Below are 222,303 nucleotides of genomic sequence, written 5' to 3'. Positions count from 1 at the left end.
GTTTCCCTGCTGCTGGTCTGTGGACTGGCGCGCGCCGCCGATCTGCCTGAAACCGACTGGCTCGAACTCATGCCGAAGTCGGATCAGAAAGCCCTCGAAGCCATGCCCGAAATCGACCACAACTCCCCGGAAGCTCAGGGTACGTTCGACAGCAAGGGTGGTTTGAAGCAGAGCAAGGGCTTGCCCGCCGTGATGTATTCGACCAAGACCGTGGCAGCCATGAACGGCAAGAACATCCGTCTTGGAGGTTACCCGGTCCCGTTGGAAACCGATGCAAAAGGGCACAGCACGCTGTTCTTCCTCGTTCCGTATCCGGGCGCCTGCATCCACGTCCCACCGCCGCCGCCAAACCAGTTGGTGCTGGTGCGCTATCCAAAAGGGCTGAAAATCGACGACATCTACACGCCGCTCTGGGTGATCGGCACGCTGAAGGTCGAGAAGGTCAGTAACGATCTGGCCGATGCGGCTTATGCGATGGATGCGGCGAAGGTGCGGGTGGTGACTGAGGCGGATTTGTAAGCTGACCCGCGCCCGCTGCGTCGATCACGCCGCGAAATTTGCGTAATGCCGAAATCACCTGTGGGAGCGAATTCATTCGCGATAGACCGGCACATTCGCAACAAATGTGTCGGTTGTAAGATCGCATCGCGAATGAATTCGCTCCCACAGGGGCAAGGTCAGCGCCTGATCACTCGTCCGTCAGCGGCTCAGCCCAGATGCTCACGCCCATGACATGCATGTCACCCGGCTTTAGCGTCACGATGTCGCTCATCACGTTCGCTGTCTCGACACACACCATGCTCTTCCAGCCATCGGCCTCCATGTCGCTGAAGGTCTTGGTCTTCTCGATCCACGGGTTCCAGACCACCGAGGATTTCGAGCCTTGGGTCTGGATCTGGATGCGGCGTTGCCACGCTGGGTCGACGATGGAAACCAAGTCCGGTGTGTCTTGATAGATACGGTCCGTCTCGCCGGTGAACGTAATGTCACCCACTTGCACGTTCTGCTGCTCCCAGCTTTCCAGCGTGTTGAGGTAGCTCACGCCGTCCAGGCCTTCGATGCTCACCTGATGCACGTCGCTGACCGCGAAATAGCTGTGCAAGGCCTGGCTCAGTGTGACGTCTTCAGTCCCGGCGTTGAAGCTGGCCAGGCTGACGTTCAGCGCAGCGTCCATGCGGATCTGCAGCTTCACGCCTACCTTGTGCGGCCAACCTGGCAGATGGCCTTCGGCCTTGGGCTGGATGAACTCGACAATCAGCGCATCGCCATCTTCGCTCATGCCCATCAGCTCCCAGTCGATCGCACGGACTTCACCGTGGGCGTTCGCAGGCTCGCTGCTCTGGCGCATGGCCTGCACACTTTGCGGGTTGCGCTGGAAGTTGCCGAACCACGGCCAGCAGACCGGCATCCCGCCACGAATGGCCTTGCCGTGCTTGAACACTGCACCGGGGTTGGACCAGATCAAGGGCTGATCGCCGTCGATCTGATAGCTGATGATGTGCGCGCCCTGCTGGGCGACCACCAGTTCGGCCTGGCCGTGGCGGATACGCCAGCAATTGAGCTCACCGAGCTGGATGGATTCGACTTCTGGCGTAGGCATAGGAGTACTCACTCAAAGGACAGTGACAAAATCAGACTCTGCCAAGCTTGATGAGTTTACTGCGCCCTGCCAAGTGCGATGAAGCCGTGCCGCGATTAGCGCCGTGCAGGCACCGAGCGGGTACGACCGCTGCCGTCGATGGCAACGAACACGAATACCGCTTCTGTGACCTTGCGCCATTCGCTGGACAGCGGGTCGTCGCTCCACACCTCAACCATCATCTGGATCGAGCTGCGGCCGATTTCCAGGGTCTGGGTGTAAAAGGACAGCTGCGCGCCAACCGCGACCGGGACCAGAAACGCCATGCGATCAATCGCAACGGTGGCCACGCGACCGCCTGCAACCTTGCTGGCCATGGCCGTGCCTGCCAGGTCCATCTGCGCCACCAGCCAGCCGCCATAGATGTCGCCAAAGCCGTTGGTCTCGCGCGGGAGTGCAGTGATTTGCAAGGCGAGATCGCCCTGGGGAATAGGATCTTCCTGTTCAAGTTCGTTCATAACTGGGCCCTCTAGCCCCATGACTCTTCCGGCTATGTCCGAAAAGTGGCTGCGCTCGACCATGCTGCGTTAAAAACAGGCTCGGAATGCTCATTTAGAAACCTAGAGTCGGGCGCGACCCCGGCCGTTCCTCGCCTGTTTTTGCCTTGCCTGATCTTCGCTCGCCGACTTTTCGAACAAAGCCTAAGTCTTCAATTCATTAATAAGGGAAACTCTGCGAAAACGACTTGGGTAAATGGTTTCGCACAACTTCCCTGAAAGACCGGTTGAGTCGCGGCCGGCAAGTATATCGGGCGCGGTGTTGTGAAACGACCGCCGGGCCCCATTTTGCCCCGTCCTCGTTGCAATACATGTGCATCTGCGTGCAATTTGCTATCTTGCCGGACCGATTTGGCGCACTACGCCGACATTGGCACGCAATTTTGATGCCCGATCACCTCTTCGAGTCGATAAATCGCGTGCACAGCCGATACCCATGGCTGCCTTGCTGTTGATTATTCGTCCCAAGAGAGCCTCAAAAGAGAAGCCATTGTCATGTCCTCTGTGCCTTCAAGTGCCGCTCAGCCCTCGCGTCCGCTGACCCGCAACGATTACAAAACCCTGTCCCTTTCCGCCCTCGGTGGCGCTCTGGAATTCTACGATTTCATCATCTTCGTGTTCTTCGCGGCGGTGGTCGGGAAGCTGTTTTTCCCAGTAGACATGCCGGAATGGCTGCGCTTGATGCAAACGTTTGGCATTTTTGCCGCCGGTTATCTGGCTCGCCCGCTGGGCGGCATCGTCATGGCGCACTTCGGCGACCTGTTGGGCCGCAAGAAAATGTTCACCCTGAGCATTTTCCTGATGGCCGTTCCGACGCTGATCATGGGCCTGCTGCCGACCTATGCGCAGATAGGCATCTGGGCGCCGCTTTTATTGCTGCTGATGCGCGTCATTCAGGGCGCTGCCATTGGTGGCGAAGTGCCGGGTGCGTGGGTATTCGTTTCCGAACACGTTCCCGCACGTAACGTCGGTTACGCTTGTGGCACGCTCACGTCGGGTCTGACCTCGGGTATCTTGCTCGGTTCGCTGGTCGCCACCTGGATCAACAGCGTCTACTCACCTGCCGAGGTCTCGGACTACGCCTGGCGTATTCCTTTCCTGCTGGGCGGGGTGTTCGGTCTGATGTCGGTGTACCTGCGCCGCTGGCTGCACGAGACGCCTGTATTTGCCGAGCTGCAGCAGCGCAAGCAACTGGCCGAAGAAGTGCCGCTCAAGGCCGTGCTGCGTGATCATCGCGGTGCCGTGGTGTTGTCGATGGCACTGACCTGGCTGCTGTCGGCGGGCGTCGTGGTGGTCATCCTCATGACCCCGACCCTCTTACAAATCAACTTTGGCTTCGCCCCCGCCGTCACCTTGAAAGCCAACAGCCTGGCAATCGTCATGCTCAGCCTGGGCTGCATCGGCGCTGGCGCACTGGCGGATCGCCTCGGCGCGGGCCTGGTGTTCCTGCTTGGCTCGCTGGGGTTACTGATCACCTCGTGGACCTTCTACCACACCGTCGGCGATCGCCCGGACCTGCTATACCCGCTCTACGCGCTTACCGGCCTGTTCGTCGGCACCATCGGCGCAGTGCCATTCGTGATGGTGAAAGCCTTCCCACCTGTGGTCCGTTTCTCGGGGCTGTCGTTTTCCTACAACCTGGCCTACGCGATCTTCGGCGGTCTGACCCCGATGGTGGTGCAGGGCCTGAACAAGGTGAACCCGATGGCGCCTGCGTGGTACGTGGCAGTTCTGTGTGCGTTGGGCATGGTGATTGGGGTGTATCTGCTCAAGAGCAAGCGTGTGGTTGATCGGTAGGCCGAGTGTGCCGTTCGCGGACGAGACCGTCCGCGAACAGGACATTTATCAGATCGTGATTGCTAGAACTGCCGGCCGGCTGTTGACACTGCCTGCCACCAGTACCTGATTTGGCCGGGTATTGAGCGCACTCCCAGGACTCATGAAAAAGCTCGAGTCCGGTAATGTACCGAATGCGCTACCTTCAACCAGCGTACGATCCGGGCTGCCGTCCGGATTGAATCTCCCGAGTACAGGACCAGTGCTTCCCTCCGATCCACCGCTTCCCACTGCCAACACCTTGCCTTCTGATTGAAGTTGCTGTGTTGCCGTAAACCAGATATCAAAATCCGAATCGTTCGAGAACCTGTGGAATGCCGGCCTCCCGGAATTGAAGCGTTTGTCGAGTTTTCCATCTGTGCTTACGACAGAAATCAGACCCTCTGTGACTGTCAGTCCGTCGCGTACAGTGTCCGCAGATCCCGTTGCAAGCAAGCGCTTGTCTTCGAGCAGATGAATACCCGTGACGACGGGGTGGTGCTGGCTATCGGTAAAGTGGGTCGCTCCACCTTTCCCGAACGCTTGGTCTTTAAAGCCGGCATGGTCGTATTTCATGAGAACGCCTGAAACATTTTCGTCCTGCACCGTAGCACCATAAGCCAACAATCTATCGTGACCGCCGCTCGCTATGCCGTGGAGGTAGGTCGACTTGCGGTCATTCGTGATAACCAATATGCCTCTGTTCTGGAAAGCGGAATCAAGCGTTCCACTACTGGATAACCTGGCGATCAAACCGACATCGGTGTTACGGCGTACAAGACCGACGAACAGACTGCCGTCCGGGGACACCGACAGGGCGTTGCCGCTCACAAGCTGCACGTCGAATTCCAAACCCAAGGCGTTGATGTCCAACGAGCCACCGTTGCCAAAACTGTTGTCGGGTTGTCCATTCGGCAACTTCTTGGAGATGAACTGACCAGACACGAACGAGCCCCCGGATAGCGCTGTATTCGTTCCCCACAAAACAATGTTGCCATTGCTCTGTTCATGAATGCCTTGAATGACCGATATACCGTCCGCAGCGAAGCTGACGTCGATGAATCCTTGCGGGTTTCCAAACGTGGGGTCAATCGTGCCGTTTTGAGTCACTCGCACAACGCGGGCGAAATAACCTGGAGGTGGGTTGACGACTTTCAACACCTCATAAAAAGCCACCAGATACATGCCTTGATGCGTAACGCTGGGAGTGATGCAGCTGGCCCAGCCTGTGCGGCCGTCCATCGGAAGGAGCAGTTTGCCTGTAGCAGCAAATGAAACGTCGTAGGTCAATGCAGGAAGGTCAGGGCGTAGGTTTTCGCCTTTGATAAATCTCTGAGCCAAGGGCTTGGCATAACGTGACGGAATCAATGCATTCATGATTTCTTCCTTGAGGTCTTGAAGCGAAGGATGGTCTTGGGTGCTGTCATTCAAAAGTAGACACCTACCCGCTCGGCGTTAGTGGACTTCGCGATGTAGTTAAGTGCGATAGCGAATATCGTTCCTCTCGCGCCACGTGTCGCCGCACTTACACCCTGCATCCGGCAGCGGCGAAGACGCGGTTGGCGACATGTGGGAGAAACAGTTTCTCGCGATTGAAGAGCCGCATTGGGAAAGCAATTTCCGGGGTTTCACGCATTTGTCATAATCCGGTCATAGAGTAGTCACATGGCCATCATTCACCCCGGCCAGTTTTTTCGACCTCGCCAGGAGCCAGGCATGACACTCAAGCGTTTGATGACTGCACTCACCTTTGCCGCTGTCGGTGTTGCCACCGCGAACGCCGTTGCTGCGGTGGATCCTGCGATCAAACCTTACGTCAAAACCTCCGGTGTATCGGGCAACCTCTCCAGCGTCGGTTCCGACACCCTGGCCAACCTGATGACCCTGTGGGCCGAGGCCTACAAGAAAGAGTATCCGGCCGTGAACATCCAGATTCAGGCCGCCGGTTCGTCGACTGCACCGCCTGCGCTGACCGAAGGCACCGCGACGTTGGGGCCGATGAGCCGCAAGATGAAGGACGGCGAGGTCTCGGCGTTCGAGCAGAAGTACGGTTATAAGCCGACGGCGATTCCGGTAGCGGTGGATGCGCTGGCGGTGTTCGTGCACAAGGACAACCCGATCAAGGGCCTGACCCTGCAGCAGGTCGACGCGATTTTCTCGGCCACCCGCCTGTGCGGCGCCAAAGCCGATGCCAAGACCTGGGGCGACGTTGGCCTGACCGGTGATCTGGCCGGCAAGTCGATACAATTGTTCGGCCGCAACTCGGTGTCGGGCACGTACGGCTTCTTCAAGGAAGTCTCACTGTGCAAAGGCGACTTCAAGCCCAACGTCAACGAGCAGCCAGGTTCCGCCTCGGTGGTCAGCTCCATCAGCAGTTCGCTGAACGGCATCGGTTATTCGGGCATTGGTTATAAGACGGCCAGCGTGCGTACGGTGCCGCTGGCCAAGAAGGAGGGCGAGGCCTTCATCGAAGACAATGAGGCCAACGCCCTTAACGGCACCTATCCGCTGGCGCGTTTCCTCTATGTTTATGTGAACAAGGCGCCGAACAAGCCGCTCAATCCGCTGGAAGCCGAGTTCGTCAAACTGATCCTGTCAAAACAAGGTCAGGAAGTTGTCACGAAAGACGGGTACATTCCTTTACCAGCCAAGGTCGTCGGCAAGGCATTGGCTGATCTGGGGCTATAAAAACGCGGCGGTGCGATGCACCGGCAGATAACCCTGATGCGGGGTGACCGGTTCGTCCCGCTGCTGCACGAAAGGGCCTTATGGAACGAGGCTTGCGAAACACTGAACAGTCCGTTGCCCCGGTTGCGAGGCGACGGGCTTTTTTGCGTCACCATGCTGTCATGTATCTGTCATACATAGCCGCTAGGGTGTGCGCATGAATGATTTGGCCAATTCATCGATGACCGAAAAGTCCCCTCCCGAGCGCATTGATTTCAATACGCCGCAGATGCAACGCAAGCGTCGTATTCGTGCGCTCAAGGACCGTCTGACGCGCTGGTACGTGCTGGTGGGTGGCCTTGCCGTTCTCGCTGCAATCACGCTGATCTTCTTCTATCTGGCTTACGTCGTGCTGCCGCTGTTTCAGGGCGCGACACTCACGGCCAACACCACGCAAACCCCCGCCTGGATGCACGACGCCGGCAAGCCGCTGCTGCTCGCGATCGAAGAGCAGAATCAGGTCGCCATGCGCGTGTCGGACAAGGGCGAGGTGCTGTTTTTCAACATCGGTGATGGCAGCGAGCTTTCCCGCGTTGCGCTGCCGGTGCCTGCGGGCGCGCAAGTGACCTCTGTCGCCCAGGATCAGCCGGGCAAGCCTCTGGTCGCAGTCGGGCTGTCCAACGGCCAGGTGCTGGTGTTCAAACACGCCTATCCGATCAGCTACCCCGACAACAAGAAAACCATTACTCCGCTCGTCACTTGGCCCTACAGCCAAACGCCGCTGACGCTGGATGAAGAGGGCCGCGCGCTGGAGCACGTCAATCTCAACGCCAGCGACACCACGCTGATTCTCGCGGGTGCGACCGGCGCGCAGTTGCATGTGCTGTCGCTGACGCAGGTCGAGAACCTGATGACCGGCGAAACCACCCACGAACAAAACCGCATCGACCTGCCGCAGCTGTCGGCGATGGTCAAGGCGATCTACGTCGACCCGCGTCAGCAGTGGCTGTACGTCATCAATGGGCGCGCTCAGGCGGACGTGTTCAACCTGCATGACCGCACGCTTAACGGCCGCTACAAGCTGCTCGAAGACGCCAACGCCGAAACCACGGCCAGCACCCAGCTGGTCGGCGGCATTTCGCTGATGATCGGCAGTTCGCGCGGCAACATCGCCCAGTGGTTCATGGCCCGCGACGTCGATGGCGAGATGCGTCTGCAGCACATCCGCGACTTCAAGATGAGCGGCGCACCGATCGCGCAGATCACTCCCGAGCAACGCCGCAAAGGCTTTATCGCCATGGACACCGCCGGCAAGCTGGGCGTGTTCCACAGCACGGCGCATCGCACGCTGCTGGTCGAGCCGGTGGCCAGCGGCCCGGCCGTCATGGGCCTGTCGCCGCGTGCGGACAACATCCTCGTCGAAGACAGCGGCAAGTTGCTGCCCCTGACCCTGAAGAACCCGCACCCGGAAGTCTCCTGGAGCGCGCTGTGGGACAAGGTCTGGTACGAGAACTACGACGAGCCGAAATACGTCTGGCAGTCCACCGCCGCCAACAGCGATTTCGAGCCCAAGCTGAGCCTTGCGCCGCTGACCTACGGCACGCTCAAGGCCGCGATCTACGCGATGCTGCTTGCCGCTCCCCTGGCCGTGGCCGCTGCTATCTACACTGCGTATTTCATGGCCCCGGGCATGCGCCGCAAGGTCAAACCGGTCATCGAGCTGATGGAAGCGATGCCGACGGTGATTCTCGGCTTCTTCGCCGGGTTGTTCCTGGCGCCGTATCTGGAAGCGCACCTGCCGGGGATCTTCAGCCTGCTGATCCTCACCCCCATCGGCATTCTGCTGGCGGGTTTTCTGTGGACGCGTCTGCCTGACTCGATTCGCCTGCGGGTGCCCGACGGCTGGGAAAGCGCGATCCTGATTCCGGTCATTCTGCTGGTGGGCTGGCTCTCGCTGGGCATGAGTTCGCACCTGGAGAATTGGTTCTTCGGCGGCGACATGCGCTCGTGGATCACCAACGATCTGGGCATCACCTACGATCAGCGCAACGCGCTGGTGGTCGGTCTGGCGATGGGTTTTGCGGTCATCCCGAATATTTACTCGATCGCCGAAGACGCCGTGTTCAGCGTGCCCCGCGGCCTGACTCTAGGCTCGCTGGCGCTGGGCGCAACTCCATGGCAGACCCTGACCCGCGTGGTCATCCTCACCGCCAGCCCCGGTATCTTCTCGGCGCTGATGATCGGCATGGGCCGTGCGGTCGGCGAAACCATGATCGTGCTGATGGCTACCGGCAACACGCCGATCATGGACATGAACCTGTTCGAGGGCATGCGCACCCTGGCCGCCAACGTCGCGGTCGAGATGCCCGAATCCGAAGTGGGCGGCAGCCATTACCGCGTATTGTTCCTCGCAGCGCTTGTGCTGTTGATGTTCACGTTTGTCATGAACACCTTGGCAGAGCTGATTCGTCAGCGCCTGCGCAAGAAGTATTCGTCACTCTAGGGCAGGTAGATACAGATGAAAAAGGCCTCCCTGAAGAGTTGGTTCAAAAGCGGCGCCCCCGGCGTTTGGATCAGCGCGGGCGCGGTGTCGATTGCGGTGATCATGACCATTGGCCTGCTGGCAGTGATTGCTGTGCGCGGCCTCGGGCATTTCTGGCCCGCCGATGTGATTTCCGCGCAATACGACGTGCCCGGCCAGGATAAACACGTGCTGGTGGGCGAGCGGGTGCAGTCCGAGCGGGTGCCCCGCACGCGGCTCAAGGGCGCCGGTTTGCCGGTGCCGGACCAAGGCCCGGAATTCATGACCCGCGACCTGTTCAAGGTCGGTAACCGCGACCTGAACCCCAGCGATTTCAGCTGGGTGATTGGCGAGTGGCTGAAGGATCAGACCAAACCTGCCGAGCTGATGACCCTGGAGCGTCGCGAGTGGGGCAACTTTTACGGTTATCTGGTCAACGTCAAGGAAAACGGCGTGATCGTCGCCGAAGGCGAAGCCGCCTGGCCGCAGTTGCAGGAGCGCATCAAGCGTGTGCAGAAGCTCTCCGATGAGTTGGAGGGGCTGGAAAAGACCGACATCGGCGCGATCAACCACGGCATTGAGCGTCTGCGCCTGCAAGCGCGCAAGCTGGAGCTCAATGGCCAGCTGGACGCCGAGGCGCAGGCCGACATGGCCGCCGAGCGCGCTGAATACGATGCCCGTTACAAGGAAATCGAGTCCCGACTGGGCGCACTGCACGCCGACTTCAGCCGCGACAGCCTGACCGCCCGCGATGCCAATGGCAAAGAGGTCGAGATCAGTCTGGGCAAGGTTGTCCATGCGTATCAGCCGAACGCCATGGGCGTTGCCACCAAAGTGGGTTTCTACTTCCAGAAGCTGTGGGAATTCCTCAGCGACGACCCCCGTGAAGCCAACACCGAAGGCGGGATCTTCCCGGCGATTTTCGGCACCGTGATGATGACCCTGATCATGGCCGTGATCGTGACACCGTTCGGTGTGCTGGCTGCGGTTTACCTGCGTGAATACGCGCGTCAGGGCCCAGTCACCCGCCTGATCCGCATCGCTGTGAACAACCTCGCGGGCGTGCCGGCGATCGTTTACGGCGTGTTCGGTCTGGGCTTTTTCGTTTATGTGCTGGGCGGCTCGCTGGACCGGCTGTTCTTCCCTGAAGCGCTGCCTGCGCCGACGTTCGGCACGCCCGGCTTGCTGTGGGCCTCGTTGACGCTGGCGCTGCTGGCGGTGCCGGTGGTGATCGTCGCAACGGAAGAGGGCCTGGCGCGCATCCCGCTGACGCTGCGCGAAGGCTCGCTGGCGCTGGGGGCTACCAAGGCCGAGACGCTGTGGAAGATCGTGTTGCCAATGGCAAGCCCGGCGATGATGACCGGCCTGATTTTGGCCGTGGCCCGCGCCGCTGGGGAGGTCGCGCCGCTGATGCTGGTGGGCGTGGTCAAGCTTGCGCCGTCGCTGCCGCTCGATGGCAATTACCCGTATCTGCACCTTGACCAGAAGATCATGCACCTGGGCTTTCACATCTATGACGTGGGCTTCCAGAGCCCCAACGTCGAGGCCGCGCGGCCGCTGGTGTACGCCACGGCGCTGTTGTTGGTGCTGGTGATCGCCCTGTTGAACCTGTCGGCGGTGACCATTCGTAACCGCCTGCGCGAGAAGTACAAGGCGTTGGACGGCTAACCGCTGCTTCAAGCGCAAAGCTACAAGCGGCAAGTCAAAGCCGCCACCTTTTTGCCTAACTTGCAGCTCGCAGCTACAAACGGAGTAAGACATGCAAGAACCCCACACCCACGGCATCAACATGTCGGCTCTGGGTCGCAAGCGCCAGGGCCTGGACCTCGCCAACGAAGCCGTTGCGCTGGAAGTGCCGGGCCTGAACCTGTTTTACGGCGACAAACAGGCGCTGTTCGACATCCAGATGAGAATCCCCAAGCAACGGGTGACCTCGTTTATCGGCCCGTCGGGCTGTGGCAAGTCGACCTTGCTGCGCACGTTTAACCGCATGAACGATCTGGTGGACGGCTGCCGCGTGCAGGGCGAGATCAAACTGTACGGCCATGACATCTACACCAAGGGTGAAGACGTCGCCGAGCTGCGACGCCGGGTCGGCATGGTGTTTCAGAAGCCCAACCCGTTCCCCAAGACCATTTACGAGAACGTGGTCTACGGCCTGCGGATTCAGGGCATCAACAAAAAGCGCCCCCTCGACGAGGCGGTCGAGTGGGCGTTGCGTGGCGCGGCACTGTGGGATGAGGTCAAGGACCGCCTGCATGAGTCGGCGCTCGGACTTTCCGGTGGTCAGCAGCAACGCCTGGTGATCGCCCGCACTATCGCCGTCGAACCCGAAGTGCTGTTGCTCGATGAGCCATGCTCCGCGCTCGACCCGATTTCGACGTTAAAAGTCGAAGAGCTGATCTACGAACTGAAATCCAAATACACCATTGTGATCGTTACCCACAACATGCAGCAGGCCGCGCGCGTCTCGGACTACACCGCGTTTCTGTACATGGGCAAGGTGGTCGAGTTCGGTGACACCGATACGTTGTTCACCAATCCGACCAAAAAACAGACTGAAGACTACATAACCGGTCGTTACGGCTAGCACGTGTTTCGTCAGCCCTGAACCACCGCGCAATCAATCGGACGGACACTCAGCATGATCAAAGACAGCCATACACATCACATCTCCCAGCAGTTCAATGCTGAACTGGAAGAGGTTCGCAGCCACCTGCTGGAAATGGGGGGGCTTGTCGAGAAGCAGGTCAATGACGCGGTCACGTCTCTGATCGAGGCTGACTCGGGCCTGGCCCAGCGGGTTCGTGAAGTCGACGACCGCATCAACCAGATGGAGCGCAACATCGACGAAGAGTGCCTGCGCATTCTGGCCCGTCGGCAGCCTGCGGCCTCCGACCTGCGTCTGATCATCAGCATCTCCAAGTCGGTGATCGACCTGGAGCGCATCGGTGATGAATCCACCAAGATTGCCCGTCGCGCCATTCAGCTGTGTGAAGAAGGCGAGTCGCCACGTGGTTACGTGGAAGTGCGCCACATCAGCGATCAGGTCAGCAAGATGGTGCGTGACGCACTGGATTCCTTCGCCCGCTTCGACGCCGATCTGGCGCTGTCGGTTGCCAAGTACGACAAGACCATCGACCGCGAGTACAAGACCGCGCTGCGTGAGCTGGTGACCTACATGATGGAAGACCCGCGCTCGATCTCCCGCGTGCTCAACGTGATCTGGGTCCTGCGTTCGCTGGAGCGTATTGGCGACCACGCCCGTAATATCTCGGAGCTGGTGATCTATCTGGTGCGCGGTACCGACGTGCGTCATCTGGGCCTCAAACGCATGCAGGAAGAAGTCGAAGGTCTGTCCGCCGAAATACCTAATGTTCCGGGTTCGCCTGACGATAAGTAAGATTGCCTGAGAAAAAACGCCTGGCGAATGCCGGGCTTTTTTTTGGGCCGCGGTCGCTGGTTGGGCCGCCTAATTCCAGTCACCCGCGAATAAATGTCCCGGTGTCGTCAAACAATTTTGGCAGATGGCCACCAGCCAGCGATATGCTCGCCATTTGCGGTGAACACGCCATCAGGAGCGTCGATGAGTAAAGTCAGTGTATTGGTGGTGGATGATGCGCCGTTCATCCGCGATCTGGTGAAGAAAGGCCTGCGTAATGCCTTTCCCGGTATCACCCTGGAGGATGCCGTCAACGGTCGCAAGGCTCAGACCCTGCTGAGCAAGGAAGCCTTCGACCTGGTGCTGTGCGATTGGGAAATGCCCGAAATGTCCGGGCTCGAACTGTTGACCTGGTGCCGCCAGCAAGACGCCCTGAAAACCATGCCGTTCATCATGGTGACCAGCCGAGGCGACAAGGAAAACGTCATTCAGGCGATTCAGGCCGGCGTTTCCGATTTCATCGGCAAGCCGTTCACCAACGAGCAGCTGCTGACCAAGGTCAAAAAGGCGCTGCACAAGGTGGGCAAGCTTGAAGCCTTGATGAGCGGCGCTCCGGCGCGCGCCAATGCGGCGTTTGCCAACGATTCGCTTAGCGCACTGACCGGCAATCGCCCGGAAACCGTGTCTGCCACACCTACCGCCGCAGCGCCGAATCAGCCGCTGATCAAGCCGATGGCCAAGCCAGCGGCATCGACTGAGCCGACCGGCCGTGGCCAGGGCCAGCTGCGCCTGCCCAGCGGCACTCAGCAGTGCGTGATCAAAGCGCTGACGCTCAAGGAGGCCTCACTGATCGTACGCCGCAGCGAAACCCTGCCGCAGATCCTCGACAGCGCCGTGCTCGATCTGGAACAGGGCGAAAACGCCGAAGTAGCGCGCCTGAACGGCTACCTGCACGCCATTGCCGCCTTCGAACAGAAGCCCGACAGCGACTGGCTGCAACTGACCTTCCGCTTCGTCGACCAGGACACCCAAAAGCTCGACTACCTGTCGCGCCTGATTGCCCGCGGTACGGCGCAGAAGCACTTTGTGCCGGGGGCGTAACGCTCATACCTGCATGACGCTGATAGTCCGGTGCACGCAATACCTGTAGGAGCAGTCGGAGGTTACGACGGCCGCGATGCGATCTGCCTGACACACCGCATTCGCCACTGTCGTAACCTCCAGAAACTCCTACAGAGGCCTGCATCGATCTGACAGGCTGTATTCCAAGCCAGCATAGAAATTGCAAAACCCTTCGCGCCCGACCCTGACGCGATTTCCTTGACGCTTCGTCTATTACCGATTGATACGGATAAGTCCCGTTCTATCGACATCGCTGTTAGGCTGGCCCCCATTGTCCCCTACGCCAGGCCTATCCAGATGTTAGAGCGTTTGCTGGTGGTGTGTGTATTGGCGCTGGCTGCGCAGTCGGCTGCAGCGGTCACCATCTACAGATTCACCGACGCCAACGGAGTGGTTTCGTTTACCGACCAGCCCGTCCCCGGCGCGCAGGTGATGAAGCTTCGAGAGCGCATGGTCGAGCGCATCGACAGCCAGGTGCGCCTGAACGTCAAGAAAGCCAAGGGCACCGACAGCCTCTACGTGCGCAACGACCTGTACGCGCCGGTAGAGATCGAGCTCAGACTCTCGGGCGTCAAAAACGTCGTGGGCGTCGCCGATCAGGTCATCCGCCGCACCATTCCCGCCCGCAGCAACGAACGCCTGATCGCCCTGAGTCCGCAGACCCTGGGCAAGGCCATGGCCTACAAACCGAGCCTGCGCTCCATCGTCGGCGACCCGCAGCGTGGCATCGCGACGAGCAGCCTGGGTTATCGTTATCCACTGCCCTGGGTCGGTGGGCCGTTCCGCATCAGCCAAGGCCCCAACGGCGCCTACAGCCACGCCGGCGCCAAGAGCCGCTACGCAATCGACATCGCCATGCCGGAAGGCACGCAGATCATCGCGGCGCGCAGCGGCACTGTGATCAAGACCGAAAATGGCCAGTCGGGACGAGGCGCGAATCCGTCGGGCAACTTTGTGAGAGTCCTGCACGATGACGGCACGATGGGCGTTTATCTGCACCTTAAACAAGGTTCGGTCAGCGTGAGGGAGGGCGAGAGGGTGGTCGTCGGCACGCCGCTGGGACGTTCAGGCAATACCGGCAACAGCACCGGGCCGCATCTGCACTTTGTGGTGCAGCGCAACGTCGGGCTGGCGCTGGAGTCAATTCCGTACGAGTTCGCCCAGCCGGTGCAGAGCCTGCCGAATTTTGCGATTGGCGGGAATTGATATTCGAGGGTGGCCCGGTGGCCTTCTGCGGGAGCGAATTCATTCGCGATGCAATCGCACGGCCGGCACATCTGTTGCGGATGTACCGCCGCTTCGCGAATGAATTCGCTCCCACAGGGGAGATGTGTCAAACCGGAATGCTCGGTACACCGCCACCTGTAGCGTTCCGGCTTGCCGTCGGCAGCGATGGTGAAGACACCACCGCCAGCAAGCCGTGCGGCTACAGGTCGAAACCGTTGCTGATCGCCGGAATCAATCCAGCTTCAACACCTTCGCCAGCACGATCTTCGGGCCTTTCATCTTCTTGATGATGATGCGCAGCCCTTCGACTTCCATCACTTCCTCTTCCTCAGGCACACGCTTGAGGCTGTCGTAGATCAGGCCTGCGAGGGTTTCCGCCTCGACGTGGTCCAGATCGATGCCCAGCAGGCGTTCGACCTTGAACAGCGGCGTATCGCCCCGTACCAGCAGTTTGCCCGGCTGATAGGCGAGGATGCCGCGTTCGGCCTTGCGATGTTCGTCCTGAATGTCGCCCACCAGGACTTCCAGCACGTCTTCCATGGTCAGGTAACCGATGACCTTGCCGTCGGCTTCTTCGACCAGCGCAAAGTGCGCGCCGCCCTGACGGAACTGCTCCAGCAGGCGCGACAACGGCATGTGCTTGGACACGCGTTCCAGTGGGCGGGTTAGCTCGGCCAGGTCGAACGCCTCGGGCAGGTGATCCAGCGCCGCCAGCTCCAGCAGCAAATCCTTGATGTGCAGCAGGCCGACAAACTCGTTACGTTCGGCGTCGTACACCGGATAGCGGCTGAATTTGTGGCGACGGAACAGCGCGAGGATTTCCTTGAGCGGCGCGTTGAAGTCCAGCGTGATCATGTCCTCCCGGGAGTTGGCCCAGTCGACCACTTCCAGCTCACCCATCTCCACCGCCGAGGCCAGTACGCGCATGCCCTGATCGCTTGGGTCCTGGCCACGGCTGGAGTGCAGGATCAGCTTGAGCTCTTCGCGACTGTAATGATGCTCGTGATGCGGGCCAGGCTCGCCTTGGCCCGCGATGCGCAAAATGCCGTTGGCGCTGGCGTTGAGCAGGTAAATGGCCGGGTACATGACCCAGTAGAACAGGTACAGCGGCACGGCCGTCCACAGCGACAACAGCTCGGGTTTGCGAATCGCCCAGGATTTGGGTGCCAGTTCACCCACCACGATGTGTAGGTACGAAATCACGAAAAAGGCGGAGAAAAACGACACCCCTTTGATCACTTCAGGCGAGCCCACGCCGACCGCTTCGAGCAGTGGCGCCAGCAGGTGGGCGAACGCAGGCTCACCGACCCAGCCAAGACCCAGCGAGGCGAGGGTGATGCCCAACTGGCAGGCCGACAGGTAGGCGTCCAGTTGGCTGTGAACCGTGCGCAGGATGCGGCCGCGCCAGCCGTTTTTCTCGGCGATGGCCTCCACGCGCGTCGAGCGCAGTTTGACCATGGCGAACTCTGCGGCAACGAAGAAGCCGTTGAGCAGGACCAGAATCATTGCGAAGAGAATCATGCCGAAGTCGGCGAAAATTGAAGCCAGGCTGATACCAGGGGAAGGGTCCATGATGGAGTTTTGCAGGTTCCGTTTTGAAAAAGGATGAAATAAGCCCTCACAAATGGAGGGCCTAAGTAGCTCAATTTAGCGGCTATCTACCGCCATTACTAGGGCTTGGTCATCTGCGCGGGTGCGAAGTTGCAGATAAACACACTGCCTTTGCCCAGCACGCTGTTGATTTCCAGTACGCCGCGATGGCGCAACAGCACATGTTTGACGATCGCAAGGCCAAGCCCTGTGCCGCCCGTGTTGGAGGCGCGACTGGAGTCCACGCGATAGAAGCGTTCGGTCAGGCGCGGGATGTGCTTGCTGTCGATGCCGATGCCGGAGTCCTGCACGCTCAGGTGCGCGCCGCGACTGTCGGCCCACCAGCGAACCCGGATCTTGCCTTCGGCCGGGGTGTATTTCACGGCATTGAAGATCAGGTTGGAAAACGCGCTGCGCAGCTCCGCCTCGCTACCCTTGAGATTGGCGTGGTCTTCGATGTCCAGGGTGATCTGCTGATTCTTGCCGCCGGACAACGCCTGCGCATCGTTGACAATGCTTTGCAGCAGCGTAGGCACGGCGATGGGCTGGTTGTCCGAGGGGTAATCGGTGGCTTCCAGCTTGGCCAGCAACAGCAGGTCGTTGAGCAGTGTCTGCATGCGTCCGCCTTGCTGCTGCATCTGCTGCAACGCGCGGATCCAGCGCGGGTTCACTTCTTCGACGTTATCGAGCAGCGTTTCCAGATAGCCGCAAATCACCGTCAACGGCGTGCGCAGTTCATGGGAGACGTTGGCGACGAAGTCTTTGCGCATCTGCTCCAGCTGGTACAGGCGGGTGACATCGCGCACCAGCATCAAGTGCTCGTTGTTGCCATAGCGGGTGATCAGCATCTGAAGGCGCGTGCGGTCGTTGACCGGCGAGGGGATTTCCAGCGGCTCGACGTAATTGCCCTGCGCGAAGTATTCCTTGAAGCGCGGATGACGCACCAGGTTGGTCACGGGCTGGCCGCTGTCCTGTGGGGTTTTCAGGCCCAGCAGGGTTTCGGCAGCGCGGTTCCACCATTCCAGATTGCCCTCGCTGTCGAGCATGATCACGGCGTCCCTGAGTGCTGCCGTGGATTCCTGAACCCGGTCGATCACCGCTTGCAGGCGACCGCGCACGCGCTGATCGCGGCGTTGCAAGTGATAGATGCTGTCGAAAACGTCGCCCCACAGACCGTAGCCATCGGGCGGCGGCTCATCGGGTTTGTGATTGCGCAGCCAGTCGTGCAGGCGCAGCAACTGTTTGAGGGTCCAGGCCAGGTAAACACCCAGGCCGATTGCCAGGCACCCTCCGTAATGCCCGCTGACGAGCCCGGCCAGCAGCGAAGCCGTGACCAATAGCAGCAAGTGGCGGATCAGGGTGCCATGCCAGTTGTGATTCAATTAACGCGTCCTTGTCTTTCAGCGTAAGGCTGACGTCCCCCCGAAAAAGCGTCTCAGCTTTTGGTGGAGAATCGGTAGCCAGTACCGCGGACGGTTTGTACCAGATTTTCGTACGCATCGCCGAGCGCTTTGCGCAGACGACGGATATGCACGTCTACGGTGCGCTCTTCGACGTAAACGTTGCCGCCCCAGACCTGATCCAGCAACTGGCCACGGGTGTAGGCACGTTCCTGGTGAGTCATGAAAAATTGCAGCAGGCGGTATTCGGTCGGGCCCATCTCGGCAGGTTTGCCGTCGATGGTCACCCGGTGGCTGATCGGGTCGAGCAGCAGGCCACCGACTTCGATAGGCGACTCGCCGTCATTGGGGCCTGCGCGACGCAGCACGGCCTTGAGGCGCGCGACCAGTTCGCGAGGGGAAAACGGTTTGGTGATGTAGTCATCGGCGCCGACTTCAAGACCCTGGATCTTGTTGTCCTCTTCGCCTTTGGCCGTGAGCATGATGATCGGGATGTCGCCGGTCAGCTCATCGCGCTTGAGACGGCGCGCCAGCTCGATACCGGACGTGCCTGGCAGCATCCAGTCGAGCAGGATCAAATCGGGTTTGCGATCGACAATCACCGCGTGGGCTTGCTGAGAGTTCTCTGCCTCCATGCAGTCATAGCCGGCCATTTCCAGTGCGACGGCGATCATCTCGCGAATCGGCGCTTCGTCGTCGACGATCAGAATGCTCCTGCCAACCATGCCTCGAACCTCATGTCATTTAACTGTCTTGGGGCGCATTAGATAACGGAATTATTGCAGTCGTGTGACAGGTTAGTTTGGGGCAGGCGAAACGCACGTCCAGGCGTTATGCTTGTCGAACTGTCCTACAAGGATTGTCCAAACAACCACTACAAGATGGGGCTTTATCTTATGGCTAAATTTTCTACTGCATTAATGGGGCTCTTGGCGGCGGCCGCGCTGGCATCGTCGGGGCTGGCCTTTGCTGCCGCGCCGGCAATGACCACCGGTGGCGTGCTGACAGATCACAAGGGCATGACCCTCTACACCTTCGACAAGGACACCTCAGCCGGCAAGTCCGTGTGCAACGACCAGTGCGCGACCAACTGGCCGCCGCTGGTGGCCGACGCCAGCGACAAGGCCGAAGGTGACTGGACCATCATCAAGCGCGACGACGGTGCCTCGCAGTGGGTCTATAAAGGCAAGCCGCTGTACACCTTCAAGAACGACAAGGCCGCTGGTGACAAGACCGGCGATGGCAAGGGCGATGTCTGGCACGTCGCCAAGCCTTGATCTGACGCCTGTTGATATGACGCTCCAACCTGCGCTGGCCCTGTCGGGTCAGCGCATCGCGTAATCCACGACGATCCCCACGAATATCGCAAGGCCTGCCCAATGGTTGTGCAGAAATGCCTTGAAGCAGGCTTGCGGGTCTCTGTCTCGTGTCGACCAGAACTCCCAGGCGAAGCAGCCAGCCGCTACCAGCAAGCCTAGGAAGAAATACAGCCCCAGCTCGAAGCGCGATCCAGCCAGCATCAGGCAGAACAGCGCCAGGCCCTGCAGCGTCGCAATGATCACCCGGTCGGCATCGCCGAACAGCACAGCGGTGGATTTCACGCCGATCTTCAGGTCGTCCTCGCGGTCGGTGATCGCGTAATAGGTGTCGTAGCCCACGGTCCACAGCAGGTTGGCGATGTACAGCAGCCACGCGGCAGCAGGCAGATCGCCGGTCTGCGCGGTAAAAGCCATCGGCATGCCCCACGAGAACGCCGCGCCCAGCACCACTTGCGGGTAATAGGTGTAACGCTTCATGAACGGGTAAGTCGCCGCCAGGGCGAGGCCGCCGAACGACAGCCAGATGGTCGTTGCATTGGTCAGCAAGACCAGCCCGAAGCTTAGCGCCACCAGCACGGCAAACAGCACCAGCGCCTCCTTTGAGGTGATCTTGCCGCTGGCCAGCGGGCGTTGTTCGGTGCGTTTGACGTGACCGTCGACCTTTCTGTCGGCGAAGTCGTTGATCACGCAGCCCGCCGCGCGCATCAGAAACACACCGATCACGAAGATCAGCACATTGCCCAGCGACGGCGAGCCTTTGCCCGCGATCCACAGCGCCCACAGCGTCGGCCACAGCAGCAGATAAATGCCGATAGGCTTGTCGATGCGCATCAGTTGAATGAAATCCCAGGCGCGCGGGTGCAGGCGGTTGAGGGATTTGAGCAGCGACAGGTACATCAGTGGCGCTCCTTATGGAAATCGACAGCCTGATCGATGGCGCGCCAGACCGTTGGCAAAAACACTTCGGCTACCAGAATGCTCAACGGCCCCCGGCTGAAGCACGAGCGACGGCCCCACAGTTCGGGCGTCGTGTCGGCCTCGGGCAGCCACGGCGCAGGGTATTGGCAGATCTGCAGCGGCCCGCGAGCGAAGGCGTGGTCGCTGAACAGCAACTCGCCCAGCGAGCGTGTGCCGAGCTCGTCCATGTGCAGGCCGTCGTGCTCAAGCGCGGCACGTCCGGCGACGCTGCGGGCAAATACCCACTTCTCGCCATGACCCCGCAAATACACCTCGCGCACCCAGCCTTCGCTGCCTTCGGGCAGGTGCAGCGCAGCGCACTCGTCGGCGCGCAGGCGTTGCCAGCCCTCGAACAGCGGCGTGACGCTGAAGCCATCACGGGAAAGCCGGCTGAGGCGGCGCGTCAGGGAATCTTCGTGGAACAGCCACTCAAGAACCACAGGCTCGGGGGCGTCAATCAGTTGATCGCGCAACAGCCATTGGGGGGACGGACATGCAGGATTTTGCTGGATCACAGTGAACAATTATTGGCAGCAATCGAGGCGGCGAGCTTAGCATGATTGACGATTGTGGCCGACGACCGGACCCGCCCATCCGCGTCGATGAAACTTGCGTCATGAGCCTTGGATCAGTAAAACGCCCTGACCCATTCGAAAAAAGCGCGCGACAACAGCCGAGCGTCTGGGCACGTATAGCCTGAGAACCGAGAGAACCGACCGATGAAAAAGTGGCAATGCATTGTCTGTGGCCTGATTTACAACGAAGCCGATGGTTGGCCGGATGACGGCATTGCACCGGGCACCCGCTGGGAAGACGTGCCTGAAGACTGGCTGTGCCCTGACTGCGGCGTCGGCAAAATGGATTTCGAGATGATCGAAATCGCCTGATACACCTTTCCCTGACTGACTTGGAGACATGAATGAACGCACCTGTGGTGATCATCGGTACTGGCCTTGCGGGCTACAACTTGGCCCGCGAATTTCGCAAGCTCGATAGCGAAACGCCGCTGTTGCTGATCACTGCCGATGACGGCCGTTCCTACTCCAAACCCATGCTCTCCACCGGCTTTGGCAAAAACAAGGAAGCCGACGGCCTGAGCATGGCCGAGCCCGGCGCGATGGCCGAACAGCTGAACGCCGAGGTGCGCACGCACACGCGCGTCAGCGGCATCGATCCGGGCCACAAGCGTTTGTGGATTGGCGAAGAGTCCGTCCACTATCGCGACCTGGTTCTGGCTTGGGGCGCCGAAACCGTGCGAGTGCCGGTGGACGGCGATGCAGCCGATGCGATCTTCCCGATCAACGATCTGGAAGACTACGCGCGCTTTCGTGCCGCTGCGGCGGGCAAGCGTCGGGTCCTGATTCTGGGCGTCGGCCTGATCGGCTGCGAGTTTGCCAACGACCTGATTCTGGGAGGCTACGAGGTTGATCTCGTCGCGCCATGCGAGCAGGTCATGCCGACCTTGCTGCACCCTGCGGCGGCGACAGCGGTTCAGGCCGGGTTGGAAAGCCTGGGCGCACGCTTTCATCTGGGGCCGGTGTTGACCCGACTTTCGCGAACTGACGAGGGTTTGCAAGCGCATCTGTCCGATGGCGAAGTGTTGCATTGCGATCTGGTGGTCTCTGCCATCGGCCTGCGTCCACGGGTCGATCTGGCGGCCGCCGCCGGCCTCGAGACGGGCCGTGGCGTGGTGGTCGATCGCCATTTGAAGACCTCTCACGCCAATATTTACGCGCTGGGCGACTGCGCCGAGGTCGATGGCCTCAACCTGCTGTACGTCATGCCTTTGATGAGCTGCGCCCGGGCGCTCGCGCAAACCCTGGCCGGCATACCGACAGCGGTGAAATACGGGCCAATGCCGGTGACCGTAAAAACTCCGGTCTGCCCGCTGGTGGTCTCGCCGGTGCCCAAAGGTCTGGAAGGGGTCTGGAGCGTTGAAGGGCAGGGCGCCGACATCAAGGCGCTGTGCCGCGATGCAGACGGAAACCTGCTGGGCTACGCCCTCACCGGTGCGGCGGTCATGGACAAACTGGCACTCAATAAGGTGTTGCCGCCCCTGTTGGCGTAAATACTTGTCGTTCTGTCGGATAAGCCACGTTTTTCAGGGTACAAACGTCGCTGCTGCACTGGCGCACGAGGGTGCGGCATGCCATCCTCATTCCGGTCTGCCGCTACGTAGAGCCGTCGCGGCACCTGCCCGCAGCCCCACGAGGGCTGCACGGGACATAAAAACAAAAAACCGTAAAAGAGGCTTCATATGCGTAAACCAGAACTCGCAGCCGCTATTGCTGAAAAAGCAGATCTCACCAAAGAACAAGCCAACCGCGTCCTCAACGCTGTCCTGGAGGAAATCACCAACGCCTTGCACAAAAAGGACAGCGTGACCCTCGTCGGTTTCGGCACCTTCCTGCAACGTCATCGCGGCGCACGCACGGGCAAAAACCCACAGACCGGCGAGCCTGTGAAAATCAAGGCCAGCAACACGGTTGCCTTCAAGGCTGGCAAGTTCCTGAAAGACAGCGTCAACCCGTAATAACTACGCTGGACGTCTTGCGGAAGGCGAACGGCGCACCGATGGGCATACCCGAAAGCGGGATGCCCATTTTTATTGCCTGCGATTTGTTGAGGGCTGCCTATTTCGCCACTTTGCGACCGGTGAGTTCTGCTCGTTCGCCTCATCGTGAAGCTCGCTACACTGCCGCTGGATGCGCATTTCGCATCGGAACGGGAGAGGCCCTGAACATGAAGTTTCGTTTTCTACTGTGGATGTTGGGCCTGCTGATGGCTCGCGCCAGTCGCAACAATCCAGCGTTCCAGCAACAACTGGCGGGTAAAAGCCTGACCTTTCAGCTGCAGACCACTGACGGCAAGGTCGCTCGGCATTTTGTCGTGCGCGATCAGCGGGTCAGCAGCCGAAGTGGGGCGGTGGCTGCGCCTGCTTTTGCGATTTCATTTCGGGATGCGGCTTATGGCTTCGCGACGATGCAGGCGAAGAACAAGCAACTGGCGTTCATGCAGGGAATTCAGGACAAGAACATCCAGGTTACCGGGAATACAGGCCTGGTCATGTGGTTTCAGGGGCTGACAAAGTATTTGAAGCCGAGGAAGAAGTCTAAAAACGCAAAGTGACGGTTCAAACGCCGATTGCTCCTACAGGGATCCCGTTGAATGCGAGATCTCTGCAGGGTTATCGATCAATGAAACTGCGAAGCCAGCTCGCGCAGCAGCACTTCGGCTTCGAGCACCTTCTGCACCACGTCTTCAGCTTTCTCGCGCGGCAGTTGCAGACGCTTGAACAGCTCTTCTGGAATGCTTTCCATTGGGCCCGAGCCGATGCCTTCTTTGCGCAGCAGGCGTACGGCCAGGCATACCAGGTTGGCGTATTTGTGGTGTTCGCCGTCGTAGTGCGGGTCGTGCTGGAAGCGCAGCGCCGTGGACAGCTCGTCCGGCATGTCCCAGTTGCGCATCAGCCAGGCACCGATCTGCTCGCGAGTGATGCCCAGCAGGTGCTGTTCCACGAAGCTGTGGTGCAGGTGCGGGTTGACCTCGATCTGACGGCAGATCAGCGAGAAGTGCGGCGGGAACACGTGGGCCAGCAGCAGATAGCCGAAGTTGTGCAGCAGACCGGCCAGGTACGTCAGGCCGCTTTCCGGGCGCTCGGCGCGCGGCATGGCGCGGGTCAGGCCCTCAATGACGGCAGCGGTGTAGATCGACTGCTGCCAGTAAGGCGTGGCGTGCTGCGGGTGATCCTTCGGCAGCTCCAGGGTCTTGCCCAGTGCCAAGCCCAGCGCCAGGTTGATCACCAGATCGAAGCCAAGCACACGGACGATGGCGTCTTCGACCGAGCGAATCTTGCCCGCCGAGCCGTAATAAGGCGATGCCGCCCAACTGACCACTTGTGCGGCCAGCGCAGGGTCGGTTTCGACTACGCCGGTGATGTCGTCGATGGTGGCGTCCGGGTCGACCCGCAGCTTGATGATCTTTTGCGCGGTGTCGGCCAGCGGCGGGATCTCTACGGTCGCTTCCAGACGTTGCTGGATGCGCCGTGCGGTGAAGTTCTGCACGGCCTTGGTGATTTCTTCGCGGTCATCGTCCGGGCGCTTGAGGTTCGGCGTGACAGCCGCGACCAGTTGGCCGAACGTCGCAGCGCTGGCCTTGCTCAGAAGGGTCTTGAAATCTTCGCTGCTGATTTCCAGCAGCAGGCCTGGTTCACCCGACTCGATCAGTACCGACGGCTCCTGCAGGAGGCGCTCGTCGTACAGGCATGGCGAACTGGTCAGGGCCGGAAGGGCAGGCAAGCTGCGCAGTTGGTTCTTCTCAAGCATCTGGTCCAGATGATCTTGAGACACGGCAGTCAGCTTGCGGCCGGTCAACTCGGTGATGCGGTTGAGGTCCAGCAATTGATTTTGCGGAAACAGGATCAGCAACGCGCCCACTGTGTCGTGGACCAGAATGGCCTGCACCTTTTGCCCGGTGGGGAGCGTTTCGTCGTCCATGACTTCGCGGTAGTTGATGGCGGCTTTGCCAAGCAACTGCCGGATGACAGACGGGGCGTGTTGGGTTGCGTCGATTTGGGCAACTTCTGTCATGGCCTGTATCCAGATTCCTACAATTACCGAAGTATAACCAGCTTAGTTGTTCTATAGGTGAGACACGTTCTTAATGCTGACCACTTCACACTTGCCCGTACTGTTGCCCGTGGCGCAACCAGCGCTCGAGCAAGGGGCTGACGTGTTGCGGCCATCGTTCCAGTAGCGCTTGGGCGGCGTCCCTGACAGCGGGAAGCAGGTCCGCGTCGCGCATCAGATCGGCAACCTTGAATTGCAGCAAGCCCGTTTGTCGGGTTCCCAGCATTTCACCCGGACCGCGAAGCTCAAGGTCTTTCTCGGCGATCACGAATCCGTCGTTGGTCTCGCGCATGATGCCCAACCGCTGCTTGCCGATCTGCGACAGCGGCGGATGGTAAAGCAGCACACAATGGCTGACCGCGCTGCCCCGCCCGACACGCCCGCGCAGCTGGTGCAGTTGCGCCAGGCCCAGTCGTTCGGGGTTCTCGATGATCATCAGGCTGGCGTTGGGCACGTCCACACCGACTTCGATGACGGTCGTGGCCACCAACAGTTGCAGATGGCCTTGCTTGAATTCGGCCATGACCGCCGCTTTTTCCGCAGGCTTCATGCGGCCGTGAATCAGCCCGACCTTGAGTTCGCCCAAGGCGCTGGTCAGTTCCTCGAACGTGGTCTCGGCGGCCTGACAGGTAAGCTCTTCGGATTCTTCGATCAGCGTGCACACCCAATAGGCCTGACGACCTTCGGCGCAGGCATTGCGGACCCGCTCGACCACTTCGATGCGGCGGCTGTCGGCGACCAGCACGGTGTTGACCGGGGTTCGGCCCGGCGGCAGCTCGTCGAGAATCGACGTGTCGAGGTCCGCGTAGGCGCTCATCGCCAGTGTTCGCGGAATGGGCGTGGCAGTCATGATCAGCTGATGCGGGCACATCAGGCCGCCGACGCCTTTCCTGCGCAGGGCCAGACGTTGCTGAACGCCGAAGCGGTGCTGCTCGTCGATGATCACCAGGGCGAGGTTCTTGAACTGCACCTCATCCTGAAACAGCGCGTGAGTGCCGACCACCATTGGCGTGCCGTTGGCGATCTGCTCCAGAGAGGCCGCCCGGGCCTTGCCCTTGAGCTTGCCTGCCAGCCACGCGGTCTCGATGCCCAACGGCTCCAGCCAGCGGGTGAAGTTGATGTAATGCTGCTCGGCGAGGATCTCGGTGGGCGCCATCAGCGCGACTTGATAACCGGCCTCAAGGGCCTGCAAAGCGGCGAGGGCGGCAACCACGGTCTTGCCTGCGCCCACATCGCCCTGAATCAACCGAAGCATGGGCTCTTGCTGACTGAGGTCGTAGGCGATTTCCTTGCCGACGCGCTGTTGCGCGCCTGTCGGCGGGAAGCCCAGATTGGCCAGGAACTGCTTGGGCAGCCGTTTGGCGAGTGGCAAGGCAGGCGCGCGCTGGGAGCGCAGGCTTTCACGCAGACGTTGCTGTGACAGCTGATGGGTCAGCAGCTCTTCAAAGGCCAGCCGATGCTGTGCCCAGTGATGGCCTAGCGCAAGCTCTTCGACATCAGCGTCAGCAGGCGGGTGATGCAGGTATTGAATGGCGTCGGCCAGGGGGGCCAGCTGGTAATCCCGCGCCAGCTCTTCGGGCAGCCAGTCCGGCAGGCTTCGGGGGCCGAGCATGCCGAGGCTTTGCTGGCACAGCTGGCGCAAACGCTGCTGGGTCAGGCCTTCGGTGGTCGGGTAGATCGGCGTCAGCGTCTGCTCCACCGCGATGTGTTCTTCGCCGGTGATCGAGCGATACTCCGGATGATAGATCTCCAGCCCCGATGCGCCTGGCCGCGCTTCGCCGTAGCAGCGCACATGGGTGCCGCGCTTGAGGCCGTCCTTCTGCGCATTGCTGAAGTGATAGAAGCGCAGGCTCAGCACGCCAGTGCCGTCGCCGAGCCGCACCAACAGGCTGCGACGCTTGCCCATCACCACGTCGGCGCCGCTGACGACGCCTTCGATCACTGCGTCTTGGCCGGGCCGCAGCGCGCCGATGGGCACTACGCGGGTGCGATCCTGATAACGCAAAGGCAGGTGAAAGAGGACGTCCTGAATATTCTCCAGGCCGACCTTCGCCAGCTTTTCCGCCATGGCCTCGCCGACGCCCTTGAGCGCCGTGACCGAGACGTGGGACAGCTCCGTCATACCGCCACTTAACTCGCTTGAGCCTGGGCTTTAGGGCGGGCGACGGAACACAGACGGATCGAGTCGGCGAGGATTTCGATGGCTTTAGGTCGCGGGAAGCTGGCGCGCCAGGCGATGGCCACGGTGCGGAAAGGCACTGGTGGCGATAGCGGTCGGACCTCTATCACGCCGGGGGCATAGTGGTGGCTGTCGACCGCCGACATCGGCAGGATCGAAACCCCGAGGCCCGATGCGACCATATGGCGAATGGTTTCCAGCGAACTGGATTCGACCGTAGTGTGCTTGGCGCTGTCGCCGCCCTTGACCAGGGTCGGGCAGGCTTCCAGGACCTGATCGCGGAAGCAGTGGCCTTCGCCCAGCAGCAGCAGGCTCTTGTCGTTCAGCGCCGAGGCATCGATGGTGCTCTTCTGCGTCCACGGATGGTCAGCCGGCATCAATACGTAGAACGGCTCGTCGTACAGTGACATGGTCAGGACGTCGGCTTCGTTGAACGGCAGAGCGATAATGATGGCGTCAAGCTCACCGTTGCGCAGCTTGTCGCGCAGCACGTGGGTGAAGTTCTCTTCGATGTACAACGGCATTTGCGGGGCGACCCGATGCAGTTGCGGGATCAGGTGGGGGAACAGGTAAGGGCCAACGGTGTAGATCGCGCCGACTTTGAGTGGTGCGGTCAGTTGGTTCTTGCCGGTCTGGGCGAGTTCACGAATGCCTTGAGCTTGCTCAAGCACTTTCTGCGCCTGAGCCACGATGCCCTCGCCGACCGGCGTAAGACGTACCGCACTCTTGCTGCGCTCGAAAATCAGCACACCGAGTTCATCTTCCAGCTTCTTCACGCCCACCGACAGGGTCGGCTGGCTGACATGGCAGCGCTCGGCCGCATGGCCGAAATGCTGCTCTTGAGCGAGGGTTACGATATAGCGCAATTCTGTGAGGGTCATAGCGTGCGTCCATGAAGTTGCGGCCCCAGCATAGCGGGTGCAATCGATAGACGCACGTTATCAAGCCCTCTGTCTTTGCAAAATCAACGTTTCAACGTTTATCCAGGGAATAAACGAAGGGCGCAACGACTTCCAGCGTGCCATTGTTGAGCAATTCGGCCGGTGGCTTGGGCAGTGGCTGGGCACGACGAATCATTTCCAGCGTGGCCCGATCCAGTGCCGCGCTGCCCGAACCCCCTGCGATTTCGTACGACAGCACGCGACCTTCACCATCGACGACAAAGCGCAGGCGGTTGATGCCCTGCATGCCGCGACGACGCGCGTCTTCCGGGTACTTCTTGTACTTGCTCAGGTGACGCAGCAGATCACCCTGCCAGCTTGGCAGTGCGGTGCTCGGTGGCGCTGGCGGAGCCTGTTCAGGTGCGGCCGATTTTTCCGGCTTGGCGTTCGACGGAGGAGTGTCTACCGGTTTTTCATCGGCAGGCTTCTCTTCCTTCGGCGGCTCGACCTTTTTAACCGGTTTTGGCGGCTGCGGCTTGGGCTTTGGCTTGACGGGTTTCGGAATCGCGATTTCCGGTTTTGGCGCTTCGGCGATAGGCGGAATCGGCAGTTGCTCTTCCGGCGCAGGGGGCTGCGGCGGTTGAACGACTTTCGGCGGTGGCGGCGGAGCGGGCTCGGGAACAGGCGCCAGCTCGATCATCATCGCGGCCGGTGGCAGCTCGATGGCCTGCGGGGCGGACCAGTGCAGCGCAACGACAATCGCCACGGCATGGACCGCCAGCACCAACAACAGACTACCGCTATAGCGCGTCAGTTTTTGGCGCGTATTGATCATTTCTTACCAACCGTCTCAAGACCCACCAGGCCGACTTTCAGGTAGCCGGCACCGCGCAGGAGATTCATCACCTCCATCAGGTCGCCGTAATCCACGCCTTTGTCGGCCTGGAAGAAGATCGTCGTGTCTTTCTTGCCCTTGGTCTTGGCGTCCAGCACCGGACCGATCTGTTCGCGAGCGACCTTTTCGTCCCCCAGGTACAGGCTCTGGTCGGCCTTGACGCTCAGGAACACAGGCTTCTCGGGTCGAGGCGCAGGTTTGGCCGTGGAGGCAGGCAGGTCGACTTTGATGTCCACCGTCGCCAGAGGCGCCGCCACCATGAAGATGATCAACAGCACCAGCATGACGTCGATGAACGGCGTCACGTTGATTTCGTGGTTCTCGGCGAGATCGTCGCCACCTTCGTTAAGATGCAGGCCCATGGTTTACCCCATTTTTACCATGTGCGGCTGCTGAGCGCGGTCGGCGGCGGGCTGGTGATCCAGATCGCGGCTGACCAGCAACAGAACCTGTGCGGATGCGTCGGAGACCTGCGCCTTGTAGCCCGCGATGGAGCGCGCGAAGACGTTGTAGATGACCACCGCGGGGATGGCCGCAACCAGGCCCAGCGCCGTTGCCAGCAGCGCTTCGGCGATGCCGGGGGCGACGACAGCGAGGTTGGTGGTCTGGGTCTTGGCGATGCCGATGAAGCTGTTCATGATGCCCCACACGGTGCCGAACAGACCCACGAAAGGCGCGGTGGAACCGATGGTGGCGAGTACGCCGGTGCCCATGCTCATGTTGCGGCCACAGGCTGCAACCAAGCGCTCAAGGCGGAAGCTGACACGCTCCTTGATGCCTTCACGCTCGCGGCTGTTGACCGACAGGTGCATTTCTTCGAGGGCGTCGTGGACCAGCAGGTTGGTCAGGGTGCCTTCTTTCTTGGCACCGGCGCTGGCTTCGTCCAGAGTACGCGCGCGCTTGAGGGCGGCAATCTCGCCTTTCAGGCGACGCTTGGCGCCCAGCAGCTCGAAGCCTTTGGCGATCCAGATGGTCCAGGTGATGATCGAGGCGATGGCCAGGCCGATCATTACAGCTTTGACGACGATGTCGGCGTTCTTGTACATGCCCCATGGCGACAAATCGTGAGACATGCCCAGGCTGTTGTCTTCAGCAGCGGCTTCCATCGACTCGGTCGGTGCAGCAGGGTCCTGAACGGCCGGAGCTGCAGTGGTGTCAACCGGATTGGCCGCAGGGGCTGCGGATTGCACCGCTTGCGCAGGGGCAGTGGAATCGGCGAGTGCGACAGGAGCCAGCATCAGGCTGAACAGCACCGCTGCAAGCGCGCGCCCTGCACGTGGCAGACCCGAAGAGGTGATTGACGAAGCGGGGGATGGAGTACGTGTCATGCTGGCCCGACCTGATATGAAAAAGGTGTTTCGTTCTTGAAGCGTCACGCTGGCGCGAGGCGAGCGGAGAAGAACAAAGGGCCGACATTATTGCAAGTAATTCTTGTTAACAAAAGTAATAGAGTATCTTTTTTTAACACAAATGCGTCCCGATGGTCGCCTGCTACCCCGATTTCATTGGTTCAAACCTATTTTTTATGTGGAGACTGGTCATGACAACGCCATCCGTTTTGATTGCAGGATGTGGCGATATTGGCGGGCGACTGGCCCTGCAATTATTACCTCAGGGATGGCCGGTCTACGGTCTGCGCAGGCATGTCGCGAAGCTGCCCCGGGGAGTACGCGGAGTCAGCGGCGATCTGTTCGACGCGCGGATGCCGGATCAGTGGCCTGAAGGGCGCGTCGATTATCTGGTGTACTGCGCAACGCCGAGCTCTCGCGACGAAGCGGGTTATCGCGCGGCCTATGTGCAGGGGTTGCGTCATGTGCTGGATTGGGTCGAGCGCAGCGGACAGCAGCCCAAGCGGATTCTGTTCGTCTCCAGCAGCAGCGTGTATGGCCAGCAGGAGGGCGAGTGGGTCGATGAGACGTCGCCCGCTGAGGGCAGCGGGTTTTCCGGGCAGATCATGCGTGAGGCCGAACACGTCGCGCTGCACAGCGGATGGCCTGCCAGCGTCGTTCGGCTGACCGGGATTTACGGGCCCGGGCGCAGCGACCTGATGAATCGCGTCCGTCAGGGCTACAGCGTGGCGGTCGAACCTCCTTTATATGGCAACCGGATTCATGCCGACGATGCCGCAGGGCTGCTGGCATTTCTGCTGCAGGCCGATGCGCGGGGTGTGGCGCTGGACGAGTGTTATATCGGTGTTGACGACGCACCGGCACCGCTGGCCGAGGTTGTGGACTGGATGCGGCAGCGACTGGGCGTTACGCAGTGGTCGGACGAGAACAGCGTTCGCCGTGCGGGAAGCAAGCGTTGCAGCAATGCCCGGGCGAAGGCGCTGGGCTGGGCGCCGCAGTATGCGAGCTATAAAGAGGGGTATGAGGCGATGTTGCTGGGAGAAGCCTCCTCGGAACCTATGTGAACTCATACCTGTGGGAGCGAATTCATTCGCGATTGGCCGGGCCAGACGATACAACCCTATCGGCTGGGCGATTTTTCGCGAATCAATTCGCTCCCACAGGTTGGTCCGCAGTACCGACGAACCCACAGAGTCAGGAAGGCGATCGAGGCTAGTTTTTCTCCAGCACCCAACGCCGTTCGCCTGGGCGCAGGTCTGGCATTTCGGTGGCCTGGGCATTGTTCACGGCCTGGAAGATTTCCAGCTGCTTGCCCTGGCGCACGAAGACCCACGGGTTGCCGCGCTCGTTCTTCTCCAGCCACATGCTGTCGTATTCGCCGCTCATGGCCGCGCAATCGCCGGCCAGGCACAGTGCATAACGATCATTGCCCGGCAGACCGGTTACGCTGCCGTCAGGCTCGAACTCGACCACGCTACCCTGGCCGTCGCCGCTGGTGATGGTCCATTTACCGCCCAGATACGCCGTGTAGAGCGCACGTTCGAAGCTGCTGCCCGGTTGTGCACCGGCCTGGGCGGGCTCTTTGGGCATGCGGAAATGCTGCTCGGGGCCCGAGTCACTGGCGCTTTGCACCAGCTCGTCGCTTTTGAGCTTCAGCTCATCCGACGCACTGCCGTAGACATTCACTTTCCACGCCCCGTTGGGGTCCTTGGCGATCTTGCCTTCGGTCAGTTCGAAGCCGTTATAGGACGTCGCCTGACCGGCTGCGGTGTTGATGTTCCACTCCAGCGTCGGGCCATACGCCAGCAACGACTGGCGCAGATTGCCGCCTTCAGCCGCAGCATCGATGGCCGCCTGGTTGATCCAGACACCGTCAGGGGTTTTGTTGGAGTGGCTGGCGCAACCGCTCAGAAGCGCGGCCAACAGCGAGAGGGCGAACGCAACACGCATACGCATGGCGGAGTCCTTCCTTTGTTCTAAGGGGGTGGCGGAGCGTGGAGACGCTCCGCGGGGGATTTACTCGATGACCAGCACAGCGTCCATCTCAACCTGGGCGCCACGTGGCAGCGCGGCAACGCCGATGGCGGCGCGGGCCGGGTAAGGCTGTTCGAAGTATTTGCCCATGATTTCGTTGACCTTGGCGAAATGGCTCAGGTCGGTCAGGAAGATGTTCAGCTTGACGATATCCTTGAACGAACCGCCAGCGGCCTCGGCGACCGCCTTGAGGTTTTCGAAGACCTGAACGGTCTGGGCTTCGAAACCTTCGACCAGCTCCATGGTTTTTGGGTCCAGAGGAATCTGGCCGGACATGTAGACGGTATTGCCAGCTTTGATCGCCTGAGAATACGTGCCGATAGCGGCAGGGGCTTTGTCGCTGGAGATAACGGTCTTGCTCATGAAAAACTCCTGTTGGCAGTGGGCTACGCGCGCATGCGGGTGATGCGAATCACCCCGGTCAGGGCGCGCAGTTTCTTGATCACGCGGGCCAGATGCACGCGGTCGTGCACGCTGACCACCAGTTGGACCACGCTGATACGACCATCGCGCTCGTCCATGCTGATTTTCTCGATGTTGCCGTCGGCCGCGTTGACGCTGCTGGCCAGCAGGGCGATAAGGCCGCGCTGATGTTCCAGCTCGACGCGCAACTCGACATTGAATTCGCCGGTGACGTCCTTGGCCCAGGAAAGCTGGATGCATTTTTCCGGGTTGTGGCGGATTTCACTGATATTGCGGCAGTTGTCCAGGTGCACGACCATGCCTTTGCCCGCAGACAAATGGCCCACGATAGGATCGCCCGGAATCGGCGTACAGCATTTGGCGTAGCTGAGCACCAGGCCTTCGGTCCCCCGGATTGCCAGCGGCCCTTCGGCGTTCGGCAGCTCTTCGCCTTCGCTGGCAAGAAGACGGCGCGCGACGACGTAGGCCATCCGATTGCCCAACCCGATGTCTTCGAGGAGGTCTTCGATAACCTCGACCCGGTATTCGGCGAGGATCAGTTGCAGGCGCTCGTTCGGAATCTTGTCCAGCGTGCTATCGAAGCCGTTCAGCACCTTGTTCAGCAGGCGTTCGCCCAGGCTGATGGACTCGGAACGGCGCTGCAGCTTGAGGGCGTGACGAATGTGCGTACGCGCCTTGCCGGTGACGACGAAGTTGAGCCAAGCAGGGTTCGGGCGTGCGCCCGGAGCGCTGACGATTTCAACCGTGGAGCCGCTTTGCAGTGGCTCGGACAGCGGCGCCAGGCGACGATTGATCCGACAGGCAATGCAACTGTTGCCCACGTCGGTGTGCACCGCATAGGCGAAGTCGACCGCAGTGGAGCCTTTGGGCAGCTCCATGATTCGGCCTTTGGGCGTGAACACGTAAACCTCGTCCGGGAACAGGTCGATCTTTACGCTTTCGATGAATTCCAGCGAATTGCCGGCGCGTTGCTGCATTTCCAGCACGCCCTTGACCCACTGACGGGCGCGAGCGTGGGTGCTTTTCGGCTGCTCATCGCCAGAAGATTTGTACAGCCAGTGCGCGGCGATGCCGTTGTTGGCCATCTCTTCCATTTCGCGGGTGCGAATCTGGATTTCGATGGGCACGCCGTGCATGCCGAACAGCGTGGTGTGCAACGACTGATAGCCGTTGGCCTTGGGGATTGCGATGTAATCCTTGAAGCGGCCCGGCAGCGGTTTGTACAAATTATGTACAGCGCCGAGCACGCGATAGCAGGTGTCGACCTTGTCGACGATGATCCGGAATGCGTAGACGTCCATGATCTCGTTGAAGGCCCGGCGTTTGCCGCGCATCTTTTTATAGATGCCGTAGAGGTGCTTCTGCCGTCCGCTGACTTCACCTTCGATGCCGTCGACCGCCAGGCAGTGGGCCAGCGATTCTTCGATCTTGTTGACCAGTTCCTTGCGGTTGCCGCGCGCGCGTTTGACCGCCTGGCCGATGCGCGAGGAGCGCATGGGGTACATGGCCTTGAAACCCAGGTCTTCGAATTCGATACGCACGCTGTGCATGCCAAGGCGATTGGCGATGGGGGCGTAGATTTCGAGGGTTTCCTTGGCGATGCGTCGGCGTTTTTCGCCGGACAGCACTTCCAGGGTGCGCATGTTATGCAGGCGGTCGGCGAGCTTGACCAGGATCACGCGAATGTCGCGTGCCATGGCCATGGCCATCTTCTGGAAGTTTTCGGCTTGCGCTTCGGCCTTGGTCTCGAAGTTCATCTGGGTCAGTTTGCTGACCCCGTCGACCAGTTCGGCCACGGTTTCGCCGAACTGCGCACAGAGCGCCTCTTTGGCAATGCCGGTGTCTTCGATCACGTCATGCAGCATCGCGGCCATCAGGCTCTGATGGTCCATGTGCATGTCGGCAAGGATATTGGCCACCGCCAGCGGGTGCGTGACGTAAGGCTCGCCGCTGCGACGGCGTTGACCGTCGTGGGCTTGTTCGGCGTAGAAGTACGCTCGGCGGACCAGATTGACCTGGTCAGTGCCGAGGTAGGTCGACAGGCGATCGGCGAGGGCGTCTATGCTCGGCAAGATACGACTCCTTGCCGAAGGCTGTGACCCTGCGCCTTGCTACGTCGACCGGGCATAGGCTCAGACGGCCTCGTTGGACTCGTCCTCGAACGCAGCGAACAGTGGTTCATCTTCAACGATTTCGGCTTCTGCAATGACGGCGTAATCCATCAGGCCCGCTGCGATTTCGCGCAGGGCAACAACGGTAGGCTTGTCGTTTTCCCAGGCCAGCTTCGGCTCTTTGCCGCCGGTCGCCAGTTGACGCGAGCGCTTGGTGGCGAGCATGACCAGCTCAAAGCGGTTATCTACATGTTCCAGGCAGTCTTCAACGGTCACGCGGGCCATGGGTATTCCTCGTAGCAAATGCGGTATGCGCGGTGCCCGGATGGGCGAGCGGACTCGGTAGTTTACAAGTGGACTGGCAAAACCTTCAAGCGGCAAGCCACGAGCGGTAGGTTTTGGCGCTTTTTCGACGCGCTTTGCACCGCCCCTGTAGGAGCGCGCTTGCCCGCGATGGCGGTATGTCTGGCAATGAATGTGTTGAATTCACCGACGCCATCGCGGGCAAGCGCGCTCCTACAGTTGATTATGCAAGGAGCTGTTTCAGCAACTCGGTGTGGCGCTGCTGCTGATGCTCCTGGCTCAGCAGGTTGGCGCGGAAGATCGCCTTGAGGTCTTCCAGTGCGGTCGCGAAGTCGTCGTTGATGACGATGTAATCGTATTCGACGTAATGGCTCATTTCACTGACCGCTTCACGCATCCGGCCTTCGATGATCTCGTCGCTGTCCTGGCCACGGTTGGTCAGGCGCTGGCGCAAGGCCTGCTGGGTGGGCGGCAGGATGAAGATCGAGCGGGCGTGGGGCATCAGCTTGCGCACCTGCTCGGCGCCTTGCCAGTCTATTTCCAGGATCAAGTCGTGGCCTTCGTCCAGGGTCTGCTGCAAACGGCTCTGCGAGGTGCCGTACAGGTTGCCGAAGACTTCGGCCTGTTCGAGGAAATCGCCGTGTTCGATCATCCGCACGAACTCGGCGCGGTCGACGAAGTGGTAGTTCACGCCGTCCACTTCGCCCGGGCGCATGGCGCGGGTGGTGTGGGAAACGGAGACGCGAATCTGTGGCTGGGCATCGATCAGGGCTTTGACCAGGCTGGTCTTGCCCGCGCCCGAAGGGGCGGAAACGATATACAGAGTGCCGGTGCTGTGGGTCATGTCGGGATTGGCCTTACTCAATATTCTGCACTTGTTCGCGCATCTGCTCGATCAACACTTTGAGGTTGACCGCAGCCTGGGTGCTGCGAGGGTCGAAGGCTTTGGAGCCCAGGGTGTTCGCTTCGCGGTTGAGCTCCTGCATCAGGAAGTCCAGCCGGCGTCCGGCTTGCCCGCCGGTCTTGAGTACGCGGCGCACTTCGGTGACGTGGGTGCTCAGACGGTCGAGTTCTTCGGCGACGTCGCTCTTTTGCGCCAGCAGGACCATTTCCTGCTCCAGACGCTGAGGATCGAGCTCGGCCTTCATGTCGGTGAAACGGTCGAGGATCTTCTGACGCTGGGTCGCGAGCATCTGCGGCACGAGGGTGCGCAGGGTAGCCACTTCGGTCTTGATTGACGAAAGCCGTTCGTCGAGAAGTTTGGCCAGGTCAGCACCTTCGCGGGCGCGACCGGCTTTCAGTTCCTCAAGCGCCTCGTTGAACAGCGCCAGAGCGTCGTTGTTCAGGGCTTGCGGATCGGCGGCGTCGGCCACCAGCACACCGGGCCAGGCCAGCACTTCCAGCGGGTTCAGCGCAGCGGGTTGTTTGATCAGGCTTGCGACGGTTTCGGCTGCGGCGACCAACTGGCTGGCGCGCTCGCGATCGACCTGCAGCGGTTTGCCTGCGTTCTCTTCGGTGAAGCGCAGGGTGCATTCGACCTTGCCACGGGACAAGCCCTGACGCAGCGCCTCACGCACCGCGCCTTCCAGATCACGGAACGACTCGGGCAGGCGCAAGTGCGGTTCGAGGTAACGATGATTGACCGAGCGCAATTCCCAGCTCAGCGTGCCTTGTGAGCCCGCTCGTTCGGCACGGGCGAAAGCCGTCATGCTGTGCACCATGGGAAGTACCTCTATAAAAGTCAGGGATAGCCTTCAGGGGGCGATAAACGGCCCGATGGGCGTCGTGAAAAACGACAGGCTATAAAGGCGCAAGATTGTAGCTCACAGCGGGGTGTGCGCCCAAATGTGGCGTTGTCGCAGTGTGTGCGGGGTGTTGCGATTAGGCCGCCCTTCAGCGTTTGCGGCAGGCGGGTCATCATCTCGGGGCGATTAGATGCCCCAAGCGCCGGCTTGCACCTCTATAATGCAGGTCAGTTTTCCGTCCCAGTACAGGTATCCCAGATGAAACGTCCAAGTGGTCGCGCTGCCGATCAGCTCCGCTCGATCCGCATCACCCGCAACTACACCAAGCACGCCGAGGGTTCTGTGCTGGTCGAGTTCGGCGACACCAAGGTGATCTGCACCGTCAGCGTCGAAAACGGCGTCCCGCGTTTTCTCAAAGGCCAGGGCCAGGGCTGGTTGACCGCCGAATACGGCATGCTGCCGCGATCGACCGGCGAGCGTAACCAGCGTGAAGCGAGCAAGGGCAAGCAGGGCGGCCGGACCCTGGAAATCCAGCGTCTGATCGGCCGTTCGCTGCGCGCCGCGCTGGACATGACCAAGCTGGGCGACATCACCCTGTACGTCGACTGCGACGTGATTCAGGCCGATGGCGGCACCCGCACAGCATCGATCACCGGTGCCATGGTGGCGCTGGTCGATGCGCTGAAATCCATCAAGAAGCGCGGCGGCCTCAAGGGCGGCGACCCGCTCAAGCAGATGATCGCGGCCGTTTCCGTGGGCATGTATCAGGGCGAGCCGGTGCTGGATCTGGACTATCTGGAAGACTCCGCTGCCGAGACCGACTTGAACGTGGTCATGACCAGTGCAGGCGGCTTCATCGAAGTTCAGGGCACCGCCGAAGGCGCGCCGTTCCAGCCTGAAGACCTGAACGCCATGCTGGCGCTGGCGCAGAAAGGCATGAGCGAAATCTTCGAACTGCAAAAGGCGGCGCTGGCCGACTGATTGCCGCTCGTTTCACCACCATCCGAACAGGGAATGCACGATGATCGACAGTCAAACGCCGTTACCAGTGCCGAGCAAGGAAGTCCGTCAGTGGGCGATGTTGTGCCACTTCGCGGCGTTTTTCGGGCTGATCTTTCCGTTCGGCAACCTGCTGGGCCCGCTGATTGTCTGGCAGTTGAAGAAAGAGGCCGACCCGTTCATTGATGCGCAGGGCAAGGAAGCGCTGAATTTTCAGATCACTGTCGCCATTGCGGCTATGGTCTGCTTCCTGCTGATGGTGATCGTCATCGGCTTCCCGCTGTTGATGCTGGTGGGCGTTGGTGCGCTGGTGCTGACGATCATCGCCGGGATCAAGGCCAATGACGGCGTTGCCTATCGTTATCCGTTTACCTGGCGTTTGATCAAGTAATATGTGTTAGCCCTGAAGACCTCTGCGGGAGCGAACTAGGGCGCTGCAAGGTTTTGCGGTCGACTACAAATCCGCTGTGGGAGCGAATTCATTCGCGAGAGGACCGTACAGTCGACACATCTCTATCGGCCAGGCCGCCGCATCGCGAATGAATTCGCTCCCACAGGGTTTGTAGTCCCCTGTAGGGCGTGCGCGAACCTGTCAGACAAACAAAAGCCGACTTCACGTCGGCTTTCTTTTGGGCGAACAGGAGGTCAGATGGTCAACGTCCAGTCGTAGTCCACGATCAGCGGCGCGTGTTGCGAGAATCGCGGCTGGCGTGGCAGGCGCGCGCTGCGTACGAAGCGGCGCAGGCCCGGGGTCAGCAGTTGATAGTCGAAGCGCCAGCCCAGATTCAGCATCTCGGCCTGTTCGTTATCCGGCCACCAGCTGTACTGATCGCCTTCACGGCTGACTTCGCGCAGGGCATCGACGTAGCCCATGTTGCCGACAATCTCGTCCATCCAGGCGCGTTCAGGTGCCAGGAAGCCCGGGGATTGCTGGCTGTCGCGCCAGTTTTTGATGTCCAGTTTCTGCTGCGCAACGTACAGCGAGCCACAATAAATGTACTCACGACGTTTGCGACGCTGCTTGTCCAGATACTTGCCGAAGTCGTCCATGAGCTTGAACTTCTGGTTCAAGTCTTCATCGCCGTTCATGCCGGAAGGAAGCAGCAAGGTTGCAATACTGACTTTATCGAAATCGGCCTGCAGGTAACGCCCGTAACGGTCGGCTGTTTCGAAGCCCAGACCGTTGATGACCGCCTTCGGTTGCAGCCGCGAGTAAAGTGCCACGCCACCCTGGGCGGGAACTTCGGCATCGCAGGCGTACAGGAAGTAGCCGTCCAGTTGATAAGCTGGATCGTCCAGTTCGAAGGCGCAGGCGCGGGTGTCCTGAAGGCAGATGACGTCGGCATTCTGGGCTTGCAGCCAACTGAGCAAACCACGCTCGACTGCAGCCTGAATACCATTAACGTTCACACTGATGATCCGCATAAATGGCCCCAAAAATCACGTGCGTGTATGATACCCGAGCTCTACCTAATTAGCTAAATCCGTGGTATTCGGGGCTTTTTTCATGCAGGCGTATCAGCGCGAATTCATTCGTTTTGCCATCGATCGCGGGGTTTTGCGTTTCGGTGAGTTCACTTTGAAGTCCGGACGCACCAGTCCTTACTTCTTCAATGCCGGTCTTTTCAACAGTGGTTCGGCACTTGCCCAGCTGGGTAAGTTCTATGCCGCCGCTGTTGTTGAAAGCGGTATTTCCTTCGATGTGCTGTTTGGCCCGGCGTACAAGGGTATTCCCCTGGCGGCCGCGACAGCCGTGGCTTTGGCCGATCATCACAACCTCGATCTGCCGTGGTGTTTCAACCGCAAGGAAGCCAAGGCACATGGCGAGGGCGGCAGCCTGGTGGGCGCTCCGTTGACCGGCGATGTGCTGATCATCGACGACGTCATCACTGCGGGTACCGCGATCCGCGAAGTCATGCAGATCATCAAGGCCCAGGGCGCGAACGCAGCCGGCGTGTTGATCGCGTTGAACCGCCAGGAGCGCGGCAACGGTGAGCTGTCCGCGATTCAGGAGGTCGAACGTGACTTCGGCATTCCGGTGGTGAGCATCGTTTCGTTGAATCAGGTGCTGGAATTCCTGGCCGACGATCCGCAACTCAAGCAGCATTTGCCCGCCGTGGAAGCGTACCGGGCTCAGTACGGCATCTGAGTCTTCAGAGGGTCTCGTTTTTATGCTCAAGAAGCTGGGCACAGCAGGTCTTTGTCTGTCGCTGGGGATGGGCTGCATCGCGGGCGTTCAGGCGGACGACACTCCGGGCATCGTGTTCTATCGCTATGTCGACAGCCGCGGCGTGACCGTTCTCGACCGGCAAGGCGTGCCGCCCGAATACTCCGGCAAGGGCTATGAGGTCTTGAATCAGCGCGGGCGCGTGATTCAGGTCGTGCCGCCTGCGCCCACCGCTGATCAGGCCCGTGAGGCACAAGCAGCAGCGCAGGCGGCCAAGGTTCGCTCCGATGCTGATGCGCAGCTGCTGCACCTGTACAGCAGCGTGAAGGACGTCGACCGGGCGCGCACGCGCAAGCTGGCCGAGATCGATGCGCTGATTTCTGTCGCCCAAGACAATATTCAGGGGCTCGCGGCCCAGCAGGCCTCGCTGCAAAGCCAGGCCGCCGATCAGGAGCGCGCCGGGCATCCGGTGCAACAGGCCCTGATCGACCAGATGACCGATCTGCAAGACCGGCAGCAGAACCTCAAGGTCGATATCCTGCGCTACCAGACCGCACGCCAGCAGGCCGACACCGACTTCGCTCAGGATCGGGCGCGTTTGCAGCAGTTGCTGGCGCAATAACCTGTCCGAAACGAAAAAGACCCCGCCGGTTTGCGTCGGCGGGGTCTTTTTTTGTGCGTGACGCGATCAGTGACGCTTGCGGTTGCTGATCAGGGTGCCCACGCCGGTGTCGGTGAAGATTTCCAGAAGCACGGCATTCGGGACGCGACCGTCGATGATGTGCGACGTGGTCACGCCGCCCTGAACCGCTTCCAGCGCGCAGCGGATCTTCGGCAGCATGCCGCCGTAGATGGTGCCGTCGGCAATCAGGCCGTTGACCTGTTCGGTGGTCAAACCGGTGAGAACCTTGCCTTCCTTGTCCATCAGGCCGGCGATGTTGGTCAGCAGCATCAGTTTCTCGGCCTTGAGGGCTTCGGCGACCTTGCCTGCCACCAGGTCAGCGTTGATGTTGTAGGACTCGCCGTCAGCGCCCACGCCAATCGGCGCGATGACCGGAATGAAATCACCCTTCACCAGCATGTTCAAAAGGTCGGTGTTGATGCCGACGACTTCGCCTACGTGGCCGATGTCGATGATTTCCGGTTTGGTCATGTCCGGCGTCTGACGCGTGACGTTCATCTTTTTCGCGCGGATCAGTTGGGCGTCTTTACCGGTCAGGCCGATGGCGCTGCCGCCGTGACGGTTGATCAGGTTGACGATGTCCTTGTTGACCTGGCCGCCCAGGACCATCTCGACGACGTCCATGGTCTGGGCGTCGGTGACGCGCATGCCGTCAATGAAGTGGCTTTCGATCGACAGGCGCTTGAGCAGATCACCGATCTGCGGGCCGCCGCCGTGAACCACCACCGGGTTGATGCCCACTGCCTTCATCAGCACGATGTCGCGCGCGAAGCCGGTTTTCAGCTCTTCGCTTTCCATGGCGTTGCCGCCGTACTTGATCACCAGCGTCTTGCCGACGAAGCGTCGGATGTAAGGCAACGCTTCGGAAAGGACTTTGGCGGCATTGGCTGCGGCATCGCGTTCGAGGGTCATTTGGGCTCCACTCAAAAAATGTGATCAAAAAGGAAGTTCTAGATCCGGTGCTACGTTTTTCAGCTGGGTATGGAACACGTCCTTGATCCGCTGCAGTTCGTCCTCGGTCTCGGCTTCGAAGCGTAATACCAGCACCGGCGTGGTATTGGAAGCCCGCACCAGGCCCCAGCCCTTCGGATAATCGACGCGCACGCCATCGATGCTCGTCAGGTTGGCGTTGCCCCATTGGGCATCGCGTTCCAGCGCTTCGATGATGCTGAATTTGCTGCTTTCGGTGACCTTGATGTTGATCTCCGGGGTCGACAGGTCGTTGGGAAAGGTCTGGAACAGCTCTTCGGCGCTGAGTTTCTCCTGGCTGAGGATTTCCAGCAGGCGTGCAGCGCTGTAGATACCGTCGTCGAACCCGAACCAGCGTTCCTTGAAGAAGATGTGGCCGCTCATCTCGCCAGCCAGCAGCGCGCCGCTTTCCTTCATCTTCTTCTTGATCAACGAATGACCGGTCTTCCACATTACCGGACGACCGCCGTATTCCTGGATCAGCGGAATCAGGCGGCGTGTGCATTTGACGTCGAAGATGATGTCCGCCCCCGGATTGCGTTTGACCACATCCCGGGCGAACAGCATCAACAGCCGGTCAGGGTATATGACGCTGCCCGCGTTGGTGACGACACCTACGCGATCGCCATCGCCATCGAACGCCAGGCCCAGGTCTGCGCCAGTTTCCTTGACCTTGGCGATCAGGTCCTGAAGGTTTTCCAGCTTGCCCGGGTCAGGGTGGTGATTGGGGAAGTTGCCGTCGACCTCGCAGAACAGCGGAATGACTTCGCAATTGAGCGCGGCCAGCAGCTGCGGCGCAATCACGCCCGCCGCGCCGTTGCCGCAATCGACCACCACCTTGAGGCGACGGGCCAGCACCACATCGTTGATGATCTGGCCCGAATAAAGGTCAAGAATGTCGACTTTGCTGACGCTGCCTTTGCCCGCCGGCAAATTGTTGCGCTTGATGCGATCGTGCAGCGCCGTAATCTGCTCGTTGGCCAGCGTATCGCCCGCGATGACGATCTTGAAGCCGTTGTAGTCCTTGGGGTTGTGGCTGCCGGTCAGCATCACGCCGGTGCGGCCTTGCAGCACGTTGGCGGCGTAGTACAGCGCAGGGGTAGGCACCAGGCCGACATCGCTGACGTGGCAACCACTGTCGTACAGGCCTTTGACCAATTGGGCGACCAGTTCAGGGCCGGACAAGCGTCCGTCGCGACCCACACAGACATGCGGCTCGCCTTGGGCCAGGCTCTGTGCACCCACGGCGCGACCCAGCCAGTAGGCGGTCTCGCCGGTCAGGGTTTCGCCGATGATGCCGCGGATGTCATAGGCGCGGAAAATGGAGTCCGGGAATTCGGGGGCGTAGGAAACGGTACTGCTCATTGCGTGTAATTGCTCCGACTTCGGAAGATCCCAGGATTCATCGAGCAGGTCGATGTCGAGAATGTCGGTGTCTTGAAACAGCGGGTCGGTCAGCTCGGTGTCGTCGGCATCGATTGGCGAAAACACGGCTTTGCTGGTTGCCGAACCGTTGCCCTCAAACGCTTCACCATTGCTGGCCGCAGTGACGGGCTTCGCGGGCTGGTTGCGCAGCGAAAATGCGGCCAGGCTCTGAGCCAGCCCGTTTAGGGCGGGCATGCTCAAGCCGAAAGCTTTGACGGCTTTACCCCCCGAGAGTTCTTGCAGCAGTTGTTCCAGTTGTCGGGCGTCGGCCTTCACCCGGCGCTTGAGCGCGCTTTCGTTCAGGTACAGCCCCAGCAACAGGCTACCCAGCGCGACCAATGCGGCCAGCGCCAGCATCAACGAAGGCGCAGAGGATTGCAGGGCAGGGCCCGGGGTGAAGGTCAGCTTCCAGTTTGGGTAGCCGGTCGGGAAATCCACGGCGCGCCCGCCATCGGCTTGTCCGCGTGTCAGAAAGCTCTGCGCGGTGGCGTCGCCGAATTGCTGGCTGAGCACGATCTGACCGACATCGGCCGGGGCATCTGGCAGCGCGTTGGTCAGGCGTTGCAGCTTGAGGGCGAGCAGCAGGGTGCCATTGACCGGGCCGTCAGCGGCAGCACGCACCGGCGCAACGCTGTAGATCAGCCAGCTGTCACCCACTTTGCGGGCTTCCGGCGCTGGGGTTTCGCCTTTGCTGGCCTTGGCGAGCATGTCCAGCGTGGCGAAGCTGATCGGCAGTGGGCTTTGGTTATCGGGGCTGTTGAAGCCGAGCGGATTGAGGCGCGCACCGACCACGCTGTCGCGATGGTTGAGCTGATTCTGAACGGCGATGATGGCCGCCGGATCATTGCTCAGCAGGGCCTGGGATAGCGAAGGATCGAGCGCCGCGGCCTGGGTGCCAGCATTGATCTGGCGCAACGCTTTGCCAATGGCACCCGCCTGAGCGGTACCCCAGGCTTGAGCCAGTTGGTCCTTCTCCTGCGGCTGGCTGAGCAGGCCGAGCCAGACCAGCACGCCAGCGGCGATCAGGCCGATGAGCGAAGGAATAAGGCCCGGGCTTGCCAGGCTCAGATTGGAGTCCTTGACCGCTACGTCAGTCGTTTCGGGGCGAGGGCTCGCCTTGGCTGTGCGCTTGATGCCTTTCAAACTTGACTCTCCCTGCTGGTACTTCCTGAGACGTTTTATAATCATGGCATCGTGCCATATCGGCTCGCGCTGCGGGCGGAAGATTTACCAGGTCGACCCTCACGCCATCAGTGGCTGCCAGAGTGCCCGAAACCGCCCGCGCCACGCTGGCTTTCGTCGAATTCCTGGACCACTTCAAAGTGCGCCTGCACCACTGGCACCAGCACCAACTGAGCGATGCGCTCGCCGACCGAAATCTTGAAAGCGCTCTGGCCACGGTTCCAGCAGGACACCATCAGCTCACCCTGGTAATCGGAGTCGATCAGGCCCACCAGGTTACCCAGCACGATACCGTGCTTATGGCCAAGGCCTGAGCGCGGCAGAATCAGCGCAGCCAGGCTTGGGTCGGCGATGTATATCGACAGGCCGGTGGGAATCAACAGGGTCTGACCGGGTTCCAGCGTCGTCTCCTCTTTGAGCATGGCGCGCAGGTCCAGACCGGCGGAGCCGGTGGTGGCATAGGCCGGGAGCGGGAATTCGCTGCCAATGCGAGGGTCGAGGATCTTGGCTTGTAGAGCGTGCATACGTGATTAAACCTGGTTCAGACGATCGGCGATAAATGTCACCAGCTGGCGGGCAATCTTGGCCTTGCTGGTTTGGGCGAAGAGCGTTTCCTGCAACGCTCGGTCGATCACGCTGCACGCGTTTTCTTCGCTGTTGAAGCCAATGCTGGGATTGGCGACGTCGTTGGCGATGATCAGGTCAAGGTTCTTGTCCTTGAGCTTGCGTGCTGCGTAGTCGAGCAGGTGTTCGGTTTCGGCGGCGAAACCGACACTGAACGGGCGATCCTCACGTCCGGCGATGGTGGCGAGAATGTCCGGATTGCGGACCATCTGCAGCAACAGGCCATCGCCGGTCGTAGGGTCTTTCTTCAATTTTTGTGTGGCAACCACTTCTGGGCGGTAGTCCGCAACGGCTGCCGAGGCGATGAACAGATCGCAGGGCATGGCTGCTTCACAGGCTGCGAGCATGTCGCGGGCGCTGACGACGTCGATGCGCGACACGCGATCCGGGGTCTGCAGGTTCACGGGGCCAGTGATCAGCGTGACTCGCGCGCCGGCCTCCGTCGCAGCTTCCGCAAGGGCAAAGCCCATTTTTCCGGAGCTGTGGTTGGTGATGTAGCGCACCGGGTCGATGTTTTCCTGGGTCGGCCCTGCGGTGATCAGCACGTGCTTGCCGGTCAGGCTCAGGCGCTGGAAGCAATCGGCAGCCGATTGCGCCAGGTCGTTGGGTTCGAGCATGCGCCCGTAACCCACGTCGCCGCAGGCCTGGCTGCCGCTGGCAGGGCCGAACATGCGAAAGTCGCGACCTTCAAGGGTCTGCAGATTGGCTTGCACGGACGGATCGCGCCACATGGCCTGATTCATGGCCGGGGCAACCGCGACAATAGCATCGGTGGCCAGCACCACGGTGGTCAGCAGGTCATTGGCGATGCCTTGGGCCAGGCGCGCGATCAGGTCGGCGGTGGCAGGTGCGATCAGCACCATGTCAGCCCATTTGGCCAGCTCGATGTGCCCCATGGCCGCTTCGGCGGCGGGGTCCAGTAAGTCCAAATGAACGGGATGGCCGGACAGAGCCTGCATGGTCAGAGGCGTGATGAACTCGGCGCCGCCCTTGGTCATGACGACGCGGACTTCGGCCCCGTGATCACGCAACCGGCGGACCAGTTCGGCGCTTTTATAGGCTGCGATGCCGCCGCCGACGCCCAGAACGATGCGTTTCCGATACAGCCGCTGCATAGGCCTGCCTTTTGGTCGAGTTACACGCGGCAATCTTGTGAGCTCCCAAGGCCCGATCGACGCGTAAAAAAGATGGCTAAGATAGCACAGCGACCGCACGGGAACAGCGGCGCCCACTGACAGGGAGGTGCTATGAGTATTCGTGATTGGCCAGCGGCGGAGCGGCCCAGAGAGAAGCTGCTGGAGCGCGGGGCGGCGAGCCTTTCCGACGCCGAGCTGCTGGCGATTTTCTTACGTACCGGGGTGTCAGGAAAAAGCGCCGTGGACCTGGCCCGTCACCTGCTCAGCCAGTTCGGCAGCCTGCGTGCCTTGCTGGATGCCAACCTTGCGACGTTCAGCCAGGAACTGGGGCTGGGGCCTGCCAAATACGCACAATTGCAGGCCGTTATGGAAATCGCCCGGCGGCACATGGGGGAGGGCTTGCGGCGTGGCTCGGTGCTGAAAAGCCCGACGCAGGTACGCAGCTACCTCAAGGCGCTGCTCCGTCATGAGCCCCACGAGGTGTTCGGTTGTCTGTTTCTGGACAGCAAGAACCGGGTGCAGGCGTTCGAGGCGCTGTTTCACGGCTCGATCAACGTGGCCCATGTGCATGCGCGGCAGGTGGTCAAGCGAGCGCTAGCGCACAATGCGGCGGGGATCATCCTGTGTCACAACCACCCTTCAGGGGTGTGCGATGCCAGTGATGCCGACATCGAACTGACCAAGCATTTGAAAAGCGCGCTGGCGATGGTCGATGTGGTGGTGCTCGATCACGTGATCATTGGCGATGGTGATCCGCTGTCGATGGTGGAGCATGGGTTGATGTAAGGGGGTACGGTGTTGCAATTGCCTGTGGGAGCGAATTCATTCGCGAGAGGCCAGATCACCCGATAAACCCTTGCGGATGTACCACCGTATCGCGAATGAATTCGCTCCCACAGATGTTGTACGTTTTGCCCGTCGTGGTCAGGCGTCTTACTTCACCGTCACCTTGGCAAAGTCCTGGCGTCCAAACGGGCTCACCGCATAACCCAGCACATTCTTGCGAGTCAGCGCGAAGGCCGTTGGGTGCGCCAGTGGCAGCCACAGGGCCTGTTTCTGGATCTGCTCTTGCGCCTGGTGATACAGCTTGCTGCGCTGGGTCTGGTCGGTCACGGCCTTGCCCTGGCTGATCAGTTTGTCCAGGCCTTCGTCGCAATAGCGCGCGAAGTTGGTGCCGGATTTCACCGCCGCGCAGGAGAATTGCGGCGTCAGGAAGTTATCCGGATCGCCGTTGTCGCCCGCCCAGCCCATGAACAGCAGATCGTGCTCGCCGGTCTTGGCGCGGCGAATCAGCTCGCCCCACTCGATCACCTTGATTTCCGCCTTGATGCCGACCGCTGCCAGGTCGTTTTGCAGCAGCTGCGCGCCAGCGCTCGGGTTCGGGTTCAGCAGGCTGCCGGAAGGGCGCGTCCAGATCGTGGTCTTGAAACCGTCCTTCAGGCCGGCCTTGGCCAGCAATTCCTTGGCCTTGGCCACATCATGCTTGTAGCCCGGCAGATCGCTGGCATAGCCCCAGGTATTGGGCGGGTAAGGGCCATTGGCCGCGCGGGCCGAGCCTTCGAATACCGCTTTGAGGTAAGTGTCCTTGTCGAACGCCAGGTTGAGCGCCTGACGCACTTGGGGCTTGTCCAGCGGCGGATGCTGGCTGTTTATCGCCAGGAAGGCGGTCATGAATGCGTCAGTCTTTTCGACCTTCAGGTTCGGATCCTTACCTGCTTCGGTGACATCCAGCGGTTTGGGCGACAGGGCCACCTGGCACTCGTTCTGTTTGATTCGCTGCAGGCGAACGTTGGCGTCCGGAGTGATCGCGTAGATCAGCGTATCGACCGCCGGTTTGCCCGCGAAGTAGTCGGCGTTGGCCTCGTAACGCACCACCGAATCTTTCTGGAAGCGCTTGAAGACAAACGGCCCGGTGCCGATCGGCTGGCTGTTGAGCTTCTCCGGCGTGCCAGCCTTGAGCAGTTGCGCGGTGTACTCAGCAGAATAAATAGAAGCGAAGCCCATGCTCAGCGTGGCGAGGAAGGTCGCGTCCGGGTGGTCCAGCGTGATGCGTACGGTCTTGGCGTCGGGCGCCTCGACCTTCTTGATCAGCGACGGCCATTGCATCGACTGGGCATGAGGGAAACCCTGCGCCGCGACCTTGTTCCACGGGTTGGCCGGATCGAGCATGCGCTGGAAGCTGAACACCACGTCGTCGGCGTTGAAGTCGCGAGTCGGCGTGAAGTAATCGGTGTGGTGGAATTTCACGCCGGAGCGCAATTTGAAGTCATACGTCAGCCCGTCCGGCCAGACGCTCCAGCTTTCTGCCAGGCTAGGGACCAGCTTGCGGGTTTGGGCGTCGTAATCCACCAGACGGTTCATCAGCACGTCGGCCGAGGCGTTGGTGGTGGTGAGCGAGTTGTACTGCACGACGTCGAAGCCTTCGGGGCTGGCTTCCGTGCAAACGCTCAGGCTGGTTGCGGCCTGCGCCATCAATGGCGCGGACAGGGACGCGAGCAACAGGGGTAAAACAGCTAGGCGCATGGCGATTTTCCTTTCAGAGATAGCCCATCTGCCGGCGCAGTCTGGTGAGGGAGTAACCCTAGACCATGCGTTGGCGCAGAACAATCGGTCCGGCACGACGAGTGGTATATTTCCCCTCGCGGCCTGTACTGCTGGCCTTGTCAGCCCGAATGCCCTGAGTTTCTTTCAGGTAATTCGTCGTTTGTGTTGTTGCGTCCAAGGCTTTCTGGTATAAAGCAGCGCTCTTTTCTAGGGGCCCGCTTCCTTCTTCGTAGGTGTGGCCGGTAAGACCCCTGAAGAAACGCGGCGCCTAGCGCCATGACTGAGAGATTAAGCGGCCAACCCATGCCGGGTTGGGCATGTGGTTTTAGAGGGCTGAGGCATGTCGAGAGTATGTCAAGTTACCGGTAAGGGTCCGGTAACCGGGAATAACATTTCCCACGCAAACAACAAAACCCGTCGTCGTTTCCTGCCAAACCTGCAGCATCACCGCTTCTGGGTTGAAGAAGAGAAACGCTTTGTACGTCTGCGCGTATCCGCCAAAGGCATGCGCATCATCGACAAGCGTGGTATCACGGTTGTTCTGGCCGAAATCCGCCGTGCTGGCGCGAAGGTTTAAGGGAGAGCATCATGCGTGAACTGATCCGTTTGATTTCGAGCGCTGGTACTGGTCACTTCTACACGACCGACAAGAACAAGCGCACTACTCCGGACAAAATCGAGATCAAGAAATATGATCCGGTTGTTCGTAAGCACGTGATCTACAAGGAAGGCAAAATCAAGTAATTGATTTTCGTCTTCTACGAAAAAGCCCGCAGCGATGCGGGCTTTTTTGTGGGCGCAGTTCAGGCTTTCTGTTCAAAGACCACATAGATCTTGCGGCACGCCTCCAGCACTTCCCAAGTACCCTGGAAGCCTGCCGGGATCACGAAGCGATCGCCCGCGCGCAGGGTTTTCGCGTTACCCGCTTCATCGCGCAGCACTGACACGCCCTGCACGATCTCGCAGTATTCGTGTTCGGTGTAATTGACCTTCCACTGTCCGACCTCACCTTCCCACACGCCCGCGCTCATCTGGCCGCAAGGGCTGTTGTAGTGGTTGTAGACAGTTTGTCCGGGGTCGCCCTTGAGGATCTTTTCTGCGGCGGGCTTGAATCGCTCTGCGGCGGTGGTGGCTTCGCTGAAGTCGACGATGCTTTCGATACTCATGTCCCTGGCTCCTGAATCGGCGGTGAAAGACTGTTGTTTGATGAGGGGTTTTGCGGATAGTGCCAAATCCTGATGAGCTGCTGTTGAATAAAATGCACGATAAAGCGTCGTTTCTCCTCTTTTTGTCCAATATATTGGAAATTCCGCTGGCGCTGGTTTAGGGTGACGGATGCCTTTGGCCGATCCGGCAGCACGTCAGCTGATGTCCTGCAGCACGGTTCATGAGCGCGAGGGCGCGCATATTCATAAGAGGAGGACGTTTCATGACCACCCTGACTCATGCTGACTGGGAAAAACGCGCCCAGGCTTTGAAGATCGAAGGCCGCGCCTTCATCAATGGTGAATACACCGACGCGGCGTCCGGCGCCAAATTCGATTGCATCAGCCCGGTCGACGGTCGTTTCCTGGCTCATGTTGCCAGCTGTGATGCCGCCGACGCCCAGCGCGCGGTGGAAAACGCCCGCGCAACGTTCAACTCCGGCGTCTGGTCGCGCCTGGCGCCGGTCAAGCGCAAGGCCGCGATGATTCGCTTCGCCGCCCTCATCAAAGAAAACATTGAAGAGCTGGCCCTGCTCGAAACCCTCGACATGGGCAAGCCGATCAGCGACTCCTATGGCATCGACATTCCGGGCTCCGCGCAGGCGTTGAGCTGGAGCGGTGAGGCCATCGACAAGCTGTACGACGAAGTCGCAGCCACCCCGCACGACCAACTGGGCCTGGTGACCCGCGAGCCGATTGGCGTTGTTGCCGCCATCGTGCCATGGAACTTCCCGCTGCTGATGGCCTGCTGGAAACTCGGCCCTGCGCTGTCCTGCGGTAACTCGGTGATACTCAAGCCTTCGGAAAAATCCCCGCTGACTGCCATCCGCGTCGCGCAACTGGCTGTTCAGGCAGGTATCCCGGCCGGCGTGCTCAACGTGCTGCCAGGCTACGGCCACACCGTTGGCAAGGCGCTGGCGCTGCACATGGACGTCGACACTGCCGTGTTTACCGGTTCGACCAAGATCGCCAAGCAACTGTTGGTCTACGCGGGCGAATCGAACATGAAGCGCGTGTGGCTGGAAGCCGGTGGCAAGAGCCCTAACATCGTCTTCGCTGACGCGCCGGATCTGCAAGCCGCTGCCGAATCCGCCGCCAGCGCCATTGCCTTCAACCAGGGCGAAGTCTGCACCGCGGGCTCGCGTCTGCTGGTTGAGCGTTCGATCAAGGACACATTCCTGCCGATGGTGATCGAGGCGCTCAAGGCCTGGAAACCGGGCAACCCGCTGGACCCGTCGACCACCGTCGGCGCGCTGGTGGACACGCAGCAGATGAACACCGTGCTGTCGTACATCGAAGCTGGCCACACCGACGGCGCCAAACTGGTCGCGGGCGGCAAACGCATCATGCAGGAGACCGGCGGCACCTACGTGGAGCCGACGATTTTCGACGGCGTGACCAATGCCATGAAGATCGCTCAGGAAGAAATCTTCGGCCCGGTGCTGTCGGTGCTCACCTTCGACACCGCAGAAGAAGCCGTGCAGATCGCCAACGACACGCCGTATGGCCTGGCCGCTGCGGTGTGGACGTCGGATCTGTCCAAGGCCCACCTGACCGCCCGCGCATTGCGCGCAGGCAGCGTGTGGGTCAACCAGTACGACGGCGGCGACATGACCGCGCCGTTTGGTGGCTTCAAGCAGTCCGGTAACGGCCGCGACAAGTCACTGCACGCGTTCGACAAGTACACCGAACTGAAGGCGACCTGGATCAAGTTGTAAGCAACCGCAGGATTTGACGCCGTAATGGATACCTGTGGGAGCGAATTCATTCGCGATTGGCCGGTACTTCCGATACATCCCTATCGAATGTAAAACCGCATCGCGAATGAATTCGCTCCCACAGGGGGTAATCCACTGAATCCAGATATTCAGCCGCAGCTTTCAGCACAGCCGGGCTCCCGAAAAGGCCCGGCTGTGTTGTCTCATCCCTTTGAGCCACAGGAGCGTGGTGATGCGTTGGGGTACCTATTTTGCAGTGCTGTCGTCCGTATTGAGCGTCGGTCTGGCGCTGGGCGCGAGCATGCCGCTGGTGTCGTTGCGCCTTGAAGCCTGGGGCTACGGCGCCTTTGCCATTGGTGTGATGGCGGCAATGCCAGCCATTGGCGTATTGCTGGGCGCAAGCCTGGCGAGCCGTCTGGCGTCGATGCTCGGCACTGCGAACCTGATGCGCTTGTGCCTTTGGGGCGGGGCGATTTCCGTAGGGCTACTGGCCCTGCTGCCCAATTACTGGATCTGGCTGGTGTTGCGCTTGATGCTGGGCGTGATTCTGACCATGGTCTTCATTCTGGGCGAAAGCTGGATCAACCAACTGGTCACCGAAAACCTGCGCGGCAAGCTGGTCGCGCTGTACGGCAGTTGTTATGCCCTTAGCCAGCTGGGCGGTCCGTTGCTGCTTGGCGTCATCGGCACCGAGCACGATTACGGCTTCTGGGTCGGTACCGGGTTGCTGGCGCTCTCGCCCTTTCTGCTGCTCGGCCGCACGGGAGCACCCAGCGCCGAAGCCAGCCACGTGTCGTTAAGCGATCTCGGCGGGTTCTGTCAGCAACTGCCTGCGATCGCGTGGGCCATCGCCCTGTTCGCAGGTTTTGAAGCGATGATTCTGACGCTGTTGCCGGTCTACTGCCTGCAACAAGGCTTCACCCCGGAAGTGGCGTTGGCGATGGTCAGTACAGTGGTGGTCGGCGATGCGTTGTTGCAACTGCCGATCGGAGCGCTGGCCGACAAAATCTCACGCCGCCGCCTGTTTTCCGGTTGCGCAGCTGCTTTGATGGTGTCGAGCCTGGCAATTCCAGTGCTGGTGGACACGATGGCGATCTGGCCGCTGTGGGTGCTGTTCGGCGCCAGTGCGGGCGGGCTGTTCACCCTGTCGTTGATTCTGATCGGCGAACGTTATCGCGACGATGCGCTGGTGAGGGCCAATGCCCATGTCGCGCAGCTTTGGGGCATCGGTTGCTTGCTCGGGCCGCTGGCGGCCGGTGCGGGCAGTCAATGGATCAGCGGTCAGGCTCTGCCGTTGCTGATGGCAGCGGGTGCATTCGGGTTGGTGATTCTTGCGCGTCGCCCGCAAGCGTTCGGCGTGCAGGCGGTGGCGGCTTAAAGCATCCGCTCAAGGCCTACGGCGCTGCTGAACCAGGCGTTCAGTCGGCGCCACCAGTCGCCGGGTTCTTTGTACAGCGTGTGAATCTTGCCGTTGTCCTCAGTGACCCAGACCACGCGATCATTCTCAAGCTTGGCCTGGTAGCTGATCGCAGGCGCCATACCCTGCAGCGCCAGTTCGCGCAGGTATTCGGTCAGTTCGGGGCTGTCGACCAGCACGCCGACCTCGGTGTTCCACAGTACCGAGCGTGGGTCGAAGTTGAATGAGCCGACGAAAATCTTCTGTCGATCAAAGATCATCGCCTTGCTGTGCAGGCTCGATTCGGAGCCGCCCTTGAGCATCTTGGTGCGCAGGAAGCGCGGCCCGCTGCCTTGCGCATTACTCGGATCACCCGGCTGCCGGCGCAGTTCGAACAGCTTGACCCCATGTTCCAGCAGCGCCTTGCGGTAGGGCGCGTAACCGCCGTGGACCGCAGGCACGTCTGTGGCTTCCAGCGAGTTGGTCAGCAGGCTTACGGACACGCCTTTGTCGGAAAGGCCCGTGAGGTACGTCAGACCTTGCTGACCTGGCACGAAGTAGGCTGAGATCATCATCAGCTCCTGATGCACGTGAGCCAGGTCCGGGCTCAACTGCGTAGTCAGCAGCAGGTGCGGATCGGGCTCGCCCCGCGACAAAACCTTGGTCGGCGCATCCCACAAGGCTTGGTTGTGCGCCCAGATCAGCTCGTTGAGCCACGTCTTCATGCGCGGTTGGGTCTTGTAGGCCATCAGACGCTCGTACAGCGCTTTCTTCTCGATGTGAGCCTGTTCCAGTGAAGCATCCAGACGCTGACGGGCTTCGGCGAGGTCCTTCATGTCCGGGGGCCAGTAGATGAAGTCGTCGACCGGCTTGCTCAGGGTGCTGTTCCAGTACTGGTCGAAGCTATGGCTCAGCTGTTCGGCGACCGGCCCGACGCTGAGCATGTCGACATCGGTGAAATTCAGGTTCGGTTCGGCGTCGAAGTACTCGTCGCCCAGATTGCGCCCCCCGACGATGGCCACGGCGCTGTCGGCCAGCCACAGTTTGTTGTGCATGCGTCGGTGTTGCTGAGACAGGTTGAACAGCCGCCCCAGCGAGCGCGTCGCGCCGGTGCTGCGGCCCAGATTAAGGGGGTTGAACAGGCGAATCTGAATGTTCGGGTGCGCGGCGAGGGTGGCGATGACCTCGTCCAGGCCATCGCTGGTGGTGTCGTCCAGCAGAATGCGCACGCGCACGCCGCGATCGGCGGCCTTGAGCAATTCGTCGATCAGTGCACGGGTGCTGAGGCCGTCGTGGACGATGTAGTACTGCAGATCGAGGCTGGTCTTGGCGTTGCGGATCAGCTCGGCGCGGGCCATGAAGGCTTCGGTGCTGTTGGGTAGCAGGCGAAAGCCCGAGCGACCCTCATAAGGCTTGGCCTGAGCCAGGATCGAACGGCCAAACGGCGAGGCTGACGCCGGGACTGCCTGGCTCGGCCCATCCTGCTGCGACGGCGTGTTCGCGCACCCGCTGACGGCGAGGGCAAAGGCCAGAAACAATGGTATTGCCCAATTATTCGTCAACGCCGCTATCCAGAAATCGCACCATGGCGATATGACCGCACTTTCGGCAAAAGGTTAACTCAGGCCTGTCCGCTTTCCGCCATCAGTCGCGCGGCTGCTTCGCCGACTTTACGCACGGCGGCTTCGATTTGCGGCGTCGGCTTGGCGGCAAAATTCATGCGCAGGCAGTTTCTGTATTTGCCCGAGGCCGAAAAAATGCTGCCCACGGCAATCTGTACACCCTGGCCTTCAAGCGCGCGGTTCAGGCGCAAGGAGTCGAAATCTTCATTGAATTCCACCCACAGCATGAAGCCACCTTGCGGGCGACTGACGCGGGTTCCCTCCGGAAAGTAGCGCGTCACCCAGTCGGTCATCAGGTCGCGGCTGCGCTGATACTGCCCGCGCATGCGCCGCAGATGCGGCTCGTAATGCCCGGCCTGCAAAAACTCGGCGATTGCGAGTTGCGGCTGGGTCGCGGTGGAGCCGGTGCTGATGTATTTCATGTGCAGCGCCCGGTCTAAGTAGCGTCCTGGCGCTACCCAGCCGACACGCAGCCCTGGAGCCAGGGTCTTGGAGAACGAGCTGCAAAGCAGGACGCGTCCGTCCTCGTCGAAAGATTTGATCGTGCGCGGGCGAGGGTAGGTGTACGACAGGTCGCCATACACATCGTCTTCGATGATCGCCACGTCAAAGCGCTGCGCCAGAGTGAGCAGGGCGCGTTTGCGGTCCTCGGGCATGTTGTAGCCCAACGGGTTATTGCAGCTGGGCGTCAGCTGTATGGCCTTGATCGGCCACTGCTCCAGCGCCAGTTCCAGCGCATCGAGGCTGATGCCGGTCAAGGGGTCGGTGGGGATTTCCAGCGCCTTCATTCCCAGCCCCTTCAAGGCCTGCATGGCTCCGTGAAAGCTCGGCGAATCCACTGCCACGATGTCGCCGGGCTGGCAGATCGAGCGGATGCTCACGGCCAGCGCTTCCTGAGCGCCTGTGGTGATGACCAGATCGTCTGCATCGACGCGGGTGCCCGAATCCAGCAGGAGGCGCGCGATCTGTTCTCGCAGGCTCTCGGTGCCATGAATGTTGTCGTAATACAGCCCCGGCATGTCCTGACGGCGGCTGATCTTGCCCAAGGCCTGGGTCAGCGGGCGTAGCGTCGGGCTGGTGATGTCCGGCATTCCGCGCGCGAGCTGAATCACATCCGGGCGAGGGGCGGCGCGGGCCAGTTCCAGCACCTGGTCCCATTGAGATATATCCACCGGGCGTTGAGCAGGGCGTCCTACAGCGGGGAGGGCCGGGGTCTTGCGACTGGTGGGAACAAAATACCCGGACTTGGGCCGTGGCGACGCCAGGCCGTTGTCTTCCAGCAACCGATAGGCCTGCTGCACGGTGCTCAGGCTGACCCCGTGCTCGACGCTCAACGCCCGAACCGACGGCAGTCGGTCGCCGGGGCGATAGAAGCCGTTTTCGATGCGTGTGCCCAGCAACTCAGCAAGATTGACGTAGAGGGTCATGGCGTACTCCCGCACAGTGTCGCGTCGATGTGACCGATACAGATGTGGCGAAAATACAGCATTCAGGCATCGCTGTGCTTAATCTGTATGCAAAAAATACGAATTCTTTGGATCTGTAATGGTTTTCCATACAGACGCATCATGGAGTCACTCGAAACCCATGATGAGGTGTCTGCAAATGAGCGGGATAAGCGATGTTCGGTTAACGCTGTATGCACGGGAACTGGTGGAAGGGCAGCAGGCCACGGTGCGGGTCAACGCGCCTGAAGGCCTGAGCGTGTGGGGGTTGTTTCAGCATCGGCGCAGGACCCGGCGTGCACTGCTGGGGCTGACGGATGATCAGCTGCGCGATATTGGCCTGAGTCATGAACAGGCGCGTTGTGAAGGGATGAAGCCGTTTTGGAGGGATTGATGCGTCATCGGATGCACGCAAACTACCCGGTGGGAGTGAGTTCATTCGCGAAAGGCCCGTACATCCGATGGAGATTCATCGGCTGTCGCACCGATTCGCGAATGAATTCGCCCCTACAGTTTCGACAGGCGTTACGCCCATTCCTTCATTCGATGCCACAACATGCCCAGCGCCAACAATGGCGACCGCAGATGCTTGCCGCCCGGGAAGGTGATGTGCGCAATCCTGGCAAACAGCTCGAAACCGCCGCTGTGCTGACCGCTGATGGCCTCACCCAACAACTTGCCCGCCAAGTGCGTGGCGTTCAAACCATGGCCTGAATAGGCCTGCGCGTAAAACACATTAGGGTGCTCTTTGAGACGCCCGATCTGCGGCAACCGGTTAGCGCCGATGCCGATCATGCCGCCCCACTGAAAATCGATCTTCACGTCCTTGAGCTGCGGGAACACCTTGAGCATTTTCGGCTGCATGTACGCGCCGATGTCCTGCGGGTCGCGGCCGGAGTAGTGGCAGGCGCCGCCGAACAATAGGCGTCGATCCGCCGAAAGTCGGAAATAATCCACCGCCACGCGCTGGTCGCACATCGCGGTGTTGCGCGGCAACAGTTGCTGCGCGAGGGCTTCGCTCAAGGGTTCGGTGGCAATGATGTAGCTGCCTGCGGGCAGGACCTTGCCGCTCAGCGTCGGGTCGAGGTCGTTTAGATAAGCGTTGCAACCGAGCACCAGCGTTTTGGCGCGGACCATGCCGTGGGCGGTGTACACCTTCACTTGCGGGCCGTACTCCAGACGGGTTACGGCCGAATGTTCGAACAGCTGCACACCAAGGGATTGCGCGACACGGGCCTCGCCCAACGCCAGGTTGAGCGGGTGGAGATGCCCCGAGCCCATGTCGAGCAAGCCGCCTGCGTAGTTGCCTGAATCGATCACGCTATGCAGGTTATCGGGGCCAATCAACTGCAGCTCGTGTCGATAACCCAGCTCGCGCAATTCGTCGACATCTTCGGCGAAACCGTCGAACTCCTTGGGCTTGTTGGCGAGATCGCAGTAGCCCCAGGTCAGGTCGCAGTCGATTTGATACTTTTCGACGCGCTGGCGCACGATGTCGACCGCTTCTAGCCCCATGAGCTTGAGCTCACGTACACCTTCGTCGCCGATCTGGTCGCGAAAACGCTCGACATGATGACCCGCGCCGCGAATCAGCTGCCCGCCATTGCGCCCGCTTGCGCCCCAACCGATCTTGTGCGCCTCCAGCAGCGCAACGCTCAGGCCGCGCTCTGCCAGCTCGATGGCGGTGTTCAGCCCTGAAAAGCCGCCACCGACCACGCAGACATCCACCGTTATTTCGCCTGCAAGGGCCGGATAATCGGGCTGGGTGTGGCTGCTGGCCGCGTAATAAGAAGCAGCGTGGCGGGAGGCATTCATGCAGTGGTCTCAGGCGGGGCTGTTTGGAAAATTTTACGGAGGGTAGCGGGGTGGGCAGACAGGGGCAAGGTATCTGGACGTTGAGCGACACAGTGCTACAGATCAACCTGTGGGAGCGAATTCATTCGCGAGAGGCCGGTACATGCAACCATTATGTGCCGTCTATACCATCGATTCGCGAATGAATTCGCTCCCACAGGTCGGAGTATGGCGGGGCTTGCCTGTTGGTCTGTGATTCACTTGGGGCACTATGACGCCTTTCACAGGGGAATCTCACGCCATGAGCTGCAACAGCCAGAAAATCCGCGATTTGCGGCGGCAGATTCCGTCGTTTGAATGCGTGCCGGGCTGCCACGATTGCTGCGGGCCGGTCACCACCTCATCTGAAGAGATGGCCCGCCTGCCGCGTAAATCCGCCGCCGAGCAGCAAGCCGCGCTCAACGAGCTGAACTGCGTGCATCTGGGGCCCAACGGTTGCACGGTTTACGAGGAGCGCCCGCTGATCTGTCGCCTGTTCGGCACCACGCCCACCCTGCCATGCCCCAATGGGCGCCGTCCCGAAGTGTTGATTCACCCGCGCGTCGAGAAACAGATTCACGCCTTCATTGCGTCGACGCGTCAGGTGTTGGTGTAAGCGCTCACTCCGGAATCGGCAAATTCAGACTCTCTTTCACTTCTTCCATCACGATATAGCTCTTGGATTCGCGCACATGGGGCAGCTTGAGCAGGATGTCCCCCAGCAGCTTGCGGTACGAGGCCATTTCGGAAATCCGCGCCTTCACCAGGTAATCGAAATCCCCTGACACCAGATGACACTCCAGCACGTGGGGCAATTTGAGGACCGCTCGGCGGAATTCCTCGAAAGTGTCACCTGATTTGTAGTCCAGGCTGATCTCCACGAACACCAGCAGACTAGCCTTGAGGTTCTGTGGGTTAAGACGGGCGTTGTAACCCATGATGATGCCTTCGCGTTCCAGTCGGCGCACCCGCTCCGTACACGGCGTGGTAGACAGGCCGACGCGTTCTCCCAGCTCCGTGAACGAGATTCTTCCGTCGTTTTGCAGGATGCGCAGGATGTTGCGGTCGATCTTGTCCAGTTCGCGTTTCGACTGGTGTTGGGTGCGCATAATCTGACCCCCTCTTGCTAAACCGTTTGTTGTCGAGAAATACCGCCGAATATAGGCGTTTATATAGTGAAAAGCACTGCCCGCGGCTTCATATACTGCGCACATCCTTGCTTAAAACTTTAAAACGTCAGCGGATATCCGCGATGAGGAAATCAACATGCGCGTTCTGGTCCTTGGAAGTGGCGTAATCGGTGTTACCAGTGCTTATTACCTGGCTCGCGCGGGTTTCGAGGTGACAGTCGTCGACCGTCAGCCAGCCGCTGCCCTGGAAACCAGTTTCGCCAACGCCGGCCAGGTTTCGCCGGGTTATGCCTCGCCATGGGCTGCGCCGGGTGTACCGCTCAAGGCCATCAAATGGCTGCTGCAGCGCCACGCGCCGCTGGCGATCAAAGCGACCGGCGACATCGATCAATACTTGTGGATGGCGCAAATGCTGCGCAACTGCACGCAAAGTCGTTATGCGGTGAACAAGGAGCGCATGGTTCGTCTGTCCGAGTACAGCCGCGACTGCCTCGATGAATTGCGCGCCGAGACCGGTATTGCCTACGAAGGCCGGAGCCTGGGTACTACGCAACTGTTCCGCACCCAGGAACAACTGGATAACGCCGCCAAGGACATCGCCGTGCTCGAACAGGCCGGTGTGCCCTACGAAGTGCTCGACCGCGAAGGCATTGCCCGCGTCGAGCCTGCCCTGGCCTGCGTCAGCAACATTCTCAGCGGGGCACTGCGTCTGCCCAATGATCAGACCGGCGACTGCCAACTGTTCACCACCCGCCTGGCCGAGATGTGTGTGAAGTTAGGCGTTGAATTCCGTTTCGGCCAGTCCATCGAGTCCATTGACTTCGCCGGTGACCGGATCAACGGCGTGCGCGTCAACGGCAAGCTGGAAACCGCCGACCGCTACGTGCTGGCGCTGGGCAGCTACTCGCCGCAATTGCTCAAGCCGCTGGGCATCAAGGCCCCGGTTTACCCGCTCAAGGGCTACTCGCTGACCGTGCCGATCACCCACCCGGACATGGCGCCAACCTCGACCATTCTCGACGAAACCTACAAGGTCGCGATCACCCGTTTCGACAACCGCATTCGCGTCGGCGGCATGGCCGAGATCGCCGGGTTCGACCTGTCGCTGAACCCTCGTCGGCGCGAAACGCTGGAGATGATCGTCAACGATCTCTATCCTCGCGGCGGTGATCTGAGCGAGGCCAGTTTCTGGACCGGCCTGCGCCCGACCACTCCCGACGGTACGCCGATCGTGGGCGCCACGCCGTATCGCAACCTGTTCCTCAATACCGGCCACGGAACATTGGGCTGGACCATGGCCTGCGGCTCCGGTCGTTTGCTGGCCGACCTGATCGCACGCAAAAAACCGCAGATCAGCGCCGAAGGCCTCGATATTTCACGCTATGGAAGTTCCAAGGAGATCGCCAAACATGTCAGTACTGCGCCAGCTCACCAATGAACGCATGAGCCAAGTCGTCGTCCACAACGGCACCGTGTATCTCGCCGGGCAAGTGGCTAACGATCTGAATGCGGGAATCGAGCAACAGACCCGCGAGGTGCTGGGCAATATCGAGCGTCTGCTGGATCTTGCGGGCACCGACAAGACTCGCCTGTTGTCGGTGACGATCTACCTGAATGACATCGGCGCACACTTCGCCACCATGAACGGCATCTGGGACACCTGGCTGGCAAAAGGGGTCGCGCCCGCCCGTGCCACCGTCGAGGCGAAAATGGCCGCGCCGAACGTGCTGATCGAGATGTCGGTTATCGCTGCACTGCCTTAACGCCTCACCTGTAGGAGCGCGCTTGCCCGCGAATGCGGTCTGTCTGGGACGGATTTTTCGCCTGACACACCGCACATCGCGGGCAAGCGCGCTCCTACAGTTCAAAAAACTCTCAGACTAGAAGCCCCACCATGCGTCCAGCCCGCGCCCTCATCGATCTTCAGGCCCTGCGCCACAACTACCAACTGGCCCGCCAAACCACGGGCGCCAAGGCCCTTGCCGTGATCAAGGCCGATGCCTACGGTCATGGCGCTGTTCGTGTGGCGCAGGCGCTGGAAAACGAAGCCGACGGCTTTGCGGTGGCTTGCATTGAAGAGGCGCTGGAGCTGCGTCAGGCCGGTATTCGCGTGCCGGTGCTGCTGCTGGAAGGCTTTTTCGAGGCCGATGAACTGGCGCTGATCGTCGAGCACGACTTCTGGTGTGTGGTGCATTCGCTGTGGCAGCTGGAAGCCATCGAGCAAACCCATGTCGGCAAACCGCTGAACATCTGGCTGAAAATGGACTCGGGCATGCACCGCGTCGGCATTCATCCTGCTGAATATCAGGCTGCCTACCAGCGCCTTCTGGCCAGCGGCAAAGTGGCAAAAATCGTGCTGATGACCCACTTCGCTCGTGCCGACGAGCTGGGCAGCGCACGGACCGACGAGCAAGTGGCGGTTTTTCAGGCCGCCCGCGAAGGGCTTGCAGCGCAGGTCAGCCTGCGCAACTCGCCGGGCGTGATGGGTTGGCCGAATGTGCCCAGCGATTGGGTTCGCCCCGGCATCATGCTGTATGGCGCGACGCCATTCGATCAGCCTCAGTCGGTAGCCGATCGCCTGCAGCCGGTCATGACGCTGGAATCCAGTGTCATCTGCGTGCGTGAGTTACCTGCCGGGGAGCCTGTCGGCTATGGCGGCGCGTTCGTCGCTGAGCGCGATATGCGCATCGGTGTGGTGGCAATGGGGTACGCCGACGGCTATCCGCGCCAGGCGCCGACCGGTACCCCCGTAATGATCGACGGCCAGCGCAGCCAGTTGCTGGGCCGGGTGTCGATGGACATGCTGTGTGTCGATCTGACGAACGTGCCAGGCGCAGGCCTGGGCAGTCGCGTCGAATTGTGGGGCAAAAACGTACTTGCCAGCGATGTTGCGGCCAGCGCCGGCACCATCCCGTATCAAATCTTCTGCAACCTAAAACGCGTGCCAAGGCTCTATTCCGGGGCCTGACCGTTTCCCTTCCTGCAGACCGCGGCGACTATCGTTCGCCGCCAGTCCCCTCGCCAATCCTGTCGCCTGCTCAAGTGTTGTAAATACTGAACGCTGTTGCCATCATGGCGACCACGTGACCGTGCTTGACTACCAGGAGGACCCCCGCATTGGACGTCGGTGAACGACTGCAATCCATTCGCAAATTAAAAGGTCTGTCGCAACGTGAACTCGCCAAAAGAGCGGGCGTGACCAACAGCACCATTTCCATGATCGAGAAGAACAGCGTCAGCCCCTCGATCAGTTCCCTGCGCAAAGTGCTGGGCGGCATTCCGATGTCCATGGTGGAGTTCTTTTCCGAAGAGCTCGAACCCGAAAACTCGACCCAAGTGGTGTACAAGGCCAGCGAGCTGATCGATATCTCGGACGGCGCCGTCACCATGAAACTGGTCGGCAAGTCTCATCCGGACCGGGCGATTGCTTTTCTGACCGAGGTCTACCCGCCGGGCGCCGACACCGGCGAAGAGATGCTGGTTCACGAAGGTGAGGAGACCGGCATTCTGGTCGAAGGTCGCCTGGAGCTTGTCGTCGGCATCGATACCTATGTGCTCGAAGCAGGCGACAGCTACTATTTCGAAAGCACCCGACCCCATCGCTTCCGCAATCCGTTCGACGTCCCGGCGCGCCTCATCAGTGCCGCCACGCCCGCGAATTTCTGATCAGCGACACCCTCCCACCTGCACCCGCAGGTGGGCTGAAGGACACGCCCGAAGCCCAAGGTCGCCGCACTGACGCCGTATCGCTCAGCGATCCTGCGGCCGACGGGCTACCCGCTATACTTTCGCAACCTGCGGCTTACCTTGACCGCAGCTGCGTTATAGCCACCATGAGGGTGAAAGCGTGAACCAGACTAATAAGATCCTCGCTGCCGTCGCACTGCTTGCCTGGTGGGTATTCGCTGCCCAGGCCTCCACTCAAGACGATCTCGCCAAGCGGCTCGAGCCGGTCGGACAGGTCTGCGTTCAAGGCAAGGAATGTCCAGGAATGGACGTCGCTGCCACGGCGGGCGGAGGAGGGGGCGCGAAGTCCCCGGACGACGTGATCGGCAAACACTGCAACGCCTGCCACGGCACTGGTCTGCTGGGCTCGCCGAAAATCGGTGACAGCGCTGACTGGGGCAAGCGCGCCAAGGAGCAGGGCGGCGTCGATGGCCTCTTGGCCAAGGCCATCACCGGCATCAACGCCATGCCTCCCAAGGGCACCTGCGCCGACTGCTCGGATGACGAGCTGAAGGGCGCGATCAAGAAAATGTCGGGACTGTAACGCGCCTCGGGACATCACCAGAAACGAGGCTCTATGTTCAGAAAATTGCTGCTGCTTGCCGGGCTTTCGTTGCTGATGTTCGCGGGCTTGGCCAACGCGACGATGCGCTGCGGTACAGCTCTGATCAGCCTGGGGGACACTGCGAGCGTGGTCCGTGAAAAATGCGGGGCGCCAGACAAGAGCGAAGAGCAAATGCCCGTGCTAAGAAGTGGCAGCGCACGGCCTTTCAATTCAGCAAAAATCAGCTTGTGGGTCTATGGCCCGCGCAATGGCGCCTTTCAGCACCTGAAATTCATTGAAGACAAGCTGGTGGCGATCGACACCCGGCGAGATTGATCGGCGCGCTGCAGCGGTCTGTGTTCAGAATCAAACCCCGTGCAGCAATTCCCCTCCACTTTCGGTCCAAGCTCCATCGAACAACAATCAGGAGAGGCCGGATGCCGCATTCCTGCTCGATCGAGCAAGCCGTCGATCATGTACTGGCCGAGTTGCCCTCGCACATCCGCATGGGCATGCCGCTGGGGCTGGGCAAGCCCAATCGCTTTGCCAATGCGCTGTACAACCGCATCAAAGCCCTGCCGGACCGACAGCTGACGATCTACACCGCGCTGTGCCTGGGGCGCCCGAAGCCGGGTGATGGCTTGCAGGGGCGCTTTCTCGAACCCTTTCTGGAACGCGTGTTCGGCGACTATCCCGAGCTGGATTTCCTCGCGGACCTGCACAAAAGCAACCTGCCGCCCAACGTTCACGTCGAGCAATTCTTCATGCAGCCCGGCAGCCTGTTGGGCAGTGCTCAGGCTCAACAGGATTACGTCAGCAGCAACTACAGCCACGCCGCGCGGGACATCAACGCCAGCGGCCTGAACCTGATCGCGCAGCTGGTAGCCCATGATGCGGAACGCCCTGACCACCTGAGCCTGAGCTGCAACCCCGACATCACCCTCGACCTGCTGCCGATGCTGGAAAAGCGTCGCGCGGCGGGGGAGCCCATTCTCGTGCTGGGCCATGTTCATGCGGATTTGCCCTACATGCCAGGCGACGCCGAGGTAAGCGTCGGCACTTTCGACCTGCTGATCGAGTACGAAGAGCGCAGCACGTTGTTCTCGACGCCTAACATGCCGGTGGGCTTTCAGGATCATTTTATCGGTCTGTATGCCAGCACGTTGGTGCGTGATGGCGGCACGTTGCAGATCGGTATCGGCTCGATGGGCGATGCGCTGACGGCTGCGCTGCTGGCGCGTCAGGCCGACAACGAAACCTATCGTGCGTGTCTGGCCGAACTGGACGGGATTTCCACCTGGAAACCGCTGATCGAGAACGAAGGCGGGGTCATGCCCTTTGCCGAAGGACTGTACGGGTGCAGCGAAATGCTGGTCAACGGCCTGCTGGTGCTGCTCGATGCCGGGATAATCCGACGCAAGGTCTACCCCGATGCCGCGCTGCAAAAGCTGGCCAATGCCGGGGAACTCGACGAGTCGATTCACAGCAACGGCGTGCTGATTCACGGCGGGTTTTTCCTGGGGCCACGCAGCTTCTATGAACGCTTGCGCGAATTCACCCCCGCGCAGATGGCGCAGATCAACATGACCGCCATCAGCTACATCAACGAGCTGTACGGCGACGAAACCCTCAAACGCCTGCAACGGCGTGATGCGCGCTTCATCAACAGCGCGTTTACCGTCACGCTGCTGGGGGCTGCGGTCTCGGATCAGCTGGCGGACGGGCGCGTGGTCAGCGGTGTGGGCGGGCAGTACAACTTCGTCGCGCAGGGGCACGCGCTTGAGGGGGCGCGTTCGATCCTGATTTTGCGCAGCTGGCGAGAATCGGGGGGCGAGGTCAGTTCGAACATCGTCTGGGAGTACGCCCACACGACGATTCCCAGGCATCTGCGCGACATCGTCATCACTGAGTACGGTATCGCCGATCTGCGCGGCAAGACCGACGCCGCTGTGATCGAAGCCTTGCTCAACATCACCGACTCACGCTTTCAGCCTGCTCTGATCGATCAGGCGCAGAAGGCCGGCAAGCTGCCCAAGGGCTTTCGTCTCGATCCGTTGTTCAGCCAGAACACACCGGAGCGGCTGAAGGAGATTCGCGAGCAGTTTGCGTCGTTGTTCATCGAATACCCGCTGGGCAGCGATTTCAGCGTTGAGGAGCGGGACCTGCTGCGCGCGCTCAACTGGCTCAAAAGCAAGTTCAAGCTCACCGAGCTGATCGACTTGGGCAAGGCGACCCTCGAAGCGCCGGAGCCGCGCACGTTCCCCGAACATCTGCGCAGAATGGGGCTGGATGATCCGCAGGGGTTGCGCGAGGAGTTGTATCAGCGGCTGTTGCTGGCGGGGCTGCAGGCAACAATTTAGGTTGTCGGCATCATGCAAGACCTCTGTGGGAGCGAATTCATTCGCGAGGCCTGTACAGCCGATACATATGTGTCGGATGCACTCCCGTCTCGCGAATGAATTCGCTCCCACAGGTATTCGCTCCCACAGGTATTTCAATCTCACAAGGGGATGTGGGGTATCAGAACAGGGTCTTGATGACCAGCAACGCCGCTGCGCAGAATCCGGTGATGGCAAACAACTGCTGCAATCGAGGCCCTGCCAGAAACCGCGCGACTTGCCGCCCTGCCATCAAGCCCACGACAGCACCCACGGCGAAGGGCATGCCCACGGCCCAGTGCATCACGCCGCTGACGCTGGCGCTGATCACGCTGCCGGTGGACACCAGCGCGATCACCGCCAGGGAGGTGGCGACGATGCTTTTGATGTCCAGATCGGTGTAGCGCGTCAGCGCCGGAATGATCACGAAGCCGCCGCCAACGCCCAGCAGCCCTGACAGCAATCCTGACAGCACGCCCGTGATCGCCAGAGAACGGGCGCAGGGTAGGGTCCAGCGCAGGCGACCTTCCAGAGGGTTGAGCACGCACGGCAGGAAATCCGCGCGATCCGGCGATTTGCCGTGATGCAGTTCGTGCGCGGCCTTTCGATAGATGCGTGCGCAGGCGTACAACAGCACCAGCGAAAACCCTAGCGCCAGCGGCGTGTTGGGCAGTTGATGGGCCAACCACAGCCCCAGCGGGGTGAAACAGATACCGATGCCGGCAATGAACAACGCTGCGCGATAGCGCACGATGCCCTGACGCAAGCCCAGCAGCGCACCTACCGCAGCGGCGAGACCGACTGCCAGCAGGCCGACCGGCGCCGCCTCGACCATCGACAGGCCCAGGCCGAACACCAGCAACGGCACCGCCAGAATCCCTCCGCCCGCGCCAGTCAGCGCGAGTACAGCTCCAATGATCGTACCGAGGCCGGCTCCGATCAGTTCGTGTTCAGTCATATGGTGTAACGCGCCTTTAGCTGTTCCCTGTGGGAGCGAATTCATCCGCGAGAGGGCGGAACATCCGACACATCTCCATCAGACCTACAATTTTTCGTCGGAATGCCGCCCAGAATGAATTCGCTCCCACAGGAGATGTGGCGTGAAGGCCCGGTTCACAACGCATTGATCGGAATCTTCAGATAGCGCACGCCATTGTCTTCGGGCTCCGGCATGTGGCCGCCGCGCATGTTGATCTGCACCGAGGGCAGGATCAGCACTGGCATGTCCAGGGTCGCGTCGCGTTCCTCGCGCATTTGCACGAAGGCCTCTTCACCGATGCCCTCGCGGATATGGATGTTGTTGGCGCGCTGCTCGGCGACGGTGGTCATGTACATCAGCTCACGGCCGTTGGGCAGGTAGTCGTGGCACATGAACAGACGGGTCTGCGGCGGCAGGCTAAGGATCTTGGCGATCGAGCGATACAGCACGCGGGCATCGGCGCCGGGGAAATCGCAGCGGGCCGTGCCGTAATCGGGCATGAACAGCGTGTCGCCCACGAACGCCACAGTTTCGCCTTCGACTTCGATCAGGTAGGTCATGCACGCCGGCGTGTGCCCCGGGGTATGCATGGCCCTGGCCTGCAGCGAGCCGATCTGGAAGTGCGCATCGTCTTCCAGCAGGCGGTCGAACTGGCTGCCATCGCGGGCGAACTCGCCCTTGGCGTTGAACAGCGTGCCGAACACCTTCTGCACCCGCGTGATGTGGCTGCCGATGGCGACCGTGCCGCCGAGCTGCTCCTTGAGGTAGGCCGCAGCGGAGACATGGTCGGCGTGGACATGGGTTTCCAGAATCCACTCCACCGAAACCCCCAGCTCACTCACCCGGGCGATCAGTTTGTCGGCCGATTCGGTTCGCGTGCGCCCGGATTTGGGATCGTAGTCCAGCACGCTATCGATCACGGCCGCCTTGAGGGTCGAACGGTCGGTCACCAGGTAGCTGATGGTCGAGGTCTGCGGGTCGAAGAACGCTTCAACGCTCAGTTTTTCGCCGATGTTCATAAGCTGTCTCCGTTTCTTTGCTGCCTGCTGTAGGAGCGCGCTTGCCCGCGAACGCGGTGTGTCAGATACGTTGATGCGACTGATCGACCGCTGTCGCGGGCAAGCGCGCTCTCACAAGGGTTTACTCCACGAATGTCACCTTACCGTTGGCCAGGGACTTCACCCGCGCCAGCGATTCCACACGATAACCCTGCGCGTCCAGCTCGGCGCGGCCGCCCTGGAACGACTTCTCGATCACGATGCCGAGCCCGGCGACGCTGGCGCCGGCCTGTTTGATGATCGAGATCAGCGCCTGGGACGCCTTACCGTTGGCCAGGAAGTCATCGATGATCAGCACGCGGTCGCTGCTGGTCAGATGGCGCGTGGAGATGGCGATGGTGCTTTCGGTCTGCTTGGTGAACGAGTACACGCTCGCCGAGAACAGGTTCTCGGTCAGGGTCAGGGACTGATGCTTGCGCGCGAATATCACCGGGATGCCCAGTTTCAGGCCGGTCATCACCGCAGGCGCGATGCCCGAGGCTTCGATGGTGACAATCTTGGTGATGCCCGAGTCTGCGAACAACGTGGCGAACTCGTCACCGATCTGCTGCATCAGGACCGGATCGATCTGATGGTTCAGAAACGCGTCGACCTTCAATACCTGGTCGGAAAGTACGATGCCTTCCTCGCGAATTTTCTTGTGCAGTGCTTCCACGTCGGTGTTCCTCAGGGCGCAAAACGCGCAAATAAAATGTAGTAGATGAGTCGATGTCTAGCGTTTGAGCATGGCGCGTATATCCGCCAGTGCCGTGTTACCGCGCACGGCTTTTACTTCGGTCGGCGTGTCGTCGTTGCCTTCCCAGGCCAGGTCGTCCGGGGGCAGCTCATCGAGGAAACGACTCGGCAGGCAGTCGATGATCTCGCCGTATTGCTTGCGCTTGGCGGCAAAGGTAAACGCCAGGGTCTGGCGGGCGCGGGTGATGCCCACGTAGGCCAGACGGCGCTCTTCCTCGATGGTGTCGGCCTCGATGCTGGAGCGGTGCGGGAGAATTTCCTCTTCCATGCCCATGATGAACACGTAGGGGAATTCCAGGCCTTTTGAGGCGTGCAAGGTCATCATCTGCACGCCCTCGGCGCCATCTTCCTCTTCCTGCTGACGTTCGAGCATGTCGCGCAAGACCAGTTTGCCGATGGCCTCTTCGATGGTCATGCCGCCTTCTTCGTCTTTCTCCAGCGTGTTTTTCAGCGCCTCGATCAGGAACCACACGTTGCCCATGCGGTAGTCGGCGGCCTTGTCGCTGGAGCTGTTCTGACGAATCCAGTTCTCGTAATCAATGTCCATGACCATGCTGCGCAAAGCGGCAATCGGGTCTTGGGTCGCGCACTGCTGGCGTACGCCGTCCATCCAGTGCTTGAAGCGCTTGAGGCGGTCGGTGAAACGGCTGTCCAGATGCTCGCCCAGGCCGATTTCGTCGGTGGCCGCGTACATCGAGACCTTGCGCTCAGTGGCGTAGTTGCCGAGTTTTTCCAGGGTGGTCGAGCCGATTTCCCGACGCGGCACGTTGATCACGCGCAGGAAGGCGTTGTCGTCGTCCGGGTTCACCAGCAGGCGGAAGTAGGCCATGAGGTCCTTTACTTCCTGACGCCCGAAGAAGCTGTTGCCGCCCGACAGGCGATACGGAATCTGGTGATGCTGAAGCTTGAGCTCGATCAGCTTGGCCTGGTAGTTGCCGCGATAAAGAATCGCGAAATCGCTGTACGGCCGGTCGGTGCGCAAGTGCAGGCTGAGAATCTCGACGGCCACTCGCTCGGCTTCGGCGTCTTCGTTCTTGCAGCGGATCACGCGGATTTCATCGCCGTGGCCCATCTCGCTCCACAGCTGCTTTTCGAACTCGTGGGGGTTGTTGGAAATCAGCACGTTGGCGCAGCGCAGGATGCGGCTGGTGGAGCGGTAGTTCTGCTCCAGCATTACCACTTTGAGCGACGGGTAGTCGTCCTTTAGCAGCATGAGGTTTTCCGGTCGCGCGCCGCGCCAGGCGTAGATTGACTGGTCGTCATCGCCCACTACGGTGAACTGGCAACGGGTGCCGATGAGCATTTTCACCAGCAGATACTGGCTGGCGTTGGTGTCCTGGTATTCGTCCACCAAGAGGTAACGCACCTTGTGCTGCCATTTTTCGAGGATGTCGGCGTGTTCCTGGAACAGCTTCACCGGCAGCAGGATCAGGTCGTTGAAGTCCACCGCGTTGTACGCCTTGAGCGTGCGCTGGTAGTGGGTGTAGACGATGGCGGCGGTCTGCTCCTTGGGGTTGCGCGAATTGGCCAGGGCCTCGGGGGGCAGGATCAGGTCGTTTTTCCAGGAATCGATCATGTTCTTGATCTCGTCGACGCCATCGTCGCCCGAGTATTCCTTCTGCATGATGTCGGTCATCAGCGCCTTGACGTCGGTCTCGTCGAAGATCGAGAAACCCGGCTTGTAACCCAGGCGCGCATGCTCCTTGCGGATGATGTTCAAGCCCAGGTTGTGAAACGTCGAAACAGTCAGGCCGCGTCCTTCGCCTGGGCGCAGCAGGGTGCCAACCCGCTCTTTCATTTCCCGCGCCGCCTTGTTGGTGAAGGTCATGGCGACGATGTACTGCGCACGAATGCCGCAGTTCTGGATGAGGTGGGCAATCTTGCGTGTGATCACGCTGGTCTTGCCGGAGCCAGCACCGGCGAGCACCAAAAGAGGGCCGCCGACGTAGTTCACGGCTTCTTGTTGCCGGGGATTGAGTCGGGACATGGGGAAAATGGGGATCGCTTGAAAAATGGGCGGGCATTTTAACAGGGTCCGAGGATTGTGCAGCGACCGTCCGACACTGTGATGCGTCACGCTATCTATATTTCGCCGTTTTGTTACATTTGCGCATCCCGCGTTGGATCAACGCGTTTGACGACCCTCGTTTGAGTGGGCGCTGATGTCTTTTGTTTGTGTGGGGAGCTAGCTTGTCTACGCCTGTCGAACCCTTGCGTTTGCTGCTTCTGGCGGACACGCCGCAATGGCAAGCGTTATTGCGCGAGTGCCTGGCGCCTCTGGGAGATGCCGTATTTCTCGACTGCGCGTCGAGCTGGCAAGCTATTGGCGATCCCGCTGATCCTGCACACGCCTTTATCCTCTTTACGCTCCCGCACCTGCAACCTGCCGCCGGACAATGCAGCTGGCCAACTGTGCTGCTGTTCGATGCCGAGCCGCAAACCGACCCGGTAGGCGTCGCCGACTGGCTCGTGCATGACGCCCTCACCCCGCAAAGTCTGCGTCGCTGCCTGCGCCATGTGCGCGAACGCGGTTTGCTGGAAAACACCCTCCAGCGCCTGGCCGAACAGGACCCGTTGACCGGCATCGCCAACCGCCAGGGCTTTCAGACCCTGCTTGCAGCGCGTCTGGCCGAGTTCGATGGCCGTGGGCTGGCGCTGGGGCATCTGGATCTGGACAACTTTCGCCGCGCCAACGACGCCTTGGGCCATCAGGCCGGAGACCGACTGATCCTGCAGGTGGTCTCGCGACTCAAGAGCCAGCTCGACGCTTGCGATCAACTGGCGCGTCTGGGCAGCGATGAATTCGCTCTGTTGATCGACACTCGTCGCGCCCCGCAGCGCGCCGAATGGATGGCCGAGCGTATCACCGAGGCGCTGTCCGAACCTTATTGGGTCGACGGCGAGAGCCTGCTGATCGGCTGTAGCCTGGGCATCGCTCACGCCCGCGCCGATGCAGGCGCCGACCCGCTGATGTGGCATGCGCACATCGCCATGCAGCAGGCCAAAAGCACCCAGGGCTGCACCTTTCACGTCTTCAACGAACGCATCAACCGCAATGCCCGCAGCCTCGCCGATCTGGAAAGCGAGCTGCGCCGGGCCTTGCGTCGCGACGAGCTGGAGCTGCATTACCAGCCGCGCCTGTGCCTGAACTCCGGGAAAATCCTCGGGCTGGAAGCGCTGGTGCGCTGGCGCCATGCCGAGCGCGGGCTGTTGCCGCCGAGCGAGTTCGTGCCCTTGGCCGAGCAGAGCGGGCTGATCGTGCCGCTGGGCTACTGGGTCATTTCCCGCGCCCTGCGAGACATGCAGACCCTGCGAGAGCAAGGCCTGCCGCCGCTGCACATGGCGATCAACCTGTCGTTCCGCCAGTTTCAGGACAACCAGCTACTGCCGACCCTGAGCCGCTTGATCTCGGATCGCGGCGTCGATGCGCAGTGGCTGGAATTCGAACTCACCGAAACCGCCGTCATGCGCCGCAGCGATCTGGTCAAGCAGACCATGGACGCGCTGGGTCGCCTGGGCGTGCGTTTTTCCCTGGATGACTTCGGCACGGGGTTCTCATCGTTCGTGCACCTCAACAGCCTGCCGATCACGCTGCTCAAGATCGACAAAAGCTTCGTTGGCGAGATGGAACAGCGCGAGGAAAATCGCAAACTGGTGCACGCCATGATCAATCTGGCGCACAACCTCAGCCTGGAAGTGGTGGCCGAAGGGGTCGAGACCCCTGAGCAACTGGCGTTGCTGCGCAGCTTCGGTTGCGATCAGGCCCAGGGTTATCTGATCAGCCATCCGCTGGCGTTGCCGGAGTTGCTGGCTTACCTGATGTTTGGTCAGAAAGAGGGGCGGGTGATGCTGGGGGCTTGAATCAGCCCATCACCACAACGCCTGTCGCCTCTTTGCGCAACAACCTCGTGGTCTTGCGCTCGAAGGCCCAGGTCAGCGCCACGGCCGAACACAGCAGGCCGATCGCCAGACCCCACCAGACACCCTCGGCGCCTTGGTGGGCGAGAAAGCCAAAGCCCCATGCCAGCGGCGCACCGACCACCCAATAGCTCGCAAGACCAATGAGGAACGTGGTCTTGGCGTCCTTGAAGCCACGAATCGCGCCCATCGCGATGGTCTGGGTGCCGTCGAGGATTTCGAACCACGCTGCAATCGCCAAAAGCTTCACGGCCAGCTCGACCACGTCCTGATATTTCGGGTCATTGAGGTCGACGAACAGGCCGATCACCACATGAGGCGCCACCCAGAACAGAATGCCGAAGGTCAGCATCAGCAGCCCGCCGAAGGCAATGCCCATGCGCCCGGCAGTGCGCGCGAGCAGCAGGTTGCCCGCGCCGTAATGCAGGCCGATACGCATGGTGACGGCGTAGGAAATCCCCACGGGAATCATGAACGCCATCGACACCGATTGCAGAGCGATCTGGTGCGCGGCCATTTGCGTGCTGCCCATCGCGCCCATGCAGAACGCCGCGAAGGTAAACAGGCCAACTTCCACTGCGTAGGTGCCCCCAATGGGCAGACCAAGGCGCCACAGTTCTTTCAGGCAAGTGCGTGACAGGTTCATCAGGCCCTTGTGAATCGGGTACGTCGCATATGCCTTGTGATAACGGATGTGCAGCCACAGGACCAGCGCCATGCTGTTGGTGACGATCGCCGTGACCAGCCCGATGCCCATCAGGCCCCAATGCGGCAGGCCGAACAGCCCGTGGATGAAGGCGTAATTGAGCCCGAAGTTGGCAGCCACCCCGACCAGGCTGATCACCATCACAGGGGTTGCACGGCCCAGCGCGCTGGTGAAACCCCGTAGCGCCATGAAGCTCAATAGCCCTGGCAAGGCCAGCGGCAAGGTGATCAGGAACTGACTGGCCATGTGCACGTTGGCTTCGTCCTGGCCGAAGTTGAGCAGGATGGGCTCAAGGTTCCACAGGATCACCGCCGCAATCACCGCCATGCCCCACGCCAGCCAGAGGCCTGCCTGGATCAGACGGGTTGCACCGGCGTCATCGTTGGCGCCTTTGCGAATGGCCACCAGCGTACCGACGGCTGCCATCACGCCGACGCAAAAAAACGAAACGAAGTTATAGCTCGCCGCGCCCAGCCCGCCGCCCGCGAGGGATTCGGGGCCGAGCTTGCCCATCATCACGGTGTCGGTGAAGACCATCAGCATATGCGCCATCTGTGAGGCGATCAGCGGCCCAGCCAGGCGCAGGATGATCCACAGTTCTTTGAAGGCGTGCTGTTGCATGGTCTTGGCGCTCGGGAAAGGGAGGCATTGATGAGCGGCTCATTGTCGGGATTCGAGCCTCAATGCACAAAGGGATAAATACGATCATTGGCATGAGTAAAACTCATCCTGAGGCTTTTGCAGTACAGTGTTGCGCATCGCCATCAGGCCAAGAGGAAAGCGCCAGATGCCTCGTACTCTCCCGCCTTTGTATGCGCTGCGTGCATTCGAAGCCGCTGCGCGACACACCTCGTTCACCCGAGCTGCCGAAGAGCTGTCGATCACCCAAAGCGCGGTCAGCCGGCACATCCACACGCTGGAGCAGCATTTCGCCTGCCGGTTGTTTCGTCGTAACGGGCGCAACCTGCAATTGACCGAAGCCGCGCGGGAGTTGTTGCCGGGCGTGCGCGAGGGCTTTTCAGCGCTGGAGCGGGCATGCAGCGCGTTGATGGCCGAGGAGGGCATTCTGCGCATGAAGGCGCCGTCGACCCTGACCATGCGCTGGCTGCTGGCGCGACTCAGTCGCTTTCGTCATTTGCAAGTGGGTAACGAGGTGCAACTGACCAGTGCCTGGATGGACATCGACCACGTGGATTTCACCCAAGAGCCGTTCGATTGCGCGGTGTTGCTGGGACGTGGGCATTTTCCGCCGGACTGGGAGGCGACCTACCTGTTTCCCGAACTGCTGATTCCGGTGGGCTCGCCCAGCCTGCTTGATGACGCGCCTTGGGACGTCGAGCGTCTGGCCAGTGCCGAGCTGCTGCACCCCACGCCCGACCGCCGCGACTGGCGCAGCTGGCTGGAGCGCATGGGGCTGTCGGATCGGGTCTCGCTCAAGGGCGGTCAGGTATTCGACACGCTGGAGCTGGGCATGATCGCCGCCGCGCGGGGCTACGGGGTGTCCATGGGTGATCTGTTGATGGTGGCCGAGGACGTCATTCAGGGGCGTCTGAGCCTGCCTTGGCGCACGGCGGTGGTCAGTGGCGAGAACTATTACCTGGTTTGGCCCAAGACTCGGCCCGGCGGCGAGCGCCTGCGCAGGCTCAGCGACTTTTTGCAGAGCGAAGTGCGAGCGATGGAGTTGCCGCAGGTGACGATATTGGAGTGAGCGTGCAACGACGTGGGGCTCACCTCAGTTGCTGGCGCCCGGTTCTTCTGTGGAAGCGAATTCATTCGCGAGAAATAGTCCAGGCGCTAGAGGTGTGTTGGATGTGCCCCCGCCTCGCGAATGAATTCGCTCCCACAAGTTATGTGCGATGCCCAATAGCCATCCGTCCTAAGACCGGGCGTAGGACTCAAGTATTCAGTCTGTCAGCCGATTCCGTATTGCGGATCCGATTCTTCTCTATCGGCCCATCGACACCCTCTATTAGAAATAGCCCGAATGGTTTGCCTGAGATCAGGATGATCCGCTCGTTCGGCAAGGAGTTTTCATGCCTCAACCCCGTGCCCGTATTGCGTCGCAACTTGGCATCGCCCTGGCCGTCATTCTGGCCGTTGTCATCAGTGGCAGTACCCTGTTCGCCCTGCGCTCGCTGGATTCGGCAAACCTGACCATTCGTGAAGAACACATGGGCAGCGAAGCGCGCTTGCTGGCTGACCAACTGAACACCTTTCACAGCACCCTGCGCGACAGCACCCAGCGCCTGAGCGGGCTGTTCGAGAAGCGCTTCAACGGCCTGACTGTCCAGCCAGACCAACAGATCGCCGTTGCAGGCATGCAGACCCCTGCGCTGCTGCTCAAGGGCAACGTGCTGAACAATGACTTCGTTGAAGTCGACGATTTCAAGAAAATGACTGCAGGCGTCGCGACGGTGTTCGTGCGCAATGGCGATGACTTCATCCGCATCAGCACCTCGCTGAGCAAACAGGACGGTTCCCGCGCCATCGGCACCGTGCTCGATCACAAGCACCCGGCCTATGAAAAACTGCTGGCCGGGCAGGGGTACGTCGGCCGCGCGTTGCTGTTCGATCGCCTGTACATGACCCAATACAGCCCGGTGCGCGACGCCAGCGGCAAGGTCATCGCCGTGTTGTTCGTGGGTTTTGACTACACCGACGCGCAGAAAGCCCAGTTCGACAACCTCAAGAGCTTTCGCATTGGTTCCACCGGCTCGCTGGCCCTGCTCGACGAGCAGAACAACTGGCTGGTGCCTCCCGCTGGCGTGAAGGATCTGGATCAGGCGCGCAAGTCGCTGGCCGATTTCGTCAAAACCCCAGGCGTAGGACGTTTCTGGCAAGACGCCGGGAATGATTTTTACACCGTGGCCGAGCCTTTCGCCGGCGGTCCGTGGTCGATTCTGGCGATCATGCCCAAAGACGAAATCAGCGCCGTGACCTGGAGCGTCGGTATTCAGTTGGCGATCGGCAGCCTCCTGGCGATGCTGATTGCGGTGGGTTCGGCGATCTGGCTGCTGCGCAGCAAACTGCAACCGCTGTCGGATCTGGTGAATCAGGCCGAGGCGTTGGGCGCGGGCGATCTGAGCGCGCGCTTGAACGTCACCCGCCATGACGAAATCGGCCAGCTGGCCGGCAGCTTCAACAAGATGGGCCAGGCGCTGGAAACCATGGTTTCGCACATTCGCACGGCGGCCCAGGAAGTCAGCGGCCGCGCGCAGGCGCTGTCTGGCCTGTCGGGCGGCGCCTATGAAGGCATGGAGCAGCAGTCCGGCGAGATCACCAGCATGGCTGGCGCGGTCGAGGAGTTCAGCGCCACTGCGCTGACCATCGCCGACAACATGGGCAACACCGAGCGGCTTGCACAAGGTAATGCCCAACAGACCCGCATCGGTCGCGCATCGATGGAAGAGGCTTCGGCCTCGCTGGAGCAGATCGCAGGTTCTCTGGGCAGCACTGCTGCGGTCATCGACACCCTTGGCCAGCGTTCTCAGGAAATCGGCGGCATCGTCAGCGTGATTACCTCCATCGCCGAACAGACCAACCTGTTGGCCCTCAATGCCGCCATCGAAGCTGCGCGGGCCGGCGAGCAGGGTCGTGGTTTTGCCGTGGTCGCCGACGAAGTCCGCAACCTGGCCTCGCGCACCCGCCAGGCCACCGACGAAATCTCCGGCATGATCGCCAGCATCCAGCAGGAAACCGGCAACGCCATCAGCACCATGGAACAAGGTAACGCGCTGATGCAGGAAGGCTTGGCACGCAACGCGAAGGTCGCGTCAGCACTGGCTCAGATCGACGAACAAAGCCGTTCGGCCGGCGATCAGTTCGCCTCGATCACCACCGCCACTCAAGAGCAAAGCAACACCGCAACCCTGCTCAGCGCCAACCTGCAGAGCATCGCACTGGCCAACAGCGAACAGCGTGAAGTGGTGTCGAATCTGGCGGTGACGGCGCAAGAGTTGAATGCGCTGGCGGCGGATCTGCGTAAGGAAGTGGACCGGTTTCGGTAAGGTTTTCGAGTTCGACCACTCTGATTCTGCCCGGAGGGCGTAGGAGCGTGGCTTGCCCGCGATCTGCTGCGTAGCGGCAGTAGATACTGTACACGCGGTACGTCTGACTCGGCCGAGGTGTCTGAGTTTACTGCCGCTTCGCGCCAGATCGCGAGCAAGCTTGCTCTTACGGCCTGCGGCCAGAATCAAAAGCTTGAAAAGCTCACCCCGTAGACGGCCGGTACTGCAACGCCTCGGCAATGTGAGTTCTGGAAATCGCCTCCACTCGTTCCAGATCCGCCAGCGTGCGCGCGACTTTCAGCAGGCGGTGGGCGGCGCGCAGTGAAAGGCTCAAACGTTCGCAGGCCGTTTCGAGCCAGGCTTCGTCTTCGGGCATCAACACGCAGTGCTGGCGCAGGGCGGGCAGGTCGAGAAAAGCGTTAGCGCAGCCTTGGCGTTGCTGCTGGCGATCCCTGGCTTCAGACACGATCTGCGCAGCGCTGGCGCTGGTCTCGCCGGTTGTTGGGGCCGATGCCAGTGAGGTGGCTTCGCGGGCGACGGTCAGGTGCAGGTCTATGCGGTCCAGCAGCGGGCCGGACAATTTGTTGCGATAGCGCTGGATCTGATCGGTCGAGCAGCGGCAGCGTCCGGTGGGTTCGCCGTGATAGCCGCATGGGCAGGGGTTCATCGCCGCAACCAGCTGAAAGCGCGCCGGAAAGCGCACCCGATCCCGGGCCCGCGAGATCACGATATGGCCTGATTCCAGTGGTTCTCTCAAGACCTCCAGCACCCGTCGATCGAACTCTGGCAGCTCGTCCAGAAACAGCACGCCATGATGAGCCAGAGTGATTTCCCCCGGTTGCGGACGACTGCCACCCCCGACCAACGCAGGCCCGGATGCCGAGTGATGGGGCTGACGAAACGGGCGCTGCGGCCAGTTGGTCAGCGGCGCGTGGCTGGCGACCGACTGAATCGCCGCGACCTCCAGCGCTTCTCGCTCGTCCAGCGGTGGCAACAGGCCTGGCAGTCGACTGGCGAGCAAGGTTTTGCCGGTACCGGGAGGGCCGCTGAACAAGAGGTTATGTGCGCCCGCTGCGGCGACCAGCAAAGCGCGTTTGGCCGCCGCCTGGCCCTGAACTTCGCTGAGGTCGGGGTAGGGCCGGGTTTGCAGAATCAGGCCGTTGGATTTGTACGGCGCAATGGGGGTGTGGCCGTTGAGGTGCGATACCAGCTCCAGCAAATGACTGACCGCGATCACCTTGAGCCCTGACGCCAGGCACGCTTCTTCAGCGTTCACGGCAGGCACGATCAGCGTGTGGCCCGCTTCCCGTGCGGCCAGTGCCGCGGGCAAGACACCCTGCACGGGCCGTATCGCCCCGGACAGCGCCAGTTCGCCCAGACACTCGATCCCATCCAGCGCCAATGTCGGCACCTGCGCGCTGGCGGCCAGCAGACCCAAGGCAATCGCCAGATCGAACCTGCCACCATCCTTGGGCAGGTCAGCGGGCGCAAGGTTGAGCGTGATGCGCCGAGCAGGAAATTCCAGCCGGCAATTGAGAATGGCGCTTCTGACCCGGTCTTTGCTTTCCTTCACCGCGCCTTCTGGCAAACCCACAAGGGTCAGGCTCGGCAGCCCATTCGCCAAGTGAGTTTCGACAGTGACAGAAGGGGCTTCGACGCCAACTTGCGCGCGGCTTAGAACAATGGCGAGGGACATGTCGATCCTTGAGGGCGGCACCGCTTCCTGCGGCGTGCTGAAGGATAGTCATGGGTGAGGCGCGAAGGGCGGCGCAAGTTCTACGGGGTGTTTCCGGGCGCAGATTTTTGCCCCATGGGGCCGTTGGCGAGCAGGCTCGCTCTCACATGGGGCAATTAAAGGCGGGCTGGATTACTCCTGAACCTGCCCCGCTAACTGCGCTTCCATCTCGGCCATCTTCGCTTCCAGTGCCTCAAGGCGGGCACGGGTGCGGGCCAGGACGATCATCTGGCTGTCGAATTCTTCCCGGCTGACCAAGTCCAGCTTGCTGAAGCCGCTTTGCAGCAAGGCCTTGAACTGGGTTTCGAATTCATTGCGCGGCAGTGGGGTCTCGCCGTTGAACAGGCGAGAGGCGTGGCCGCTCAAGGCGTCCAGAAAAGCTTTGGGTGCGAGCATGGTGATCTTCCCGAATCAGATGGGCCGCAGTGTATCACGCGACGTCTACAGGCTTTTTACGTCTGGGCTTGCACGGTTTTCGCGCATGGAGTCGTGCACGGGCGCACTGTTGTTGTGCGGGCGGGATGAGTGGTGGCGATCTGGACCCGCGACATCGGATGCAAGGTGGCGCAATTCGCGGGTTTTGGCGATATGGCAAGGTTTCTGCTTAGTGGCATGTGACCCATGCACTGATGCAGTCGCTGTGACGAATGCAGTGCGGCAGGCGGAGCGGGGAAGTGTTTCGTCAGAAGCGGTTTTCTGGGGCGGGTCTGGTCTGTTTCGGGCCATCGACGCGTTACAAAGCCAGACACTGCGCTTAGACTTGAGTCGGGTTTGTTTTCCTGGGGCAAGTCCACCAATTCGGGAGAAAGTTTCATGAAGCTAGTCACTGCCATCATCAAGCCGTTCAAGCTGGACGACGTACGCGAGTCGTTGTCGGAAATCGGCGTGCAGGGCATCACGGTTACTGAAGTCAAAGGCTTCGGACGTCAGAAAGGCCACACCGAGCTGTATCGCGGTGCGGAATATGTAGTCGACTTCCTTCCCAAGGTGAAGATCGACGTTGCGATCGATGACAAGGATCTGGACCGCGTTATCGAAGCGATAACCAAAGCGGCCAACACCGGCAAGATCGGTGACGGGAAGATCTTCGTGGTCAATCTGGAACAGGCTATTCGCATCCGTACCGGCGAAACCGATACCGACGCAATCTAAGCCGCCAAACCCAACGCCCCAGGAGTAAACAATATGACTCTGCGTCAATTCGCAGGGCTAGGAGCCCTGTTGTCCCTCGTAACCCCTGGCCTGGCCATGGCGGCAGACGAAGTGGCAGCCCCCGCTGCACCCGTACTCAACTCAGGCGACACCGCCTGGATGCTGACTTCCACCGCGCTGGTACTGTTCATGACCGTTCCGGGTCTGGCGCTGTTCTACGGCGGCATGGTCCGCTCCAAGAACGTGCTGTCGGTGATGATGCAATGCTTCGCCATTACTGGCCTGATCAGCATCCTGTGGTGCATCTACGGTTACAGCATGGCGTTCGACACCACGGGTATGGAAGCCAACGTTGTCAATTTCAACTCCTTCGTCGGCGGTCTGTCGAAGGCGTTCCTGGCAGGCATCACGCCTTCCAGCATTACCGGTGCAACGGCTCTGTTTCCAGAGGCCGTATTCGTCACCTTCCAGATGACTTTCGCCATCATTACTCCAGCCCTGATCGTCGGCGCCTTCGCAGAACGCATGAAGTTCTCCGCGATGCTGATCTTCATGGCCATCTGGTTCACCCTGGTCTACGCGCCGATCGCGCACATGGTCTGGAGTGGCGTGGGTGGTCTGCTGTGGGACTGGGGCGTTCTCGACTTCGCAGGCGGCACCGTTGTTCACATCAACGCTGGTGTGGCTGGCCTGGTAGCGTGCCTGGTGCTGGGCAAGCGTAAAGGCTTCCCGACCACCCCGATGGCCCCGCACAACCTGGGTTACACCCTGGTCGGCGCGGCGATGCTGTGGGTAGGCTGGTTCGGCTTCAACGCCGGTTCCGCCGCTGCGGCCAACGGCACTGCCGGTATGGCGATGCTGGTCACCCAGATCGCTACCGCCGCCGCTGCACTGGGCTGGATGTTCGCCGAATGGTTGACCCACGGTAAGCCAAGCGCACTGGGCATCGCCTCGGGCGTGGTTGCCGGTCTGGTTGCCATCACCCCTGCCGCCGGTACGGTCGGCCCAATGGGTGGCCTGATCATTGGTCTGGCGGCTGGCGTGGTCTGCTTCTTCTGCGCCACCAGCCTGAAGCGCAAACTGGGCTATGACGACTCCCTGGATGCCTTCGGCGTGCACGGTATCGGCGGTATCCTCGGCGCGATCCTGACCGGTGTCTTCGCAGCACCTTCGCTGGGCGGCTTCGGCACCGTGACCGACATCGCTGCACAAGTCTGGATTCAGTGCAAAGGCGTAGGCTTCACGATCATTTACACCGCGATCGTGACCTTCATCATCCTCAAGGTGCTGGACGCCGTCATGGGTCTACGTGTCACCGAGGAAGAAGAAGCGGTGGGCCTGGACCTTGCTCAACACAACGAGCGTGGCTACAACCTGTAAACACGGCTCTGAAAAAAATGCCCGGATTTCCGGGCATTTTTTTGTCTGGCGTTTGTCGATAGGCAGGACAGCTCGCACGTGATGCGAAGACGCCGTCCAGATCCTGCCCGATGCACCTCTGCAGGCGCGCCAGCAGGCGATTTCAGCGTGGTGAAGGGGTAGGTTTCAGGCTTACAGAAAACGTCACTCATTACGCGCTTTGTTTTTTTTTCCAGCGCGTTAGAATGCGCGCCGAAGGGCGGAGAACTGTATGTGGCAGCAGACCAGAATCACGCTGAGGGCACGACCTCGAGGCTTTCATCTGGTGACCGACGAGATCGTCGCAGGGCTTCCCGGACTGCGTGATTGTCGGGTCGGCCTGTTGCATCTGCTGCTGCAACATACGTCGGCCTCGTTGACCGTCAACGAGAACGCCGATCCGGCAGTACGACGCGACTTCGAGCGTTTCTTCAACCGGCTGGTGCCCCAGGGTCAGGACGGGTTTGAACACAACGACGAAGGTCCCGACGATCTGCCCGCGCACTTCAAGGCCAGTTTGCTAGGCTGCCAGTTGACTCTCCCGGTAACGGACGGACGGCTGGCGCTAGGGACCTGGCAAGGGGTTTATTTAGGAGAGCATCGCGATTACGGCGGTGCGCGTAAAGTCCTCGCCACCCTTCAGGGCGAGGCTCACGACCGCTGAGGGTTGGCGGTAGTTGAATTTTTTCTGGCTGTCTTAGAAATTAAGCGCAGCTGGGCTATAACTAATCTGCTTTCGCAAGTCATGAGGTAGAACATGAGCGACGACGACAACGAAGATCTGGTTGAAGACGGTCTGGAAGACGAGGACGACGGTGAGGAGCTTGCAGCTGCTCCCGAAGACGATGGCGCGGAAATAGACGACAATTCCGATGCCCCGGCAACCCCAACCAAAGGCAAGGCCAAGGCTGCGGTCTCGGTGGATGAGCTGCCTAGCGTTGAAGCCAAGAACAAAGAGCGTGACGCTCTGGCTCGCGCCATGGAAGAGTTCCTCGCCCGTGGCGGCAAAGTGCAGGAAGTGGAGGCCAATGTGGTCGCCGATCCGCCCAAAAAGCCTGACAACAAGTATGGTAGCCGCCCTATCTAAGGGTGTCTGATGCCTGCTGAAGAAAAGCCCGCTGTCGCTGCGGGCTTTTTTTTTGGGCTGGGGTTTGGCTTGGAATTCTTACTTTGATGCCCTGTCGGCGAAAGGCCTGAAAGGCACCAATGTAGCGATCTAAAGCCTAACCCCAACGCCCCAAAACCCCAGGCAATTCCGTCAAACTCCTGATCTGCGCATCCGGCAGCCTGTCCGCTTCCCACGTCTTGCCACTGGGGTTGTACCAGATCGCGCGCAGGCCGGCCTGTTGGGCGCCTGCTATGTCGTCGCCGGGGTGATCGCCCACGTGAACGGCATGGGGCGCCTGGGCGTTGCCGCGCTTGAGGGCTTCGAGGAAGGGGGCCGGGTCAGGCTTGCCTACCCCTAAGTCTTCGGCGCACAGGGCAAAGGCGAAGTAATCCGCCAGGCCCAGGCGGCGCACGTCGGCGTTGCCGTTGGTGACCACGCCCAGAGTGTAGGACTTGGTCAGAATCTCCAGCGTCGGCACCACTTCCGGGAAGATATCCAGCTGATGCCGCCCCTTCAGAAACACTTCGAAACTCTGCTCCGCCAAATCTTGCGCTTCGGCCTGGCCATAACCGGCATCTTCCAGCGCGTGAAACAGCACGCGACGACGCAATGCACTGATGCGGTGCTTGAAGCTTGGGTCAGCCTCGACCAGCCGTGAGCGAATTTCCCACAAATGCTCAACCGGTACCGGGCCCAGTTTTGGGGCGTTTTCCGCCAGCCAGTCACGCAGCATGGCTTCTGCGCTGACAATCGCCGGTGCGGTTTCCCACAGAGTGTCGTCCAGATCGAAGGTGATCAGCTTGATGCTCATTCGGAAGAATCCTTGCGTTTGGCCCTTGGGTGGGCGCTGTCGTACACCGTTGCCAAATGCTGAAAGTCCAGGTGGGTGTAGATCTGGGTCGTTGTGATGTCGGCGTGGCCGAGCAATTCCTGTACGCCGCGCAGGTCCTGGGAGGACTCCAGCAAGTGGCTGGCGAACGAGTGCCGCAGCATATGCGGGTGCAGGTTCTGCCCCAGCTCGCGCTCGCCCGCCGCCTTGACCCGCAACTGAATCGAGCGCGGCCCCAGGCGTCGGCCTTGCTGGCTAATGAATACGGCGTCGTCCTTAGGGTTGGCCAGCGCGCGCTGCTTGAGCCATTCCTCCAGCGCCTCGCGGGCTTTGCGACCCACTGGCAGCACTCGGGTCTTGCTGCCTTTGCCCAGCACTTGAACCAGGCCGTCAGCGAGATCCAGATGCTCGCAATCAAGTCCCGTGAGCTCGGAGAGGCGCAGGCCCGATGAATAGAACAGTTCAAGAATCGCGTGATCGCGGCGGGCGAGAAACTCGTCCTCGACACCGCCTTCCAGCAGTTGCAGCGCGCGATCAGCGTCCAGCGTCTTGGGCAGTCGGCGCTCACCTTTGGGCGGCGACAGGCCGTTGGCCGGGTCGTGCTCGCAAATGCCTTCGCGATTGAGGTAGTGATAAAAACCGCGCACCGCCGAGAGCAGCCTGGCGATGCTGCGCGACGACTGGCCCTGCTGATGAAGCCGCGCGACGAGGCTGCGCAGCGCCGGGGCATCCAGCGCTTTCCAACTGGTGATCTGCTGTGTGTCGCAAAAGCCCAGCACCTTGCTCAGGTCGCGACGGTAGGCTTGCAGCGTGTGGCTCGACACTTGGCGCTCACTGCGCAGGTGCGAGCAGTAAGCGTCCAGCTGCCGTTCCATGACTAGCGAACCGAGCGCAGGGCGTTGGTGAAGCGCGGCAGCAGGCGGCTTAACACATCGGCGATGTAGGTCAGGAACAGCGTGCCCACCGAGCTTTTGTAGTGCTGCGGATCGCGGCTGCCGATGGCGAGTACGCCGTGCAGGCCTTGATGATTCAGGGCGACGATGGCGGTAGAGCCGACTTCCTTGCTCTGATCGGCGCCGAACAGGAATTCCAGCTCGTGTTCTCTCAGTGCGCCGCACACTGTTTTGCCACCGGAAATCAGCCCGCCAATGGCTTTTTGCGCTTCAGCACCGCTGACCCAGCGGCCCACGGTCATGGGGTTGTCGCTGAACAGGATCAGGCTCACGAACGGTACCTGGAATTCCTGGCGCAGGCTGTCTTCTACGGCAATGACGATTTCTTCGAGGCTGGTGGCGTCCATCAGGTCGAGGATCAGGCGACGGGTTTTTTCGAACAGACGATCGTTGTCCCGCGCCACGTCCATCAGCTGCGACAGGCGATGACGCATCTCGATGTTGCGCTCGCGCAGCAGCTTGAGCTGACGCTCCACCAGCGAAACGGTGTCGCCGCGCTGGTGAGGGATGCGCATGGCGGTGAGCAGTTCGTCATGCTCGGCGAAGAAGTCCGGATGTTGTTGCAGCCAGGCGGAGACTGCCTCGGCTTCAAGGGTGGGCGCTGCGTTATCGGCAGGCGATTCGCTGGGCATGTCGGTCGAAGTCTGAGGCTGGTCGGTCATTGGATATGCTCACTCATAGACGTACTTGGCCTTCGTAGACCCTGACGGCCGGACCGGTCATCAACACCGGATGACCCGGGCCGGCCCACTCGATGGACAGACGCCCACCCGGCAGATCGATCAGCAGCGGCGAATCCATCCAGCCTTGGCTGATAGCTGCAACAGCCGCCGCGCAGGCGCCCGTGCCACACGCCTGAGTTTCGCCCGCGCCGCGCTCCCACACGCGCAATTGCGCGCGCTGGCGATCGACCACGTGCAGGAAGCCCACGTTCACACGCGCAGGGAAGCGCGGGTGATGCTCGATTTTCGGGCCCAGGCTGTGAACCGGCGCGTTATTGATGTCGTAGACCCGCAGCACGGCGTGGGGATTGCCCATCGATACGGCGGCCAGCTCGACGCGTTCCCCCTCGACATCCAGCGTGTAACTGAGGGCCTTTTGCGGCGCATCGAAAGGAATATCCGCAGGCTCCAGGCGTGGCGCGCCCATGTCGACGCTGATCTGCCCGTCGTTGCGGATGTCCAGCTCGATGATGCCGCCCTTGGTCTCGACGCGAATCTGCTTCTTGGCGGTCAGGCGCTTGTCCAGCACGAAACGGGCAAAGCAGCGCGCGCCGTTGCCGCACTGCTCGACCTCGGAGCCGTCGGAGTTGAAGATCCGGTAGCGAAAGTCCACGTCCGGATTGTTCGGCGCTTCGACCAACAGCAGCTGATCGAAACCGATGCCGGTGTGCCGATCACCCCATTGCTTGGCGTGCTTGGGTAGGATGTGCGCGTGCTGGCTCACAAGGTCAAGCACCATGAAGTCGTTGCCCAGGCCATGCATCTTGGTAAAACGCAGCAGCATGGCTTACTCCGGCAGCAGGCTTTCGCCGGCAAACAGCTCAGTCACGGTTTCGCGACGACGCACTTCAAAGGCTTGGTCGCCGTCTACCAACACTTCGGCGGTACGGCCGCGGGTGTTGTAGTTCGAGCTCATGACGAAGCCATAAGCACCGGCCGAATGCACGGTCAGTAGATCGCCCTCGGCCAGCGCCAGCTCGCGTTCCTTGGCCAGGAAGTCACCGGTTTCGCAGATCGGGCCAACGATGTCGTAGGTGCGCGCGGCGCCCTCACGTGGCTGCACGGCCTTGACGTCCATCCACGCCTGATACAGGGCAGGGCGGATCAGGTCGTTCATCGCTGCGTCGACGATGGCGAAGTCTTTGTGTTCGGTGTGCTTGAGGTATTCGATGCGGGTCAGCAGCACGCCAGCGTTGGCGACGATGAAACGGCCCGGTTCGAACATCAGCGCCAGGTCGCGACCTGCGATGCGCTCACGCACGGCCTTGATGTAGTCGCCAGCCAGTGGCGGCTCTTCATCGCGATAACGCACGCCCAGACCGCCACCCAGATCCAGGTGACGCAGTTGGATGCCGCAATCGCCCAGGCGATCGACCAGATCCAGCAGGCGATCCAGCGCATCGACGAAAGGTGCCAGGGTGGTCAGCTGCGAGCCGATGTGGCAATCGACGCCGATCACTTCCAGGTTAGGCAATTGGGAAGCGCGGACGTAGACGTCTTCGGCGTCGGCGATGGCGATGCCGAACTTGTTTTCTTTCAGGCCTGTGGAAATGTACGGGTGGGTGCCCGCGTCGACGTCCGGGTTCACGCGCAGGGACACCGGGGCGCGTTTGCCCATCTCGGCGGCCACGATCTGGAGGCGCTCCAGCTCGTCGGTGGATTCGACGTTGAAGCAATGCACGCCGACTTCGAGGGCACGACGCATGTCGTCACGGGTCTTGCCGACGCCGGAGAAGACGATCTTGTCAGCCTGACCGCCAGCTGCCAGCACGCGCTCCAGCTCGCCACGAGAAACGATGTCGAAACCTGCGCCCAAGCGCGCCAGGACATTGAGGACGCCCAGGTTGGAGTTGGCTTTGACGGCAAAGCAGACCAGATGCGGCATGCCGCTCAGGGCGTCGGCGTAAGCGCGGTATTGGGCTTGGATGTGGGCTCGGGAGTAGACATAGGTCGGCGTGCCGAAACGCTCGGCGATGGCAGACAATGCAACTCCTTCCGCGAACAGTTCACCGTCGCGGTAGTTGAAGGCGTCCATGGTCGGTCCCTAGTAGGTCGAATGCTTGTGCGCGTGCGATGAGTTCTGGGCGCCCGGTGCGTTGGACGTTTCACCATCGGGCAGGTACAGAGGACCTTTTTGGCCGCAGGCAGAGACCAGGCACGCAACAGCGAGGAGCGCGGCCAGGGAGGAAATCAGGCGCTTCATGGCGAAATCCTTTGTATAAGCATTAATTGCGCCCGAGTATACCGACCACCCGACAGATTGCCTATGCGCCACGGCGCCCGTCCGGCGGGGCTTTGACGCAAGCACCGGATATGTTGGCGATGGCCGCGTATTTTTTGGCGCGGCAGGCTGCAACTGGGCGGGTATGCTTTGCAATTGACCGGAAGCGACCGTATCGTGCGTCGCTGCGCCATCCGTAGACACTTTCGAGGTTCCTGCAATGAGTTTGACCGAAGCCCGCTTTCACGACCTGGTCGATGCCACTCAAGAAAAACTTGAGGATATCTTCGACGAGAGCGACCTGGATCTGGACCTTGAGAGTTCGGCCGGTGTGCTCACGGTAAAGTTCGAAAACGGCACGCAGCTCATCATCAGCCGCCAAGAGTCGCTGCGTCAGCTGTGGCTAGCCGCGCCCGCTGGCGGTTTTCACTTCGACTATGACGAAGAAGAAAAACGCTGGGTCTGCGACAAGAGCGAAGAGCTGCTGGGAGAGATGCTTCATCGTCTGACCTTGAAGCAGGTCGGCAAAGAGGTCGAGTTCGACGCTATCGACGGTCACGAAGACGGCAACCGCCAGTGACCAACGCCTCACCCGTCAAAGCCGCAAAACCGCTGTTCAGCAACGTCAGCCCGGCGGTCCCGTCACCATGCATAAGCGTGTGTCGGCTCGATGAGCAGAAAGTCTGCACAGGATGCTGGCGCCATGTCGAAGACATCCGCGAGTGGCGTGCCGCCACGGATGAGCGCAGGCGCCAGATTGTGCGCGAGGCGGATCAGCGTCGGGCACAGATTTGATTCACGGCCGCACGAACGACTGTGGGAGCGAATTCATTCGCGATGCCTAGGTACAGCCGATACATCTCTATCGCCTGATGCATTTTTCGCGAATGAATTCGCTCCCACAGGGTTCGTCCAGGCAGCAGGGGCTCAGCTCAAGCCTCATCCATCGCGTCATTGAGCGACTTCTCAAGCTCGGCCTTGTAGCGCAGGTACAGAATCGTCTCGCCTCGCGTGTCCGCCAGAATCCCTGAGAGATCCAGATCGGTGATGTAGCAGCGATAGCGCTGTGGCTCGCGGCGCTGATCGAGAATCTGCCGCGCGACGACGCTGAACAGCTGCTCGCCGAATTCAAGCTCCGAAAACTCCATGCCGTCGCAATACAGCGTGACGCTGACCTGCCCAGGCGAAGCTTCCTCGACGATGGCCTGCACGTCATAGAAAGGCTTGTCGGTGGGCATCACCGGCCCCAGACGCTGCTCGACACGTCGCGCGCGGCCAGCGCCATCCGGGGTGACGCGGTAATAGAGGGTCTCCAGCATCGACGGGTCCAGCGGGTTATCCAGCGGCAACAATGCCCCGCGCCGGTACATCAGTGACTGCAAAAAGCGCTGCAACGGCACCAGCAGGCTCGGCTCGTCGTGATAAGGCACGCGTTGGTGCCACAGGGCATTGTGTTCATCGAGCACGTACAAATCGGCGTTGGGCTCGTTGATCCGGTAGAACACTTGAATGCATTCGGGCTGGCCGTGGGGAATGATCAGCGACAGATCGCTGTCGTCCAGTGCCTGCGGGTCCAGGTGGATCGGGCTGTAGGCGGGGAGCTCTTCGCCCAGGTATTCGTAGAGCGCAGGCAGGTGTTCGAGCTTGATGTGGCTCACCTGGCCCGGCGTCATTTCCAGCACGTGATACTGGTGCTGAACCTGAATCAGATAGCGATGATTCAACCGTCGGGACAACAGCAGTTGCGCGGTATGGACCAGTTCCTCGACCCGTTGGGCAATCGCCGGCGCCCGGTTGTGGCAGAAGCAGCGCACGCGAATCACCGGTTTTGGCTGCGTTTCGGGCAGGTTGTTGAGCAGCTCGGTCAGGCAGTCGAACAGCGCGTGAGGGCCATCGAAGCGGTTGACCAGCACCTCGTTCCAGCTGTTGAGGGTGAGCTGGTCGAAGGTCAGCACCAGATTTTCCCGAACCCCGGCGTAACTCAGCGAGTCGGTACGCTCGGTGGTCATCAGGATGTTCAGGTCCTTGTGGTGCTTGAGCGGATCGACGCCGACGTTCACCAGCAGCAGGATTTCCTTGGGCACGCTCGGGCGCAGCAGGGCGTCGTCGGACACCCTCTCCAACGGCATCGGAATGCTCTGCTGCAACGCGCCTTGCAGGTTGAACAGCTCGAATTCGGTCAGGTCGCTCGCGCCCGGATGCAGGGCCAGGCGTGTGCTGCTGTCGATGACGTTGTTGCGATGGCACCAGGCGAGCAGCTCCAGCAGCTCGCGGCTGCGCTTGATCGGTGCAAACGACTCCCACTCATGGGCCCCCAGATTGCCGTTGAACAGGCCCCACTGATATTTGCCGGGCTCGCGCTTGTTGGGCGACTGCACCAGGGTCAGGGTGTCTTCAGCCAGATCCGGCGCGATGCCCGGATTGACGAACTCGACCTTGCCCGCCTTGCGCTCGAACGCCGCGTACAGGCGACGGCCCAAGAGGTTGAGGTCGCGTCTGTTGATCGAATTGACGGTGTTCTGCGTGCGGGCGAACTGGGTCAGGAAGCGATAGCTGTAATTGAGCTCGCTGACCAGCGCGCGGCGTTCGCTGGCGACCTGGCGCACTTTCCACTGGCTGCGGCTGTCGAGCAGGGCCAGTTGGCGCTCGTCCCATTGCCATTCCTTGGTCAGGCGCTCCAGCAGTAAACGCTGCCAACTGCTGGTGCGCTGGCGCGGCAGGCCAGTGAGCTTCTTGTTCACCTTCAGGTAGAGGCTGCGGCGCACCAGTTCCAGCCGCTTCGGTTCACCCCGGGCCAGCAGGTATTCCTCGATGCGGCGGTAGACCATCATGTACGGGTCAAGCTCGTCGAGGTCCACGCGGTTGGCGAAAACCTCCTTCTTCAGGCGCATGCTCAGGCACTGCACCTGTGGGTGTTCGCTGGCGTAGGCCTCGGTCAGCAGGAGTTTAAGCACTGACTTGTAGGGCGATTCGATGCCCTTGAACAGCTGCCAGAGCCCTGCGCCGATGAATTCGCCGGGCGGGATGTGGGACATGTTCCCGAGGTCGAGCACTTCGTCTTCGCGAATGAAGCGCTTTGACAGCAGCGTGTGGGTGTACTCGGCGTAACGCGTTTCTTCGTAGACCGGCACCAGCCACCAGATCGGCGTGCGGCCGGCCAGCCAGATGGCGGTGCGGTAAAACTCATCGAGCAACAGGTAATGCTGAGTCGTTCCGCAATCCTCGCCGCTCAACTGCGCATCACGCTCGCCTTGCACGAAGCGTTCTGGGTCGATCAGGAAGAAATGAGCCTCAGCGCCCATGGTCGCGGCCCAGGTTTCCAGTGCGTGACACTTTTTGCGCAGCTCAAGCACGGCTTCGGGCGAGAGGGTTGTCTCGTGGCAGATCCACACGTCCATGTCGCTCTGATCGGCCTGAGCCAGGGTGCCGAGGCTGCCCATCAGGAAAATGCCGTGGATCGGCTGGGGCAAATTCGTGCGACGCGGTTTGTAGGAAAACGACCGAGTCAGGCGTTGCGCTTCGGCCAGCGCTTGGGCATCCGGCTCGTAGTTTGAGACCCCCGCAGGCGTGGTCCCCGAAACGTAGCCCGGCAGCAGCGGATGGTTGACGTGGAAAAACAGCGGCAACAGGGCCAGCACCGATTGCTGGCGTGTGGACAGGCCCTCGTTGGCGCGACCCAGCCGCCCTTCATTAAGGGTCAGGAAGCGGTTGCGCAACTGGCTGAGGACCTTGCGGTCAATGCCCTCATCCAGATCGGGGCGAATCTCGGAACTACGGATCATCGCGTCTCAAAGCCGACGAACGGCACTGCTGGGGTGGTGAGCAAGGCGACAGTCCGGAAAGGTCCAGCATCAGACGGCTGTGGTACGGCGGCTGTGTGTTTTTTTCTGGCGCCAGAATTTCATCGGCGCAGCATCTTACAAATGAAGGGTTCGCGAAACCTTTATTTCACGCTCCGTGCAAAGGTTTCGCGATGCGGCGATTTCAGGCCGCTTCCTGGGCGGTGGACAGAATGATCAACAGCGATTGTGCGTGTTCAGCGGCATCCAGCCCAAGGCTTGTGAGATAGCCACCGTCGACCTGGGTGATCAGGCCTTTTTCGAAAAGTCGTTTGGCAGCGGCAACGGCCGTGGGAGCGGCGACGTGGTGTACTTTGAGTCCCTCCTGGGTGTTGCGCAGGTTGTACAGCGACAGGATTTCCAGTTCGGCAACCAATTCAGGGGTAAACGACATAGGTGCTCCAGACTTTTTCTAATGGATGACGCGGCGATGAAATCGCAGACGTGACAGCCCCGTGGATCGAGCGGCAGCGGGGCATCTGGAGTGTAGTAAGCGTCTAGGGATTTTGCAGGAAGTATCTGGCCGGTCGTCAGGTGAGCTGTTGCTCGCGTCACCTGGGGCCGAATTGATCTGACATTCAACGGTCTGCGCGGCGTCTGTGGGAGCGAATTCATTCGCGAGACGGCGTTACAGACGATACATGTGCATCGGATATGAGGGCCTCTGGCGAATGAATTCACTCCCACAGAGGCGAGCACGCACTACCGATAAGCCGGATTATTCCTCGTCCAGCTTCACCCCCGGCGGCAGCTTGGGCAGGGCGCGCAGGGCATTCTCGTACCATTGGGTGTTGAACGGACGGTCTTCTTCGAGAATTCCATCGATCTCCACGGCAAGTACGTGGGCCATCATTTCCAGAATGTCGTCGCGCTCATAACCGACCAGGGTCAGTTTGTTGAACGTGGCTTTGGCGGCAGGCGGGTTGTCGCTTTCGATCTGGTTTTCGATGGCCTGGATCAGGGTCGATTCAGCGAATGCTTCTTCATCGTTATCGGTTTTGTCGCTCATGGTGGACTCCTGGATTAGCGGCTGGCCAGCAACTGCTTGCCGCGCACGACAGCTGCCTTGACCTGAGACGGCGCGGTGCCGCCGATGTGGTTACGGGCGTTGACCGAACCTTCCAGGGTCAGCACGGCGAACACGTTTTGCTCGATCTGCTCGCTGAACTGGCGCAGCTCTTCGAGCGTCATTTCCGCCAGATCCTTGCCGGTCTGCACGCCGTATTTCACGGCATGGCCGACGATCTCATGGCAGTCACGGAACGGCAGGCCACGGCGAACCAGATAGTCAGCCAGGTCGGTTGCGGTGGAGAAACCACGCAGGGCCGCTTCGCGCATGATGGCGTGTTTTGGCTTGATCGCAGGGATCATGTCGGCGAAGGCGCGCAGCGAGTCGCGCAGGGTGTCGGCGGCGTCGAACAGCGGCTCTTTGTCTTCCTGATTGTCCTTGTTGTAGGCCAGCGGTTGGCCCTTCATCAGCGTCAACAGGCCCATCAGCGCACCGAATACGCGGCCGCTCTTGCCACGCACCAGTTCTGGCACGTCAGGGTTTTTCTTTTGCGGCATGATCGAGCTGCCGGTGCAGAAGCGGTCTGGCAGGTCGATGAACTGGAACTGCGCGCTGGTCCACAGCACCAGCTCTTCGGAAAAACGCGACAGATGCATCATCGCCACACTGGCCGCCGAACAGAACTCGATAGCGAAGTCGCGATCGGACACGCTGTCCAGCGAGTTGCCGCCCACGGCTTCGAAGCCCAGCAGCTGACAGGTCAGTTCGCGATCGACCGGGTAGGTGGTGCCGGCCAGCGCGGCGCTGCCCAGCGGCATGCGGTTGGTGCGCTTGCGGCAGTCGACCAGGCGCTCGTAGTCCCGGCTGAGCATTTCAAACCAGGCCAGCATGTGATGCCCGAAGGTCACTGGCTGCGCGGTCTGCAGGTGGGTGAAGCCCGGCATGATGGTGTCGGCTTCACGCTCGGCCAGGCCCAGCAGGCCTTCTTGCAGGCGCGTGATCTCGGCCAGGATCAGGTCGATCTCGTCACGCAGCCACAAGCGGATGTCGGTGGCGACCTGGTCGTTGCGACTGCGGCCGGTGTGCAGTTTCTTGCCGGTGATGCCGATGCGGTCGGTCAGACGCGCCTCGATGTTCATGTGCACGTCTTCCAGGTCCACGCGCCAGTCAAACGTGCCCGCCTCGATTTCGCCCTGAATGGTCTTCAGGCCGTCGATGATCGTGTCGCGTTCGGCATCGGTCAGCACGCCGACTTTGGCCAGCATCGTGGCGTGGGCAACCGAGCCCATGATGTCGTGGCGGTAAAGGCGCTGATCGAAAGTGACGGAGGCGGTGAAGCGTGCGACGAAGGCGTCGACGGGTTCACTGAAGCGGCCGCCCCAGGACTGGTTGGTCTTGTCGGTGCTCATGGATTCGCTCGCTGCTCTGCTGATGACTGTTCTGGTGACTGCTTTGATAAATGACGGGCGTGGCCGGTTTTAAAAAAGGCGCCGGCGATAATAACAGCATTGGCGCTTTTTTATTCCGCACAGCTTGCCCGCGCGGGGAGGAGGGCCGAGACTGGAGCCATGCCAAACGAGCGCCATTCTCCGGGCCAGAGCACTGCGGCCGGTAAAGAGTTCTTCCTTCCGGAACTGTGCCTGCCTCAGGCGCTGTTGATGCTGGTCGTGCTCGCTGAACTGCTGGTGCTGGTGCTGGTGTTGATCGAACCGATGTCACCCACGTTCGACTGGGTGCGCCTGGCGCTGATTTCGCTGTTCGTGCAATGGATCGTGCTGCTCTCCGCAGGATTGCTGTGCGGGTTGCGCCCTTGGCTTGCGCGACTCAAACCGGGCGTCGCCGGTGCAGCGGGTTGCCTGCTGGTGGTGGCCGTAACGCTGCTGTGTACGGCGATCACCGATTATTGCCAGATGGTGGGCACATCGTCCCTCGACGGGGTCATCGAACGCTATCTGCGCTATTCGCTGATTGCCTTGATCCTGTCGGCGCTGATGTTGCGCTACTTTTATCTGCAGAGTCAGTGGCGCAAACAGCAACAGGCAGAGCTGCGGTCCAGGATCGAGTCGCTGCAGGCGCGCATCAGGCCGCACTTTCTGTTCAACACGCTCAACAGCATCGCCAGCCTGGTCACCAGCGATCCGCTCAAGGCCGAGCAGGCGGTACTGGATCTCTCGGACCTGTTTCGCGCCAGCCTGGGCAAGCCCGGCAGCCTGACCACGTGGCGCGACGAACTGGAATTGGCCAGACGATATCTGTCGATTGAGCAATATCGCCTCGGCGAGCGTCTACAGTTGGACTGGGACGTCAGCGCAATTCCCGACGACTTGCCGATTCCCCAGCTAACCTTGCAGCCATTACTTGAAAACGCATTGATCTACGGCATCGCGCCCCGTGTGGAAGGAGGCGTGGTCAGGGTCGAGGCGAACTACGAACGGGGAGTATTTCTATTGCGCGTCAGTAATCCCTACGACGAGGTCGCCCTACGGCAGACTTCAAGCGGCACTCAGCAGGCCTTGGCAAATATCGGCGCTCGAATCACGGCACTTTTTGGCCCACACGCGAGTCTGAGCGTGGAACGCCGTGACGGTCGTCACTTCACCTGTCTACGCTATCCTTGTGCGAGACTCACGCAGGAAGCCAGAGCAATATGAATGTCCTGATCGTTGATGACGAACCCCTAGCCCGCGATCGCCTGAGCCGTCTGGTTGGCGACCTCGAGGGTTATCGGGTCCTTGAACCCAGCGCCACCAATGGCGAAGAAGCCTTGACGCTGATCGATAGTCTGAAACCCGATGTCGTGTTACTCGACATCCGCATGCCGGGCCTGGACGGGCTGCAGGTTGCGGCCAGATTGTGCGAACGCGACACTCCGCCCGCGGTGGTGTTTTGCACCGCCCACGATGAGTTTGCCCTGGAGGCTTTTCAGGTCAGCGCCGTGGGGTATCTGGTCAAGCCGGTGCGTCCGGAAAGTCTGCTGGAAGCCTTGAAAAAAGCCGAGCGTCCCAATCGTGTGCAACTGGCGGCGATGACCCGCCCTGCCGCCGAAAGCGGCACCGGCCCACGCAGCCACATCAGCGCCCGCACGCGCAAAGGCATCGAGCTGATCCCGCTGGACCATGTCATCTATTTCATCGCCGATCACAAATACGTGACGCTGCGCCACGAGGATGGCGAAGTGCTGCTCGATGAGCCGTTGAAAGCGCTGGAAGATGAATTCGGCGACCGTTTCGTGCGCATCCACCGCAACGCGTTGGTGGCCCGCGATCGCATCGAACGGTTGCAACGCACGCCATTGGGGCACTTCCAGCTGTTCCTCAAGGGCCTCAATGGCGATGCGCTGATCGTCAGCCGCCGCCACGTGGCCGGCGTGCGCAAGATGATGCAGCAGTTGTAGCTCTGCGCTCGCTGACTTGTATGGCGCCTGTGGGACCTTGAAACCTGTGGGAGCGAATTCATTCGCGAGACGGCGTTACAGACGACATATTGGCATTGGGTATAAGGGCGTCTCGCGAATGAATTCGCTCCCACAGGTCCATTTGCAACGCGGCGGGTAATTGGAAAGCGACACGCCGTCGCATGGCTTGCGAGCACCGATTGAGATCATGATACGTGCAGATTGACAACAGCCATTCGGCCCCGTTGGGCCGAGCTGTTATCATTCGCCGCATTCACTCAGTACGGATTGATCCATGTCCTCTCGCGAAATCCGCATCGCTACCCGCAAAAGTGCACTGGCGCTCTGGCAGGCCGAATACGTCAAGGCTCGTCTGGAACAGGCTCATCCGGGCTTGATTGTGACCCTGGTTCCGATGGTCAGCCGTGGCGACAAGTTGCTGGATTCGCCGCTGTCGAAAATCGGCGGCAAGGGCCTGTTCGTCAAGGAGCTGGAAACCGCGCTGCTGGAAAACGAAGCCGACATCGCCGTGCACTCGATGAAAGACGTGCCGATGGATTTCCCACAGGGCCTGGGCCTGTTCTGTATCTGCGAGCGTGAAGACCCACGCGATGCGTTCGTTTCCAACACCTTCGCAAGCCTCGACGAACTGCCCGCCGGCAGCATCGTCGGCACCTCGAGCCTGCGTCGTCAGGCGCAACTGTTGGCTCGTCGTCCTGATCTGAAAATCCATTTTCTGCGCGGCAACGTCAACACCCGTCTGGCCAAGCTGGATGCTGGCGAATACGACGCCATCATCCTTGCGGCCGCCGGGTTGATTCGCCTGGGTTTCGAAGACCGCATCACCTCCCCGATCAGCGTCGACGATAGCCTGCCAGCTGGCGGCCAGGGCGCGGTCGGCATCGAGTGCCGCAGCGTCGACATCGAGCTGCACGCGCTGCTCACGCCCCTGCATCACAACGACACCGCTGTGCGCGTCACGGCCGAACGCGCACTGAACAAGCACCTCAACGGTGGCTGTCAGGTGCCGATCGCCTGTTACGCGGTGCTCGAAGACGATCAACTGTGGCTGCGTGGTCTGGTGGGCGATCCTGCCGGAAGCTTGCTGCTGCGTGCCGAAGCCCGTGCCCCGCATGCCGATGCACAGACGTTGGGTGTGCAGGTGGCCGAGGCGCTGCTCGATCAGGGCGCGGCGAAGATCCTCAAGGCGGTCTACGGCGAGGCGGGCGAGGAGTGAAGGGCTGGCGTTTGCTGCTGACCCGCCCGGCCGAGGAGTCGCAAGCCCTCGCGCGCACCCTGGCCGACGAAGGCGTGTTCAGCGCCAGCCTGCCGATGCTGGACATCGAGCCGCTGGCTGTCTGCGAAAAAAGCCGAGCAATCATCTACAACCTTGCCGCTTACTGCGCGGTGATCGTGGTCAGCAAGCCGGCCGCGCGGCTGGGCCTTGAGTTGGTCGATGAGCTCTGGCCGCAGCCGCCGATGCAGGATTGGTTCACGGTCGGCGCTGCTACTGCGCAGATCCTCGACGATTACAACCTGCGCGTGTTCTTCCCCGAGCACGGCGACGACAGCGAAGCGCTGCTCGACCTGCCGCAACTTCAGCAAACACTTTGCTCTGTGTACGACCCCAAAGTGCTGATCATGCGCGGCGAAGACGGCCGCGAATTGTTGGCCGAGCGCTTGCGCGAACGGGGCGTCAGTGTCGATTATCTGCCGCTCTACCGCCGCAAGCTCCCGCAATACGCGGCGCTCACCCTGCCGAACACAGTCCGGGCGGAACGCTTGAACGGGCTGGTGGTCAGCAGTGGACAGGGTTTTCAACATCTGCGTGAACTGGCGGGCGATACATGGCCCGAACTTGCGCGGTTGCCTTTATTTGTACCGAGCCCTCGGGTCGCTGAAATGGCGCGTGCGGCCGGGGCTCAGACCGTTGTGGACTGCCGGGGCGCCAGCGCTTCGGCTTTGCTGGCAGCGCTGCGGGAACACCCCGAACCTGCCTCTCAGGCGTAATGATCGACGAGTCGGATTACGCGATTACGCCCAAATGCAAAGGATGGATACGTGAGCGAATCAGTCTTGCCAAAAGATGACGTTGAACCGGTACTGACCCAATCCGGGCCGCTGCCGGATCCAGCGCAAAAAGAACCCTCGAACCGCCGCTCCGGCAATGGTCTGGCCGTTCTGGCGTTACTGCTGGGCGCAGCGGGTGTGGCCGTCGGTGGCTGGAGCGTCTGGCAGCTGCGCGCCATTCAGACCGGTCACCAGCAGCAGGCCGGGCAGCTTCAGGACATCGGCGCGCAAACCCAGAGCCTCAAGCAGAGCGAGCAACAATTGGCAGCACGGCTGTCCGCCTTGCCGCCTGCCCAGGAGCTGGAAGACCGCCGCCGTCTGGTGACGCAGCTGCAAGGTGATCAGCAGCGGTTGAGCCAGCGCGTCGAGACCGTGCTGGGTGCCAGCCGCAAGGACTGGCGTCTGGCCGAGGCCGAGCATCTGTTGCGGCTGGCGAGCCTGCGGTTGTCCGCGCTGCAAGACATTAATAGCGCACAGGCGCTGGTGCAGGGCGCCGACGAGATTCTGCGTGAACAGGACGATCCGGGCGCCTACGCTGCACGTGAGCAACTGGCGAAAAGCATGGCCGCCCTGCGCAGCGTCGATCAGCCAGACCGCACAGGGCTGTTCCTGCAACTGGCCGCCCTGCGCGATCAGGCGACTCAGCTGAACGCGCTGGCGCCTGAGTACAAGGACAAAGGCGAGTCGCTGCTGGGCCTCACCGATGGCAGCGAAGACAGCTACTGGGCCAAGTGGTGGGACAAGATCTCCCAGTACATCCGCATCGATTTCCACGCTGACAAAAACATTCGTCCGCTGCTCGCCGGACAGAGCCTGACCCAGGTGCGTCTGGCCCTGAGCTTGGCGCTGGAACAGGCGCAGTGGGCCGCGCTCAATGGCGAGCAGCAGGTCTTTGCCAAAGCCGTGACCGAAGCGCGCAGCGTCTTGGACGCCAACTTCAATCAGGACAACCCGCAAAGCAAAGTGCTGGGCGAGCGTCTGGACGAGCTGGCCAAGCAACCGGTGTCGGTGGTCACGCCCGATCTGGCGCAGAGCCTTGGCGCGGTGCAGGCCTATCTTGAGCAGCGCCACACGCCTGTGGGCGGCGCGCTGGAGCAACCGGCTGAAGGGGCAACCGCCGGGAGCAAACCATGAAGCGCGCCTATGTGATCGTGTTCATCCTGATCGTGATCGCGGCCTGTGTGGGGCTCGCGATCTCTCGTCACGCGGGCTACGTGTTGATCGCCTATGACACCTTCCGATACGAGTCCAGTCTGTGGGCCGCGTTGGCCGTGCTGATCGCGGTTGTTTTCGTTGTCTGGCTGGTGCGTGCACTGATCCGCCTGTTGACGACCTCAGGTGGCGTGGTCAATCCCTGGTCGCGCCGCAACCGCAGCCGTCGTGTTCAAGTGGCCATCGAACAGGGTCAAATGGACCTTGCCGAAGGTCGCTGGGCCAGCGCGCAGCGTCATCTGCATCGCGCGGCGGAGGCTGAGCGCCAGCCGCTGCTGTATTACCTCGGTGCTGCTCGCGCGGCCAACGAACAGGGTCGCTACGAAGAAAGCGACAACCTGCTGGAGCGTGCTCTGGAGCGTCAGCCTCAAGCGGAATTGGCGATTGCCTTAAATCACGCCCAGCTGCAACTGGATCGAGGCGACAGCGATGGCGCACAGGCCACGCTGCAAGCGATGCACGATCGTCATCCGCACAATCCGCAGGTGCTGCGTCAGTTGCAACGCCTGTATCGCCAGCGCGGCGAGTGGTCGGAGCTGATTCGCCTGATGCCTGAGCTGCGCAAAGACAAGGTCCTGCCTGCGCAAGAGCTCGCCGAGCTGGAGAAGCGCGCATGGGGCGAAAATCTGTCCCTGGCCGCATATCGAGGTGAGGAGGGCGACGCCGGCTTGCCTGCCTTGGAAAAAGCCTGGCAGCAGCTGACGTCGGCGCAACGCCAGGAGCCTGCGCTGATTCTGGCGTACGCCGATCAACTGCGTCGCCATGGCGCCGATGTACAGGCCGAAGAGGTGCTACGCAACGCGATCAAACGCGATTACAACAGCCATCTGGCGCGACTGTACGGATTGGTGCGCGGCAGCGATGCGGGCAAGCAACTGCAAACGGCAGAAGGCTGGCTCAAGCAGCACCCGGACGATCCCGGCCTGCTGTTGACGCTGGGCCGTCTGAGCTTGCAAAGCAGCCTGTGGGGCAAGGCTCGCGATTACCTGGAGGCCAGCCTGCGGCTGCAGCGCAATCCCGAAGCCTGCGCCGAGCTTGCGCGCCTGCTGGGGCAACTGGGTGAAATCGACCGCAGCAATCAGTTGTTCCAGGAAGGTTTGGGGCTGCTGGACGAGCGTTTATTGGCTCGCCCGCTGCCTTCGCTGGCTCGCGCATGAACTGAAATATCTTGATCCGCAAAAGGCCCTTGAACAGGGCCTTTTGTTATTGTTTCGCCAAAGTGTGTAGGGCTTTTCTATATGCGTTGCAGGAAGTTATGCGGTTCGTGGATGGGCGGATGCAACTTCCTATACGTGCAGTCGATAAATCCTTACGAATGCTGGGAAATATCCTCCTCCGGTTACCTTGAAAGCGACTCTCGCTTTCCTCTACCGTAACCGCCTTCGTCTTTTGTTACGGATTTTCCATGCACTTGGCTCGCACCCGTTCCCTGTTCTTTATGGCGTTTCTTGCCTGCGCCTTGACGGCGGGAGCGGCTGTCGGTCTGCAGGACGCGGTCGGCTCAACGCCGTGCCCGCTGTGCATGTTGCAACGGGCATTGATGGTGGCGTGCTCGGCAATTTGTCTGATTGCTGCCGTCCATGTACCTGCTCGGCGCGGATGGCGAGTTTACTCGGGCGTTCTCGCACTCTTCGCGCTGATGGGCGTGACCGTCGCTGCGCGACAGGTCTGGTTACAAGACTTTCCCCCCGAGGACCTCGCGTCCTGCTTTGAGAATCTGCAGCACCTTCTGAATACGCAACCCTTTGCCAAAGTCGTTTACCTCATGCTGATAGGCGCCGCCGGCTGTTCTGAAATCACCTGGACACTTTTCGGCATCAGTCTTCCCGAGTGGAGCCTGCTGGCCTTTTCAGGCATCAGCCTGTTCGCCCTGTACTATCTGCTCATCGAATTTCGTCGATCTGGATCAATGGATCCGGGATTGCCGGATTAAACACTTGTATGAACTTTATCGACTGCGTACCTTGAAGGCCTCGCCGTGCGGGCATAATCTGGGCCGCACGCATCATCGGATCAACGCTGCTGTCGACGTTTTTTCACAGCCGGTTTTCATAGGCGTCACGCTGGATCGCCAGACGATTTCAGGTCGAATGCCCCGAAGGGAAGAGAGAACATCATGCTGGAAAGTTGTCAGAATGCTCAGGAACGCTGGGGTGGGGTTCACAAACTGATCGACCGTTGGCTAAACGAACGCAATGAGTTGATCCAGGCTTACGATGTGCTGGGGTCCGAGCCCGAAGCTTTGTCTCAAAACGGCAAACCACTGCAGGACTTTTGCGGCGCTCTGGTGGATTACGTATCGGCCGGGCACTTTGAGATCTACGAGCAACTGACCAGCGAAGCCCGCGCGTTCAACGATCAGCGCGGCCTTGAACTGGCCGACACCCTTTACCCGCGCATCGACGTCATCACCAAGAAGCTGCTGGCGTTCAACGATCTGTGTGATGAAGGCAAATGCGTTGCCGAGAAATTCAAGGAGCTGGGCGGCTTGTTGCACGAGCGCTTCGAACTTGAAGACTGCCTGATCGAAGTGCTGCACAACGCGCACAAGGAACAGGACGCGGTACAGGCGTAACGGGCTTTGCAATATTAAGCCTGACCGGTTTCGCGATACTCAAAAGGGTGCTCCAAGGCACCCTTTTTCATGGGTCGAATTCTGTTACTGGGAAACCGCCAGCAGTTCGATTTCAAACACCAGCGGGGTGTAAGGATCGATCAGATCGCCGGCGCCTTCTGCGCCGTAGGCTTGTGCCGAAGGGATCACCAGACGCCATTTCGCACCGACGGGCATGTCCACCAGTGCGGTGGTCCAGCCCGCGATCACGCTGTCCAGGCGGAACCATTGCGGCTGCTGGCTCTGATCGAAGATCGTCCCGTCAGGCAGGCGCCCGACGTACTTCACCTGTACGCGACCGTTGATGTCGGGCTTGGGACCGTTGCCGGGAGTCAGTTCGGTCATGAGGATGCCGTCTGCCAACTGACGCACGCCTGGTTTGGCCTTCTCGGCATCCATGAAGCGACGTTCTTCCTTTAGCGCGGCTTCGGTCTGCGGTTCTGACTGACCCGAGTTTTCTGCTTGCGCGAGCGCGGCGTCGTGGTCGCTGAGAATCTGCTCCATGCGCTCCTGTTTGATCGCCAGCGGCTTGTTCTGATACGCCTGCTGCAGCCCTTCGATCAGGGCGGGCAGTTGCAGGTCGGGCGCTTCCTGGCGCAGGCGTTCACCCAGGCTGGCCCCCAGGCTGTATGCCAGATCATGAGCATTGTCGGAGGGTGGCGCATCGGTCGCGTGAGCAAGGGGTACCAAGAGGAACAACGACATAAACAGGTAGCGCGACATGAATGCTCTCCGGCCTGGGAAGTGGCGATTATGCCAGCGCCGGGGAGCAAATGTGATGACGATGTGAAGGGATTTTGGCCGTCGTGCAACAGACCATTATTTGCAGTGTCAAGATGCGCTAGCGGCGGTGCGGGCAGAGGTCTAGTATGAGCCGCATTCAAATCAGCCAGGAGGTAAGTCATGTCGGCCAACAAGAAGCCAGTAAACACTCCGTTGCATTTGCTCCAACAACTGTCCAGCAGCTTGCTCGAACACCTTGAGGATGCCTGCTCCCAAGCCTTGGCTGACGCCGAAAAATTGCTCGCCAAGCTTGAGAAACAACGCGGCAAGGCTCAAGAAAAACTGCACAAGTCCCGCACCAAACTGCAGGACGCTGCCGCCGCCGGTAAATCCAAGGCACAAGCCAAAGCCAAAGATGCTATCGCTGAACTCGAAGCGCTGCTCGATGCGCTGAAAGATCGTCAGACCGAAACCCGCGCTTACATCCTCAACCTCAAGCGTGATGCTCAAGAAAGCCTGAAGCTGGCGCAAGGTGTTGGTCGTGTGAAAGAAGCGGTGGGTAAAGCACTGAGTGATCGCGCTGCCAAAACACCTGCCAAAGTGGCTGCAAAACCTGCGAGCAAAGCCGCTGCAAAATCTGCCGCCAAGCCTGCGGCGAAAGCTCCAGCCAAGGCACCTGTCAAAGCCGCCACTGCCAAGCCTGCTGCCGCGAAGCCGGCTGCCAAAGCTCCAGTAAAAGCCGCGGTTGCAAAACCTACCGCAAAAAACGCGGCCGCTAAACCTGTTGCCGCCAAGGCACCGGCTGCTGCCAAGCCAGCCGCCAAAGCCGCGAGCAAGCCGGCCGCCACTGCGAAAGCCCCGGTTGCAGCCAAGGCCCCCGTTAAAACTGCAGCGGCAAAACCTGCAGCCAAACCTGCCACTGCTGCTGCCAAGCCCGCCGCTAAACGCGCTGCGAAGCCTGCGGCAAAAGCGCCTGTCAAACCCGCCGCGAGCGCTGCGGCAAAACCGACTGCGGCCAAGCCTGCTGCCAAGCCTGCCGCTGCCAAAGCGGCGACCGCTGCTGCAAAACCGGCTGCCAAGCCAGTGGCTGCGAAACCTGCTGCCAAGCCCGCTGCTGCAAAACCAGCCGCCAAGCCTGCCGCGCCAGCCGCCGCTGCCAAGCCTGCGAGTACTGCTCCGGCCGCGTCGACTTCGACCAGCGCATCCGCCGCTCCGGTAGCGCCGATTTCTTCGGCAGCAACGCCAGCGACCGGTTCGACGTCGAACAGCGCATCCTAAGCAGCATCCTCCCCGACGCGCCGCAACACTTGCAGCGCGTTGGGGGCTTTGTTCGCGGCTTCTCCCGCGAGCGCCTCCAGCCAGACGCCGCTTGTTTGAGCGCCAACCTCTGGCCAGTTCTGCACCAATCGTTGCAACCTCACCAGCAGCTCGCGCTCGGCATCCAGTTCCAGCACTTTCAATCGCTCCCGTAACGCACTCAGCTCGACGTCTGTCGCGGCTGAGGCTTTCCACTGGGTACGCACGGCTCGCAGAGGCCCGACAACGTCATCGTGCCAAGGGGTCGCCAATTGTCTGATTTCCTCGGCTCGCTGAGGGTTGAAGGCTATGCCGCGCTGGTCCACCCAGACCCCGCACAACAGCGCGCAGACATTGCCGCCATTGGCTTGCAGCGTCAGGCACGCTTGTTCAACGCCTGGTTTGGCGTAGAAATCGAGGGTGAAACTCCAAAGGTCAGAAAGCATCGTCATCTACCTGTTTTGGACGAAGCTGGTAGACTCCGCCGCCATTATGATCAGACTTCAAAGCCTTACCTTACAGCGTGGTCCGCAACGTCTGCTAGAAGACGCCGAGCTGACGCTTCACGCCGGTCAGAAAGCCGGCCTGATCGGTGCCAACGGCGCCGGTAAATCCAGTCTTTTCGCCTTGCTGCGGGGTGAACTGGCCCCCGACAACGGCGACTGCCTGCTGCCCGCCGATTGGCGCATTGCCCATATGCGTCAGGAGGTCGACACCCTCGAACGCCTGGCGGTGGACTACGTGTTGGACGGCGACCTGCGTCTGCGTCAGGTGCAGGCGGATCTGGCGGCCGCTGAGGCGGCCCACGATGGCGCGGCGCAGGCGCGTCTGCACGCCGAGCTGGACAGCGCCGATGGCTACACCGCCGATGCGCGGGCCCGCAAGCTGCTGGCCGGTCTGGGCTTCACCAATGAGCAGATGGAACGTCAAGTCGGAAGTTTCTCCGGCGGCTGGCGGATGCGTCTGAACCTGGCGCAGGCTTTGATGTGTCCCTCGGACCTGCTGCTGCTCGACGAACCGACCAACCACTTGGACCTCGACGCCATTCTCTGGCTCGAAGACTGGCTCAAGGGTTATCCGGGCACGCTGCTGCTGATTTCCCACGACAGGGATTTTCTCGACGCAGTGGTCGATCACGTAGCGCACGTCGAACAGAAAAAGATCACCCTCTATCGCGGCGGTTACAGCGCCTTCGAGCGCGCCCGTGCCGAACGTCTGGCCCAGCAGCAACAAGCCTACGAGAAGCAGCAGGCCCAGCGCGCGCACATGGAAAAGTACATCGCCCGCTTCAAGGCCCAAGCCACCAAGGCCCGTCAGGCGCAGAGCCGAATCAAGGCGCTGGAGCGGATGGAAGAGCTGTCGGCGGCCCACGTCGATTCGCCGTTCAACTTTGTGTTTCGCGAGTCCGACAAGATCTCCAGCCCGCTGCTGGATCTGTCTGACGCGCGCCTGGGTTATGGCGACAAGGCCATTCTGCAGAAGGTCAAGCTGCAACTGACGCCAGGTGCACGCATCGGTCTGCTGGGCCCGAACGGCGCTGGCAAGTCCACGCTGATCAAGAACCTCGCGGGCGAACTTGAACCTTTGAGCGGTCGTTTGCTACGCGGCGAGAACACCGTTGTTGGCTATTTCGCCCAGCATCAGCTGGATTCTCTCGACGCCAAGGCCAGCCCGTTGTTGCACCTGCAGCGCCTGGCACCGACTGAGCGTGAGCAGACCCTGCGCGACTTCCTCGGCGGTTTCGATTTCCGTGGTGCGCGGCTGGAAGAGCCGGTGCTGAATTTCTCCGGTGGCGAAAAGGCTCGTCTTGCTCTGGCCCTGATTGCCTGGGACAAGCCCAACCTGCTGTTGCTCGACGAACCGACCAACCACCTGGATCTGGAAATGCGCCTGGCCCTGACCATGGCGTTGCAGGAATTCAGTGGCGCGGTGCTGGTGGTTTCTCACGATCGTCACTTGCTCAAGAGCACTACCGACAACTTCCTGCTGGTCGCCGATGGCGCGGTCGAGGAATTCGACGGCGACCTAGACGACTACACCCGCTGGCTGGCGGATTACCGTCAGCGCAACGCGCCGGTCAGCAACACGCCGGTCAACCCGGACAAGACCGACAAAAAAGCCCAGCGCCAACAGGCTGCTGCGCTGCGTCAGCAACTGGCCCCGCACAAGCGCGAAGCCGACAAGCTGGAAAAAGAACTCGGCACCGTCCACGAGAAGCTGGCGAAGATCGAAGTCGCCCTGGGCGACAGCGCGGTCTACGAGGCAGCCACCAAGGATACGCTGCGCGACTTGCTGGCCGATCAAGCCAAACTCAAGGTCCGTGAAGCGGAGCTGGAAGAGGCCTGGATGGCAGCGTTGGAACTCCTGGAGTCGATGCAGGCCGAGCTGGAAGCGTTGTCCTGATGGAAGCGTTGGCGCTGCCGGTTCCGGCGTACTGGATCGAGCCGATCCTGATTGGCTTGCAGATTCTGTTGATCCTGCTCATCGGCTACACGCTGCAACGCTTCGTGGCGCGCTTTCTCACGCGCATGGCCGAGCGGTATCCACTGTTGCCGCCGGAGCTGTTGGTGATGGTCCGCGGTGGCCTGCGCTGGCTGATCATGGGCACGGCCTTCGTGGCGGTGCTGGGACGTCTCGGCGTGTCAGCCTCAGTGCTGTGGGCTGCGCTTTCGGGCTTCGTGGCCGTTGCGGCGGTGGCGTTCTTCGCCATGTGGAGCGTGCTGTCGAACCTGTTGTGCGCGGTGTTCATCTTCACCATGGGGCCGTTTCGCATCGGCGATGTGGTTGAACTGGTGGACACCACTGACAAGCCCGGCATCAAGGGCCGCGTCACGGCCATCAACTTGATGTTCACCACCCTGGTTGAGCCCGCCGAACTGGGTGGCACGCTGGTGCAGGTGCCCAACAGCCAGTTTTTCCAGAAGTCGATCCGCCGTTGGCGCGGCAACGACGGCATGGCGATCATCTCGGGCGAAAAGCGAACCGGCGACACATCGGCGTCGAAGTAGCACTGCCAAGTGCCTGCAAAACAGCTATTCGTGAATCTGGCGTAACAGTTAGAAATAATTGGTCTTTGCCTCGCGCAGACACTAGGTTAGACGGCAGTTCGGTTCTGCCTGAGGTGTGTCATGTCGCTCGAAACGTGGCTGGCGTTTTTCGCTGCCTGCTGGGTCATCAGTCTTTCTCCGGGCGCCGGTGCGATCGCATCGATGTCCAGTGGTTTGCAATACGGGTTCTGGCGTGGTTACTGGAACGCTCTGGGTCTGCAACTGGCGCTCATTGTGCAGATCGCAATCATCGCTGCCGGCCTTGGCGCCGTGCTGGCGACCTCGGTCATGGCCTTCACCCTGATCAAATGGTTTGGTGTCGCGTATCTGGTGTACCTGGGCATCAAGCAATGGCGCGCCTTGCCCAGCGATCTGTCCGCAGATGCGGCTATCCGCCCGATCGGCAAGCCGCTGGCGCTGGTTTTTCGCGGTTTTCTGGTGAACATCAGCAACCCCAAGGCGCTGGTGTTCATGCTGGCGATCCTGCCGCAGTTCATCGATACACACCTGCCACTGTTGCCGCAGTACCTGATGATTGGCGTGACGATGGTCAGCGTCGATCTGATCGTGATGGCGGGGTATACGGGGCTGGCGTCCAAGGTGTTGCGTGCGTTGAAGACGCCTAAGCAGCAGCGTCGGATGAACCGCACGTTTGCCGGGTTGTTCGTCAGTGCGGCGGCATTTCTGGCGACGTTGCATCGCGCGTAACGTTGGATCATGAAGGACCTGTGGGAGCGAATTCATTCGCGAGAGGCCGGAACATCCGAAGGAGATCGATTGGATGTACCGCCGCATCGCGAATGAATTCGCTCCCACAGTTGATTTGCGGAGGCCTTGAAGCTCAACGCAAAATCTTCGGCGCCTCATCACGTGGCAGGTTGTTGCGTGGCGCAGGCTGCTCCTGTGAGTACTCGATTTCGCCACGCAGTTGCTCACGCAACTGACGCGCGACGTCCACCCCGATCGACTTCGACACATCCCTCACCACCCGGCCTCGGTTGGCGTTGACGCGCACGTCGTTGCCGTTGACCAGCTTGGTGTCCTGACCTTCGCCCATCGCCGTGAACGCCGAGGTGATCTCGAAGGTGCGGGTGTTGATCAGGCTGAAGTCGCCTACCAGCGTCAGGCCCAGCACCGCCGAATGGCTGTTGGTGTTGGCGATTTCGTTGATGTCCTGACGGAAATCGATGTCCGACACCGTACCGAACAGCACGTAGTCAGCGCCTTTGAAGTTGCCGTTCTTGATGCGCTTGATGACGTCGTACACGTCCTCCTTCGCGCTGGCGGTGTAGGGCGTGCCCTGCACCAGCTGAAACATCCCGGACTTGAGAATCTCGCCCTTGATGTCGCCGCTGAATTTACGCAGTTCGCCCTGCTCGATGTAGGTGTTGCGTGCCTCGTACTCGTTGTAGCTCGATGAGCCGCTGGCACTGTAGCGATTGACCTGAAGGTTGGTCTGCGCCGACACCGTGTGGATGTACTGCTCCACCTGCTGCTCGAACGCCATGTCGGTGACCGCGACTTTGGGCGCGGCCTGGGCGCCTATCGCGCATACCAGGCCAAGAATGCCGATCCATGCACGCATTGCTTAGCGCTCCGTGGTCTTGCGGATTTCTTTCTCGTCCATCCACTCAGCGATGCCGCTTTCCACATCGATCAGTTGCAGGCTGAATTTATAGAAGACGTCCTTGTAGTCGCTGCTGCGCTTGACGATCGAGCTGATCGAGCCTTCAAGACGATATTTGGCCGCGACCATATTGCCGGTCTTGCTCACGGTGGACTTCTTGTACAGGCCGCTCTGATTCTGCAGCTTCAGCTGATCGACCTGGCTCTGCATGTCGGTGTTGTCGCTGGCGAAGCGAGCGGTGCCGGACTTCATCAGTTGGGTCTTGATCGACGTGGTGATTTCGCGGGTGTCGATGTACTCGCTGGTCTTGTTCTTCACGTCGTAGACCTGCACCACCGGGCGGCCCTGCAGGGTGCCGGACTGCGCCAGGGAGCGGGTCATGCTTTCGGCGATCATCTGAAGGTCCGTTGAGCCGAACTCGTTGGTCACGGTCTCGACAGCCTTGGTGTCGCCGTAGCTGATGTTCTTGCTGCCCAGTGTGGGCGAGTTGTTGGCGCAACCGGTGGCCAGCAGGGCGACGGCGGCGAGCAGAGAGAGGCGGATCAGGTGCATGTCTGGGTCTCTTTGAGCTGAGCGAAAGGGCGATTAAGGGGTTTTGACTTCGAGGCGGAAGTCAGTGGCCTTCGGCACCGGGGCGATGGCGGGCAGGAAGCTGCTCTGCGAGCCATACAGCGTCAGGCTTTTCCAGGTTTCGGGCTCGGCGACGGGGAAGCCGTCGTTACCCAGCCAGGCAAAGCGGTAGTACATCGTCTTGTTGTAACGGCTGGTGTTGTTCAGCGAGACGTTGACCGTCATGAAGCCGTTCTCGCGGGCAACGCGCATCGGTCCGATCTCGATGTTTTTCAGGTCACCCAGCGACACCACCTTGCTGGCGGCGCTGCCTGGGGCAGGTGGTGGCGGGGTGGCGCAACCGGCGAGCAGCACCAGTGCCATCAGCGCGAAAATGGTACGCATGAAGTGTCTCCGTTCAGGGTTTGTTGACGGCCACGGCCTGGGGCAGGCTGGACGGCATCACTTGGGCGGCGAGGCCCGCGGTGTAGACCTGATTGCCGATGGCGCGCAGGGTAACCACTTGATACGGGCGATCGATCTTCAGCTGCACCTGGGTACCGCCCAGCGAAGAGGGCAGTACCACTTGATGCTCGCCCTGTTTCAGGCGAATGCGCGCCACCAGCGTGTTGTCCGGCAGGGTGCGCCAGGTGCGGGTGTCGGCGCCTTCGGTAACCGCCGAAGCGATGCCCACGGCCAGGCCCGCCAGCGGGTTGGTATCGTTGAGATTCTTCTGCATCACGCCACGGCTGATGGCGCGCACGCTGGTGCGCAGGATGATGCCGGGCATGTCGTCACGCAGGGCGCGGCGTGACATGGCGGTGGTGCTGTTGAGCGCAGTGAGGTTGACCGGCTGACCATCGACGCCCACCTGATTGAAGAACGCGGTGGAGGTGTCGGCCTTGATGACCGGGAAGGACAGCGGGGTGATCACCAGATTGTTGTTGATCGGCAGGGGCAGCGGGATGCGGATCGAATCACGCGCCGGGGCGAAGCCGGTCTGCACCACGAGCAGCACATCGCTGCCTTCGGTCTGGCTGTTTTTGCTGCCGGCGGCGTCGAGATTGAGCAGCGCCTGATCCAGCAGAGGCGTGTTCGGGCGCAGTTCAGCGGCCTGTCGATAGCCCGGCGCGGCCAGGTCTTTCTCGCCCAGCGCTTCGTAGACGAAACCTGCGAGGTAGTGGCTGAACGCACTCTGGTAGCTATTTTTCAGGCTCACCACTTCCGGCGCGTCGAGGGATTCCACCGGATAACCCTTGAGGTCCTTGTACTGGGTGCTCACGCCCTTGGTCTTGGCCTCGTCCTCGCTCTTGAGGTACGCCTTGTCGCGCAGTTCGGCGATCACGGCTTCGCGTTCGTGGGTTTTCTTGATCTCGGTGCGCGCGCCTTCGAAGTCGTTCCGGGCCAAGAGATTCAGGGCCATCTGCGTGGTCAGCATGACTTTCTCGTAGTCATAGCCCTCGTAGCGACGCACCTTGTCGTTGACCAGGTAACTGCCGAATTGGGCCAGGTACTTGCCGCTGTCGAGCTTGACCGAGTCTTCCCAGGCAATGACGGTCTGGTCGGCGTGGCCCCACGCGGCCTGGCTGCCGGTCAGATCGCCCTTGGAGCGCAGCAGTTCGCCCTTCTCGAAGTAATAGAGCAGGTCTTTGTCGTCGCCTGTGTTGTTCTTTTCGAGGAGGGTCAGGGCACCGTCGACATTGCCGCTGGTGAGCTGCTGGTTGGTTTGCGCAAGTTCGGTGTCGTAGCTGCGAAAGGCGGCACAGCCGGTCAGTTGGGCAGTAGCGATCAGCGCGAGCGTACCCAGGGCGCGAGGTGACATCGAGATCAGTCCTTGAACAAGGCCGGCCGGGCGTCTGAGCATCCGGCCATGCAAATCCGTTTGAGGGAGGCGAGAGGCGCCTCATGAAGTAGCCAAAAGTGATGGCTGTCTGCCACGTAGTGGCGGCGGGGATTATAAGGAGCGGAGCGGTTAAAACAATGGCTTTTTGATGTCGCACGACACTTTCAGAAACGTCCGATGGACAAACTTGCGGGTGACGCAGTCTCTCCGGCACATCGACTGACAAACGCAATGTTGAGCGAATCGGACGAATGTGGACGCCATTGAGCCGCGATGCTTGAGTGCGCGACGCCCAACATGAACAATAGCAACCCTTCGCATTTCTATTTGAGATCCACTCATGTTTTCCCCGTCCCGCTTTCTGGCCTGCCTGGGTCTGACATCGCTGGTCCTGCTCAGCGTGGCAGCCCGAGCCGACTCCGTCGATGGCGCCGCGCAAGCGCTGCACCTGTTCAACTACGTCAGTGCCGATTACCCGGCGACCGTGGCAGGCGGCAACGTCGTCGACGAGGGCGAATACCACGAGCAGATCGAGTTTCTTGGCGCCGTCCAGAGTTTGATCGCAGGCTTGCCCCCACGGCCTGATCGTGCCGAGCTTGAGCAAGGAGCAAAGGCGCTGCTCACGGCCGTTGAGCAAAAGGCAGACGGCGCACAGGTCGCACGTCAGGCGCGGCTGCTGGGGGCCAGGCTGGCGGTGGCGTATGAAGTCAGCCAGGCGCCGGTCATCACGCCTGATGCGGCACGGGGCGCACCGTTGTACGCGCAATATTGCTCGGTTTGTCATGGCGACGCGGGGGCGGGCGATGGCCCCGCTGCAATCGGCATGTCCCCGGCGCCTGCCAATATGCGTGACGTCGAGCGCTTTGATCGTCTGAGCCTGTATGACGTTTACAGCACGCTGGGCCTGGGCATTGAAGGCACCGACATGCCGTCGTTCGCCGACCAGCTGGACGACCGCCAGCGCTGGGATGTGGCCACCTATATCGCCAGTTTCAGCGCAGACACCCAGGCGCAGCCGGTCAAGACCTTCAATCTCGCTGACCATGCGCGTCAGACGCCCGCTGAGATTCTCGCTGCCGAAGGCCCGCAAGCCGCCGCGACCTTCCGCGCCCAGCGCGCCCAGCCGCCGCAGGTCCAGCGTGGCCCGGCGCAGTTGCTCGACTACACCAGCCAGACGCTGGACAAAAGCCTTGCGGCGTATCAGGGCGGGGATCGTGAACAGGCCTATGATTTGTCGGTAGCGGCTTATCTGGAAGGTTTTGAGCTGGTCGAAAGCTCGCTGGATAACGTCGACGCCACGGTGCGCAAGGACACCGAAAAGGCCCTGATGGCTTATCGGCAGTCGCTGCAGGATGGCCTGCCCGCTGCCGAAGCTGCGCACAAGCTGGCGGCCGCGAAGGTCAAGCTCAAGGAGTCGGCGGACTTGCTCGGCAGCGATGGCCTGAGCACGTCGCTGAGCTTCATCTCGGGGCTCTTGATTCTGCTGCGTGAGGGGTTGGAAGCGATTCTGGTGCTGGCGGCGATTCTGGCCTTCCTGCGCAACACTGGCCAACAGTCGGCGGTGCGCAGCGTCAACGTGGGTTGGGGCCTGGCGCTGTTGGCAGGTCTGGGGACCTGGGCGTTGGCGGCCTACGTGATCGACGTCAGCGGCTCGCAACGTGAACTGCTGGAGGGCGCAACGGCCCTGTTCGCCAGTGTCATGGTGCTGTGGCTGGGGGTCTGGATGCATGACCGTCGCCACGCGGCGGCATGGCAGGACTACATCAAGAGCAGCCTGGTGGGCGGCGGTGGGCGTTTCGGTTTTGCAGTGCTGGCGTTTTTCTCGGTCTACCGCGAGCTGTTCGAGGTGATTCTGTTCTACGAAACCCTCTGGCTGCAGGCAGGCCCCGCCGGGCACAATGCCGTGCTGGCGGGTGGCGCAACGGCGCTGGTGCTGTTGGTGGGCCTGGCGTGGGTGATTCTGCGCGGCTCGGCGAAGCTGCCGTTGGCGATGTTCTTTGGCATCAATGCTGCGCTGCTGTGCGCGTTGTCGGTGGTGTTCGCGGGGCATGGCGTCAAGGCGCTGCAAGAGGCAGGCATCTTCGGTACGCGGCCTGTGCCGTTCTTCGAGTTCGACTGGCTAGGCATTCACGCCGACGCCTATTCATTGGGCGCCCAGGCAATTGCATTGATCGCGATCGCGGTGTTGTATGGCCGCAGCCGACTATCGGAAAAGCGCCGAGCCGAAATGGCGTAATGACCCCTGTAGCAGCACGGCTTGCCGGCGGTAGCGCCCTTACAATCGCCACCGCCGGCAAGCCGTGCTGCTACAGATCGCATGTTCAACAATCAGATTGGAGTTTCCCGGATGCGTGTATGGATCGATGCCGATGCCTGCCCCAAGGCCGCACGGGATCAGGTGGTCAAGTTTGCCCTCAAGCGGCAGTTCGAAGTTGTGCTGGTGGCCGGGCAGGCTGTTCCTCGGCCTGCCTTCGCTATCGTCAAACTGATCGTGGTGCCCAGCGGGCCTGATGCGGCCGACGATTATCTGGTCGAGCATGCGGTGCCGGGGGAGCTGGTGATCTGCAGCGACGTGCCGCTCGCCGACCGTTTGGTGAAGAAGGGCGTGGCTGCGCTGGACCCCCGTGGCAAGGAGTTCGACGCCCAGAACATGGGCGAGCGACTGGCAGTGCGCAATCTGTTTACCGACCTGCGCGAGCAAGGGCAGGCCGGTGGCGGGCAGGGCGCTTACGGCGACCGCGAAAAACAGGCGTTCGCCAATTCCCTGGACCGGATTTTGACCCGGTTGGCGCGCGAGCAGGATGTACGCGGTTGAAGACTGCGGGAGAGAATCTATTCGCGATTGGCCAGTGCGGCCGACACATCTCAACCGCCTGACCCGCTTTCGCGAATGAATTCGCTCCCACAGATGAACCCCGCATCGTTCAAGCCAGAGGCGTATCAGGCCGAGATCTCTTCGCTCTCCTGCACAAGCTCCAATACCCGATCCACCAGCTTGTTGATCCCCGACGCCGCTTCGCCGATGGACTTGGCGACCATGTACGCCGGGGTGCTGACCAGTTTGCGGTCTTTGTCTTCGACGATGTCCGTGACATCGCAATCCTGGTGCTGGCCACCCATTCTGGTGATCTGGGCGGCGGTTTCGGCGCAGTTGCCGATGGTGCAGGTCACGCCAGGGCCGTAGATCTTGGCCGCCAGCGCAGGTGACACGCAGATCAGGCCAATGGGCTTGCCCGCTTCTGCAAAGGCTTCGGCCATGGCCAATACCTCTGCTTGAACCTTGCAGGCGGAGCCTTCGAGGGCGAAGTTCGACAGGTTCTTCGCGGCACCAAACCCGCCGGGAATGATCAGGGCGTCGAATTCGCTGATGTCTGCCTCGCGAATGTCCTCGATGGCGCCCCGGGCGATGCGCGCCGACTCCACCAGCACGTTACGGGTTTCGGGCATTTCTTCGCCCGTCAGGTGGTTGATGACGTGGTGTTGGGCGATGTTCGGGGCGAAGCATTTCACCTCGGCGCCGCGTTGGTCCAGACGCAGCAGGGTGAGCACGCTCTCGTGAATTTCCGCGCCGTCCTGGACGCCGCAACCGGAAAGAATGACGGCCACTTTCTTGCTCATGCGTGTGTTCCCTCTCTTGGTCGATCCGTTCATGTCTACATGGATCGCAACTACGGCGGGGTGTTCATTGTTTGGAACCGCCTGTTCGGCAACTGGCGGAATCTGCCGTTGATGGCGCTGGCCTCGGTGGTGGGACTTTGGTCGGGCAGCGGATTGGGGTGGGCGGTGTTGCTGACGTATACCCTGGTGAGCGCAATCGTGGCGTATTGCGCTCGGGGCGTTTCACTCGTCTGGCCGGTCCTTGACCTCGACGGTGGCCGGGACCGCCAATTTGGCTTCCCGGGCGATGCGGGCGTTCTTGATGCGACGTCTGATCCACAGCAGGGCGCCGATCACCAGCAGCAGGCCGAGCACCCAGAGCTCGTACTTCTTGACGTTCCCCAGCAGGCCTTCGAGCACGGCGCCGAACTTGTACGCCGCCGCACCCAGTGCCGCCGCCCAGATCGCAGCGCCGATGCCGTTGAGCAGCAGATAACGGCCTGGCGGATACCCGGAAAGGCCGATCGCCACCGGCATGACCGTGCGCAGACCGTAGACAAAGCGGAAGCTCAGCACCCAGATGTCCGGGTGCTTGCGAATGTGTTCCAGCGCGCGATCACCGAGCATTTGCCAGCGCGGTTTGCGTGCTAGAAGCTTGCGGCCATGCTTGCGCCCCATGAAATACCAGAGCTGGTCGCCTGCGTAGCTGCCGAAGAAGGCAACCACTACGACCAGATTGATGTCCATGTACCCACGAAACGCCAGAAATCCAGCGAGAACCAGAATGGTCTCACCTTCGAAAAAGGTGCCGAGGAAAAGGGCAAAGTAGCCAAATTCTTGTAAAAAATGCTGGAGCATCATATGAGTGCTGGCGAAATGAACGCGCAGCCTAACGTGCCGGACACATTCAGGAAAGTGTCGAAATGTGTCACTACGTTAAAGTTTCCTACAGTCCAGACAGAATTCTCGTCTACAAAGCAGGTTTGCGTCCTGCACGGCAGGTTGCACATACAACTGTCATGCAAGAGTCATAATGCTGGCTTATAACTGTCACGTTTGCCCGCAGGAGTCCGGTGTGACCGGTCTGCGCTGCTGTTCGTCCCCCTTTGTGTCGTGGCGGGACCGGCAGGTCGATCTCTTCAGCCGTTCGCACGGCCCACTTGTTACAAGGGCAATTGCCTTACAGGATTATTCATGAGTACCGAAGGAACATCCGAAGCCGCCGTTGAAATCGAACCCCAGGTCGTGTCTCAGGAAGTCAATTCCGTCGTCGAGCCGACCATTGAAGTCGTTCCCGCCCTGGAGCCGCACCCGCCCGCCACACCCGCCGTCGTGATCCCCAACCTGGATGACAGCAGCCTTTATATTCATCGCGAACTGTCGCAGCTGCAGTTCAACATCCGCGTTCTGGAGCAGGCACTCGACGAGTCCTACCCATTGCTCGAACGCCTCAAGTTCCTGCTGATTTTCTCAAGTAACCTGGACGAATTCTTCGAAATCCGCGTTGCAGGGCTCAAAAAGCAGATCACCTTCGCCCGTGAACAAGCCGGTGCCGACGGCCTGCAGCCTCATCAGGCGCTGGCGCGCATCAGCGAGCTGGTGCATGGCCACGTCGACCGCCAGTACGCCATCCTCAACGACATCCTGCTGCCCGAGCTTGAAAAGCATCAGGTGCGCTTCATTCGTCGTCGTTACTGGACCACCAAGCTGAAAACCTGGGTCCGTCGCTATTTTCGTGACGAAATCGCGCCGATCATCACCCCCATCGGCCTGGACCCGACGCACCCGTTCCCGCTGCTGGTCAACAAGTCGCTGAACTTCATCGTCGAGCTGGAAGGCATCGACGCCTTTGGTCGCGACTCGGGTCTGGCGATCATCCCGGCCCCGCGCCTATTGCCGCGCATCATCAAGGTGCCGGAAGACGTCGGCGGCCCGGGCGACAACTACGTGTTCCTGTCGTCGATGATTCACGCGCATGCCGATGACCTGTTCCAGGGCATGAAGGTCAAGGGCTGCTACCAGTTCCGCCTGACCCGTAACGCCGACCTTGCGCTGGATTCCGAAGACGTCGAAGACCTGGCCCGCGCCCTGCGTGGCGAGCTGTTCTCTCGTCGCTATGGCGATGCCGTGCGTCTGGAAGTGGCCGATACCTGTCCCAAGCACCTGTCCGACTACCTGCTCAAGCAGTTCAACCTGAGCGAGACCGAGCTGTATCAGGTCAATGGCCCGGTGAACCTGACGCGTCTGTTCAGCATCACAGGGCTCGACAGCCACCCGGAGCTGCAATACCTGCCGTTTACCCCGGCGATTCCAAAGCTTCTGCAGAACAGCGAAAACATCTTCAACGTCATCAGCAAGCAGGACATTCTGCTGCTGCACCCGTTCGAGTCCTTCACCCCGGTGGTGGATTTGCTGCGTCAGGCAGCCAAAGACCCTCATGTGCTGGCCGTACGCCAGACGCTGTACCGCAGCGGCGCCAACTCGGAAATCGTCGACGCGCTGGTGGATGCCGCGCGCAACGGCAAGGAGGTGACAGCGGTCATCGAGTTGCGTGCGCGGTTCGACGAAGAGTCCAACCTGCAACTGGCCAGCCGCCTGCAAGCGGCGGGTGCGGTGGTGATTTACGGTGTGGTCGGTTTCAAGACCCACGCCAAGATGATGCTCATCCTGCGTCGCGAAGCGGGCGAGATTGTGCGTTACGCGCATCTGGGCACCGGTAACTACCACGCCGGCAACGCTCGGTTGTACACCGACTACAGCCTGCTGACCTCCGACGACGCGCTGTGCGAAGACGTCGGCAAACTGTTCAGCCAGCTGATCGGCATGGGCAAGACGTTGCGCATGAAGAAGCTGCTGCACGCGCCGTTCACGCTCAAGAAAGGCATGCTCGACATGATCGCCCGCGAGACGCAGTTCGCGACCGAGGGCAAGCCTGCGCACATCATCGCCAAGTTCAACTCGCTGACCGATCCGAAGATCATTCGCGCGCTGTATAAAGCCAGCCAGATGGGCGTGAAGATTGATCTGGTCGTGCGCGGCATGTGCTGCCTGCGTCCGGGCGTTCCGGGCGTGTCGCACAACATCCAGGTGCGCTCGATCGTGGGCCGCTTCCTGGAACACACCCGCGTGTTCTACTTCCTCAACGGCGGCGACGAGCAGATGTACCTGTCCAGCGCCGACTGGATGGAGCGCAACCTCGACAAGCGCGTCGAGACCTGCTTCCCGGTCGAGGGCAAGAAGCTGATTCTGCGCGTCAAGAAGGAGTTGGAGGGGTACCTGACCGACAACACCCACGCCTGGCTGTTGCAGCCGGACGGGCGCTACATCCGCAGCACGCCGACCGGCAACCAGAACCCCCGCAACGTGCAGGCGGCGCTTCTGGAGAAGCTCAGCAACCCCGTCCTCAGCGTACGCTGAGGACGATGCCGACTCGGGTCAGCCACTCCGCTTCCAGCGCGAAGTCGGCCTGAGTCAGCTGGTTGTTTTCCAGCCAGCCATCCGGGAACAGGATATCGAGCTGGTTATCATGGGCGGTCAGCACCGGTTGCGGCATCTCCTGGGTGCCACGAATGTGGTGGAACAGGATCGCGAAACGCAGCAGCACGCACAGACGAATCAGCTTCACGCCTTCATCGCCGAATTCGGCAAACTTGTCCTTGGGGATGTTGCGTCGATGGCCGCGCACCAGAAGGGCAAGCATCTGTTGGTCTTCCCGCGAGAAGCCGGACAAATCCGAGTGCTCGATCAGGTAGGCGCCATGCTTGTGGTAGTGGTAGTGGGCGATGTCCAGGCCGACTTCATGCACCTTGGCGGCCCAGCTCAGCAGGTCGCGGTACAGATTATCTTCCAGCTCCCACGCCTTGGCGACTTGCTCCAGCGCTGACAGCGCCTTGCGTTCGACGCGGGCGGCCTGTTGCAGATCGACGTGGTAGCGGTCCATCAGCGAGCTGAGGGTGCGCTCACGCACGTCTTCGTGGTGATGACGGCCCAGCAGGTCATACAGCACGCCTTCACGCAGCGCGCCTTCGCAGTGATCCATGCGCTGCAGGTCGAGGGCGTCGAAGATCGCTTCGAGAATCGCCAGGCCCGCCGGGAATATCGCCCGACGGTCGGGTTTGATGCCGTCGAAATCGATCTTGTCGACATCACCCAGCTTCATCAGCTTGCGCTTGAGCCACGCCAAGCCTTCAGCGTTGACCTCGCCATTGCCATGACCGCCAGCCTTCAACGCCAGGCCTATGGCGCGAATGGTCCCCGAGGAGCCGATGGCTTCATCCCAGGTCAGGCGGTGCAGGGCGTGCTCGATGCTCATGATCTCCAGGCGCGCTGCGGTGTACGCCTGGGCGTAACGGGCCGGGGTGATCTTGCCGTCCTTGAAGTAGCGCTGGGTAAAGCTCACGCAGCCCATTTGCAGGCTTTCGCGCAGCAAAGGTTCGAAACGCTGACCGATAATGAACTCGGTACTGCCGCCGCCGATGTCCGCCACCAAACGTTTGCCCGGTGTGTCGGCCAGTGTGTGGGAAACGCCGAGGTAGATCAGACGCGCCTCTTCGCGGCCGGAGATGACTTCCACCGGATGACCGAGGATTTCTTCGGCGCGATGAATGAATTCGTTACGGTTGCGCGCTTCGCGCAGAGCGTTGGTGCCCACGATGCGCACGGCGCCGGGCGGCATACCGTTGATCAGCTGGGCGAAACGCTTGAGGCAGTCGAGCCCGCGCTGCATGGATTCTTCGTTGAGCTTGCGCTCGTCGTCGATCCCGGCGGCCAGCTGCACTTTCTCACCGAGCCGCTCAAGGATGCGGATTTCACCCTGATTCGCTTTGGCAACAACCATGTGGAAGCTGTTGGAACCCAGGTCGATCGCGGCGATCAGCGAGAGGTTTTTTTCAGTGGATGGCGGCATGGTCAAAGGTCTCGGTCGAAAACCTAGACATCGTGCCACGAACCGCCATCGTCGCCAAACGAGTTGGCATCAATCAGCGCAAATCGCTGTAGGCGCGCGCTTGCCTGCGATTGCGGTGTGTCAGTGAGGTTTCCGTTTCATGACAGGGCGCCTTCGAGGGCAAGCCCGCTCCTACGGGCTGGGTGGTGTTGGGGTGCTTGAGGTTGGTTCTGGCGTATTGGGGGTGACCGAATCTACCGCAAACCCCTGTAGGAGTGAGCTTGCTCGCGATAGCGGTAGATCAGCCACTACAGCTTTGTCTGATCCGCCGAATCGCGAGCAAGCTCACTCCTACAGGTCCGCATTTACAGGTCTATCACAAGCGGCATATTCAGGCGTGCTCCACCGACCCAATGAAATTCGCCAGCTCCGGGGTTTTCGGGTTGACCATCAGTTCGCGCGGGTCGCCCACCTCGTGCACCTTGCCCTGATGCATGAACACCAGCTTGTCGCCGACCTCCCGGGCGAAGCGCATTTCATGGGTCACCATGATCAGGGTCATGCCGTCTTTGGCCAGCTCGCGCACAACGCTGAGCACTTCGTTGACCAATTCCGGATCCAGCGCCGAGGTGATTTCGTCGCACAGCAGCACTTTCGGCGACATCGCCAAGGCGCGTGCAATCGCCACGCGCTGTTGCTGCCCGCCCGACAATCGATCCGGAAAGGCGTCGAACTTCTCGCCCAGGCCCACGCGGTTGAGCATTTCCTTGGCCAGTTTGGTCGCTTCAGCCTTGGAGGTTTTCTTCACCACCTGCGGCGCGAGCATGACGTTCTCGCCGACGGTCAGGTGCGGGAACAGGTTGAACTGCTGAAACACCATGCCGACTTTCTGCCGCAGGCTGCGCAGGTCGGCCCGTGCGGCGTCCAGGTATTCGCCATCGACTTCGATCACGCCGTCGTTGATTGACTCCAGGCCGTTGAGGGTGCGCAGCAACGTGCTCTTGCCCGAACCGCTGCGGCCGATGATCGCCACGACCTGACCTTCCTCGACGCTCAGGTCGATGCCTTTGAGCACGTGGTGGTCACCGTAGTATTTGTGCAGGGCGGAAATTCTAAGCAGAGGCATGAAGTCTCCTTTCCAGGTAGCGCGCGCTGAGCGACAGCGGGTAGCAAAGCAGGAAGTAGCCCAGGGCGACGAAGCCGTAGACCATGAAAGGCTGGAACGTGGCGTTGGCAAGCATGCCGCCGGTCTTGGTCAGTTCGGTGAAGCCGATGATCGAGGTCACCGCCGTGCCTTTGACCACCTGCACCGAAAAGCCCACGGTCGGCGCCACGGCAATACGCAGGGCCTGGGGCAGGATCACGTAGCGCAGTTGCTCGAAGGGCGTCAGCGCAAGGCTCGCCGAAGCTTCCCACTGACCGTTGGAGATCGACTCCACGCAGCCCCGCCAGATTTCGGCCAGGTAGGCGCTGGTGAACAGCGTCAGGGCCAGTGCGGCTGCGAGCCACGGCGAGATATCCACGCCCAGCAACGCCACGCCGAAGAACACCAGAAACAGCTGCATCAACAGCGGCGTGCCTTGAAACAGTTCGATGTAACACCGTGCCAGACGGCGGCAGAAGGCTTTTTCAGAGATGCGCAGGGTCATCACCAGCAAGCCGATCACGCCGCCGCCGATGAACGCCACCAGCGACAGCGCCAATGTCCACTGCAGCCCGGTGAGCAGGTTACGCACGATGTCCCAGAGGGTGAAATCCATCAGCGGCTCCTCGCGATGTAGCGACTGCCGATCCAGGCCAGCAGCTGACGAATCAGCAGCGCCATGAACAGGTAGATCAGCGTGGTAATGATGTACGTCTCGAAGGCGCGGAAATTGCGTGACTGAATGAAGTTGGCGGCAAAGCTCAACTCTTCGGTGGCGATCTGCGAACACACCGCCGAGCCGAGCATCACGATGATGATCTGGCTGCTCAGGGCCGGCCACACCTTGCCCAGTGCCGGGATCAGCACCACGTGGCGGAAGGTCTCCAGGCGCGTCATTGCCAGCGCCGCCGAGGCTTCCAGTTGCCCGCGCGGGATGGCCTGGATACCGGCGCGGATGATCTCCGTCGAGTAGGCCCCCAGGTTCACCACCATCGCCAGCACCGCGGCCTGCCACTCGGAGATCTGCAGCCCCAGCGACGGCAGGCCGAAGAAGATGAAGAACAACTGCACCAGAAAGGGCGTGTTGCGTATCAGCTCGACGTAAACCCCGAACAGGGCCGAGAACGGCTGAATCTTCCAGGCCCTGACGATCGCACCGACGATGCCGACGCTGACCCCGAGCAACGTGCCGATGGCGGTCAGCTCAAGGGTGAACAGAGCACCGCGCAGCAGCAGGTCAGCGTTTTGCAGGACCGGTATGAAGTCGAACTGATAAGCCATCTAAAAGCCCCGGATCGAATGCTGTACGAAAAGCCGCGATCAGAGATCGGCAGGCAGCGGCTGCTTGAGCCAGGTCTGCGCGTTCTTTTCCAGCGCGCCGTCTTGCTTGGCTGCTTCGAGGATTTCATTGACCTTGGCCAGCAGCTCAGGCTGGCCTTTGTTCACGCCCACATAGACCGGCGAATCCTTGAGCTTCACTTTCAGCGCCGGGATGCGTTTGGGGTTCTTCTCGCTGATCGCGACCATCACCACGTTGCCGCTGGCGATCAGGTCGGTCTGATTGGCGAGATAGGCAGCGATCGTGGAGTTGTTGTCCTCGAAGCGCTTGATGGTGGCTTCTTTCGGCGCAACGGCGGTCAGCTCGATGTCTTCGATGGCGCCACGGGTCACACTGATGGTCTTGCCCTTGAGGTCGTCCACGCTGTTGATGGCAGCGTCAGGTGGGCCAAACACGGCGAGGTAGAAGGGCGCGTAGGCGCGGGAGAAGTCGATGACTTTCTCGCGATCCGGGTTTTTGCCCAGGCTGGAAATCACCAGATCGACCTTGCCGGTGGTCAGGAACGGAATGCGGTTGGTGCTGTTGACCGGGGTCAGTTCCAGCTTGACCTTGAGTTTGTCTGCGATCAGCTGCGCGGTGTCGATGTCCAGGCCGCGGGGCTTCATGTCCGGGCCGACCGAGCCGAAGGGCGGGAAGTCTTGCGGTACGGCGACTTTCAGGGTGCCGCGAGCGGTCACATCGTCCAGCCCGTTGGCGTGGGCGGGGGCCAGGCCGAGCATCAGGCTGGCAAACAGGGCAGCAAGCAGAGCGCTGTAACGCTGGGTCATGTGACGTCTCCGAATCAATGTGTGGCGATGCGTGTGTAATGGTCAGGTGCCAGTGCACAGCCCATGCCATCCCTTGGTTCGCAACCACGGAATGCGGGCTGGAGGGCGAAACCGGTCTAACTGGTCTGAACAGTTGACGGTTGATGCGCCCCGCTTTGGCGCGCCTGAAAGCCGCACCGCCCCTTGCTTGGGCGTCACTTGCCCAATTGTCGGGATGCCTATAAAAGAAGGGTTTTCCACCGTGATTGCGTCCGAAACCTCATGCACTCAAGCCCGATTGCAGTACCCGAAGCGGCCTTCCAGGCGATCCGCAAATTGATCGCCGAACAGGGCTATGGCCCTGGCGACAGCCTGCCTTCGCAGCGTGATCTGGCAGTTCGACTGGGCGTCAGTCGGGCTTCGTTGCGTGAAGCGTTGTCGTCGTTGAGCGCTCTGGGCGTGGTCAGCGTGCAGCCGGGAAAGGGCGTGTTCGTTCAGGCGATTGTTGAACCACAACAGCGCACGAGCGGCTTTTCCTGGCCTTACGCAGCCCATGCGTCGCCTTCCGAGACGTTCCAGCTGCGCTATGCGCTCGAAGGTTTCGCGGCGGGGCTTGCGGCGGTGACCCTGACTGCCGATGAGCGTGATGTGCTGGAAGACAACGTCGAAGCCATGCGCCTCGAGCTGAAAGCGGGGGACTTCGACAGCGCCGCCAAACTGGACTTCGACTTTCACCGGCGCATTCTGGTGGCCAGCGGCAATCAGGCGATTCTCGGCATCATCACTGCCAGCGCCGACATCTTTCTGGAGAGCCAGAAGCTGCCGTTCATCCGGGCGGGCAGGGCGATGGAAACCTGGCAAGAACACCGCAAGATCCTCCGCGCACTGGCGCGCAACGCTTCGGGGCCGGCGCAGAAGGCCATGCAGGAACATATAAGAGGCGCTGCGCTGCGCACGGGGATCGTCTTCGTCGCGCCCTCGGCCTGATTTCGGTTCCAAATATGGCGTATGTCTGGACGTCCACCGCATAGCCTGTGGAAGCGAATTCATTCGCGATACGGTGGCACAACCCACACAGATGCGTCGGATGCGGTGGTCAATCGCGAATGAATTCGCTCCCACAGGGTAGGTGCCCGACCGGAAACCTAAAGCGCCCTTGGGCGAGGGCCAGTCACTTCGATAAAGCTAGTCATGCAAACTCATAGCAAGAGACAATCGCCTTCGCCTTCCTGTCACGCGCCGACACAGTTATGATGACCCACGTTTTTTTGCCTATGACCTCGGAGAAATCTCATGAGTAGCGACCTTATCAAACACGTCAGCGACGCGAGCTTCGAAGCCGATGTCCTGAAGGCACAAGGCCCTGTGCTGGTAGATTACTGGGCTGAATGGTGTGGCCCGTGCAAAATGATTGCCCCGGTTCTGGACGATATCGCCGGTACCTACGAAGGCAAGCTGACCATCGCCAAGCTGAACATTGACGAAAACCAGGAAACGCCGGCCAAGCACGGCGTTCGTGGCATTCCGACCCTAATGCTGTTCAAGGACGGCGAAGTGGCGGCGACCAAGGTCGGCGCACTGTCCAAGTCCCAGCTGCAAGCGTTCCTGGACGCCAACATCTGATGACACTAAAGCCCCGCAAATCGCGGGGCTTTTTTCTGGCGTTGCACTAGACGCTTAGAAAATCAAGTGGTACATTCGGCCCCGCAACGGCTTCTCCGTTGCCCCCTGCTAGCCGTCGCCGACGCTCTCCTTTCGATTTATACGCGATCCTGTCGCCTTCTCTGCGGCGCGGCCTCATTAAGCCAAAAGCTTAATTTCCCCCTCATACATGATTACGTCATTCCTATATGAACCTGACTGAACTCAAGCAAAAGCCTATTACCGATCTGCTCGAAATGGCCGAACAGATGGGCATAGAAAATATGGCCCGTTCGCGCAAGCAGGATGTGATTTTCTCCCTGCTGAAGAAGCACGCTAAAAGCGGCGAGGAAATCTCGGGTGATGGCGTGCTGGAGATCCTCCAGGATGGCTTCGGCTTCCTCCGCTCTGCAGACGCTTCCTACCTTGCCGGCCCAGACGATATTTATGTTTCGCCGAGCCAGATCCGCCGCTTCAACCTTCGCACCGGCGACACCATCGTCGGCAAGATCCGCCCTCCAAAGGAAGGCGAGCGGTACTTCGCGCTGCTCAAGGTCGACACCATCAACTTCGACCGTCCAGAAAACGCGAAGAACAAGATTCTGTTCGAAAACCTGACGCCGCTGTTCCCGACAGTGCGCATGAAGATGGAAGCCGGCAACGGTTCCACCGAAGACCTCACAGGCCGTGTCATTGACCTGTGCGCCCCGATCGGCAAAGGTCAACGGGGTCTGATCGTTGCGCCGCCAAAAGCGGGCAAGACCATCATGCTGCAGAACATCGCATCGAACATCACCCGTAACAATCCTGAAGTCCATCTGATCGTTCTGCTGATCGATGAGCGTCCGGAAGAAGTGACCGAAATGCAGCGCACCGTGCGCGGCGAAGTGGTTGCTTCCACCTTCGACGAGCCACCCACCCGTCACGTGCAAGTCGCCGAAATGGTGATCGAGAAGGCCAAGCGCCTGGTCGAGCACAAAAAAGACGTGGTCATCCTGCTCGACTCCATCACCCGTCTGGCTCGCGCCTACAACACCGTGATTCCGAGCTCCGGCAAGGTACTGACCGGTGGTGTCGACGCTCACGCGCTGGAAAAACCAAAACGTTTCTTCGGTGCTGCTCGTAACATCGAAGAAGGCGGCTCGCTGACCATCATCGCCACGGCGCTGGTTGAAACCGGCTCGAAGATGGACGAAGTGATCTACGAAGAATTCAAAGGCACCGGCAACATGGAACTGCCTCTGGATCGCAAGATCGCTGAGAAGCGCGTCTTCCCGGCCATCAACATCAACCGCTCCGGCACCCGCCGCGAAGAGTTGCTGACGGCCGACGACGAGCTGCAGCGCATGTGGATTCTGCGCAAGCTGCTGCACCCGATGGATGAAGTCGCTGCCATCGAGTTCCTGGTCGACAAGCTGAAACAGACCAAGACCAACGATGAGTTCTTCCTGTCGATGAAGCGCAAGTAACACGCCCAACGGCTGTAGATAAATGGTGTCCCTTCGGGCACCATTTTTTTTGATTTTTTATCGCAAAAAGCTAGACAAGGAGCGTCATGCACACCTTTGGCAATCGTCGGGACATCGACGGGCTGCGGGCTCTGGCCGTCATCCCCGTGGTGCTTTACCACTTCGGGTTTGGCGTGTTCAGCGGCGGCTTCGTGGGTGTCGATGTGTTCTTCGTCATCTCGGGCTTTCTGATCACCTCGATCATCTTTCGCGAGGTCGGCGCCGGACGCTTCAGCTTTGTCGATTTCTGGGCCCGCCGCGCCCGCCGTATCATCCCTGCCCTGAGCGTCATGATGCTCGCCGCCTTGCTGGTCGGCTGGGTGCTGATGCCTGCCAACGATTACTCGCAACTGGGCCGCGCGGTGCGCTACCAGGCGATGTTCGTCTCCAACATCCTGTTCATGCGTCAGGACGGCTATTTCAACCCCGCCTCCGACTTCAAGCCGCTGCTGCACACCTGGTCGCTCTCGGTCGAGGAGCAGTACTACATCCTCTTTCCGCTGGTGATGGTGACGCTGACCCGCTATTTGCGGCAGTGGCGTTGGGTGTTGTTCGGCCTGCTGGTGGTGTCTTTCGCGCTCAATGTCGGGGTGATCAGGCGCCACCCGGACGAAGCCTTCTTTCTGCTGCCGATGCGTGCCTGGGAGTTGCTGTGCGGCGCGATGCTGGCGGTGCTTCCTGCCTCAAGTCGCAAGCTTTCACCCCTGATTTATCAGGCTGTCAGCGCCGCCGGGCTTGTGGCAGTGCTGTACGCCATTTTCGGTTTCAATAAATACACGCTCTTTCCGGGCTGGGCCGCACTGCTGCCGGTACTCGGTGCGACGGCGATAATCTGGGCCAACGGTCACTCGCAGACGCTGGTCGGGCGCTTGCTGAGCCTGCGCTGGGTGGTCGGGGTTGGGCTGATTTCCTATTCCTGGTACCTGTGGCACTGGCCGGTTTTTGTCTACGCGAATGCGATTTCCATTGATGGCATGCAAGCTCTGGAGGCTGGCGGATGGGTGTTGTTGACCCTCGCGCTGGCGTGGCTGAGCTGGCGGCTGGTGGAACTGCCGTTTCGCGAGAAACGTGTGCTGGCCGGGCGCAAGCCGGTGTTGTTCGGCGGCTTGGCGACGCTGTTGATTATCGGATTGGCCGGCCAGCTGGTGCGCTCCAGCGATGGCGTCCCCTCAAGGTTGTCGGGCCAGGCGCTGCAATATGCCCAGGCGCGGGACTGGCAGCGCGGACAAAAAGACTGCCTGTTGCAGCGCGATAGCGAAGACATGAGCAAGGTTTGTCGTTTCGGTGGCGACGAGCAGACGCCGCCGGTGCAACTGGTCTGGGGCGACAGTCATGCGGCGGCGCTCAAACCTGCAATTGAGGCCGATGCCGAGCGTTATGGCATTCCGGTGTGGTTGGCGAGCCTGTCAGGCTGCCTGCCGATCCTGGGTCACGAAACGCGCCAGCAATGTCAGGACTTCAACCAGGCCACGCTGCAATCCATTCGCGAGCACAATATCCGCGACGTCGTACTGGCCGCGCGCTGGAGCTTGTATCTGTACGGCGAAGAAGACGGCGACATGCAGCACGTGCTCTATCGGGACGACAGCCGACCGGTCGCGGAGCAGGAAGTCGCCAAAGACCTGACTGCCATGGTTCACAGCCTGCGCGAGGCCGGTGCGCGGGTGTGGATCTTCAAGGAAGTACCGCTGCAGCGGCAGGGCACGGTGGCGCGCCTGGCCAGTCTGGCGATGGTGGGGCGGTCGGCCGAACGACTGGGTCGACCGATTGCCGAGCATCTGGCGCGTCAGCAGTTTCTCAATTCGCTGTTCACGCAATTGAGTGAGCAAGACTCGCAGGTACGCGTCATCGACCCCGCGACGCTGATGTGCCCCGGTGCAATCTGCCGTGCTGAATTTGACGGCTATTCGCAATACATGGATGAAAATCATCTCTCGGACAAAGGCGGCGAGCGCATGAAGCCTCTGCTGGCACCGATATTCTTGGGCGAAAACGCCGTCCGGGGCGGATGAAAACGCGTCCGGCTGCTGCTGTCGGCCGTCAGAGCAGGTAGGATGTGCATCTATTTGTTAAGTGGCCGGGTTAATGAAATTCAAGGATCTACGGGATTTCGTGCAGCAGCTTGAGCAGCGCGGAGAGTTGAAACGCATTCAGGTACCGATTTCTCCCGTGCTGGAGATGACCGAAGTCTGCGACCGGACCCTGCGCAACAAGGGCCCGGCCCTGCTGTTCGAGAACCCGACCGGCTTTGACATTCCGGTGCTCGGCAACCTGTTCGGCACGCCAGAACGCGTGGCGATGGGCATGGGCGCTGAATCCACCGAAGAGCTGCGGGAGATCGGCAAGCTGCTGGCCTTCCTCAAAGAGCCTGAGCCACCGAAAGGCCTGAAAGACGCCTGGTCGAAGTTGCCGATCTTCAAGAAAGTCATCTCCATGGCGCCGAAAGTCATCAAGGACGCGCCTTGCCAGGAAGTGGTCATCGAAGGCGATGACGTCGATCTGGGCATGCTCCCCGTGCAGACTTGCTGGCCCGGCGACGTCGGCCCGCTGATTACCTGGGGCCTGACCGTCACCAAGGGGCCTAATAAAGAGCGCCAGAACCTGGGCATCTATCGCCAACAGGTGATTGGCCGCAACAAAGTCATCATGCGCTGGCTCAGCCATCGCGGCGGCGCGCTGGACTACAAGGAGTGGTGCGACAAGCACCCCGGCCAGCCTTTCTCTGTTTCCGTAGCGCTGGGCGCTGACCCTGCGACGATTCTCGGCGCGGTCACGCCGGTGCCGGACAGCCTCTCCGAATACGCTTTCGCGGGCCTGTTGCGTGGCAATCGCACCGAGCTCATCAAATGCCGTGGCAACGACCTGCAAGTGCCATCGAGCGCCGAGATCGTGCTCGAAGGTGTGATTCATCCCGGCGAAATGGCCGATGAAGGCCCTTACGGCGACCACACCGGTTACTACAACGAAGTCGACCGCTTCCCGGTGTTCACCGTTGAGCGCATCACCCATCGCATCAAGCCGATCTACCACAGCACCTACACCGGTCGTCCGCCGGATGAGCCGGCAATCCTGGGCGTGGCGCTGAACGAAGTGTTCGTGCCGATCCTGCAGAAGCAGTTTCCGGAGATCACCGACTTCTACCTGCCGCCCGAAGGCTGCTCGTACCGCATGGCCGTCGTGACCATGAAGAAGCAGTACCCCGGCCACGCCAAGCGCGTGATGTTGGGTGTCTGGTCGTTTTTGCGACAGTTCATGTACACCAAGTTCGTTATTGTTACCGACGATGACATCAACGCCCGTGACTGGAACGACGTCATCTGGGCGATCACCACGCGCATGGACCCCAAGCGCGACACGGTGATGATCGACAACACGCCCATCGACTACCTCGATTTCGCCTCGCCGGTTTCCGGGTTGGGATCGAAAATGGGGCTCGATGCCACGCATAAATGGCCGGGCGAGACCACCCGTGAATGGGGTCGCGCCATCGTCAAGGACGAAGCCGTCACTCGCCGGATCGACGATATCTGGAATCAGCTGGGAATAGATTGATGCGCGTAACCTTGCAGCCGTCGGGCGCCGTACTTGAGACATTGCCCGGCGAGCGGATTCTCGATGCCGCCCAGCGCCTGGGCTACGAATGCCCACAAAGCTGCCGCAACGGCAACTGCCACATCTGCTCCGCGCTGCTGGTTGAAGGCAGCGTCGAACAGGCCGGTGAGTTGCGCGAACATGGCGAAATCTACACCTGTATCGCGGTGCCGCAGCAGGACTGCGTCGTGCTCTGGGACAGCGTGCTGCCGCTGGGCGAGTTGCCGGTGCGCAAGTTTGCCTGTCAGGTGACCGAGTGTGTCGAAGTGGGCGGCGACGTCTGGCGCGTCATGCTGCGCGCCCCGGCAGGCAAGCCGCCGCGCTATCACGCCGGTCAGTACTTGATGATCGCCCGCGATGATGGCGAAAAATCCGCCTTCTCCATGGCCTCGGCGCCAGAAAGCGGCCGCGACCTTGAATTCCACGTGCTGGCCCGCGAAGCCAGCGCGCAAAATCTGATCAAACAACTGCAGCGTGAAGGCATGGCCCGCGTCGAGCTGCCATTCGGCGACACGCATCTGGGTGAGTTGCCCGATGGCCCCTTGGTACTGATCGCCGCTGGCACCGGCATGGGGCAGATGCACAGCCTGATCGAGCATTGCCGCTCCAAGGGTTTCCCGTACCCCGTGCATGTGTACTGGGGCGTGCGTCGGCCTGAGGATTTCTATGAACTCAAGCACTGGGACGAGTGGAAAACCCTGCCGAATCTGCACCTGCACCGGGTCGTCAGCGATCTGTGTGGTTGGGAAGGGCGCTGCGGCATGCTGCACGAAGCCGTGTGCGAGGATTTTGCGGACTTGAAGTCGATTCAGGTCTACGCCAGCGGCTCGCCCAACATGGTCTATTCCACGCTGGACGCGCTGGTCTTGGCCGGGATGGATGCCCGGCAAATGCGTGCCGACGTGTTCGCCTACGCGCCGCGCAGCTGACCATCCGCCCGATGGCAGCAGCCGTGGAGAGTTAATTGCATCACAATGTATGCAGGGTCGGTTTCCCGACAAATCGACCTGCATACCGCTCACGACAAGGATCAAGTGTTGATCCGCTGTTGCCAGAGCCGCTTTAGAGAGTTCAGCACTACGCTGGCGCCTGGCAGGCCAGCGGGGGAGCCAGATGCATAATCAAATCAATAGCTTGGTGGAGGCCGTACATGACGGTCTTGGGCTGTCCTACCCACCCGTTATCGACCTTGGCCCCAAACTGACCCGCGAACAGCTCCTCGCTTCCATGTACGCCACTCTGTCCCGTCACGAGGGCGGTCCGGTCTGGTTGTTTGCCTACGGGTCATTGATCTGGCGCCCCGAGTGCTCCGCCGTGGAGCGCCAGCGCGGCCGGGTGCATGGCTATCATCGCGGGCTCTACCTCTGGTCCCACGAACATCGCGGCACCCCCGAGCAGCCTGGGCTGGTCTTCGGCCTGGATCGTGGCGGCTCCTGCAGCGGCTTCGCCTACCGATTGCCCGAGGAAAACATCGAAGAATCGCTGCTAGCGCTGTGGCAGCGAGAAATGCCATTCCCGTCCTATCGCCCACACTGGCTCAGCTGCCGCCTGGAAGACGGCAGCAAGGTCCAGGCCTTGGGCTTTGTGCTCGAACGTCACCTGCCCAGCTATGCCGGCAACCTGCCCGACAGCGTACTGACTCAGGTGCTGGCCAGCGCCAGCGGCCGATATGGCACGACATGGGAGTACGTCGAACGGACCATCCACGCACTACGTACCCACGCGATGCCGGATGTGAGCCTTGAGAAGCGATTCAAGCGGTGCAAGCCGATTTTGTTGGCGGTTTAGTCAGCGCTGGTCTGCGCCACGCGATGGCTTTTAGCAGCATGGCTTGCCGGCAGGGACAACCTTTAGAACGCCCCGTCGGCAAGCCGTGCCGCTACAGAGAACAATCGCTGTTTTAAGCCACCGCCCCACGCGACTGACTCGCCACTCGCGTATGCCGTAGCGTCGGCGCCAGGAACACGATCGACAGCACGCACGCGCTGACCAGAATCACGAAGCCGCCATCCCAGCCGAAATGGTCCACGGTGTAGCCCATCAGCGCGCTGGCCGCGACCGAACCGCCCAGGTAACCAAACAGCCCCGTAAAGCCTGCCGCAGTGCCCGCAGCTTTCTTCGGCGCCAGTTCCAGCGCCTGCAGGCCGACCAGCATCACCGGGCCGTAGATCAGAAAGCCAATTGAGACCAGCGCGATCATGTCGATCGTCGGGTTGCCCGGTGGGTTGAGCCAGTACACCAGCGTCGCCACGGTCACCAGCAGCATGAACACGATGCCGGTCAGGCCACGGTTGCCGCGGAAGATTTTGTCCGACATCCAGCCGCACAGCAGCGTCCCCGGAATGCCCGCCCACTCGTAGAAGAAGTACGCCCAGGAAGTCTTGTCGACATCGAAGTGCTTGGCTTCTTTGAGGTAAGTGGGCGCCCAGTCCAGTACGCCGTAGCGCAGCAGGTAAACGAATACGTTCGCCAGTGCGATGTACCAGAGCATTTTGTTGCGCAGCACGTATTTGACGAAGATTTCCTTGGCGGTGAATTCTTCCTCGTGGCTGGCGTCGTAGCCCTCCGGGTAGTCGTTCTTGTACTCCTCGACCGGAGGGAGGCCTACTGATTGCGGGGTGTCGCGCATGGTCGCGAAGGCGAACAGCGCCACGAAAAGCGCCACCGCAGCAGGCACATAAAACGCTGCATGCCAGTCGTTGGTCCAACCCAGGCCCAGCAGAAACAGCGGACCAATCAGACCGCCGCCGACGTTATGCGCCACGTTCCACACCGACACCACGCCGCCGCGCTCCTTCTGCGACCACCAATGCACCATCGTCCGCCCGCTCGGCGGCCAGCCCATGCCCTGCGCCCAACCGTTGATGAACAGCAGGATAAACATGATCGTCACGCTCGACGTCGCCCAAGGCGCGAATCCGAACACGAACATCACCAGCGCCGAAATTAGCAGGCCGAAGGGCAGGAAATAACGCGGGTTGGAGCGATCCGACACCAGCCCCATCAGAAATTTCGACAAGCCATACGCAATGGCAATCGCCGAAATCGCAACCCCCAGCTCACCGCGGGTATAGCCCTGATCGATCAGGTACGGCATGGCCAGGGAGAAGTTCTTGCGCAACAGGTAGTAGCCCGCATAACCGAAGAAAATACCGGCGAAAATCTGCCAACGCAGGCGACGGTAGGTGCTATCGACGCGCTCGGCAGGCAGCGGGGCCTGATGCGCGGCAGGTCGGAAAAAGGCAAACATCGAGACACTCCAGATTTTTGTATTGTTATGCGAATCCGAATATTACATTTTCATTACAGAAAATAGGAAGGCTTCTCAACGACGAAAGTTCCAGAATCCGGCGATCTGGCGTGTTGGATTACGAACATAGCGTGAATGTGGATCGGGTGGTTGCGGGTTTCAGACACGTCCTACATGAGAGTCAGAATCGATCACGTTACCGGTGCTTGGCCTAGACCCTACCATCGCCGCCATCGATATGTCGGCTGTGGGAGTTCGGGTTGGAAATCTTCGCGTTTATCTGGTCGCTGTTTTTTCCTTCCGAGGTGCAGTCTGAAGGCTGGATGGTGCCCGTCACTTCGCCAGCCCCTGCGTACCCCGAACACCTCCTGCGCGCTGAGTACCCGGGCAAGGTGCGCGTTTATCTTGAGGTCGCCAGTGATGGCGCGGTGCTCAAGATTCGAGCTGCAGAGAGTTCTCACCCCGATTTTGCGCGGTCTGTCAGGCAGGCCACCGAGCGATGGCGATTCAAGCCATGGGTGACTTCCGATACAAGGCCCCCGAAAACCGAAGTGATGCTGCTTGTGCTGTTTGGCAGGCAGGGCCGCGATGCGTTTTCCCCTGACATCGCAGAGGGGCTGGAGAACGCCCCCTGCGCCTATCTCAATCAGGAGGTGGCCTTCAGTCGGCAGGATTACCCGAGGGCGCCCCTCAGGGACGTCGATCTGTTCGCCTACACCTTCGAGTCTCTGAACAGCCATTTTGTGAAGGCACAGGTGCCGACTCCTGCCACTCGCAAAGACTTGTTTCGGCAGATGAATGACGCAATTCCGGCCATTGTTGCGCAGTGCCAGATTTATCCACAGCGGCGATTTGCCGAGTTTCTGCCCAGCAATGTTCGACGTGTGCTGAGCTGGACACAAGTCAGCCGGCTTTAAGGGAGTTGATCAAAAAATGAACGGAGTGATGGGTGAAGACGTTTTTATTAAGCCTTCTGGTGCTGTTGATAGGCCCTTTAGAGGCTGTCTCAAAAGAGCTGGACTATGAACTGCAATCAGCCCCCCGCTATCCGCGCTCGCTGTATGAAAACGGGGTCTCGGGTGTGGCCATCGTAGAGTTCAACGCCCACAGCGATGGCTCAATCACTGACGTAAAAGTTGTCGACAGCTCGCACATCAAATTCGCCCAGTCAGCCGTGCGAGCGGTTACGCAGTGGCGTGCCAAACCTTGGGAGGTGGTGCCGGGTATGCCTGATGTAAGGGGGTTCAGGCAGGAGCTCTATTTCACTCACTCAAAAGAGGGCAACGCACCCCACCGCTGGATCCGTCAGCGGGTGCGATGGGTTTCCTGTTCGATGTTCAACAAGGCGATGGCCGATTTCCAGGCTCATTCGCCTGATTGGGTGTGGGTGGACATGCATTACTTCTCTTACACCTTCAAGGTGCTGGCGAGATCGGCGACCCGGCTGAAAATGACTGACGGGCAAAGAGAGGAGACGGGGGATGCGTTGGTCGCCGCTGTCCCGCAGATCGTCGCGGCGTGCAAGGCGCAGCCGGATAGGCGTTATCGGGATGTGTTGCCGGAGAGGCTTCTAGGGATGCTTTAGTTTTCAACTCGAAACAGTTCTTCGTCGAATGGAGCGTGGGCAGGAATGCCTACGCTCCATTCGATCACTCATTCAATATTCAACTCGGTGCACTCGATGAAGCTTGAGGGGCATTCAAGTGGGGGCCAATTGCAGAGGCGTATAGAGCGACAGCCGCATCAATGCCGTTTTTTAAGACGAGTGTTGCATGGTCAATTTCCGCCATCGCAGAGGGGCCGGGAATGAACACGATTTCACGTGCTGGTCCGGTTTCCGAGAAGGTGTCACTCAGCGAGTGTTCTGTACTGACTGTCGGTTCAAGCGGTTCGGGCGTCACTACCGGAGCCAACTCCAACGCGAGTCGCGCTGCCTGGATTGCAGCTGCTTGTGCCTTTTGTTCCGCCAACGCTTGTGCCGCTGCATAAGCCTGTTGCTCGGCAAGCTGGCGGGCTGCTAACTGCGCTGCCTCTTCGGCTTGACGTTGTGCCAGTTGGCGAGCAGCATCTTCGGCCAAGCGTTGAGCGTGCAACCGTGCAGCTTCTTCAGCCTGGCGTTGTGCGAGTTGACGGGCAGCCTCTTCCGCTTGGCGTTGGACTTGCTGGCGCGCGGCTTCCATTGCTAGCTGATGGGCTTCCTGCTCAAGTCTGGTTTGAACAGGGGCAAGGCTATCAATGAATGCCTGAAGATGTTTCGTGATCTCGTAGGTAACCCATCGTGGAAATGGTTCGTGGGTCGGTCCGCTAACGGAACTAAGATCGCTGCCCTGCAGCATGTCGAGAATCAAGCTAGCCATCTCACCGTGCGGCGCAAGAGGTTCATATCGAGACCGCTTCTGTGTGATTAGATTTTGAGCAACCCCCCGGTGATGGGTAACCAGCTGGAGAGGCCCCATCCCGGCGGTATGTCCAACGTGCGCAACCAATTCGGAGCGAATTGCATTAGGTAGTGTGTTGAGTTGATGAATGATCTCGTGCATGAATGAGACTTCCTTGTGCAGATATGATTTTCAGGTTTTCTGGTATCAAATGTTTTCTGGCTTAAAGCCGGGTTTTCCGTTAGCTGCCCGCCATCTTTTGACTTCCTTCAGAACACCCTCCGGTGAGTCTTCCTGGCCTTCTTCTGGGTAAAAAATGACGTCGGACTGACCGGGATGTTCCGTTATTTTTTCAAAATGTACGACATGGCGCCTAACAAAGTCTTCGAAATTTTCATTGCTTACATTTTCAGGTGTATAAAAAATATTTTTTAAAAAATCCAAGAATTCAGATTCGGTATAGTCTTCGAGTTTTTCTTTAAAAGTCATTTTAATTTTCCTTGTGATATTGAATGTGTTGTACTGGGGTCAGTATAACCATATTGTCTACGTCGTAAACTGCACCTCCTTTGGAGACTTCGTGTATGTGATGGATTTCAAATTTGTCACGCCCGCCTCGCTGATCAGATTTTTTTGGGTACGGTGCGCGCCCACGGCTGACCTGTTTTTTATTAGAGATGCTGAGTTGAGAATTTAATTTTGGATCGTTTGAAACTGCCTCCCAAAGCGCCTCTCGCATTTTGTCAAAATTCGAAAATTTCCTCCCCCTTAATTGATCCGCAATTTGCGAAGGAATAGGCGCTCCTTCATTACGAGTCTTTTCACTCAACCAAGTTCCAGAAACAAATTGACCTGTGCCACTTGCAATCCCCGGAATGTCACGAGGACCTTTAAAATAGACGTACTGACTGCCGCCTAGTTCGGCGGGGAATTTGAGAATGTAGTCGTCCGGCTCACGTACATGCTCAGGAGAAGTAATGTTTCGGGTAATACGTTATCCGGTTTGGCGCCTGCGTACGCGGGTGAGTGTTGCGTGGCGGGTGGCAGATGAGTTGAGCTATTCTCTGGGCTAACTTGCGGTGTCCATATTAGTGTTGGAACGGTCTCTCCATCACGTGTAAAGGTGTAAGTATTGGTCGCTGAATCATAAGTGACTGGGCGAACACGGACTTTATTTCCGTAGTTGACGCCATCGGCTTCAACCCACTTCAGTCGTCCGTCCTGTGCATGGGGATCGGGCGCAAGCCGGTGGGTAACGTCAATGGTCCCTTTTCTGTCGGCTTAAATCCAAGGTCAACGTCAGCTACACCCAATTCAGAGGCTGGCGTTGAAAAAATCTCGGAAGGTCTTTCTCCCGAAGCCATATCCGCAGGGTAGAAGGCGGCAATGATGGGTAATTGCTTTCCTAAAGCCGTAGCCGCTTTGCGCAAGAGCATTTTCTTCGCGACTTCGCTGGCCCTTTCCCACGCATCCGGACGTGTTTGGGTCGGCGCGTTTGGGCTGGCAACCGCAGACCAGAGACGTCCGGCGTCGGAGATATGCTTGGCTACTGATAGTTCATTGTTTTTCTGTTGTGTAATAACAACATGCTCTGCGTACTCCCTGGACAACTCACTTGAGGACTGCATAAGTTGTTCAGTGGCCCGCTTTTGTAGCCGTGCGTCCAATGCGTCTTTATAGGCTTGGGTCCATTCCTGATGTATCTGATACGCCTGCTCCGCACTTGTACTCCTAGCGCCGAGAATCGCCTTGAATTGCTCGCTGGTTATCTCTAGTGGGTCGCTGCCTGCGAACAAACGAGCGGAGGTGTCTTTGCTCTTTGAAAGCTCCAGCTTTGTAGAAGCCAGATAATTGATTTGAGTTTTTTTACGGAGAATCGCCTCCAGCAGAGTTTGCCCGGTTAGTTCATCCAAGCCGGATGTCGATTGAGTCTCCGCCGCTAATGTTGCGGGTAGCGAGATGACTGCATCGCCGTATTTTTTATCCAGCTCTGCTTTCAAGGATGCGTATGAATGAGGAAGGGTTTCCAGCGCTTGCTGGTGGGCCGCGATCGCGCGTGCCCTTTCTGCTTGAGCGATAGCCGCTGCTTCAGCGGCCATCAATTGTTGCCTTGCTTGTCTTAGAGCGGCTGCCCTATGCTCTAGTTTTTGAATAGCTTGAGAAAACTTTTCTAGATGATTGGCCGATTCCGAATGCAAAAGCGCTCTGTGATAGTCTGCCCATGCTTGACCAAGCTTATTGCTTGACTGCGCGTCTACTAAGCTTTTTAACGCTTCTAGCTCTGGTTTGAGAAGTGGGCTATTTATATTGGGGTTACGATTGTTATAGCTGCCAATCTTTGATGTATACGTGTAGGCCAAAGTTTGCGCCGCTTGCTTAAGTGCATGCAGCTGGTCAGTTAACTCTCCTGAGTTCGAAGATTGATCTATTTGGGCAGAAAAAAAGTCTGGCATGATCCATTTATGCAGAGCTAACTCAGCGTTGATCGCTTCCATCTTTGAGGTGATTGTACTCTTGTCAGCGAGACCCGCAGATAGGGTGTCGACGCTTTTGGCTGCTGAGTCAAAGTGACTGCTAAATAATTCCAGACGCTGTGCTGCAAGTTTTTGTTCTTGTGCGGCTTTGGAGGTTTTGTCCCAGTCTGCCCACGCCGACCCAACTTGCTCTGGAGTATTCAATGATTTATCTTGAATTAGCTCCGTCAGCTTTCTAAATGGCAGCTCTCGTGAGAGATAGAGAGGGCTTTCTCCGTAAAAAGCTAATGCGACTTTGGTGTTTGCCGAGTACTGATTTTTAGCATCATTCGCTCGTTGATGAAGAAATTTCTGCTCTTGGCTGGCCTTTTCTAAAGTTTCACCAGTATTGGTGATGCCTGCAGAGTTGTTAAAAGACGATATCTCTTGTTCTATTTTTTGACTCAGTTGTTTTTGTTGATTTTGGTATTCGTTCTCGTTGGCGATATGAACGTTATGCATTTCATCCAGGAAGATGTTTCTTATTGTCTTTTCTCCTGGTGGCATGGTGCCTGGTCGTCGACGACCTCGGTTAGCTAAACTAGGACTTTGAATGCTGTCAAGTGTCGAAGGTCGCGAGCTGTGAGAGTAGTTTGCTCCAGAACCGTTTTCCAACGGCTCTGGTTCATCGCCAATATGAATAGGGTCCGAAAAATAAATTCCGCCATCGAGTCTGTTCTGATCTAGTGGATTGCTCATACCATTCTCCTTGTGGGTATGAGCAAAATTTATTAATGTTCATGGCTGATATGGCGGTAATTATTTATTGTTTAAATTTTTTATCGGTTGTTCTCAATATTTTTGTTTTTTAAACGAAAAGAGCTTTCGCGGGAGTTCCTCTAGGCGAATTTCGCCGTCGCGGCAGTGGGCTGAACAACTCCACTTATCTAACCCCAACCACCACCTTCCCAACCGCCTTCCTCTGCCCCAACGAATCAATCGCTTCCCCGGCCTGTTCCAACGGATAAACCTTCGACACCAGAGGTTTCAACTTCCCTTCTGTAAACCAGGTAAACAGCTGCTGAAAGTTAGCTGCATTGTCTTGCGGCTGACGCTGGGCGAACGAGCCCCAGAACACGCCGACGACTGAGGCGCCTTTCAGTAGTGCGAGGTTCACGGGCAACTCCGGGATGCGGCCGCTGGCGAAGCCGACGACCAGGAGGCGACCGTTCCAGGCGATGGAGCGGATGGCCTGGTCGAAGAGGTCGCCGCCGACGGGGTCGTAGATGACGTCGACGCCGTTGCCGTTGGTGAGGCGTTTGAGTTCGTCCTTGAGGTGGGTTTCGCTGTAGTTGATCAGCTCGTCGGCGCCCGCGTTCTTGGCGACTTCGAGTTTGTCGGCGCTGCTCGCGGCGGCAATGACCCGGGCGCCCATGGCTTTGCCGATTTCCACCGCGGCCAAGCCCACGCCTCCGGACGCGCCGAGTACCAGCAGGGTTTCGCCGGCTTGCAGGTTGGCGCGCTGTTTGAGCGCGTGCATGGAGGTGCCGTAGGTCATGCCGAAAGCGGCGGCTGTGGTGAAGTCCATCGCCTCTGGAATGGGTAGGACGTTGTACCCGGCGACGGCAATCTGCTCGGCGAAGCTGCCCCAGCCGGTGAGGGCCATGACGCGATCGCCGACTTTCAGGTGGCTGACTTTTTCACCGACGGCTGCGACGACGCCCGAGGCTTCGCCACCCGGCGAGAAGGGAAAGGGCGGTTTGAACTGGTATTTGCCCTCGATGATCAGGGTGTCCGGAAAGTTGACCCCGGCGGCGTGCACGTTCAGCAGGATTTCGTTTTTCTTGGGTTCGGGCGTCGGAATGTCTTCCAGCACCAGGGTTTCGGCGGGACCGAAGGCTTTGCAGAGCACGGCTTTCATCGGGGCTATTCCTTTTCCAGTGATGGCCGATAAGTGTAGGTAGAGGGGTTTTGGGGTCAATGAGCATGACCCGGCCTGATAGGCGTGCATAAGCTGAAGTAAGCTATGGCGCGAACCGGATTGAGGAGTGAACTGTGAAAGCGTGGATTGTGATGTTGTTGGCGTTGTCGATGCCTGTTGTGGCGATGGCCGAAGAAGGCGGCGAGAAGGAGGACCCGAACAAGGTTTCCTATGTCGCCCTCACGCCACCGTTCGTGGGCAATTACGCGCTGGACGGCGGCCCGAAACTGCACGTTTACAAGGCTGACGTCGCGCTGCGCGTCACCGGTGCCGAGGCGCAGAAGCTGGTCAAGGCGAACGAGCCATTGATTCGTAATCAGCTGGTTGCGCTGTTCACCCAGCAGACCGTCGACAGCATGAGCAACGTCGACGCGAAAGAAAAGCTGCGGCAGGAAGCGTTGAAGCAGACCCAACAGGTGTTGAGCCAGGAAACCGGCAAGCCTGTGGTGGATGACCTGTTGTTCAACAACTTCATCGCGCAGTAACCGCGACAGCCCTTAGCGCAATGTCAGCATTGCAGCCCACTGTTCGGCGGTGACTGGCATGACGGACAGACGACTGCCTTTTTGCACCAAGGGCAGTTGTTCGAGCGCTGCTTGCTGTTTCAGATAACCCAGGCCCAGCACCTTGGGGAAAGTCTCGACGAAGGCGACATCAATCGCGCTCCAAGGGTTCTTTTCCGTGCTGGCCTTGACGTCGAAGTAATGGCTCTTCTTGTCCAGAGCTGTGGGATCGGGGTAGGCCGCTTTGATGATTTTGCCGATACCGGCGATGCCTGGCTCCGGGCAGCTTGAGTGATAGAAAAAAAACTCGTCGCCCACGGCCATGGCACGGAGAAAGTTGCGCGCCTGATAATTGCGAACGCCATCCCATCGGGCTTGGCCGAGCGTTTGCAAGCCCGTGATCGACAGCTCGTCAGGCTCGGATTTCATCAGCCAATAGGCCATTTTCTGGGGCTCCTGAAGGCGGTCTGGACAAGTTGTCCGACGCTTTTATGACAAACCGACAGTCGGTTGACGCCAGTATTTGCGTGTTGGGTCACGTTATCGCAGAATGCCGCCATTTTAAGCGCCACACCGTTATGCGGCCTATTGAAACACGCCGTGAACGTCAGGTTTTTGATTTGCCAAAGGGGGGCAATCAATGCAACGCAAGCCGGATTTACTATGGATTTTGGTCATTTTGTTCGGCTTGGGGATTGTCACCACCGGTTATGCACAAAGTCTGTGGTCTGCGAAAACCGATGCACCGGTTGAGATCACTCAGCAGCAACAGCAGCAATCCCGTCGCTGAACATCTAACAGCTTCGCTCTAAAACTGTGGGACCGAATTCATTCGGGAGGGTGCGGTACAGCCGATGATGTATCGGATGTAATGGCCTATCGCGAATGAGTTCGCTCCCACAGGGTAGTCCCCAGCGTCAGGTAATCTGCTGCTCAGGCCATATACCAACGCTTATCCGACACCGTTCCCTGCAGCGGCACATCCCAGCTGGCTACGCTCAGCTTTCCGACCTTCTGACACTCATGGGCCAAGCCGAGCAACACCGGTTTTTGCCAGGCTTTTCGACGTGCCTGATACGCCAGACTGCGGTCGTAAAACCCGCCGCCCATGCCCAGTCGCCCGCCATGATCGTCGAACCCCACCAGCGGCATCAGAATCAGGTCCAGCGCCCAGATCCTGCGCTGTTGTCTTGAATTGATACGTGGCTCGGGAATGCGAAAGCGGTTGGGCCTGAATGCGTCCCCCGGCCGTACGCGCTGAAACACCATTTTGGTTCGCGGCCACGGACTCAGCACGGGCAGATACGTCGCTTTGCCTCGACGTTGCGCCTCTTTGAGCAGCAGACGCGGGTCGATTTCGCCGTCCATCGGAAGGTAGAGCGAAACATGCCTTGCGCGACGAAAAAGCGGGTTTTGCGCGAGTTGGCGGTACAAGCCATGTGCCGCTCGTCGCTGATCTGCGCGGCTGAGCGCACGACGGGCCTTGCGCAACAGACGACGCAATTGAGGGCGGGAGAGGGCAGAATGATCGTTCAGGGAAGCGGCGCCAGAAGAGGTCATGCAGGCGGGTCCGTGAGATTTGGAAGGTGGACCGTGTGATCACGATCCCCATTGCCAGACAGGGCGTCTGGCAATGGGTTGAAGATTCGAGACTCCCCGACGAACCGCTGTCGGTGTAGCCCTTGAACCCGAAAGTTCAAGGTGGAGATTGCAGGAGGTTTTAAGGCTTTCCGTCGAGCGGACATGCACACCAACCCCAACGTGCAACCCCCGTGGTTGTGCGTATCGGCTCAGGGACATGACCGACTGGCAAGCACTCCAGGGAGCGGGCGCCAGTATACCGAATGATGTCTGAACAATCAGCCTTGTGCTTTTGGTTCATCCGTGGCAAGGACCAGATCCACACGGTCGAGCAGGTCGCGAACCTGCTCGCGGGTCGAGCCGCTGGCCTGGGTTTCCGGAAGTTCCTGTTTGTGCAGCAGGTCGTGGGTGATGTTCAGGGCTGCCATGACTGCGATGCGATCGGCACCGATGACTTTGCCGCTGCTGCGGATTTCGCGCATTTTGCCGTCCAGGTAACGGGCCGCGCTGACCAGGTTGGTGCGCTCTTCCTGCGGGCAAATGATCGAATATTCTTTATCGAGGATCTGCACGGTGATGCTGTTGCCATTACTCATGAGTCTTGCTCCAGGGCCTTGAGGCGCGAAATCATCGACTCGACCTTCTGCCGGGCGATTTCGTTCTTTTCAATGAGGTGCGCGCGTTCCTCGCGCCAGGTTTTTTCCTGAGCTAATAGGAGTGCGTTTTGACTTTTTAGTTGCTCGACACGGTTGATCAATAGCTCCAGTCGAGCCATCAGCGCTTGCAGGTCGTTGTCTTCCATCGTTTTCCACTGATTATTTTCTGATGAGTGGTGCAGGAGCTGGCGTCAGTAATTGCCTTCAATGTCGCCTGGATAGCTTGCGCGCGTCTGCCGGTGCTACGATACAAGGCCTTCATTCTAGACATTGCGCCGCTTGGCGCCTAGTTGCCCATGCCTAATCAGAACTCCCCGTATTACGCCTTCGCCACCTTGCTCAGCGGCGCTGGTCATCCCGTTTCTCCCGCCGAACTGCACGGCCTGTTGCTAGGCCGCAGTTGCGCGGGCGCAGGCTTCGATGCCGAAGGCTGGTTCGACGACGCACAAGAACTGCTTGAGACAGAGCCTGCGGCCAACGTCCGTCAGGCGCTGATCGGCCTTCAGGAGATGGTCAAGAACGAACTGACCGGCGACGACATGGCCGTCGTGCTGCTCTTGCCAGGCGACGATGAGACCCTGGCTGCGCGCACCCTGGCTATGGGTCAATGGTGCCAGGGTTTCCTCCATGGCTTCGCGCGAGTCGGCGGACAGCCGATGAGCGACGATGCCAAGGATGTGCTGCAAGACCTGGCCGCCATCGCACAGATTCAGGACACGCTGGACGAGTCCGAAGACGGCGAAAGCGACTACATGGAGGTCATGGAGTACCTGCGCGTCGCGCCGCTTCTGCTGTTCACCGAGTTCAACAAGAAAGCGGAACCCCAAGCCAAGCCTTCGCTGCACTGATTGCCTATCGTTGCTGCCCGGTCGTCGCGCCTGAACGCCGATGCCTGGCGGCCCTCCGGAGGACCCTACTTGCCCATGATCCGAATCCCGAAAGCCGAATACGCCCGTCGCCGCAAGGCCCTGATGGAGCAGATGGAGCCCAACAGCATCGCCATTCTGCCGGCGGCAGCTGTGGCGATTCGCAATCGTGATGTCGAACATGTTTACCGCCAGGACAGTGATTTTCAGTACCTGAGCGGCTTCCCGGAGCCGGAGGCGGTGATCGTGCTGATCCCCGGTCGGGAGTATGGCGAGTACGTGCTGTTCTGTCGTGAGCGCAATGCCGAGCGTGAGCTGTGGGATGGCTTGCGCGCCGGGCAGGATGGCGCGATCAGCGAGTATGGTGCCGACGACGCCTTCCCCATCACCGACATTGACGACATCCTGCCGGGCCTGATTGAGGGCCGCGATCGGGTGTATTCGTCGATGGGGAACAATCCCGAATTCGACCGGCATGTGATGGAGTGGATCAACGTCATCCGCTCCAAGGCCCACTTGGGCGCGCAGCCGCCGAAGGAATTCGTTGCGCTGGATCACCTCCTCCACGACATGCGTCTGTATAAATCGGCGGCGGAAGTGAAGGTGATGCGCGAGGCGGCGCAGATATCCGCACGCGCACACATTCGTGCGATGCAGGCCAGTCGCGCCGGGTTGCACGAGTTCAGCCTTGAAGCCGAGCTCGATTACGAGTTCCGCAAGGGCGGGGCGAAGATGCCGGCCTATGGTTCGATCGTCGCCTCGGGCCGCAACGCCTGCATCCTGCACTATCAAGAGAATGACGCCACGTTGAAGGATGGCGATCTTGTGCTGATCGACGCCGGTTGCGAGATCGACTGCTACGCCAGCGACATCACCCGAACCTTCCCGGTCAGCGGCAGGTTTTCCTCCGAGCAGAAGGCGATTTACGAGCTGGTGCTCAAGTCCCAGGACGCGGCGTTCGCGGCCATCAAGCCGGGCAACCACTGGAACCAGGCCCATGAGGCGACGGTGCAGGTGATCACGGCGGGGCTGGTCGAGCTGGGCCTGCTGCAGGGCGAGGTCGATGAACTGATCGCCAGCGAAGCGTACAAAGCGTTTTACATGCATCGAGCCGGGCACTGGCTGGGCATGGATGTGCACGACGTCGGCGAGTACAAGGTCGGCGGAGAATGGCGTGTGCTGGAGGTCGGCATGGCGCTGACCGTGGAACCTGGAATTTATGTCTCGCCGGACAATCAGAATGTCGCGAAGAAATGGCGCGGGATCGGTGTACGAATCGAGGACGATGTCGTGGTGACCAAAAAAGGCTGTGAAATCCTGACCGGTGGCGTGCCCAAAACCGTCGCCGAAATCGAGGCCCTGATGGCCGCTGCGCGAACCCAGGCCGCATGAGCCGCTTCAATTTGGCCATCGTCGGTGGCGGGCTGGTGGGCGCGAGTCTGGCGCTGGCCCTGCAAGCTGGGGCTAAAGAGCGAGGCTGGAAGATCGTCCTGATCGAGCCCTTCGCGCCGGGCGACACCTGGCAGCCAAGCTACGACGCACGCTCCTCGGCGCTGTCTTTCGGCGCGCGGCAGATCTATGAGCGCTTGGGCTTGTGGCAGCAGATTAGCCGCCGTGCCGAGCCGATCCTGCAGATTCAGGTGTCCGACAAAGGCCGCTTCGGCGCAGCGCGACTCTCATCCATGCAAGAAGGCGTGCCCGCACTGGGTTACGTGGTGGAAAACGCCTGGCTCGGCCAGTGCCTGTGGCAGGGGCTGGACCAGGACGTGATCAGTTGGCGCGTGCCGGCTGAAGTGAAACAGATGCAAGCGCTGCCCGACGGCTATCGCCTCACCCTGAACGACGAAACGCAGCTGGACTGCGATTTGGCGGTGCTCGCCGATGGCGGCCGTTCCAGCCTGCGCGAGCAACTGGGCATTGGCGTGCGCTCCACGCCCTACGACCAGAGCGCGCTGATCGCCAATATCACACCCGGCGAGGCTCATTGCGGTCAGGCATTCGAGCGTTTCACCGAAGAAGGCCCGATGGCGCTCCTGCCGTTGCCGGAGAATCGCTGCGCGCTGGTCTGGACCCGCACCGGCGATGACGTGAAGCGTCTGCTGGCGCTGGACGATCGCAGCTTTCTCAACGAATTGCAGGGCGTGTTCGGCTATCGCCTCGGCGCGCTGAAACAGGTCGGCGCACGTCACACGTATCCGCTGTCGCTGATCGAGGCCGAAGAGCAGGTGCGCTCCAATCTGGTGGTGCTCGGCAACGCGGCGCACAGCCTGCATCCGATCGCGGGCCAAGGCTTCAACCTGTCCCTTCGCGACGCCGCGTCATTGGCCGAAGCGCTGCTGGCCAGCGATGCCGCGCCGGGTGGCCTGTCGACCTTGCAGGCCTATCGCGATCGTCAGTATCTGGACCAGAAGCTCACCGTGGGTTTCTCCGATCAGGTCACCCGCCTGTTCGGCAGCCAGCAGCCGCTGGTCACAGCAGGTCGCAACATCGGTTTGCTGGGCCTGGACCTGCTGCCGTCGGCCAAGAGCTGGTTTGCCCGTCAGGCCATGGGGCTGGGGACGCGGGCTAATGTCTGACCACTCTTTTCATTTCGTGGCTCCAGCCGCACTTTATTCCGTGGCTCCAGCCACTCTTTATCCCGTGGCTCCAGCCGTTCTTTATTCCGTGGCTCCAGCCGCTCTTTATTCCGTGGCTCCAGCCACCACCGAGACGATTTAAAGCATGGAAACGCGTGCAGATCTGCTGATTGTCGGGGCCGGAATGGTCGGTAGCGCACTGGCGCTGGCGCTGCAAAACAGCGGCTTGAACATTCTGGTGGTCGACGGCAGCCCGCTCAGCGTCAAGCCGTTCGATCACAGCGCTCCGTTCGAGCCGCGGGTCAGTGCCTTGTCGGCGGCCAGCCAGCGCATTCTTGAGCGGCTGAATGTCTGGGAAGGTATTGTTTCCCGGCGTGTCAGCCCTTACGGCGAGATGCACGTGTGGGACGGCAGCGGCACTGGCAAGGTGCACTTCTCCGCTTCCAGCGTGCACGCCCAGGTGCTTGGCCACATCGTCGAAAACCGCGTGGTGCAGGACGCCCTGATCGAGCGTCTACACGATTGCGACATCGGCCTGCTGGCCAATGCGCGGCTCGAACAGATGCGTCGTTCCGGGGATGACTGGCTGCTGACACTTGCCGATGGCCGCACTTTGCGAGCGCCGCTGGTGGTGGCTGCCGATGGTGCGAATTCCACGGTTCGGCGCATGACCGGCACCGCGACCCGCGAATGGGACTACATGCATCACGCCATTGTCACCAGTGTGCGCACGGCTGATTCCCACCGCAAAACCGCTTGGCAGCGCTTCACCGATGACGGCCCACTGGCGTTCTTGCCGCTGGAGCGCGACGGCGAACACTGGTGCTCAATTGTCTGGTCGGTCACGCCGAGCGAGTCCGAGCGCTTGATGAAGCTCGAAGACGAAGCGTTCTGCCGTGAGCTTGAGAAGGCGTTCGAAGGTTGTCTCGGCCAGGTCATTTCGGCCGATCCGCGTCTGTGTGTGCCGCTGCGTCAGCGTCATGCCAAGCGTTACGTCGCCGAAGGGCTGGCGCTGATCGGCGATGCCGCGCACACCATTCACCCGCTGGCCGGGCAGGGCGTGAACCTGGGCTTTCTTGATGCGGCGGTGTTGGCAGAAGTGCTGCACGCTGCGGTCGAGCGGGGCGAGCGACTGGCTGATCCGAAAGTGCTGAGTCGTTACGAGCGTCGCCGCATGCCGCATAACCTGGCCTTGATGGCGGCGATGGAAGGGTTTGAGCGATTGTTCCAGGCGGACCCGTTACCGGTTCGCTGGTTGCGCAACACAGGCCTGAAATGGGTCGATCAGTCGGCTGAGGCCAAGGCGATGTTCGTGCGCCAGGCGCTGGGGTTGACGGGGGATTTGCCAGCGTTGGCGAAGCTCTGACATAACACTTTACTCATTCGGGATGCATTCCTGTGGGAGCGAATTCATTCGCGAGGGGTCGGTGCATTCGATACATCTCTATCGACTGTACTGCCGTCTCGCGAATGAATTCGCTCCCACAGGGTCAGGCTCCATCAGCCCATCAGCCCATCAGCCCATCAGCCCATCAGCCCATCAGTGCAGCGCGGCACCCCCGATGGATGTGCGGATTCGTCCCTCGACCCGACGTTTCAACAGCCGTTGCTCCAGCAACAGACGCGAGCCCTGTGCCGCATTCGCCCGACCCCATTCCTCAAGCAACTCAAGGCACGAGTGGTCGATGTAGCTGAGGTTGCTCAGCGGCACGTGCAGCGTGGTGCCGGGCGGAACATTGCCCAGCGCCTGGGTCAGCGCCGGTACCTTGAGGAAGGTCGCGGCGCCATTCAGGCGTAGCTCCATCTCACCCTCGGCGTCGAGATCCACCAGATTGATCTTCAGGCGCGAAGCGTTCAGCGCCAGTTTCACCAGGGTCAGACCAAAGCCGATCAGCACACCGGTCAGCAGGTCGGTAAGGATGATCGCGCTGGCGGTCGCGGCGTAGATGAACATTGGCATGCGGCCATAACGTCCCAGACCGCGCAGCGCCTTGAGGTCCACCAGCTTGATGCCCGTGTAAACCAGCACGCCCGCCAGACTCGCCACCGGAATGCTCTGCAGCACGCTGGAGAGCAGCAGCACGAACGCCAGCAGCCACAGCCCGTGAAAGATCGTCGACATGCGCGTCTTGGCGCCTGCCTGCACATTGGCCGAACTGCGCACGATCACGCCGGTCATTGGCAGCGCGCCGACCAGACCGCAGAGCATGTTGCCGACGCCCTGGGCGCTGAGTTCCTTGTCGAAGTCCGAGCGCTGGCCATCGTGCATGCGATCCACTGCCGCTGCCGACAACAGGGTTTCGGCGCTGGCGATGAACGCCACGGCAATGGCGGCGATCAGGATCGCAGGGTCGGCGAGGTTCAGCAGGTCGGCCGGACGCAGCCAGTCGATGGCCTCGGCGAGGTTGGCCGGGACCTGAACGCGGTTGACGTCCAGGCTCATCGCCAGGCTGACCACTGTCGCGATCCCGACACCCAGCAAGGCCCCTGGCACAAAGCGCAGGGATTGCGGACGGCGCTTTTCCCACAGCCACATGATCGCGATAGTGCCAAGGCCCAGCAGGCCAGCCTGCATCCCGCTGCCGGGGCCAACGGCGCCCAGCAGAGTTTCGGGGAAAGCGATCAGGTTATCGAGCCCGGATGGCTTGGGCCCGCTGTCGAACATGACGTGTATTTGGGAGAGCACGATCAGCACGCCGATCCCCGCCAGCATGCCGTAGACCACGGCAGGCGCGGTCACGCGGAACCAGCAGCCGAGTTTGAGGCGCCCGGCCAGCAGTTGCAGCAGCCCGGCCAGCAGCAGAATCGGCCCCAGCATGGCCATGCCGTGCTCGCGAACAACCTCGAACACCAGCACAGCCAGGCCCGCTGCCGGACCGCTGACCTGCAACGGAGAGCCGGCCAGCCAGCCAACCACGATACCGCCGATGATGCCCGTGATCAGCCCTTTGGCCGGCGGCATGCCGGATGCGATCGCGATCCCCATGCACAGCGGCAATGCCACCAGAAAAACCACCACGGACGCCAACAGCTCCCGTGGCAACAAAGATTTCAGATCTGTAGTAGCCATGACGACTCTCCGGAGATTCTTCAGACGTGACAACGCCTGACGGCACGCGCGAGGCGCGGCCGCTACAGGCTTGAATGAGGCAGGAACCGTCAGGGGTGTCGCAGGCTCACGAAGTTGTGGCTGCGATCACCTGCGATCAGTAACGTCCGCGCGGCACAGAGGCCATCGGGATCGGGTGGTCGCCATCCAGTGGCAGGAAGCAGTCCTGCTCGGCGTCGTAGGCGCGGATTTCACTGGTTTCGATGTTGTAGACCCAGCCATGGATGAACAGCTGCCCGCTGGCCATTTTCGATGCCACCGAGGGGTGAGTGCGCAGATGCTGCAACTGGGCGATGACGTTTTCTTCGGTGAGTACGTGCATGGTTTCGTGCTCGCCCGAGCAATTGCAGTTGTCCTGCACGACCGTCTTGGCGACCTCGGCATGACGGAGCCAGGCCTTGACCGTCGGCATCTTTTCCAGCGTGTCGGGGTTGAGTACGGCGCGCATGGCACCGCAATCGGAGTGGCCGCAGACGATGATGTGGTGCACACCCAGCGCCATGACCGCGTACTCGATGGCTGTGGAAACGCCACCGTTCATGGGGCCGTAAGGTGGAACCACGTTACCCACGTTGCGGGTGACGAACAGGTCGCCGGGCGAGCTTTGGGTAATGAGTTCGGGGACGATGCGCGAGTCGGCGCAGGTGATGAACATGGCGCGTGGGTGCTGCGCGGTGGCGAGCTTCTTGAACAGTTCTTCCTGCTGAGGGAAGACGTCATGACGAAAATGTTTGAAGCCATCGACGATATGTTGCAGCGCTGCATCGGCAGATTCGGCGATGGCCGCGGCCTCTGGTGTCACGGCCCGAGGTTGTTTATCCCTGTTGCTCATGTCTCATCCTCTCTGTCGGATTGAAGTGGAGTTTCCAGTGATTGCTGTGGACGACCCACTTTTTTCTGGCATGACGGACAATTCCATCTGTGCGCGACCAGCCGGTCACTTGCGAAACACCTTAACGATAGAAACTTAATTGAAGCTGAATGCATCGCTCTAGCTCGCGGGTCCGGGTTAAGAAAATCTTAATCCGGTGTCCAGACGTCTCGCCCTTGGGAGCGTGAGTCTTGCAACCTGAGACGCCACGCGAGTCACAACAGCGACATCTGACCACCCGGCGGGCAGAAGGCTTCACAGTCCAGTTTGAAACTTTCGCGATGATTGAGGCCCAGTTTCTTCACCGCAATACTGTAGCGCTGTGCCAGCAACTCGGCGAATACGCCTTCGCCGCGCATCCGCGTGCCGAAACGGCTGTCGTACACCTGACCGCCGCGGCTCTGGCGCACCAGGCTCATCACATGCTCGGCCCTCTGCGGATAATGCGCCTGCAGCCATTCCTCGAACAGCGGCGCCACCTCCAGCGGCAGGCGCAGCATCACATAGCTGGCGCTCAACGCTCCGGCGGCCTTGGCCTCGGTCATGAGCTTTTCCAGCTCCATGTCGTTGATCATCGGAATCATCGGAGCCAGCAACACCCCGACCGGCACGCCCGCATCACGCAGCACGCGGATGGCCCGCAGTCTGGCCTTGGGCGCTGCGGCCCGGGGTTCGAGGATGCGCTTGAGTTCGTCGTCCAGCGAAGTGAGGCTGATGAACACCGACACCAGATTCAGCTTTGCAAGTTCAGCCAGCAGGTCCAGATCCCGCAGGATCAGCGAGCCTTTGGTGATGATCGTCACCGGGTGGCGGTAGCGCAGCAGCACCTCCAATGTGGCGCGGGTGAGTTTGTAGTCGCGCTCGATGGGCTGATAAGGGTCGGTATTGGCCCCAAGCGTGATGGGCGCGACGCTGTAGCCGGGTTTTGACAGCTGTTGTTCCAGCAGTGCGGCGGCGTTGGTCTTTGCGATCAGCCTGGTTTCGAAATCCAGCCCCGGCGACATGTCCCAGTACGCATGACTAGGCCGCGCATAACAATAAATGCAGCCATGTTCGCAGCCTCGGTAAGGGTTGATCGAGCGATCGAAGGGGATGTCGGGGGAGGCGTTGCGCGCGATGATGCTCTTGGCGGTTTCCAGGGTGACGGTCGTGCCCTGGGTCAGCGGCGCTTCCTGATACCAGCCGTCGTCCTCGGCCACCGAGCGATTCGGCGCGAAGCGGTTGTGCGGGTTGGTCGCGGTGCCGCGGCCGCGCGGGGGGATCTGGATGGACATGCGGGCCTCTCGATAGCTGTTTATATATACAGTATCGTGAAATGCCCATGCTCTCCATGCTCAAGCGGAGAAAAATCGTCGGGCGGCGATCAGCGGCGCTCAACGAATTTTTGACAATTGCCTCACGCCGTCTTGACCCCTGCCCGCAGACACTCGCTGCAACTTATCCCGCCTGTTCACACGGTATCGCTCGATGCGTCTTCGATTGCTCGCTTCTTTGATCGCCATAGTGCTGGCGGCGCCCATCTGCGGCCTCGCGCTGGCCGATGATTCGTCACCGGTGACCCCGCGTCCGAGCGAATGGGCGCAATCCATCGACCCTCATTACAACTTGTATGAAATCACCCCAACGCTGTACCGCAGCCGCCAGCCAGACGCAGACGCGCAGCCGCTGCTCAAGAAGCTGGGAGTGGTCACCGTGGTGGACTTCATCAAGGAAAGCGACAACAAATGGCTGTCTGACCCAACGGTGGCTCAGGTGCAGATCCCGTTGCAGACGGTGCACGTCGATGATGCCGACATGATCCAAAGCCTGCGCGCGATTCAGGCCGCGCAGGAGAAGGGCCCCGTGTTGATCCACTGCAAGCATGGCCAGGACCGCACGGGGCTGGTCTCGGCCATGTACCGTATCGTCGTGCAGGGCTGGAGCAAGCAGGCCGCGCTCGATGAAATGCAGCACGGCGGGTTTGGCGACGGGGATAACCTCAAGCACGGCATCGACTACATCAACAAGGTCGATGTGGACGCGCTGAAAACCGCACTCAACAGCGGTGCTTGCAGCACCAGCGCGTTCGCCAGCTGCGCGATCAAGGGCTGGTTTCAGAAGACCGATGTCGTGGGTGTACAGACGATTCTGTGGCGGCTTTGAGGGTTTGGATCCCGAGCAGCATTAATCGGCGCAGGCCCTGCAACATCTGGTAACGGCTCGGTCCGGACTTCGTTGTTGCGATTCACTACCATTTCGCCTCATTTCTCGACCTCCCGACATCAGGAGACTCAGCATGCAGGCGCGCACGCGTATTCTGGCTGCCTTGGCATTCATCGTGCTAGGCAGCACTGCCCAGGCCGCTGACGAAGTAGTGGTTTACTCCTCCCGTATCGACGAGCTGATCAAGCCGGTCTTCGATGCCTACACCGCCAAGACCGGTGTGAAAGTGAAGTTCATCACCGACAAGGAAGCGCCGCTGATGCAGCGCATCAAGGCCGAGGGGCAGAACGCGACCGCCGACCTGCTGCTCACCGTCGACGCCGGTAACCTCTGGCAAGCCGAACAGATGGGCATCCTGCAGCCGTTCACCTCGCCGATGATCGACACCAACATCCCGCCACAATATCGCTCCTCGACCCACGCCTGGACGGGGCTGAGCCTGCGCGCGCGTACCATCGCCTATTCCACTGACCGGGTGAAGCCCGAAGAGCTGACGACCTATGAGGCGTTGGCTGACAAACAGTGGGAAGGGCGCTTGTGCCTGCGTACCGCGAAGAAGGTCTACAACCAGTCGCTGACCGCCACGCTGATCGAAACCCACGGCGCTCAAGCGTCGGAAAAAATCCTCAAAGGCTGGGTCAATAACCTGTCCACCGACGTGTTCTCCGACGACATCGCGGTGCTTGAAGCGATCAACGCCGGGCAGTGCGATGTCGGCATCGTCAACACCTATTACTACGGACGTTTGCACAAGCAAAACCCGGATCTGGCCGTGCGCCTGTTCTGGCCGAACCAGAGTGATCGCGGCGTGCACGTGAATCTGTCGGGCATCGGCCTGACCAAGTACGCGCCGCACCCTGAAGCGGCCAAAGCGCTGGTGGAGTGGATGACCGGGCCAGAAGCGCAGACGATTTTCGCGGGTACCAATCAGGAGTTTCCGGCCAACCCGAAGGTTGCGCCTTCCGAGGAAGTGGCCAGTTGGGGTGAGTTCAAGGCCGACACCATCCCCGTGGAAATCGCCGGTCGGCGTCAGGCCGAGGCGATTCGCATGATGGATCGTGCTGGCTGGAATTGAATTTATAAGCATCGCATCCCTCTTGTAGGAGCGCGCTTGCCCGCGATAGCGGGGTGTCATTCATGAATGTGATGTCTGACCCACCGCTATCGCGGGCAAGCGCGCTCCTACAGGGGGCCTTTATTTGTGTGAGTGACCCCCTTGGCCCATCCCGCCCAGCGTCGCTGGTACCCCCTGGTCTTCGCCATCGCGGCACTGGTGCTGTTGCCCCTGAGCGTCTTGCTGTTCTCGTGGCAGAGCATCGATCACGAAATCTGGTCGCACCTGTGGGAAACCCAGATGCCGCGCCTGCTGGGCAATACCGTGACGCTGGTCGTCGGCGTCGGGCTGGGCGTTACACTGCTGGGCGTGAGCCTGGCCTGGCTGACCGCGCTGTGTGAATTCCCCGGTCGGCGCTGGCTCGACTGGGCGCTGATGCTGCCGTTCGCCATTCCTGCTTATGTGTTGGCGTTCGTGTTCGTCGGGTTACTCGACTTTGCAGGCCCCGTGCAAACCCTGATGCGCGAGTGGTTCGGTACGGGTATCCGCTTTCCCCGTGTGCGTTCCACTGGCGGGGTCATCATCGTGCTGGTGCTGGTCTTCTATCCCTACGTTTATCTGTTGGCGCGCACGGCGTTCCTCGCCCAGGGCAAGGGTCTGATGGAAGCAGCGCGGGTTCTCGGACAGTCGCCATGGCAAGCGTTCTGGCGCGTTGCGCTGCCGATGGCGAGGCCTGCGATCGGTGCGGGCGTGGCGTTGGCGCTGATGGAAACCCTCGCCGACTTCGGTGCTGTCTCCGTTTTCAATTTCGACACCTTCACCACCGCGATCTACAAGACCTGGTATGGGTTTTTCAGCCTGTCGAGCGCCGCTCAACTGGCCAGCTTGCTGCTGCTGGCGGTGATGCTGCTGTTGTACGGCGAGCACCGTGCGCGGGGCGCCAGCCGGGCAAGCAACGAGCGGCCTCGGGTCAAGGCGCTGTATCACCTGCGCGGCATCAAGGCGCTGGCCGCGAGCGGGTGGTGTGGGCTGGTGTTCGCCTGTGCGTTCGTCGTACCCCTGCTGCAGTTGATCGTCTGGGTCTGGCAGCGCGGGCGCTTCGATCTGGATGAGCGCTACACCGGGTTGATCCTGCACACACTTTATCTGGGCGGCATTGCAGCGTTGGTGACGGTCAGCGTGGCGATGATTCTGGTATTTGCCCGTCGTCTGGCGCCCACCCGCGCGATTCGCTCGGGCGTGAGCCTGGCCAATATCGGCTATGCCTTGCCAGGGTCGGTGCTGGCGGTGTCGATCATGCTCGCCTTCAGTTATCTGGACCGTGAGCTGGTCGTGCCGCTTTCCAGCTGGCTGGGCGGGGCAGGCAAGCCACTGCTGCTCGGCAGCCTTGCCGCGCTGATACTGGCGTATCTGGTGCGTTTCATTGCGGTCGCGTATGGCCCGCTGGAGAACAGCCTGTCGCGGATTCGCCCTTCCTTGCCAGAGGCGGCCCGCAGCCTGGGTGTCAGCGGGCCGCGTTTGTTTTTCAAGATTTATCTGCCGCTGCTGATTCCCGGCACGTTGAGCGCTGCGTTGCTGGTGTTCGTCGACGTGCTCAAGGAAATGCCCGCCACGCTGCTGATGCGACCGTTCGGCTGGGACACGCTGGCGGTGCGGATCTTCGAAATGACCAGTGAAGGCGAATGGGCGCGAGCAGCCCTACCGGCCCTCACGCTGGTCGGTGTCGGCTTACTACCGGTAATTGGCCTAATCAGACGTTCGGCGAGACCGATCGGCTAGGTGCGGGGTCACACCCATGCGGCTACAATGCGCCGCAATCGATACGGTCTGTCAGACAATTCTGCAAATTCGCATAGGTTTCAGACCCCGAGTCACGGGGGATTTGCCATTGTTGTGAACGACCGTGTCTTCGCAACCAGGGAGATGTGAAAACGTAGCGAGCGAAGACAATACAAGGCAAAAGCAGGCGAAAAACGGCCGGGTCGCGTTCGACTCTAGCTTTTCTAAATGAGCATTTTTCGCCTGCTTTTAACGCAGTAGTGTCGAGCGCAGTAGTTTTCACATTTCCCTGGCCCGGAAGGAGAAACCCATGGGAAAGCGTACGCCCCTCTTTGACCTGCACCTCGCCCTTGGCGCGAAACTGGTCGATTTTGGTGGTTGGGACATGCCGTTGCACTACGGATCACAAGTCGAGGAGCACCATCAGGTGCGCCGCGATTGTGGGATTTTCGATGTGTCGCACATGCACGTCATCGACGTATCGGGCAGCCAGGCCAAGCCTTGGCTGCAACACCTGCTGGCCAACGACGTCGGCAGGTTGCAACACACCGGGCGCGCGCTCTACAGCGCGATGCTCGACACCCGGGGCGGGATCGTCGACGACATGATCGTCTACCTCACCGACGAGGGTTACCGGCTGGTGGTCAACGCGGCCACCGGCGCCAAGGACCTGGCCTGGATGAATGCGCACTCGTCCGGTTTCGACGTGTACCTCACCCATCGCTCCGAGTTGGCCATGCTGGCCATTCAGGGGCCGCACGCGCGGCAAAAAATCGCCGAACTCGTCACCCAGGCCCGTACCGAACTTATCCACACCCTGCGACCTTTCGAAGGTCAGCAAGAAGGCGACTGGTTCATCGCCCGCACCGGTTATACCGGTGAAGACGGGCTGGAGATCATCCTGCCAAGCGACCAGGCCTGCCGCTTCTTCAACGACATGGTCGGCGCAGGCATTTCGCCAATCGGTCTGGGGGCGCGGGACACGCTGCGTCTGGAGGCGGGCATGAATCTTTTTGGTCAGGAAATCGATGAACAGGTGTCACCGCTGATTTCCAACATGGCCTGGACGGTGGCCTGGCAGCCGGAAGACCGTGATTTCATTGGCCGCGCTGCGCTGGAAGCCGAACGGGCGAAGGGCGTTGCTTCCAAGCTTGTAGGGCTTGTCCTTGAGGAGCGAGGTGTTTTGCGCGCCCATCAGGTCGTCCGAATAGCGGAAGTTGGCGAAGGAGAGATCACCAGTGGTAGTTTCTCTCCTACGCTAAGCAAGTCAATTGCCTTGGCGCGCGTTCCCATCGCCACGGCCGACCGCGCCGAGGTGGAGATCCGCGGCAAGTGGTACCCGGTTCGGGTGGTCCAGCCGACGTTCGTGCGTCACGGCAAGGCCCTGATTTAGACGCTGTACCTGAATTTTCCCTGGCGGGTTTTCCGCTGACCTGATGATGTAAGAGGATAAAAAATCATGAGCGACATTCCAGCCGAGCTGCGTTTTGCCGAAAGCCACGAATGGGCCAAGCAAGAGGGTGAGCTGATCGTTGTCGGTATTTCCGATCATGCGCAAGAAGCGCTGGGTGACGTGGTGTTCGTCGAGCTGCCGGAAATCGGCAAAGTCTTCGCCGCTGGCGATGCAGCGGGCGTGGTCGAGTCGGTAAAAGCCGCTTCCGACATCTACTCCCCGGTGGCCGGTGAAGTGGTTGAAGTCAACGAAGCCCTGGGCGATGCGCCTGAAGAGCTTAACAGCGCCCCGTACAGCTCGTGGATCTTCAAGGTCAAGCCAAGCAACGCCGCTGGCGACTTGGCCAAGCTGCTCGATGCTGCGGGTTACAAGGCTGCCATCGGCGAGTAATCAGCCGATAGCAATCTGTGGTAGGCGACCGCGTGTTGGTGGACGATTACCGCTGAAACAAAAATGCCGCTCAAACGAGCGGCATTCTTTGAAGGTTGATGCTTACTGCTCGGCAACGAGGTTCTTGGCCAGAATCGCGTTGGCCAGGTCCATGTCCGAGGCGTTCAGGCCTGGGTTGTCCTTGCGCACCTGATCCAGCGCTGCTTCCAGATACGGGCCACGAATGGCGCCGTCGCTGGCGACGAAGCTGCCGGCGTCATCCTGCGCCGCCACAATCAGTTTGTGATGGCGGAAGGTGAGGTAGGTCGAACCTGTGGTTGCACCGGACGAGATGACGTCGCGCAGAAAGCCATCGGCCATGGCTGAACCGACTGGCAGGGAAAGCAGGGCTAACGTGGCTACAGCAAGTTTTAGACGCATGACGGGCTACTCCGACTTGGGGTTGTTCTGTAATGATTGGATACGCCTGAGCCGGAGGTAGTTCCGTCACGGCCCGCGGTTATGCCACCTCGACTTTCAAAATCGCCCCGTCCTGAGCGACGACCCTCACCTGGTTTCCGGCAGCCGTATCGGGGCCCACCACCATCCACACGCCGTCGCCCACCTTGATCTTTCCACGCCCGCCGACGATGGCGTCGTGAACGACGAAGGTCCTGCCGATCAGCTCCGAGCCGCGCATATTGAGGCCTGGTTGATCCGATTTTCGCAACACGCTGCGCTGGCGTCGCCACCAATACAGCGCCGTCAACACGGAAAGCACGGCGAACAGCAGGAACTGCACTTCCCAGCTCATCGCCGGAATGATGTACGTGAGAATGCCGACGGCAGCCGCCGCAACACCGATCCACAGCAGATACCCGCCCGCGCCGAACACCTCCAGGATCAGCAGTACCGTGCCGAGTCCCAGCCAGTCCCAGAACGACAGGTCTTGCAGGTAATTCCACATGGCTCAGACTCGCTTGCCGGGTTCAGGTCGGCTCCGGTCGGGGGCGCCTTTGTCGAAGGTGGCCTTGACGATCTCGCCGATACCGCCGATGGCGCCGATCATCTGGCTGGCTTCCAGCGGCATGAGGATGACCTTGCTGTTATTGGCCGATGACAGTTTGCCGAGGGCGTCGATGTACTTCTGTGCGACGAAATAATTGATCGCCTGCACGTCACCGGCCGCAATGGCTTCGGACACCACCTGCGTCGCGCGAGCCTCGGCTTCGGCTTGACGTTCGCGGGCTTCGGACTCCAAAAACGCCGCTTGACGCTCACCTTCGGCTTCAAGGATCTGCGCCTGCTTCTTGCCCTCAGCGGTGAGGATCGCCGAGGCGCGCAGGCCTTCGGCTTCGAGAATCTGTGCGCGCTTGATCCGCTCGGCTTTCATCTGGCCGGACATGGCGGCCATCAGGTCGGCGGGCGGGCTGATGTCCTTGATTTCGATGCGGGTGATCTTGATGCCCCACGGCGCGGTGGCCTCGTCGACGATGCGCAGCAGGCGTTCGTTGATGCCGTCGCGCTGACTGAGCATGGCGTCCAGCTCCATGGAGCCGAGCACGGTGCGAATGTTGGTCTGCAGCAGATTGCGAATCGCGTGCTGCAGGTTGTTGACCTCATACGCCGCCTGGGCGCAGTTGACTACTTGATAGAAGCACACCGCGTCGATCTGAACCGTGGCATTGTCGGAGGTGATGACTTCCTGCGGCGGAATGTCGAGCACGGTTTCCATCATGTTGATCTTGTGGCCGATGCGATCCATCACCGGCACGATGATGTTCAGGCCTGGTTTCAAGGTGTTGGTGTAGCGACCGAAGCGCTCCACGGTCCACTGATACCCCTGCGGCACGACCTTGAAACCCATGAACACGATGGCGATGGCCAGCGCGACGACAAGCAAAACCACACTACCGATTTGCATAACCTTTCCCTGTTGGTTGCGGCGGATGACAATTACCGGGCAGAGGATACGGTGATCGGAATCCGGTCTGCGACTGTTTGTTACATCAGCTAAAGAATAGCTCGCCCATCAGGTTGAAGACGGTGGTCTTCACGGCGGTGTCCAGCGCTGTCCAGGCAAGCCCCGTGACCGCCCGATAATCACCGAGCAGCAGAGGCCTGGACACCACATTCGGTGGCAGCGCGCGCCCTGCGTGATGGGGCAAGAGACCAATGCCCAGACCCGCCGATACCAGCGCGAGCATGGTGGTGAATTCGCCGAGTTCTTCTGCGATTTCCAGCTTGCCGCCCTGGTCTGCAATCGCCCGCAACAGCCCGTCGTGAAAGCCTGCGGCGTAGCGTCGGGCGAGCACGAGCACAGGCAGATGCCCCAGGTCTTTCACCGTGATCACCGGCTGAGTCGTCAGCGGGTGATCGACTGGCAGCGCGACGATGATCGACTCCTGCAACACCACGTGGGTCTGCACGCCCGCATGGGGTGCGGGCAGGCGCATCAGGCCGAAATCGAGCTGGCCATTTTTGAGGGCCTGCACCTGATCTGGCCCTGGCATGTCTTTGAGTTCCAGCTGGATGCCGGGGTAGCGACGATGAGCCTGCCGAATGAGGGTCGGCAGTAATTCCGGCAGCACTGACGACACGAATCCCAGGCGAATCCGACCCGTCTCCCCACGACCCAAGCCACGCGCGACATCGGCCGAATGTTGGGCCTGATGCAAGGTCGCTCGGGCCTCGTGGAGAAACAGCCGACCCACTTCCGTCAGCGTCACCGAGTGGCGATTGCGGTCCAGCAGGCGAACCCCAAGCCAGGCTTCCAGTGCCTTGATCTGCATGCTCAGCGCAGGCTGCACGATGGCCAGTCGCTGCGCAGCACGCCCGAAGTGCAGTTCCTCCGCCAAGGTGACGAAGGCCCGAAGATGCTTGAGTTCCATGGCGCTCTCGTGGGGGGGGTGTGGTTGATCAAAATATTTGATCAGCACGTCACCAATGACTATTGGACTGATATTAGCTACTGCGTTGAAGTGTTATGCAAAAGGATCATGAGCTTTCAAGCGACTCATCACAACGCATGATCGAACATCGGCCACTCACGAGGAAACACCATGGCTGTTCTGGAAAGCTTTCGCCTGCAGGGGCGGGTTGCACTGATCACCGGCTCCAGCGCCGGGATTGGTCTGGCGATTGCGCGCGGGCTGGCAGAGGCGGGCGCACGGGTTGTCCTCAACGGGCGCAACGTCGACACGCTGCAATCGGCGGCAGCGGCGCTGGCTGCTGAGGGGCACGAGGTCCACACTCAATCATTCGATGTCACCGACAGCGCGGCAGTGAGTGCTGCGGTGCTGGACATCGAACACCGCGTTGGCCCGTTGGAGATCCTGGTCAACAACGCCGGCATTCAGCGGCGTGCGCCGTTGGCCGAATTCACCGAAGCGAACTGGCACGAGCTGATGCGCACCAATCTGGACAGCGCCTTTTTCGTCGGTCAGGCCGTGGCTCGTTGCATGATCGCTCGTGGCCGGGGTCGCATCATCAATATCTGCTCGGTGCAGAGCGAACTGGGGCGGCCGAACATCGCGCCTTATGCGGCGAGCAAAGGCGCGCTGAAAATGCTGACCAAGGGCATGGCAATTGATTGGGGCCCGCACGGGCTGAACGTCAACGGCATCGGCCCGGGCTATTTCAAGACCGAGTTGAACGCAGCGCTGGTGGCCAATCCCGAGTTCAGCGACTGGCTGGTGCAGCGTACGCCGAGCCGCCGTTGGGGCGAGGTGTCTGAACTGGCGGGGGCGGCGGTGTTTCTGGCGTCCGATGCGGCCAGCTTCGTCAACGGTCACATCCTTTACGTCGATGGCGCCATCACGGCGTCGTTGTAATCCGGAGAATCGACATGCAAGCCATTGTCTGCCATGCCCCGAAAGACCTGCGCGTCGAGGCCGAAGCACCCGTCCGCGCGCTGACCTCTGGTCAGTTGCGCGTGCGCGTCGCGCGAGGCGGGATCTGCGGCTCGGATCTGCACTATTACCAGCACGGCGGTTTTGGCGCGGTACGCCTGAAAGAACCCATGGTGCTCGGTCATGAAATCTCGGCGGTGATCGAAGAAGTTGGCCACGCCCAGAGCGGATTCAGCGTCGGTCAGCGCATATCAGTCTCGCCTTCGCGTCCATGCGGCGGCTGCAAGTACTGCCACGAAGGCCTGCCCAATCACTGCCTGAACATGCGTTTCTATGGCAGTGCGATGCCATTCCCCCACATTCAGGGTGCCTTTCGCGAAAGGTTGGTAATCGACACCAGCCAAGCGCACTTGCTGGCGCCGACCACGACGCTGGCCGAGGGTGCGCTGGCCGAGCCGCTGTCGGTGGGGCTGCACGCGATTCAGCGGGCGGGCGGGGTATTCGGCAAGCGCGTGCTGGTCACCGGCTGCGGGCCGATTGGCAACCTGTTGATCGGCAGTCTGCGCGCAGCGGGTGCTCTCCAGGTCGTTGCTGCGGATCTCAGTGATAGTGCCCTGGCCTGCGCGCGACGCATGGGCGCCAGCGACACCCACAACTTGAAAAACGAACCCGAGGCGCTGACTCGTTATACCGCCGATAAGGGGCATTTCGACGTCATGTTCGAAGCCTCTGGCAGCGCACAGGCTTTGCGCGACGGCCTGACCTGCGTGCGGCCTCGTGGTGTAGTGGTGACCGTGGGGTTGGGCGGCGATGTGTCGATTCCTCTGAACCTGGTGGTCGGCAAGGAAATCGACCTGCGCGGCACCTTCCGCTTTCATCCCGAATTCGCCCAAGCGGTGGATTTGCTGAATCGCAAGGTGATCGACGTGACGCCAGTGATCTCTCACACGATTCCGTTCAATGACGCCGTGCAGGCATTTGAACTGGCGGGTGACAAGCAGCAGGCGATGAAGGTGGTGCTGGATTTCGGGGTGAAGGATCTGTGAACACCTTCTCTGTGGGAGCGAATTTATTGGCGAAAATGGCATGACCTCGACCCATGTGTCGTTTGGTCTGCCGACTCGCGAATGAATTCGCTCCCACAGGGTTTCGCTACTCTTTGGCTCAACGCTGTTCGCTTTGCGGCGTCACCCGCAGCACTTCATCAATGGTGGTCGACCCCGCCGCGACCTTTTGTGCACCGGACAGCCGCAGGCTGCGCATTCCATCCTTGAAGCCTTGTCGACGCAACGCCGTCAGGTCCAGATCCGCGGTGATCAGGGACTTCACGGCATCGGACATCAGCATGATCTCGTACACCCCCGCACGCCCCCGGTAGCCGGTATCCCGACATTCCGCGCAGCCCACCGCTCGATGCGCGCCGCTCGGTACTGGCGCCTGCCAGGGGCGGGTGAGGGTCTGCCAATCAACCTCGTCGATCTCCACCGGCGCCTTGCAGTGGGGGCACAGCGTACGCACCAGACGTTGCGCCATGACCCCCAGAATCGTCGCCTTGAGCAGGTAATGAGGCACCCCCAGTTCCAGCAAGCGGCTGATGGCGCTCGGCGCGTCGTTGGTGTGCAGGGTCGAGAGCACCAAGTGGCCAGTGAGTGCGGCCTGAATGGCCATCTCAGCGGTTTCCAGGTCGCGGATCTCGCCGATCATGATGATATCCGGGTCCTGCCGCATCAGCGCGCGCACGCCGCTGGCGAAGTTCAGGTCGATGTTGTGTTGCACCTGCATCTGGTTGAACGCAGGCTCGACCATCTCGATCGGGTCTTCGATGGTGCAGAGGTTCACTTCCGATGTCGCCAGCTTCTTGAGCGTGGTGTACAGCGTGGTGGTCTTGCCGGAACCGGTCGGCCCGGTGACCAGAATGATGCCGTTAGGCTGGTGGGTCATGCCTTCCCAGCGACGCAGGTCGTCGCCGGAGAACCCCAATTGGTCGAAATCCTTGAGCAGCACCTCGGGGTCGAAGATCCGCATGACCATCTTCTCGCCGAAGGCAGTCGGCAGGGTCGACAGGCGCAGTTCCACTTCGCCGCCGTCGGGGGTCTTGGTCTTGACCCGGCCGTCCTGAGGTTTGCGCTTCTCGGCGACGTTCATCCGCCCCAGGCTTTTGAGGCGGCTGGTGACCGCCATCGTCACTTGCGGCGGGAATTGGTAGACGTTGTGCAACACGCCATCGATGCGAAAACGCACGGTCCCGGCCTCGCGGCGGGGCTCGATATGGATGTCACTGGCGCGCTGCTGATAGGCGTACTGAAACAGCCAGTCGACGATGTTGACGATGTGCGCGTCGTTGGCGTCCGGTTCCTGATCGCTGGCGCCCAGTTTGAGCAACTGTTCGAAGTTGCCCAAGTTGCTCACTTTCTGATCAGTTGCGCTGGCGCCGCTCACCGATTTGGCCAAGCGGTAGAACTCGACGGCCAGTTTCTGCACATCGACCGGGTTCGCGACCACACGCTTGATCGGCATTTTCAGCACGTGCATCAGGTCGGCTTCCCACGCCTTTACGTAAGGCTGGGCGCTGGCGATGGTCACGCATTCGCGATCTACGGCCACAGCCAGAATCTTGTGGCGCTGGGCAAAGGCGTAAGACATCAGCGGCGTGACAGCGGCCACGTTGATCTTCAGTGGGTCGATGCGCATGTACGGCTGCCCGGCCTGTTCGGCGAGCCAAGCGGTCAGGGTTTCCAGGTCGAGCTTTTTGCCTGGGCGCTGGTGATTGTCGAACTGCTGCGCCGCGATGAATTCCAGCGGGTGGGTCTGCAGGTTCTGCGCGCTTCGGCGCAAGGTCAGTGCGTATTCGGCGTTGTCCTGGTCGAGGTAACCCTGCGCGACGAGATCACGCAGTACTTCATTCAGATCCAGCCAGCGGTCCTGGGATGATGGGGCGAGGACGGACATGCGGGCTCCTTCGGACGAGACGGCTTACTTCGCAGATAAGCATGAAGATAAGCAATAGTAGTCCCAAGCGTGCCAGTTGTTGCGTCCTGCAGGTAGTGAAGCGTTGCCAATATTTTCGGCGCGCTCAACCGACAGCGAGTGAGACGGGCTCGGATAGGACGTGAAAATCGCCGATCGGTTCCAGTGCCACTGAGCAAACATTGATCAAATTGCGCATTTTTTCGCCAATGACCTGGGCGCGATGCCAAGTCGAGCCGTCCACTTCGACCTCGATCATCAACATGCCTTCCTGCTGCAAGACGCTGACCTGCTGCGGGATCAGGTACTGCATGGCGAACAGATTCATGACCCGGCAGATCAGGTCAGGTTCGGCCTCGGCGAGGATCTGATAGCGCGACCGGCAATGGGCATTGCTGGCCGACCAAGCGTCGTGGCGCAGCGGGGCGGTGGTGACGGCTTCGAGGTGCGGCATGTGAACTCTCCTGTTTTCGTCACGGGGCTGACAGGGCCGGAATGAACTGTTTGAGTGGGAGAAAGTTTTACATGCCGAAAAAGAAATTTCTGATCCATGATCCGCTGTATTACGCTTGATTCGACTTGTTAATGCGTATCTGGCCTGTATCGGGAATAACTTATGCAAATCGAACTAGACGCATACGATCGCAAGATACTCGCCCTGCTGCAGGAGGACGCCTCACTTTCCAGCGCGCAGATCGCTGAAACGGTGGGTCTGTCGCAATCGCCTTGCTGGCGCAGGATTCAGAGGCTTAAAGATGAAGGCGTGATTCGCAGGCAAGTAACGCTGCTGGATCGCAAGAAGATCGGGCTGAACACGCAGATTTTTGCCGAGGTGAAACTCAACGCCCATGGTCGCTCGAACTTCACGGAATTCACCGAGGCGATTCGTGGGTTTCCGGAAGTGCTGGAGTGCTATGTGCTGATGGGGTCGGTGGACTTCCTGCTGCGCATCGTCACGCCGGACATCGAAGCCTACGAGCGGTTTTTCTTCGAGAAGCTGTCGTTGGTGCCAGGCATTCAGGAAGTGAACTCGACGGTGGCACTGTCGGAGATCAAATCGACGACGAGCTTGCCCATCGTCCGCTGAAGGGCGCTATCACGGGCATGCTGGAGGAATTCTGTAGGAGCGCGCTTGCCCGCGAAAGCGTTGGGTCAGAACCATTGAAGGGTCTGACACCCCGCAATCGCGGCAAGCGCGCTCCTACAGGAGAGTCGCAGCGTCGCTTAGATCTTCAGCAACGTCTTCCACGCGCGGCTTTGCAGCACGGTAATGGTCTGCTGCACGCGGGCGTCGAGGATTTCATCGGTGATGTCCAGCTGCGCCAGCTGTTCGAGCTTGTTGAGCTCGCCATACAGGCGATCCAGTTCCGGCAGCTCCAAGGTGTGGCGTGCGTGATGCAACCACACCTGAATACGCTCGATACGCGGCAGCTGTTCAGCCAGATCTTCAGGCTGCTGCTGATAGCGCGTCAGGTTCAGCGCATTGGCCTCGTCGCCGAGCAAGCGCGGCACCCAGCTGCTGAGCATGGCATTGCCCAGACGATTGCCACGATTGTTGCGCTCGATGGTCCAGCTGCGCTCCATCAACCAGCGCGAGGTGGTCAGCGAAAACAGGCCCCAGCGCGGGTCTTCGAGTTCTTCGATGAACTGCTCATGGGCGGCCGCGCGGACATCGGCATCTTCCTGACCTGCCTGAACCAGCGTGCGCCAGTCTTCGAGCAGGGCATCCAGCGCAGCGCGCAGGTCGTGGGTGGTGGCGCGAGGACCGGCCTGACCGAGGCTGCCGGTCAGTGCGCGCAGTTCGGCGAGCACGTCGACCCAGTCCTGCAGCAAGCTCCAGTGACCGTTGAAACGGTATTGCTCGGCCAGACGCTGGCTGCTGCCCAGCAGGTACCAGGCCAGCGCGGCGTAGACATCGTCCAGCGAGGTTTCCGGATGGAGCTCGGGCGCAGGCAGTTTGATCGAGTAGCTGTCGGCGTCGAACAGGCGATAGCCACGCTCGGCCTTGCTGATGTCACACGGCATCAGCGCCAGTTTTTCGGCCAGCTCGGCGGCCAGTTCCAGCAGGGCAGCAGGCTCGCCTTCGCGCAATTCGAGCTCAAGCTCGCAGATTTCTTCTTTCTGCTTGCCGACGATGACATTGCCCAGATCAAGTGCCGCTTCGATCACGACCTTGGACTTGCCGCGGCCCCAGGCAATTTCGGCTTTTTCGCGCACGAAGTCGGTGGTGAACAGCGGCTTGATGGTCTTCTTGTCCAGGTCGGCCAGTTGCTCGGGCCAGCATTCTCCGTCGAGCTTCTTGAGGTCCAGCTTGGCCTTGGGCAAGTCCCAGTTGTATTCGTTGCGCTCGGACAGACCGGCAACGCTCTGGCCGCGGGTCTTGAGGGTCTGGATGATCGCGTCGCCGTCACGGCGCAGGCGCAGGGCGACCTTGGCGTGGGCCAGTTCGCGCTCCGGCGTGTCGAAGTACTGGTTGAACAGCTCAAGCCGCTCCCAGCCACTTTTGTTGCGCTTTTTCAGCAAAGGATGCTCGCGCAGGGCAATGAGGGTTTCGCGGCTGACGCGGAGTTTGATTTCGGTTTCTTTCTGCATGGCCGGGAATCCAGGCGCGCTATCGCGGATAGGCGCTCAATCACTAAGAACTAGGGGACGCAGCCGGAATCGACACAGCTGCGTGGGTCGTGCAGTGTACAGGACATCACCCATGACGGTTTATTCCTGCTGCTCAATGAACCTATGATGGTCCGCGTGTCGTACCTGCACCGAGGAATCGCCTATGCCATTGCCGTCCATGAAAGACCAGTTCGCGGCCCTGATCGCCGCGCCATCGATGAGCTGCACGCAGCCTGCGCTGGACCAGTCCAACCGCGCCGTCATCGATCTGCTGGCCACCTGGCTCGGCGATCTGGGGTTCGCCTGCGACATCCGGCAGGTCAGCCCCGGCAAGTTCAACCTGCTGGCGAGCTACGGCACAGGCCCCGGCGGCCTGGTGCTCTCTGGTCACAGCGACACCGTTCCCTACGACGACGCGCTATGGAAGACCGATCCGCTGAAGTTGTCAGAAGTCGACGGCAAGTGGGTAGGACTTGGCAGCTGCGACATGAAAGGCTTTTTCGCGCTGGCCATCGAAGCCCTGCAACCTTTGCTCGACAAGCCTTTCAAGCAGCCGCTGATCATCCTCGCGACCTGCGATGAAGAAAGCTCGATGTCCGGCGCCAAGGCCCTCGCGGCGGCAGGCGGGGTGCTGGGGCGTGCGGCGGTGATCGGCGAGCCGACCGGGCTCAAGCCGATTCGTTTGCACAAAGGCGTGATGATGGAGCGCATTGAGATTCTCGGTCGCAGTGGCCATTCGTCGGACCCAAGCCTGGGTCACAGCGCCCTTGAAGCGATGTACGACGCCATCGGCGCGCTCAAGGGCCTGCGTCAGCAATGGCAGACACAATTCAGCAACCCGCAGTTCAGCGTGCCGCAGCCGACCATGAACTTCGGCTGCATTCACGGCGGCGACAATCCCAACCGCATTTGCGGCCAGTGTTCGCTGGAGTTCGACTTGCGCCCGCTGCCCGGCATGGACCCGGAAATGCTGCGCGCCGCGATCCGGCAAAAGTTGCAGCCGCTGGCCGAACAGCATCAGGTGCAGATCGACTACGCGCCGCTGTTCTCCGAAGTCGCGCCCTTCGAGCAAAGCGCCGATGCGGAACTGGTGAGGGTTGCCGAGCGTCTGACCGGTCATACGGCAGAAGCGGTGGCGTTTGGCACCGAAGCACCTTATCTTCAGCGCCTTGGCTGCGAGACGATCGTGCTGGGCCCTGGCGACATTGCCTGTGCGCATCAGCCCGGCGAGTATCTTGAAATGTCACGTTTGCAGCCCACAGTGCGTCTACTGCGTCAGTTGATCGAATATTACTGCCTGACTCCTCAGTGAGTCAGCCTCCAGAGCACCCACCCAGAAGGAGAGTCCGCGTGTTGCGATGCCTGTTCCGACGATAAAGCTCATGCCGTTGTGAGCGTCTACCTTTCGTCCATCTTTGCTACAGGCCCATCTGGATATGCCCGATTACGTCAATTGGCTCCGCCACGCGTCTCCCTACATCAATGCCCACCGCGATTGCACCTTCATCGTCATGCTGCCCGGCGACGGCGTCGAACACCCCAATTTCGGCAACATCGTTCACGACCTAGTGCTGTTGCACAGCCTGGGCGTGCGTCTGGTGCTGGTGCATGGCTCTCGTCCGCAGATCGAGAGCCGTCTGCAAGCGCGCGGGATCACCCCGCATTTCCATCGCGAGCTGCGCGTCACCGATGCCGCGACGCTGGAGTGCGTGATCGATGCCGTGGGTGCGCTGCGTATTGCGATTGAAGCGCGCCTGTCGATGGACATGGCCGCATCGCCCATGCAGGGCTCGCGTCTGCGCGTGACTGGCGGCAATTTCGTCACCGCACGCCCGATTGGCGTGCTCGAAGGCGTCGACTATCAACACACCGGCGAAGTGCGCCGCATCGACCGCAAAGGTATCAATCGCCTGCTCGATGAGCGTTCCATCGTGCTGCTGTCGCCGCTGGGCTACTCGCCGACCGGTGAAATCTTCAACCTGGCCTGCGAAGACGTCGCCACCCGCGCGGCGGTCGATCTGGGGGCCGAAAAGCTGCTGCTGTTCGGCGCTGAATCCGGCCTGATGGACGAGCATGGACGTCTGGTGCGTGAGCTGCGTCCCCAGCAGATTCCCGCGCACCTGCTGCGTCTGGGCAACAACTATCAGGCGGAATTGCTCGATGCCGCTGCCCAGGCCTGCCGTGGCGGCGTGGCACGCAGTCATATCGTCAGTTACGCCGAAGACGGTGCACTGCTGTCCGAGCTTTTCACTCGCGCGGGCGGCGGTACGCTGGTGGCGCAAGAGCAGTTCGAGCTGGTGCGTGAAGCGTCGATTGGCGATGTCGGTGGCCTGATCGACCTCATCACCCCGCTGGAAGAGCAAGGCATTCTGGTACGTCGCTCTCGCGAAGTGCTGGAACGTGAGATCGAGCAGTTCAGCGTGGTCGAGCGTGAAGGTTTGATCATCGCCTGTGCAGCGCTGTACCCGATCGCCGATTCCGAGGCCGGGGAGCTGGCCTGTTTGGCAGTGAACCCGGAATACCGCCACGGCGGGCGCGGCGATGAGCTGCTTGAGCGCATCGAAGAGCGGGCCAAAGCGCAAGGCCTGAAAACCCTGTTCGTCCTCACCACCCGCACCGCGCACTGGTTTCGCGAGCGCGGTTTCGAGCCTAGCAGCGTCGACCGCCTGCCCAGCGCCCGGGCGTCGCTGTACAACTATCAGCGTAATTCGAAGATTTTCGAGAAGGCGATTTAACGCCTGAGCGTTGCGCGAATCTCTGTGGGAGCGAATTTATTCGCGATGCGACGGTACATCCGACAGGTATGTTTCGGATGTACCGGCCAATCGCGAATGAATTCGCTCCCACAGTTCGAAATTGCGTGGCTTCAGTTACTGATCTTCAGAATGCTCGCCTGGTACGATCCGACAAAGGTGTCGAAATCTACCGGCTCTTCGTTCTGTTCCAGCTCGGCCTGCTGGGCCAGGGACTCCCGTGCGCGGGTTTCGAAGGCGGTCTGGTCCTCGACGCTCAGCGGACGGCTGCGGAAGTGCTCGGCATGAACCTGTGCCTGACGCATCGAGAACGCGGTAAAGCCTTCCTTACGCTCGTTCATCGCCGCCAATACTTGCGCCGATGGGGTCAGCGACGCATCAGCCACCTTCGCGCGCTGAACGGTCAGCGATTTGCCGTGCTCATCAATGCCTTGGCTCTTGTCCAGCAGCGCGGCGATCGGCTCGATCTTGTCGAGCAACTCGTCCGCCCAGACTTTCAGATCAATCGTCGAGGTATTACGGCTCAGTTGCAGGCCGGGGCGACGGCCTTCCTTGACCACGGTCAGGAAGTTGCTGCTGGCATTGCCACATTCGCAGTCGGCCAATTGCGGGCTTTCCTGCAGGGCGCAGAACAGAATGAAGGCATCAATGAAACGCGACTGCTGCAGGTCGATACCGACCGGCAGGAACGGGTTGATGTCCAGGCAGCGCACTTCGACGTACTGCACGCCGCGAGCCATCAGGGCCTGGATCGGGCGTTCGCCGGAATAGGTGACGCGCTTCGGACGAATCGTCGAGTAGTACTCGTTCTCGATCTGCAACACGTTGGTGTTGAGCTGAATCCACTCGCCATCCTTGTGCGTGCCGACTTCGACATACGGCGCGTAGGGCGTTGCCACCGCTTTGCGCAGGCTGTCGGTGTAGGTCAGCAGGTCGTTGTAGCACGGCGTCAGGTCAGCCTGCGCACTGCTCTGATAGCCCAGATCGCTCATGCGCAGGCTGGTGGCGTAAGGCAGATACAAGGTGTCGGCGTCGAACTGTTCGAGCTGGTGCGAGCGACCGCGCATGAAGCTGGCGTCCAGCGCGGGCGAGGCGCCAAACAGGTACATCAGCAGCCAGCTGTAGCGGCGGAAATTGCGGATCAGGCCGATGTAGCTCTCGGACTGAAAATCCCGGACGCTGCCTTCGAAGGCCACGGTCGACTTGAGCACCGGCCAGATGTCTTCAGGCAGCGAGAAGTTGTAATGGATGCCAGCGATGCACTGCATCGTCTTGCCGTAGCGCAGCGCCAGGCCCTGGCGGTACACGTACTTGAGCTTGCCGATGTTCGAGGTGCCGTAATAGGCGATCGGGATGTCTTCTTCGGCCGGCAGCGGGCACGGCATCGAAGGGCTCCAGATGAACTCGTTGCCCAGCTTGCTGTAGGCAAAACGGTGGATTTTTTCCAGACTTTCCAGCGTGTCGGCAGGGTTGCTCAGCGCCGGAGTGATGAACTCCAGCAAGGACTCGGAATAGTCGGTGGTGATCTGCTCGTTGGTCAAAGCAGAGCCCAGGCTCTCGGGGTGCGGGGTCTGGGCCAGGCGGCCTTCGCCTGTAACGCGCAGGCATTCACGCTCGATACCGTGCAAGCACTTCTCCAGAAGGGAGAGGTGAGAGTGCTCGCCGAGCAGAGCCAGGCGGCGATTGAGAAGTTCGCTCAAGTTGGATTCCTTCACGCGTCAGTCGGCCCTATATGGGGGCGATATGGCGGTCTACAAGGGTGAAGAAAGGAACTGGCGTTTTCGCCTCGTTTTTGGCCCGAACGCCGATGCCCGTCATCGGTGGTCTGCGCAGGGTTTTCATGCGCAAACCACCCGGAATTTCGACACTGATTCCCAGTGCAAAGACTCAGCGCCGAAATTAACCCATATCCCTATCGGACAGCTAGACGATCGCGAACGTGCCTTGTGCTTTCGCGACGAGCTTGTCGGCCTGACGCACTTCGGCCTCGACCACCAGCGTGCGGCGACCGGCGTGCAGCACCGTCGCCATGCAGGTGACTTCGCCCTCCGGCACGCCGCGCATGTAGTTGATCTTGCATTCAACCGTCACACTTTGTTTATCGAAACCGTGGGCGCTGGAGCAGGCCAAGCCCATGGCAATGTCGACCAGGCTGAACAGCGCGCCGCCGTGCATCACGTTGCCGCGATTGCGCAGGTGCGGCTCAAGCGACAGCGCCACCTCGGCGACACCTTCTTCGCTGAGCCGCACGATGCGGCAGCCAAGGGTCTTGAAGTACGCGCTTTGGGTCAGATCGTCCGGGATATCCATCAGCGTTTCTTCAGTTGCTTGGCGTTGGCGAACAGTGAAGCCATGGCGTTGTTGGCCGGGGCTGCGGTGGCGGTTTCCTTGCGCGGCGCGCTGCCCTGTTGCGGGCGCACAGCGGCGCCAGGGCGCGCACCACGAGCGCCGTCGATCTTCTCGCCAGGGGTGTCGCTCATGCGCATCGACAGGCCAACGCGTTTGCGCGGGATGTCGACTTCCATGACCTTGACCTTGACCACGTCACCGGCCTTAACAGCCTCGCGCGGATCCTTGATGAATTTCTCCGAAAGTGCGGAGATATGCACCAAACCATCCTGATGCACGCCGATGTCGACGAATGCGCCGAAGTTGGTCACGTTGGTCACCACGCCTTCGAGGATCATGCCCAGCTGCAGGTCCTTGAGGTCCTCGACGCCGTCCTGAAACTCAGCGGTCTTGAACTCGGGGCGCGGGTCGCGGCCTGGTTTCTCGAGTTCCTGAATGATGTCGGTGACGGTCGGCAGACCAAAGGTTTCGTCGGTGAATTTCTTCGGGTCCAGGCGCTTGAGGAAGCTGGCGTCGCCGATCAGCGAGCGGATGTCGCGGTCGGTTTCAGCGGCGATACGCTGCACCAGCGGGTACGCCTCAGGGTGAACGGCGGACGAATCCAGCGGGTTGTCGCCGTTCATCACGCGCAGGAAGCCTGCGGCCTGTTCAAAGGTCTTCTCGCCCAGTCGCGGCACTTTCTTCAATGCGGCGCGGGTTTTGAAGGCGCCGTTTTCGTCGCGGTGAGCGACGATGTTCTGCGCCAGCGTGGTGTTGAGACCGGAAATGCGCGCCAGCAGCGCAACGGACGCAGTGTTCACGTCAACGCCCACGGCGTTCACACAGTCTTCCACCACCGCATCCAGACCGCGCGCCAGCTTGAGCTGAGATACGTCGTGCTGATACTGGCCGACACCGATGGATTTCGGATCGATTTTCACCAGCTCGGCCAGCGGGTCCTGCAGACGGCGGGCGATGGACACTGCGCCACGGATCGACACGTCCAGATCCGGAAACTCCTTGGCGGCCAGTTCCGACGCCGAGTACACCGAAGCGCCGGCTTCGGAGACCATGACCTTGGTCATTTTCAGGCCTGGGTATTTTTTGATCAGCTCGGCAGCGAGCTTGTCGGTTTCGCGGCTGGCGGTGCCGTTGCCGATGGCGATCAGGTCGACCGAGTGCTTGGCGCAGAGCGCGGCCAGCACGGCGATGGTCTGATCCCATTGGTTTTTCGGGACGTGCGGGTAAACCGTGGCGTGATCCAGCAGCTTGCCGGTTGAATCGACCACCGCGACCTTGCAGCCGGTGCGCAGGCCCGGGTCCAGACCCAGCGTGGCGCGCGGGCCAGCCGGGGCAGCCAGCAACAGGTCGTGCAGATTGTGAGCGAAAACGTTGATCGCTTCGGTCTCGGCGCCGTCGCGCAACTCGCCGAGCAGGTCGGTTTCCAGGTGGGAGTACAGCTTGACCTTCCAGGTCCAGCGCACGACTTCGGCCAGCCATTTGTCTGCAGGACGATTCTGATTCTGCAGGCCGAAACGCTCGCTGATCATCATCTCGCACGGGTGCAGCGTGCCGGACAGCTCGTCGCCGACTTTCAATGCAGAGCTGAGAATGCCTTCGTTGCGACCGCGGAAAATCGCCAGGGCGCGGTGCGACGGCATGCTTTTCAGCGGCTCATCGTGTTCGAAGTAGTCGCGGAATTTCGCGCCTTCTTCTTCCTTGCCCGCCACGACGCGGGCACTGATCACAGCTTCCTGTTTGAGGAAGCTGCGCAGTTTTTCCAGCAGCGACGCGTCTTCGGCGAAGCGCTCCATAAGAATGTACTTGGCGCCTTCGAGCACGGCTTTGACGTCGGCGAAGCCTTTTTCGGCGTCGACGAAGCGTGCGGCTTCAGCGTCCGGCGTCAGGCTCGGGTCATTGAACAGGCCGTCGGCCAGCTCGCCCAGGCCCGCTTCCAGTGCGATCTGCCCTTTGGTGCGGCGCTTCTGTTTATAAGGCAGGTAAAGATCTTCGAGGCGGGTCTTGGTGTCGGCGAGTTTGATATCGCGTGCCAACTCCGGGGTCAGCTTGCCTTGCTCTTCGATGCTGGCAAGGATGGCCACGCGGCGCTCGTCCAGCTCGCGCAGGTAGCGCAGGCGCTCTTCCAGATGACGCAGTTGCGTGTCATCGAGGCTGCCAGTCACTTCTTTACGGTAGCGAGCGATGAAGGGCACGGTAGAGCCTTCATCCAGCAGCGCGACGGCCGCTTCGACCTGTTGCGGGCGGACACCGAGTTCCTCGGCGATGCGGCTGTTGATACTGTCCATAAAACCACCTGGCAAATGTGTGTGCAAAAATTCCAGCTGCGGGCGAACCGCCTTGAGCGAGTGTTGCCTGACCTTGAGGGCGGCGCATTATACCCAGTGAGTCCGGATTAGGGGATCAGCCGATCAGCAGTCGTATATTCGCCCTTTTGGCGTGCGGATTTTCGTTCGTAAAGCCGCGTGCGAGAGCGCCAGTGTCGATTCAGGAAAAATCTGCTAACAATGCACACGGTGCGCATCACAGCAGCTACGCCATAATGCGCGCCGAGATCAAAGGAGCATCCAATGAGCAGCACTGCACAAACGGCTGAAGGCGAGAAAATCCTCATCGTTGACGATGACCCGGGCCTGAGCAGCCTGTTAGAACGCTTTTTCAACAGCAAGGGCTATCGCGCCCGGGCTGTGGCCAACGTTGAGCAAATGGACCGTCTGCTGGCTCGCGAAGTGTTTCACCTCGTGGTGCTGGACCTGATGCTGCCCGGCGAAGATGGCCTTTCTGCCTGTCGCCGTCTACGTGCCGCGAACAATCAAGTGCCCATCATCATGCTGACCGCCAAGGGCGATGAGCTGAGCCGCATCAAGGGTCTTGAGCTGGGCGCCGACGATTACCTCGCCAAACCGTTCAACCCGGACGAGCTGATGGCTCGGGTCAAGGCCGTGCTGCGTCGCCAATCCACGCCGGTACCGGGCGCGCCTGCCAGCGAGGACGAAACCGTCACGTTTGGCGAGTACGAGTTGTCGCTTGCCACCCGCGAGCTGAAAAAGGGCGAAGAAGTCCACATGCTCACCACCGGCGAATTCGCGGTGCTCAAGGCGCTGGTCATGCACGCGCGCGAGCCACTGACCCGCGACAAGCTGATGAATCTGGCCCGTGGTCGCGAGTGGGACGCACTGGAACGCTCCATCGACGTGCAGATCTCCCGTCTGCGTCGCCTGATCGAAGTGGACGCCGCCAAACCGCGCTACATCCAGACCGTCTGGGGCGTGGGTTATGTATTCGTGCCGGACGGCACCGGCAAGCAGTAACCGCACGTTCGGCAGGTTGCTTGCCGAGCGCATCGCTCGCGCTCATACACCATCCAGCCACCTCAAAGCCTCTGAAAAGGGGTGTTGAGCTGGCTGGTTTTGTTGTCTGGTGCATCCGCGAACTATCGCGAGCCTGGCTCGCTTCTGCAAAGTGTGTAGCTGTTGTCATGAAAACACCGCTCTGGTTCCCGCAAAGCTTCTTCTCCCGCACATTGTGGCTGGTGCTCATCGTCGTGCTGTTTTCCAAGGCGCTGACGCTGGTCTACCTGCTGATGAACGAAGACGTGTTGGTCGACCGCCAATACAGCCATGGCGTCGCATTGACCCTGCGTGCCTACTGGGCGGCCGACGAGAGCGACCGGCAGACCATCGCCGATGCGGCGGGCCTTATCCGGGTAGTGGGCGGCGGGGTTCCTGAGGGTGAGCAGCACTGGCCTTATTCGGAAATCTATCAACGACAAATGCAGGCCGAACTCGGCGCCGACACCGAGGTGCGCTTGCGCGTCCACGCGCCTCCGGCCTTGTGGGTGCGCGCTCCAAGCCTGGGCGATGGCTGGCTGAAGGTGCCGCTGTATCCCCACCCCTTGCGTGGGCAGAAGATCTGGAGCGTGCTGGGCTGGTTCCTGGCGATCGGTTTGCTGTCCACCGCTTCTGCCTGGATTTTCGTCAGCCAGTTGAACCGGCCGCTCAAGCGGCTGGTGTTCGCCGCCCGACAACTGGGGCAGGGTCGCAGCGTGCGGCTGCCGGTCGGGGACACGCCGAGCGAAATGACCGAGGTGTACCGCGCTTTCAACCAGATGGCCGAGGACGTCGAACAGGCCGGACGCGAGCGTGAGTTGATGCTCGCGGGTGTTTCCCATGACCTGCGCACGCCTTTGACGAGGCTTCGCCTGTCACTGGAATTGATGCCCAGAGACAACGAGTTCATGGAGGGTATGGTGCGCGACATCGAGGACATGGACGCCATCCTCGATCAGTTTCTGGCCTTCATTCGCGATGGCCGCGACGAGGAGGTCGAAGAGGTCGATCTGGTCGACCTGATCCGCGAAGTGGTTGCGCCGTACAACAGCCCGAACGAACAGGTACGCACGCGTCTGGAATCCATTCCACCCTTCCCACTGCGTCGGGTCTCGATGAAGCGCTTGCTGAACAACCTGATTGGCAACGCCATGCATCACGCTGGCGACAATGTCGAGGTAGCGGCTTATGTTTCCGGCGACAGCGGGGCACCCTACGTAGTGCTGAGCGTGCTCGACCGAGGCACTGGCATCGATCCGTCGGAGCTGGAAGGCATCTTCAACCCCTTCACCCGCGGCGACCGCGCCCGTGGCGGCAAAGGCACCGGGCTGGGCCTGGCTATCGTCAAGCGAATCGCGGCCATGCACGGCGGCAACGTCGAGCTGCGCAACCGCTCGGGCGGCGGGCTGGAAGCGCGTGTGCGCTTGCCGTTGGGATTGATGTTGCCGAGGGATGCGGTTTGATCCGGCTGCGAATCTGAGGCAGCGCACCGCAGGCTTTACCCTGCCCCAGGTGCGCCAAAGGTATCAGCCCTTACCCTTCGTCCGCGTCATATGCGGGCCGCCGTTTTTCTCGATGTACTGAATGATCATCCCCGCCACATCCTTGCCGGTCGTGGTTTCGATGCCTTCCAGGCCTGGCGAGGAGTTCACTTCCATGACCAGCGGGCCATGATTGGACCGCAGGATGTCCACACCCGCGACGCTCAGGCCCATGACCTTGGCGGCGCGGATAGCGGTCATGCGCTCTTCGGGAGTGATCTTGATCAGGCTGGCGGTCCCGCCACGGTGCAAGTTGGAACGGAATTCGCCGGGCTTGGCCTGACGCATCATCGAGGCGATGACTTTATCGCCCACCACGAAGCAGCGAATGTCGGCGCCTCCAGCTTCCTTGATGTATTCCTGCACCATGATGTCTTGCTTGAGACCCATGAATGCTTCGATCACGGACTCTGCCGCTGTTGCGGTTTCGCATAGCACAACGCCAATTCCCTGGGTGCCTTCCAGCACCTTGATCACCAGCGGGGCGCCGTTGACCATCTGGATCAGGTCGGGAATGTCGTCGGGGGAGTGGGCGAAGCCGGTGACCGGCAGGCCGATGCCACGCCGGGAGAGCAGTTGCAGCGAGCGCAGTTTGTCCCGCGAGCGCGCGATGGCTACGGACTCGTTGAGCGGAAACACGCCCATCATTTCGAACTGGCGCAACACCGCGCAGCCATAAAAGGTAACGGAAGCGCCGATGCGCGGGATCACCGCATCAAAGCCTTCCAGGGGTTTGCCTCTATAGTGGATCTGCGGCTTATGACTGGCGATGTTCATGTAGGCGCGCAGGGTATCGATCACTACGACCTCATGGCCACGCGCAATGCCAGCTTCGACCAGACGACGAGTTGAATACAGACGCGGATTTCGCGAAAGCACAGCGATCTTCATGCAACACCTGTGGCAGAGGAATTGGAAGCCGGAAAAGTCGGCTTGTCCTGAACATACGTAATGCCCGGATTGACCACCAACTGGCCGTCAATCAGGGCTTTTGAACCCAACAGCAATCGATAACGCATGGCCTTGCGGCAGGCGAGGGTGAACTCTACCGGCCAGACCCGATCCCCTAACGCCAGTGTCGTGCGAATGACATAGCGCACCTGCGCCTGGCCGTTGGAGCTTTTGATGGTTTTCATCGCCACCAGTTGCGCTTCGCAACGGCGATGACGCAACTGCACGACGGTGCCCAAATGGGCGTTGAAGCGCACCCATTTTTCGCCGTCGCGTTCGAAGGGTTCGATTTCAGTGGCGTGCAGACTGGACGTGCTGGCGCCGGTGTCGATCTTCGCACGCAGGCCAGCCACCCCCAGATTGGGCAGCGCCACCCATTCGCGGAGGCCGATAACAGTGAGATGGTCGAATGTTTTCAAAGCGATTCCGTGCGTTTGCGCGTTCTGCCCACGATAGCTTGGCGGACACGAATGTGCATGCCCTCACCTGTGTGCGGAGGATTCTAACCAACGCTTGAGATTACTGCGTGCCTGGCGTTGCGTAGTACAGTTCTGACTACACGTAATTGAGGAATTCAGATGACACAAAAGTCAGACGAGGACGACAAAGTTCGTCTGGACAAGTGGCTGTGGGCGGCACGGTTTTTCAAAACCCGCGCCTTGGCCAAGGCGGCCATCGAAAGTGGCAAGGTGCACTGTCGGGGTGAACGCTGCAAGCCGGGCAAAGAGCCGCGCATTGGCGACACCTTTGAAATCCGCACCGGATTCGATGAGCGAACGGTGGTGGTTCAGGCGCTGTCGATCGTGCGTCGTGGTGCGCCAGAGGCTCAGTTGCTCTACAGCGAAACCCCTGAAAGCCTTGCCAAACGCGAGCAGGCCGCAGAGCTGCGCAAGGCCGGAAGCTTGGGGTTGACCACCGATGGCAAACCAACCAAGAAGCAGCGTCGGCAGCTGTTTCAGTTTCGCTCGGGAGACGACTGAAGTGACGTGCTGCCTCCCTGGGAGCAGCCCCTGATGTCGGCGGTTACGCCCGGGAGGTCGCACCGCCGGCAAGCCGAACTGCTGTATAAAAGAGGTCAGAGTCTCGCGCCGGGCTTCATGATGCTCAGGCAGCGCAGCAGCGGAAATTTGCCGAACAGGTTGAAAATGGGTGCGGTCGCCCGCATCAACAGGCTTGTAGCGTGGGCCACGAACGGCGTGTAGCAGCTCCAGCCCAGTGCGAGCAGGGCAATCATGACGCCACCGATGTAGTCGTCCTGGCCCCAGTGAGCCCCCGCAACCAGGCGCGGCATCATGAACAGGCAAGCCAGGCCCCAAATGACCACGCGCTGGCCAATGGTGCGGCTGTAAACCGTCATGAACATCGCCCAGATCAGCAGCACCGAGGCATGGTCACCCGGGAAGCTCTGGCTCGAACGGTCCTTGAGCTGCCATTTGTCTTCCAGAGTCGGGAATATTTCGCTGAGCTTGATTGCGTCAGGGATTACCATCGACGCGCTGTCGTGTTGCAGCGAGGTGTGATCGATGATTTTGGAAAAAACGGTGCGAATAATCAGCAGCAGGATCAGTGTCAGCACGAAGCCGATCAGCGCCGAACGGGTTTGTACCGCTTTGAATACCCAGTCGCCCTTGATAAGTAACATCAACAGAATCAGTCCGACCACGATGTCGAACGGGCGCATACTGGCAACCGTCCAGATCCACAGCCACACTGTGTTCTGCTCCAGCGGCCGATTCAGCAGGTGGAAAAACCACTCGTCGAATTGCGTAAAGGCGGCATGACCTGTAGGCCAGATCCACACCAGTAGCAGCGCCAGCGCTACCAGATTACACAGCAGGAATTTTTTGGCGTTCCACTTGGGTTGGAACAGCGCGGGATAGTCCATAAAATGCCCCCATCGGCATGACAATGCACCTGTTGGTGCTAAACCGCGTTTTATAAGCGGTCGTCATCACTTTGTCATCACTTCAGATACCAATTTCATATGCATGATTTCCCGGATAACGATTACACCCAGCGCTTCATGTTCGATGAGAGCGACGTTCGCGGCGAGTTAGCCTCGCTTGAGCGGAGTTACGCCGAAGTGCTGGCCAAGCACCCTTACCCTGAGCCGGTTGCCCAATTGTTGGGCGAGCTGCTTGCCGCTGCCGCGCTGCTGGTAGGCACGTTGAAGTTCGACGGCCTGCTGGTGCTGCAGGCGCGCTCCTCAGGACCAGTCTCCCTGTTGATGGTCGAATGCTCCAGCGAACGCGAACTGCGCGGTATCGCTCACTACGATGCAACCCGCATCGAGCCGGGCGCCACGCTCAAAGACCTGATGCCTGAGGGTGTCATGGTCATCAATATCGACCCTCGTCACGGCAAGCGCTATCAGAGCATCGTCGATCTCGAGGGCGAGACGCTTTCTCGCTGCCTGACGGATTACTTCGTGCAGTCCGAGCAATTGCCAACCGAGTTCTGGCTGTATGCAGACGGCAAGCGCGCTCGTGGATTCCTGCTTCAGCAGCTGCCACCCGAGCGTCTGAAGGATGAGGACGATCGCAAGGCAAGCTGGCAGCACGTGCGCGCGCTGGCGACCACACTGACCGCTGAAGAGCTGCTGAGCCTGGACAACGAAACCGTGTTGCATCGTCTGTTCCACGAAGACCCGGTGCGCCTGTTCGACATCCAGCCGCTGGTGTTCCGTTGCAGTTGCTCGCGCGAGCGCTCCGCCAATGCGCTGGTGAGCCTTGGCCTGGAAGATGCACAGCAATTGGTGGTCGAGCATAACGGTACGGTGGAGATCGACTGCCAGTTCTGCAACCAGCGCTATTTGTTCGACGCAACGGATGTAGCGCAGCTGTTCGCTGGCGGCGGCATCGACACCCCGTCCGATACCCGCCATTGATGTAGTGCGAGGACCGGGCTGAATGGTTTCCGCCCGGCCGGCTTGACTCTTCTTTATGTAGTTCTGACAGGAGGGCCCTACCTTTTTTGGGCTTTTCTGGCATAATCCGGCCACTTTTTAGCTGTAGTAGTGTGGGTTTTTCTACTACAAAACGTTTGGAGCACTCGGCCAGCGGGCCGACGGGGAATCTCATGACGCAAGCCAATAACGCCGTTTACACCGATCTCAGTGTCGACGAACTGGTTAAAGAAGCCCTCAAACGCGAAGAAGGCGTACTGTCCGATACCGGCGCACTCGTCGTCGAAACCGGCCACCGTACCGGTCGTTCGCCAGTTGACCGTTTCATCGTTGATGAGCCGAGCACCACGCAAGCCATTGCCTGGGGCCCGATCAACCGCAAATTCCCTGCCGACAAATTCGATGCCCTGTGGGCGCGTGTCGAAGCGTTCAACAACGCTCAGGAACACTTCGTTTCCCACGTGCACGTAGGCGCCGCGGCCGATCACTACCTGGCCGTAAAAATGACCACCCAGACTGCCTGGCAGAATCTGTTCGGTCGTTGCCTGTTCATCAATCCGGCCCAGTACAACCCCGCTGGCCGCGAAGAGTGGCAAGTACTGAACGTGGCCAACTTCGAGTGCGTGCCAGAGCGTGACGGCACCAACTCCGATGGCACCGTCATCATCAACTTCGCTCAGAAGAAAGTCCTGATCGCTGGCATGCGTTACGCCGGTGAGATGAAAAAAGCCATGTTCTCCGTGCAGAACTTCCTGCTGCCAGCGGCCGACGTGCTGCCAATGCACTGCGCCGCCAACATTGGTGAAGAAGGCGACGTGACCCTGTTCTTCGGTCTGTCCGGCACTGGCAAGACCACCCTGTCCGCCGACGAAAGCCGTTATCTGATCGGCGACGACGAGCACGGCTGGGGCGAAGGCGTGGTGTTCAATATCGAAGGCGGTTGCTATGCCAAGTGCATCGACCTGTCCGAGAAGAACGAGCCTGTCATCTGGAAAGCCATCAAGCATGGCGCCGTTCTGGAAAACGTGGTTCTGGATGCCAACAAGCACGCCGACTACGCCGACAGCAGCCTGACCCAGAACAGCCGCGCTGCGTACCCGCTGGAACACGTCGAGAAGCGTTCCGAGAAAAACCTGGGCGGCGAGCCAAACGCTGTGATCTTCCTGACCTGCGACCTGACCGGCGTTCTGCCGCCCGTGTCGATCCTCAGTGAAGAACAAGCGGCCTATCACTTCCTGTCGGGCTACACCGCGCTGGTCGGTTCGACCGAAATGGGCTCGGGCGCCGGCATCAAGTCGACGTTCTCCACCTGCTTCGGCGCACCGTTCTTCCCGCGTCCGGCTGGCGAATATGCGGAGCTGCTGATCAAGCGTATCCGCGGCTTCGGCTCGAAGGTGTATCTGGTCAACACCGGCTGGACCGGCGGGGGCTACGGCGTCGGCAAGCGCTTCAATATCCCGACCACCCGTGGCGTCATTGCCGCCATCCAGAGCGGTGCGTTGATCGGTGCAGAAACCGAGCACCTGGACACCGTCAACCTGGACGTGCCGAAGTCCGTCCCAGGCGTCGACACCGCACTGCTCAACCCACGCAACACCTGGGCTGACAAAGCAGCCTACGACGAAGCGGCCAAAGCCCTGGCCGGCCTGTTCATCGAGAACTTCAAGAAGTTCGACGTGAGCGACGCGATCAAGGCAGCGGGTCCGAAGTTGTAAGATCGGGTTCTGCTGAATAAAAACCGCCCTTTGAGGCGGTTTTTTTATGCTTTTCGCTCACGTGAGAGTAGTCGCGGATCAGTCATTCAAGTGAGCTCAGGCACGCTGTCGTAAGTATGGATCGCGCAGGGCGGGTGATTGAGGCCGAAGCGCCTCCAGCTCCGCAGTCATCCATCGCCGAAGTTCGATGGCGTGATGGAGCATCGCCAACGTCAGAGGGATTTCGCCACGCCTGTCTTTACCGCGACGCCACTTCATCAAGTCATACCCTTCGGGTTTGAAATACCGATAGGCGTCGTAATCGACAAAATCGATGGAGAACGTCTCGGCGAGTTCTGCCATCAATTCCGCAGCATCGTCCCCATCACATCCCAAGTCGTGATTGATCGACGTATTCAGATTGAGTTTTTCGAGGTCGAACGCACCCAGATGCTGACTCAGTAAAGCCAGCAATTCCTGCATGCGGCTGTCGTCAGGAAGTGGGGAAACTTTACTCGTCGTCAAAAGACTCGGTCCTCGGGCTCAACTACAGCGTTGTACTTACGCAGGGTTTTTACCGCAACTGTCGTCAGTTCAAAGGCAGTGTAGGCCCAGCCAAAAACGGGAATGGCTCTACCGATTACGGCACCTGCCTTGCTGGTCATTCTGATGCTGGGAGGGAAGAAGCCTGTAAGGGTTGGAACTCGGAAGGGAAGTCGTCGCTTGCGACTGAGTCGGCGGGCGAGCCGCGACGCAATGGAGGTGCGAGGTATGGCCCCGCCGGGCTTGGCGCGGGTCGGCACGATGTTCGCGCCGCTGACAATCCCTACAGCAGCAGCGATGTCGGTGATACCAAACTCTTCCATCAATGTTTCTGTTGCGATCAGCCACCAGAGTTGGTCGGCTTCAAGTCCGCAATCGCCTTCGAAGCAATAGGTTCGAGTCATTGTTCCAGCCTGTAGAGATCAGGCTGGAAATGCTATTGCAGAACATTTCTGTAACGTTGTAGGGCTTATCCGTGATGGATGTCTGATGTTTCTGAATTGCAGGATGGGGACATGACCGATGCGCTACTCACCCCGCCTTACCCATCACCGGGAAAATCCTGCGTGATATCAAAGCTGCCCTTCGCCACGAGGCTCTTGGCGTCGCACAATTTTGCGTCGAAGCCGGGATGGCGCTCGCCGTGCTCGGCAGCATAGGCTGCGGCTTCTCGGGTGCATTCGTCGGAGGGTTGTTCGGGAGAAAGGGCAGCATTGAACTGGAAGGTGCCCACCAAGCGGTAGCGCTCCAATAGCTTGTTGCCGGACGCTAGTTTCTCGATTTTGCTGAAGTCGAGTTTGACGTTGCTGTTGGCTCCCGACTTATCCGCGTCGAAATACTGGTAATACGAGCCCGTATCGTAGGAGGCGCTGTTCTCGTCGTGGGCGACTTCCACACGACCGCCCTGGAACATGATCGCCTGTTTTTCCTGGTCAGGATTGTCGAAGGAAAAGCCGAGGATCGGGCCGATGCTGACTTCGTTTCGGTCGCCTTCCTGCTCTTGGTCTGCACTGAGTGTCAGCCAGTTTGAGCCAGGGAGTTTTCCGGGAAGAAACCCAACGCCGACTGCATCCCCTTTCGCTTCGTAATGCAGGTTCAGGGCGCCGCTGACATCCACCGTCATGGACTTCGACAGCCCTCGCGTATCAGCCGACGCACTGCTGGCTTTTTCGGGATTCTTGTCCCCGCAGCCGGCCAGGGTGGCAGTCAATGTAATGAGCAAAAGCGGAAGGTAGTGCGTGCGGGTCATGACAGGTTCCTGAAGTGATCGGCATGAAAGCCTCTGCTTGGCGCAAGGTATGACCATCAAAATATAGATTTGTCGAATGCCGCAGGCAATTCCATGCCCGTCGTTTCACGGCCGATAACTGCGCGCCGCCTCGCAGTACTGCTCTTGCGCCAGCTTGTTCTTCTCGTCCTTGTCCTTGGCGAGGCGTTTGCTCCAGTCGCTGCACATGTCTTTGAAAAAGGGTTCAGCGGCGCGGCGGCATTCGCGGTATTCGACGCTGTCGGCCTTGAAGTTCATGCACACGCTGCTGTTTTCGATGTGGTTGTTGTAGATGCGATAGCGGGCTTCGTAGCGGTTGCGGCCGTCGATTTCGCGGATGAACACGCCTGCCACGTCATAGTGCCTTCCGGTATCGGCTTTAGGCGTGGCGGCTGCGGATTTGTACTGCGCCATGTAGCGATCCGAGACCATGCCCTGCGGGCGAGGGGCGTTGTAGTCGGTGGGTTGGGCGTCGCCAAAGCGGCAGTTGATAACGTCCCGATCAATCACGTTGCCGTCTTTGAGGCAGTCGTTCAGCGGTTTGCTGGCAGCCTGTTGAGTCGTGTCGAGTTTGGGTGCGACGTAGACGACCTGCTCGATGGTGCGGACTTCGGGCACCGCTGGTGCGGGAGCGGGTTCATCGATGATTTCAACTTCCTGCACTGGAATGACTGAAACCTGAGCCGGTTTTTGCGTGTGAAACATCTGAATGATGAGGTAGACAATCGTGACGAGCAAAGCCAGACAGATGATCACACTGCTGAGAGGCCAGGTCTTTTTGGTCTGTACGACTTTTCGTTTGGCAGGATGCGAGCCCAGTACGACATCGAACTGGTCCGGTGCCAGACGTTGCATGACGATCAGCCCGTCGTCCTCGGGTGGCTGAGTGGATTTCATTGCCTCTCCTTGGCAGATCGCGGGCTGGCGGGCTTTTGGGTGCCTGCGCGAACGGGCGATCGGTTGTGTGAGTAAATATTGCGGCGAGGGTAAACGGCGCAATGTTGTTTTGCTAGTAGCAGGTCGAGATGTTGTATCGAGTTTGTATCCTGCCTGGCATTTTTGTAACGCCCCAGGCGTATCGCTCGCGTGCCGGTCGGGTTAAGGTCGGCCCCCTCACGATGGTCCACGGAGTGGATGCACATGCATCAAACCCTCGAGCAGGTCTTCGGTTATCGGCAATTTCGTCCTGGGCAAGAGGCTGCCATCAGCGCGGTTTTGGCCGGTCGCTCGGCGGCGGCGATCTTCCCGACAGGCTCCGGCAAGTCGCTGTGCTATCAGTTGCCGGCCTTGCTGTTGCCGCACCTGACGCTCGTCGTCTCTCCACTGCTGGCGCTGATTCAGGACCAACTGGCGTTTCTGCAGCGCCATGGGATTTCGGCGGGCAGTATCGATTCGGCGCAGAGCCGTGACGAGGCGTCCGATGTGATGGGCCGCGCCCGCTCGGGCGAGCTGAAAATTCTGATGATTTCGGTGGAGCGTCTGAAGAACGAGCGCTTTCGGCATTTCATCTCGCAGGTGCCGATTTCGCTGCTGGTGGTGGACGAGGCGCACTGTATTTCCGAGTGGGGGCATAACTTCCGGCCTGATTACCTCAAGCTGCCTGACTACCAGCGCGAGTTCAACATCCCGCAGACGTTGCTGCTGACGGCCACGGCGACGCCGCAGGTCATCACCGACATGCAGACGAAGTTCGCCATCGCCCCCGATGATGTGGTGACGACCGGGTTTTACCGGCCCAACCTCACGCTGTCGGTCGAACCCACGCCAGGGCGGGACAAGCGTCGACGTCTGGTGCAATGGCTGGGCGAGCGCGCCGGTGAGCCAAGCATCGTCTACGTCACGCTGCAGAAGACCGCCGAGTTCGTTGCAGGGCATCTCGCGCAGAACGGCATTCCCGCGCAGGCCTATCACGCCGGTTTGGCCCACGATACCCGTGAGTCGATTCAGCGCCAGTTCATGGACGGTCGTCTGAATTGCATTGTCGCGACCATCGCGTTCGGCATGGGCATCGACAAGAGCGATATTCGCAATGTCGTGCATTTCGATCTGCCCAAATCCATCGAGAACTACAGTCAGGAAATCGGCCGGGCAGGGCGCGATGGAGCGGTTTCCCAGTGTCTGGTGCTGGCCAATCGCGACAGCCTCAATGTGCTGGAGAACTTCGTGTATGGCGACACACCTGAGCGCGAAGGGATTCGTCGTGTGCTGGACGACGTGCTGAGCGCGCGCAGCGACGGCCAGTGGGAGTTCTTGCTGACGCCGCTTTCCGACATGAGCAATATCCGCCAGCTGCCACTCAAGACGCTACTGGTGCAACTGGAGTTACGCGGCATCATCGCGCCTCGCTACTCGTACTTTGCCGAGTACCGCTTCAAGTACCTGATTGAGCCTCAAGCCCTCGTGCAGCATTTTCAGGGAGAGCGGCAACAGTTCGTTCAGGCGTTGGTCGAGACGTCCAGCCGGGCGCGCACCTGGGCCACCGTGAACTTTGACGCGATGTATCAGCAATACCAGGCTGAGCGTTCTCGTGTGGTGGCGGCGCTGGATTTCTTTCAGGAAAAGGGCTGGATCACGCTTGAGAGCAAGCAGATGACCGAGGTCTACAGCCTGCTGGTGACGGATTTCAGTGCGCAGGCGCTGAGCGAGGAGCTATACGATTACTTCGTGCAGCACGAAACTACTGAGGTGGCGCGTATTCACGCGATGCTCGATTTATTTGCCAGTGAGCAATGCCTGAGTCATCGATTGGCGCAGTATTTCGGTGATGATCGGGCGCCTGAGCGCTGCGGGCATTGTTCGGTGTGCGCGGGGCGCGTGGCCGTGTTGCCCGAGCCGCCGGCGCTGACGCCGCTTGATCAGCAGGATTTCGACGGTCTGTGCAGTGCGTTCATTGGCAAGCATGTTGAGGCGCAGGGCGATCCGCCGAGCGCTGAGTGCCTGACCCGGTTCTTGTGCGGGATCAGCGTGCCATTGTTCACCAGGGTCAAGGCTCGGGCGACCGTCGGGTTTGCGACGTTGGAGGATTATCCTTATGCGGCGGTGCGCGCCTGGATTCAGGGTCACCACCAGTAGCGACGGCAGATGCCGGCTACTGTGGGAGCAAATTGATTCGCAATTGCGGCGGGCGCAGCAAACGTTATCTGTGCCTGACGCAACGCATCACGAATGAGTTTGCTCCCACAGGTTTTGTGGGTGTCCCCAACAATCGTATTGTCAGCTCCAGGATCAGCCCCCCATCGAGGATGAAGCATGAGCGAAACTCCGCAACGCGCCCACTACCGCCACTTCCAGCCCATCACCACACGCTGGCACGACAACGATATTTACGGCCACGTGAATAACGTCACTTACTACAGCTTCTTCGACAGCGCCGTAAACAGCTACCTGATCGAGCGGGGCGGGCTGGATATTCACGACGGGGAAGTGGTCGGGTTTGTGGTGAGTTCTTCGTGCGACTACTTTGCGTCGATTGCCTATCCCGACCTGATCGAGATCGGTCTGCGGGTCGGCAAGCTGGGCAACAGCTCGGTGCAGTACGAGTTGGCGGTGTTCAAGGCGGGGGAGGATGAGGCGTGCGCGGCGGGGCGCTTCGTGCACGTGTTCGTGGATCGGGCGTCGAATCAGCCAGTGCCGATTCCTGCGCAGTTGCGTGAGGCGATGGAACGGTTGGTGGCCTGAAACGACAACCGGCCGCGTAAGGCGGCCGGTGTTTGGGTGACACAGTTGCTCTGGCGCTTAACGATGGCGCCAGCCGCGATGGTGGCCGCGGTCGTGGTGACGAGGGCCGCGACCGTGATGGTAGTCGCGACGGTCGCCACGATAGCCACGGCGGCTGTCGTCACGGCGGCTCTCTTCGCCCATGTAGTTGCCGAGTGCGCCACCGGCGCCACCGCCAGCTGCGGCGCCGATCAGGCTGCCGGTGCTGCCACCGACACTGCGGCCGATGACGTTGCCGCCTGCAGCGCCAAGACCACCGCCAATCGCGGCTTCGGTGCGGTTGTGGCGGTTGGCGCCCACTGCGCCACCGGCCGCGCCGCCCAGGCCTGCGCCAATCGCAGAACCGGTACTGCCGCCGATCTGCTGGCCGACGACCGAACCCAGTACCCCACCCAATGCGCCACCCACACCGGCGTTCAGGTTATCGCCTGCTGAGGCAAACCCGGTGGCCAGCGAGAGGGACAACAACAGAATCGAGGAATAATTCATGTATGGATGCTCGTAGGGATGACGACGCGATCCTGCAATCATGAAGAAAATGTCACAATCGAAATCCGACGAATAGCACGACTTGTATACAAAGCCCTAAGTGATTGTTTTATCAGGGGAACTTAACCCGATTCTGCCAGTCATACACTACTTCACACAGGCCCGAATCACGCGATTCGGGCCTTTTTTATGGCCGGTCATTTAATGAGTGCATGCACATAGAGAGCCCTGTGGGAGCGGATCTATCCGCGAGGCGTACTTACAGTCGACCTATTTCAGTCGTTTGTTGTGGCCTCTCGCGAATGAATTCGCTCCTACAGGGAGTATCGCGGCGTTTGTTAAATAATCCGCGCAACCTCGGCATGCCGCTCCAGCTTGATGGCCACGAACTTGGACGTTGGTGTGTGGCTGCCGTCGCCGATGCTTTCCAGCGGCACCAGCGGGTTCACCTCAGGGTAGTAAGCGGCGGCCTGGCCGGCAGGGATGTCGAATGGCAGCAGCGTAAAGCCCTTCACGCGACGCACGACGTCATCGCCCCAGATCGACACGATGTCGGCTTTCTGCCCCGGCACGAAGCCCAGGCGCACGATGTCGGCCTCATTGAGGAACATCACGTCGCGCTGGCCTTTGACGCCGCGATAACGGTCGTCCAGACCATAGATCGTGGTGTTGTACTGATCGTGTGAGCGCATTGACTGCATGATCAGGTCCGGCACGATGCCGGTGCCGCGAATGCTCTCGTGAATCAGGTCCTGTGGCAGCAGGTTCGACTTGAAGTTGGCGCGGGCAGTTGGCGTGTTCCACTTGCGCGCACCGGCGGTGCTGCCCAGATAGAAGCCGCCCGGGTTTTTGATCTTCTCGTTGAAGTGCTTGAACGCCGGAATGGTATCGGCGATCAGGTCGCGAATTCGGCTGTAATCTTCCACCAGCCACAGCCAGTCCACGGGCCGCTTGCCCACAGTGGCGTTGGCGATGCCGGCCAGAATCGCAGGCTCGGAGCGCATGTGGCGCGACAGCGGTTTCAGCTGGCCGTTGGAGGCATGGACCATACTGAACGAGTCTTCCACGGTGACCGCTTGCGGGCCTTCGGCCTGTATGTCGATGTCGGTGCGGCCGAAGCACGGCAGGATCAGTGCTTCCTTGCCGTGGGCCAGGTGGCTGCGGTTGAGCTTGGTGCTGATCTGCACGGTCAGGTCGCAATTGCGCAAGGCTTCGAAGGTGCGGCTGCTGTCCGGCGTTGCCTGGGCAAAGTTACCGCCCAGGGCGATAAAGACTTTAGAGCGGCCCTCGAGCATCGCGTGGATCGCTTCGACCACGTTGTGGCCGTTTTCACGAGGCACTTTGAATTGAAAGCGCTTTTCCAGAGCATCAAGGAAGAACGCCGGTGGACGCTCGTTGATGCCCATGGTGCGGTCGCCTTGCACGTTACTGTGGCCTCGCACCGGACACAGGCCGGCGCCTGGCTTGCCGATATTGCCTCGCAGCAGCATCAGGTTGGCGACTTCCTGAATGGTCGGCACCGAATGACGATGCTGGGTGATGCCCATCGCCCAGCACATGATCACGTTGTTGGCGCGGGCGTACATGCGGGCAGACAGCTCGATGTCTTCAAGGGTCAACCCCGATTGCTCGACAATGAAGTCCCACGAGGTCTCGTCGACTTTGGCCAGGTAGTCCAGCACGCCGTGGGTGTGCTCGTTGATGAAGGCGTGGTCGAACACGGCGGGCTCGCCCTTGGCCTGAGCTTCGCGCTCCCATTGCAGCAGGAATTTGGCCATGCCGCGCAGCATGGCCATGTCGCCGCCTAACGCCGGACGGAAAAACGCCGTGTTGGTCGGCTCGGAGCCATTGGTGAGCATTTCCAGCGCATGTTGCGGGTGCTGGAAGCGCTCCAGGCCACGCTCCTTGAGCGGGTTGACGCTGATCACCTGGGCGCCGCGCTGAACGGCTTCACGCAGGGGTTCGAGCATGCGCGGGTGGTTGGTGCCGGGGTTCTGGCCCAGCACGAAAATCGCGTCGGCGTGCTCGAAGTCATCGAACGTCACGGTGCCTTTACCGACGCCCACGCTTTGCGAGAGCGCAACGCCACTGGCTTCGTGGCACATGTTCGAGCAGTCAGGGAAGTTGTTGGTGCCGTAGGCGCGCACGAACAGCTGATACAGGTACGCCGCTTCGTTGCTGGCGCGGCCCGAGGTATAGAACTCGGCCATGTTCGGGCTTGGCAGGTTGTTCAGGTGCTTGGCGATCAGGGCAAAGGCGTCGTCCCAGGCGATCGGCTTGTAGCGGTCAGTCTCTGCGTCGTAGACCATGGGCTCGGTCAGGCGGCCCTGATATTCCAGCCAGTAGTCGCTCTGCTCCAGCAGCGAGCTGACGCTGTAACGGGCGAAGAAGGACGGATCAACGCGGCGCTTGGTGGCTTCCCAGTTGACCGCTTTGGCGCCGTTTTCGCAGAACTTGACCATGCCGCTTTCCGGCGAGTCGCCCCAGGCGCAACCTGGGCAGTCGAAGCCGCCGTTCTGGTTGGTCTTGAGCATCATGCGCAGGTTTTTCAGCGCGTTGTCGCTGGTCAGCCAGGCTTTGCTCACGCTGATCAGGGCGCCCCATCCACCGGCTGGACCTTTATAGGGTTTGTAACGCGCAACGGGGGTTTTGTCGGCTTGTCTGTGCATGCTCACGCTTGACTCTCCAAAGCAGGGCTGTAGACCCTGGGGGCGCTGTGTTTGGGCAGATGAATGAGGTTGAGGTTGTGCCGGCGTGCCCATTGCAGCGCCAGGCCCGTGGGCGAGGACAGGCTGACAAGGGTCTGAATCCCGGCACGCAGGACTTTCTGAATCAGTTCAAGACTGCAGCGGCTGGTGACGATCGCAAGGCCGCCCGTGGTCGGGATGTCCTGCCGGATCAGCGCGCCGATCAGCTTGTCGAGGGCGTTGTGCCGACCGATGTCTTCGCGGCCCAGCAGCAGTTCGCCCTGATCATTCATGAACATCGCTGCATGTACGGCGCCGCAGTGCTGGCCGAGCGGCTGGAATTCGTCCAGGCGCTCGCGCAGGCCTTTGAGCCATTCGACAGGCGGCAATGGTGCGCCGGGCAGCACGTTGAGTTCGGGCAATGCCTGTTCCACCGCTTCGACGCCACACAAGCCGCAGCCGCTGGTACCCGCCAGCTGACGGCGCTGGGTCTTGAGGTTCCAGAAGGCACGACTGGCGATTTCCACTTCGGCGGTTTGCGCAGAGCCGCAGCCGCCCAGCTTGATGTCGTAGATCTCGTCCGGGGATTCAATGATGCCGCTGCCAATGCTGAAACCGACGATGAAGTCTTCCAGATCAGTGGGCGTGACCAGCATCACGGCCTGGCTGATGCCGTTATAGGCAATGGCCAGCGCCACCTCTTCGGCGAGCACGTTGGGGTGCGAGGCGTCCAGGTCGAGATTCGAGTAGCTGTATGACTGGCTTGCGGCAGGCGCGGGCAGTGAGTTTGCGGGCGCCGTGCCCTCCGTGTGCTGGGTTGGCATCGGGACGTACCGGCAGAATATTCAGGCCTTAAGCCTATGCCTCCGACCGAATGCCGTCTAATCGCTAGTACTGATGCTGTGATAGATGACGTCGATCAAGACGCCGTGATCATTTTCTGATACAGCCCGAAGCTCGCCTCAGCCAGCGCAGAACGAGGTGCCGAACGACGCATGATCAGCCCCAGACGGGCCAGGGTCTGGGCCTGTTCGATGGGTTGCAGGCGCAGGTGTTTGGTCAGGGTTTCCAAGCCGCCATCGAGCGGCATGATCGCGCAGCAGAAGCCACCCTGAACGGCCTGCATGAGCTGATGCACGGCGTCGGTCTGGATCATCGGTTGGGGTTCCAGGCCGCGGCTGTGGAAGTTGTGATCGATGGACTGACGAAAGTGCATGCCGCTGGTCAGCATGCCCAAGGGCAGTTCGATCAGGCTCTCCCAGCTGAGCGGCTCCTCGCCAAAGCTGAAATGGCGTTGGTCGTACATCAGGCCCATGCGGGTTTCAGCCAGTTCCAGCGAGTCGAAACGATCAGTGTCCAGTCGCTCCAGATAGGACACGCCCAAATCCAGCCGATTGCTCGCCAGTTGATCGAGGATCTGCTCGGAGCTGAGCGATGACAGCTCAAAGCGCATGTTCGGGTGAATGCTGTGCAGGCGTTGCAGCAGCGGCAGCGGGTCGAAGTTCGACAGCGGCACTACGCCCAGTCTCAGCGTACCGACCAGATGCCCGCGACAGGCAGCGGCTTCGGCCTGCAATCCGTCGTAGGCCGCCAGCACCGTGCGCGCCCAGGCCAGCACACGTTCGCCTGGCGCGGTGAAACCTTCAAAGCGCTGGCCGCGGTTGACCAGTGGCAAATCCAGCTCTTCCTCGAGGCTGCGCAGGCGCATGGACAGCGTGGGTTGGGTGATATGGCACCGCGCAGCGGCCTGCCCGAAATGACGGGTTTCGTCGAGGGCGATCAGGAATTTCAGCTGTTTGATGTCCATTGTCACTCCGCAAGGCGCTGGGCTGGCTCGGGGATTCTAACGCGGCAGGATGTCGCATGGGGTGATGATTGGCCGTGTAGCAATCAGGTCGACACCTGGGCACTTTTGTGGAGTGAGCTTGCTCACGAAGACAGCGTTTCAGCCGCAGGAAGTTCAGCGGATGGACGGGCCGCTTCGAGATAAAGCTCACTCCCACAGGGACCTGTGTCTGGCTGGGAGGAGATCAAATCCCCTTGATCAACTCTCGATAATCGGCAACCGCCTCGAACTCTTCAGTGTCCTTCGGCCCTTTGCGGCTGTCCGGTTCGCGCACCGCCAGCAGATGCTTTACGCCGTAACGCCCGGCGCTGCGCAGGATCGGCAGGGTGTCGTCGATGAACAGACTGCGCGTCGGGTCGAAATCGATATCGGCGTGCAGGGCGTCCCAGAACTGCGGGTTTTCTTTGGGGAAACCGTAGTCGTGGGAACTGATCAGCCGCTCGAAATACGGCGCCAGTTGCAGGCGTTCCATCTTCAGCGACAGCGAGTCGCGATGGGCGTTGGTGATCATGATCACCCGCTTGGCCGCCTGTTTGATGGCCGACAGAAACAGCTCGGCGTCGGGTCGCAAGGCGATCAGGTGGGCGATTTCGACTTTCAGGTCTTTGACAGGAAGCTTCAGCTCGGCGCTCCAGAAGTCGGTGCAGTACCAGTTCAGGGTCCCGGCGTTCTTCTCGAACAGTGGCATCAGCTCCATCTGAGCCATCGCCAGGCTGACGCCGTGCAGCTCTGCATAGCGCTTGGGGAGGTGTTCGAGCCAGAAATGATTGTCGAAGTGCAGGTCGAGCAGCGTCCCGTCCATATCCAGCAGGACGGTGTCGATATCGTGCCAGGGCAAAGAAGGCATACAGGTCTCTCGGCGTTGAATAAGTCGCGGTGGCGTTGCGACACAGACATTCAGAAAAGCCAAGGTATAGTACCCCGTCTACGCCAAGGAGCTCGTCATGCGCCAGAAACCCACCGTACTTGCCCGCGAAATCGTCGCGAGCAGCCGTCTGTTCCGCGTCGAGCAAGTGCAGTTGCGCTTCTCCAACGGTGTCGAACGCGTTTATGAGCGTCTGGTCGGACGCGGCAACGGATACGGCGCGGTGATGATCGTGGCGATGCTCGACGCGGACCACGCCGTGCTGGTGGAAGAGTATTGCGGCGGCACCGATGAATACGAGCTGTCCTTGCCCAAGGGCCTGGTCGAGCCGGGCGAAGATGTTTTGGCCGCTGCCAATCGCGAGCTCAAGGAAGAAGCCGGATTTGGCGCGCGCAATCTGGAGCATCTGACCGAGTTGTCGTTGTCGCCGGGCTACATGAGCCAGAAGATTCAGGTGGTATTGGCCACCGACCTGTACGAAGAGCGTCTGGAGGGCGATGAGCCTGAGCCGATGCGCGTCGACAAGGTCAACCTGCGCGAACTCGCGAACCTGGCGCAACACCCGCAATTCTCCGAAGGTCGCGCCCTGGCAGCGTTGTACCTGGCGCGAGACCTGCTGACCCAGCGCGGAGCGTTCCAGCCATGACCGACGTGTTCGCTGATCTGCCTCATCCATTGCTGGCGCCGGTCATCGACCTGTGTCGTCGCGCCGGTGAAGTGATTTTGCCGTTCTGGCGTTCCGGCGTGGAAGTGACGGCCAAGTCCGATGACTCGCCTGTCACAGCCGCCGATATTGCCGCTCACGAGCTGTTGGTTGCGGGTTTGAAAGCGCTGGACCCGAGCATTCACATCCTCTCCGAAGAAGACGCCAATATCCCGCTGAGCGAGCGCAGTCAGTGGCAGCGCTGGTGGCTGGTTGACCCGCTGGATGGCACCAAGGAGTTCATCGCTGGCAGCGAGGAGTTCACGGTCAACGTCGCGTTGATCGAGAACGGGCGCGTCGTGTTTGGCGTGGTGTCGATGCCGACCAATGATCGCTGTTATTTCGGCGGTACGGGCCTTGGCGCCTGGCGCAGTGATGGGGTCGATCATATCAAGCCGATCAGCGTGCGCAATCAACCGTCTGCAGGCGATGCATTCACGGTGGTCGCCAGCCGTCGTCATTCCAGCCCCGAGCAGGAAAAACTGCTGACAGGGTTGTCTGCGGTGGTGGGGGAATTGAAGCTGACCACCATTGGCAGCTCGCTGAAGTTCTGTCTGTTGGCGGAGGGGGCGGCGGATTGCTACCCGCGTCTGGCGCCGACCTCGCAGTGGGATACCGCAGCGGCCCAAGGGGTGCTGGAAGGGGCCGGGGGCGTGGTGCTGGACCTGGCGGGCGGAACCTTCGATTACCCGGCGCGAGAGTCGCTGCTCAACCCGTTCTTCCTGGCGTTACCCGGTGAAGTTCAATGGCGTAAAGCGTTCATCGAACTTGCCAGCGCCATTCGGTCGCGTTGCTGATTTACCTGTCCGTCAGGGATTGCAGTCGCGTCGCACGGTTTCTCCATAACCAACGTCGGGACGACCAGGTTCGACATTCCATTCCGACTTATTGGGAAACTCTGCCAAGTGGCAAATGATTTGATCGCGTACGCCGCGGGTGTTGTTGCCTTCCAACCAATGGGGGTCGCCGGAGTGATCTCTGATCACTGCATCGATTACCAGGCCGGTGGATGAGGTCGCGCCCTTAAGGCCGCGGGTGCAACTGGTAGGCGTCAGGCTCAGGGACCATAAGCCAGGACCTGTGTCGAATCGCCAAATGGCGGATTGGAAATAACTCCTACAGGCAGGGACGGTGAAATCCGCTAATGGTTTTATTGGTGCGTCGGTCCTTATTGAGTGATCGCAACCGGAGATCGTGCTGGCCAGGACAATTGTGGAAAAAATCAAAAACCCTGTCTGAACGCTCATCGCATTTTTCCTTCCGTGGTGTAGTTCCATCGACTCCCTGTATTGACTGAAGAATAGTTATGGGCATTCAGCGAATTAGATATTTTCGCGATAGTCATTATCGCCATTGCTTCAGCGATGTAGCACGTACTGTCCTACAAACGTCACTGCCGAGGCCTCTGAATCCTCGACTACGATTCGCGTGTCCAACGCCAGTCGCGTCCTCCCGTAGCGTTGGTACATTTTCACGAACTTGTCCCAGGCCGCCTCGTCCGGCGCATCGCAGATCGCCACGGCGTCGCATTTGACAGGCAGCGGATAGCTGATCTGGCCCTCCTGAATCACGATGTGGCCGTCGTCGATTCCCGCTTCTTTCAAACGCAGATACAGCCAGCCCCAGCCCGCCAGTACTGCGCCGCAATACAGACTGCCGCCGAACAGCGTGCTCTTGTGGTTGATGTTCTGCGCCAACGGCAGATGCAGGCGCAGCTGGTGGTTGTGCCAGCTGATGACTTTCACGCCCATGTCGCGAGTCAAGGGGATGTCCTGGTGCAGAACGTTTTCGAGAGTTTGGGCTATCGAACCTGGATCACTCGTTGTCATCGGAACCGCCGCCACTGAAATTCAGACCATGTTTGCGCAGTTTGTCGTGCAATGTTTTGCGCGGCACGCCGAGGGCTTCGGCCAGGCTGCGCACCGAGCTGTGAGGGCGAGTCAATTCGGCTGCGATGAGGGCGCGCTCGAACGCTTCGACCTGCTCGCTAAGCCCGCCGGTCGAGGCCGGCATGTTGTGCGGCGCTGCGCCTTCGAGCTCCAGTTCCAGACCCAGGGCGAAACGCTCGGCAGCGTTTTGCAGTTCACGTACGTTGCCCGGCCAGCTGTGGCGCAGCAGCATCGCCCGATGACCCGGCTGCAGCTCGTGACGTGGCAAACCATGGCGCAGGCTGGCGGCATCGGCGAAATGCTGGAACAGCACCAGTGCGTCTTCTCCCCGCTCGCGCAGGGGCGGAATGCGCAGCGGTGCGACGTTCAGGCGATAGTACAAGTCCGCGCGAAAGCGACCCTGATCGGCGGCGTGGCGCAGGTCCTCCTTGGTCGCGGCGACGATGCGGATATCCAGCGGGATCTGCTGATTGCCGCCCAGCCGTTCGACCACGCGCTCCTGCAACAGACGCAACAGCTTGACCTGCACGTCCATGCTCATGCTTTCGATTTCGTCGAGAAACAACGTACCGCCGTTGGCGAATTCGAACTTGCCGATGCGGCGTTTTTGCGCGCCGGTAAAGGCGCCAGGCTCATGGCCGAACAGCTCGCTCTCGACCACTGATTCGGCCAGCGCACCTGCGTTGATCGCCACGAACGGGCCGTTGCGGCGGGTGGACAGATCGTGCAGCGCACGGGCCACGACTTCTTTGCCCGCGCCGGTTTCGCCGAGAATCAGCACGTCGGCCTTGGTTGCCGCCAGCGCGCCAATCTGATCGCGCAGGCGCTGCATGTGTGGCGAGAGCCCCACCAGACGCGCGCTCAATTGCTGGCGATCACTCAGTTCCAGGCGCAGGCTGCGGTTGTCCAGCACCAGTCGGCGCAAGGCCAGGGCGCGGCGCACACTGTCGAGCAGGGCGTCGCTGGCAAAGGGTTTTTCCAGAAAATCATAGGCCCCGGCGCGCATGGCCTGCACCGCCAGCGGCACGTCGCCGTGGCCGGTGATCAGCAGCACCGGCAGTTCCGGGTCCTGGGCGTGAAGCTGATTCAACAGCTCAAGGCCGTCGATGCCTGGCATGCGGATATCGCTGACGATGACGCCCGGCCAGTCGCGCTCCAGGCGCGCTTGCAGGCCTTTGGCGTCGCTCAGTGGCAGGATTTTCAGGCCGGCTAGATCCAGGGTCTGGCTCAGGGCTTGACGCAGGTGCGGGTCGTCGTCGATCAGCACGACCTGAATGCGGCTGTCGATGGCGGTGTCCGTGGTCATGCAGATAGATCCTCCGGCGGTTGAAGACTGCTTCCTGAAGCCCCGGTGCGCAGGCGCAGCGTCAGCAGTGCGCCGCCTTCCGGATGATTGGCGAACAATAACTCGCCGCCCAGGGCGCGCATCAGCGTATCGCAGATCGCAAGGCCCAGCCCCAGGCCCTGAGTGCGGGTCTTGGTGGTGAAGAACGGCTCGCGCGCATGCTCCAGCGCCTCGCGAGAAAAGCCCGGGCCGTTGTCGCGAATGTAAAGGTTGACGCCCTCGCCGTTGTGCTCGGCACTTATCCACAGTTTGCGTGGGGGGCCTTTTTCGGTCAGCGCATCCAGCGCGTTGGCCAACAGATTGCCCAGCACCTGGCGCAAACGGGTCTCGCCGGCCTGCACCCACAACGTGGCGTCCGGCAGATCACGAATCAGTTCGACGTCCATGGCGCGCCGACGTTTGGCCAGCAACGCCAGTGCGTCGTCCAGCGCCGGTTGCAGGGCCACGCTTTCCGGGGCATGGCGATCGCGACGGGCAAAGGCGCGCAAGTGGGCGATGATCGAGGCCATGCGCCCGGTCAGTTCGCTGATCAATTTGAGGTTGCCGCGAGCGTCATCGGTGCGTTGGTGATCGAGGAGAATTTCGGCGTTTTCCGCATAGCTGCGGATCGCTGCCAGCGGCTGGTTGAGCTCGTGGCTGATGCTCGCCGACATGGTGCCCAGCGCCGACAGTTTGCCGGCCTGTACCAGTTCGTCCTGGGCGCGGAACAGCTCCTGCTGGGCATGTTCACGCTCCAGGACTTCCTGACGCAGGCGTCGGTTGAGGCCTTCCAGATCACTGGTACGTTCGACCACCCGCGCTTCCAGTTCACGCCGCGCCTTGCCTTCGAAATGGATGCGATCCAGATAGTGGCGACGTCGCTGCATCATGATGCCCAGCAGCAACATCAGCACCAGCAAGGTCGCGCCGCCGATCGCCACGACGGTGCGCACAGGCCGCGAGACCAGCACTTTGGGCGCGAGAATGCTCACGCTCCAGCCGGTTTCATCGATCTGCTGGGTCTGGGTCAGCCAGCCATTTTCGTCGAGCTGCAAGGGGCGTGGATCGCGGGTCGGGTAGGGTTGGATAGCAACGATGGCCTGCTTCTCTTCCTCGCTGAGCGGGCGTGTCGCGCGGAATCGCCAGTTGGGGTTTGAGGTGAGGATTACCACGCCATTGTGGTCGGTCACCAGCAGTTGCTCGGGGGTCTTGCCCCACAGGGTTTCGGTCAGGTCCAGGTCGACCTTGACCACCAGCACGCCGATCACGGTATTGCCGTCACGCACGGCGGCGGCAAAAAAATAGCCACGCTTGGCCGAGGTCGTTCCCAGCCCGAAGAAACGCCCGAGCTTCCCGGCCATGGCATTGCTGAAATACGGCCTGAAGGCAAAATTTCGGCCGACGAAGCTGTCGCGCTTGTCCCAGTTCGAGGCTGCGAGGGTGTCGCCGTTAGGGGCCATCAGGTAAATGACTTCGGCCCCGGTCTGGCGCGCGGTGTTCATCAGCAGCAGGTTGGCCTGTTCCTGAGTCGGCTTGTCTTGAGGGTTGGCCAGTGCGGCGCGCAGACCCGGCAGGTCGCCGAGGATTTGCGGCAACACTTCATAGCGATGCAGCGTGCCAAGCAGGTTGGCGACATAGAGGTCCAGCGTCTGGCGATTCTGGCTCAGCAGTTCGGTGCGGTAGTAATGTTCGGCCAGGCGTTCGAGCGGCCACAGCAGCGGCGCCAGAATCAAGGCCAGCAGCGCGAGGCTGCGCCAGCGGGGGCGACGGGGAAGGGTGGTGCTGTTCATCGTATGCGTACGCTGCCGATTTTTGTGGTGCCTGCATCGACGTCTCGCGGATCAATCCGCTCCCACAGGGGGAATGTGTCTTTCTGTGGAAGCGGATTGATCCGCGAACGAGCGCGCAGCGGTCGCAATAGATTACACGTGATTCGCCTATCGCTGCTGAGCCAGGCACTCCAGCATTGCGTCGTGCCAATCCGCTTGGCTGACGCCCCATTCGCGCTGCAGACGGCTGCAGTCCAGGCGCGAGTTGAGCGGGCGTTTGGCGGGGGTGGGGTAGGCGCTTGAAGGAATCGGCTCAAGCGTGGCGCAAGGCTTGCCGGCCTTGACCCACTCCTGACCAATGGCCTGTGCGAAGCCGAACCACGACGTCTCGCCAGCGGCGGTCAGGTGATAGACACCCCAAGCCCCCGGCTTGCCGTCACGCCAGCGCTCGATCAACTGACGGGTGCTTTGGGCAATGGCGCCTGCCCAGGTCGGCGCGCCGATCTGGTCGGCCACGATAGTGAGCTTTTCGCGTTCCTGCAGCAGACGCTGCATGGTCAGCAAAAAGTTGCGCCCGGTCAGGGAGTACACCCAACTGGTGCGCAGGATCAGGTACTGACCGCCCGCTTTCTCGATGGCCTGCTCGCCCGCCAGCTTGCTGCTGCCATAAACCCCCAAGGGGTTCGGTGTGTCGAACTCCGTCCACGGACCATCCTTGCTGCCATCGAACACGTAGTCGGTGGAATAGTGAATCAGCGGAGTTCCCAGCGCGGCGGCTTCCTCGGCCAATACGCCTGGGGAAGTCGCGTTGATCGCGAACGCCAGATCCGACTCGCTTTCGGCCTGGTCCACCGCCGTGTGCGCGGCGGGGTTGATGATCAGGCCCGGTTCGAGCTCACGCACCACCGCCCGGATCGACTCGGGCTGGCTCAGATCCAGCTGATCACGACCCAGCACGATCAGCTCGCCCAAGTCCTTGAGGCTGTGCTGCAAGGCCTGGGAGACCTGGCCGTGCTGCCCGGTAATCAGGATTCGCAACGGCGCACTCATGGAAACAGGTCCGCGTCTTTCAGGCTTTTACCCACCTGGTCTTTGGCCGACAATTTGGGGGCTTCGTTCAGGCCCCAGTCGATGGCCAGTTCCGGGTCATCCCAGCGAATGCAGCGTTCGGCTGAGGGGGTGTAGTAATCAGTGGTTTTGTAGAGGAATTCGGCGTGATCGCTCAGTACCACGAAGCCGTGGGCGAACCCTGGGGGAATCCACAGCTGGCGATTATTGGCGCTGGATAGTTTGATAGCGACCCAGCGACCAAATGTGGGTGAGCTGCGACGAATGTCTACCGCGACGTCCAGCACCTCGCCGGCAGTGACCCGCACAAGTTTTCCCTGGGTGTGTTCTATCTGGTAGTGGAGTCCGCGAAGGACCCCACGCTGGGATCGCGAGTGGTTGTCCTGGACGAATTGCCAATCCAGTGCGGTGGCCTCAGCAAAGACCTTGGCGTTGAAGCTCTCATAGAAAAAACCCCGCTCGTCGCCGAAAACCTTGGGTTCAATGATGAGCACATCCGGCAGTTCACTCGCGAATACGTTCACTGACTCTCTCCTGCGATCTTGAACAGATACTGACCGTAGCCGGTCTTGCCAAAGTACTTCGCGCGGCCGAGCAGATGAGTCCGATCGATCCAGCCGTTCTGGTAGGCGATTTCTTCAAGGCAGGCCACCTTCAGGCCCTGGCGATGCTCAATGGTCTGCACGTACTGCGAAGCATCCAGCAGGCTGTCGTGGGTGCCGGTGTCGAGCCAGGCGAAGCCACGCCCAAAGCGCTCGACGCGCAGGTCGCCACGCTTGAGATAGGCGTTGTTGACGTCGGTGATCTCCAGCTCGCCGCGGGGCGACGGTTTCACGTCCTTGGCGATCTGGATAACGTCGTTGTCGTAGAAATACAGACCCGTCACCGCGTAGCTGGATTTCGGCGCCTTGGGCTTTTCTTCGATGGACAGCGCGTTGCCATTCTCGTCGAAGTCGACAACGCCGAAGCGCTCTGGATCCTTGACCCAGTAACCGAATACGGTCGCACCGGTTTTGCTGGACGCCGCGCGCTTGAGCTGATCGCCGAAGTGCTGACCATGGAAAATGTTGTCACCCAGAATCAGGCACACGGAGTCATCGCCGATGAAATCTTCACCGATCAAAAACGCCTGCGCCAGACCGTCCGGTTTAGGCTGCTCGGCATAACTGAAGTGCACGCCGAACTGACTGCCGTCGCCCAGCAGGGCGCGGTATTGCGGCAGGTCCAGCGGGGTGGAGATGATCAGGATCTCCTTGATCCCCGCCAGCATCAGCACCGAGATCGGGTAATAGATCATCGGCTTGTCGTAGATCGGCAACAGCTGTTTGGAGACGCCGAGGGTGATCGGGTGCAGACGTGTGCCGGAGCCACCTGCCAATACGATGCCTTTAGTCATGCGATCAGATCCTTCACGTGGGTGCCCAGGCGTTCGCCCTGATAGCTGCCGTCCTGCACGTTGCGGCACCATTCCAGGTTGTCGAGATACCACTGAACGGTTTTGCGCAGCCCGGACTCGAAGGTTTCTTCAGGCGTCCAGCCCAGTTCGCGCTCGATCTTGCTGGCGTCGATGGCGTAGCGCATGTCATGGCCCGGGCGGTCGGTCACGTAGGTGATCAGGTCCGCGTAGTGGGCCACGCCTTTGCGCTGTTCCGGCGCGAGTTCTTCGAGCAGCGCGCAGATGCCACGCACCACGTCGATGTTCTTCTGCTCGTTGTGACCGCCGATGTTGTAGGTCTCGCCGACCTTGCCTTCGGTGACGACCTTGAGCAGCGCGCGGGCGTGGTCTTCGACGAACAGCCAGTCACGCACTTGCAGGCCGTTGCCATAGACCGGCAGCGGCTTGCCTGCGAGAGCGTTGAGAATGACCAGCGGAATGAGTTTTTCCGGGAAGTGGAACGGCCCGTAGTTGTTCGAGCAATTGGTCACGACAACCGGCAGACCGTAGGTGCGCTGCCACGCCCGAACCAGGTGATCGGACGCCGCCTTGCTGGCCGAGTACGGCGAGCTTGGCGCATAAGGCGTGGTCTCGGTGAACAGGTCATCGACGCCATGCAGGTCGCCATACACTTCGTCGGTGGAAATATGGTGAAAGCGAAACGCAGCGCGCTCGGCTTCCGGCAGGGTCTGCCAGTAACCACGGGTCGCTTCCAGCAGGCTGTAGGTGCCGACGATGTTGGTCTGGATGAATTCCGACGGGCCATCGATGGAACGGTCGACGTGGGATTCAGCGGCCAGGTGCATGATTGCGTCAGGCTTGAAGCGCGCCAGCACGTTGCTGACTTCAGCCTGATTGACGATGTCCTGCTGAACGAATTCGTAACGGGTATTGGTGACGATGCTTTGCAGCGACTCAAGGTTGCCCGCGTAGGTCAATTTGTCGAAGTTCAGAACGTCATGGTCGGTGTTGTTGATCAAATGGCGGATCAGCGCAGAGCCGATAAAACCGGCGCCACCGGTGACAAGTATTCGCATAGGTAAACCTTCTTCCCTGTATGAACATCGAGTTAACGAAGCATAGCTTGTGGGCGGGCGGTGTCAGGCGCAAGGCGCAAAGGGCTCAGAGGCCATGAAATTATTTGATGACCAGCGGCTTAAAGCGTCATAAAACCGCCGTGAGTGTCTCATCCGCTTAACGACTACGCTATCTATCGATCGTTCAAACGGTTTCTTTAATGCCGTCTACAACGGGGTTGCCAATTTTGTGGGCAACTGGCGATATTGCCCGTCCATCCATTCCCCCTTGGACCTTTCACATGCCGCTCGCCACATTGATTCGTCGCTCCAGCCTGCCGTGCCCGCAGATCACTCATGATCAGGCAGCCGATCTGCTCTCGACGCATTACGGGCTGGCGGGGGCGCTGAAGGAGCTGGGCAGTCAGCAGGATCGCAATTTTCGGGTCGATGCCGGCGACGGGCGGCGCTTCGTCCTGAAGGTCTGCTGCGGCGATTACTCAACGGTCGAGCTGGCGGCTCAGCACGCAGCGCTGCGGCATCTGGGCGCACAGTCGGATGTGCGCGTGCCGGGTGTCGTGCCTGCGAAGAATGGCGAAGACCTGTTATCGCTCGAAGTCGGAGGGCAACCTGTCCACGTGCGCCTGCTGGAGTTCATCGACGGGCAATCGCTGGCAGAGGTTCGGCATTTGAGCCGCGACGTCGTCACCCGTCTGGCCGAGCTGTGCGCCCGTGTCGATGTCGCGCTGGCAGGCTTCGAGCACTCGGGGCTTGAGCGCATTCTGCAATGGGACCCGCGCCACGCCAGTGCGCTGATCAAGCACCTGCTGCCGGTCATCGACAACGCCGACGCGCGCGCCTGCATCGACAAGGCCACCGCAGAAGCCCATCGGCGATTGCTGCCATTGATTGCCGCGCTTCCCATGCAAGCGATTCACCTGGACATCACCGAATACAATGTCGTCTGGCGCCGTAATGCCCATCACCTGTGGCAGTTGCAGGGCTTGATCGACTTTGGCGATCTGGTGCGCACCTGGCGCATTGCTGATCTGTCGGTGACCTGTGCTGCGCTGCTGCACCATGCCGAGGGCGATCCGCTGTACATCCTGCCGGCGATCCAGGCTTATCACGCGATCAACCCGTTGCAGGTCCAAGAGCTGAAGGCCCTGTGGCCGCTGATCGTCGCCCGCTCGGCGGTGCTGGTGCTCAGCAGCGAGCAGCAGGCCAGTATCGAGCCGGGCAACACCTACATCCAGGCGAATCTGGCGAGCGAGTGGAACATCTTCGACGTCGCCACATCGGTGCCGATGGCGCTGATGGAAGCGGCGATTCTCAATGCGGTGGGACAGCTCGAAGCGTCCGTCGAGCCAGCCGGTTTTTCGCCTTTGCTGCCGAGCTTGAGTGGACAGGCTTTCACTGCTGTTGATCTGGGTGTGCTCAGCGAACACTTCGAAGCTGGCAATTGGGAACAAAGCGAGATCGACGAGCAATTGCTCAAGGAGGCTGCTGACGCTCATGGGCTGGCCGCCAGTCGCTACGGCGAGTACCGGTTGTCGCGGACCTTGCCTGACAGTGCTCGTGAGCCTGAGACCTTCGCGCTGCACGTCGAACTGCAGATACCCCACGGCACCGCTGTGCATGCCCCTTTCCACGGCACGCTACGCCACACCGCTGATGGCGCGATGGCGCTGGTGGGCAGGGACTGGGCGCTGCGCCTGTGGGGCGCGCGTTCGGATTTCGATTCGGGTGTCGAGTTTGGCGCTGGCGATGTGATCGGGCAGGGCGGTGGCTCGCTGATCGTGCAGTTGTGCACCGAGCAGGATGTCAGCCCGCCGTTGTTCTCGACCCCTTCAAGGGCCGCGGCGTGGCGCGCGCTGTGCCCTTCGCCCAAGGCCCTGCTGGGTTTCGACTGCGATGCGCCCCAGGCACAGGATTCGGCCGAGCTGCTGGCCCGACGCGACGCCAGCTTCGCCCGTTCGCAGAAGCACTATTACCAGGCCCCGCCGCAAATCGAGCGTGGCTGGCGCAATCATCTGTTCGACATGCAGGGGCGCTCGTACCTGGACATGCTCAATAACGTGGCCGTGCTCGGTCACGGTCACCCGCGCATGGCTCAGGTGGCGGCCAGGCAGTGGGCGCTGCTCAACACCAACTCGCGCTTTCATTACGCGGCCATCGCCGAGTTTTCCGAGCGTCTGCTCAAGCTGGCGCCAGACGGCATGGACCGGGTGTTTCTGGTCAACAGCGGGACCGAGGCGAACGATCTGGCGATTCGGCTGGCGTGGGCCTACAGCGGCGGGCGCGATGTTCTGAGCGTGCTGGAGGCGTATCACGGCTGGTCGGTGGCCACTGATGCGATTTCCACCTCGATTGCTGACAACCCGCAAGCGCTCAGCACGCGGCCGGACTGGGTGCATCCGGTGGTCGCTCCCAACACCTATCGCGGCGAAGCCCGCGGCGCGGACAGCACGCCCTTTTACCTGAAAAGCGTCGATGCGCATCTGGCGCGTCTGGCCGAGCAGGGCAGGCAACTGGCGGGCTTCATCTGCGAGCCGGTGTATGGCAACGCGGGCGGGATTTCGCTGCCGCCGGGGTATCTGCGCGAGGTGTATCAGAAGGTCCGCGCGCAGGGTGGCGTGTGCATCGCCGATGAGGTTCAGGTCGGTTACGGGCGTCTGGGCCACTATTTCTGGGGCTTCGAAGAGCAGGGCGTGGTGCCGGACATCATCACCATGGCCAAAGGCATGGGCAACGGCCATCCCTTGGGCGCGGTCATCACACGCCGGGAAATCGCCGAGGCGCTGGAGGCCGAGGGGTATTTCTTCTCGTCTTCGGGCGGCAGTCCGGTGAGCTGCCGGATCGGCATGGCGGTGCTCGACGTCATGGAGGAAGAAAAGCTCTGGGAGAACGCTCAGGAAGTAGGCGGTTACTTCAAGGACCGGCTGCTGGCGCTGATCGACAAACACCCGCTGGTCGGCGCCGCTCATGGTTCGGGTTTTTATCTGGGGCTGGAACTGGTGCGCAATCGCCAGACGCTCGAGCCTGCCACCGAAGAAACCACCTACCTATGCGATCGCCTGCGCGAGCTGGGCATCTTCATGCAGCCCACAGGGGATTACCTGAATATCCTCAAGATCAAGCCGCCGATGGTCACCACGCGCCGTAGCGTCGATTTCTTCGTCGACAACGTGTCGAAGGTGCTGAGCGAGCTTGAGGACTGACGAGTCTCGCCCTTCTAGCTGACATGGAACGGCCCCTGTGGGAGTGAGCTTGCTCACGAGGACTGACGTTTCGACGCAGAGAATGTTTCGGATGTGCTGGCCTCTTCGTGAGCAAGCTCACTCCCACCGGTTAATAGGTGGCTTGCAAATTAATATCGAATAAAAGTGGTATGTATAAACCGCTACAAGCCCTCATAGCTTTTAAGTCAGATATTTATCGGCTATAAAGACGCCCAGATTGTCATTGCTGATCTGTTTGCTCGGCGCGGAAATGCTGTTCTACCCGACCGCCATCGACAGCGCGCCCCACGACAAGACATCAGCTCCGCGATCACTGGCAACGGGTGCAACAGAGCCACGCGGGCGCTAACCTGACGAACTGGAAGACATTCGCAGTGCCTGGGGCACTTTCCGTGACCGCCGTCCCAACCTGTACGGCCCACTCAAAACCCTCGATGGCTCACTGGAGTCCTGATCAATGACCACACTCAACAGCACACCCCGCGCCGACGGCTTCTATATGCCTGCCGAGTGGGCCCCGCAAACCCAGACCTGGATGGTCTGGCCCGAGCGTCCTGACAACTGGCGCCTGGGCGGTAAGCCGGTGCAGAGCGCCCACGTCGCCGTGGCCAAGGCCATTGCGCGTTTCGAGCCTGTAACCGTGGCGGTTTCCGCCGCGCAATACGACAACGCCCGCGCGCGTCTGGACGTACCGAACATTCGCGTTGTCGAGATCAGCAACGATGACGCCTGGGTGCGCGACACCGGCCCGACTTTCGTCATCAACGATGACGGCGAAGTGCGCGGGGTGGACTGGGGCTTCAACGCCTGGGGTGGTTTCGACGGCGGCCTGTACTCGCCGTGGAATCTGGATGAGCAGCTGGCCAGCAAAGTGTTGGAAATCGAGCGTTGCTCGCGTTACGTCACCGAGGGTTTCGTGCTCGAAGGCGGCTCGATTCATGTCGATGGTGAAGGCACGCTGATCACCACCGAAGAATGCCTGCTCAACCGCAACCGCAACCCGCACTTGTCTCGCGAAGAAATCGAAGGGGTGTTGCGCGATCATCTGTCGGTAGAAAAAATCATCTGGCTGCCGGATGGCTTGTACAACGACGAAACCGACGGTCATGTGGATAACTTCTGCTGCTACGTGCGTCCCGGCGAAGTGCTGCTGGCCTGGACCGATGACCCGAAAGACCCCAACTACCCGCGCTGCCAGGCCGCCATGGGCATTCTGGAAAACGCTCGGGACGCCAAGGGCCGCCCATTCATCGTGCACAAGATGCCGATCCCCGGTCCGCTGTTTGCCACGCAAGAAGAGTGCGCAGGCGTTGATCAGGTGCACGGCAGCCAGGAACGCAACCCTTCGGTGCGCCTGGCCGGGTCGTACGTGAACTTCCTGATCGTCAACGGCGGCATCATCGCCCCGAGCTTCGATGATCCGCTGGACGAAACCGCGCGCCAGATCCTTCAACGCCTGTTTCCAGAACATGAGGTGGTCATGGTGCCGGGCCGCGAGCTGCTGCTGGGCGGCGGCAACATTCATTGCCTGACCCAGCAACAACCGGCGCCGCACCGTCGCTGAGTTGGTTCACTTCTTGCTGTCATCAAAGCCCATCGGACGATGGGCTTTTTTGTGGGTAGCGAATTCTCGTTTGCCCCTCGGAAAAGTCTTCGCAGTTAGCTAAACGGTTACCGCATTCGTCCGTCTGTAACAAAAGCTACGTAGATTCCGCAGTCCAAGACGCAAGAGGTTATCCCTATGAACGCAGGTCAGGAGTCACGTATGACTCGAGGTTTGTCTGCGAGCAGTGAAGCTCGGCAGATGATGGCGGACTGGTTACGGATAACCCAGACTCAGAGAAATCAAGCGCCGGACTACAGGACCATGCTGACCGAGCGTTATCCCTGTGGGCTGATCAACGACGCCGAACTGGAAGCGTTGCTCGGCATATTGAATAACTGAAAATGTGGCGCCTCTGCTTGGTCTGGGGAGGCTTTCACCCTCGTCGATTTGGCTTTCATCAAATTGACACGTCTGTATGCGGCGGATAGCATTCACGCCTCCACCGCCTGTGGCCTAGCGCCATGTACGTGCATCAGTAGTCCACTGCGATGATTTCGTGCGGGCTTCCGGGACAGTTTCAAGTCTGGGGAGACGCAATGACCTGCCCGGGTTTTTGCCACAGCGCGCGAACAATCTGCACACAAGGACAACAAGATGAAACAGCGTATCGGCCTGCTCGCCCTGAGCATCTTCGCCGCCAGCCACGCCATGGCAGACGGCCAGGCAGACTCCAACGGCTTTGTCGAAGACAGCAGCCTGAAGGTCAATCTGCGTAACGCCTACATCAGCCGCGATTACAAAGGCGGGCCTGAAGACCGTGCCGAATGGGGTCAGGCGTTCATGGCCAACTATTCCTCCGGTTTCACCCAAGGCACCGTCGGTGTCGGCGTCGACGCATTCGGCCTGTACGCCGTGCGTCTGGATGGCGGCAAGGGCAAGAGCGGAGCCGGTGGCATCGACTTCTTCAAGCAGGGCGACAGCGGCAACGCAGCTGACGATCTGCAGCGCTTCGGTGGTGCGGTCAAATTCCGCATCTCCAAGACCGAGCTGAAATACGGCGATATGATGCCGGAGCTGCCAGTGCTGAGTTACGACAACTCGCGCCTGCTGCCGGAAAGCTACACCGGCACGATGATCACCTCCAAAGAGATCAAGGACCTGACCCTGGTCGCCGGTCGTTTCACCGCGCAGACCCGCAAGAGCGCCGAAGGCCGCGACAGTGGCGACCTGAAAAGCATCAACGTCTACGGCGGTAGCTACAAGTTCACCGACGCTTTCAGCGCGGCGTTCTACGGCTCCGATGACGAAGACACGCTGAAAAAGCAGTACCTGAACCTGAACTACGTCTTCGTCCTGCCGCAGGATCAGTCCCTGACCCTGGACTTCAACGGCTACAAGACCAAGCTGGACAAGGACATCGCGGTTGACGACGCGCGCGACAACAAAATCTGGAGCCTGGCAGCGACCTGGGCCACCGGCATCCACTCCTTCACCATCGCGCACCAGCGCAGTACTGGCGAAACCGGCTACAACTATGGCGGTGTGCGCAGCAACGGTGGCTTCAGCGATGGCGGCAACACCATCTACCTGAGCAACTCCTACTGGTCCGACTTCAACGCCAAGGACGAGCGCTCCTGGCAGCTGGGCTACGGCGTGAACCTGTCGACCGTCGTGACGCCAGGCCTGAGCTACAAGGTTGCCTACGTGCGTGGCGACAACATCGACGACGGCACCAACCGTGGCGATGGCGACGAGCGTGAACTGTTCAGCCAGCTGACCTACGTCGTCCAGAGCGGCCCGGCCAAAGACCTGTCCCTGCGCCTGCGCAACTCGTGGCTGCGTGTCTCGGACAACGCCTCCAACTACAACGTCGGTGGTAACGAAACCCGTATCTTCATCGACTACCCGATCAACGTTTTCTAACATTGAACGGCGGTTGAGCGGATGCAGTAAAGAACGCCCCGGTCGAGAGATCGGGGCGTTTTTGTTTTGCGGCGGTGTTGGCGTTTTTCGAAAATTCGCAAGATGGGTGGTATCAGGGTGTGCCGTCAGCGACTTTTGATCGGAGTACAATCCGCGTTCGTAGCGTCTATGCTCCTGATTTTCCGGGTTTGAAACCAACATCTATGTCTAAAACCACCCGCAATCGCCTGATCAACGCCATCGTGTTCTTTGCCGAGAACACCGAGTGCTGCGGCAAGATCAAATTGTTCAAACTCCTGTACCTGCTGGATTTCGAACACTTTCGGCAGACCGGCAAGAGCGTGACAGGGTTCGAGTACCAGGCGTGGAAGTTCGGCCCGGTGCCGGTGGACCTGATGGAGGAATGGGAAGACCTTGCGCCAGATCTGGCGCAGGCCGTTCGTATCGTTCCTCAGCGGGTCGTTGATTTCGAGCGGATGCAGGTGGAAGTCTTACCCGGCTTCGCGTTCGATGCAGATGACTTCACACCGCGCCAACTGACGATCATGCAGGACCTGGCCAAACGCTACAAAACTACCTATTCACCGCGCATGATCGACGTCACCCATGAGCAAAACGGAGCATGGGACAAGGTCTGGCAGGACGGGCGCGGCAGTCATGAAGTCATTCCTTACGCGCTGTCCATTGCTGATGATGCGCTGGATCGCTCGGCCTTTTTGCGAGTTGCCACCCAGCAAGCGATGTACCAGTCGGCTCTGCACGCCGCACGCCTTAACGCAGGTGTCTGATGGGGAGGGTTGTTGCGGTTGCCGGACAAATCTGGCGCGATGAGTGTTACTACTTTGATCGGGTGACGGGGGAGTGCAAGCGCAAGTTCGTTCTCGTGCTGGCGGTCGATTCGGGGTCAGGCGATCTGGTAACTGCTGTTTTCACCTCCAAGTCTCATGGGGTGGTTGAAGAGCCAGCTTGTTTCCTCGGACCTCCTCGTGCGGGCTACTACGTCGGTGTTCCGGGGGAAAGCCTCTCGCTGGAGAGCTGGGTTGAACTCAGCAGCATCGACACACTGGATAACAGTGATCTCGCCATTCACGTGAGCAGTGGCCGCAAGCGGTTGATCGATCAACGTCTTCCTGATGCCCTTTTCTGTGCTGTGCTCAGATGCGTTCTGCAATCTTGCGACATTACTCGCAGGCAGTCTCGATGGGTCGGCGATACGGCGGCTGCATTGTGTTGTGCCTGACGGAGGCTGTAGCGCCAGTCGCAAGCGCTGGTTAACATTGGCCATCTCCCCACTGTCACCCGGTCACCCCCATGGCCCTCGCCGCGCCGCCTGATCTCACCAACACTGCTGTCCCTGTACAGCGCGTCTCGCGCACGTATCCGCGTGGGTTGTACATCGAACCCCATGAGCATGACTGGGGGCAGGTGTTGTATGCGATGTCGGGGGTGATGTGGGTCGAGACGCCGAACGAGGCGCTGGTGGTGCCGCCGCAGCGTGCTGTGTGGCTGCCGCCGGGGGTGCCTCATGGTATTCGCGTGGTGTCGGATCTGGAGATGCGCAACATCTACCTGCGTCCGGCGCTGGCGCAGACGCTGGAAAGTTCGGTTCAGGTCTTCGAGGTGGCAAAGCTGCTGCGCGAGCTGATCGTCAATCTGGTGGCTGAAGAAGACAAGGATTCAGAGTATTACAGCGCGCTGGTGGGCCTGGCGTTGCTGGAGCTCAAGCGCGCGAAACGTTCGCTGCTGAAGGTGCCGATGCCGGACGACAGCGACCGACGGCTGATGAATGTCTGCCAGGCGGTGATGATCGAGCCTTCGATCGACGTCTCGTTCGAGCAACATGCCGAGAACGCCGGAGCAAGTGTGCGTACGCTGGCGCGCCTGTTTCAGGGTGTGCTGGGCATGGGTTTCGCTGAGTGGCGCAGGCAGGTGCAGCTGGCGACTGCGGTGGCTGAGATCATTCAGGGCGTGCCGGTCAGTACCATCGCGCGTTCGATGGGGTACTCGCCCAGCAGTTTCAGCGACATGTTTCGTAGCGAGCTGGGTGTGGCGCCTTCTCAGTATCCGTTGGGCGAACAGGCGGGTTGACCGTTTTGGGCTGCCTTGTCCGAAATTCAGAAGTACTTGGCCGGTAGCTCAGCGGCCCATTTCTTACACTCTGGTCATCGCTTCACGCCGCCGTGCCGCAATCGTGCCGCACGCCGCAAGCCCCGGAGTTCGTCATGAGCTACATCATTTCCCTCGCAATCGGCATTGCCGTCGGCCTGTTGTACGGCGCCCTCGACTTTCGCTCTCCTGCGCCGCCCTTGGTCGCGCTGGTCGGTCTGCTCGGCATGCAGGCGGGCGAAAAGCTCTGGCCCATGGGCCGCCAGTTGGTTGCCAACCTGATTTCCTGATTCCTGCGATTTCCGCTTCTCTTCTCTGGATGTGAACACCATGAAAGCACTGCAATTTTCCCGAACCGGCGACCTGGCTGCGCTGGAAGTCGTCGAGCTGCCCACCCCCGTTCCCGCAGAAGGCGAGGTGCTGGTGCAGATCAAGGCCGCGGGCTTGAATCCGAGCGATGTGAAAAACGTGCTGGGCCGTTTCCCCTACACCACGCTGCCGCGAGTGCCGGGTCGTGACTTTTCCGGTGTCGTGATCGAAGGCCCGCAGGCGTTGATCGGGCAGGAAGTCTGGGGCACGGGCAATCAGATCGGCTTCTCGCGCAACGGCTCCCACGCCGGTTACATCACCCTGTCGGCCAAGGGCGTGGCGCTCAAACCCAAGTCCCTGAGTTTCGCCCAGGCCGCCAGCCTCGGCGTGCCGTACACCACGGCCTGGGATGCGCTGGAGCGCAGCCTGGTGGACGCCAATACGCGTTTGCTGGTGATCGGTGCCAACGGCGCGGTAGGCAGCGCGGCCATCGCGTTGGCGAAAGTGCGTGGCGCAAAAGTGCTGGCAGCGGTGCGTCGCCCGGAACAAGTGCAGGCGTTGAAAGAGCAGGGCTACGACGCCATTCTGCTGGGCAAGCCTGAAGAGTTGGCAGCACAGGTTGGCGCGGTATTCACAGGCGGCGCAGACGTGATCTTCGACACCACCGGTTTCTGGCTACCGGCCTCGGTTCAGGCCTTGGCGCCGTTCGGCCGCATCGCCATCATCGCCGCGCCAGTGGACGGCCACGTGCAACTCCCGGCGCTGGCGCTGTATCGCAAAGGCGGGTCGGTGGTGGGCATCAACTCGCTGCTGTACAACGTCGAAGCCTGCGCCCGCATGCTCGAACAGTTCGGCCAGTTGTTCGACGAAGGCAAGCTGCCGCTGCCGACCGATCTGGTGGAAACGCCGATTGAACAGGGCCTGGCGCATTACGCGGCGGTGAATCAGGGCAGTACGGACAAGGTGATTTTGTTGCCGTGAACGCTCAAAGGTCATCAATGGTGATCTTTACTCGGTGAGGAGACGCCAGACGTCTCCTCACTTCCGCCAAAAGCCTGTCGCCTGGTTCCTTAGTTAAGGATGAGATAGAGCGCTGCTTCTCCTCTGGACCGGTGCATTGAGCTACTGGGCGCGATAAATTGGCCAACGTCAGTTTCACCAAACCGGCAACCCCTTCATATACCCCGCCTCAATCCTCTCCTGCGTGCCATCGGCTTCCAGCGTGTCGATCGCCGTTCTCAGCTTCTCCACCATCACCGGATCGCAACGCTTCGAGCACGCCAGATACAGGTTGGCGGTCATCAGGATGCGGCTCATGACCAACGGCTGATCGCTGACCTGCTTCCAGAAGTAGCGCGTCTCCGGCACGCCGTTGAACCAGGCATCGACCCGCCCCTTGAGCAGCATCTGCGCCGGGTTTTCGCCGATCTTGAGCGGGTAGATCTGCGACGCCGGAAAGCCCTCATCGCGCAGACGGGTTTCTTGTGCGGTGCCCAGGCCTACGGCGATCAGTTTGAAGGTCTTCTTCGCCTCTTCGAAGCTGTCGACGCGTTTGGTCAGGCTGAAAAACGTGCGGTCCATGGTCAGGATCGGGGCGATCCAGGTGAAGTTATCTTCGCGGCTCTGGGTGCGTGTCAGCGGGGCGATCAGCATGTCCCGGCCGATGCTCACTTCGCGCTGAGCACGTGGCCAAGGGGAAGACAGCAAATTCGCGGAATACCCGGCCATGCCCACAGCCTTGAGCGCGACATCGCCGACGATGCCGTGCTGCTTTCCCTGATTGAGCATGGTTAAAGGAGGCGCTTCGGGGGCGTAGAAATCAACGTCAGGTGTCGCACACGCAATCGGCGGCCACACCAGCAACGCGCCGATGGCGGAACAGGTAAAGCGAGACATCCATTTCATGGCAGCAGCGCTCAAGGTCAATACTGGGCCTGTCGGGCAGGCCTCTTTCCTGGCTCATGATTCGGTGATCATGATTTTGCTGGTCAACTTACAGCATTGCGCCGCAATGCTGAAAAACATCCCTGTAGCGAGGGTGAGATCAGGTCTTGTTGTGCTCGTTGGTGTAACGACCGCTCAGTTCCCAGCCGCATTCCAGGAGCATGTCGATCCAGTCTTCATAGGAATCGTCAACATCGAGCAGGTTCATGAACTGGTCTTCGATGTGGCAACGGAAGGTCTGTTCCTCGACGTTCCACTCAACGTCGCGAATCCGCCAGGCGCGCTGATCGGGCAGTTGAATGTTCAGGCCGTGGAACGGCACGAACGGCAGCTCGACCTCATACAGAAGCTTGGACCATTCCGAGGAAATTTCAGGGGTCTGATGGGTCCAGACGTATTTGATCAATCGGACTTTGTGCACGGTGGGTCTTCTCTCGTGTTGCGTTTACGGGTCGCGGCTGTCTCATGTGGAGGCACTGGCCCGTGGGACATGGCTATACGTTACTCGAAGGCAGCGTGATCGGGGAGGGGCCTGTTCGATCAATGCATCGACGCAGCGCCCCCAGCCGGGTAAACACTCGCAAATACGGGCGGTACACGACTCAGACAGATACACCGGCAAACGTTCATTCGTCGGTTTGCGTATATGCTGGGCCTCGCCCGGCCACTGAGACCTTCAGCATGCTGCACAAAAACCTCATCCGCCGCCTTGATCTGATCACCCTGAAGCTGTTCGTTGCGGTGTATGAAGAAGGCACACTGACCCGTGCGGCGGCCCGCGAGGCCATTGCCACGTCGGCGGCAAGCAAGCGGCTGATGGAGCTGGAAGAGGTGCTCGGCATCGGCCTGTTCGTGCGCAACGCCAAAGGCATGGTGCTCACTGCGGCGGGCGAAACCCTGCTGCATCACGCCCGCCGCATGCTCTCGGATCTCGAAAAAATGGGCCTCGAACTCGACGAGCATTTGCAGGGCATGCGCGGTTACGTGCGCATGCTGGCCAATCTCTCGGCGATCATTCAGTTCCTCCCCGAAGACCTGCACGACTTCACCACCAGCCACGCCCTGGTCAAGATCGACCTTGAAGAGCGCCCCAGCAATGGCGTGGTGCAAGGCCTCATCGACGGCGTCGCCGACATCGGCATCTGCTCCGAAGACACCGACGTGCAGGGCCTCTACAGCGTGCCGTATCGTCGCGATGAGCTTGTGGTCGTGATGCGTCCCGATCACCCGTTGGCGAAACGCGATCAGGTGGCGTTCGAGGACACCCTCGGCAGCGACCACATCGGCCTGCACGCCGCCAGCTCCATCAACATGCGCACCCACACCGCCGCGCGCTCCCACGGCAGGCCGCTGCGGGTGCGCATTCATGTCCCGGGCTTCGACGCCATGTGCCGCATGGTGCAGGCCAACATGGGAATCGGCGTCCTGCCGCGTAAGGCGTTTGAGTTGCTGGGTACGCCATTGGGCCTGACCGCTGTAGCCCTGAGCGACGCCTGGGCGCAACGCACGCTGATTCTGGTGGTGCGTGACAAAGCTGCGCTGTCGCCGGTCAGCCTGCTGTTGTTCGAGCACCTTCAGCGGCACCTGTGAGAGCGTTCGCGTTTCGCGAACGACCCTTGCCAACATACGGTTGGATTTGCCGAGCGCCGGTCCTCTAGTCTTGGTTACAAATTCCAAGAAACACTTGAGGTATCCGCTATGACAGGCCCCCTGAACGGTGTGCGCGTGATTGAAATCGGCACACTGATCGCAGCGCCCTTCGCCGCCCGCCTGATGGGTGAGTTCGGCGCCGAGGTGATCAAGATCGAATCCATGGGGCAGGGCGACCCACTTCGCAAATGGCGAAAGCTCCACGAAGGCACCTCGCTGTGGTGGTACCTGCAATCGCGCAACAAGAAATCCCTTTCGCTGAACCTCAAATCCTCCGAAGGCATCGAGATCGTTAAACGCCTGGCCGAAAGCGCCGACGTACTGATCGAAAACCTGCGCCCCGGCGCGCTGGAAAAGCTCGGCCTGGGTTGGGATGTCCTACACGCGCTGAACCCCAAACTGACGCTGGTGCGTATCTCCGGCTACGGCCAGTCCGGCCCTTATCGCGATCGTCCGGGGTTCGGCGCCATCGGCGAGGCCATGGGCGGCATTCGCTACACCACTGGCACACCCGGCTCGCCTCCTGCGCGAGTGGGCGTCAGTCTCGGTGATTCGCTAGCCTCGATGCACGCCGTGATGGGCGCGCTGATGTCGCTGCTGCGGGTGAAAACCGGGCAGGGCGATGGCCAGATCGTCGATGTGTCGCTGGTCGAAAGCGTGTTCAACGTCATGGAAAGCCTGGTGCCCGAGTACGACATGCTCGGCCACGTTCGCGAACGTACCGGCGGCGCGCTGCCGGGTATCGCGCCTTCCAACACCTATCCGACCGCCGAAGGCGCCTTCGTGGTGATCGCGGGCAACAGCGACCCGATCTTCAAGCGCCTGATGCACACCATCGGCCGTCCTGATCTGGCCGAAGCCCCTGAATTCGCCCAGAACGATGGCCGCGCCGCGCAGAGCGACATGCTCGACGCCGCTATCAGCGCCTGGTCGTCCAGCCTGCCCATCGATGATGTGCTGCAAGCACTGGAACAGGCCGAAGTGCCAGCGGGGCGCATCTACAACGTCGCAGACATCGTCGCCGACCCGCACTATCAGGCCCGCGAGATGATTCTCGACGCGCAGTTACCCGGCGGCGCCAACGTGAAAATGCCGGGCATCGTGCCCAAGCTTTCCGAAACGCCGGGCACTGTGAACTGGCAAGGCCCTGCGCTTGGTCAACACACCGACAGCGTGCTCGGCGAGCTGGGCCTGACCGTCGCCGATATCGCGCAACTCAAGACCGATGGGGTGGTGCAATGATGACCGACTTTTCCGAGCGCCTGATCGTCCAGGAAGTCTCGCCGCGTGATGGCCTGCAGATCGAACCGACCTGGGTCGAAACGGCCGACAAGATCGAGCTGATCAACCAACTTTCTATGGCCGGTTTCAGCCGCATCGAAGCCGGTTCTTTTGTTTCGCCCAAGGCCATTCCGGCACTGCGCGATGGTGACGAGGTGTTTCGCGGCATCCAGCGCCAGCCCGGCGTGATCTATGTGGCGCTGATCCCCAACCTTAAAGGCGCCGAGCGCGCGATGGCAGCGGGGGCCGATGAGCTGAACCTGGTGATGTCGGCCAGCCAGACCCACAACCTCGCCAACATGCGCATGCGTTGCGAGCAGTCGCTTAGCGCCTTTGGCGACATCGTTTCATACGCTGCGGGCAGCGCCGTGAGCCTCAACGGCTCGATTGCGACGACCTTTGGCTGCCCCTTCGAAGGCAAGATCGATGAAGACCGGGTGCTGCAGATCGTCGACGCGTATCTGGAGCTGGGCATGCAAGGCATCTCCCTCGCCGACACCACCGGCATGGCCAACCCGCGCCAGGTGCATCGCATCGTCCAACGCGTTTTGACTCGCCTGCCGGCGTCGGCGCTGACCCTGCACTTCCACAACACCCGAGGCCTGGGCCTGAGCAACGTGCTCGCGGCGTATGAAGCCGGTGCGCGACGTTTCGATGCCTCCCTCGGAGGCCTGGGCGGTTGCCCGTTCGCCCCCGGTGCGTCGGGGAATATCTGCACCGAAGACCTGGTGAACCTGTGCGACGAAATGGGCATCGAGACCGGCATCGACCTGCCGCATTTGCTCAAGCTTTCGCGCGGCCTGCCTGCGCTGCTGGGGCACGAAATGCCAGGCCAGGTCGCCAAGGCCGGGCGTAATTGTGATCTGCATCCGGCACCGGAAAACCTGCCGACCTGAGTCGAAAAATCCCCCCTTGTGGGAGCCGGCTTGCTGGCGAATGCGGTGGGTCATCAACTCCTCCGTGACTGGCCTGACGCTTTGGTCGGAACGCCGCCCGCACCAAGCCGGCTCCCACATAAGGCGCTCGGCTGACAACCAGAGTACGCATGGGGTCGCACCCATAAACACGAACGAACACGCCCCACAGCCTGTTCGTCCAGACAACAAAAACAAAAGGGCTCCCTTTGGGAAGTCCAACTGGAGTTACCGCAATGACAATCTCTGTTCTGAACCCGAACAGCAGCCTCGCCGAGGTTGTGAGCGCCGAAAAAGCGCTGATCCGCAAAGTCGCGTGGCGCCTGATGCCGTTGATCATGGTTTGCTACCTGTTCGCCTTCTTCGACCGCATCAACATCAGCTTCGCCAAGTTCCAGCTGCAGACCGACCTGAGCCTGAGCGACACCGCCTATGGCTTGGGCGCGAGCCTGTTCGTGATCGGTTACGTGCTGTTCGAAGTGCCGAGCAACATCATGCTGTACAAGGTCGGCGCACGCCGCTGGATCGCCCGGATCATGATTTCCTGGGGTGTCGCGACCGCCTTGATGGTGTTCGTCAACGCCGAATGGCAGTTCTACGTGCTGCGCTTCATCATCGGCGCGATGGAAGCCGGTTTCGCACCGGGTGTGCTGTTTTATCTGACGCTGTGGTTTCCGCAGACCTACCGTGGCCGCATCACCTCGATCCTGTTCCTCGCCTCTGCATTCGCAGGACTGCTCGGCGCACCGATCTCGGGTCTGGTGCTCGGCCACATGGACGGCGTGATGCAAATGCGCGGCTGGCACTGGCTGTTCCTGCTCGGCGGCCTGCCGTGTATCGCACTGGGTATCGCCGTGCTGAAGATTTTGAAAGACCGTGTGTCCGACGCGCCCTGGCTCACTGATGCCGAGAAAACCTACCTCTCCAGCCGCATCGCCCAGCATGAACCAAACAAACACGGCTCACTGCTCACCGCCCTGAAAATGCCCGGCTTTCTGATGCTCGGCCTGATCTACTTCCTGATTCAGGTCGCGTCCTACGGCCTCAACTTCTGGGCGCCACAGCTGATTCGCAGCGCAGGTGTCGAGAGCCCGGTCATCATCGGCCTGCTCACTGCGATTCCCTACATCTGCGGCGCCATCAGCATGGTCGTCGTCGGGCGGCTGTCCGATGCCAGCGGCGAGCGTCGCAAGTTCGTGTGCGGCCTGGTTGTGCTCGGCGCCATTGGTTTCTTCAGCGCCGGCATTTTCGCCCAGCACACCAGCATGCTCATCCTGTCGCTGGCCATGCTCGGCGGCGGCATCGTCGCCTCCATCCCGGCCTTCTGGACCCTGCCACCCAAACTGCTGGCCGGTGCAGGCGCAGGCGCAGCAGGCGGTATCGCGCTGATCAACACCCTCGGCCAGTTCGGCGGCATCGTCAGCCCGATCATGGTCGGCAGCATCAAGGACATGACAGGCAGCACCACGCCCGCCCTCTACGTGATCGGCGTCACCAGCGTGATTGCAGCGGGATTGTTGCTGTGGGCGCTGCCCCAGAAATTGCGCACCCTCGACAAGAGCCACGACTGAAAACAAAAACGCTGCGCCTGATGTCAGGCGCAGCGTTGCAGGTGGGGTCAGGCCCTCAGGTCATTGGGACGCCTTGGCCAGAACAGCGGCATGCAGCTTCTCATTCTGCTCTGCCGTGCCTTCATAGGGGTCAATACCGACCTCTTTAGCCAGCGCCTTGCGATGCTCAAAGCTGCTGTTCAGGTCCAAGGCCTTCAACAGGTCGACAATCGAGGATTGCGGGTTCAGGCCCGCGTTAGCCTGTTTCAACGCATCGAGTTTGGTTCTCACCTGCTCGGCGCTGGCCGGCGCAGGCGTCCCGGTGGCAGTCGCCGTACCTCCCGTCGCCGTTGCAACAGAGGGATCAGGCGCAGTTTGCGGGCTGGCATTGGCTGACCCAAATCCGAGTTTTTCAAGAATGCTGCTAAGAATGCTCATGGTAATTCCCTTTTATCAGTGATCGTTCTGTGCGGGCGATGGCCGACGGGCGACATGCCCCTCTGTACAAATGCACCATCCCCCTCGTCGCGGCGGCAGACATCTCGTCACAAAAGCCATAGTGGGCATCAACAAACGCCAAGCCATGCCTCCACCCCCCGGATTTCAGGTCGTGGAGTCGATGCATGTCGTGGGACGGCCGAAACGTCATCCGTTGCCGGAAATGGGATCGTCACAGCCTTGTGCGTTGAAGCTGTCCATAAACGTGTGGCCGAGCAGTCAGCGTGCAGCGTAGCCGCTAATTACTTGAGTGGCAGGGAGAGGGTTCGGTTCCGGGGGATGGGCTGAGGTGGGGGTTATCGGATGAGCGGCGTCGCGTGGGTAGAGACGTTGAGCTGCGGTATGTTGCTAACTCAGCGCTGCAATTGAGCCGCTATTGGCTTCCACACCCCACGCTTATTCATTCCTGAAGCTCAGGCTCATAGGGGCTCATAGTTGGCCTATAGCGGCTCATATAGGCTCATTCCGGCTCATTCCATGATTGCCGCTCGGAACAATGGCGCCTATGTCTCCCAACCGTTTCTCGACTCTCTCGGTGAATTGGGAAACGCAGGCGATTTATGAGGGGGAGACAACCGGCGAGAGGGCGCCATCGAGGATGAGCAAGGAAGGACGCATGAGCGCCTTGAGGCCTGAGCCGACTGCTAAAGGGACACAGGCGTATCGGACGCGCGAGCGCCTTCTTGAGCGCGTTCACGCTTCTGACTCGCCAACCCCGCCAGCGAAGCCTCGACCAACGCCTTCGCCGCTTCGATCTGATGTACGACCGATCTGGCCAGTGGCCGAAACTCGGCCGTCGTGTTGTCAGCGGACTCATAGGCCGTGGCGGCTGCGCAACTGAGGTATTCAGAGACCAGGACCAACGCGTCGTCCACGCGGATACCGGACTGGACATTGAAGAGACTGTGGCTGCCAAAGTTGACGCCGAAGGGGATGGATTGAGTGACCGGGATTTCGGGTGGGTGAGGCGTGGATCTGATCATCGTGACGCTCCTGACGTGGTGAAACCGCCACGCTTCGCGACTAAACGAAGGGTGGCGGCCATACGCGGGTTAGTCGACCAGAACGTCAGGCATCCGGCGCACACGAATGTGCCCCACGTACGGCCACCATAAAACACACGCGCTGCTGCCGAGGACAGCAATGCGAGACATGGAGGCGCGTTGTACACCTGACGTATTCGGGCGACTAAACCCGGTCGCTGATAGCAACGACGGGCGAGAAGGTAGACGCGGCGTCAGGCCTGTACAAGCGGTTGGGGAGGATAGCGACTAAATTCAGAAGCGTCCTACAGGATCTGGTTTGTTTTGTGGGGGGATGTGTCGGTTGCGACCAAGTCCATACGTCGACTCAGCTAGAGAAACCCTCGGCTCGACAGGAGAAGGTCTCCTAACTACGGTTCTTTGCGTGACAAACTGCTCTGTGGAACGCCAGTGAGGACGTTATGGAACGCTATAGAAATTTGAATGGAGATTCAGGTGTAGTTGGATTCGAGATAGGAACGGGCTCGATACTGGTCCAGTTCAATGATCAATCACAATATCTGTACGATTCCTTTAAGCCCGGATCAGTGGTTGTCTCCGAACTTCAGCGGCTAGCTCGAGAGGGAAGAGGATTGAATACCTATATAAGCCGAATTGTTCGTAAGAACTACTCGAAGAAAATCAGATGATCAGCCTACTACTTAATACAGCTATCTGTACCAGTGACTGGATGATGACTAAGGCTGCTTATGTCGCTTCTATCTTTTGAGACGTTGCAGCGATGTGGCGCCAGCTTTCACAGACTTCGACCTGGCTGATGCCGAACTTGGAGGAGATAACCTTGCGGTCCGCAAGGGCGCGCAGCATCACGAATATTTTCGACCAGGTGCCGAGCGTAACGCATTCGCTCATCGCCCAATCACACTCATAGCGCCGAATGACATGCGCAATGTTGTGTCAGGCAGAAACCGTTTCGTCACGACATCCTGCAATTGGAACCAGTATTCCTTCAGGCGAAAGTGGCCGACGTAAGAAATGTACTTCAGGGCCTCGTCATCGTTTCGATTCGGAGACCTTGGGCTTTGAGCTTTGCGAGAAGTGCCTGGGGCGTCAGTGCAGGTTTTGCATAGGGATGCTTTGCAGGTTTGGGCGCCGTCTTGGCCATGGTCAAATTCCGTGCAAAAAAACTCGCCTTTTGCACGCCTGCAGGTTGCAGGGTCCTACCCGGTGGGTAAGACGTGTGACGAGTGTATTGCGCTCGGGTTGATGAGAGTAACTGGCGCCATCAATCAGAAATGTGGAGTTGTGACATGCAGCACAAACAAAAAAAGGCCCACCTTTCGGTGAGCCTTTCTCGCTGAGTCATGGTGCCGGCACCAGGAGTCGAACCCGGGACCTACTGATTACAAGTCAGTTGCTCTACCAACTGAGCTATACCGGCGTGTGGGCGCTGATTATAGGGATTTGGTCTGTCGAGTAAAGCCTTAATTTCAGTTTTTTTACCCTGCTTATGCTTTCCGGTGCTGGGCGTTATTCACAAGTGATCCTTCGGGGAGGCGATGAGCGGTGGTTTTGTGGAACTGTTCTCATTCGTTCGCAAGCTACTGTTTTTGCGCAAATTTAACACTTGTCTAAAAAATGACCAATTCGTGAAATCGTTTGCGGATCAGGTTTTCCGTGCGTTCGCCGGAATTTCGTCAACAGAGTTATCCACAGGTTGGCGCTCTTGGTGTGGGTCATTTCGTTCGGCGAGGATGAGCAGATTTCTCGGTGTGACGTAGCTGGCGCAGAAGGTGCCGATCCGGACTTCGTAGTCATGGTGTTGCAGGTAGAGGGCGCGGTCGAGGATGAGCCAGAGTTCGAGGGGGCGGCGGAAGAGGTTGCGCAGCAGTTCGAGGTTGCGCACGTGGGCGAGGCGTTGCCAGCCGGTGGCTTCGAGTTCTGGCCAGTTTTGCGGGCCGGGGGCTGGCAGTTGTTTGAGTTCGGCGAGGTCGCGGCAGTAGTCGGCGAAGGGTTTGTCGAGCCAGGCGCTGGGCAGTGAGGGGGTGGGCAGGTAATCGTCGATGCCGCGCAGCTGGCGCTGCAGCACGTCGAAGGCCAGGCGGCGGGCCATGGAGGTGTCGCGCTGGCGGCGTACGCGGGCGCCTGCGGTGACGGTTTCGCTGAGGGGCAGGCCGAGGTCGTCGAGGGACAGCTTTAAAGAGGAGGTGCGGCCTTCGTTCGACAGCGCCTGGTAATGGTCGCTGGCGATGCGGTTGTAGCAGCACGGGGCGATGGCCAGTTGTTGGCAGTGGGCGTCGCTGGCCAGTTGCATGAGGCGCACGTGGAGGTCGCCGCAGGCGTGCAGGGCGACGGGGGTGTAATCAGCGTCGAGTTTGTCAGCAGCGGTGTCGGCCATGACGTCCTGGTGCAGATGGGTGGCGTGCAGGCCGAGTTTGTCGCTGAGCTGGCGGCCTGATGCAACCAGCGCTGGGTCGTATTCGAGGCAGGTGAGGGCCTGGCCGTCGTGGGCGAGGCGTCGGCCGAGGTGGCCTTTGCCGGCGCACCAGTCCAGCCAGTGTGTGGGCGTTTGGCGAAAGCTCAGGCTGCTGGCGAAGGCTTCGATCTGTTGCCATTTGCGACCGGGCACGTCGACGCTCATGCGCGAGGTGATGGCGTTGAGGGCGTGGGTCGGCAGGGCGTCCATTTCGCTCAGGGCTGTGGATTGCCGGGCGAGTTGGGCGAAGGGCTCGGGGGCGTCGAGGTGTTCGGGGTGGTTGTGGGCGGCTTCGGCGTCTTCCAGGGAGCGTTGGCGCAGCCAGGTGGATAGCTCCGGGTGCTGGGCTTCCCAAGGTAATTGGCGATGGGTGAAGGGTTTTGGCCGCCACAGGTGTTGGTGTGCGAGCAGGAAGGCGTCGAGCGCGAGGAAGCGGGTTTTGAGGTCGGCGGGGTGCAGGGGCATGAACGGAATGAGCAGGGCTGGGCGTGGGAAGAGCTTACTGGGTATTGAAGGAAGGAGGTAGCTGAGGGTGAATGCTTACTTCTGTGGGAGATTCTATGTTTGGGGGGCAACCCCCAAACGTCTGGCAGGGTCGTAATCCTGCTTTTTCTTCAGCAACGAATAG

214 protein-coding genes, 1 tRNA gene, 1 other RNA gene and 2 pseudogenes (1 of these 218 only partly in view) are annotated in these 222,303 nt (G+C 60.5%); 105 read left to right on the top strand and 113 right to left on the bottom strand.

Going from position 1 to position 222,303, the window contains the following annotated elements:
- Positions 1 to 519, top strand: the 3' portion of a protein-coding gene (locus AC07V9_RS12365; protein WP_495016041.1) for a DUF3299 domain-containing protein. Its footprint begins 18 nt before the window's first position; 519 of the gene's 537 nt are visible here — the last part of the coding sequence; its start codon lies off the left edge, out of view; the stop codon is at positions 517 to 519.
- A 169-nt stretch (positions 520 to 688) separates the two neighbouring features.
- On the opposite strand, the gene AC07V9_RS12360 is transcribed toward AC07V9_RS12365, so the two are convergent.
- Complete coding sequence (locus tag AC07V9_RS12360; protein ID WP_495015986.1) at positions 689 to 1,600, bottom strand: D-hexose-6-phosphate mutarotase; 912 nt, start codon at positions 1,598 to 1,600, stop codon at positions 689 to 691.
- A gap of 95 nt (positions 1,601 to 1,695) precedes the next feature.
- The gene (locus AC07V9_RS12355; protein ID WP_108236231.1) at positions 1,696 to 2,097 is read right to left on the bottom strand and encodes an acyl-CoA thioesterase; all 402 of its coding nucleotides are present in this window, start codon (positions 2,095 to 2,097) and stop codon (positions 1,696 to 1,698) included.
- Positions 2,098 to 2,631: 534 nt separating this feature from the next.
- On the opposite strand from AC07V9_RS12355, the gene AC07V9_RS12350 reads away from it, so the two are divergent.
- Complete coding sequence (locus tag AC07V9_RS12350; protein ID WP_495015985.1) at positions 2,632 to 3,933, top strand: MFS transporter; 1,302 nt, start codon at positions 2,632 to 2,634, stop codon at positions 3,931 to 3,933.
- Positions 3,934 to 3,981: 48 nt separating this feature from the next.
- Here AC07V9_RS12350 and AC07V9_RS12345 read toward each other — a convergent pair whose 3' ends face one another.
- Positions 3,982 to 5,382 carry a hypothetical protein gene (locus AC07V9_RS12345; RefSeq protein WP_495015984.1) on the bottom strand — a complete coding sequence of 467 codons (1,401 nt, stop codon included), beginning with the start codon at positions 5,380 to 5,382 and terminating at the stop codon, positions 3,982 to 3,984.
- A 285-nt stretch (positions 5,383 to 5,667) separates the two neighbouring features.
- Between AC07V9_RS12345 and AC07V9_RS12340 the strand changes: the two genes are divergently transcribed.
- The 7 genes from AC07V9_RS12340 to AC07V9_RS12310 all read left to right on the top strand — a co-directional run bounded on the left by AC07V9_RS12340 (position 5,668) and on the right by AC07V9_RS12310 (position 14,849).
- Positions 5,668 to 6,639 (top strand): phosphate ABC transporter substrate-binding protein PstS family protein, encoded by a 972-nt coding sequence (locus tag AC07V9_RS12340; protein ID WP_495015983.1) that lies wholly within the window; start codon positions 5,668 to 5,670, stop codon positions 6,637 to 6,639.
- Positions 6,640 to 7,087: 448 nt separating this feature from the next.
- Complete coding sequence (locus AC07V9_RS12335) at positions 7,088 to 9,121, top strand: ABC transporter permease subunit (RefSeq protein ID WP_495016040.1); 2,034 nt, start codon at positions 7,088 to 7,090, stop codon at positions 9,119 to 9,121.
- Between the two features lie 15 nt (positions 9,122 to 9,136).
- Positions 9,137 to 10,807: a phosphate ABC transporter permease PstA gene (gene pstA, locus AC07V9_RS12330; RefSeq protein WP_495015982.1), complete on the top strand. Its 1,671-nt coding sequence runs from the start codon at positions 9,137 to 9,139 to the stop codon at positions 10,805 to 10,807.
- 91 nt (positions 10,808 to 10,898) lie between these two features.
- A complete protein-coding gene (gene pstB, locus AC07V9_RS12325) occupies positions 10,899 to 11,729 on the top strand; it encodes a phosphate ABC transporter ATP-binding protein PstB (RefSeq protein WP_495015981.1) in 831 nt (276 codons plus the stop codon).
- A 54-nt stretch (positions 11,730 to 11,783) separates the two neighbouring features.
- Positions 11,784 to 12,542 carry a phosphate signaling complex protein PhoU gene (gene phoU, locus AC07V9_RS12320; RefSeq protein ID WP_495015980.1) on the top strand — a complete coding sequence of 253 codons (759 nt, stop codon included), beginning with the start codon at positions 11,784 to 11,786 and terminating at the stop codon, positions 12,540 to 12,542.
- Positions 12,543 to 12,725: 183 nt separating this feature from the next.
- On the top strand, positions 12,726 to 13,622 hold the full coding sequence (locus tag AC07V9_RS12315; protein ID WP_495015979.1) for a response regulator: 897 nt from the start codon (positions 12,726 to 12,728) through the stop codon (positions 13,620 to 13,622).
- A gap of 318 nt (positions 13,623 to 13,940) precedes the next feature.
- On the top strand, positions 13,941 to 14,849 hold the full coding sequence (locus AC07V9_RS12310; RefSeq protein WP_495015978.1) for a peptidoglycan DD-metalloendopeptidase family protein: 909 nt from the start codon (positions 13,941 to 13,943) through the stop codon (positions 14,847 to 14,849).
- Between the two features lie 252 nt (positions 14,850 to 15,101).
- Here the strand turns inward: AC07V9_RS12310 and AC07V9_RS12305 are convergent, their stop codons facing one another.
- The 3 genes from AC07V9_RS12305 to phoB all read right to left on the bottom strand — a co-directional run bounded on the left by AC07V9_RS12305 (position 15,102) and on the right by phoB (position 18,585).
- Positions 15,102 to 16,442 (bottom strand): hemolysin family protein, encoded by a 1,341-nt coding sequence (locus AC07V9_RS12305; RefSeq protein WP_495015977.1) that lies wholly within the window; start codon positions 16,440 to 16,442, stop codon positions 15,102 to 15,104.
- A gap of 98 nt (positions 16,443 to 16,540) precedes the next feature.
- Positions 16,541 to 17,842: a phosphate regulon sensor histidine kinase PhoR gene (gene phoR / locus AC07V9_RS12300; RefSeq protein ID WP_495015976.1), complete on the bottom strand. Its 1,302-nt coding sequence runs from the start codon at positions 17,840 to 17,842 to the stop codon at positions 16,541 to 16,543.
- Positions 17,843 to 17,895: 53 nt separating this feature from the next.
- On the bottom strand, positions 17,896 to 18,585 hold the full coding sequence (gene phoB, locus AC07V9_RS12295; protein WP_062379821.1) for a phosphate regulon transcriptional regulator PhoB: 690 nt from the start codon (positions 18,583 to 18,585) through the stop codon (positions 17,896 to 17,898).
- Between the two features lie 171 nt (positions 18,586 to 18,756).
- Between phoB and AC07V9_RS12290 the strand changes: the two genes are divergently transcribed.
- On the top strand, positions 18,757 to 19,137 hold the full coding sequence (locus AC07V9_RS12290; protein ID WP_495015975.1) for a COG4315 family predicted lipoprotein: 381 nt from the start codon (positions 18,757 to 18,759) through the stop codon (positions 19,135 to 19,137).
- A 48-nt stretch (positions 19,138 to 19,185) separates the two neighbouring features.
- On the opposite strand, the gene ubiA is transcribed toward AC07V9_RS12290, so the two are convergent.
- Both ubiA and AC07V9_RS12280 read right to left on the bottom strand, forming a co-directional pair.
- Entirely contained in the window at positions 19,186 to 20,076 is an 891-nt protein-coding gene (gene ubiA, locus AC07V9_RS12285; RefSeq protein WP_495015974.1) for a 4-hydroxybenzoate octaprenyltransferase, read from the bottom strand.
- Entirely contained in the window at positions 20,076 to 20,651 is a 576-nt protein-coding gene (locus AC07V9_RS12280; RefSeq protein ID WP_495016039.1) for a chorismate--pyruvate lyase family protein, read from the bottom strand. The genes ubiA and AC07V9_RS12280 overlap by 1 nt, the downstream gene beginning before the upstream one ends.
- Before the next feature lie 204 nt (positions 20,652 to 20,855).
- On the opposite strand from AC07V9_RS12280, the gene AC07V9_RS12275 reads away from it, so the two are divergent.
- The 4 genes from AC07V9_RS12275 (at position 20,856) to AC07V9_RS12260 (ending at position 23,265) form a co-directional block, all read left to right on the top strand.
- Positions 20,856 to 21,023 (top strand): rubredoxin, encoded by a 168-nt coding sequence (locus AC07V9_RS12275; protein ID WP_108236219.1) that lies wholly within the window; start codon positions 20,856 to 20,858, stop codon positions 21,021 to 21,023.
- 32 nt (positions 21,024 to 21,055) lie between these two features.
- Positions 21,056 to 22,204, top strand: coding sequence for an NAD(P)/FAD-dependent oxidoreductase (locus tag AC07V9_RS12270; protein ID WP_495015973.1), 1,149 nt, complete (start codon positions 21,056 to 21,058; stop codon positions 22,202 to 22,204).
- Between the two features lie 189 nt (positions 22,205 to 22,393).
- Complete coding sequence (locus tag AC07V9_RS12265) at positions 22,394 to 22,669, top strand: HU family DNA-binding protein (protein ID WP_495015972.1); 276 nt, start codon at positions 22,394 to 22,396, stop codon at positions 22,667 to 22,669.
- A 209-nt stretch (positions 22,670 to 22,878) separates the two neighbouring features.
- The gene (locus tag AC07V9_RS12260; protein WP_495016038.1) at positions 22,879 to 23,265 is read left to right on the top strand and encodes an SCP2 sterol-binding domain-containing protein; all 387 of its coding nucleotides are present in this window, start codon (positions 22,879 to 22,881) and stop codon (positions 23,263 to 23,265) included.
- Between the two features lie 65 nt (positions 23,266 to 23,330).
- Here AC07V9_RS12260 and AC07V9_RS12255 read toward each other — a convergent pair whose 3' ends face one another.
- From AC07V9_RS12255 to exbB, 6 genes are all read right to left on the bottom strand, one after another.
- Positions 23,331 to 24,725, bottom strand: a complete 1,395-nt coding sequence (locus AC07V9_RS12255; protein ID WP_495015971.1) for an HDOD domain-containing protein — start codon at positions 24,723 to 24,725, stop codon at positions 23,331 to 23,333.
- 85 nt (positions 24,726 to 24,810) lie between these two features.
- The gene (recG, locus tag AC07V9_RS12250) at positions 24,811 to 26,886 is read right to left on the bottom strand and encodes an ATP-dependent DNA helicase RecG (RefSeq protein ID WP_495015970.1); all 2,076 of its coding nucleotides are present in this window, start codon (positions 26,884 to 26,886) and stop codon (positions 24,811 to 24,813) included.
- Positions 26,887 to 26,894: 8 nt separating this feature from the next.
- Positions 26,895 to 27,824, bottom strand: coding sequence for a hydrogen peroxide-inducible genes activator (locus AC07V9_RS12245; RefSeq protein WP_346833415.1), 930 nt, complete (start codon positions 27,822 to 27,824; stop codon positions 26,895 to 26,897).
- 91 nt (positions 27,825 to 27,915) lie between these two features.
- Entirely contained in the window at positions 27,916 to 28,659 is a 744-nt protein-coding gene (locus AC07V9_RS12240; RefSeq protein ID WP_495015969.1) for an energy transducer TonB, read from the bottom strand.
- The gene (gene exbD, locus AC07V9_RS12235; RefSeq protein ID WP_108236211.1) at positions 28,656 to 29,081 is read right to left on the bottom strand and encodes a TonB system transport protein ExbD; all 426 of its coding nucleotides are present in this window, start codon (positions 29,079 to 29,081) and stop codon (positions 28,656 to 28,658) included. Before exbD ends, AC07V9_RS12240 begins: the two co-directional genes overlap by 4 nt.
- Positions 29,082 to 29,084: 3 nt before the next feature.
- Entirely contained in the window at positions 29,085 to 30,047 is a 963-nt protein-coding gene (gene exbB, locus AC07V9_RS12230; RefSeq protein WP_495015968.1) for a tonB-system energizer ExbB, read from the bottom strand.
- Between the two features lie 212 nt (positions 30,048 to 30,259).
- Between exbB and AC07V9_RS12225 the strand changes: the two genes are divergently transcribed.
- On the top strand, positions 30,260 to 31,132 hold the full coding sequence (locus AC07V9_RS12225) for an SDR family oxidoreductase (protein ID WP_495015967.1): 873 nt from the start codon (positions 30,260 to 30,262) through the stop codon (positions 31,130 to 31,132).
- A gap of 148 nt (positions 31,133 to 31,280) precedes the next feature.
- Here the strand turns inward: AC07V9_RS12225 and AC07V9_RS12220 are convergent, their stop codons facing one another.
- From AC07V9_RS12220 to AC07V9_RS12195, 6 genes are all read right to left on the bottom strand, one after another.
- Complete coding sequence (locus AC07V9_RS12220; protein WP_495016037.1) at positions 31,281 to 32,018, bottom strand: hypothetical protein; 738 nt, start codon at positions 32,016 to 32,018, stop codon at positions 31,281 to 31,283.
- Positions 32,019 to 32,084: 66 nt separating this feature from the next.
- Positions 32,085 to 32,465, bottom strand: coding sequence for a RidA family protein (locus tag AC07V9_RS12215; protein WP_166594036.1), 381 nt, complete (start codon positions 32,463 to 32,465; stop codon positions 32,085 to 32,087).
- Positions 32,466 to 32,488: 23 nt separating this feature from the next.
- Positions 32,489 to 34,597 (bottom strand): bifunctional GTP diphosphokinase/guanosine-3',5'-bis pyrophosphate 3'-pyrophosphohydrolase, encoded by a 2,109-nt coding sequence (gene spoT, locus AC07V9_RS12210; protein WP_495015966.1) that lies wholly within the window; start codon positions 34,595 to 34,597, stop codon positions 32,489 to 32,491.
- 60 nt (positions 34,598 to 34,657) lie between these two features.
- The gene (rpoZ, locus tag AC07V9_RS12205) at positions 34,658 to 34,921 is read right to left on the bottom strand and encodes a DNA-directed RNA polymerase subunit omega (RefSeq protein ID WP_004887180.1); all 264 of its coding nucleotides are present in this window, start codon (positions 34,919 to 34,921) and stop codon (positions 34,658 to 34,660) included.
- A 241-nt stretch (positions 34,922 to 35,162) separates the two neighbouring features.
- A complete protein-coding gene (gene gmk, locus AC07V9_RS12200) occupies positions 35,163 to 35,783 on the bottom strand; it encodes a guanylate kinase (RefSeq protein ID WP_495016036.1) in 621 nt (206 codons plus the stop codon).
- A 13-nt stretch (positions 35,784 to 35,796) separates the two neighbouring features.
- Entirely contained in the window at positions 35,797 to 36,660 is an 864-nt protein-coding gene (locus AC07V9_RS12195; RefSeq protein WP_495015965.1) for a YicC/YloC family endoribonuclease, read from the bottom strand.
- A gap of 282 nt (positions 36,661 to 36,942) precedes the next feature.
- On the opposite strand from AC07V9_RS12195, the gene rph reads away from it, so the two are divergent.
- Both rph and AC07V9_RS12185 read left to right on the top strand, forming a co-directional pair.
- Positions 36,943 to 37,665 (top strand): ribonuclease PH, encoded by a 723-nt coding sequence (gene rph / locus AC07V9_RS12190; RefSeq protein ID WP_495015964.1) that lies wholly within the window; start codon positions 36,943 to 36,945, stop codon positions 37,663 to 37,665.
- 40 nt (positions 37,666 to 37,705) lie between these two features.
- Complete coding sequence (locus AC07V9_RS12185) at positions 37,706 to 38,074, top strand: DUF4870 domain-containing protein (RefSeq protein WP_495015963.1); 369 nt, start codon at positions 37,706 to 37,708, stop codon at positions 38,072 to 38,074.
- 254 nt (positions 38,075 to 38,328) lie between these two features.
- On the opposite strand, the gene crc is transcribed toward AC07V9_RS12185, so the two are convergent.
- Positions 38,329 to 39,108, bottom strand: coding sequence for a catabolite repression control protein Crc (gene crc, locus AC07V9_RS12180; RefSeq protein ID WP_495015962.1), 780 nt, complete (start codon positions 39,106 to 39,108; stop codon positions 38,329 to 38,331).
- 82 nt (positions 39,109 to 39,190) lie between these two features.
- Between crc and pyrE the strand changes: the two genes are divergently transcribed.
- Together pyrE and AC07V9_RS12170 are read left to right on the top strand one after the other, a co-directional pair.
- Complete coding sequence (pyrE, locus tag AC07V9_RS12175) at positions 39,191 to 39,832, top strand: orotate phosphoribosyltransferase (protein ID WP_495015961.1); 642 nt, start codon at positions 39,191 to 39,193, stop codon at positions 39,830 to 39,832.
- A gap of 22 nt (positions 39,833 to 39,854) precedes the next feature.
- Positions 39,855 to 40,472: a DUF4124 domain-containing protein gene (locus AC07V9_RS12170; protein WP_495015960.1), complete on the top strand. Its 618-nt coding sequence runs from the start codon at positions 39,855 to 39,857 to the stop codon at positions 40,470 to 40,472.
- Positions 40,473 to 40,538: 66 nt separating this feature from the next.
- On the opposite strand, the gene argB is transcribed toward AC07V9_RS12170, so the two are convergent.
- The 4 genes from argB to coaBC all read right to left on the bottom strand — a co-directional run bounded on the left by argB (position 40,539) and on the right by coaBC (position 45,847).
- Complete coding sequence (gene argB / locus AC07V9_RS12165) at positions 40,539 to 41,444, bottom strand: acetylglutamate kinase (protein WP_495015959.1); 906 nt, start codon at positions 41,442 to 41,444, stop codon at positions 40,539 to 40,541.
- A gap of 24 nt (positions 41,445 to 41,468) precedes the next feature.
- Positions 41,469 to 42,866, bottom strand: coding sequence for a phosphomannomutase/phosphoglucomutase (locus tag AC07V9_RS12160; RefSeq protein ID WP_495016035.1), 1,398 nt, complete (start codon positions 42,864 to 42,866; stop codon positions 41,469 to 41,471).
- Positions 42,867 to 44,176: 1,310 nt separating this feature from the next.
- Positions 44,177 to 44,632, bottom strand: a complete 456-nt coding sequence (gene dut, locus AC07V9_RS12155) for a dUTP diphosphatase (RefSeq protein ID WP_495015958.1) — start codon at positions 44,630 to 44,632, stop codon at positions 44,177 to 44,179.
- A gap of 6 nt (positions 44,633 to 44,638) precedes the next feature.
- Positions 44,639 to 45,847 (bottom strand): bifunctional phosphopantothenoylcysteine decarboxylase/phosphopantothenate--cysteine ligase CoaBC, encoded by a 1,209-nt coding sequence (gene coaBC / locus AC07V9_RS12150; protein ID WP_495015957.1) that lies wholly within the window; start codon positions 45,845 to 45,847, stop codon positions 44,639 to 44,641.
- A 132-nt stretch (positions 45,848 to 45,979) separates the two neighbouring features.
- Between coaBC and radC the strand changes: the two genes are divergently transcribed.
- A complete protein-coding gene (gene radC, locus AC07V9_RS12145) occupies positions 45,980 to 46,654 on the top strand; it encodes a RadC family protein (RefSeq protein WP_495015956.1) in 675 nt (224 codons plus the stop codon).
- Positions 46,655 to 46,801: 147 nt separating this feature from the next.
- On the opposite strand, the gene AC07V9_RS12140 is transcribed toward radC, so the two are convergent.
- Positions 46,802 to 48,391, bottom strand: a complete 1,590-nt coding sequence (locus AC07V9_RS12140; RefSeq protein WP_495015955.1) for an ABC transporter substrate-binding protein — start codon at positions 48,389 to 48,391, stop codon at positions 46,802 to 46,804.
- Positions 48,392 to 48,752: 361 nt separating this feature from the next.
- Here AC07V9_RS12140 and rpmB point away from each other — a divergent pair, with 361 nt between their 5' ends.
- Together rpmB and rpmG are read left to right on the top strand one after the other, a co-directional pair.
- On the top strand, positions 48,753 to 48,989 hold the full coding sequence (gene rpmB / locus AC07V9_RS12135; protein ID WP_037016669.1) for a 50S ribosomal protein L28: 237 nt from the start codon (positions 48,753 to 48,755) through the stop codon (positions 48,987 to 48,989).
- Positions 48,990 to 49,000: 11 nt separating this feature from the next.
- Entirely contained in the window at positions 49,001 to 49,156 is a 156-nt protein-coding gene (gene rpmG, locus AC07V9_RS12130; RefSeq protein ID WP_003177274.1) for a 50S ribosomal protein L33, read from the top strand.
- Positions 49,157 to 49,215: 59 nt separating this feature from the next.
- Here the strand turns inward: rpmG and AC07V9_RS12125 are convergent, their stop codons facing one another.
- Positions 49,216 to 49,578: a cupin domain-containing protein gene (locus AC07V9_RS12125; RefSeq protein ID WP_495015954.1), complete on the bottom strand. Its 363-nt coding sequence runs from the start codon at positions 49,576 to 49,578 to the stop codon at positions 49,216 to 49,218.
- Between the two features lie 263 nt (positions 49,579 to 49,841).
- Between AC07V9_RS12125 and AC07V9_RS12120 the strand changes: the two genes are divergently transcribed.
- Complete coding sequence (locus AC07V9_RS12120; RefSeq protein WP_495015953.1) at positions 49,842 to 51,335, top strand: aldehyde dehydrogenase; 1,494 nt, start codon at positions 49,842 to 49,844, stop codon at positions 51,333 to 51,335.
- Positions 51,336 to 51,567: 232 nt separating this feature from the next.
- On the top strand, positions 51,568 to 52,713 hold the full coding sequence (locus AC07V9_RS12115) for an MFS transporter (RefSeq protein ID WP_495015952.1): 1,146 nt from the start codon (positions 51,568 to 51,570) through the stop codon (positions 52,711 to 52,713).
- Here the strand turns inward: AC07V9_RS12115 and AC07V9_RS12110 are convergent.
- Both AC07V9_RS12110 and AC07V9_RS12105 read right to left on the bottom strand, forming a co-directional pair.
- Positions 52,710 to 54,293: a phospholipase D family protein gene (locus AC07V9_RS12110; RefSeq protein ID WP_495015951.1), complete on the bottom strand. Its 1,584-nt coding sequence runs from the start codon at positions 54,291 to 54,293 to the stop codon at positions 52,710 to 52,712. The two genes, AC07V9_RS12115 and AC07V9_RS12110, sit on opposite strands and share 4 nt — an antisense overlap.
- Positions 54,294 to 54,352: 59 nt before the next feature.
- Positions 54,353 to 55,780: an aminotransferase-like domain-containing protein gene (locus tag AC07V9_RS12105; protein WP_495015950.1), complete on the bottom strand. Its 1,428-nt coding sequence runs from the start codon at positions 55,778 to 55,780 to the stop codon at positions 54,353 to 54,355.
- 178 nt (positions 55,781 to 55,958) lie between these two features.
- Here AC07V9_RS12105 and AC07V9_RS12100 point away from each other — a divergent pair, with 178 nt between their 5' ends.
- Positions 55,959 to 56,192 (top strand): DUF1127 domain-containing protein, encoded by a 234-nt coding sequence (locus AC07V9_RS12100; RefSeq protein ID WP_495015949.1) that lies wholly within the window; start codon positions 55,959 to 55,961, stop codon positions 56,190 to 56,192.
- Positions 56,193 to 56,323: 131 nt separating this feature from the next.
- Here the strand turns inward: AC07V9_RS12100 and AC07V9_RS12095 are convergent, their stop codons facing one another.
- Positions 56,324 to 57,613: an NAD(P)/FAD-dependent oxidoreductase gene (locus tag AC07V9_RS12095; RefSeq protein ID WP_495015948.1), complete on the bottom strand. Its 1,290-nt coding sequence runs from the start codon at positions 57,611 to 57,613 to the stop codon at positions 56,324 to 56,326.
- Positions 57,614 to 57,893: 280 nt separating this feature from the next.
- Between AC07V9_RS12095 and AC07V9_RS12090 the strand changes: the two genes are divergently transcribed.
- A complete protein-coding gene (locus tag AC07V9_RS12090) occupies positions 57,894 to 58,247 on the top strand; it encodes a YkgJ family cysteine cluster protein (RefSeq protein WP_495015947.1) in 354 nt (117 codons plus the stop codon).
- A 4-nt stretch (positions 58,248 to 58,251) separates the two neighbouring features.
- Here AC07V9_RS12090 and dadR read toward each other — a convergent pair whose 3' ends face one another.
- The gene (gene dadR / locus AC07V9_RS12085; protein WP_081564731.1) at positions 58,252 to 58,740 is read right to left on the bottom strand and encodes a transcriptional regulator DadR; all 489 of its coding nucleotides are present in this window, start codon (positions 58,738 to 58,740) and stop codon (positions 58,252 to 58,254) included.
- Between the two features lie 157 nt (positions 58,741 to 58,897).
- Between dadR and dadA the strand changes: the two genes are divergently transcribed.
- The 7 genes from dadA (at position 58,898) to AC07V9_RS12050 (ending at position 65,391) form a co-directional block, all read left to right on the top strand.
- On the top strand, positions 58,898 to 60,199 hold the full coding sequence (gene dadA, locus AC07V9_RS12080; protein WP_495015946.1) for a D-amino acid dehydrogenase: 1,302 nt from the start codon (positions 58,898 to 58,900) through the stop codon (positions 60,197 to 60,199).
- A complete protein-coding gene (locus AC07V9_RS12075; protein ID WP_495015945.1) occupies positions 60,171 to 60,524 on the top strand; it encodes a RidA family protein in 354 nt (117 codons plus the stop codon). The genes dadA and AC07V9_RS12075 overlap by 29 nt, the downstream gene beginning before the upstream one ends.
- A 131-nt stretch (positions 60,525 to 60,655) precedes the next feature.
- Positions 60,656 to 61,729: an alanine racemase gene (gene alr / locus AC07V9_RS12070; RefSeq protein WP_495015944.1), complete on the top strand. Its 1,074-nt coding sequence runs from the start codon at positions 60,656 to 60,658 to the stop codon at positions 61,727 to 61,729.
- Between the two features lie 149 nt (positions 61,730 to 61,878).
- Entirely contained in the window at positions 61,879 to 62,427 is a 549-nt protein-coding gene (locus AC07V9_RS12065; RefSeq protein WP_495015943.1) for a cupin domain-containing protein, read from the top strand.
- A 181-nt stretch (positions 62,428 to 62,608) separates the two neighbouring features.
- Positions 62,609 to 63,031: a c-type cytochrome gene (locus AC07V9_RS12060; protein WP_495015942.1), complete on the top strand. Its 423-nt coding sequence runs from the start codon at positions 62,609 to 62,611 to the stop codon at positions 63,029 to 63,031.
- Positions 63,032 to 63,076: 45 nt separating this feature from the next.
- Positions 63,077 to 63,367: a DUF2845 domain-containing protein gene (locus tag AC07V9_RS12055; protein WP_495015941.1), complete on the top strand. Its 291-nt coding sequence runs from the start codon at positions 63,077 to 63,079 to the stop codon at positions 63,365 to 63,367.
- A 101-nt stretch (positions 63,368 to 63,468) separates the two neighbouring features.
- Positions 63,469 to 65,391: an acetyl-CoA hydrolase/transferase C-terminal domain-containing protein gene (locus tag AC07V9_RS12050; protein WP_495015940.1), complete on the top strand. Its 1,923-nt coding sequence runs from the start codon at positions 63,469 to 63,471 to the stop codon at positions 65,389 to 65,391.
- A 160-nt stretch (positions 65,392 to 65,551) separates the two neighbouring features.
- Here the strand turns inward: AC07V9_RS12050 and AC07V9_RS12045 are convergent, their stop codons facing one another.
- The 4 genes from AC07V9_RS12045 to rep form a co-directional block, all read right to left on the bottom strand.
- The gene (locus AC07V9_RS12045) at positions 65,552 to 66,367 is read right to left on the bottom strand and encodes a sulfite exporter TauE/SafE family protein (RefSeq protein WP_495015939.1); all 816 of its coding nucleotides are present in this window, start codon (positions 66,365 to 66,367) and stop codon (positions 65,552 to 65,554) included.
- A gap of 155 nt (positions 66,368 to 66,522) precedes the next feature.
- Positions 66,523 to 67,407 (bottom strand): MBL fold metallo-hydrolase, encoded by an 885-nt coding sequence (locus AC07V9_RS12040; RefSeq protein ID WP_495015938.1) that lies wholly within the window; start codon positions 67,405 to 67,407, stop codon positions 66,523 to 66,525.
- 121 nt (positions 67,408 to 67,528) lie between these two features.
- Positions 67,529 to 68,101, bottom strand: coding sequence for a xanthine phosphoribosyltransferase (locus AC07V9_RS12035; RefSeq protein WP_495015937.1), 573 nt, complete (start codon positions 68,099 to 68,101; stop codon positions 67,529 to 67,531).
- Positions 68,102 to 68,158: 57 nt separating this feature from the next.
- Positions 68,159 to 70,168 (bottom strand): DNA helicase Rep, encoded by a 2,010-nt coding sequence (rep, locus tag AC07V9_RS12030; protein WP_495015936.1) that lies wholly within the window; start codon positions 70,166 to 70,168, stop codon positions 68,159 to 68,161.
- A 203-nt stretch (positions 70,169 to 70,371) separates the two neighbouring features.
- Here rep and AC07V9_RS12025 point away from each other — a divergent pair, with 203 nt between their 5' ends.
- The gene (locus AC07V9_RS12025; protein WP_495015935.1) at positions 70,372 to 72,042 is read left to right on the top strand and encodes a putative bifunctional diguanylate cyclase/phosphodiesterase; all 1,671 of its coding nucleotides are present in this window, start codon (positions 70,372 to 70,374) and stop codon (positions 72,040 to 72,042) included.
- Position 72,043: 1 nt separating this feature from the next.
- Here the strand turns inward: AC07V9_RS12025 and AC07V9_RS12020 are convergent, their stop codons facing one another.
- The gene (locus tag AC07V9_RS12020) at positions 72,044 to 73,426 is read right to left on the bottom strand and encodes a NorM family multidrug efflux MATE transporter (RefSeq protein WP_495015934.1); all 1,383 of its coding nucleotides are present in this window, start codon (positions 73,424 to 73,426) and stop codon (positions 72,044 to 72,046) included.
- Positions 73,427 to 73,592: 166 nt separating this feature from the next.
- On the opposite strand from AC07V9_RS12020, the gene AC07V9_RS12015 reads away from it, so the two are divergent.
- Together AC07V9_RS12015 and AC07V9_RS12010 are read left to right on the top strand one after the other, a co-directional pair.
- Positions 73,593 to 74,513 carry a LysR substrate-binding domain-containing protein gene (locus tag AC07V9_RS12015; protein WP_495015933.1) on the top strand — a complete coding sequence of 307 codons (921 nt, stop codon included), beginning with the start codon at positions 73,593 to 73,595 and terminating at the stop codon, positions 74,511 to 74,513.
- Between the two features lie 325 nt (positions 74,514 to 74,838).
- A complete protein-coding gene (locus tag AC07V9_RS12010; protein WP_495015932.1) occupies positions 74,839 to 76,812 on the top strand; it encodes a methyl-accepting chemotaxis protein in 1,974 nt (657 codons plus the stop codon).
- 202 nt (positions 76,813 to 77,014) lie between these two features.
- On the opposite strand, the gene AC07V9_RS12005 is transcribed toward AC07V9_RS12010, so the two are convergent.
- A complete protein-coding gene (locus AC07V9_RS12005) occupies positions 77,015 to 78,508 on the bottom strand; it encodes a YifB family Mg chelatase-like AAA ATPase (protein WP_495015931.1) in 1,494 nt (497 codons plus the stop codon).
- 171 nt (positions 78,509 to 78,679) lie between these two features.
- On the bottom strand, positions 78,680 to 78,943 hold the full coding sequence (locus AC07V9_RS12000; RefSeq protein ID WP_495015930.1) for an accessory factor UbiK family protein: 264 nt from the start codon (positions 78,941 to 78,943) through the stop codon (positions 78,680 to 78,682).
- Between the two features lie 417 nt (positions 78,944 to 79,360).
- Between AC07V9_RS12000 and glnK the strand changes: the two genes are divergently transcribed.
- The 4 genes from glnK to sutA all read left to right on the top strand — a co-directional run bounded on the left by glnK (position 79,361) and on the right by sutA (position 82,184).
- On the top strand, positions 79,361 to 79,699 hold the full coding sequence (gene glnK / locus AC07V9_RS11995; RefSeq protein WP_002555808.1) for a P-II family nitrogen regulator: 339 nt from the start codon (positions 79,361 to 79,363) through the stop codon (positions 79,697 to 79,699).
- Between the two features lie 33 nt (positions 79,700 to 79,732).
- Positions 79,733 to 81,079, top strand: a complete 1,347-nt coding sequence (locus tag AC07V9_RS11990; RefSeq protein ID WP_495015929.1) for an ammonium transporter — start codon at positions 79,733 to 79,735, stop codon at positions 81,077 to 81,079.
- A 250-nt stretch (positions 81,080 to 81,329) separates the two neighbouring features.
- On the top strand, positions 81,330 to 81,761 hold the full coding sequence (locus AC07V9_RS11985; RefSeq protein ID WP_495015928.1) for a secondary thiamine-phosphate synthase enzyme YjbQ: 432 nt from the start codon (positions 81,330 to 81,332) through the stop codon (positions 81,759 to 81,761).
- A gap of 93 nt (positions 81,762 to 81,854) precedes the next feature.
- The gene (gene sutA, locus AC07V9_RS11980) at positions 81,855 to 82,184 is read left to right on the top strand and encodes a dormancy-specific transcriptional regulator SutA (protein WP_495015927.1); all 330 of its coding nucleotides are present in this window, start codon (positions 81,855 to 81,857) and stop codon (positions 82,182 to 82,184) included.
- Positions 82,185 to 82,320: 136 nt separating this feature from the next.
- Here sutA and AC07V9_RS11975 read toward each other — a convergent pair whose 3' ends face one another.
- The 6 genes from AC07V9_RS11975 to lptM are packed head-to-tail and all read right to left on the bottom strand — an operon-like array spanning position 82,321 to position 86,912.
- The gene (locus tag AC07V9_RS11975; RefSeq protein ID WP_495015926.1) at positions 82,321 to 83,016 is read right to left on the bottom strand and encodes an HAD family hydrolase; all 696 of its coding nucleotides are present in this window, start codon (positions 83,014 to 83,016) and stop codon (positions 82,321 to 82,323) included.
- Positions 83,013 to 83,909 carry a tyrosine recombinase XerC gene (xerC, locus tag AC07V9_RS11970; protein ID WP_495015925.1) on the bottom strand — a complete coding sequence of 299 codons (897 nt, stop codon included), beginning with the start codon at positions 83,907 to 83,909 and terminating at the stop codon, positions 83,013 to 83,015. The genes AC07V9_RS11975 and xerC overlap by 4 nt, the downstream gene beginning before the upstream one ends.
- A 2-nt stretch (positions 83,910 to 83,911) precedes the next feature.
- Complete coding sequence (locus tag AC07V9_RS11965) at positions 83,912 to 84,649, bottom strand: DUF484 family protein (RefSeq protein WP_495015924.1); 738 nt, start codon at positions 84,647 to 84,649, stop codon at positions 83,912 to 83,914.
- A gap of 13 nt (positions 84,650 to 84,662) precedes the next feature.
- Complete coding sequence (gene dapF / locus AC07V9_RS11960; RefSeq protein WP_495015923.1) at positions 84,663 to 85,493, bottom strand: diaminopimelate epimerase; 831 nt, start codon at positions 85,491 to 85,493, stop codon at positions 84,663 to 84,665.
- A 3-nt stretch (positions 85,494 to 85,496) separates the two neighbouring features.
- A complete protein-coding gene (lysA, locus tag AC07V9_RS11955; protein ID WP_495015922.1) occupies positions 85,497 to 86,744 on the bottom strand; it encodes a diaminopimelate decarboxylase in 1,248 nt (415 codons plus the stop codon).
- Between the two features lie 9 nt (positions 86,745 to 86,753).
- A complete protein-coding gene (gene lptM, locus AC07V9_RS11950) occupies positions 86,754 to 86,912 on the bottom strand; it encodes an LPS translocon maturation chaperone LptM (RefSeq protein ID WP_495015921.1) in 159 nt (52 codons plus the stop codon).
- Between the two features lie 238 nt (positions 86,913 to 87,150).
- On the opposite strand from lptM, the gene cyaY reads away from it, so the two are divergent.
- Both cyaY and AC07V9_RS11940 read left to right on the top strand, forming a co-directional pair.
- Positions 87,151 to 87,510: an iron donor protein CyaY gene (cyaY, locus tag AC07V9_RS11945; protein ID WP_495015920.1), complete on the top strand. Its 360-nt coding sequence runs from the start codon at positions 87,151 to 87,153 to the stop codon at positions 87,508 to 87,510.
- On the top strand, positions 87,507 to 87,725 hold the full coding sequence (locus tag AC07V9_RS11940; protein WP_495015919.1) for a DUF1289 domain-containing protein: 219 nt from the start codon (positions 87,507 to 87,509) through the stop codon (positions 87,723 to 87,725). The genes cyaY and AC07V9_RS11940 overlap by 4 nt, the downstream gene beginning before the upstream one ends.
- A 137-nt stretch (positions 87,726 to 87,862) precedes the next feature.
- Here AC07V9_RS11940 and AC07V9_RS11935 read toward each other — a convergent pair whose 3' ends face one another.
- The 4 genes from AC07V9_RS11935 to argH all read right to left on the bottom strand — a co-directional run bounded on the left by AC07V9_RS11935 (position 87,863) and on the right by argH (position 93,187).
- On the bottom strand, positions 87,863 to 90,712 hold the full coding sequence (locus AC07V9_RS11935; RefSeq protein WP_495015918.1) for a class I adenylate cyclase: 2,850 nt from the start codon (positions 90,710 to 90,712) through the stop codon (positions 87,863 to 87,865).
- Positions 90,713 to 90,914: 202 nt separating this feature from the next.
- Complete coding sequence (locus AC07V9_RS11930) at positions 90,915 to 91,163, bottom strand: TIGR02647 family protein (protein ID WP_495015917.1); 249 nt, start codon at positions 91,161 to 91,163, stop codon at positions 90,915 to 90,917.
- A gap of 324 nt (positions 91,164 to 91,487) precedes the next feature.
- A complete protein-coding gene (locus AC07V9_RS11925) occupies positions 91,488 to 91,778 on the bottom strand; it encodes a hypothetical protein (RefSeq protein ID WP_495015916.1) in 291 nt (96 codons plus the stop codon).
- Positions 91,779 to 91,792: 14 nt separating this feature from the next.
- Positions 91,793 to 93,187, bottom strand: a complete 1,395-nt coding sequence (gene argH / locus AC07V9_RS11920) for an argininosuccinate lyase (protein ID WP_495015915.1) — start codon at positions 93,185 to 93,187, stop codon at positions 91,793 to 91,795.
- A 159-nt stretch (positions 93,188 to 93,346) separates the two neighbouring features.
- Between argH and AC07V9_RS11915 the strand changes: the two genes are divergently transcribed.
- From AC07V9_RS11915 to rsd, 8 genes are all read left to right on the top strand, one after another.
- On the top strand, positions 93,347 to 94,429 hold the full coding sequence (locus AC07V9_RS11915; protein WP_495015914.1) for a sensor histidine kinase: 1,083 nt from the start codon (positions 93,347 to 93,349) through the stop codon (positions 94,427 to 94,429).
- Positions 94,426 to 95,172, top strand: a complete 747-nt coding sequence (locus AC07V9_RS11910; RefSeq protein WP_495015913.1) for a LytR/AlgR family response regulator transcription factor — start codon at positions 94,426 to 94,428, stop codon at positions 95,170 to 95,172. The genes AC07V9_RS11915 and AC07V9_RS11910 overlap by 4 nt, the downstream gene beginning before the upstream one ends.
- A gap of 295 nt (positions 95,173 to 95,467) precedes the next feature.
- Positions 95,468 to 96,409 carry a hydroxymethylbilane synthase gene (gene hemC / locus AC07V9_RS11905; protein WP_495015912.1) on the top strand — a complete coding sequence of 314 codons (942 nt, stop codon included), beginning with the start codon at positions 95,468 to 95,470 and terminating at the stop codon, positions 96,407 to 96,409.
- Complete coding sequence (locus tag AC07V9_RS11900) at positions 96,406 to 97,182, top strand: uroporphyrinogen-III synthase (protein ID WP_495015911.1); 777 nt, start codon at positions 96,406 to 96,408, stop codon at positions 97,180 to 97,182. The genes hemC and AC07V9_RS11900 overlap by 4 nt, the downstream gene beginning before the upstream one ends.
- A 51-nt stretch (positions 97,183 to 97,233) precedes the next feature.
- Positions 97,234 to 98,376: a uroporphyrinogen-III C-methyltransferase gene (locus AC07V9_RS11895; RefSeq protein ID WP_495015910.1), complete on the top strand. Its 1,143-nt coding sequence runs from the start codon at positions 97,234 to 97,236 to the stop codon at positions 98,374 to 98,376.
- The gene (locus AC07V9_RS11890) at positions 98,373 to 99,611 is read left to right on the top strand and encodes a heme biosynthesis protein HemY (RefSeq protein ID WP_495015909.1); all 1,239 of its coding nucleotides are present in this window, start codon (positions 98,373 to 98,375) and stop codon (positions 99,609 to 99,611) included. The genes AC07V9_RS11895 and AC07V9_RS11890 overlap by 4 nt, the downstream gene beginning before the upstream one ends.
- A 248-nt stretch (positions 99,612 to 99,859) precedes the next feature.
- Positions 99,860 to 100,387 carry a disulfide bond formation protein B gene (locus AC07V9_RS11885; RefSeq protein ID WP_495015908.1) on the top strand — a complete coding sequence of 176 codons (528 nt, stop codon included), beginning with the start codon at positions 99,860 to 99,862 and terminating at the stop codon, positions 100,385 to 100,387.
- A 183-nt stretch (positions 100,388 to 100,570) separates the two neighbouring features.
- Complete coding sequence (rsd, locus tag AC07V9_RS11880) at positions 100,571 to 101,029, top strand: sigma D regulator (RefSeq protein WP_495015907.1); 459 nt, start codon at positions 100,571 to 100,573, stop codon at positions 101,027 to 101,029.
- Positions 101,030 to 101,113: 84 nt separating this feature from the next.
- Here rsd and AC07V9_RS11875 read toward each other — a convergent pair whose 3' ends face one another.
- Positions 101,114 to 101,791: an FKBP-type peptidyl-prolyl cis-trans isomerase gene (locus tag AC07V9_RS11875; protein ID WP_495015906.1), complete on the bottom strand. Its 678-nt coding sequence runs from the start codon at positions 101,789 to 101,791 to the stop codon at positions 101,114 to 101,116.
- A gap of 180 nt (positions 101,792 to 101,971) precedes the next feature.
- On the opposite strand from AC07V9_RS11875, the gene AC07V9_RS11870 reads away from it, so the two are divergent.
- Entirely contained in the window at positions 101,972 to 103,069 is a 1,098-nt protein-coding gene (locus tag AC07V9_RS11870) for an AlgP family protein (protein WP_495015905.1), read from the top strand.
- Here the strand turns inward: AC07V9_RS11870 and AC07V9_RS11865 are convergent.
- Positions 103,066 to 103,533, bottom strand: a complete 468-nt coding sequence (locus tag AC07V9_RS11865) for a TIGR02444 family protein (protein WP_495015904.1) — start codon at positions 103,531 to 103,533, stop codon at positions 103,066 to 103,068. The genes AC07V9_RS11870 and AC07V9_RS11865 overlap by 4 nt on opposite strands.
- 46 nt (positions 103,534 to 103,579) lie before the next feature.
- On the opposite strand from AC07V9_RS11865, the gene AC07V9_RS11860 reads away from it, so the two are divergent.
- From AC07V9_RS11860 to AC07V9_RS11850, 3 genes are all read left to right on the top strand, one after another.
- The gene (locus AC07V9_RS11860) at positions 103,580 to 105,490 is read left to right on the top strand and encodes an ATP-binding cassette domain-containing protein (RefSeq protein WP_495015903.1); all 1,911 of its coding nucleotides are present in this window, start codon (positions 103,580 to 103,582) and stop codon (positions 105,488 to 105,490) included.
- Positions 105,490 to 106,095: a mechanosensitive ion channel domain-containing protein gene (locus tag AC07V9_RS11855; protein ID WP_495015902.1), complete on the top strand. Its 606-nt coding sequence runs from the start codon at positions 105,490 to 105,492 to the stop codon at positions 106,093 to 106,095. The genes AC07V9_RS11860 and AC07V9_RS11855 overlap by 1 nt, the downstream gene beginning before the upstream one ends.
- A 120-nt stretch (positions 106,096 to 106,215) precedes the next feature.
- On the top strand, positions 106,216 to 106,842 hold the full coding sequence (locus AC07V9_RS11850; RefSeq protein WP_495015901.1) for a LysE family transporter: 627 nt from the start codon (positions 106,216 to 106,218) through the stop codon (positions 106,840 to 106,842).
- A gap of 133 nt (positions 106,843 to 106,975) precedes the next feature.
- On the opposite strand, the gene AC07V9_RS11845 is transcribed toward AC07V9_RS11850, so the two are convergent.
- Genes AC07V9_RS11845 through AC07V9_RS11830 form a run of 4 tightly spaced genes read right to left on the bottom strand, consistent with a single transcriptional unit; the run spans position 106,976 to position 110,132 of the window.
- Positions 106,976 to 107,719 (bottom strand): penicillin-binding protein activator LpoB, encoded by a 744-nt coding sequence (locus tag AC07V9_RS11845; RefSeq protein WP_495015900.1) that lies wholly within the window; start codon positions 107,717 to 107,719, stop codon positions 106,976 to 106,978.
- Positions 107,720 to 107,722: 3 nt separating this feature from the next.
- Entirely contained in the window at positions 107,723 to 108,313 is a 591-nt protein-coding gene (lpoB, locus tag AC07V9_RS11840) for a penicillin-binding protein activator LpoB (protein WP_495015899.1), read from the bottom strand.
- Between the two features lie 33 nt (positions 108,314 to 108,346).
- Positions 108,347 to 108,715: a YcfL family putative periplasmic lipoprotein gene (locus AC07V9_RS11835; protein ID WP_495015898.1), complete on the bottom strand. Its 369-nt coding sequence runs from the start codon at positions 108,713 to 108,715 to the stop codon at positions 108,347 to 108,349.
- Positions 108,716 to 108,728: 13 nt separating this feature from the next.
- Entirely contained in the window at positions 108,729 to 110,132 is a 1,404-nt protein-coding gene (locus AC07V9_RS11830) for a COG3014 family protein (RefSeq protein ID WP_495015897.1), read from the bottom strand.
- A gap of 361 nt (positions 110,133 to 110,493) precedes the next feature.
- On the opposite strand from AC07V9_RS11830, the gene AC07V9_RS11825 reads away from it, so the two are divergent.
- Positions 110,494 to 112,389 (top strand): FTR1 family protein, encoded by a 1,896-nt coding sequence (locus AC07V9_RS11825; protein ID WP_495015896.1) that lies wholly within the window; start codon positions 110,494 to 110,496, stop codon positions 112,387 to 112,389.
- Between the two features lie 111 nt (positions 112,390 to 112,500).
- Complete coding sequence (locus AC07V9_RS11820) at positions 112,501 to 112,968, top strand: YaiI/YqxD family protein (RefSeq protein ID WP_495015895.1); 468 nt, start codon at positions 112,501 to 112,503, stop codon at positions 112,966 to 112,968.
- Positions 112,969 to 113,093: 125 nt separating this feature from the next.
- Here the strand turns inward: AC07V9_RS11820 and elbB are convergent, their stop codons facing one another.
- Positions 113,094 to 113,771 carry an isoprenoid biosynthesis glyoxalase ElbB gene (gene elbB / locus AC07V9_RS11815; RefSeq protein WP_495015894.1) on the bottom strand — a complete coding sequence of 226 codons (678 nt, stop codon included), beginning with the start codon at positions 113,769 to 113,771 and terminating at the stop codon, positions 113,094 to 113,096.
- 222 nt (positions 113,772 to 113,993) lie between these two features.
- Entirely contained in the window at positions 113,994 to 114,611 is a 618-nt protein-coding gene (locus tag AC07V9_RS11810; RefSeq protein ID WP_495015893.1) for a DedA family protein, read from the bottom strand.
- Between the two features lie 333 nt (positions 114,612 to 114,944).
- Between AC07V9_RS11810 and ppk1 the strand changes: the two genes are divergently transcribed.
- On the top strand, positions 114,945 to 117,167 hold the full coding sequence (gene ppk1 / locus AC07V9_RS11805; RefSeq protein ID WP_495015892.1) for a polyphosphate kinase 1: 2,223 nt from the start codon (positions 114,945 to 114,947) through the stop codon (positions 117,165 to 117,167).
- On the opposite strand, the gene ppx is transcribed toward ppk1, so the two are convergent.
- The 5 genes from ppx to AC07V9_RS11780 all read right to left on the bottom strand — a co-directional run bounded on the left by ppx (position 117,154) and on the right by AC07V9_RS11780 (position 121,885).
- On the bottom strand, positions 117,154 to 118,656 hold the full coding sequence (ppx, locus tag AC07V9_RS11800) for an exopolyphosphatase (protein ID WP_495015891.1): 1,503 nt from the start codon (positions 118,654 to 118,656) through the stop codon (positions 117,154 to 117,156). The two genes, ppk1 and ppx, sit on opposite strands and share 14 nt — an antisense overlap.
- 370 nt (positions 118,657 to 119,026) lie before the next feature.
- Entirely contained in the window at positions 119,027 to 119,761 is a 735-nt protein-coding gene (locus AC07V9_RS11795; protein WP_495015890.1) for an amino acid ABC transporter ATP-binding protein, read from the bottom strand.
- Complete coding sequence (locus tag AC07V9_RS11790; protein ID WP_495016034.1) at positions 119,748 to 120,398, bottom strand: amino acid ABC transporter permease; 651 nt, start codon at positions 120,396 to 120,398, stop codon at positions 119,748 to 119,750. Before AC07V9_RS11790 ends, AC07V9_RS11795 begins: the two co-directional genes overlap by 14 nt.
- Positions 120,395 to 121,060: an amino acid ABC transporter permease gene (locus AC07V9_RS11785; protein ID WP_495015889.1), complete on the bottom strand. Its 666-nt coding sequence runs from the start codon at positions 121,058 to 121,060 to the stop codon at positions 120,395 to 120,397. Before AC07V9_RS11785 ends, AC07V9_RS11790 begins: the two co-directional genes overlap by 4 nt.
- Before the next feature lie 39 nt (positions 121,061 to 121,099).
- Complete coding sequence (locus AC07V9_RS11780) at positions 121,100 to 121,885, bottom strand: transporter substrate-binding domain-containing protein (RefSeq protein ID WP_495015888.1); 786 nt, start codon at positions 121,883 to 121,885, stop codon at positions 121,100 to 121,102.
- Between the two features lie 261 nt (positions 121,886 to 122,146).
- Here AC07V9_RS11780 and AC07V9_RS11775 point away from each other — a divergent pair, with 261 nt between their 5' ends.
- The 7 genes from AC07V9_RS11775 to AC07V9_RS11745 all read left to right on the top strand — a co-directional run bounded on the left by AC07V9_RS11775 (position 122,147) and on the right by AC07V9_RS11745 (position 130,392).
- A complete protein-coding gene (locus AC07V9_RS11775; protein ID WP_495015887.1) occupies positions 122,147 to 122,851 on the top strand; it encodes a FadR/GntR family transcriptional regulator in 705 nt (234 codons plus the stop codon).
- Positions 122,852 to 123,157: 306 nt separating this feature from the next.
- A complete protein-coding gene (trxA, locus tag AC07V9_RS11770) occupies positions 123,158 to 123,487 on the top strand; it encodes a thioredoxin TrxA (protein WP_166594126.1) in 330 nt (109 codons plus the stop codon).
- A gap of 227 nt (positions 123,488 to 123,714) precedes the next feature.
- A complete protein-coding gene (rho, locus tag AC07V9_RS11765; RefSeq protein ID WP_027979976.1) occupies positions 123,715 to 124,974 on the top strand; it encodes a transcription termination factor Rho in 1,260 nt (419 codons plus the stop codon).
- An 86-nt stretch (positions 124,975 to 125,060) separates the two neighbouring features.
- Positions 125,061 to 127,025, top strand: coding sequence for an acyltransferase family protein (locus AC07V9_RS11760; RefSeq protein ID WP_495015886.1), 1,965 nt, complete (start codon positions 125,061 to 125,063; stop codon positions 127,023 to 127,025).
- A gap of 73 nt (positions 127,026 to 127,098) precedes the next feature.
- A complete protein-coding gene (ubiD, locus tag AC07V9_RS11755) occupies positions 127,099 to 128,565 on the top strand; it encodes a 4-hydroxy-3-polyprenylbenzoate decarboxylase (RefSeq protein ID WP_495015885.1) in 1,467 nt (488 codons plus the stop codon).
- Positions 128,565 to 129,533 (top strand): CDP-6-deoxy-delta-3,4-glucoseen reductase, encoded by a 969-nt coding sequence (locus tag AC07V9_RS11750; RefSeq protein ID WP_495015884.1) that lies wholly within the window; start codon positions 128,565 to 128,567, stop codon positions 129,531 to 129,533. The genes ubiD and AC07V9_RS11750 overlap by 1 nt, the downstream gene beginning before the upstream one ends.
- A gap of 184 nt (positions 129,534 to 129,717) precedes the next feature.
- Positions 129,718 to 130,392: a gamma-glutamylcyclotransferase gene (locus AC07V9_RS11745; RefSeq protein ID WP_495015883.1), complete on the top strand. Its 675-nt coding sequence runs from the start codon at positions 129,718 to 129,720 to the stop codon at positions 130,390 to 130,392.
- A 112-nt stretch (positions 130,393 to 130,504) separates the two neighbouring features.
- On the opposite strand, the gene glpT is transcribed toward AC07V9_RS11745, so the two are convergent.
- Positions 130,505 to 131,854, bottom strand: coding sequence for a glycerol-3-phosphate transporter (gene glpT, locus AC07V9_RS11740; protein ID WP_495015882.1), 1,350 nt, complete (start codon positions 131,852 to 131,854; stop codon positions 130,505 to 130,507).
- A 260-nt stretch (positions 131,855 to 132,114) separates the two neighbouring features.
- Here glpT and AC07V9_RS11735 point away from each other — a divergent pair, with 260 nt between their 5' ends.
- A complete protein-coding gene (locus AC07V9_RS11735; RefSeq protein ID WP_495015881.1) occupies positions 132,115 to 132,771 on the top strand; it encodes a TonB family protein in 657 nt (218 codons plus the stop codon).
- 32 nt (positions 132,772 to 132,803) lie between these two features.
- Positions 132,804 to 133,439 (top strand): energy transducer TonB, encoded by a 636-nt coding sequence (locus tag AC07V9_RS11730; RefSeq protein ID WP_495015880.1) that lies wholly within the window; start codon positions 132,804 to 132,806, stop codon positions 133,437 to 133,439.
- Positions 133,440 to 133,518: 79 nt separating this feature from the next.
- On the opposite strand, the gene AC07V9_RS11725 is transcribed toward AC07V9_RS11730, so the two are convergent.
- From AC07V9_RS11725 to AC07V9_RS11700, 6 genes are all read right to left on the bottom strand, one after another.
- A complete protein-coding gene (locus AC07V9_RS11725; protein WP_495015879.1) occupies positions 133,519 to 134,394 on the bottom strand; it encodes a hypothetical protein in 876 nt (291 codons plus the stop codon).
- Between the two features lie 45 nt (positions 134,395 to 134,439).
- On the bottom strand, positions 134,440 to 134,721 hold the full coding sequence (locus tag AC07V9_RS11720; RefSeq protein WP_495015878.1) for a bacteriocin immunity protein: 282 nt from the start codon (positions 134,719 to 134,721) through the stop codon (positions 134,440 to 134,442).
- A 1-nt stretch (position 134,722) separates the two neighbouring features.
- Positions 134,723 to 135,100, bottom strand: a complete 378-nt coding sequence (locus AC07V9_RS11715) for an HNH endonuclease signature motif containing protein (RefSeq protein WP_495016033.1) — start codon at positions 135,098 to 135,100, stop codon at positions 134,723 to 134,725.
- A 47-nt stretch (positions 135,101 to 135,147) separates the two neighbouring features.
- Positions 135,148 to 135,495 carry an S-type pyocin domain-containing protein gene (locus AC07V9_RS11710; RefSeq protein ID WP_495016032.1) on the bottom strand — a complete coding sequence of 116 codons (348 nt, stop codon included), beginning with the start codon at positions 135,493 to 135,495 and terminating at the stop codon, positions 135,148 to 135,150.
- The gene (locus tag AC07V9_RS11705) at positions 135,441 to 137,444 is read right to left on the bottom strand and encodes a hypothetical protein (RefSeq protein ID WP_495015877.1); all 2,004 of its coding nucleotides are present in this window, start codon (positions 137,442 to 137,444) and stop codon (positions 135,441 to 135,443) included. The genes AC07V9_RS11710 and AC07V9_RS11705 overlap by 55 nt, the downstream gene beginning before the upstream one ends.
- Before the next feature lie 184 nt (positions 137,445 to 137,628).
- The gene (locus tag AC07V9_RS11700; protein WP_495015876.1) at positions 137,629 to 138,606 is read right to left on the bottom strand and encodes an NADPH:quinone oxidoreductase family protein; all 978 of its coding nucleotides are present in this window, start codon (positions 138,604 to 138,606) and stop codon (positions 137,629 to 137,631) included.
- 134 nt (positions 138,607 to 138,740) lie between these two features.
- Here AC07V9_RS11700 and AC07V9_RS11695 point away from each other — a divergent pair, with 134 nt between their 5' ends.
- Positions 138,741 to 139,151: a flagellar basal body-associated protein FliL gene (locus AC07V9_RS11695; RefSeq protein WP_495015875.1), complete on the top strand. Its 411-nt coding sequence runs from the start codon at positions 138,741 to 138,743 to the stop codon at positions 139,149 to 139,151.
- Positions 139,152 to 139,163: 12 nt separating this feature from the next.
- On the opposite strand, the gene AC07V9_RS11690 is transcribed toward AC07V9_RS11695, so the two are convergent.
- Positions 139,164 to 139,613, bottom strand: a complete 450-nt coding sequence (locus tag AC07V9_RS11690) for an EVE domain-containing protein (protein ID WP_495015874.1) — start codon at positions 139,611 to 139,613, stop codon at positions 139,164 to 139,166.
- Positions 139,614 to 139,809: 196 nt separating this feature from the next.
- On the opposite strand from AC07V9_RS11690, the gene AC07V9_RS11685 reads away from it, so the two are divergent.
- A complete protein-coding gene (locus AC07V9_RS11685; protein ID WP_495015873.1) occupies positions 139,810 to 139,959 on the top strand; it encodes a hypothetical protein in 150 nt (49 codons plus the stop codon).
- A gap of 143 nt (positions 139,960 to 140,102) precedes the next feature.
- On the opposite strand, the gene AC07V9_RS11680 is transcribed toward AC07V9_RS11685, so the two are convergent.
- The 4 genes from AC07V9_RS11680 to AC07V9_RS11665 all read right to left on the bottom strand — a co-directional run bounded on the left by AC07V9_RS11680 (position 140,103) and on the right by AC07V9_RS11665 (position 141,552).
- Positions 140,103 to 140,729, bottom strand: a complete 627-nt coding sequence (locus tag AC07V9_RS11680) for a 5-formyltetrahydrofolate cyclo-ligase (RefSeq protein WP_495015872.1) — start codon at positions 140,727 to 140,729, stop codon at positions 140,103 to 140,105.
- Between the two features lie 89 nt (positions 140,730 to 140,818).
- Positions 140,819 to 140,997: non-coding RNA, 6S RNA (gene ssrS / locus AC07V9_RS11675), on the bottom strand.
- Positions 140,998 to 141,028: 31 nt separating this feature from the next.
- A complete protein-coding gene (locus AC07V9_RS11670; protein WP_495015871.1) occupies positions 141,029 to 141,346 on the bottom strand; it encodes a cell division protein ZapA in 318 nt (105 codons plus the stop codon).
- Positions 141,343 to 141,552: a TIGR02449 family protein gene (locus tag AC07V9_RS11665; protein WP_495015870.1), complete on the bottom strand. Its 210-nt coding sequence runs from the start codon at positions 141,550 to 141,552 to the stop codon at positions 141,343 to 141,345. The genes AC07V9_RS11670 and AC07V9_RS11665 overlap by 4 nt, the downstream gene beginning before the upstream one ends.
- Positions 141,553 to 141,702: 150 nt before the next feature.
- On the opposite strand from AC07V9_RS11665, the gene AC07V9_RS11660 reads away from it, so the two are divergent.
- The 4 genes from AC07V9_RS11660 (at position 141,703) to AC07V9_RS11645 (ending at position 146,214) form a co-directional block, all read left to right on the top strand.
- Positions 141,703 to 142,254 (top strand): YecA/YgfB family protein, encoded by a 552-nt coding sequence (locus tag AC07V9_RS11660; protein ID WP_495015869.1) that lies wholly within the window; start codon positions 141,703 to 141,705, stop codon positions 142,252 to 142,254.
- 75 nt (positions 142,255 to 142,329) lie between these two features.
- On the top strand, positions 142,330 to 143,664 hold the full coding sequence (gene pepP, locus AC07V9_RS11655; RefSeq protein ID WP_495015868.1) for a Xaa-Pro aminopeptidase: 1,335 nt from the start codon (positions 142,330 to 142,332) through the stop codon (positions 143,662 to 143,664).
- Positions 143,661 to 144,848, top strand: a complete 1,188-nt coding sequence (gene ubiH / locus AC07V9_RS11650) for a 2-octaprenyl-6-methoxyphenyl hydroxylase (RefSeq protein WP_495015867.1) — start codon at positions 143,661 to 143,663, stop codon at positions 144,846 to 144,848. The genes pepP and ubiH overlap by 4 nt, the downstream gene beginning before the upstream one ends.
- A 145-nt stretch (positions 144,849 to 144,993) precedes the next feature.
- A complete protein-coding gene (locus AC07V9_RS11645; RefSeq protein ID WP_495015866.1) occupies positions 144,994 to 146,214 on the top strand; it encodes a 2-octaprenyl-3-methyl-6-methoxy-1,4-benzoquinol hydroxylase in 1,221 nt (406 codons plus the stop codon).
- Positions 146,215 to 146,388: 174 nt separating this feature from the next.
- On the opposite strand, the gene AC07V9_RS11640 is transcribed toward AC07V9_RS11645, so the two are convergent.
- The 3 genes from AC07V9_RS11640 to AC07V9_RS11630 all read right to left on the bottom strand — a co-directional run bounded on the left by AC07V9_RS11640 (position 146,389) and on the right by AC07V9_RS11630 (position 150,102).
- The gene (locus AC07V9_RS11640; protein ID WP_495015865.1) at positions 146,389 to 147,918 is read right to left on the bottom strand and encodes a SulP family inorganic anion transporter; all 1,530 of its coding nucleotides are present in this window, start codon (positions 147,916 to 147,918) and stop codon (positions 146,389 to 146,391) included.
- Positions 147,919 to 148,054: 136 nt separating this feature from the next.
- Positions 148,055 to 148,789 (bottom strand): carbonic anhydrase, encoded by a 735-nt coding sequence (locus AC07V9_RS11635; protein WP_495015864.1) that lies wholly within the window; start codon positions 148,787 to 148,789, stop codon positions 148,055 to 148,057.
- A gap of 254 nt (positions 148,790 to 149,043) precedes the next feature.
- Positions 149,044 to 150,102, bottom strand: a complete 1,059-nt coding sequence (locus AC07V9_RS11630; protein WP_495015863.1) for a PA0069 family radical SAM protein — start codon at positions 150,100 to 150,102, stop codon at positions 149,044 to 149,046.
- 193 nt (positions 150,103 to 150,295) lie between these two features.
- On the opposite strand from AC07V9_RS11630, the gene AC07V9_RS11625 reads away from it, so the two are divergent.
- The 5 genes from AC07V9_RS11625 to gcvH all read left to right on the top strand — a co-directional run bounded on the left by AC07V9_RS11625 (position 150,296) and on the right by gcvH (position 155,706).
- A complete protein-coding gene (locus AC07V9_RS11625) occupies positions 150,296 to 150,970 on the top strand; it encodes a dual specificity protein phosphatase family protein (protein ID WP_495015862.1) in 675 nt (224 codons plus the stop codon).
- Positions 150,971 to 151,103: 133 nt separating this feature from the next.
- Positions 151,104 to 152,105, top strand: coding sequence for an extracellular solute-binding protein (locus AC07V9_RS11620; protein WP_495015861.1), 1,002 nt, complete (start codon positions 151,104 to 151,106; stop codon positions 152,103 to 152,105).
- A 141-nt stretch (positions 152,106 to 152,246) separates the two neighbouring features.
- Positions 152,247 to 153,863, top strand: coding sequence for an ABC transporter permease (locus tag AC07V9_RS11615; protein WP_495015860.1), 1,617 nt, complete (start codon positions 152,247 to 152,249; stop codon positions 153,861 to 153,863).
- A 310-nt stretch (positions 153,864 to 154,173) separates the two neighbouring features.
- Positions 154,174 to 155,256: a glycine cleavage system aminomethyltransferase GcvT gene (gene gcvT, locus AC07V9_RS11610; protein WP_495015859.1), complete on the top strand. Its 1,083-nt coding sequence runs from the start codon at positions 154,174 to 154,176 to the stop codon at positions 155,254 to 155,256.
- Between the two features lie 66 nt (positions 155,257 to 155,322).
- Entirely contained in the window at positions 155,323 to 155,706 is a 384-nt protein-coding gene (gene gcvH / locus AC07V9_RS11605) for a glycine cleavage system protein GcvH (protein ID WP_495015858.1), read from the top strand.
- A 102-nt stretch (positions 155,707 to 155,808) separates the two neighbouring features.
- Here gcvH and AC07V9_RS11600 read toward each other — a convergent pair whose 3' ends face one another.
- The 4 genes from AC07V9_RS11600 to AC07V9_RS11585 form a co-directional block, all read right to left on the bottom strand.
- Complete coding sequence (locus AC07V9_RS11600; RefSeq protein WP_495015857.1) at positions 155,809 to 156,126, bottom strand: DUF2388 domain-containing protein; 318 nt, start codon at positions 156,124 to 156,126, stop codon at positions 155,809 to 155,811.
- Between the two features lie 79 nt (positions 156,127 to 156,205).
- A complete protein-coding gene (locus AC07V9_RS11595) occupies positions 156,206 to 156,652 on the bottom strand; it encodes an NfeD family protein (RefSeq protein ID WP_495015856.1) in 447 nt (148 codons plus the stop codon).
- A 3-nt stretch (positions 156,653 to 156,655) separates the two neighbouring features.
- Complete coding sequence (locus AC07V9_RS11590) at positions 156,656 to 157,609, bottom strand: SPFH domain-containing protein (RefSeq protein ID WP_495015855.1); 954 nt, start codon at positions 157,607 to 157,609, stop codon at positions 156,656 to 156,658.
- Between the two features lie 85 nt (positions 157,610 to 157,694).
- A complete protein-coding gene (locus tag AC07V9_RS11585; RefSeq protein ID WP_495015854.1) occupies positions 157,695 to 158,576 on the bottom strand; it encodes a LysR family transcriptional regulator in 882 nt (293 codons plus the stop codon).
- A gap of 171 nt (positions 158,577 to 158,747) precedes the next feature.
- Here AC07V9_RS11585 and AC07V9_RS11580 point away from each other — a divergent pair, with 171 nt between their 5' ends.
- Positions 158,748 to 159,518: a glucose 1-dehydrogenase gene (locus AC07V9_RS11580; protein WP_495015853.1), complete on the top strand. Its 771-nt coding sequence runs from the start codon at positions 158,748 to 158,750 to the stop codon at positions 159,516 to 159,518.
- A gap of 14 nt (positions 159,519 to 159,532) precedes the next feature.
- Positions 159,533 to 160,582, top strand: coding sequence for an L-idonate 5-dehydrogenase (locus AC07V9_RS11575; RefSeq protein WP_495015852.1), 1,050 nt, complete (start codon positions 159,533 to 159,535; stop codon positions 160,580 to 160,582).
- 118 nt (positions 160,583 to 160,700) lie between these two features.
- Here AC07V9_RS11575 and tfpB read toward each other — a convergent pair whose 3' ends face one another.
- Entirely contained in the window at positions 160,701 to 162,485 is a 1,785-nt protein-coding gene (tfpB, locus tag AC07V9_RS11570) for a type IV pilus assembly ATPase TfpB (protein WP_495015851.1), read from the bottom strand.
- A gap of 124 nt (positions 162,486 to 162,609) precedes the next feature.
- Positions 162,610 to 162,957, bottom strand: coding sequence for an ACT-like domain-containing protein (locus AC07V9_RS11565; protein ID WP_495015850.1), 348 nt, complete (start codon positions 162,955 to 162,957; stop codon positions 162,610 to 162,612).
- 162 nt (positions 162,958 to 163,119) lie between these two features.
- Between AC07V9_RS11565 and AC07V9_RS11560 the strand changes: the two genes are divergently transcribed.
- Positions 163,120 to 163,590, top strand: a complete 471-nt coding sequence (locus tag AC07V9_RS11560; RefSeq protein WP_495015849.1) for an Lrp/AsnC family transcriptional regulator — start codon at positions 163,120 to 163,122, stop codon at positions 163,588 to 163,590.
- 137 nt (positions 163,591 to 163,727) lie between these two features.
- Here AC07V9_RS11560 and AC07V9_RS11555 read toward each other — a convergent pair whose 3' ends face one another.
- The gene (locus AC07V9_RS11555; RefSeq protein ID WP_495015848.1) at positions 163,728 to 165,095 is read right to left on the bottom strand and encodes a CYTH domain-containing protein; all 1,368 of its coding nucleotides are present in this window, start codon (positions 165,093 to 165,095) and stop codon (positions 163,728 to 163,730) included.
- A 184-nt stretch (positions 165,096 to 165,279) separates the two neighbouring features.
- On the opposite strand from AC07V9_RS11555, the gene argE reads away from it, so the two are divergent.
- Together argE and argA are read left to right on the top strand one after the other, a co-directional pair.
- The gene (argE, locus tag AC07V9_RS11550; RefSeq protein WP_495015847.1) at positions 165,280 to 166,428 is read left to right on the top strand and encodes an acetylornithine deacetylase; all 1,149 of its coding nucleotides are present in this window, start codon (positions 165,280 to 165,282) and stop codon (positions 166,426 to 166,428) included.
- 124 nt (positions 166,429 to 166,552) lie between these two features.
- On the top strand, positions 166,553 to 167,851 hold the full coding sequence (gene argA, locus AC07V9_RS11545) for an amino-acid N-acetyltransferase (RefSeq protein WP_495015846.1): 1,299 nt from the start codon (positions 166,553 to 166,555) through the stop codon (positions 167,849 to 167,851).
- A gap of 131 nt (positions 167,852 to 167,982) precedes the next feature.
- Here the strand turns inward: argA and gshA are convergent, their stop codons facing one another.
- The 3 genes from gshA to AC07V9_RS11530 form a co-directional block, all read right to left on the bottom strand.
- Entirely contained in the window at positions 167,983 to 169,569 is a 1,587-nt protein-coding gene (gene gshA / locus AC07V9_RS11540; RefSeq protein ID WP_495015845.1) for a glutamate--cysteine ligase, read from the bottom strand.
- Between the two features lie 223 nt (positions 169,570 to 169,792).
- Positions 169,793 to 170,179: a PaaI family thioesterase gene (locus tag AC07V9_RS11535; RefSeq protein ID WP_495015844.1), complete on the bottom strand. Its 387-nt coding sequence runs from the start codon at positions 170,177 to 170,179 to the stop codon at positions 169,793 to 169,795.
- The gene (locus AC07V9_RS11530) at positions 170,179 to 172,503 is read right to left on the bottom strand and encodes a Tex family protein (RefSeq protein ID WP_495015843.1); all 2,325 of its coding nucleotides are present in this window, start codon (positions 172,501 to 172,503) and stop codon (positions 170,179 to 170,181) included. Before AC07V9_RS11530 ends, AC07V9_RS11535 begins: the two co-directional genes overlap by 1 nt.
- A 282-nt stretch (positions 172,504 to 172,785) precedes the next feature.
- Here AC07V9_RS11530 and ompR point away from each other — a divergent pair, with 282 nt between their 5' ends.
- Positions 172,786 to 173,526 carry an osmolarity response regulator transcription factor OmpR gene (ompR, locus tag AC07V9_RS11525; RefSeq protein WP_495015842.1) on the top strand — a complete coding sequence of 247 codons (741 nt, stop codon included), beginning with the start codon at positions 172,786 to 172,788 and terminating at the stop codon, positions 173,524 to 173,526.
- A gap of 167 nt (positions 173,527 to 173,693) precedes the next feature.
- Entirely contained in the window at positions 173,694 to 175,007 is a 1,314-nt protein-coding gene (locus AC07V9_RS11520; protein WP_495015841.1) for an ATP-binding protein, read from the top strand.
- Between the two features lie 63 nt (positions 175,008 to 175,070).
- On the opposite strand, the gene rimK is transcribed toward AC07V9_RS11520, so the two are convergent.
- Both rimK and rimB read right to left on the bottom strand, forming a co-directional pair.
- Positions 175,071 to 175,976 carry a 30S ribosomal protein S6--L-glutamate ligase gene (gene rimK, locus AC07V9_RS11515; protein WP_268798963.1) on the bottom strand — a complete coding sequence of 302 codons (906 nt, stop codon included), beginning with the start codon at positions 175,974 to 175,976 and terminating at the stop codon, positions 175,071 to 175,073.
- Positions 175,973 to 176,455, bottom strand: coding sequence for a retropepsin-like aspartic endopeptidase RimB (gene rimB / locus AC07V9_RS11510; protein ID WP_495015840.1), 483 nt, complete (start codon positions 176,453 to 176,455; stop codon positions 175,973 to 175,975). The genes rimK and rimB overlap by 4 nt, the downstream gene beginning before the upstream one ends.
- A gap of 159 nt (positions 176,456 to 176,614) precedes the next feature.
- Between rimB and AC07V9_RS11505 the strand changes: the two genes are divergently transcribed.
- Positions 176,615 to 177,016 (top strand): RNA-binding S4 domain-containing protein, encoded by a 402-nt coding sequence (locus AC07V9_RS11505; RefSeq protein WP_495015839.1) that lies wholly within the window; start codon positions 176,615 to 176,617, stop codon positions 177,014 to 177,016.
- A 95-nt stretch (positions 177,017 to 177,111) separates the two neighbouring features.
- Here the strand turns inward: AC07V9_RS11505 and AC07V9_RS11500 are convergent, their stop codons facing one another.
- Positions 177,112 to 177,921: a phosphatase PAP2 family protein gene (locus tag AC07V9_RS11500; protein ID WP_495015838.1), complete on the bottom strand. Its 810-nt coding sequence runs from the start codon at positions 177,919 to 177,921 to the stop codon at positions 177,112 to 177,114.
- A gap of 99 nt (positions 177,922 to 178,020) precedes the next feature.
- Between AC07V9_RS11500 and hslO the strand changes: the two genes are divergently transcribed.
- Together hslO and AC07V9_RS11490 are read left to right on the top strand one after the other, a co-directional pair.
- Positions 178,021 to 178,923, top strand: a complete 903-nt coding sequence (gene hslO, locus AC07V9_RS11495) for an Hsp33 family molecular chaperone HslO (RefSeq protein WP_495015837.1) — start codon at positions 178,021 to 178,023, stop codon at positions 178,921 to 178,923.
- Between the two features lie 191 nt (positions 178,924 to 179,114).
- Positions 179,115 to 180,656, top strand: a complete 1,542-nt coding sequence (locus tag AC07V9_RS11490; protein WP_495015836.1) for a phosphoenolpyruvate carboxykinase — start codon at positions 179,115 to 179,117, stop codon at positions 180,654 to 180,656.
- Positions 180,657 to 180,752: 96 nt separating this feature from the next.
- Here the strand turns inward: AC07V9_RS11490 and AC07V9_RS11485 are convergent, their stop codons facing one another.
- The 4 genes from AC07V9_RS11485 to AC07V9_RS11470 form a co-directional block, all read right to left on the bottom strand.
- Positions 180,753 to 181,118, bottom strand: coding sequence for a DUF1493 family protein (locus tag AC07V9_RS11485; RefSeq protein WP_495015835.1), 366 nt, complete (start codon positions 181,116 to 181,118; stop codon positions 180,753 to 180,755).
- Positions 181,119 to 181,156: 38 nt separating this feature from the next.
- Positions 181,157 to 181,582, bottom strand: coding sequence for an STM2901 family protein (locus AC07V9_RS11480; RefSeq protein WP_495015834.1), 426 nt, complete (start codon positions 181,580 to 181,582; stop codon positions 181,157 to 181,159).
- A gap of 137 nt (positions 181,583 to 181,719) precedes the next feature.
- A complete protein-coding gene (locus tag AC07V9_RS11475) occupies positions 181,720 to 182,427 on the bottom strand; it encodes a hypothetical protein (protein WP_495015833.1) in 708 nt (235 codons plus the stop codon).
- 105 nt (positions 182,428 to 182,532) lie between these two features.
- Positions 182,533 to 183,342 (bottom strand): hypothetical protein, encoded by an 810-nt coding sequence (locus AC07V9_RS11470; protein WP_495015832.1) that lies wholly within the window; start codon positions 183,340 to 183,342, stop codon positions 182,533 to 182,535.
- 243 nt (positions 183,343 to 183,585) lie between these two features.
- Between AC07V9_RS11470 and AC07V9_RS11465 the strand changes: the two genes are divergently transcribed.
- Together AC07V9_RS11465 and AC07V9_RS11460 are read left to right on the top strand one after the other, a co-directional pair.
- Complete coding sequence (locus AC07V9_RS11465) at positions 183,586 to 185,517, top strand: RecQ family ATP-dependent DNA helicase (RefSeq protein WP_495015831.1); 1,932 nt, start codon at positions 183,586 to 183,588, stop codon at positions 185,515 to 185,517.
- 177 nt (positions 185,518 to 185,694) lie between these two features.
- Complete coding sequence (locus AC07V9_RS11460) at positions 185,695 to 186,123, top strand: acyl-CoA thioesterase (protein WP_495015830.1); 429 nt, start codon at positions 185,695 to 185,697, stop codon at positions 186,121 to 186,123.
- 57 nt (positions 186,124 to 186,180) lie between these two features.
- Here the strand turns inward: AC07V9_RS11460 and AC07V9_RS11455 are convergent, their stop codons facing one another.
- The 5 genes from AC07V9_RS11455 to yrfG form a co-directional block, all read right to left on the bottom strand.
- Positions 186,181 to 186,651: a glycine zipper domain-containing protein gene (locus AC07V9_RS11455; protein ID WP_495015829.1), complete on the bottom strand. Its 471-nt coding sequence runs from the start codon at positions 186,649 to 186,651 to the stop codon at positions 186,181 to 186,183.
- Positions 186,652 to 186,989: 338 nt separating this feature from the next.
- Positions 186,990 to 189,320 carry an FdhF/YdeP family oxidoreductase gene (locus AC07V9_RS11450; RefSeq protein WP_495016031.1) on the bottom strand — a complete coding sequence of 777 codons (2,331 nt, stop codon included), beginning with the start codon at positions 189,318 to 189,320 and terminating at the stop codon, positions 186,990 to 186,992.
- A gap of 2 nt (positions 189,321 to 189,322) precedes the next feature.
- Entirely contained in the window at positions 189,323 to 190,162 is an 840-nt protein-coding gene (fdhD, locus tag AC07V9_RS11445; RefSeq protein WP_495015828.1) for a formate dehydrogenase accessory sulfurtransferase FdhD, read from the bottom strand.
- 95 nt (positions 190,163 to 190,257) lie between these two features.
- A complete protein-coding gene (locus AC07V9_RS11440) occupies positions 190,258 to 191,145 on the bottom strand; it encodes a LysR family transcriptional regulator (protein WP_495015827.1) in 888 nt (295 codons plus the stop codon).
- A gap of 223 nt (positions 191,146 to 191,368) precedes the next feature.
- Entirely contained in the window at positions 191,369 to 192,031 is a 663-nt protein-coding gene (gene yrfG, locus AC07V9_RS11435; RefSeq protein ID WP_495015826.1) for a GMP/IMP nucleotidase, read from the bottom strand.
- A gap of 97 nt (positions 192,032 to 192,128) precedes the next feature.
- Between yrfG and nudE the strand changes: the two genes are divergently transcribed.
- Both nudE and cysQ read left to right on the top strand, forming a co-directional pair.
- Positions 192,129 to 192,695 (top strand): ADP compounds hydrolase NudE, encoded by a 567-nt coding sequence (nudE, locus tag AC07V9_RS11430; RefSeq protein WP_495015825.1) that lies wholly within the window; start codon positions 192,129 to 192,131, stop codon positions 192,693 to 192,695.
- Positions 192,692 to 193,549 (top strand): 3'(2'),5'-bisphosphate nucleotidase CysQ, encoded by an 858-nt coding sequence (gene cysQ, locus AC07V9_RS11425; RefSeq protein ID WP_495015824.1) that lies wholly within the window; start codon positions 192,692 to 192,694, stop codon positions 193,547 to 193,549. Before nudE ends, cysQ begins: the two co-directional genes overlap by 4 nt.
- A 12-nt stretch (positions 193,550 to 193,561) precedes the next feature.
- On the opposite strand, the gene AC07V9_RS11420 is transcribed toward cysQ, so the two are convergent.
- From AC07V9_RS11420 to rfbB, 8 genes are all read right to left on the bottom strand, one after another.
- Positions 193,562 to 193,999: a DUF2599 domain-containing protein gene (locus tag AC07V9_RS11420; protein WP_495015823.1), complete on the bottom strand. Its 438-nt coding sequence runs from the start codon at positions 193,997 to 193,999 to the stop codon at positions 193,562 to 193,564.
- Between the two features lie 111 nt (positions 194,000 to 194,110).
- Positions 194,111 to 194,581 (bottom strand): YiiD C-terminal domain-containing protein, encoded by a 471-nt coding sequence (locus AC07V9_RS11415; RefSeq protein ID WP_495015822.1) that lies wholly within the window; start codon positions 194,579 to 194,581, stop codon positions 194,111 to 194,113.
- A complete protein-coding gene (locus AC07V9_RS11410) occupies positions 194,568 to 195,947 on the bottom strand; it encodes a sigma-54-dependent transcriptional regulator (protein ID WP_495015821.1) in 1,380 nt (459 codons plus the stop codon). Before AC07V9_RS11410 ends, AC07V9_RS11415 begins: the two co-directional genes overlap by 14 nt.
- Positions 195,944 to 197,755, bottom strand: coding sequence for a sensor histidine kinase (locus AC07V9_RS11405; RefSeq protein ID WP_495015820.1), 1,812 nt, complete (start codon positions 197,753 to 197,755; stop codon positions 195,944 to 195,946). Before AC07V9_RS11405 ends, AC07V9_RS11410 begins: the two co-directional genes overlap by 4 nt.
- Positions 197,756 to 197,902: 147 nt before the next feature.
- Positions 197,903 to 198,784 carry a dTDP-4-dehydrorhamnose reductase gene (gene rfbD, locus AC07V9_RS11400; protein ID WP_495015819.1) on the bottom strand — a complete coding sequence of 294 codons (882 nt, stop codon included), beginning with the start codon at positions 198,782 to 198,784 and terminating at the stop codon, positions 197,903 to 197,905.
- Positions 198,781 to 199,326, bottom strand: coding sequence for a dTDP-4-dehydrorhamnose 3,5-epimerase (gene rfbC, locus AC07V9_RS11395; protein WP_495015818.1), 546 nt, complete (start codon positions 199,324 to 199,326; stop codon positions 198,781 to 198,783). The genes rfbD and rfbC overlap by 4 nt, the downstream gene beginning before the upstream one ends.
- Positions 199,323 to 200,198: a glucose-1-phosphate thymidylyltransferase RfbA gene (gene rfbA, locus AC07V9_RS11390; protein ID WP_495015817.1), complete on the bottom strand. Its 876-nt coding sequence runs from the start codon at positions 200,196 to 200,198 to the stop codon at positions 199,323 to 199,325. Before rfbA ends, rfbC begins: the two co-directional genes overlap by 4 nt.
- Positions 200,195 to 201,274, bottom strand: coding sequence for a dTDP-glucose 4,6-dehydratase (gene rfbB / locus AC07V9_RS11385; RefSeq protein ID WP_495015816.1), 1,080 nt, complete (start codon positions 201,272 to 201,274; stop codon positions 200,195 to 200,197). Before rfbB ends, rfbA begins: the two co-directional genes overlap by 4 nt.
- Before the next feature lie 281 nt (positions 201,275 to 201,555).
- Here rfbB and AC07V9_RS11380 point away from each other — a divergent pair, with 281 nt between their 5' ends.
- The 10 genes and pseudogenes from AC07V9_RS11380 to AC07V9_RS11335 all read left to right on the top strand — a co-directional run bounded on the left by AC07V9_RS11380 (position 201,556) and on the right by AC07V9_RS11335 (position 211,360).
- Entirely contained in the window at positions 201,556 to 204,474 is a 2,919-nt protein-coding gene (locus AC07V9_RS11380; RefSeq protein WP_495015815.1) for an aminotransferase, read from the top strand.
- Between the two features lie 232 nt (positions 204,475 to 204,706).
- Positions 204,707 to 204,949, top strand: a pseudogene (locus tag AC07V9_RS11375) (N-carbamoylputrescine amidase); the annotation flags it as partial.
- A gap of 3 nt (positions 204,950 to 204,952) precedes the next feature.
- Positions 204,953 to 206,059 carry an agmatine deiminase gene (gene aguA / locus AC07V9_RS11370; RefSeq protein ID WP_495015814.1) on the top strand — a complete coding sequence of 369 codons (1,107 nt, stop codon included), beginning with the start codon at positions 204,953 to 204,955 and terminating at the stop codon, positions 206,057 to 206,059.
- Positions 206,060 to 206,260: 201 nt separating this feature from the next.
- Positions 206,261 to 206,440: a hypothetical protein gene (locus AC07V9_RS11365; RefSeq protein ID WP_495015813.1), complete on the top strand. Its 180-nt coding sequence runs from the start codon at positions 206,261 to 206,263 to the stop codon at positions 206,438 to 206,440.
- A 255-nt stretch (positions 206,441 to 206,695) separates the two neighbouring features.
- Positions 206,696 to 207,964, top strand: coding sequence for an OprD family porin (locus tag AC07V9_RS11360; RefSeq protein WP_495015812.1), 1,269 nt, complete (start codon positions 206,696 to 206,698; stop codon positions 207,962 to 207,964).
- 203 nt (positions 207,965 to 208,167) lie between these two features.
- The gene (locus tag AC07V9_RS11355; RefSeq protein ID WP_495015811.1) at positions 208,168 to 208,752 is read left to right on the top strand and encodes a Panacea domain-containing protein; all 585 of its coding nucleotides are present in this window, start codon (positions 208,168 to 208,170) and stop codon (positions 208,750 to 208,752) included.
- Positions 208,752 to 209,204, top strand: coding sequence for a hypothetical protein (locus AC07V9_RS11350; RefSeq protein WP_495015810.1), 453 nt, complete (start codon positions 208,752 to 208,754; stop codon positions 209,202 to 209,204). The genes AC07V9_RS11355 and AC07V9_RS11350 overlap by 1 nt, the downstream gene beginning before the upstream one ends.
- Before the next feature lie 71 nt (positions 209,205 to 209,275).
- Positions 209,276 to 210,052 (top strand): AraC family transcriptional regulator, encoded by a 777-nt coding sequence (locus AC07V9_RS11345; RefSeq protein WP_495015809.1) that lies wholly within the window; start codon positions 209,276 to 209,278, stop codon positions 210,050 to 210,052.
- A gap of 134 nt (positions 210,053 to 210,186) precedes the next feature.
- Positions 210,187 to 210,360 carry a DUF1427 family protein gene (locus AC07V9_RS11340; RefSeq protein ID WP_081564875.1) on the top strand — a complete coding sequence of 58 codons (174 nt, stop codon included), beginning with the start codon at positions 210,187 to 210,189 and terminating at the stop codon, positions 210,358 to 210,360.
- Between the two features lie 40 nt (positions 210,361 to 210,400).
- Complete coding sequence (locus AC07V9_RS11335; protein WP_495015808.1) at positions 210,401 to 211,360, top strand: quinone oxidoreductase family protein; 960 nt, start codon at positions 210,401 to 210,403, stop codon at positions 211,358 to 211,360.
- A 174-nt stretch (positions 211,361 to 211,534) separates the two neighbouring features.
- On the opposite strand, the gene AC07V9_RS11330 is transcribed toward AC07V9_RS11335, so the two are convergent.
- Positions 211,535 to 212,284 (bottom strand): substrate-binding periplasmic protein, encoded by a 750-nt coding sequence (locus tag AC07V9_RS11330; protein ID WP_495015807.1) that lies wholly within the window; start codon positions 212,282 to 212,284, stop codon positions 211,535 to 211,537.
- 139 nt (positions 212,285 to 212,423) lie between these two features.
- On the bottom strand, positions 212,424 to 212,744 hold the full coding sequence (locus AC07V9_RS11325; RefSeq protein ID WP_495015806.1) for a hypothetical protein: 321 nt from the start codon (positions 212,742 to 212,744) through the stop codon (positions 212,424 to 212,426).
- Between the two features lie 260 nt (positions 212,745 to 213,004).
- Between AC07V9_RS11325 and AC07V9_RS11320 the strand changes: the two genes are divergently transcribed.
- From AC07V9_RS11320 to AC07V9_RS11305, 4 genes are all read left to right on the top strand, one after another.
- The gene (locus tag AC07V9_RS11320) at positions 213,005 to 213,913 is read left to right on the top strand and encodes a LysR family transcriptional regulator (RefSeq protein ID WP_495015805.1); all 909 of its coding nucleotides are present in this window, start codon (positions 213,005 to 213,007) and stop codon (positions 213,911 to 213,913) included.
- A gap of 108 nt (positions 213,914 to 214,021) precedes the next feature.
- Entirely contained in the window at positions 214,022 to 215,215 is a 1,194-nt protein-coding gene (locus tag AC07V9_RS11315; RefSeq protein WP_495015804.1) for a CaiB/BaiF CoA transferase family protein, read from the top strand.
- The gene (locus AC07V9_RS11310; RefSeq protein ID WP_495015803.1) at positions 215,212 to 216,150 is read left to right on the top strand and encodes a hydroxymethylglutaryl-CoA lyase; all 939 of its coding nucleotides are present in this window, start codon (positions 215,212 to 215,214) and stop codon (positions 216,148 to 216,150) included. The genes AC07V9_RS11315 and AC07V9_RS11310 overlap by 4 nt, the downstream gene beginning before the upstream one ends.
- Positions 216,151 to 216,404: 254 nt before the next feature.
- On the top strand, positions 216,405 to 217,739 hold the full coding sequence (locus tag AC07V9_RS11305; protein WP_495015802.1) for an MFS transporter: 1,335 nt from the start codon (positions 216,405 to 216,407) through the stop codon (positions 217,737 to 217,739).
- Positions 217,740 to 217,799: 60 nt separating this feature from the next.
- Here AC07V9_RS11305 and AC07V9_RS11300 read toward each other — a convergent pair whose 3' ends face one another.
- From AC07V9_RS11300 to AC07V9_RS11280, 5 genes and pseudogenes are all read right to left on the bottom strand, one after another.
- Entirely contained in the window at positions 217,800 to 218,156 is a 357-nt protein-coding gene (locus tag AC07V9_RS11300; protein WP_495015801.1) for a DUF3597 family protein, read from the bottom strand.
- Between the two features lie 704 nt (positions 218,157 to 218,860).
- A complete protein-coding gene (locus AC07V9_RS11295; RefSeq protein WP_495015800.1) occupies positions 218,861 to 219,199 on the bottom strand; it encodes a DUF6124 family protein in 339 nt (112 codons plus the stop codon).
- Positions 219,200 to 219,946: 747 nt separating this feature from the next.
- The gene (locus AC07V9_RS11290) at positions 219,947 to 220,111 is read right to left on the bottom strand and encodes a hypothetical protein (protein WP_495015799.1); all 165 of its coding nucleotides are present in this window, start codon (positions 220,109 to 220,111) and stop codon (positions 219,947 to 219,949) included.
- 453 nt (positions 220,112 to 220,564) lie between these two features.
- A tRNA-Thr gene (locus AC07V9_RS11285) sits at positions 220,565 to 220,640 on the bottom strand.
- 297 nt (positions 220,641 to 220,937) lie between these two features.
- Positions 220,938 to 222,140, bottom strand: a pseudogene (locus AC07V9_RS11280) (methyltransferase); the annotation flags it as partial.
- Between the last annotated feature and the right edge of the window lie 163 nt (positions 222,141 to 222,303).

It is taken from the genome of Pseudomonas sp. GW821-FHT02A11, assembly GCF_059421985.1.
The sequence above is the reverse complement of the archived record's forward strand: the minus strand, read 5'-3'. Positions and strand labels throughout refer to the sequence as shown.

Excerpts from the sequence above, each read along its gene's own strand:
- AC07V9_RS11760 (WP_495015886.1), top strand. The coding sequence starts at position 125,061 with ATGCACACCTTTGGCAATCGTCGGGACATCGACGGGCTGCGGGCTCTG.
- AC07V9_RS11350 (WP_495015810.1), top strand. The coding sequence starts at position 208,752 with ATGGGGAGGGTTGTTGCGGTTGCCGGACAAATCTGGCGCGATGAGTGT.
- crc (WP_495015962.1), bottom strand. The coding sequence starts at position 39,108 with ATGCGGATCATCAGTGTGAACGTTAATGGTATTCAGGCTGCAGTCGAG.
- AC07V9_RS11310 (WP_495015803.1), top strand. The coding sequence starts at position 215,212 with ATGATGACCGACTTTTCCGAGCGCCTGATCGTCCAGGAAGTCTCGCCG.
- AC07V9_RS11380 (WP_495015815.1), top strand. The coding sequence starts at position 201,556 with ATGCCGCTCGCCACATTGATTCGTCGCTCCAGCCTGCCGTGCCCGCAG.
- AC07V9_RS11505 (WP_495015839.1), top strand. The coding sequence starts at position 176,615 with ATGACACAAAAGTCAGACGAGGACGACAAAGTTCGTCTGGACAAGTGG.
- AC07V9_RS12045 (WP_495015939.1), bottom strand. The coding sequence starts at position 66,367 with ATGACTGAACACGAACTGATCGGAGCCGGCCTCGGTACGATCATTGGA.
- AC07V9_RS11825 (WP_495015896.1), top strand. The coding sequence starts at position 110,494 with ATGTTTTCCCCGTCCCGCTTTCTGGCCTGCCTGGGTCTGACATCGCTG.
- rfbA (WP_495015817.1), bottom strand. The coding sequence starts at position 200,198 with ATGACTAAAGGCATCGTATTGGCAGGTGGCTCCGGCACACGTCTGCAC.
- elbB (WP_495015894.1), bottom strand. The coding sequence starts at position 113,771 with ATGAGCAAGAAAGTGGCCGTCATTCTTTCCGGTTGCGGCGTCCAGGAC.
- AC07V9_RS11535 (WP_495015844.1), bottom strand. The coding sequence starts at position 170,179 with ATGGATATCCCGGACGATCTGACCCAAAGCGCGTACTTCAAGACCCTT.
- AC07V9_RS12185 (WP_495015963.1), top strand. The coding sequence starts at position 37,706 with ATGATCGACAGTCAAACGCCGTTACCAGTGCCGAGCAAGGAAGTCCGT.
- AC07V9_RS12105 (WP_495015950.1), bottom strand. The coding sequence starts at position 55,780 with ATGACCCTCTACGTCAATCTTGCTGAGTTGCTGGGCACACGCATCGAA.
- AC07V9_RS12240 (WP_495015969.1), bottom strand. The coding sequence starts at position 28,659 with ATGATCAATACGCGCCAAAAACTGACGCGCTATAGCGGTAGTCTGTTG.
- AC07V9_RS11860 (WP_495015903.1), top strand. The coding sequence starts at position 103,580 with ATGATCAGACTTCAAAGCCTTACCTTACAGCGTGGTCCGCAACGTCTG.
- AC07V9_RS11405 (WP_495015820.1), bottom strand. The coding sequence starts at position 197,755 with ATGAACAGCACCACCCTTCCCCGTCGCCCCCGCTGGCGCAGCCTCGCG.
- AC07V9_RS11460 (WP_495015830.1), top strand. The coding sequence starts at position 185,695 with ATGAGCGAAACTCCGCAACGCGCCCACTACCGCCACTTCCAGCCCATC.
- AC07V9_RS11585 (WP_495015854.1), bottom strand. The coding sequence starts at position 158,576 with ATGGAACTCAAGCATCTTCGGGCCTTCGTCACCTTGGCGGAGGAACTG.
- pepP (WP_495015868.1), top strand. The coding sequence starts at position 142,330 with ATGATCCGAATCCCGAAAGCCGAATACGCCCGTCGCCGCAAGGCCCTG.
- AC07V9_RS12305 (WP_495015977.1), bottom strand. The coding sequence starts at position 16,442 with ATGGACCCTTCCCCTGGTATCAGCCTGGCTTCAATTTTCGCCGACTTC.
- AC07V9_RS11705 (WP_495015877.1), bottom strand. The coding sequence starts at position 137,444 with ATGAGCAATCCACTAGATCAGAACAGACTCGATGGCGGAATTTATTTT.
- AC07V9_RS11910 (WP_495015913.1), top strand. The coding sequence starts at position 94,426 with ATGAATGTCCTGATCGTTGATGACGAACCCCTAGCCCGCGATCGCCTG.
- AC07V9_RS12265 (WP_495015972.1), top strand. The coding sequence starts at position 22,394 with ATGCGTAAACCAGAACTCGCAGCCGCTATTGCTGAAAAAGCAGATCTC.
- AC07V9_RS11635 (WP_495015864.1), bottom strand. The coding sequence starts at position 148,789 with ATGAGCAACAGGGATAAACAACCTCGGGCCGTGACACCAGAGGCCGCG.
- AC07V9_RS11520 (WP_495015841.1), top strand. The coding sequence starts at position 173,694 with ATGAAAACACCGCTCTGGTTCCCGCAAAGCTTCTTCTCCCGCACATTG.
- AC07V9_RS11660 (WP_495015869.1), top strand. The coding sequence starts at position 141,703 with ATGCCTAATCAGAACTCCCCGTATTACGCCTTCGCCACCTTGCTCAGC.
- rfbB (WP_495015816.1), bottom strand. The coding sequence starts at position 201,274 with ATGCGAATACTTGTCACCGGTGGCGCCGGTTTTATCGGCTCTGCGCTG.
- AC07V9_RS11680 (WP_495015872.1), bottom strand. The coding sequence starts at position 140,729 with ATGACCTCTTCTGGCGCCGCTTCCCTGAACGATCATTCTGCCCTCTCC.
- AC07V9_RS11690 (WP_495015874.1), bottom strand. The coding sequence starts at position 139,613 with ATGGCCTATTGGCTGATGAAATCCGAGCCTGACGAGCTGTCGATCACG.
- AC07V9_RS11925 (WP_495015916.1), bottom strand. The coding sequence starts at position 91,778 with ATGAGCGACAAAACCGATAACGATGAAGAAGCATTCGCTGAATCGACC.
- AC07V9_RS12115 (WP_495015952.1), top strand. The coding sequence starts at position 51,568 with ATGCGTTGGGGTACCTATTTTGCAGTGCTGTCGTCCGTATTGAGCGTC.
- AC07V9_RS11455 (WP_495015829.1), bottom strand. The coding sequence starts at position 186,651 with ATGAATTATTCCTCGATTCTGTTGTTGTCCCTCTCGCTGGCCACCGGG.
- pstB (WP_495015981.1), top strand. The coding sequence starts at position 10,899 with ATGCAAGAACCCCACACCCACGGCATCAACATGTCGGCTCTGGGTCGC.
- AC07V9_RS11665 (WP_495015870.1), bottom strand. The coding sequence starts at position 141,552 with ATGGAAGACAACGACCTGCAAGCGCTGATGGCTCGACTGGAGCTATTG.
- AC07V9_RS12120 (WP_495015953.1), top strand. The coding sequence starts at position 49,842 with ATGACCACCCTGACTCATGCTGACTGGGAAAAACGCGCCCAGGCTTTG.
- hslO (WP_495015837.1), top strand. The coding sequence starts at position 178,021 with ATGCATGATTTCCCGGATAACGATTACACCCAGCGCTTCATGTTCGAT.
- rsd (WP_495015907.1), top strand. The coding sequence starts at position 100,571 with ATGCTGGAAAGTTGTCAGAATGCTCAGGAACGCTGGGGTGGGGTTCAC.
- rph (WP_495015964.1), top strand. The coding sequence starts at position 36,943 with ATGAAACGTCCAAGTGGTCGCGCTGCCGATCAGCTCCGCTCGATCCGC.
- AC07V9_RS12160 (WP_495016035.1), bottom strand. The coding sequence starts at position 42,866 with ATGAGCAGTACCGTTTCCTACGCCCCCGAATTCCCGGACTCCATTTTC.
- pyrE (WP_495015961.1), top strand. The coding sequence starts at position 39,191 with ATGCAGGCGTATCAGCGCGAATTCATTCGTTTTGCCATCGATCGCGGG.
- AC07V9_RS12170 (WP_495015960.1), top strand. The coding sequence starts at position 39,855 with ATGCTCAAGAAGCTGGGCACAGCAGGTCTTTGTCTGTCGCTGGGGATG.
- AC07V9_RS12290 (WP_495015975.1), top strand. The coding sequence starts at position 18,757 with ATGGCTAAATTTTCTACTGCATTAATGGGGCTCTTGGCGGCGGCCGCG.
- phoU (WP_495015980.1), top strand. The coding sequence starts at position 11,784 with ATGATCAAAGACAGCCATACACATCACATCTCCCAGCAGTTCAATGCT.
- AC07V9_RS11600 (WP_495015857.1), bottom strand. The coding sequence starts at position 156,126 with ATGCGTCTAAAACTTGCTGTAGCCACGTTAGCCCTGCTTTCCCTGCCA.
- recG (WP_495015970.1), bottom strand. The coding sequence starts at position 26,886 with ATGACGGAGCTGTCCCACGTCTCGGTCACGGCGCTCAAGGGCGTCGGC.
- AC07V9_RS11915 (WP_495015914.1), top strand. The coding sequence starts at position 93,347 with ATGCCAAACGAGCGCCATTCTCCGGGCCAGAGCACTGCGGCCGGTAAA.
- AC07V9_RS11450 (WP_495016031.1), bottom strand. The coding sequence starts at position 189,320 with ATGCACAGACAAGCCGACAAAACCCCCGTTGCGCGTTACAAACCCTAT.
- nudE (WP_495015825.1), top strand. The coding sequence starts at position 192,129 with ATGCGCCAGAAACCCACCGTACTTGCCCGCGAAATCGTCGCGAGCAGC.
- AC07V9_RS11295 (WP_495015800.1), bottom strand. The coding sequence starts at position 219,199 with ATGATCAGATCCACGCCTCACCCACCCGAAATCCCGGTCACTCAATCC.
- AC07V9_RS12075 (WP_495015945.1), top strand. The coding sequence starts at position 60,171 with ATGTCAGTACTGCGCCAGCTCACCAATGAACGCATGAGCCAAGTCGTC.
- AC07V9_RS11300 (WP_495015801.1), bottom strand. The coding sequence starts at position 218,156 with ATGAGCATTCTTAGCAGCATTCTTGAAAAACTCGGATTTGGGTCAGCC.
- AC07V9_RS12140 (WP_495015955.1), bottom strand. The coding sequence starts at position 48,391 with ATGCGCCTAGCTGTTTTACCCCTGTTGCTCGCGTCCCTGTCCGCGCCA.
- AC07V9_RS11355 (WP_495015811.1), top strand. The coding sequence starts at position 208,168 with ATGTCTAAAACCACCCGCAATCGCCTGATCAACGCCATCGTGTTCTTT.
- ubiH (WP_495015867.1), top strand. The coding sequence starts at position 143,661 with ATGAGCCGCTTCAATTTGGCCATCGTCGGTGGCGGGCTGGTGGGCGCG.
- phoB (WP_062379821.1), bottom strand. The coding sequence starts at position 18,585 with ATGGTTGGCAGGAGCATTCTGATCGTCGACGACGAAGCGCCGATTCGC.
- rimK (WP_268798963.1), bottom strand. The coding sequence starts at position 175,976 with ATGAAGATCGCTGTGCTTTCGCGAAATCCGCGTCTGTATTCAACTCGT.
- AC07V9_RS12355 (WP_108236231.1), bottom strand. The coding sequence starts at position 2,097 with ATGAACGAACTTGAACAGGAAGATCCTATTCCCCAGGGCGATCTCGCC.
- AC07V9_RS11330 (WP_495015807.1), bottom strand. The coding sequence starts at position 212,284 with ATGAAATGGATGTCTCGCTTTACCTGTTCCGCCATCGGCGCGTTGCTG.
- AC07V9_RS11810 (WP_495015893.1), bottom strand. The coding sequence starts at position 114,611 with ATGATGCTCCAGCATTTTTTACAAGAATTTGGCTACTTTGCCCTTTTC.
- dadA (WP_495015946.1), top strand. The coding sequence starts at position 58,898 with ATGCGCGTTCTGGTCCTTGGAAGTGGCGTAATCGGTGTTACCAGTGCT.
- AC07V9_RS11750 (WP_495015884.1), top strand. The coding sequence starts at position 128,565 with ATGCGCGTAACCTTGCAGCCGTCGGGCGCCGTACTTGAGACATTGCCC.
- tfpB (WP_495015851.1), bottom strand. The coding sequence starts at position 162,485 with ATGTCCGTCCTCGCCCCATCATCCCAGGACCGCTGGCTGGATCTGAAT.
- AC07V9_RS12090 (WP_495015947.1), top strand. The coding sequence starts at position 57,894 with ATGAGCTGCAACAGCCAGAAAATCCGCGATTTGCGGCGGCAGATTCCG.
- AC07V9_RS12000 (WP_495015930.1), bottom strand. The coding sequence starts at position 78,943 with ATGCTCGCACCCAAAGCTTTTCTGGACGCCTTGAGCGGCCACGCCTCT.
- rfbD (WP_495015819.1), bottom strand. The coding sequence starts at position 198,784 with ATGAGTGCGCCGTTGCGAATCCTGATTACCGGGCAGCACGGCCAGGTC.
- argE (WP_495015847.1), top strand. The coding sequence starts at position 165,280 with ATGCCATTGCCGTCCATGAAAGACCAGTTCGCGGCCCTGATCGCCGCG.
- AC07V9_RS12260 (WP_495016038.1), top strand. The coding sequence starts at position 22,879 with ATGAAGTTTCGTTTTCTACTGTGGATGTTGGGCCTGCTGATGGCTCGC.
- pstA (WP_495015982.1), top strand. The coding sequence starts at position 9,137 with ATGAAAAAGGCCTCCCTGAAGAGTTGGTTCAAAAGCGGCGCCCCCGGC.
- alr (WP_495015944.1), top strand. The coding sequence starts at position 60,656 with ATGCGTCCAGCCCGCGCCCTCATCGATCTTCAGGCCCTGCGCCACAAC.
- AC07V9_RS11420 (WP_495015823.1), bottom strand. The coding sequence starts at position 193,999 with ATGAGCGTTCAGACAGGGTTTTTGATTTTTTCCACAATTGTCCTGGCC.
- AC07V9_RS12270 (WP_495015973.1), top strand. The coding sequence starts at position 21,056 with ATGAACGCACCTGTGGTGATCATCGGTACTGGCCTTGCGGGCTACAAC.
- AC07V9_RS11830 (WP_495015897.1), bottom strand. The coding sequence starts at position 110,132 with ATGTCACCTCGCGCCCTGGGTACGCTCGCGCTGATCGCTACTGCCCAA.
- cysQ (WP_495015824.1), top strand. The coding sequence starts at position 192,692 with ATGACCGACGTGTTCGCTGATCTGCCTCATCCATTGCTGGCGCCGGTC.
- AC07V9_RS11555 (WP_495015848.1), bottom strand. The coding sequence starts at position 165,095 with ATGCAGAAAGAAACCGAAATCAAACTCCGCGTCAGCCGCGAAACCCTC.
- AC07V9_RS12195 (WP_495015965.1), bottom strand. The coding sequence starts at position 36,660 with ATGGTGCACAGCATGACGGCTTTCGCCCGTGCCGAACGAGCGGGCTCA.
- AC07V9_RS11620 (WP_495015861.1), top strand. The coding sequence starts at position 151,104 with ATGCAGGCGCGCACGCGTATTCTGGCTGCCTTGGCATTCATCGTGCTA.
- AC07V9_RS12050 (WP_495015940.1), top strand. The coding sequence starts at position 63,469 with ATGCCGCATTCCTGCTCGATCGAGCAAGCCGTCGATCATGTACTGGCC.
- hemC (WP_495015912.1), top strand. The coding sequence starts at position 95,468 with ATGTCCTCTCGCGAAATCCGCATCGCTACCCGCAAAAGTGCACTGGCG.
- AC07V9_RS11595 (WP_495015856.1), bottom strand. The coding sequence starts at position 156,652 with ATGTGGAATTACCTGCAAGACCTGTCGTTCTGGGACTGGCTGGGACTC.
- AC07V9_RS11935 (WP_495015918.1), bottom strand. The coding sequence starts at position 90,712 with ATGATCCGTAGTTCCGAGATTCGCCCCGATCTGGATGAGGGCATTGAC.
- gcvT (WP_495015859.1), top strand. The coding sequence starts at position 154,174 with ATGGGAAAGCGTACGCCCCTCTTTGACCTGCACCTCGCCCTTGGCGCG.
- AC07V9_RS11865 (WP_495015904.1), bottom strand. The coding sequence starts at position 103,533 with ATGCTTTCTGACCTTTGGAGTTTCACCCTCGATTTCTACGCCAAACCA.
- AC07V9_RS11875 (WP_495015906.1), bottom strand. The coding sequence starts at position 101,791 with ATGTCGCGCTACCTGTTTATGTCGTTGTTCCTCTTGGTACCCCTTGCT.
- dapF (WP_495015923.1), bottom strand. The coding sequence starts at position 85,493 with ATGCTGCTGCGTTTTACCAAGATGCATGGCCTGGGCAACGACTTCATG.
- AC07V9_RS11470 (WP_495015832.1), bottom strand. The coding sequence starts at position 183,342 with ATGAAATCCACTCAGCCACCCGAGGACGACGGGCTGATCGTCATGCAA.
- AC07V9_RS11975 (WP_495015926.1), bottom strand. The coding sequence starts at position 83,016 with ATGAGCATCAAGCTGATCACCTTCGATCTGGACGACACTCTGTGGGAA.
- AC07V9_RS12255 (WP_495015971.1), bottom strand. The coding sequence starts at position 24,725 with ATGACAGAAGTTGCCCAAATCGACGCAACCCAACACGCCCCGTCTGTC.
- exbB (WP_495015968.1), bottom strand. The coding sequence starts at position 30,047 with ATGACACGTACTCCATCCCCCGCTTCGTCAATCACCTCTTCGGGTCTG.
- ubiD (WP_495015885.1), top strand. The coding sequence starts at position 127,099 with ATGAAATTCAAGGATCTACGGGATTTCGTGCAGCAGCTTGAGCAGCGC.
- AC07V9_RS11440 (WP_495015827.1), bottom strand. The coding sequence starts at position 191,145 with ATGGACATCAAACAGCTGAAATTCCTGATCGCCCTCGACGAAACCCGT.
- AC07V9_RS12125 (WP_495015954.1), bottom strand. The coding sequence starts at position 49,578 with ATGAGTATCGAAAGCATCGTCGACTTCAGCGAAGCCACCACCGCCGCA.
- AC07V9_RS11820 (WP_495015895.1), top strand. The coding sequence starts at position 112,501 with ATGCGTGTATGGATCGATGCCGATGCCTGCCCCAAGGCCGCACGGGAT.
- AC07V9_RS11305 (WP_495015802.1), top strand. The coding sequence starts at position 216,405 with ATGACAATCTCTGTTCTGAACCCGAACAGCAGCCTCGCCGAGGTTGTG.
- AC07V9_RS11640 (WP_495015865.1), bottom strand. The coding sequence starts at position 147,918 with ATGGCTACTACAGATCTGAAATCTTTGTTGCCACGGGAGCTGTTGGCG.
- AC07V9_RS11480 (WP_495015834.1), bottom strand. The coding sequence starts at position 181,582 with ATGACTCGAACCTATTGCTTCGAAGGCGATTGCGGACTTGAAGCCGAC.
- yrfG (WP_495015826.1), bottom strand. The coding sequence starts at position 192,031 with ATGCCTTCTTTGCCCTGGCACGATATCGACACCGTCCTGCTGGATATG.
- AC07V9_RS12310 (WP_495015978.1), top strand. The coding sequence starts at position 13,941 with ATGTTAGAGCGTTTGCTGGTGGTGTGTGTATTGGCGCTGGCTGCGCAG.
- AC07V9_RS11835 (WP_495015898.1), bottom strand. The coding sequence starts at position 108,715 with ATGCGTACCATTTTCGCGCTGATGGCACTGGTGCTGCTCGCCGGTTGC.
- AC07V9_RS12315 (WP_495015979.1), top strand. The coding sequence starts at position 12,726 with ATGAGTAAAGTCAGTGTATTGGTGGTGGATGATGCGCCGTTCATCCGC.
- argB (WP_495015959.1), bottom strand. The coding sequence starts at position 41,444 with ATGACCCTCGAACGCGATGCCGCAGCCAATGCCGCCAAAGTCCTTTCC.
- AC07V9_RS12335 (WP_495016040.1), top strand. The coding sequence starts at position 7,088 with ATGCACGACGCCGGCAAGCCGCTGCTGCTCGCGATCGAAGAGCAGAAT.
- AC07V9_RS11890 (WP_495015909.1), top strand. The coding sequence starts at position 98,373 with ATGAAGCGCGCCTATGTGATCGTGTTCATCCTGATCGTGATCGCGGCC.
- trxA (WP_166594126.1), top strand. The coding sequence starts at position 123,158 with ATGAGTAGCGACCTTATCAAACACGTCAGCGACGCGAGCTTCGAAGCC.
- exbD (WP_108236211.1), bottom strand. The coding sequence starts at position 29,081 with ATGGGCCTGCATCTTAACGAAGGTGGCGACGATCTCGCCGAGAACCAC.
- argA (WP_495015846.1), top strand. The coding sequence starts at position 166,553 with ATGCCCGATTACGTCAATTGGCTCCGCCACGCGTCTCCCTACATCAAT.
- ppk1 (WP_495015892.1), top strand. The coding sequence starts at position 114,945 with ATGAGTACCGAAGGAACATCCGAAGCCGCCGTTGAAATCGAACCCCAG.
- AC07V9_RS11590 (WP_495015855.1), bottom strand. The coding sequence starts at position 157,609 with ATGCAAATCGGTAGTGTGGTTTTGCTTGTCGTCGCGCTGGCCATCGCC.
- AC07V9_RS11580 (WP_495015853.1), top strand. The coding sequence starts at position 158,748 with ATGGCTGTTCTGGAAAGCTTTCGCCTGCAGGGGCGGGTTGCACTGATC.
- AC07V9_RS11335 (WP_495015808.1), top strand. The coding sequence starts at position 210,401 with ATGAAAGCACTGCAATTTTCCCGAACCGGCGACCTGGCTGCGCTGGAA.
- AC07V9_RS11870 (WP_495015905.1), top strand. The coding sequence starts at position 101,972 with ATGTCGGCCAACAAGAAGCCAGTAAACACTCCGTTGCATTTGCTCCAA.
- AC07V9_RS12005 (WP_495015931.1), bottom strand. The coding sequence starts at position 78,508 with ATGTCCCTCGCCATTGTTCTAAGCCGCGCGCAAGTTGGCGTCGAAGCC.
- AC07V9_RS12215 (WP_166594036.1), bottom strand. The coding sequence starts at position 32,465 with ATGAGCAAGACCGTTATCTCCAGCGACAAAGCCCCTGCCGCTATCGGC.
- AC07V9_RS11345 (WP_495015809.1), top strand. The coding sequence starts at position 209,276 with ATGGCCCTCGCCGCGCCGCCTGATCTCACCAACACTGCTGTCCCTGTA.
- AC07V9_RS11885 (WP_495015908.1), top strand. The coding sequence starts at position 99,860 with ATGCACTTGGCTCGCACCCGTTCCCTGTTCTTTATGGCGTTTCTTGCC.
- cyaY (WP_495015920.1), top strand. The coding sequence starts at position 87,151 with ATGAGTTTGACCGAAGCCCGCTTTCACGACCTGGTCGATGCCACTCAA.
- AC07V9_RS11465 (WP_495015831.1), top strand. The coding sequence starts at position 183,586 with ATGCATCAAACCCTCGAGCAGGTCTTCGGTTATCGGCAATTTCGTCCT.
- AC07V9_RS11780 (WP_495015888.1), bottom strand. The coding sequence starts at position 121,885 with ATGACCCAGCGTTACAGCGCTCTGCTTGCTGCCCTGTTTGCCAGCCTG.
- AC07V9_RS11845 (WP_495015900.1), bottom strand. The coding sequence starts at position 107,719 with ATGCGTGCATGGATCGGCATTCTTGGCCTGGTATGCGCGATAGGCGCC.
- AC07V9_RS11485 (WP_495015835.1), bottom strand. The coding sequence starts at position 181,118 with ATGCAGGAATTGCTGGCTTTACTGAGTCAGCATCTGGGTGCGTTCGAC.
- glnK (WP_002555808.1), top strand. The coding sequence starts at position 79,361 with ATGAAGCTAGTCACTGCCATCATCAAGCCGTTCAAGCTGGACGACGTA.
- AC07V9_RS11985 (WP_495015928.1), top strand. The coding sequence starts at position 81,330 with ATGTGGCAGCAGACCAGAATCACGCTGAGGGCACGACCTCGAGGCTTT.
- lptM (WP_495015921.1), bottom strand. The coding sequence starts at position 86,912 with ATGAAGCGCCTGATTTCCTCCCTGGCCGCGCTCCTCGCTGTTGCGTGC.
- AC07V9_RS11850 (WP_495015901.1), top strand. The coding sequence starts at position 106,216 with ATGTCGCTCGAAACGTGGCTGGCGTTTTTCGCTGCCTGCTGGGTCATC.
- AC07V9_RS11795 (WP_495015890.1), bottom strand. The coding sequence starts at position 119,761 with ATGCCTCTGCTTAGAATTTCCGCCCTGCACAAATACTACGGTGACCAC.
- AC07V9_RS11775 (WP_495015887.1), top strand. The coding sequence starts at position 122,147 with ATGCACTCAAGCCCGATTGCAGTACCCGAAGCGGCCTTCCAGGCGATC.
- lysA (WP_495015922.1), bottom strand. The coding sequence starts at position 86,744 with ATGGACGCCTTCAACTACCGCGACGGTGAACTGTTCGCGGAAGGAGTT.
- AC07V9_RS11725 (WP_495015879.1), bottom strand. The coding sequence starts at position 134,394 with ATGCACGAGATCATTCATCAACTCAACACACTACCTAATGCAATTCGC.
- AC07V9_RS11320 (WP_495015805.1), top strand. The coding sequence starts at position 213,005 with ATGCTGCACAAAAACCTCATCCGCCGCCTTGATCTGATCACCCTGAAG.
- lpoB (WP_495015899.1), bottom strand. The coding sequence starts at position 108,313 with ATGCACCTGATCCGCCTCTCTCTGCTCGCCGCCGTCGCCCTGCTGGCC.
- AC07V9_RS12220 (WP_495016037.1), bottom strand. The coding sequence starts at position 32,018 with ATGCGTGTTGCGTTCGCCCTCTCGCTGTTGGCCGCGCTTCTGAGCGGT.
- AC07V9_RS11415 (WP_495015822.1), bottom strand. The coding sequence starts at position 194,581 with ATGACAACGAGTGATCCAGGTTCGATAGCCCAAACTCTCGAAAACGTT.
- aguA (WP_495015814.1), top strand. The coding sequence starts at position 204,953 with ATGACCACACTCAACAGCACACCCCGCGCCGACGGCTTCTATATGCCT.
- AC07V9_RS12095 (WP_495015948.1), bottom strand. The coding sequence starts at position 57,613 with ATGAATGCCTCCCGCCACGCTGCTTCTTATTACGCGGCCAGCAGCCAC.
- dut (WP_495015958.1), bottom strand. The coding sequence starts at position 44,632 with ATGCACGCTCTACAAGCCAAGATCCTCGACCCTCGCATTGGCAGCGAA.
- dadR (WP_081564731.1), bottom strand. The coding sequence starts at position 58,740 with ATGCGCACCCAACACCAGTCGAAACGCGAACTGGACAAGATCGACCGC.
- AC07V9_RS12340 (WP_495015983.1), top strand. The coding sequence starts at position 5,668 with ATGACACTCAAGCGTTTGATGACTGCACTCACCTTTGCCGCTGTCGGT.
- coaBC (WP_495015957.1), bottom strand. The coding sequence starts at position 45,847 with ATGCAGCGGCTGTATCGGAAACGCATCGTTCTGGGCGTCGGCGGCGGC.
- rho (WP_027979976.1), top strand. The coding sequence starts at position 123,715 with ATGAACCTGACTGAACTCAAGCAAAAGCCTATTACCGATCTGCTCGAA.
- AC07V9_RS12020 (WP_495015934.1), bottom strand. The coding sequence starts at position 73,426 with ATGCAACAGCACGCCTTCAAAGAACTGTGGATCATCCTGCGCCTGGCT.
- AC07V9_RS11575 (WP_495015852.1), top strand. The coding sequence starts at position 159,533 with ATGCAAGCCATTGTCTGCCATGCCCCGAAAGACCTGCGCGTCGAGGCC.
- sutA (WP_495015927.1), top strand. The coding sequence starts at position 81,855 with ATGAGCGACGACGACAACGAAGATCTGGTTGAAGACGGTCTGGAAGAC.
- AC07V9_RS11625 (WP_495015862.1), top strand. The coding sequence starts at position 150,296 with ATGCGTCTTCGATTGCTCGCTTCTTTGATCGCCATAGTGCTGGCGGCG.
- rpoZ (WP_004887180.1), bottom strand. The coding sequence starts at position 34,921 with ATGGCCCGCGTGACCGTTGAAGACTGCCTGGAACATGTAGATAACCGC.
- AC07V9_RS11410 (WP_495015821.1), bottom strand. The coding sequence starts at position 195,947 with ATGACCACGGACACCGCCATCGACAGCCGCATTCAGGTCGTGCTGATC.
- ompR (WP_495015842.1), top strand. The coding sequence starts at position 172,786 with ATGAGCAGCACTGCACAAACGGCTGAAGGCGAGAAAATCCTCATCGTT.
- AC07V9_RS11360 (WP_495015812.1), top strand. The coding sequence starts at position 206,696 with ATGAAACAGCGTATCGGCCTGCTCGCCCTGAGCATCTTCGCCGCCAGC.
- AC07V9_RS11685 (WP_495015873.1), top strand. The coding sequence starts at position 139,810 with ATGCAACGCAAGCCGGATTTACTATGGATTTTGGTCATTTTGTTCGGC.
- AC07V9_RS12275 (WP_108236219.1), top strand. The coding sequence starts at position 20,856 with ATGAAAAAGTGGCAATGCATTGTCTGTGGCCTGATTTACAACGAAGCC.
- AC07V9_RS11965 (WP_495015924.1), bottom strand. The coding sequence starts at position 84,649 with ATGACCGACCAGCCTCAGACTTCGACCGACATGCCCAGCGAATCGCCT.
- AC07V9_RS11340 (WP_081564875.1), top strand. The coding sequence starts at position 210,187 with ATGAGCTACATCATTTCCCTCGCAATCGGCATTGCCGTCGGCCTGTTG.
- AC07V9_RS12040 (WP_495015938.1), bottom strand. The coding sequence starts at position 67,407 with ATGAACATCGGCGAAAAACTGAGCGTTGAAGCGTTCTTCGACCCGCAG.
- ppx (WP_495015891.1), bottom strand. The coding sequence starts at position 118,656 with ATGCCGCCATCCACTGAAAAAAACCTCTCGCTGATCGCCGCGATCGAC.
- AC07V9_RS12350 (WP_495015985.1), top strand. The coding sequence starts at position 2,632 with ATGTCCTCTGTGCCTTCAAGTGCCGCTCAGCCCTCGCGTCCGCTGACC.
- fdhD (WP_495015828.1), bottom strand. The coding sequence starts at position 190,162 with ATGCCAACCCAGCACACGGAGGGCACGGCGCCCGCAAACTCACTGCCC.
- xerC (WP_495015925.1), bottom strand. The coding sequence starts at position 83,909 with ATGGAACGGCAGCTGGACGCTTACTGCTCGCACCTGCGCAGTGAGCGC.
- AC07V9_RS12010 (WP_495015932.1), top strand. The coding sequence starts at position 74,839 with ATGCCTCAACCCCGTGCCCGTATTGCGTCGCAACTTGGCATCGCCCTG.
- AC07V9_RS11670 (WP_495015871.1), bottom strand. The coding sequence starts at position 141,346 with ATGAGTAATGGCAACAGCATCACCGTGCAGATCCTCGATAAAGAATAT.
- AC07V9_RS11490 (WP_495015836.1), top strand. The coding sequence starts at position 179,115 with ATGACGCAAGCCAATAACGCCGTTTACACCGATCTCAGTGTCGACGAA.
- AC07V9_RS11855 (WP_495015902.1), top strand. The coding sequence starts at position 105,490 with ATGGAAGCGTTGGCGCTGCCGGTTCCGGCGTACTGGATCGAGCCGATC.
- AC07V9_RS11290 (WP_495015799.1), bottom strand. The coding sequence starts at position 220,111 with ATGAGCGAATGCGTTACGCTCGGCACCTGGTCGAAAATATTCGTGATG.
- AC07V9_RS11630 (WP_495015863.1), bottom strand. The coding sequence starts at position 150,102 with ATGTCCATCCAGATCCCCCCGCGCGGCCGCGGCACCGCGACCAACCCG.
- AC07V9_RS11745 (WP_495015883.1), top strand. The coding sequence starts at position 129,718 with ATGCATAATCAAATCAATAGCTTGGTGGAGGCCGTACATGACGGTCTT.
- AC07V9_RS11700 (WP_495015876.1), bottom strand. The coding sequence starts at position 138,606 with ATGAAAGCCGTGCTCTGCAAAGCCTTCGGTCCCGCCGAAACCCTGGTG.
- gcvH (WP_495015858.1), top strand. The coding sequence starts at position 155,323 with ATGAGCGACATTCCAGCCGAGCTGCGTTTTGCCGAAAGCCACGAATGG.
- radC (WP_495015956.1), top strand. The coding sequence starts at position 45,980 with ATGAGTATTCGTGATTGGCCAGCGGCGGAGCGGCCCAGAGAGAAGCTG.
- AC07V9_RS11560 (WP_495015849.1), top strand. The coding sequence starts at position 163,120 with ATGCAAATCGAACTAGACGCATACGATCGCAAGATACTCGCCCTGCTG.
- AC07V9_RS11530 (WP_495015843.1), bottom strand. The coding sequence starts at position 172,503 with ATGGACAGTATCAACAGCCGCATCGCCGAGGAACTCGGTGTCCGCCCG.
- AC07V9_RS12100 (WP_495015949.1), top strand. The coding sequence starts at position 55,959 with ATGAGCGGGATAAGCGATGTTCGGTTAACGCTGTATGCACGGGAACTG.
- AC07V9_RS12360 (WP_495015986.1), bottom strand. The coding sequence starts at position 1,600 with ATGCCTACGCCAGAAGTCGAATCCATCCAGCTCGGTGAGCTCAATTGC.
- AC07V9_RS11930 (WP_495015917.1), bottom strand. The coding sequence starts at position 91,163 with ATGTCGTTTACCCCTGAATTGGTTGCCGAACTGGAAATCCTGTCGCTG.
- AC07V9_RS11720 (WP_495015878.1), bottom strand. The coding sequence starts at position 134,721 with ATGACTTTTAAAGAAAAACTCGAAGACTATACCGAATCTGAATTCTTG.
- rpmB (WP_037016669.1), top strand. The coding sequence starts at position 48,753 with ATGTCGAGAGTATGTCAAGTTACCGGTAAGGGTCCGGTAACCGGGAAT.
- AC07V9_RS12225 (WP_495015967.1), top strand. The coding sequence starts at position 30,260 with ATGACAACGCCATCCGTTTTGATTGCAGGATGTGGCGATATTGGCGGG.
- AC07V9_RS11365 (WP_495015813.1), top strand. The coding sequence starts at position 206,261 with ATGACTCGAGGTTTGTCTGCGAGCAGTGAAGCTCGGCAGATGATGGCG.
- AC07V9_RS11785 (WP_495015889.1), bottom strand. The coding sequence starts at position 121,060 with ATGGCTTATCAGTTCGACTTCATACCGGTCCTGCAAAACGCTGACCTG.
- AC07V9_RS11475 (WP_495015833.1), bottom strand. The coding sequence starts at position 182,427 with ATGACCCGCACGCACTACCTTCCGCTTTTGCTCATTACATTGACTGCC.
- AC07V9_RS11500 (WP_495015838.1), bottom strand. The coding sequence starts at position 177,921 with ATGGACTATCCCGCGCTGTTCCAACCCAAGTGGAACGCCAAAAAATTC.
- rep (WP_495015936.1), bottom strand. The coding sequence starts at position 70,168 with ATGTCCCGACTCAATCCCCGGCAACAAGAAGCCGTGAACTACGTCGGC.
- gmk (WP_495016036.1), bottom strand. The coding sequence starts at position 35,783 with ATGACCCACAGCACCGGCACTCTGTATATCGTTTCCGCCCCTTCGGGC.
- AC07V9_RS11990 (WP_495015929.1), top strand. The coding sequence starts at position 79,733 with ATGACTCTGCGTCAATTCGCAGGGCTAGGAGCCCTGTTGTCCCTCGTA.
- rpmG (WP_003177274.1), top strand. The coding sequence starts at position 49,001 with ATGCGTGAACTGATCCGTTTGATTTCGAGCGCTGGTACTGGTCACTTC.
- argH (WP_495015915.1), bottom strand. The coding sequence starts at position 93,187 with ATGAGCACCGACAAGACCAACCAGTCCTGGGGCGGCCGCTTCAGTGAA.
- AC07V9_RS11645 (WP_495015866.1), top strand. The coding sequence starts at position 144,994 with ATGGAAACGCGTGCAGATCTGCTGATTGTCGGGGCCGGAATGGTCGGT.
- AC07V9_RS12245 (WP_346833415.1), bottom strand. The coding sequence starts at position 27,824 with ATGACCCTCACAGAATTGCGCTATATCGTAACCCTCGCTCAAGAGCAG.
- AC07V9_RS11565 (WP_495015850.1), bottom strand. The coding sequence starts at position 162,957 with ATGCCGCACCTCGAAGCCGTCACCACCGCCCCGCTGCGCCACGACGCT.
- ubiA (WP_495015974.1), bottom strand. The coding sequence starts at position 20,076 with ATGTACCTGTCGCTGCTCAAATCCCTCAACCGCCTGCACCCGCGCGCC.
- AC07V9_RS11315 (WP_495015804.1), top strand. The coding sequence starts at position 214,022 with ATGACAGGCCCCCTGAACGGTGTGCGCGTGATTGAAATCGGCACACTG.
- AC07V9_RS12015 (WP_495015933.1), top strand. The coding sequence starts at position 73,593 with ATGCCTCGTACTCTCCCGCCTTTGTATGCGCTGCGTGCATTCGAAGCC.
- glpT (WP_495015882.1), bottom strand. The coding sequence starts at position 131,854 with ATGTTTGCCTTTTTCCGACCTGCCGCGCATCAGGCCCCGCTGCCTGCC.